Here is a 230,686-nt window from a genome sequence, read left to right on the forward strand (position 1 = left end):
ATAGTTCCCTCGGCAGACGGATTGTTCGTGTTTTTGATGCATACGGGAATTTTCTCCTTGAACGCAGGAATGAGAGCTTCATCATGAAATACAGAAAACCCTGCATAAGACAACTCCCGCATTTCGCGGTAAGTCAAAGAGGTCAATTGTTTAGGGTTATCGACATACAAAGGATTCACACAGTAAACCGAATCGACATCTGTGAAATTCTCATATAATTCCGCTTTTAAACCTGCCGCGACAATTGACCCTGTGATATCAGAACCTCCCCGTGAAAACGTCACCAGTTCACCTTCCGGAGTGAACCCGAAAAACCCGGGGATAACCAGCACTTCATTTCTATGCCTAAGGCTGTATAACTGTTCAAAACTTTCTTCCAATACTAAAGCTCCACCAGGTTGATCACGAACAAGAATACCTGCCTCTTTTGGATTAACATAGGAAGCCTGAAACCCTGAATCCTGTAAAAACGCGCTTACAATATGGGCGGATCCATCTTCTCCACAAGCTTTCAATGCATCAAGCGCATGTTCTGCCTCTTCCTCCACCATCCGGACAGCTCTATCTATTTTTTCTTTCACTTGTTCTGTAACACGTATAGAGAGACCTAGCTCGTCAGTCATGGATTGAAAACGATCAATGATCTTTTCATAAATACTATGATCTTTCTGCCCCATTTGTATAGAAGTTCCAAGAGCAATCAAAAGGTCTGTTACTTTCTCATCACCCTTATGGCGTTTACCTGGGGCGGAGACGATGATAACTCGTCTCCCCTCATCTGTTTCAATAATATTCTTTACTTTTTCGATCTGGCCGGCGTCCGCTAAAGAACTGCCCCCGAATTTTACAACTTTCATGAATACAACACCCCATTAAAGAACGAAAGTAATTAATAATTAAGAATTGTATCACAAAGAGGGGGGGCAATTGAACAAATTTTATAAAAAAAACAAATCCTATATAAAATTCGACGTGGTTATGGGAATTTTTACAAAAATTCTAAAAATTTGTTACATCCCTGGTCATTTTCCGATATGATGGAAGATAGAGGAAGGGTGGTTCTATGGTATTAAGAAGGGATGGATTTGGAGGAATAAGATATTATCCCGAAAACAGCGAATTATCCATTGTTTGCACTTATAAAGATCAAGCCCATACCTATGTTATCATCCAATACTTAGACCTTCCTTTCAGTTACAGGCAGATCAACAGGGACGGACTGCTTTTTATTGAAGAAGAGATCTATGATTTTTTATGCCATGAAATTGAGGATATCGATGCAGGGATATATGAGGATGAGAAGCTAGCCAGGAATATCAAAAAGTTGATGTCTAAAACAAATAAAAAGCACGAAAGGGAAGAGTGACTGATCCCTTTTCGTGCTTTTTTTTGTTAACTGGCTTTATGTTCCAGTCGTAAACGGTCTGCCACCATGGCAATAAATTCACTGTTTGTCGGCTTCGCCTTTGTATTGGAAATGGTGTACCCGAAAAGTGATGAAATTGCATCGATGTTCCCACGATTCCAGGCGACTTCAATGGCGTGGCGAATCGCACGTTCCACCCGGGATGCGGTCGTATTATATTTGGTTGCGATATCCGGATAAAGGACCTTTGTAATGGAACCTAACAGCTCCAAGTCACGATAGACCATGGTTATGGCTTCTCTTAAGTACTGATAACCTTTGATGTGAGCAGGAACCCCTACTTCATGGATGATGTGTGTAATGCTTGTATCAAGGTCCGGCTTCTTCGATTTAGAAGATGTGTAACTGTTCCCTAGAGCCCGATTAATCGGATCGCCTGCATGTTTGATCTGCCTGACCTGCTCACCCAGGTGATCGAGGTCGAACGGTTTCATCATGAAATATGCCGCGCCAAGTTCGACAGCTTTTTTCGTCACTTCTTCCTGACCGAATGCTGTGAGCATAATCACTTCCGGATGCTTGTCCATATCTTTCAATTTATTCAAAACAGCAAGTCCATCCAGGTGAGGCATGATAATATCCAGAATCAAAACATCCGGCTGCTTCTCCTCAACCATTTGAAGACAATCTTTTCCGTTATAAGACGTACCGACAACATTAATATCAGAAGCATCATCGAAATATTCCTCAAGCAGCTTTACAAGCTCGCGATTATCATCAGCCAAACACACTCGAATCTTTTCCATTTATTTTCCTCCTTACAAAATGGTCCTTCTTTTTTCCGTAATACACATATTCGACAGCAAGGAATTTAACCCTCTTTTATTATAACAAAAAAATTTCAATATTTGAGATTATCTTTTAAATGCTTTAAAATACTCTTAAATTCGTACACATTCGACAATTACAACATTACTTTGTCGAATTTTGTCGAATGTGTATAGTCTTTTCTTGTGAATTGAGTGGAGGATGATGGAAAAGCAACTAAAAAGAAAAAGAGCCTGTCTATCAGGCTCTTCTAACTTGCTTTTTGATTCTTGGCTTGATCCTCATATAATTCAATACCGGCTTCTTGCAGCATCCACTCAATATGCACGCCGTAACCACTTGTCGGGTCATTAACGAACACATGAGTAACCGCACCAATGATTTTCCCATTTTGAATGATCGGACTTCCACTCATTCCCTGTACGATGCCTCCTGTTTTATCGAGGAGCTCAGGGTCAGTAATCTTCACAATCATCCCTTTTGTAACTGCCGATTTTTTCGGCATGTTACTGACGATTTCCACATCAAAGGTCTGCATCTCCTCACCGTCCAATACCGTCATGATTTGAGCAGGTCCCTCTTCTACCTCTTCAGCAAATCCTACTGGGACACCCTCAGGGTACGAATCATTTTCCATATCCCCGTCTAACTCACCGAATATGCCAAATGGTGTGTTCTTTGTGATCGTACCTAACCGGTCATCACGGAGCGAGAACTTGGCCTTCTTCTCACCTGGTATCCCCTGGCTTCCTTTTTCAATAGAGGTAACATGGGATCGAACAATCGTACCTTCATGAATTTCAATCGGTTTCTTCGTATCCATATCCGAAATGACATGGCCAAGTGCACCATACTTCTTCGTTTCAGGATCAAAGAACGTCATCGTTCCAATCCCTGCTGCAGAATCTCGAATATAAAGACCGATTTGAAATTCGTTCTCCTGTTCGTTAAATGCAGGAGTCAGAGTGGTGGAAAGAGTTTCCTTCCCTCGTTTAATTTTAAGGTCTATCGACTCATTTTCTTCGCCAGCTTCCTTTACGATGGAAGAGAGTTCTTCCATGCTGTTGAGTTCCTGGCCGTTGCCTTCGAGGAGGATATCACCTACCAGCACATTAGCTTCTTCGCCAGGAGATTTCTTTGTCTCTTTCTCTCCATTGACGATATGGTGACCTACAACCAGTACTCCTTTAGTATGCAGTTCAACCCCGACGGATTGACCTCCTGGGATCAATCGTATGTCACGCATTTGAGTTACATCCGTTTTCTTGAGCGGTACTCCGGCGAACTCATAAAAGACTTGATGATCATCCGTAGATGAAAAGGCAGTTAACGCTTCAGCATCATCGTTTCCTGTTGCTTGTGACGCACTGATTTTCACTTCTGTCGGAATGGACAGATAATCATGAAAAGGGGCTAATAATGGTAATATGAGCATGAACAGCAGGAGAACGGAACCGCATATATATTTCAATCTCTGTTGATCTTTCACGGGTTCACACTCCTTATCACTCCAGTACCAACTAAATGGCTTACTTATAATGTGGTCTTCCACAACCATTTTTAAACGAGCATAATCACAGTAATTATAGTACCGTTTCCCTTGGGTAGAAACATTCTCCAACGTATATGTAAAGATTGGATAACTGACCATAACTGACATCTTACAAATGAACAAAGTTCTTCAATCTTCAACAAGACGCAAGTCGTACATTTTTTCTTACTATATACCGACAAACCATCACTTCGGGATGAGTTAGAGAAGTAAATACGTCTGAACCCCTTTTTGGATAGGCTCTGTTGGATTATTACTTCGAAACTGAGCCTTTCGCTAAATGGCAGGATTGTTGAAGACTTGATTTCGAAACTTCTGTGTGGTGGATAGGGCTGCGGGGAATGACACGCTTTCCGCGGGAGCGCGGTGAGCCTCCTCGGACTACGTCCTGCGGGGTCTCACCAAGCACTCTCTTCCCGCAGGAGTCTCGCCATTCCCCTCCGCCCTTTGCCATATAAGTGTCTCGAAATCACTTTCAGAAGTAGGCGCTCACTATACGAATGGAGAGCTGTATTACTTATCTCCATCGTATGGAAGGAGCTCATAACCGCTTGTTATAGAGCACTTTCTTACTATAGGTAGTAATAGTGGAAGCTGCTCCTTCTTGTAGGGATTCGTTTCTCGCATGATCGAATGGGGTGGTTGGGAAGCTGCGAGACTCCCGTGGGAGAAAGGAGATCGGCGAGATCCCGCAGGGCGGTAGCCCGAGGAAGCTCGCCACTCCCCCACAGGAAAGCGAGTGGCTTCCCAGCCACCCCTGACGCTCAACCAGGCAATGAATCCCTGGAAAATCTCGAAATAAAGTCTTCAAGAAAAGAGAGCTTTAGATGAATAAGCCAAATATAAATTTGAAGTTCCTTTTTTGCAGTAATTGCAACACTAAACTTTAACAGAGCCTTTTGATAAGTAAAACTAAAAAACGTATGGAGCTTTGCTCCATACGTTTATCTTTTGTCATTTTTCAATTCTTATGTTTGTCTGCCATGAGAAGTAGTTCACGCGCATGCTCAACTGTTGTTTCTGTAAGTTCAGCACCGGTAATCATCCTGGATATTTCATCTGCTTTCTCATCATAGGAGAGTTCTTTGGCCGCCGTATGTGTGCGGTCATTATCCACTCTTTTTTCGATTCTAACATGGGTATCTGCCATGGCAGCGACTTGAGGAAGGTGTGATATACAAAGGACTTGAGACCCTTCAGATATGCCGTATATTTTTTCAGCTATTGCCTGAGCTACACGACCGCTGACACCCGTATCCACCTCATCAAAAATGACGCTCGTTACTCCTTGATGTCGTGAGAATATCCGCTTCAAGGCAAGCATGATCCTGGACATTTCCCCTCCTGAAGCCACTTTATGTAATTCTTTTAACGGCTCGCCTGGATTGGTGGTGATCAGGAATTTGACAAGGTCTATACCATTCGGGAGCAATTGCACAGGCTGACCGTCAAGCTCAGGATCTCCCCGGCGGCCTTCTTTCAAATAAATATCTACATCAAATGATGCTTTCTCTAAATATAAGTCCCTTAATTCTTCATGGATATATTCTGATAAAGTAGCTGCAGCATTCGATCTTATGTCATGAATGGCTTTCGCTTCAACTACAGCATCCTGCCCGAGCTCATCTATTTCATTCTCCATCTTGCTAAGGTGGGAATCTTTGTTCTTAATTTCATCAATTTCTTCTTCTATTTTTGAAGCATATTGAAGCATATCGTCTACGGTCGCTCCATATTTTTTCTTCAATCGATTCAATTCATTCAAGCGTGATTCAATCTGGTTCAATCGCTCTGGATCAAATTCGAGTTCTGCCATTTGATTACTCAACTTAAAGGTCAATTCTTCTATGATGTAATAGGAGTTCGACATCTCTTCTGAAAGTTGGGAGAGAGTATCATCCATATCTGATGTACTTTCAAGAGAGGTCATAGCATGGCTAAGCCAATCCAAACCTTTTTGTTCCCCGTATAGGGAATAATACGCATCATGAATACCTTGATATATCTTTTCGTAATTCATAAGCTTTTTACGTTCTTCAGATAGTTCCTCGTCTTCTAACGGCTGCATTTCTGCTTCCTGCAGTTCACGCAGCTGAAATTCAAGCAAATCGAGACGTTGTGCCATCTCCTGCTCATTTTCGCTCAACTCTTTATAACGCTTTTTCAATGCGCGATACTTTTCATACACTCGATGATATTCTTCCAACGAAGTTTTCATATCATGACCAGAAAAAATATCCAAGAGTTCAATATGACGATCCGGATCCATCAAGGATTGGGTTTCATGCTGACTATGGATATCAATCAAGGAATGGCCAAACTCTTTCATGATCGCAAGAGTAACCAACTTCCCATTTACTCGACAGATACTTTTACCCTGATGAGTGATGGTCCGTTGTAAAACCACCATCCCATCCTCACCGATTTCCACGCCAAACTCTTCTCCAACATTGTGAATCGGATGGTTCGGACTTACCGTAAACAATCCTTCAATTTCGGCTTTTTTTGTTCCATGACGCACAAACTCAACGGACCCTCGCCCACCAGAAAGCAGTTGAATGGCATCGATGATGATTGACTTCCCCGCACCCGTTTCTCCTGTAAGCACGGTAAGGCCTTCTTTGAACGTAATTGAAATTCGATCAATGATTGCAAAATCACGAATAGACAATTCTGTTAGCATGAAACTTCCACCTCAGTTATAACATATTGAGCAGTTGCTCACTTATCGTTTCTGTTTGCTCTTCACTGCGGCAGATGATCAAACATGTATCATCCCCACAAATCGTGCCCATGATTTCATCCCATTCCAAGTTGTCCACGAGGGCACCTACAGCATTCGCGTTCCCCGGCAAAGTTTTTAAGATGATAAAGTGACCTGCTCGATCAATGCTGACAAACGCATCCATCATCAATCTTTTTAGTTTTTCAAAAGGATTAAAGCGCTGATCCGCAGGGAGACTGTATTTGTATCGACCATCCATCATTGGAACTTTCACCAAGTGAAGCTCTTTGATGTCTCTTGAAACAGTTGCTTGAGTAACATTATAACCCATACCCTTTAATCGATCGACCAACTCATCCTGGGTTTCAATATCGTCATTCGTAATCAATTCTCTGATTTTGATATGACGCTGTCCTTTATTCATGACCATCCTCCGTTTCCAGTCCTTCCATAAGAAAAGGGCTTTTCATAAGCCCTTTTACGTTCATTATGCGTTTTTACGGTGTGCCTCATGCGCTTCTTCAACGACTGCATCGATGTCGATGATCTTAGACACTTTAGCCTGTTCTTCTTCCAAACGCAGATGGACAAGGAATTCAATATTCCCATCCCCGCCTGTGATTGGAGAAAATGTAAGTCCATGTACAGAATAGCCGTGTTGGGTTGCAAAATCAAGGATATTTTCAATCACCTGTCTATGTATGGACGGGTCTTTAACGATCCCTTTCTTTCCAACCTGCTCTCGACCAGCTTCGAACTGAGGCTTAATCAGAGCGACTACATCTCCTTCACGATCTAAAAGAGTAGCCAGGACGGGAAGAATAATACGAAGAGAGATGAAGGAAACATCAATGGAGGCAAACTGTGGTTGCCCTTCCTTCAAATCATCTATCGTAACATACCTGAAATTCGTCCTTTCCATAACGATGACCTGCTCATGGTTACGTAAGCGCCAGTCCAGTTGATTATACCCCACATCAATGGCATAACTTGTTTTCACGCCATTCTGCAGGCCACAGTCCGTAAACCCGCCTGTAGAAGAGCCGATATCAATCATCACTTTATCTTTTACGCTAAGATCAAAAACCTTCAGGGCTTTTTCTAATTTCAGGCCGCCTCTGCTGACGTATGGAATCGCTTTTCCTTTGACGACAAGATCAGCATCTTCCTCAACCTTCTGACCAGGCTTGTCCAGACGCACCTGATTATGAAAGACAAGCCCTGCCATTATGGTTCTTTTTGCTTTTTCACGGGTTTCAACATACCCTTTTTCAACTAATAATACGTCTAGTCTTATTTTTCTTCCCATAAGTTAAGCCCTTTGCTGTTTATTCGGTATCATCTGTTTTATTTGTTCAACCATATTTTCTGTTGTCAAGCCGATTTCTTCCCAAAGTTTAGGTACACTTCCGTGTTCAATGAATCGATCCGGTACACCCATTCTTTTCACCCATTGGGATGTATACTCATGTTCTTCAGCAAATTCCAACACACTTGAGCCGAAACCACCTTGAAGAACACCCTCTTCGACTGTAAGAATCCGAAGTTCTGCTTTCATAATGTCATGAAGCATAGCATCATCAAGAGGTTTAATAAACCGTGCATTCACGACTTTTACCGAACGTCCTTCTTTTTCCATCCTTTCGCTGGTTTCTAGCGCCATATCGATCGTGGTCCCAAATGTAAGGATGACAGCATCGGTACCTTCTTTAAGAACTTCCCAGCTGCCGATCGGCAGGATTTGTGGTTCTGCATCCATCGAGACTCCTTTAGCATTACCTCTAGGATAACGGATGGCAAATGGACCATCTTCATAATGGGTAGCCGTATGGACAAGGTGCTGAGCCTCATTTTCATCTTTTGGCATAGAGATAATAAAGTTTGGCACAGAACGAAGGAATGCAATATCAAAGACTCCCTGGTGTGTTTCGCCGTCCGCTCCAACTAAACCAGCCCGGTCAATGCCGAAAATAACATTCAATTTTTGTCTTGCTACATCATGAACCACTTGATCGTATCCTCTTTGCATAAAGGTTGAGTAAATCGCCAGGAACGGCTTCATTCCCTGGGTTGCGAGACCTGCTGACATTGTGGTGGCATGCTGCTCAGCAATTCCCACATCAAAGAGACGATCCGGAAACTCCTCACCGAACTTCTCCAATTTGGATCCTAAGATCATGGCCGGAGTGACTGCTACAATGCGGTCATCCTTTCTCGCTTCCTTACGCATCGCATCACTAATAACCGAGCTCCATGCAGGCGGAGCATCCACAGGTTTAATTTTTTCGCCGGACTCGATTTTATAAGGACCTACCCCGTGCCATTTGTCTTTTACATCCGTTTCTGCAGGGTGATAGCCTTTTCCTTTTTGAGTCATCACGTGTACGATTACAGGTCCGTCTGTTTTCTTGGCATAATTTAAGTTTTCCAATAGATCATTAAAATCATGTCCGTCTACAGGGCCGTAGTAAGTAAACCCAAGCTCTTCAAAAAACATCCCCGGGACTACAAAGTATTTCATGCTATCCTTCAATCGTTCAGCTGCTTGCGCGATTTTCCCTCCGACCGCAGGGATTTTCTTCAGGACCCATTCCAGGTCATCTTTAACTCGATGGTACTTGCCAGCGCTTCTCATTCGTCCGAGTGCTCCATGCAGAGCTCCTACGTTTTTGGCGATGGACATTTCATTGTCATTCAGGATAACGGTTACATTCTTTTTCTCATGTCCAATATGGTTCAAAGCTTCCAAGGCCATCCCGCCTGTGAGCGCACCATCACCAATGATGGGAAGTATGGAATGATTCTCGTTTTTTAAGTCCCTGGCGATTGCCATACCCATGGCAGCTGATAAGGAAGTGGAGCTGTGCCCCGTCTCCCATACATCATGTTCACTTTCATCACGCTTCGGAAAACCGCAAAGGCCCTTATATTGACGGAGCGTATTGAATTGACCTGCGCGTCCGCTCAGTATTTTGTGAATGTAAGACTGATGACCTACATCCCATATTAAACGGTCAACCGGGCTTTTATACACTTTATGAAGGGCTAAGGTAAGTTCAACCACCCCAAGATTGGCCCCCAGGTGCCCCCCGGTTGTAGCTAGGTTTTCAATGAGAAATTGCCTCATTTCTTCCGCTAACTGCTCTAGCTGTTTCGTATTCATTTCCTTCAAAATTGAAGGGTCTTTAATTTTACACAGATCCATTGAAGGACCCCCTTGTATTTATCTTGATTTTTTAGTGGGCGATGGAGCACTTGTTACTATTCTTACTTTCAGACGTTTTTCTAACCAAGCAATGACCTTTGCCGCGAAGAAAATGATATCCGTTGATCGATTGATGGCGAAAAACTTCCCAAGCGCTTTACCACCTACGGTAAGTGCGGCTACGACACTTGTTAAGATCACAGAGATCACAATTTGTACTGTAGATCCTTCACTATAGCCGAACGTATTAGCCAATTGGATGACTACAACAGCTGACGCCGTACCACTAACTATACCAGATATATCCCCTATTACGTCATTACAGAAACTAGCGAATCGATCTGCGTTTCTGACTATAGCGATCGCTTCTTTCGCTCCGTTCACCTTTTCTGAAGCCATCGCATGAAAAGGTTGTTCCTGAGCAGCTGTGGCAGCAATACCAAGCATATCGAAGATCACGCCCGTAAAGACGATAATCAATACAATGACGAGGCCGATGATCCATATCACTCCGCTTAAGACGGAATTAGATATAACTGAAAAAATAGCCGCTAACACGAATGTGATAACGGCGATACTCAAACTGAATTTCAAAGATTTTTTTAATTTGTTATCCATATATACCCTCTATATCACTTAATTGACGTGTCCTATGTAAGGAAAGGAATGGTCATGGTTCAAGTAAAAATTGCGGCTTAGGTCTAGTAGGTTTTCCCAACCGAGTACCGAATGTCACCATTCTGGCGGTTCCCCTTTAAACTCGGCTCAGCTCCGTCTCCGGAAGCTGGACTAGATTGCCACTTAGTCCGCACTATAATTCTTGAATCATGTCCTGGGAACAGTCTAGGGGATTTCCCCGACAGCCTTTGGCCGTTCCTTAGCCTCTTTTGCAGTTCTGATTTCATATAGTTTCCGCTACAACACCTCAGTGGCCATCTGAAGCTGCTTGAAGCTCACTGACTATAATCCCCTCAAGAACCACTCAAGGCAGGCTACGCTGCGCATATAGATTTCACTCCATATGCTGCAGGTTCATACCCCATTTCATAACAGCATCTGGCTCAGATGCCATTACAATAATGGGCCTCCGCGGAAGCAGGGTCAACGCCCACATGCCTTTGTGGATCGCCCTGCGACCTTAACTCCCAGCATCGACCCAAGGCTGGGCGCCTCAAGCCAACACAAGGAACTTCATCGATGTGCCCTTCGGCGGATTTTTAGGCCCGCCTTCAGGAACGGAGGGCCGACTAGAATACTGCACCATTCCTTTTGTAATCATAATATATCACATTTTGTCAGCTGGCTCAATCGAAATCATTAGCTTCAATGATCACGGGAACTAAGGTAGTGAATGAGCTGGGATAGGGTTGTTCCTTCCACTCCTGCATTTTTTAATGCGAGCTGGGCGACTTCCACGTACTTATTCCTTTGAGCGATCGCACCATCCAAACCTAAGAGTTTAGGATAGGTACTCTTAAGATTTCCTTCATCACTGCCTGCAGGCTTGCCAATGACTTCTGAATCACCGGTCACATCCAGAATATCATCCTGGATTTGAAAAACCAGCCCCAGAGCTTCTGCCATTGTCGTCATTTCTTCAAGCGCCTTGTCTGCGGCTCCGCCGAGATAGGCACCAGCTAAAATGGAATACCGGAGAAGTTGGCCGGTTTTATTCTTATGAATATTCTCTAAAGTATCTAAGGAAATTTGTGAATTTTCGCTAAGCATATCCTGCATCTGGCCTTCGACCATTCCTCTTGCTCCGCTGGCCCGGGTCAATTCCCTTACCAGGTATACACGTTCAGCATTAGTTAATAGAGGATCTTCCGTTATAATTTGGGAGCTGAGAGTCAACAATGCATCTCCTGCCAAAATAGCCGTTGCTTCATCAAATTGCTTGTGATTGGTGGGCATTCCTCTTCGAAGATCATCGTTATCCATAGCCGGTAAATCATCGTGGATAAGAGAGTATGTGTGAACCATCTCGAGAGCAGCAGCGACGTTGATCACCTTTTCCTCAGAAACGCTAAAAGCCTGAGCGGTAGCTAGGAGAAGAATTGGACGTAACCTTTTTCCTCCCGCATGAATCGAGTACAGCATAGAGTCCCGGAGCCGTCCTTGTAGAGTGTAGTCTCGGACAAGCATTTCCAATTGTTGATTGACGCGATCTCTTTTTTCACTTAAATAATCAGTTAAGTGCACGGGCTACTCTTCCTCCTGAACAGAGAAAGGTTCGAGCTCTCCGTGCTCGTTCATAATCTGCTGCATTTGATTTTCCACACTCCCCAGTTTTTCACTGCAGAGTTTAGAAAGTTTCATGCCTTCCTGATAATACTGGATGGCTTTCTCCAAGGGAACCTCCCCTGTTTCTAATTTCTCAACAATCTCTTCCAACTGCTTCATTGCTTCTTCAAAGCTTACAGTTTCCTGCTTATCTGTCATGTTCATCCTCCTTTACATCCATCACCCGGCAATCGACAACGCCGTCCTTCATTTTTAAAGAAAGGGATTGATCCTTCGCAATATGAGACGTACTTTTAATAACATTTCCGTCTGAATCAAACGGGACGGCAAAGCCTCGCTTCATAATTTCTAAAGGGTTGACTAAAGTCAGTTTATCTACGTTCATGTAAAAACGTTCTTTTTTCTGCTGAAGAAGGGCTTCAAACCTTTTTTGCAATTGGGTCGTTTCGCGCTCTAAAGAATCTGACCCCTCTTTAATCTTTAAGCCTGGTCCTTGTTGACGGAGACGCTGGGTAAGATTTCTCCAGTACACATGGTTGTTCTTATGATGATGTTTCATCTGGATGGCCATACGTTCGAGCATTCTGTCCAAATCCTGCTCCTTTTGCTTCATCAATTGTTCTGGAAACTTGAAGGCGTAAGACTTTTTCAGACGCTGCAATTGCTGTTCACCTTCTGTTTTTTTCACTTCCATACCCCTGCGAAGACGGTGCTTAACACTCTTCACCTGCTCCTGCAGTTCAGTAATGGATGGGACTGCAAGTTCAGCTGCACCCGTGGGTGTCGCAGCCCTGATATCCGCTACAAAATCACTGATGGTCGTATCCGTTTCGTGCCCTACCGCAGAAATGACCGGTATGACAGAGGCCGCAACTGCCCGTGCAACCTCTTCTTCATTAAACCCCCACAAATCTTCTATGGAACCACCGCCACGACCTACAATCAGCACGTCGAAATCCATATGTTCATTTGCGTACTGGATAGCGTTGACTACAGAAGACGCTGCCCGCTCCCCCTGGACGAGAACGGGCAGAACAGTGACAGGAACAATCGGATAGCGTCTTTTTATCGTAGTCAAAATATCTCTTACGGCAGCTCCTGTCGGGGATGTAATAACTCCAATATGCTTAGGGTATGTAGGGAGAGGCTTTTTACGGTCCGGCGAAAATAAGCCTTCTTTTTCTAGTTTTTCCTTCAATTGCTCAAAAGCATAGTACAGGGCGCCGATTCCATCCGGCTGCATTTCTTTGATGTACAGCTGGTATTGACCCATCGGTTCGTAAACGTTCACTTCACCTTTGATGAGGACGTTCATCCCGTTTTCAGGCTGAAATTTAAGAGCACGGTTACTACCCGCGAACATTACAGCCTGGATCCTAGCCTGGTCGTCTTTTAACGAAAGGTACATATGACCCCGGCTGTGATGTTTAAAGTTAGAAATTTCGCCTCTCAACCATACGGTTTTTAAATGAGGGTCTCCGGAAATTCTCCGCTTGATATACTTCGTCAATGCGGTAACCGTTAAATACTGGTCCTGCATACCAAACCCTCCTTACTGTTGATGAATTCGTTTGGCTGCTTTGATGGTATTGTGAAGGAGCATAGTAATGGTCATAGGACCGACTCCTTTAGGTACGGGAGTAATATGGGAAGCTACTTCTTTGGCCGATTCAAAATCCACATCTCCTGTCAATTTACCATCGACACGGTTAACCCCGACATCAATAACTACAGCACCTTCTCTAATGTCTTCGCCGGAAATTAACGCTGGTTTACCTGCAGCAACGATAAGAATATCTGCCTGCTTCGTATGTTCTTGGAGATTTTTCGTACGCGAATGGCAGTGTGTAACCGTGGCATTCTCATTAAGAAGCAGTTGTCCGACAGGCTTTCCGACCAGATTGCTGCGGCCGATAATCACGACATGCTTTCCTTCCAGGGTGATGTCTGCTCTTTGGAGCATAACCAAGATTCCATAAGGAGTACACGGGAAAAAGGTATCCTGACCGGTCATCATCTTCCCTACGTTCGCTGGATGGAAGCCATCGACATCTTTTTCAGGGTGAATCGCTTCTATAATTTTTTGATCAGAAATATGGTCCGGGACAGGTAATTGAACAAGGATCCCATGGACAGTTACATCCTGGTTCAGTTTATCAATCAACTCCAAAAGATCATGCTCAGAAGTTTCTACTGGTAATTCAATCAGTTCAGAATCCATTCCGATTTTTTCAGAAGCCCGTTGCTTTCCCTTCACGTAAGACATTGAAGCAGGGTCTTCCCCCAGAATAACGACGACCAATTTCGGCCGGATATTCTTGGCATGGAGCTCACCAACTTCTTCTTTCATTTCTTGACGAAGATCTTCAGCCAGTTGTTTTCCATAGATTACTTCTGCTGCCATTTCCCGTTTCCCCCTTCATTGTTTAAACCATTTTGGATAATACGCCGTTTACAAACTTGCCGGATTCTTCTTCACCGAAAATCTTCGCAAGTTCTACAGCCTCATTAATAGCCACCTGTGAAGGCACATCTTCTTTGTACTTGATTTCATAAGCCGCCATACGTAATACAGTTCTTTCCACTTTTGCCAGACGTGGAAGCGTCCAGTTGTCAAGATTATTAGAGATCCATTGATCCAATTCTTCATGATGTTCTATCACACCATGGACTAAGTCATATAAAAACTCGTCCACTTCCTCACCTTCGATTACATGAGTAATCGCCTCATCAGTATCGATCTCACTCGTAATCGTTTGAAAAAGCGCCTGAAAAGCTTTTTCACGTGCTGTACGTCGTTTCATCTTCATTCTCCTTTAAGGTAATATCCGTTAGAATAATAACATTTTAGCTTGATAAAAGCCATTGTAATCAAGTGACTGCAAAATTTTGTGAACCTTCAAGAAGAAACACCCTTGAGATTTCCCCAGCACTTCTCGACCAAGCTTTATTGAAGGCCTCCGTCTTTTTCAAACAAAAATCTAATTTAAAAGCACATAAGCAGAGCCTGAAAAATAAAAAAACAGAAAGGGAGAAGCTCCCTTTCTGATAACTCTTACAATTCTTCTGCTTCTACTTCTTCCTCTTTCCCTGTTTCCATTTGAACACCGACGATATGAACGTTGATTTCATTTATCTCCAGTGCTGTCATGTTTTTAAGCGCCTGCCTTGTATTGTACTGGATTTTCTGCGCTGTATCAGGGATCGAAATTCCATAATCCACTACAACATAAGCATCAATCAATATGCCATTTTCTGTGAGCTCTACCTTTACGCCTTTTCCGTGGTTTTTCTTTCCTAAGCGCTCAGCGACACCAGAGGCAAAGTTACCCCTCATCGCAGCTACGCCAGCCACTTCAGAAACAGCGATTCCAGCGATCACTTCGATAACTTCAGGAGCAATCTCGATGTTACCTAATGTCGATCCATCTGTCACATTCAACAATTGCTTATCACTCACAATGACCACTCCTTTTATGATTCATCCTTCATTATAGTATATTTCTCTAAGAACTTCGTGTTAAAGTCCCCACCGACAAAGACTTCATGTTCCATCATCCGTTGATGGAACGGGATGGTTGTATGGACCCCTTCAATCACAAATTCGTCAAGTGCGCGCTTCATACGACGGATGGCTTCATCTCTATCCCGACCGTAAGTAATCAGTTTTGCAACCATAGAGTCGTAATAAGGGGGAATCATATAACCCGGGTAGGCTGCAGAATCCACCCGCACACCAAGACCACCTGGAGCAAGATACATATCGATCTTCCCGGCAGACGGCATGAAGTTTTTGTGAGGATTTTCGGCATTAATCCGGCATTCGATGGCCCAGCCTTCAAACGTGATCTCTTCTTGTTTGAAAGAAAGCTTTTCGTCATTTGCAATATAAAGCATTTCTTTAATCAAATCGACTCCGGTCACCATTTCTGTGACAGGGTGTTCTACCTGGATTCGTGTGTTCATTTCCATAAAGTAGAAAGATTCATCTTCCTTGTCATAAATGAACTCCACTGTTCCTGCTCCAGAATAGTTGACGGCAAGAGCTGCTTTTACAGCTGCGTCTCCCATTTTCGCACGCATGGCTTCAGAAATAGCGGGGGATGGCGTTTCTTCAATCAATTTTTGAAGGCGGCGTTGAATGGTGCAATCTCGCTCTCCAAGATGGACAGCATTGCCATGATTATCTGCCAGCACTTGAATTTCAACGTGGCGGAAATCCTCAATGAATTTCTCAATGTAGACACCAGGATTTCCGAATGCTGTTTCTGCCTCCTGTTGAGTCATGCGGATTCCTTTTTTCAAATCCTCTTCATTGCGGGCTACGCGGATCCCTTTCCCGCCACCCCCGGCCGTTGCCTTGATGATGACTGGGTAGCCGATTTCTTCAGCCACTTTCAGCCCTTCTTCTTCACCGTTGATAATGCCGGAGGATCCTGGAACGACTGGCACGCCCGCTTCACGCATCGTCTCACGCGCAACATCCTTGGTCCCCATCTTCTGGATTGCATAAGAGGACGGACCAATAAAGGTAATATTACATTCTTCACACATCTCTGCGAACTCTGCATTTTCAGAAAGGAAGCCGTATCCTGGGTGGATGGCATCGGTTTCTGTAAGTGTCGCTACACTCATGATGTTTGTATAATTTAAGTAGCTGTCTTTACTGAGTGTCGGCCCCACACAATAAGCCTCATCAGCCATTTGGACGTGCAATGCTTCCTTATCGGCTTCGGAGTACACAGCAACCGTTTCTATCCCCAACTCTTTACAAGCACGGATGACACGGACTGCGATTTCTCCTCTGTTTGCTATCAGAACTTTTTTAATCAACGTCTCAAACCCCCGATTACTTAGACTTCACACGGAACAACGGCTGACCATATTCCACTAATTCACCGTCTTTAACGAGAATCTCAACAACTTCTCCTGAAACTTCCGCTTCAATCTCATTAAATAATTTCATTGCTTCAACGATACAAACGACTGAATCTTCCTTGACAGAATCTCCAACTTTCACATAAACATCCTCTTCAGGTGAAGGAGATGCATAGAAAGTACCGACCATCGGTGATTTCACCTCTGCATCGTAGTCTGCGCTACTATCTTGTGCTTGTGGAGCTTCGCTTGCTGCTTCTTTCTTTGCCTCTTGTTCTGGTGCTTTTTCCACAGCCTCTGCTTTCGGCTCCGGCTTCGCTTGTGCTTGTGCAGGTTGCTGGACTTGAACAGGCTCCGTTACGACCTGTCCGCTTTGTTTCTTCATTTGGACTTTTGTTCCATTTGCTTCATAAGAAAATTCATCGATATTGGATTGATCAATCAATTTAATGATTTCTCTGATTTCTTGTACCTTTAGCATTTGTGGCACCCCTCTTATGTAAAGTTACTTTTTATAAACTGGTACTAATACCTCTTCATATTCTATTATACATCACCACCTCCCTGCAACTCGGCGCAAGAACAACTCAGATCAATATTCCGACAACTATTACATAATCCCCCCTTCCTTCCATATATACTCCCATATTCCAGAGTACTGATTTAGATAAATAAATGACTCCCCTACCCTCCTGAAAATCAGGGGCATAGGGGGCTTCTTCTCTTCCCCCTACATAAAATTCTTCCATTATCCTTTATTTGGTGAAGTTTATGACTTTCTTCATACTGAAAAACTTCCTCTACCAGTACATTTTCAGACACCTTTATTCGCTGCCAAGGAGACCAAATATTAGTAAATAAACAAAACAAAAGCCCCACTCTTAAAGGTAAAGAGCGAGACTTTTGTTTTGTTTTCAACTTGCTGGCTGGAATTGTACTTGGACTTCTTTTTGGCCGAATTCATCAGAAACCATTTGAATGATATGGTTGGTTTCTGCTTTGGATAGTTCTCCTGCTTTAACCGTGACGTGAACAACTTCGTCTTCGGCTCTTACTAGGACATCATCATAAGAAGCGCTTGCGCGGATTGTATTTTCTATAATGGATTCTTTAGATTGATTGGCTTTGATCGTTTCCATTTTTTCTAGTGCTTCATTTTTTTCTTCTGTAGTGAAGTCACTGGAAGCGACAATCTCGGATAATTGCTCCTGCATTTGATCGCGCTGGTTCTGCATATCCAAGCGGATGGCGGAGAATAGTTCATCCGTTGAGATTTGTGAGATGACAGTACCATCGCCTGTCGTCTCCACCCCGTCTTCTCCCTTGGCACCTTCTGTAATCTCTGCCCATTCATCTTCCTGAATGAATGCCATTTCCCCATTATCAGGAGATGTCATGTAATACACACTTAGAACAATTAAGAGACTCAACATTGTCAACAGCCAAACCGTTTGTTTTTTCACCAAAGTAACCCCTCCTTATTGTTTAGGCAAAACAGAAATCCTGTGTGTCGGTACATCCAAAACTCTAGAGACAGCCTCCACCACCCAAGCTTTCACCTGCATTTGATCGACCCCCTCAGCTGTTACGAAAACCCCGCTCACATCCGGTTTGGACGTTTGGGTAAGCAGCGGAACTTCGCGATCACCTTGGCGGACTAATACTAACTGCTGTTCTCTAGAATGATCTTCAATTTCTCGTTCCCCTCCGTTCTTATCATTTTCCTTAGTGGTTTGTTTAGCGACGATCAAATTTTTATCGTACACTTTTTTATGTGTCGATGTGAGATTGATCATTATGTCTACAGCGCTTACTCCTTGAATATTTTCAAGTAGAGGTTTGAGCTGCTTCTCATATTCCGTTTCCAACTGGGAAATTGAATCCGTCATTTCGGGTGCTTGTGCAGCTGCCCCTTCCCCATTGGAAGGTGTCTGTCCGGTACTTTCACCCATTCCTTGTGCCGGTGGATCATTGGGTTGAAACCAATTACTGGTCAATATGATCAAGACGCCGATAATGCCGAGCGCGATCAAATACTTTGTTTTATTCAGCTTCCGTCCCTCTTTGTTTGTGAGAGGTTCGGTCAGCTTGTTCCACCATTTATTCATCCTCATCCTCCCAGCGGATAATGATTTGGTCTTTGTTCAAGTCAAGATAGTCAGCAATCCAATTCATCAATTCCGGGTCTTGTTTCGCCTCATCGGACTCCTCTTGGCCCATGATTGAGATTTCTACATTTTCAACCGCATCCGTTTGTTCTTCACGAGAAAGTGTGAGGGTCAACTTGTCCAGCGTCTCCAAGCTATAAGGCTGCTGATGGAAGCTCAGATCAAGGTCTACGAGAACTAGCTGATGGTCTTCCAGCAAGGGTTTTTCCATTTCGGCAGCCAGTGCCGTGGTAACTTGTTCTAATTTATATGCATCTTGTCCTTCGAGTATTTCATTTTTCTTGGATTCTACATTTTCATCAAAAATTTCAGCATCCATTTGCTGCTGCATCGTTTGATCTGCCTTCTGAACTAAACGGTCTGGGTCTACATTCAGAATCTCCAGAAGAGGCCCTAGAAAGATTAGGAGAAGCAGAATTGACATGACGAGCCTGGCATATTTTTTCATGACCCCTGAAGGAAGAAGGGCATCTGCCATCATGGCCAATAAAAGGAAAAGAACGATCTTCGTTATCCATTCAATGAAATATTCCACACCCACCACCCTATCTGACCATCATTGTAATGTTACTTGCCGCCACCATAATCACGATGACGAGGAAAAACATCATAGAAACCATAAGAAGAGCAGCAAAGATATAAAAGATATGGCGACTGACTACATCCATCGCCTGTATAATCGGGCCATCCCCAAGCGGCTGCAGAAGGGCAGCTGCAATTTTATAGATGATAGCAATAGCCAGGACCTTGATCGCAGGAAAAATGGCTATTCCAAGTAATATAACAACACCCGCGATGCCTAATGTGTTTTTCAAGACGAGCGATGCACCGAGAATGGTGTCTGTGGCGTCGGTGAACAATCTGCCCACAACCGGGACAAAGTTCCCAGTGACGAAACGGGCGGTTTTCATGGTAATTCCGTCCTGCACGGCCGTAACCGTCCCCTGAACTGAAATGACACCAAGAAATATAGTTAAAAACACACCCATAACAGCCATTCCAGTCTTTCTCAAAAGTTCAGCCAATTGATCGACTTTATACGTTTCATTCAAACTGCCTACGATGAGTAACAGAGCAGATGATGCGAACAATGGAATGAGCAGGTATTTGACGAGTAAACCGCTCGATTGGACGAGTGCAATAATAATCGGATGAAAGAAGGAGATGGACATCAAATGACTGAAAGAAGCCATAATCCCAAGAAGCAGTGGGATCAGTCCAATCATAAAACTGCTCATCCGCTCAATAGCATCGAGTGTGTAATCAATCACTTGTCTAAAACTTTCGAGTGCTAATGTTAGCAGCACCAGATACACGACCATATAAGCAATCTTACTGACAACAGAGTTTTCAAATGCCGATTGAACGGAATGAAGCAGAGTACTGAATAATGTCAAAAACAGTAACGATGCGAGCAGTTTTCCGTTGAGAAGCAATTCGTGGAAAAAGAATTCAAGTATACCTGAGAACCAGTCTGAAGACTCCACAGAGCTTTCATTTTGAATAAATTCACGAAAATTATTCGTCTGATAGGAGGGAAGGTACTCCCCATATTGCTGGTTTAACTCATTCCAATTCCCTTCCAATTCTTCTAAAGACACATGATCAAGCAATGACGCTCCCGAATCTGGCGGATCTGGTGAGGCTGCTACGGTCTGCGGAGCAGTCAAGAACACGATCAAGAGCAGGCAACAGAACAATAACCGTCTCATAGCAACCTCCCTTTTCCTTAAGCCCCTGGGATGAAATTCAGAATTGTCTCAATCACAGCTGTAACAATCGGTATAGCCAGCATGAGGATAAACAATTTGCCTGCAAGCTCAACTTTTGAAGCAAGGGAATTAAGTCCTGCATCCCGGATCAGTTGCGCACCGAATTCCGCAATATAAGCAATACCGATGATCTTGAGGATGGTTTTAAAATATACCGGCTCCACCTGGGCCTTTTCTGCCATGTAAGAGAGGAGTGTAAAAATGTGTCTCACTTGGTCAAGAATCGCCAGAAATAAGATGATAACCGTAAATAAAAGGAGAAGAAAAGCGACCGATGATTTATGTTCTTTCAAAAGTAAAATCAATAACGCCGCAACTAATCCTAAAGAAACGATTTGAATGATATCCATAAGCTACCCTTGGTAAAGGAAGACTGACTTGATTTGCTGGAAAAGATCCGCAAGTCTGTGGAGTACAATAAACAGAACAATGATGAAGCCTGTCAGCGTTACGGCCTGTGCTATTTCTTCTTTTCCCATTTGTTTAAGAATGCTATGGATCATCGCGACTATGATGCCTACACCAGCTATTTGGAATAATATCGTTGCATCCTGAAGCACAATGCCTCTTCCCCCTTTTTGTCCGTTGACTTTTAAACGTTAATGGACCTATATAATTAAGATGATGACGAGCAGACCTCCTAATATCCCCATTCCTTTCGCCATCTTCTGGTACTGATCTCCGACTTCCAAGGCATCGTTCAATTCACGGTCGAGGTGGTGGATGGTTAACTGTATCTGTTTTTGCTGCTGTTCCAAATTATGCTGTCCAAGAGTCCTCCCGAATTGAAGCAGGATTTCCCATTCGTTTTTTGACAAGGCATTCTGTCCCCAGTGTTTTTTCAACTGTTTTGACCATAAAGTGTAGAAATCATCCCACACGCCTTCTTCATTCACGATCCCTTCAAAAAATTGGACAATAGGCTTGGGCAAGTGATTTGATAAATTCTCACACACCTCAAATAAAGAAGATTGACCATAGACCATTTCCGCCTCAATCATCTGAAGAGCGTTCTTCCACTGTCTGATGTGCCCGGGACGTTTTCTAAATCGGGAAGCTAAGTCAAACCCTGCCCAAGTAGTGACGGTCATTACGATGACGGCCCCGATCCACTGCATTCGATTTTCTCCCCCTTCCTTGGTGCAGTACTTGTCCATCCTCATCCAATACACAGAAAGCGCTCTCTACCTGAGGAGACAACTTGTCCAGAACGACATATCTTTGAAAAACCTTCTCATCAATCAATGGCTTAGCCGATGGTCGTTTTCTCACATTGGATAAGCTTTGGCCATGTATACTGCATAAAACTTGTACACCTGTATAGGTCGCTTCCATTAAAGCTTCCGCATCCTTCTGCCCGCCGATTTCATCGACGATCAGTACATCCGGTGACATGGAACGAATCATCATCATCATACCGTCTGCTTTAGGACAGGCATCCATTACATCTGTACGGAAACCAACATCCAACTGAGGGACCCCTCTCATACTCGCTGCAATTTCAGAACGCTCGTCCACAATGGCCACTTTCGCTGCATGATAATCCATCCGGCTTGTACCTATGAAACGCCCCAATTCGCGGAGCAGTGTTGTCTTCCCAGAATGTGGAGGACCAATGAACATCGTACTCTTCCAAAGCCCATCCTGATAAAGATAGGGAACGAGTGGTTCAATATTACCTGTCGTAGACCGGGCCACCCTGATATTCATAAAAGAAATGTACTTTAAGGTTTCCACTCGGTCTTCAAGCACATTTGTTTTTCCAGCCAGCCCCACTCTGTGACCCCCTTCGATTGTAATGAACCCTTCTTTCAACTCTTCTTTAAAGCGGTAGAGAGAGAACTGGCTGATTTGATTGAGCACAAATGATAGATTCTCAATCGACATAACAGCCTGTTGAATGGAGTGATGCTCCATATTCATGAGCACCTCTATCGGTCGTCCAACTCTAAGACGGATTTCCTGAACGCTCTTCCAATCCACCTCACTATTTAAGAGGCGTTGGATAGAGGGGGGGAATAAACGTAAAATCTCCTGCATCCTCTCCTGCTCCTTTATTAGGTTTACTTCATATGTATGTTCTTCCCAGAAGCTTATGACAGTGAAATGGTATAAAACTAGAAGAATTTAAGAGAGGTAGTAGAGAAATGATAGAGCTTTTCATAGACCCTTTCAGCCATTGCCTTTTCATCATATTGATCCAGATGTATTTCCATTACTAAAAAGAGAGATTCCACCTTTTTTCACTTGAACAGTAGAAGCTTGCTGCTGTCAATGATAATAGAGGGTGCAGTTCTCCTTCATCAATATTGCTAAAAAAAGAAGAAACTTCCAATGTTATAGAAGTTCCTCCTTTTGTAATGGACTTATTCAATAAACACGCCCACTCTTGGTACGCTCCGTTTCAAGGCCTCCATATCAAAAATATCTTAACCAGAGTAAAAAAAAGAACCTGTCCCATTCGGACAAGTTCTTTTGTGCGTATATTACGCACGAGAAACATATTTTCCTTCAGTGGTACTGATGACCAATACTTCCCCTTCATTGATGAAGAAAGGTACCTGGACAATAAGACCTGTTTCAAGGGTAGCTGGTTTTGTACCTCCACTCGCCGTATCTCCCTTGATACCCGGCTCTGTTTCAGTAACTTCCAGCTCAACGTTTTTCGGAAGTTCCACACCGATGGTTTCGGATTCATAGGATTGAATCTGCACTTCCATGTTTTCTTTCAGATAGTTCAACTGTTCCTGAATAGTAGCCGTCGGAATTTCTACCTGTTCGTATGTTTCCATATCCATGAAAGCGTGCATATCACCATTAGCGTAAAGGTACTGCATTTTACGATTTTCGATATGAGCCCGTTCCACTTTTTCCCCACCGCGGAAGGTTTTCTCCTGAATATTCCCATTACGCAGGTTGCGAAGCTTCGAACGGACAAAAGCTGCACCTTTTCCTGGCTTTACGTGTTGGAAATCCATTACCTGCCATATGTCTCCATCCACTTCGATTGTTAATCCTGTACGAAAATCGTTTACTGAAATCATTTGACTTCCTCCTTTTAATTACAACGTGATCAATTCTTTGGTCGACTTGCTCAGTCGCTCATTCCCTGTTTTGGTAACGATTGTGTCATCTTCTATACGGCAGCCACCTACATTTGGAACGTAGATCCCTGGTTCAACGGTAACAACCATACCTTCTTCAAGAGGGACATCGGAACGGAAGGAAAGTCCGGGGCCTTCATGGACATCCAGCCCAATTCCATGACCAGTGGAATGACCGAAATATTCGCCGTACCCTTTTTCTTTTATATAATCACGTGTCAGTGCATCCGCTTCTTTGCCTGTAATACCTTCTTTTATTCCTTCCATACCTTTAATTTGAGCTTGTAAAACGGTATCATAGATTTCCTTTAGTTGATCATTGATTTCACCTACAGCTACAGTTCTTGTGATATCAGAACAATAGCCTTTGTAAAGGGCACCAAAATCGAGGGTCACTAGCTCTCCGGATTGGATTTTCTTATCCGAGGCCACTCCGTGGGGTAGAGCTGAACGGGATCCAGATGCAACAATAATATCAAAACTTGAAGAGGTTGCCCCTTGTTTACGCATAAAGAATTCAAGTTCGTTCGATACATCAATTTCCTTCACACCAGGCTTTATGTAACCAAGAATATGTTCGAAAGCATCATCAGCAATCTTAACGGCATCCTTTAATATACTAATCTCCTCATCCGTCTTAATCAAGCGTAATTTTTCAACAATGCCGGATGTAGGCACTAATTCAGCATCCAGAACCTCGTCATACTTTTCAAACAGTGTATACGTGACATGGTCTTTTTCAAACCCGATACGTTTCAAGCCAAGTTCTTTCGCTTGAGCGGCCACTGTTTGAGGCATAGGATCTTTATGTTCGATCACCTTAAAATCATTCGCTTGTTCAGCAGCTTGTTCCGTGTATCGGAAATCTGTGATAAGTAAAGCCTCTTCCCTTGTAACTAAAAGAGCACCGGAAGAACCTACAAAACCTGAAATATACCTTCTGTTCTTTGGACTCATGATCAATAGTCCGTCCAATTCTTTTGAAGCAATCGCTTTTCTTAAATTTGAAAGTTTACTCATGAATCATTTCTCCCTTCACTTTTCTATCTTTTGGATGAGACCTGTCACAGCCAACCGATAACCATCAATTCCAAAACCAACAATCTGACCGGAACAAACCGGTGCCAGCATTGAAGTATGGCGGAAGGCTTCCCGTTCGTGAACATTGGAAATATGAACCTCTACCACTGGCTTTGAAATCGCACTGACGGCATCACGTAAAGCGATACTCGTATGTGTATAAGCGGCCGGGTTTATGATGACCCCATCTGCTTCTTCCTCTGCGCGTTGAATCCAGTCTACGAGATTCCCTTCATGATTGGATTGAAAAGCAGCTATTTCGTACCCTTGCTCAGCAGCCGCTTGTTCAACCAATGTCTGAACATCTTCTAGAGACTTTGTACCGTACGTACCCGGCTCTCTTTTCCCTAACATATTCAAATTAGGTCCATTGATTAAGAACAGTCTCTTTCTCCCCATTCACAAACCCCACCATTTCCAAAATTGTCATACACTTTAAGTTTATCATACTCTTCCTTGATTTGAATAAGAATTCATGGTCTCGTTGAATTCCCTGTACTCATAAGATATAGAGAACCCGATAAATACACCATATAAAATGAACAGACACCCGGTCGTTACCCATGTGTCACTGTTCAATTCCATCAAAGACGGTATAGCAGGAAATATAGGCGTCAAGACTAAATAAACAATTGCCCATAACACCAACCCGAAGATTGCACCAGGCCACATCCCGTTCCTTTTCTTCAGGATTAAGTAGTAGATAAGCGCAGTTCCCAACGATAATAAGCCGAGAATTAATACAGCTAACACTTCAGCAAGCCATGTCCCTGTCCATTCCGTCTGCCAGAACGATCTAAATATGAAAGATGCAGGAGATACCTCTGTGAAATTAAAATAATAGGCGACCGCTCCTAACCCTCCCCATAATACGCCTGCTGTAAAACCTGTTATCAATGATTTCCCAATGACACTCTGCTGTGGCTCTTGTTGTCTTTGATCCTGTTGTTTTTCAGCCATCTTCATCACCTCTACCTTCATTTTAACCAACCCCATTTTTTTCATGCTCTTTTAGAAAGATGGGCTAGTGATTCATGTAAAAATGAGGTAAAATGAAAGTCCAACCCATTTAAAATATTCTTGTTTAAAAAAGGCTCGAGAAGGTAAGAGTTTATGAAAACATCATTATCATGCTCAAAAAATACCACGGCCCTGCATATTTTAATCTATAAAGGAAACAATCTTAAATAACACATAAGCGCTAACGACCTACCACATCCGATGATGAAAAGTGTTGAAATCAGGGTATAGTTCAATAACCAGATATTCTTAGTCGACCACTACGAGAAGGGAGGAAAATATCATGCGTAATTGGATGACTCCTGTCATTTACACATTGATTGGGCTGGCCATCTTCTTTGTTGGTATTCAGCTATTCACAAATACGACCGGTTTTCTCACTTCGATCGTAACGATGATCGGAATTGCAGCACTCATCTACGGGGCCATTTACTTCTTCTTCCTCCGCAACAGAGGGTTTGGAGGATCGGGGGGCCGCAGTCGAAATGAAATGAAAAAATATAAGCAAGCCGTTAAACAATCGAAGCAGAAATATAAACAACCTACACCAGCCATTAAGAAAAGTCCTGTAGCCAAAGCGCAAACAAAAGCTTCAGCATTAGGCAAAAAAAATAAAAAACGGTCGAATGGACCACAACTTCGCGTTATTGAGGGAAGTAAAAACAAAGGAAAAAATCGAGCCACTTTTTGATGGCTCGATTTTTATTTTTGCGTTCTGTTAGAGGTTGCCCTTCCAGTTTCCCTTCAGAATGGATTCTACCTGCTCCATCTTCGCAGAAATTTATTGGCATGTTCACGCCCTAATTCCATTAAGGCTTCTTTTTCTTCTTCCGTCATATCAAAGTCTGTCGTTTCCACCCCACTGACAGGAATGAATATAATGTCCTTGCTCAGCGTTTTTGAAATGTATCTCGCATCATGGGCTTGCTGCATCGTTTTAAAAAGGGCATGGAACATTTGGATGGCATTTCTGATTCTTTGTTCCGGGAGTTTATCCGGTTCATCACTCAACTTCATTCCAATCACCGGCCTTGTTCGACAACCGTCCTGCTTTTCCCAAATCCAAAGAGGAAAATTACTCAAAACTCCACCATCCACTACAATCGACTTCCCCCGTTTTCCATGAATTTTTACAGGGATAAAAAAATAAGGAAGTCCCGAGCTCATCCTTACAGCTTTAGCCACCGAAAATGTAGCAGGATCAATACCGTACACGCTTTTCAAATCATCAGGAATGACAATGATTCTCCCCAGTGTCAAATCAGAACAGATCACTTTTAAAGCTCCCGGCGGAATGTCTGCAAAAGTCCGGACTCCCTTTTCTTTCAACCATTCCTCCAGCACATTTTCCAACTGATTCCCTTTATAAAGCCCCATCCTGTAATACAGTAACAGCCATTTCATAAATGGAAACACCCGATCTGTCAAAGGGACATCGACCAAACCGAGAAACGATAGATTTCTAAGCTTTTCTTTAAGTTCTTTAGCAGTAAATCCAGCTGCTGTTAGGCTCGCTAAGATCGCACCAGCAGATGTACCGGCTACGCGTTTGAAAGCATATCCCTTTTCCTCCAATTCTTCGAGCGCACCAAGGAAGGCAAGAGCTTTCACACCACCTCCGGAAAAAACACCGTCCACTCTCATCCTGCTTCACCCCGCTTTAATTCATTATAAACGGGGGAATGACAAATTAGAACGCAAGCAGCCAAATCCACTTTCTCTCCTTATCCCAACAAAAAAACGCATGGAATTCCATGCGCGGGGAGTCTTACTCTTCATTTTGCTCTTCATTCTTTTTCTGAACTTCCCTCAAAGCTTTGACACGATCCGGATTCTCATCAAAGAATTGCACAAGGTCACCGATTCGATCGATGGAATTCCAGCTCATATGATGTTCAATACCCTCGACATCATCATATATGTTCTCTTGATCGACACCGATGATCTCCAGAAACTGCTCTAACAGTTCATGACGATAAACAAGACGTTTTCCTACTTTCTTGCCTTTTGCTGTCAATATCAATCCTCGATACTTTTCATAGTTCAAGTATTGATCCCGATCAAGTTTTTGAACCATTTTCGTTACCGATGACGGATGCACCTGAAGATTTTCTGCAATATCAGAAACACGTGCATATCCTTTATCTTCGATTAATATATAGATCTGTTCAATATAGTCTTCCATGCTAGGTGTCGGCATGTTGAACCCCCAATACCCTGTCTTATGTATACGCCACAGCCTTTATGACGAGTGTTTTACAGCCTATGTTACTACAATGAAATGATACACTAGAATCCTATCAGTGACAAGCGAGCTCTGTTTACATGGTGCCCATCAATAAAGTATGCTCGATCGATCAAAAAACAAACCGGCCGCTGGACGGCCGGTTGCTTTCTTACAAACCACACTTCAATTGTGCATTACAATTCGTACAAGTATTACATCCACCAATGTCTTCGACTGTACCCTGTCGGCAGACCGGACACGTATCTCCAACTTCAGAACCGATGGTCACTTTCGTCTTATCCAACTCCTGAATCGTATCCATTAGGACGACACGAGGTTTTTGCTCTTCGGCTTCGAACAACTCTGTTTGTTCTCCATCAAAATCATTCTCTTCAGCTTTTAATGACAACACTTGACTATCTCTGCTTCCATCTACATAGACGGTACCGCCTTTAGCTCCACCGCGATACAGACGTTGATAGACTCTTTCCACTTCTTCAACCGTATATCCTTTCGGGGCGTTGACGGTTTTAGAGATACTGCTGTCTACCCAGCGTTGAATAATGCATTGTGTATCGGCATGGGCTTCAGGACTCATCGTCATTGCAGTTATGAACCACTCCGGCAGTTCATTGGGGTCCTGATCTGGATGGGCATCCAAGTATTCCTGAAGGATATCGGCTTTCACCTCAATAAATTTACCTAAACGACCGCTACGATAGTAAGAGAAAGAAAAGTATGGCTCAAGTCCTGTACTGACTCCTACCATCGTACCTGTACTTCCTGTCGGTGCAACGGTAAGAAGGTGAGAGTTCCTTATCCCATACTCCAGCACGCCCTGACGAACATCTTCCGGCATTTCTTTCATGTATCCGGTTTGAATGAACCGTTTACGCAGTTCCATCGTTTCCGCATCCGTTTCGCCGATCAAGAAAGGGAAGCTTCCTTTTTCTTTGGCCAATTCAATGGATTCACGATAAGCGGTTGTAGCAATCGTCTCAAAAACTTCATCGACCATACGGTTTCCTTCTTCAGAACCGTAAGTCGTTTCACAATAGATCAACAAGTCATGTAATCCCATGACTCCAAGTCCAACCCTGCGCTCTCCCAGAGCCTGAACTTTGTTTTCTTCCAGGAAGTACGGAGTCGCATCAATTACATTGTCCTGCATCCGCACACCCCGACGTACCGTTTTCTTAAGCTGATCGAAATCAACCTGCTTCCTTTCACGATCTGCTACATTTGCCAAGTTGACAGCAGCAAGATTACAAACAGAGTATGGCGCAAGCGGTTGCTCCCCACAAGGGTTGGTTGCCACTACTTTTTGACCATAGGCTGTAGCATTTGTCTTCTCATTGGCATTATCAATAAAGAAGATCCCCGGCTCTGCTGAATAGGTCGCGCAAATATTGATCAAATTCCAAAGCTCGTTCGCTTTAACCTTCCGATAAGTCCGGACACCAAAGCCACGGTCCTGCCATTCACGTACATCGCCGCTCTGATGCCATTGTTCATTGTATATTTCCATTTCCTCCGCCGTATAACTTTCTACATCCGGAAAACGCAGCTCATATTCTGTATCATTCTCCACAGCTTCCATGAAATCTTTGGTAATACAGACAGATATATTGGCCCCCGTAAGGAACTCTGAATTATGAACCGTATAATTCCCACCCAGATGAAGCTTCTCTTCCGCTTCCTGAATGCTTCGGTCCGTAAATCCCCCCTGACCTTGAATATGTTTGTAATTAACCACACTCTGATATAAATCCTTTTCCGTTTCAGTAAGTGGTGTGAATTTCAACTTATCCTTAGCCAGTTGTTTGATCGTCTCATCCTCCGTATTTTCGATGAGAAAACGTAGAATTCTAGGGTTTTGCATTTTAGAAATAATGAACTCAAGAATGTCAGGGTGCCAATCCGCCAACATGATCATTTGCGCTCCGCGTCTTGAGCCCCCCTGCTCTACTAGATGAGTGAGTTTGGCGATATCATCAAGCCAGGAAACCGAACCTGAAGATTTCCCATTTACACCTCTAGCCAGTGTATTCCGAGGACGCAGGGTAGATCCGTTCGTTCCTACGCCGCCACCTCTGGACATGATTTCCATCACTTGTTTCCGATGATCCGAGATTCCTTCCCTGGAATCCTGAATATACGGCATCACATAACAATTAAAATAAGTAACGTCCGTTTGAGAACCGGCGCCATATAATACTCGGCCTGCGGGGATAAAGTTCAAATCCGATAGTTCTTCATAAAAATCGGTAAAGCTCTGCTCCTTCTTTTTTGGATCTGTCTCGACTTCTGAAAGACCCGTAGCATTTCGTAGAGCAATCTGTTCGTAAAAAACTTCAAGAGGTTTATCAATCGTGTCCAGATTACGTTTAATCAGACCTGTTTCACGTTCTTCCTCATGCTCCAGCACATGAACGAACTCTTCTTCGACCTTTACAATAGCTTCGTGAGTCTGCCAGTCCACCGAATGAATGAAACCGAAACCCCTGGCAGGAAATTTAGGATCATCCTTGACTGTGAGGACCACAAAATCTCCTTCTGCAAGCGTTATTTTCTCTGTATCTTTAAACGCATACCTGTCCAACATGACAAGTCTTGAAACACCTTTGTGTGTGATCGACATCGATTCCGTAACTTCATGAACCTGAGGGAACTGTCTAATGTCTGCATTTAGGCGTTCCACATCGATTTTCATGTGTACGTCTGTGGAGGTGGTGGTCTGCATTTTGCATCTCTCCCTTTAAGCTGAATACTAAGCATTTTGTTTTGATATAAGTAACATACCACATTTACGAAAAGATAATCAATATATTGTGTTGTGATAATTTTCAGTCACCATATATTGTGCTATTGAACGAATATGTAGAAACTTGTCAATCCAAAAATCCTAAGAGAATAAACGTATGACCTAGAGAATAAAAGAAAAACGCATACATGATTGTTTCTTTGATATATTTCATCATTTGCATCTTTCTTACATCGCAAAACTTCGACAAATTCGACTTTTGCTTCATCATTCAAAAAAATTTTTTTGAAATACTCCGCATTCCCTCCTATAATAGATAGAGGAATAGAGAATTGAGGGGGATGGAAAGATGGATTTATGGATCTTGATCGGAGCGATTGTATTGTTGATCGCTTTCGGGTTGTATAGATTCTTTAAAGCAAGAAAAGTCATGACCACATTATCTGAAGACAAATTCCGTGAAGGGTACAGAAAAGCACAGCTGATCGACGTACGTGAACCAAAGGAATTTGACGGCGGCCATATCCTTGGTGCCCGGAACATTCCGTTGTCCCAGATGAAAAACCGCCTGGTTGAAATCCGTAAAGACAAGCCGGTTTATTTATATTGTCAAAGCGGCGCCCGTTCCGCTCGTGCAGCTATGATGCTTCATAAGCAAGGATATAAAGATTTGAATATGCTTGAAGGCGGATTTAAAAAATGGACAGGTAAAATTAAATCTAAAAAGTAAGCATCCTCCCGGTTCTCTGAGAACCGGGTTTTTTTGTGCAATAAGATCTGTCCAGCGGTTACGATAAAAAACGTTCTACGCTTCTGTAAGGAGAAGAAAAAGGAAACCCGGAATCCATAGGTAGATGGGTTCCGGGTTTAGGTTACTGTTCTTTCTGGTATCTTAGTACAGGTTTCCGCGCCGCAAGGGTCTCATCCATACGACTTACAATCGTCGTATGAGGAGCATTTTGAACTTTCTCAGGATCACTCTCAGCTTCATGAGCGATTTGGATCATACGATCAATGAAACCGTCCAACGTTTCTTTTGATTCTGTTTCTGTCGGCTCAATCATCATTGCTTCCTCCACATTAATCGGGAAGTAAATGGTTGGTGGGTGATAACCGAAGTCTAGTAGACGTTTCGCCATATCCAATGTCCGTACACCAAGTTTTTTCTGACGTTTCCCTGACAAAATAAATTCATGTTTACAGTGTCTGTCAAAGGGAAGGTCGAACGCTTCTTGAAGTCGGCGCATCATATAATTTGCATTAATGACCGCATATTCACTTACTTTCTTCAAGCCTTCAGCGCCCATTGTACGAATATAGGTGTACGCCCGGACATTAATTCCGAAGTTTCCGTAGTAAGGTTTCACTCTACCGATGGATTTCGGTCGGTCATTGTCAAACACATACTGACCCTCTTTCCTGGTCAAAATCGGGGCCGGCAGATAAGCTGCGAATTCCTCAGTTACTCCGACAGGCCCAGATCCAGGTCCTCCCCCTCCATGGGGTCCGGTGAACGTTTTATGAAGGTTAAGGTGGACGACGTCAAACCCCATGTCTCCAGGACGAGCATACCCCAATATGGCATTTAGGTTCGCACCATCATAATAGAGCTTACCACCAGCCTCGTGGACGATCGCCGCCATCTCTTCAATATCTTCTTCAAAAAGACCTAGGGTATTCGGATTTGTAAGCATAAGGGCAGCTGTCTGCTCATCCACTACCCGTTTCAGATCCTCAAGATCGACAAGCCCGCGTTCATCAGACTTAACGGTCACAGCATCAAATCCTGCCACTGTCGCTGATGCCGGATTCGTCCCGTGCGCTGAATCCGGAACGATGACTTTCGTTCGGTTGGTTTCTCCTCTGGCTTCATGATAGGCTTTGATCATCATCAAGCCTGTCCATTCCCCGTGGGCACCGGCAGCTGGCTGAAGCGTTACTGTATCCATTCCCGTTATGGCAGCCAACGTTTCCTGAAGGTCATACATCAACTGAAGAGCGCCCTGGACATTTTCCTCTGGCTGGTATGGGTGAATGTGACTGAATCCTGTCAGCCTTGCGACATCTTCATTCATTTTAGGATTGTACTTCATCGTACATGACCCAAGAGGGTAAAAACCAGAATCAACCCCATGGTTACGCTTCGATAAAGCTGTATAGTGACGCATCATTTGCAGCTCACTTACTTCCGGTAAGTCCGGTTCGCTTTTTCTAACATACGCCTGTCCGATCATATCATCAATATTCGTTTCCGGTATGTCGAAGTCAGGTAAGCTGTAGCCAGTACGACTTTCCTGACTTAATTCAAAAATTAAAGGAAAATCCTGGTTAGACATGAAGATCCCCCACTTCCTTCACAAACTTATCTATCTCTTCTTTTGTTCGAATTTCAGTTACAGCAACGAGCATACAGTTGGTCAGTGCTTCATCAACTCCGCCAAGGTCATATCCGCCTATGATTCCCCGCTCGAGCAGACTGCTGTTCAACTGTTTTACATCTGTTTTCAACTTGATGACGATCTCATTGAAAAATGCTCCATCAAATTCAATTTCGAGTCCTTTTTCCTGACATTGTTTTTTCATATAAGCCGTTTTTTGAATGTTCATCCAGGACATTTTCTTGAGTCCTTCTTTTCCTAATGAAGACATTGCTACGGATGAAGCAAGAGCATTCAGTGCCTGATTGGAACATATATTCGAAGTGGCTTTGTCCCTCCTGATATGCTGCTCTCTCGCCTGAAGGGTTAAGACGAATCCCCGCCGCCCTTCTTCATCCACCGTCTGTCCCACAAGTCTGCCGGGAACTTTTCTCATCAATTTTTTAGTTGTTGCAAAATACCCACAATGCGGACCGCCATATTGTGCAGGAATACCAAAAACTTGAGCATCCCCGACCACAATGTCAGATCCAAACTCACCTGGAGGCGTTAAATAACCGAGGGCCAGCGGGTTACTCGAAGTAATCATCATCGTTTTCTTCTGGGAATCGACGATAGATCTAACCTCTTCCAAAGGTTCAATTTGACCGAAGAAATTCGGATATTGCACGACCACACTTGCTGTATCTTCATCCATTTCTTTTCTCAACTGGTCGAGATCCGTCCGCCCATCTTTATGATCAATTTCTACAACTTCCACACCAGGACCTTTGACATACGAATGAATAACAGCTAAGGATTCCGGGTGAATGGCTTTGGAAACAAGTACTTTCTTTTTCTTCGTTTGACCTGCAGATAAGTTAACGGCCTCAGCCAAAGCCGTCCCACCGTCATACATGGAAGAGTTCGCTACATCCATACCCGTCAATTCACAAATCATGGTTTGAAATTCAAAAATAGCCTGGAGCTCCCCTTGTGAGATTTCTGGTTGGTATGGTGTATACGCTGTGTAAAATTCCGACCTGGAAATGACGTGATCTACAATCGAAGGAATGTAATGATCATATACTCCAGCCCCTAAGAAAGAAGTGTGAGATTTAGCGTTCACATTTTTCTCGGATAGTTCAGTCAATTCTTTCATCAATTGATATTCGTTTCTTGGTTCTTGAATATCCAATTTGCCTTGGAAGCGAATAGTTTCAGGTATATCAGAGAAAAGCTCATCCGAATGCTGAACACCGATTCTTTCAAGCATTTCTGTTTTATCTGTTTCAGTCATGGGTAAATAACGAAACTCCATGCTTTCATCCCCCTTGGATTATCTTTTATAAAAAGGTGTTTTCACAACTTTGGCTTTCAATTTCCTTTTACGCACTTGGACCGTCACTTCTGTCCCTTCAGACGTGTAGTCGGTATTAATCAAAGCAAGCCCAACATTCTTTCCTAGAGTCGGAGATTGTGTCCCTGTCGTTACAAATCCGATGACTTCCTCCCCGTTCAGAATGTCGTAATGTGTACGAGGGATTCCTTTATCGATCATTTCAATTCCGACAAGTTTCCGGCTCGGCCCCTCTTCTTTTTGCTTTTTCAACACTTCTTTTCCAATGAAGTCCACTTCTTTGTTTACTTTAACAGCAAAGTTCAATCCCGCTTCAATTGGAGTAATCTCGGAACTCAGCTCCTGTCCATAAAGCGCAAGATTCGCTTCAAACCTGAGCGTGTCCCGCGCTCCAAGTCCCACCGGTTTCAATCCAAAGGGCTCACCGGCCCTGAGGAGCGCCTGCCACAGTTGCGCTCCGTAATCTGCATGCAGATAGATTTCGAATCCATCCTCCCCTGTATAACCCGTTCTTGAAACGAGCGCTTTTCCATCGACTCCCTCAATCGTCACACCTTGTTCAAAACGGAAAAATTTGATGGTGGAAAGATCAGTCTTTGTGATGGATTGCAGCGCTTGTTCTGCTTTAGGGCCCTGCACGGCCAGTTGAACATATTCATCAGAGACATCTTCAACCGTGACTTCTCCCTCCTGGTGTTCTTTTAACCATTTATAATCTTTTTCACGGTTAGCGGCATTAACTACAAGAAGATATTGATCAACATCCAGGTGATATACAATCAAATCATCGACCGTTCCACCGTTTTCATAACACATAATGGTGTATTGGGCTTTCCCCGGTTCGAGTTTGGAAACGTCATTCGTCAACATTTTTTGAAGATACGTTAGACTGTCAGCCCCCTCCACCATTACTTCTGCCATGTGAGAGACATCGAACAATCCGGCAGCTGTCCTTGTAGCCTGGTGCTCTTCTTTAATACTGGAAAACTGCACAGGCAGATCCCATCCTCCGAAATCAATCGTCTTTGCACCTAGTTTCTTGTACTCCTCAAATAAAGGTGTTCGTTTCAAATCTGCCATCTGACCCACTCCTTCTCACTGATTTTCCCATAAAAAAAGAGACTCCACCGCTTGCACGGGAGTCTCTGTCCGTTTCACCAGAAAGTTTCACAACAGGAAGACCTGAAGCTTGCTTCTTGGGTGGTCTGCAAAAATGCAAACACTCTCCAGAGTTGCGTCCTATAGAAGTCTTTTTGCCTGAGAGATTCACAAATGAATGCTTGCTCCTTCGGCGCCACGAGCGTGGTCTCTCCTTCTACAGTCATTCGCTTTCGTATTTTTCTAGATTTTACCGGGCATACTATTGGATAGCATTCACCCGCTGTTATGTACATTTTCAGCATCATTATATCACGCGTCTTTCACAAAAGACACGATAATTCTACAATAATTCGCAATCTTTTATCATTCCTAATTGATGGAGGGCTAAAACATGATCGAAATTCATCCAGACCAATCCTACATTGAATTATTGAAGGAAAACCTAGAGCATCCTGAAAAAATGACCACTTGGGACGGATTCAAACTCGCTTATCAGGCCGCTCAGTTCAAAACTGTTCCGAAGTTCGACGGACTCCTTGCCCTTGACCACCTCCCTCATGTTGATTTTATGGAACACCAAGTGGAGGCTGCAGAAACGGTAGTTCACCAGATGAATGGACGTGCCATTCTGGCTGATGAAGTAGGTCTTGGTAAAACTTTGGAAGCTGGCCTGATTTTAAAGGAATATATGATCAGGGGAAGAGCGAAAAAAATCTTGATTTTGACTCCCGCTTCTCTTGTCAATCAATGGATCCAGGAACTAAGCGAAAAATTTTATATACAAGCGGCCGCTCCGAGGAAAAAGCAAGCGTCATGGAGAGAATGGGATGTTACCGTAACCTCTATAGATATGGCCAAACGCGAAAACCATAAAGAAATTATTCTGGATATCGATTACGACCTCATCATCATTGATGAGGCTCATAAATTAAAGAACCATCAGACGAAGAATTACCAGTTCGTCCAATCCTTGAAGAAGACCTATTGTCTCTTATTAACAGCTACTCCTATTCAAAACAAACTCAGCGACTTATTTAATTTGGTTTCTATCCTAAAGCCCGGGTATCTCGGGAATTTGACAGACTTCAAGAAAAAATATAAAGAAAATACAGGCGAAGAAGATAGCATAAAACATATTCACTCTCTCGTTGGTCATGTCATGATCCGAAACCGGCGAAAAGATACAGGGCTTGATTCATCGAAGAGGAGAGTCGTGAATGAACGACTGACATTCACGGAGGAAGAGATGGATATGTACAGGAAACTGGAAAATTTGAAAGCAAACCACCCTTCATTCACGTGGCTAACACTCGCCAAAGAATTATGTTCTTCGCGAGAGGCCTGCTATATGTCCTTGAATCAGTTAAAGAAAAAGGCTTCCGAAGAAAATGGGGGAGAATATGACGATTATATTGAAGCAATTGCTAACGTCCCTCATCATGTGAAAGCAAAAAGAATGACCGAACTCATCAAAGATACAGGTGAAAAATTCATTGTGTTCACCGAATATCGAGCCACTCAGTTTTACTTACAATGGTATCTTCAGCAAAACGGCATTACCTCCGTTCCATTTAGTGGTAAATTCAATAAGAGTAAACGTGACTGGATGAAACAGCTTTTCAGGGACAAAGCTCAAGTAATGATAGCTACAGAAGCAGGAGGAGAGGGAATAAACCTGCAGTTTTGTCACCATATGATCAATTATGATCTTCCATGGAACCCCATGCGTTTGGAGCAGAGGATTGGACGAATTCACCGATTCGGACAGGAACACGATGTGAAAATTTATAACTTTGCCATTAAAGATACGATTGAAGATCATATTATGGGCATGCTTTATGAAAAGATTGAAATGTTTAAAAATGCTGTGGGAGACTTGGACCACATTCTGGAACAAATTCCCGGAGGTTCCTTTGATCACCAAATCCAGTCCATTCTCAAACAGTCTGACAGTCAGGGTGAAGTCGATATTAAACTCAATAATTTAGTCAGTTACGTGGAACACACAGTGAATGAAAGGAGAGAGACAAGTTGAAGGCACCAAATCCTTACCAATCGTTCGTCAAACAATTCTTTATATCCCATGGCTGTTCACTCACTGAGGAATCCCCTTCTCAATTCACTGTCCAACTGACTAATGAAATGGATGAAGAAATCATGAACCGGCCATTCTACTGGCATTATATGCGAAAAATGAACCGGGAGGGCACTCCCCTGAAGTTAACCTTCAGTAATACAGCCAAACAGCAGACCGATGGGATTTTCCTGCATGCTGGAACACCTAAGCTCCACCGTCTTTATAATACGGCGATCTCCAAAGCACGGACGGCCAGACTTTATGAAGTTATTGAAGAAATTTCAGGACAAAACCGGGCAATGAGTCCCTGGCTTGTCATCAATGCTCTTCTTCACTTCCGAGGCAAACATACAAAAGATGAACCCGTTTCCATCGGCATAAACCTGATCCATGGCACCATGATGCTGGGAATGATGGATAAAATTTTGGACCTCTCTTTTGAAACCACCGTTTCTGATTATACGTTTCCAATGAAACCCGTCATATCCATTACCCATGCCTATAAACGCATGGAACGTCACATTGAAAATTATGTCGCTTCACTTGATCACCAATGGGCGAAAGAGTCGATCCATCATTTAGAGAAAGAAACAAAATTATTGGAGTCTTTTTATGCATCCCAGGATATTGGCTTAGAATCATTTACAAAGGAACGTGAACAACTTGATAACCGTTACAAGCCTTCTATCAAGATGGAGGTTGTTAACGGAGGTTTATTTTATATTTCCCAAGAAACGAGCAGGTCTTGGCTGTCATAACAAAAAGCCGCTGAACAATTCAGCGGCTTTTCTTATTCTTTCAATGATTGTTGATCCGTTTCCTTTTGAACATTTTCAAGGCAAGAGGCAATAACCCGAACCAGTAAAAGGAAGTTTTCTTCGAGGGCTTAGATTCTTTCCGTTCCTGTTTTTCGTCCTTAGACATGTGCATATACTTGACGACTTCTTCTGTCAGAAACTTTACATAATCATTCTGATTCATGAAAACCCCTCTTTCTCTACTGTTTCCTTTAGTATGGTCCATCACTAGTCATTTTAGACGTTTGATGATTTCTTCTGTGACCTCTTCGGGGGTTTTTCCATCCACACTAATGATAAGATCAGCTGTCTGTTCATATACATGGAGCCGTTCAGCAAACCTTTTTTTCTTCTCAGCTTCGTCTCCCTGCCACAATGGACGATCCGTATCTTCCTTCAACCTTTCCACAATCGTTTCCCATTCAGCTTTCAGGTAGACAACGGTTCCCTTTTGGATCAATTCCCGATTCTGTTTACGGAGGACTACGCCGCCTCCGGTGGAAACCACAGCTTCCCCTTTTAACTCTGTCAAAAATTCCGTTTCTCTTTCACGGAAATAAGATTCTCCATGAATAGCAAACATCTCACTGATCTTCATCCCCTCTGCTTCTTCAATAGCTGCGTCCATTTCAACGGATGGTATCTGCATGTCCTCGCTCAACCTGCTTGCGATCGTTGACTTTCCACTTCCCATAAATCCAATCAGATATATCATTACTCATACTCCCCCTATTTAAAATTGTTGCAGGATTATTCCGTTTCCTGTCGAATAATAACTTATGTACCAAAAATCATAATGAAAGAGGTGGTCTATGATTGAGATCCATCGCTCAATACTCTCAAGACCTAATTGTATCTGCTATTCAGCAAACCGCAACTGACATCCACTTTTCCCCCTACGAAGAATCAGCCTCCATTCATTTCAGAATCCACGGAAAACGCATCTTTCACTCAATGACTCCCCTACCAATATATAAGAAAGTTCTTTCCTACTTCAAGTTCACCTCAGGTATGGATATCGGCGAGCATAAACGCCCCCAAAACGGCGCGATTCACCATCGCATCAGTCAACAAACATTTGATTTACGTCTTTCTACTCTTCCAACAACCGTAAGCGAAAGCCTGGCCATCCGGATCCTTAGGCCGATGGACCACACTCCTTTGGAACAGCTTTTTCTTTTCCCTTATCAATTGAGTAAAATTGAACGATGGCTGCAGTTTCGAAGTGGCATGATACTCTTTACCGGTCCGACTGGTTGTGGAAAAACCACCACTCTATACGCTTTGCTTCAATCACTCACCTCATCAAGTTCCTATCAGGCCATCACCCTTGAAGATCCCATTGAAAAAAACTTAAATAACATTATTCAAGTCCAAGTAAACGAACGTGCAGGAGTTACGTACGATACAGGATTAAAAGCTGCCCTTAGACATGATCCGGACCTATTAATGGTTGGAGAAATAAGGGATAAATCTACTGCTCAGTTCGCATTTCGAGCGGCATTGAGTGGACACCTTGTGATCAGTACGATTCATGCACGTAATGCTCATGGGACTTTACACAGGCTGAAAGAAATGAATATCAGCCAAAGTGAAATCGAACAAACCATGCTTGCAATTGCTTCACAGCGTCTCGTTCCAATCGAAGGAGCGAAGCACCTGCCAAGGAGAGCTGCTTTATTAGAGTTGCTGGACGGAAGAGCACTAAAAAAAGCCATTGAAGGGGATCACAAACACGAAAGCTTCCAATCATTTCAACAACTGAGGAGGAAAGCCTATGCACTTGGCTTCATTAACGAAAGCGAAATGGCCACCATACCGTGATCCACCGTTATCTATTAACCATCAGATCCTATTTTTCAAAAGGTGCAGCCACATTTTGGAGAAGGGGTATCCACTTTTAGACGCCCTTCATATGACGGGCTGGGACTCAACACTGAAACCTACCTGTGACACGATAAGAGAGCATTTGAGCGCTGGTGATGCCGTCCATGAAGCATTTACGAAGGCGAACTTCTCATCATCTGTTACAAACTTTCTTTACTTTAGTCAAGTACATCATGATTTGCCCAGGAGTTTCCAACAGATTCAGGAACTGTTGCATATGAAGAAAAATTACAAAGAGAGGTTTTTCAGGGTCATCCGTTATCCCATATTTTTATTTGTCTTCCTTATCATTGCCTGTACGATTTTACAAAAGACGGTCCTTCCAAATTACATGCTGCTTTTCGAAGGGAAGGAAGTCGGAACCATCAAACTTATGCTAGTCACATCACACATCATGAATGGCATTGGTCTTCTTCTTCTTCTTTCATTATGCCTCCTCCTCATCTTCGTCTTTGCACTCCCTCGGATTCCATTTAAAAGAAAGCTTTTCTTATATGAAAAAATTCCACTCTTAAAGATTTATCACACCTACTCCATTTCCTTTCTTTTCACGACACATCTTCACTCCCTCCTTCAGACTGGACTTCCATTAAAGGATGCCATTGAACTTCTTGAAAGCCATAAAAAATATGAAGTACTCTCCCACTACTGCAGTGAAATACTTTATGAACTCTCGAATGGCAAATCCTTTGCCCAAGCAGTGTATAGATGCCGTTTGTTCAGGCCTGAACTGACGGCCATTTTCCATCACACCTATGATATAGAAGCACTAAAGGACGAAATGGAGCTCATGGCTGAATTTTTCATGGAATTCATTTCACAAAAAATCACCCGGTGGCTCCATATTATCCAACCTGCTTTTTTCATTTTCATTGCTGCCTTTATCGTGTTGATCTACTCATCCATCATGCTCCCCCTTTATCAATGGATGAACCAATTATAGAAAAGGAGAAACGTGTATGTTCAAAAATGAAAAAGGTTTTACATTAGTCGAAATGCTCATTGTCCTTCTCGTCATATCTGTTCTTCTCATCATAACAATCCCTAACATGTCAAAAAACAGCAGTACAGTCAAAGGGAAAGGATGTGAAGCGCTCGTCAAAACCATTGAAGCACAAGTACAAGCATACTTCATAGAAGAAGGGACCCTTCCGACAAGCCTAGAGACGCTTGTGGAAGGCGAGTATGTATCACAGGATAAATGCCCAGATGGGAAGGAATTAGAATTAAATTCAGAAGGTAAAGTTGTTGATAAAGAGATCCCAGAAGGAACGTAATGGTTTTACATTCACTGAAATGATAATCGTTCTTCTATGCTGGACCACCCTGATTGTCTGTATCCTCCCTCTTCAACAACGCACCTTCATGAGAATGGAGGAGCATCTAACCTTGAAACAATTAGAAGACGATATCCTGGTAGCCCAACACCTTACGATGAACGACCATGTTTACTATACTTTGCATTTCGATCAACAATCGAGGGGGTATTATCTATACGATGCAAAAAACCGAAGAAAAGTCTTTACCCGACAACTACCGGGCAAATGGGATATGCGTTTGACTACTTTACATCCCTCATTAAGATTCAATCAGAAAGGTATGATTCAGAAAGCTGGAACTATGTATTTGGACGGACCTGATAGAACGTACAAAATTGTATTCCCTTTTGGATCAGGCAGGTTGCGTATTGAAGAAATGTGAGGGTTTTACTTTACTTGAGACGTTATGTGCCTTCAGTCTCCTCATTATTATCACGTTATACACCCTTCCCTTATTGACCGAGATAAGGATAGACCATAAAAGCCTACAAATCGAAAGAGAGGCTCTCACTTTTCTTCATGATGAATGGTTCGAGTACCAGACATCGAATGGACCTCTCCCTTATTATAAAAAACATCCATCTATACAGGGCATGACGATGATTACGAAAAATGAAGGGATATGGATAAAGGGTTGTGTAAACTGGAAAAACCAAAGAAATGATCTCAAGGAGTTCTGTTTGTATGAAAAAAGGGAATAGAAAGTATAATCAAGGATACACGTTATCTGAGGTCATCATCACCATCATGTTGACCATGATTTTACTAACCATTTCGTTACCATTATTTTCTCTCCTCAAAATACCAGATGTATCCTCAGAATTATCTGTAGATCAGTTAAAAGCTGTAATCCAATGGGAAATTAACCAATCCCGTACTTACGATATCTCCCTCCATTCGATCTCAATCATAAACAAAAATCACCGAAGTATTGTATTAGAGCCGTATAATCAGGCATTCAGAAGGACCGTCGACGGGAGTGGGCATGAAGTACTTATACAGGATATACAAGCTGTATCATTTGAACTTATGCCCCCATTCATTGTAATGGAGGTGGAGATTGGTGATGAACAAATACAAAGGAAAATACATCTTCCGCAATGATAATGGGCTGATTTTTCCGTGGATGCTGATACTGTGCTTCATATTCCTACTCGTGACATTTGCCTCCATTGAGCGCTATGAAACCCATCTTCCCCTCTCCAAAAGCCATCAGACAGCTATTTTGAAACAGCATCTTTTAGATACAGCCAGAATTGAACTGAATGAAGAATTAAAAAAAGTTCCTTTGGAACAAAATGAATTTACGACCTCGACTCAAAGCCCTGACGGCGATGTGGAAGCGGAATGCTTTAGAGAAACGGAACAATGGAACTGTCTGCAACAAATCACCATTCATGTGAATGAGAGCCAATTCCAAGTAAGAACTTTTCACACAAAATAAAAAAGCGTCCCCTCCAGGAGGGGCGCTATTTATGAAATTTTTTCTTTATATTCCATTCGATGATCCGTAATGCCTCTTAACCCATCAAGATCATATCCGATTACTAACTTATCTCCATTTGTTAAAATTGGACGTCTCAGCAACTTAGGTTTTTCAATGACAAGATCCAGGAATTCATTTAGTGTCAAGTCTTCTACATCTATATCCAACGTCTTAAACTCTTTGCTTCTCCTTGCTAAAATCTCATCGATCCCGTGAGTAGTTAAAGACAAAATTCTTCTTAATTCATCAGCGGTAGGAGTTTCACGAAACAAGTGTTGTTCGTTAAAATCCACCCCTTGACTCTTTAACCATGATTTCGTTCGACGACAGGATGTGCAACTCGGGTATGTGTAGAATTTTAACTTTTCCATGTGTAACGCTCCTCGCTAATTTTATATAAGTTTATTGTATATTGATTGTATAACCTTTGTACAATATTTTAAACTTCTTTTTTCAGGAATTTTATTCCGTCCTTTAATAGCCGCTGTTAAAGTATAAACGTTGATAATATTGATTACCTGGAAACAGTACCTTTAGGAATAGGGCATAATTATTAAAAGCTTTATCTCGAAATGATTGTGGATCGCCCCCCTAAACCCATATCCTGTTTCATTTATTACATTAAAATTGTTAGGAATAAGCTCAACCGGGAATACAAATACTGATAGATGAAACATGATTACGTTTTATTTACAATTGTATCCGGGTCGTTTATAATATGAATGATAGTTTAACGATAGAAAAGGAGGGGGAAAAAAGCATGGATCGTATGTTTCGAGTAATGGCCTTTTGGACAGGTATCTTCGCTGTCATGTTCTACACAGGCGATATGATGGAAGCTTCCATATTATCACTAGTTCAAACGGCTTTTTTCCTTACTATTGGTTACCTTAAGCTGTCAGAACGTATGTATGTTTACATATTTTTTTCATACTTGACAGTCTTCATGATCGGATTTACGTATTATTGTTCCTTTATCTTAGTGCCTGGTTTTGGTGGCCACTAAAAAAAGAACCTGTCATCCTATTCAGGATGACAGGTTCTTTTTCTATTCCGCTTCCTATTCTTTTACAAAAGGGTTTTCTTGCCGCTCTTCCCCGACCGTTGTAGGAGCCCCGTGACCAGGAAAAATACGCATATCATTACGAAGAGTGTACAGCTGCTCTTTAATGCTATTTTCAAGCACTTCACGGCTCCCCCCAGGCAAATCGGTACGCCCGATGCCCCTCTGGAACAAAGTATCGCCTGCGATTGTTAACCGTTGGTTTCTGAATACAAAAGAAACACTTCCTGGGGAATGGCCAGGTGTGTGACGAACCTCAAAAGAAAAATCGCCAATCTGCATCTGCCCAATTTCAAAATAGTGATCCGCAGGTTGAGCTGTGATTTTGCCCAAACCAAACAATGCAGATCCATTCTTTTCTGGGTCTTTGAGCCAATCCGCTTCTTCCTCATGTAAATACACAGGTGCTTGATAAGCTTGTCTTACTTGATCAACTGCGCCGATATGATCAAAATGGGCATGGGTCAGGAGCACAGCTTCTACCTCCAGTTCCCTTTCCTGAAGGTAGTCCTGTAACTTCTCAAAGTCTCCACCTGGATCAATAACCAGTGCTTTATGGTTTTCATGTATAATGTATGCATTGGTAGCGACCGGCCCTAGTGGTAATCTCGTTATTTTTTTCATACTAACACCTCTATTTCCATCATTTCATTAAGTCATGTAGATAATTTAGAAAAAAAAGTAGATAACTCGACAATTTTTTGTTTATACTATAAAATAGATGAGTACCATTAATCATTACATAAAGTATAACATCTATCCCATGTGGATGATAATAATGAAAAGAGACTTAGGGGGTGCTGAACTTGATCACAGCTATTCTTCTTTTACTCGTAACCATTCTATGTGTATGGGCAATTTTCCGCGAACTTAAAACTAAGAACTTCTTTGCCGTTCTTTTTGCAGGGGCGTCAGCATTAATTTTCGGATGGTTCTCTGTTATGACCATCTGGTACAACTTATTCGGATGAAAAAAAGCAAGCAGATCTTAATCTGCTTGCTTTTTTTGATGGAAATAAGGAGCTGTTGATTTTATTTGCTTTCTCCAGCAATCTCAGGACCTGGAACTTCTAATTTCCTCATCCGTTTGTAGCAATTGTTTGTTTTCGTTAAAAAAGTATCGGTACATACACAAAGTGATAAACATGGCACTTAGTGATACAGATGAGAAAATGCTTAATGAAATAACCAATTGGTACTTAATCGCCATCACAGGGGATACGCCCCCGAGAATTAACCCTGTCATCATCCCTGGCAGCTGGACCAGTCCAATGGTTTTCAAACGATCCACATTTGGAATTAATGAGGCATGAAGCGTATTTTGAACGATCAAGTGAGATGCCTGGTTCGGTTCAGCCCCAAGGGACAGCGAAGCCAGTAAACGTCCATTATTTTCTTTGAATTCACTTTTCATCCGTTCCAAGGCCAGTCCCATAGCCGTCATACTATTCCCAATCACCATACCGCTCATTGGTATAACCTCCGATGGTTTGAACTGTATCATATCAAAAAGGAGCCAAATGGAGAGCACACCAGCCTCTATGACGACGAGACCCCCAAAGATGATAAAACCGACATATGGCAGGTCTTTCCCCTTCTGTCTTGCATGAAAGGTCGCAATGACCACCATGACAGTGAGCATGAAAGGAATTCCATAATGTGCGGGCAAATCGAAGAGGAAAGTTAATATGTATCCGATAGCAAATAACTGAATCGTTCCTCTAAACGTAGACCAAAGGACACTTTTACTTACTCCCAGCTGATAATAATAAGACAATGCCAAGGGGACGATGACGAAAATAATTAAAAAAATCAATGACTGATTTGATATTTCAGGTTCCAATCCAAATCCCTCCCTACTGTTCCAGAAAATCTGCTAATTCTTTCCTCTGCGGATTCTCGAACATTTCCGGTATCTTACCATCCTCTATAATCCGCCCTTCACTAATAAACAATCCACGAGTGCCCAGCCTGCGAGCTTGATTAAGATTATGGGTAACCATGAACATAGTAAGCTTCTGTTCCTCTATTAAACACTCGAGGACTTCTTCAATCTCTTCAGCGGTACGATAGTCCAGAGCGCTCGTAGGCTCATCCAACAATAACACTTCAGGAGAATTGGCTAGTGTTCTCGCCAAAGACACCCGCTGCTTCTCTCCACCTGACAGTTGATCGACCTCTCTATCTAAATAATCCACGGGCAACTGAACGTATTCCATCAGCCTCTTCCCCTGTTTTTCATCCCATTCATCGAATAACGATGGTCCATACTTGATGTTATCTAATACAGTACCAGGGAATAGGTTGGGTGACTGCAAAACCAGCCCTACTCTTTTTCTTAAAGCAGTGATGGAGTGGTCCTCAATAGGACGGTCCCCAAAATAAATCTTTCCCTTCTCGGGGTCTTTCAATCGATTCAACAAAAATAAGAGTGTACTTTTTCCTGCACCCGAAGGACCAAACAAAATCACTTTGTCTTGTTTATCTATTGTGAAATTAATATTCTCGAGAATGCCTTGATACACGTTTTTAAATTGAAACATAAACTACCCTCTCTCCTACAAACAATGGTTGTCAATATCAATACCCAGATATGTATGAAAATATGTGAAAACACAGCGAATCTTTTCATTTCCCTTCAAGGGCTGGTTTGCTTTTAAAATCGTATCCGCTTTCATTGGAAATTTCTAAAACTTAGACCAAAAACAAAAAAACCGCTGGGGAATCTTTCCCCAACGGTTATTCTCATTCATTGAATTCATAAAACCGGAACAGGTCTCCATAAATGATATTATCTGAGTAACTTAATTCTTTGGTCACTTTTTCTTTAATTGGTTGACAGGCTTCCCCTTCTTCTTCTAAAAGAGGTTCGCCAGTAGAACGATCATAGCATATCTCGCTTGCATAAACATACTCTTCCGAGACGAAGCTCCCGTCTCTTAAAGCCACAAAATCCTTCTCTTTATTTGAGAACATATTATCACCAAACGTCAAATCCTCATTTTCTTCAATGCCTAAAAGGTGAAGCAGTGTTGGTTTTACATCAATCTGACCGACGACTTTGTCATTCACACCGCCGTCCTCGTACCCAGGAATGTGGATCATGAAAGGCACTCGCTGTAACTGGGTATGGACAAATGGATCCACTTCTTCTCCTAAAAACTGTCCCATCGCCTTATTATGGAAATCACTTATTCCATAGTGATCACCCATCAGAACGATAATGGAATCCTCATAAATTCCAGAATCCTTCAATTGTTGGAAGAACTGTTCCAGTGATTCATCTGTATATCGGGCGGTTTGAAAGTATGAGTTCAGCGTTTTTGAATTGGAATCGTATTTATCAATATTTGCCTTTTCTTCCGGAAGCTCAAATGGAAAATGGTGCGTCAACGTAATAAACTTACTATAAAAAGGCTTTTCCTGAGACTGCAAATACTTAATGGACTGTTCAAAAAATGCTTTGTCTTCAAGACCCCATCCAAAAGAATTGTCCGGGGTAACTTCGTAGGATTTTTCATCATAAAATTCATCATACCCTACATTGTCATACATGACATCTCTATTCCAAAAACTTGCGTTGTTCGCATGAAACACAGAGGTTTCGTAACCTTCCTCATTCAAGATTTCTGGCAAAGCATTGTATTCATTCCCTGCATGAGTGAAATAAACCGCACCCCTGCCTAATGGGTAAAGGGAATTTTCTACTATGAATTCAGAGTCTGATGTCTTTCCTTGAGCGGTTTGATGATAAAAATTCTCAAAAGTGATGGTGTCTTTACTTTCTTTCAAACCATTAAGGAAAGGCGTTGTTTCTGTTCCGTTGACTTCCGAATCGAACAGGAAGTGCTGGAAGGATTCCACGCTGACAAAGATTACATTCTTATCTTCTGCAATCCCATATAACTCTGAATCTTTGTTTGAATCATCGGGTGATGTTTCCTTTAAATAACTTTCAATTTCACTGATTTCACTACCATCAGCAAACACACGCTGGGCTTTTGTTTTGGTCTGCATAGTAGCGTCATACAGATGGTAATTATAAATCCCGATATTTTTCACGAGATATTCACGGTCGAAGGCTCGGACAAAAAGCATCGGCCTTTCAATTTCAGCAAGCACTACGTTTCCTGCCAGAAGAAGGAAAGTGACCGCTGTAGCAGCAATTTTCCCCCGTTTGGGCATCTTTACAGAAAGATCAAACTTTTGTTTACTCAAGTACCAAATAAGTGCTACATCTGCGAAGATAAAAAGATCTTCGATGTGTAGCAATGTTAAAAAGCTTCCGGTCAGGTCTGCTGCATTATTTCCTTGAAAAAGGACCGGGATTGTAATGAAGTCAGTAAAATTACGGTAAAAAATTAAATTAACAAATAAGACCAATGAACCGATCAAAGTCGTCCAACGTAAATATTTCATCTGGTTTTTTGGCTTCAGCCATACACTGATGGCAAAGATCAGATAGGCACTGGCCACTGGGTTAAACAACAATATGAATTCCTGCATGGGGTTTTCAATTGATAGATCAAACATGAATCTATATACGACATATGTTTTCAACCCGAACAACAATGTCGCAATGATAAATAGTGGCATGCTCTTCATTTTCCACTGCATCATGGTTCCTCCTCTAGTACGATGCTGGTCAATCTTTACATAGATTAATCAGGTTCTTAAACTCCTTTAACAATTTCCACTTATAATCAATATTAAACGCACTCATCATATATGACGTAAATTGTACCACAAAGGTTTCATAAAATTTACATTTCCCATCATTTTCTAGAATGATTGAAGTAGTTTTCATCTATCATAAGATATAAACATTATGAAAAGAAGTCCTGTGATTTACATTTTTATGACATCGCTAAACAAATGGCACATAAAAAAGTTGGAGCTGGCAAGCTCCAACTTTTTTTATGTGTTCTTTTTAACGAGAAAGGCTCCACCAATAACACCAGCGTCATTTCCTAATTCAGCGATGCCAAAATTTGATGCTTCTGCTGTTCTTGGTAAAGCATACTTACGATAGGCTCTACCAAGGGGATGCAGAAGCTTGTCCCCCGCTTTGGATACTCCACCACCGATTACGATTTTTTCAGGGTTTATAGCTATAGCCATATTCGCAATCGCCATCCCGAGCACATCCGTAACCTCTTCAATAACCAGATTAGCCGCGTCATCCCCTTGCTCGGATGCTTCAAACACATCTTTGGCAGTAAGGACTCCATCTTTTATGAGGGCGTTCAATTTTGAGTGAGTATATTTTCCAGCCGTTTCCTTCGCTTTTCGAACGATACCGGTAGCGGATGAAACCGTTTCTAAACATCCCGTTTTCCCACAATTGCATGGGGCACCGCCGTCTGGCTCAACCGTCACGTGACCAAGTTCTGCTGCCGTACCATTAGCCCCGTTGAGAATTTGACCGTTCGCAATAATGCCTCCGCCAACACCCGTACCAAGAGTGACCGCAATCAATTCCGTACACCCTTTTCCGGCACCAAGCCAATTTTCACCCAATGCAGCAAGGTTAGCATCATTATCTACCCATACTGGCAGCCCAGTCATCTCTTCAAGCATGACCCCAAAGTCGAACTCTTTCCACCCTATATTCACCGCTTCATAAATATAGCCTGTGGACGTATTCACGAACCCGGGAGCTCCAGCTCCTATACCTACAATTTTGGATAAAGAGAGATTTTCTTCTTCAAGGGTTCGTGAAATGGAGTCCGCGATATCTGAAGGAATCGATTTTCCTTCTCTGTCTGTATTTGTAGGAATTTCCCACTTTTTTACAATGGAACCACTTCCTTCAATAACCGCTAGTTTCACGGTCGTTCCCCCAATATCTGCTCCTATGTAGTAATGACTCATCGCATTTCCTCCCCAATTCGACGATCTTTTTCCCGCGCCATTTCACTTCGAAGCAACAAAACAGCCATTTGAAAATCTTCCGGAGGCATACATTGAGCTTTATACAATTCCCGTACTTCTTCCTCCATGAGCTCTAAATCAGCCAATCTGTCTCCTATGTAAATGAACGTTCCAAATTTCTTTAAATACTGCTGGATATCATATATCGTTTTCATCATTTATCACCTTCATCCATTATACCAATACCTCACAAAGTTGAAAACGTAAAAAACCCTGATCGATCAGCGATCAGGGTCATCCGGGTGAAGAAAAGCCGGTCTGCGGTTTTTCAGTGGGATAGGAGAACGTAAGAGCACATCTCTTAATGGTTTCCAGGAAAACGGCAGGAAAGGCCATAGATAAGGGGTTTTAAAAGATTTCATACTAGCAAGGTACATGAGCCAAAGGGTGATTCCTAATACGTACCCTTTCAAACCGAACATTCCGGTCACAAGCAGGAGAACCAGCCGGGTTAAACGATCGGCCAGTCCAAATTCATAACTTGGTGTCGCGAATGTTCCAATGGCTGCCAAAGCAAGATATAAAACAACCTCGCTTGAAAACAGACCGACTTCCACAGCGACCTGACCAATAAGAATGGCGGCCACAAGTCCAAGCGCCGTACCCAATGTCGAAGGTGTATGAATGGCTGCCATCCGTAACATATCGATCCCAACTTCTGCGATTAAAAACTGGACGATAAGGGGTAAGGTCCCGGTGTCTGTTGGTCCTATGAAGGCGAGGGCTTCAGGAAGAAGATCCGGTCGTTTTGAAAAAAGAAAGTACAAAGGCAGTATGAATATAGATGCAAAAAATGCAAAGAATCGAACAGCTCTCAAATAAGCGCCAACCACCGGCTTCTGACGGTATTCCTCGGCATGCTGTAGATGATGCCAGAACGTGGACGGCGTAATCATAACACTCGGAGATCCATCGATAATGACTAAAATATGACCTTCATAAAGATGAGCGGCTGCTGTATCCGGTCTCTCTGTGTAACGGATGACCGGGTACGGATTCCAATACCGTCCACTGATGTATTCGTCAATGGTTTTCTCAGCCATCGGCAATGCATCTGTATCGATATCGTCCAGGACTTTCTTTAATTCTTCCACACGGTCTGAATCTGCAATATCTTTCACGTAACAAATGCAAACATCAGTTAAAGACCGACGTCCAATTTGCATATATTCCATTCGCAAAGAACGGTCTCTTACCCTTCTCCTTGTCAAAGCCGTGTTAAAGATAATAGTCTCAACAAATCCATCTCTAGATCCTCTCACGACCCTTTCAAGATCTGGCTCCTGAAGCCCACGGACGGGATAAGTCCGTGCATCAATCATGATGATTTCATCAACGCCTTCAACGACCAACGCTGTAGGGCCTGCCAATACCCAGTCAGCAACTGCATTCAAATCTTTTTTCTTATCCAATTCCACGTAAGGAAGATGTGTTTTCAGTAATTTTTCCAGAGGGTCCGGTTCCAATTGATCTGGATCCAGCTTGGAAAGAAGCTTCATTAAATAGTGCAGAATATCATCTTTAACAAATCCATCAACAAGGAATAAAGACATCCCTCTTCCCGCATAAACGAGATCAAGATGGACCATATCGAAACTCTCATCCACACCCAGACGATCTTTGAGATACGATACATTTTTTTCATAACTATCAAATAAACGTTGTTCTTCCAAAACGCATCCTCCTCTAAACCTTCTCTCGGTAGTTTCTTCTATATTGCATATTTCATACACATTAAGAGATCGAAGGATTATGCGCATGTCCAAGTGGAATGTAACATACCTTGAACTATATAAGCTTAGAGAGGATGTTCGAGGAGATGATGATTTGAAAAAAGTTTGGGTACATTGGGTACTTGTCCCTCTGGCTTTAGCTGTATTCATCGCTGTTTATACGCAATACTTCCATGAAGAAGCAGTCATCAAATATTTCCCTCTTGACGAAGGGAGTGGGTTTCATTCCTATGGAACCACCTTAAACTTCGCTTCTGAAGAAGACGAGGATGAATATGAAATCCTATGGAATATGTTCTCAGAAAGTGACAAAGCGATGTACTTAAGGCAGGACGTATCCCTTTTATATGTAAATGGCCGGCTCAAAGGTGTGGTAAGCAAATGGGAAGAAAATACGGCGGAGATCGAGAAAGAAACCTCCTTACACGGGGAGGACAGTCAAAAATATCAGGCCGTCTCCTTTCATCATGGAGAAGTCCATGAAGATCAAAGTCCGATTAAGAGTATACAAGCAAGTTCCAAGGACGAGCTGTATGTTATTGATTCCCCCCACTCCGAAAGAACCGCCTTCAAAGAACCTGCCAATCAAGAAGAGGAAGAATGGAAAAAGAGGCTGGACCATTCAATTCTTCAACAACTTGATGTTCAGTGGGGAGAATTGTTGACCTATTACGGCATTAATAAAGATGATTATTACAATGTGCCATTAACTGCCCTTGCGGATTACGATAACAAACCGCTCCCTGGAACGAATGAAGAAGATTCGGAACGTATCAAAGGACAATTATGGGAAGGGTTATACAAAAACTATGTACTAGGCATAAGTGACACTAAATCCTCCCACCCGATACAAAGTTACATCCCCTTGATTCTTTTTGATAAAAAAGGAAAACATCTGGTTGTACTGTATGAAGATGATGTTGGTAAAAAACATAGGCTCATTCAATCTTATTAACGCAGACTTTCAACGAGCTCACTAAAATCGGATACATCAGGATTAATTTCAGCGGCTCGCTTTGCATGGTCAGCGGCTTGATCCTCTTCACCTTCCTGTTTATACAATAATGCAAGATTATAATGAGCCTCTGCCATTTCAGGTGACAGTTTGATGACCTTGAGGAGGTCTTCCTTAGCAGCGTTAGTTTCCCCACTATTCAAATACGCAAAAGAACGATTGAAAAGAAGCGCTGCTTCATAACGGCCCGGGTCCTGTAAAGCTTCACTGGTAATATCTATGACTTCCTTGTACTGACCTGATTGATTTAGTTCCTGAGTTTCCTGGACTTGAGAAAGCCCCTGGTCATGGTTGAACACTCCCATATAACCTGTTACTGCCATACCTCCCAGAACCAAGAGGTACAGGGTCAAAGCTAGAAATTGCTTGAAAAGGTTCGGGCTTTTAGGCATCCGCACAACAGCGGTTGCCACGAAGCCTCCGATCATCCCCCCGATATGGGCTCCATTGTCAATCTGGGGTACGAATAAACCAAATAGAATATTTAGAATGACAATAAAAATTAGATTCCACCCCATTGTCCGGAAGAATAATTGTTTATACTGAACACCGAAAAATAACAATGCCCCAAACAACCCGAAAATGGCTCCGGATGCCCCTGCGGCAACATTCGGATTCAACATAAAACTTGCTACTCCCCCGAACACACCTGCAAGGAAATAAACCCATGTAAAGCGCCACGTCCCATATAATTTTTCTACGGCAGTTCCCAAATAATACAACGCAAACATGTTCATGAATAAATGAAGAAAACCAATATGAAGGAACATTGAAGTAACGATTCTCCACCATTCACCATCCATGATCGCAGGGTTGAATTTAGCTCCGTATTGTATCAATGTTTGGACAGAAGTACTGTCCCCTGTCCATTCTAAATAAAGAAATATTAAAATATTAGCGGCAAGCAGGAAATAAGTCATTCGTGGCTTTCCGTAATCAAAAATCGACAGGACTTCTTTTCTTTGGTCCTGCTGTTTCTTGACAAGCTGGTGTTTCAGATAAGGAAGCATCGCTTCCATTTCACTTTCATTCACATTCTGCTCCTCTGGAGGGGCTTCTCGGTTGAATACGTGATAAAACTTCTTTATCTCTTCCGATTTGTGTTCGTCATCCAAATAATAAATGTTTACGGGAGTTCTGTTAAAGTATCCTTCGTCTATAGCATTTTCCCACTCCTCAACTGGAGGATATTCAGCAATGTATAAAGCATGAAAGTTCACCTTTCCTCCCCGGAACAAACGTTTATTCTGCGATAATTGGCGATAGGATTTATAAAGATCATTGCGCAGCTCATTTTTCCAATTGATCTGTTGATGACATAGGCGGACAACATGAGTCTGCCAGCCTTTTTCCGTTTCGAGCCAGACTTCCCCACGCTCCGTATTCATTGTAAGTATCTGAAACCCTTGTTTTAGGACAAGGTCATAAGTAAGCTTCCACAAATAATATTCCTGTTCAATAAACAAGTAAAATCCCCTCCATACAACATTAATCATACCATGCGCCTTATTCACGGAGCTAACTGAATGTATTGAAAAAAGCCGTCAGGAAAGTATCCTGACAGCTTCGTTGTTTCATAATCCCCGAAACATTTGGGAAAGGAATTTATGCCTAACCCATGGAATATTCATAGATATGCGAACAAGGATCTTCCGGAGAAATGGAATTCGTGTAACAATATCCAGTATTTTATATCGATATTTATAAACCGTCCCCACAATTGACCCGATTATCGTAATCCACCTGAAGATTTGACGCATTTCATCCACCTCTTCTTTAATTAGGTGCACTTATTTTTAACAAGAGCCCTCATCCTTATACATGTAATGCTTAATCACAGGATTCATAGACTCTTTTAGGATGGAGGAAGATAATTCAAAACTTTCCTGTTCAGAATCGGAGAGTTTCAATTCCACGACTTCTCGAATACCTTTCCGATTGACGATAGCTGGGACTCCAATATAAAGATCCTGCACACCGTACTGACCATTCAAATAACAAGAAACCGTCAAAGCTGCATTTTCGTTGTGTAAAATTGCTTTCGTCAACCGCACCAATCCCATAGCAATTCCATAATGAGTCGCGCCTTTACGTTCGATGATATGATAAGCCGCATCCCTCACCTGTTCAAAAATAAGGTCAAGATCCTTCTTGTCGTAAATATCCGGGCGTTCTTGGATTCTATCGGAAACTGATCGACCGGCAACATTCGCATGACTCCAAACAGGTAGTTCAGAATCACCATGTTCCCCCATTATATAAGCGTGGACGTTACGAGCATCTATGTTAAAATACTCGCTAAGCTTGAAACGTAAACGGGCAGTATCTAGAATGGTCCCGGATCCAATCACGCGTTCAGAAGGCAGGCCTGAAAACTTCCAGGTCATATAAGTTAATATGTCAACGGGGTTCGTTGCGACAAGGAAAATCCCATCAAAACCACTCGCCATGACAGCATTTACGATCGATTTAAAAATAGCTGTATTCTTCTCAAGAAGGTCAAGCCTAGTTTCACCTGGCTTTTGGTTCGACCCAGCAGTAATTACGACAAGATCTGCTTGTTGACAATCTGAATAATCCCCAAACCATATTTTCTTATTTGCAGGTGCGAAAGCAAGGCCGTGATTCAAATCCATAGCATCGCCTTCCGATTTTTCCTTATTGAGGTCAATCATCACAAGTTCATCCGCCACTCCCTGATTCAAAAGAGCAAAGGCGTAACTTGAGCCAACAGCACCTGTACCTATTAAAGCTACTCGATTTACATGTTCCAAACTTATCCCTCCCTCTCTCTCCTTATTATATCCCCCTATCTTGCTCAATACTTCACAAGGTATGAATTTTTTATGACATTCCGCCCCCCTAAAACTTATAGGTAGACTTTATTCCACTTTCAGTAAGCAGATACTCCACTCGTTGATCAAATTCTTCAGTTGGAAGTGGAGAACATTCCTGTAGATCGGACGCTAACATCATGGTAACCCCTCGGAACCCTTCAATGAATCGATCAAAATATCCTCCCCCATAGCCTATTCTGTAGCCCTTATTATCAAATAACAGTCCAGGCACAAGGAGAAGGTCTATATCGGATTTCGCGACGGACAAACACTCTTCGGGCTTAGGTTCTCTCAATCCGAAATATACCCTTTCCAATTGATCATACTTTTCTAAAGAGTAGAACTCCATTTGCCTATTTTCAGGTATACATTTTGGTACAACGATGGTTTTTCCAGCCCGCCATCCTTCTTCGATGATGGGTTCAGTAGACCATTCATGACTTTGGGATAAAGTGATGCCTATAACCCTAGCTTGCTTCCATAATTCACTCGAAAATAAAAATTGCTGTATCTCAGCTTCCGTTCGCTGCTTTTCTTTCACGCTGATTTCCTGAAGAATTTCTTTTCCTTTAAACCTAAGTTCATTCTTTTCCATAATTTCACACCCTTTTATGGATATAAAAAAAACAGTAGGAAATAATCCTACTGTTTACTTAGTTTCGCGGTGAAGCGTGTGCTTACCTACGCGTGGGCTGTATTTCATAAGCTCCAGACGCTCAGGGTTTTTACGCTTGTTTTTTGTGCTAATATAATTGCGGTCACCGGTTTCAGTGCATGCAAGTGTAATGTTTACGCGCATTATTATTCCTCCTAATCATAAGTGCTGTTCACTGTCTCATTCACATTATCAGACTAATTCATAATACCAAAAACGGTGATAGCTTTCAAGTAGTTATTCACGTAAAAAACGGTGAAATATCCCATAGCCATGCTACTAGAACTATGATATAAATAAATGTGGAAAAGAAAAGGAGTGATATAGCTTGATCTACGCAATAGGTACCCTGGCTGCTGTATCTCTTGGTCTTTTTATCCTTTCTTTCTTTTTGAATGATCGAATGAAAGATTTAGAAAACCAAGTGGAACAAGTCAATATGACGATGATGCAGAGCAACTACCAGCTTAAAAAGAAAATGAAAGTATTAGAAGAAGAACTATTGGCTGAAGATTTAACGGAGGAAATAATGAAGCAGCCAACCGTTAAGAAAGAAACATCAACAAAGATGCCCTTGGTGGATACAGTCCTTACCATGTATCAAAAAGGCTACAAGGTTCATTATATAGCGAAGCAAACCAACCTGAGTGAGCATGATGTCCAGTCCATGATCCACAGACAAAAAAGCGAAGGTGTTCAAACATGAAACAGTGGATCCGCTCATATGCACTAGGATTATTCACAGCCGTCCTGATATTCACAATCATTTATTTGAACACAGATGATCCGTCTTCAACTTCCGCTAAAATGTCAGATGACCCGGACGAACTCATCCAACAACTGGAAGAGAAAGGGTATCAAACACTGACGAACGAAGAATGGAATGCACTCAAGGAGAGTTCCAAGCAACAGAAGACGACTTCACCTCCAGCAGAAGATCCTGTGAAGACGTTTTCCATGGATATTACACCAGGAACAACAACTGATGAGATTAGTGATAAGCTGGTCAATGCTCAAATCATAGAGGACGCAGCAGCTTTTGAATCCTTCATGCAAGATAACGATTACAGCCGATACATACAAATTGGTCAGGCTACGTTAAATTCTCAAATGTCCCTCCAAGAAATTGCAGAAGCTATTACTTCAAAATAAAGAAGCCGCTGGATCCAGCGGCTTCTTTATTTATTTTCTATGAACTGTGCTTTCTTTTGTTGCCTAACTATTTTTGGCTGTTTCCTGCATGAGTATGTATTTCTGCGGAAAGGTTTTTGGCGATAAGAAAGGCATGAACTTAGGGTTCATGCCTTTACAAACTACCTATTCAAATCAAATGTTCTTCCTTTCACCAGATAAAAGATACTCTCACCTATATTAGTAATATGATCCGCGAATCGCTCAATATATCTGGCTATATAGGCCATTTGCATAATATGCTGAATTTGTTCAGGATTAATTGCCGTCAATTCCAGCATCTCTTTTACTATAGTTCCATATTTCTTATCTATCACATCATCCATCTCAGCAAGCTTCTTCGCGAGAGAAATGTCTTCATATTCAAATGCCTTAATAGCCAGGTCCACCATATCCATAGCAAGGATCGCCATCTCCCTTAACTCGGGATCAATCTCTATACCATGACTCTCTCCTAAATGGATAGTAGCTTTCGCAATATTTGTAGAATGATCGGCCATACGTTCCAGATCGCTTGAAATTTTTATTGCAATAATGATTCTTCTCAAATCTCTAGCCACTGGTTGTTGTTTTGCAAGCATTAGTATAGCGTCATCATTGATCTTCTCTTCTTTTTGATCGATAACCGCATCATCTTCTAAAATCTTTTTAGCTGCGTCAACATCTCCCTGATAAAGGACGTGTATGGCATGATCTAATGAATATTTGGCATCGAAAGCAAGTTCTTTAATTTTCTTTTTAAGTTCCTCGAGCTCTTCTTCGAAATGAACACGGATTGACATAAAAAATCCCCCCTGAAATATTAGCCGAAGCGTCCAGTAATATAGTCTTCTGTTCGCTTATCGTGAGGATTTTGGAACAAGTCATCGGTGTCAGCGAACTCGATTAATTCTCCATTTAAGAAAAATGCCGTTTTATCTGAAATACGTGCAGCCTGCTGCATGTTGTGTGTCACAATGATAATGCTGTATTTTTCTTTCAATTCCTGCACTAGCTCCTCAACTTTAGCTGTAGAAATCGGATCCAGTGCAGATGTTGGCTCATCCATTAAGATGACATCAGGCTCAACGGCCAATGCACGGGCGATACATACACGTTGCTGCTGCCCACCAGAAAGTCCATAAGCATTTTCATTCAGACGATCTTTCAACTCATCCCAAATTGCTGCACCCCTCAAACTTTTCTCAACGATTTGGTCCAATACTTCTTTCTTCTTAATGCCATGGATTCTAGGCCCGTATGCAACATTATCATACACGCTCTTAGGAAACGGGTTTGGCTTTTGAAAGACCATCCCCACTTTAGTACGAAGGTATTCTTGCTTATATTTACTGCTAAAAATTTCCTGATCACGATATTTGATTGAACCAGATGTTTTGACAATCGGAACCATCTCAACCATACGATTTAACGTTTTTAAGAACGTTGACTTTCCGCAACCTGATGGGCCGATAATTGCGGTCACTTGTTTCTCTGGTACATCCATGTTTACTTCATACAAAGCTTGGTCTGATCCGTACCATAAATTCAAGTCGTTCACTTCAATAATGCTGTCAGCTTTCTCTTTTTTAATTCCCTCTTTTTTTACTTCAGGCTTAGTTGTACCTTGATTTACCTTTTGGTTTGTTTTCTCTTCCATTACTTTATTCATATGGAAACCCTCCTCATCCTAATTAAAGACGACGTTGAAATTTATTTCTGATTAAAACAGCAATTGAGTTCATGAGTAGCAGGACTGCTAACAGAACAATAATTCCAGCCCCTGCGACAAACTGCCATTCTTCCTGAGGTCGCCCCGTCCAGTTGTAAATCTGAATGGGCATGACTGTATATTTTGCAAGCAATGAATCAGGGAGCGTGTAGATTGCAGTTGCAGCACCAACAATTATTAGTGGAGCCGTTTCACCGATTGCACGGGATAAAGCTATAATAGCCCCCGTAAGAATCCCTGGTATGGCTGCAGGTAGTATGACACGTGCAATGGTCTGCCATTTGGAAGCTCCCATACCGTAGGAAGCCTCTTTAATTTCAGCTGGTACTGAACGAACGGCTTCCTGAGCAGCCACCACGATAACCGGAAGAATTAGCAAAGCCATAGTGAGCCCGCCGGCAATCAGTGTATAACCAAAATTAAACATATACACAAAGAATGTTAAGCCAAGGAGTCCAAATACGATGGATGGCACACCTGCCAAGTTTTGAATGTTTACTCGAATAAAGTCCGTAATTTTATTTTTAGGTGCATATTCTTCTAAATAGATAGCTGTTGCTACACCAATAATGACCGCGAAAATAGCAACGATGATCATTAAGAATACAGATCCGATCAGCCCAGCGTATATCCCTGCTTCTTCTGGGTACGGGGCTGGGAAATTCAAGATATAATCAAGACTTAAATAACCAATTCCTTGAGTCAATACACGATAAAAAAGTAAAACTAGAAATACTAATCCTACGGCAGTAGCCAATCCGAACAATACCATAAGGACTTTGTTGAGGGCTACTCTACCTTCCATTCGTTTCTTAATATTTTGTTCATTCTGACCAAGCATCAATATTCCTCCCTGAACTTACGAGAAATGTACTGAGCAATGAGGTTCATGACAAGTGTAAATACGAACAACGTCATACCTACTGCATACAAACTGTAATAGATGGTGGACCCGAAAGTAGTATCACCCGTAGCTGCCTGTACAATAAAAGCAGTCATCGTCTGGATGGATTCTGTCGGATCGAAAGTCATATTAGGTGTTGCTCCTGCTGCAATGGTAACGATCATCGTTTCACCTATAGCTCTAGAAATGGCAAGCACAATAGAAGCAACGATGCCAGATAGAGCCGCGGGAAGTACTACCTTAAATACAACTTCCAATTTTGTTGCACCTAACCCATACGCACCTTCTCTTAATGCATTGGGAACAGAATTCATAGCATCTTCAGAAAGGGAAGCTACCATAGGAATAATCATAATACCGACGACAAAGCCACCACTTAGGGCGTTAAAAATACCTAAATCAGGAATAAAAGATTGAAACATTGGTGTAATGAATGTTAAGGCAAAATAACCATAAACGACGGTAGGGATTCCTGCCAATACTTCCAAAACAGGTTTAATAACCCTTCTTACTTTATCATTTGCATATTCACTCAAAAATATGGCAGACATAAGTCCTAATGGTACAGCTACCACTGTAGCGATTAATGTGATGAGTAATGTACCACCGATCAATGGAGCAACTCCATACTCACCAGACCATGGCGACCAGCTTGTACCTGTATAAAAGTCAACTAAAGACACGTTAGAAAAGAAGCCAATAGACTCTCTCAACAGAGTAAATAATATCCCAATCGTTGTAAGTACACTAACGGCAGCACAAAGAAGCAAGAAAAAAGGAATAATCTTTTCTATTCTTTCCCCAAAACTTTTTTTCTTCTTATTTCTTTCAATCATTTGTTGGACGTCAATCATTTTCCCCTCGGATTGTAACCCCTTGTCCATCAAAAAAACTCCTCTCATCCATAAGGCAAGGTGAGACCCCTAAAAGTCTCACCTTCCTTGTTAGGTTTTCAAATCAGTTACTCAGCCCAGCCTTTAGCTGTGTCAAGTTGTTCTTGATACTTGTCTTCTGGAAGGGCAACATATCCTACTTCTTCAGCAGCTTTTCCAGCATTGTTCAATGTGTACTCAACGAAATCGCGAACCTGTGCTTTTTCTTTATAAGCATTCACATTCACGTAAGTGAACAACGGACGGGAAAGTGGCGTGTAGGAACCATCTTGAATTGTTTCAGGGTTTGGTTTCACAGCTTCGTTTCCGCCTTCAGAAATTCCAAGAACTTTCAAAACATCTTCGTTTTCAGCAAAGTAAGCATATCCGAAGAATCCAATTGCGTTTGGATCATTTTCAATACCACGAACAAGCACGTTATCATCTTCAGAAAGTGTTGTATTTTCGCCTTCTTTCATCGGCTCTTCTTCAAGGATTACCTCGTTGAAATAATCAAAAGTACCAGAGTCATGTCCAGGGCTGAAGATTTTGATTTCCTCTTCAGGCCATTCCGGGTTAATATCAGACCACATCTTAGCGTCAGAAGAATCAAGGAAGATTGCTTCAACTGTTCGATTGTCAATTCATCAACAAAGTCGTTTTGTTGACTTACAACTACAGAAAGACCATCATACGCAAGTTCTAATTCTTCTAGTTGAATGCCGTTTTCTTCGGCAGTTGCCATTTCTTCTTCTTTAATAGGGCGAGAAGCATTACTCAAGTCAATCTCACCAACTGTAGATTTCTTGAAACCACCACCAGAACCGGAAGAGTTAACTGTGACATTTACATCAGGATTTTCCTGATTGTATGTGTAAGTCAAATTTTCCATGATCGGGAATACAGTAGATGAACCATCAATTGCGATTGGTCCGGAAACCTCTTCAGAACCTTCAGCGTTTGAACTTTCTTCATCATTGTTACCTTCCGCAGCCGGTTCCTCTTGGAATCCTCCACATGCTGCAAGAACACCAAGTACTAGAATGAACGTTAGCATTAGTGCCAAACTTTTAAAGTTTTTCATTTCTTACTCCCCCTATTTCTATGGTTATGTTTTGTCGTTGACGGCTTGGCCAACTCACATTTTATATACTAACGAGAGAGTTTTAATGACATATGAACCAAACGTAAAGGTTTTGTAAATTGAAGTTTTTTGTTGAATAATCTTCCTGGCGTCAGGGTATATCTCATCATTTTCTTTCGCTAATAATAAAAAAAGAGTGATACTTGTCGTATCACTCCTCAGTTTCTGCTTCTTCTTCTGAATTATTCGCTTGAATACCGTTCTTCTCCCGCTCTTCTTTTAGTTCAAAATAGGCCTGACCGATTCTCGCTCCTATCTTGTTGCTGATATCAAATGTACTGGTTGCATTTTCACCCAAATAAGGAGAAACAATTGAAAAGGCAATTTCAGGATCATTCGAAGGAGCGTATCCTACAAGTGTTTTATTTAGAAGATTTTTATAGGACGTCCGTTCTCCGTTGTCATGAAATACGGTTTTAAACGATTGGGCCGTTCCCGTTTTGACAGCCATGTCATATTTAGCAAAAGGATCTTTGGAGAAGACGTGGCTCGCTGTCCCCTGGTTCGTCTGTGCCACCCTTCTGAAACCTTCCTGAACACGGTTAATGTAAGTAGAATCCATTTCCAATTGATTCAGAACCTGTGGGCTATAGTCTTTATAAAGCGGCCCTAAACCATCTTCAAGTGACGGTTCGTGCACACTCTTCACTAATCTTGGACGCATTTCGATCTCCGCCGTTTGCAACGGTGGATACATACTGGTTCAGTTGCATCGGCGTATAGGCACTGAACTGTCCAATAGAAAAATCGAGAATATGCCCAGGGTTAAGAGGCTGATTCGTAACTCCGGAAGCTTCATAAGGGAAGTCAATTCCTGTTTGGACGCCAAGACCAAACTGATTAAAATTGAAGATAAAGTTATCATAAGTCCCCTCTTTCAGAGACAAATAGTTCATATTATATTGATTGCTGTATTCCCCACCAAGGTACATCGCAAGGAAGTACATATATACGTTTGAGGATTGTTGCAGAGCAGCTACGTCATTGACAGTGCCAATGTTTGAAGTATAGGAACCTTTTTGCCCACCGCCAATCGTAATCGGCCTGTCATTAATCCAGGTGCTCGGCGTCACAGCTCCTTCATGTAACCCTGTAAGCACAGTAGCGCCTTTCACAACTGATCCCGGCATATAGGAATTATAGAGAGCCTGGTGCGACGTATCGCTGAATCGTGATTCTCCTTCCTCAGGATTCCTGTTATATGTCTGCCCGGTGATTGCTAAAACTTCGCCTGTATTTGGATCTGAAACTACAGCAATCGAATTTTCCAGATGTCTGTTGGGCCCCGGTGCTTTCCGTATCGCAGCTTCCAATTCTTCCTGAACGATCTCGTTGACTCTTTCCTGCAGCTCCATATCGATGGTCAAAACAAGATCTTTTCCTTTTTCTCCTTCACGGATCACCTTAGAATCGATGACATTGTTATTCTTATCTGTTTCATACTGCACTTTTTCTTTCGTACCTCTCAGTACATCCTCATACTCCTGTTCCAATCCGCTAGTCCCTACACGGTCATTCCGGCTGTAATCAAGGGACATGAAATAATCAAGCTGATCTCTAGGTACCCCTTGCTCCTTGGAAGTTATACTTCCGATATAACTGCGGAAAGTGGATTCATACGGATATGTACGCTCCCAATCTGATGTTACATTAATACCCGGAAGATCAGCTAAATGCTCAGCTACTACCGAATACTCGCGCTCCGAAATATCCGTATTTTTCAACACGTGGGGAGCGAGGGCATATGCTTTGTCTAACTCTTTTTTAATAGCAATGATCTCTTTAGTCTGATCATCATAACCAGAGATTTCTTCTTCTTTAATACTGTCTAATTGAAGTTGATACACATCCCCGTTATCCATCTCAGACGTATCTACATCTTCGATCCGTGCCGTCACTTCATCTTGATGTTTAAGGAAAAAATATTCTTTAAAATCTCTTTCTGTCAACTTTCCTTCAAATTCCATATTAATATACTTCGAGATAGCCTCCGCCAGGTGAAGTTTATCATTGGGCTGGACACCTTTAGGTGGTGTATACGTAATCGAGTATAATGGCTGATTATCCACCACTACCCGTCCATAACGATCATACATTTCACCCCTGGGAACCGGGATACTTGTCGTTGTGTTTTCTGTACGGTCAATTTCGTCCTGAGCTTCTTCCCCATTCAATATTTGGACAACCCCGAGCTGGAGAATAATTCCAGCGAATATTAGGAAAACCACAAAAAACACCACGTTCAATCGGAAAGAAAGGTGTGATTTGTGCTTGGATTTATTTTTATTCTTCTTTCCCATGAACTCCTCTCCTTCTACTAAGCTTCATTTATTATAGCATTTTTTCCATGCAGTAGAATAGACGAAGCTCATGGGTGTTTGGTTTCATTTCTGTCAGGATTCTGTATATTGTGTGTCTATACCTTTTACAAAAAAGTAAATGAAAAAGTGTCCCCCTCCAACAATCAAAAGGATATAAGGAATTCCTGTTTCAGGTGGAATGAGAGTAATGGCAAAAAGAAAGATGATAATCGACAATACCCTCCCGAAATTGAGAAAGACTTCTCTTACGACGATATATTCGATTCTCATCTCTGCTGCATTCCAGGATTTCCCGATCACATCATACGTTAATGAAATATAAGGGACATAAAGCATTGGGAAAAACACACCAGCCACTCCTGCATAGATGAGCAATAGTGTCATCGTATCACTAAACAGTAAGATCAACACGCTTAAATATAATGCAAGGCCTGATATAAGAATGGCTTTCTTTCTTCGTGTTGGTTTTACCCAACGGCTGACCAGAAAATAAAACAGGAAGGAAAAACCTGAATAAACCAAGTTGAACACTCCCAACGACAATTCGTCATTGGTCATTAAGAAAATCCAAATGGATACAGCAAACAAAAAAGTTCCTTCTCTAAATCCTTGCGATATGTGAGCGTTTAATATCCGCTTCCAGTTCGGGTTATTTTTTCTTTCCACTACAATTCTACGGACAGAAAAATTCCCTTGCGCTTTCCTTCTAGATAACCCTAAGCTTACGAGCACGGCCACAATGAATAATCCGAACGAAATTGCAAAGATCACCGTATAGCCGGTGAAGTTGTTCAAACGGGAAATGATATACCCCGCAAGTAACGGTCCCGTCATCCCTCCAAGCGACTGTAGTACACCCAGAAATCCATTAAAAAAGTCTCTCGTTTCAGGTTCTGTAATCTCAAAAGTCAACACATTGTAAGCAAGCCAATAAAAGCCATATCCGACCCCTAATAAAGATCCAAGCATAATATTAAAAGTCGCAGCGCGTTCCCCAACCATTAAAACCGTCAAAAAAAACAAGGAAAGAACAGTTACTCCGGTTCTTAAAACAATGACTCGATCTATTCTCTTCGCGCATTTTCCCGCTAATATGAATGTCAATGGCTGCAAGACGTAAATAGCTAAGTTGTATAGGGCAATGTCAATGTAGCTATTGGATTGCTTCCATAAGTATATGTTCACAAATGTACTGGATAAGAATATCCCGAGAGAGTATAGTCCCCCAATGAGAAGTAACAGCAATAAATCTTTTGATACATTTTCGTGGCTGAGCCACACGCGCAGCTTACTCACCATATCCATGTCTCCTTTGTGTTCATCATTAGTGTTTTCAGAACATAAGGAGATATACAAAAAGAGCGGCATGGATTAAAATCCATGCCGCTCTTTTTGTGAAATTATTTTGCTGCTTCGTAACGATTTGAAACTTCATCCCAGTTCACAACGTTCCAGAATGCTGAAACATAGTCAGGACGACGATTTTGGTAATTCAGGTAATAAGCATGCTCCCAAACATCAAGGCCTAGGATTGGAGTTTTACCTTCCATAATAGGAGAATCCTGGTTAAGGGTATCGATAACTTCCAGATTGCCATTATTGACAACTAACCAAGCCCATCCAGATCCGAAACGACCTTTTGCCGTCTCTTCAAATTTTTCTTTAAACTGATCAAGGCTTCCGAACGTATCATTGATTTTAGTCGCAAGCTCTCCTGCCGGCTCGCCGCCGCCATTTGGAGACATGATCGTCCAGAAAAGGCTGTGGTTAGCATGGCCCCCACCATTACGACGTACCGCTGTACGGATATCTTCCGGTACAACAGATAGGTTGTTGGATAGAAGTTCTTCCAAAGATTTGTCCTGAAGGTCAGCATGTCCTTCAAGCGCATTGTTAAGCTTTGTTACATATCCGTTGTGGTGCTTCGTATGGTGGATGTTCATAGTTTCCTTATCAATAGTAGGTTCCAGAGCATCATAAGCATAAGGTAGTTCTGGTAGTTCAAATTTAGCCATAATGTAACTCCTCCTTTTAAAAGTATGTAAAAACGAAGCGTTACGCTTCACTTTTTACATTATCAAACGGAATTTTGATTGGCAAATGATTTGCATCACGATATTAAGAATTCCCTTAAAGTAAATTTTCAAACATAAAAAAAACAATCAAGCCTACGCTTGATTGTTAAATGAGTGGCTCGGGACGGAATCGAACCGCCGACACACGGATTTTCAGTCCGTTGCTCTACCGACTGAGCTACCGAGCCATTAGCAAATATGTTTATTCAATATGTATGATGGCGGAGGAGGAGGGATTCGAACCCCCGCGGGCCGTAAAGCCCCTGGCGGTTTTCAAGACCGCTCCCTTCAGCCAAACTTGGGTACTCCTCCGTATCATTTTATGGTGGACCCTGCAGGACTCGAACCTGCGACCGATCGGTTATGAGCCGATAGCTCTAACCAGCTGAGCTAAGGGTCCACATGGGGCGGTTGATGGGAATCGAACCCACGAATGCCGGAACCACAATCCGGTGCGTTAACCACTTCGCCACAACCGCCACGTTTTTTATTAGTATATGTAATGGTAGCGGCGGAGGGGATCGAACCCCCGACCTCACGGGTATGAACCGTACGCTCTAGCCAGCTGAGCTACACCGCCATTTAATCGCTTATGAGCGACTTAATTAATATAACATGACATTATGTTGTCGTCAATCATTATTTCGTTACTAATTGGGCGACAGAAATAATATACCACGCCCACCTCTTCCTTTCAAGGTATTTTATATAAAAACCACCAAAAATACAGGATTTTCAGCATTAAATCTGCTCATTAAACGAAAAGTAATAGACCACTTCCTTCATACTGCCAAAAGGAAAGCCATCATTTGAATCTCATATGAATACACCCTCAAACGTAAGAGGGTTATCCACTTTTCCAAAAACAACAATAACAAAGGCACAAGACAAAAAAAGACGGCTGCAATAGCCGTCTTTTCCAAATTTATAGACTGTCTTTTTCACCCAGTACTTCTTCCGCGATGTTCACAGCGTGATCACCGATACGCTCCAAGTTGCTGATCATATCTACAAATACAATTCCCGCTTGTCCAGAGCACACACCTTCATTCAAGCGAATGATGTGCTTCTTACGGTAACTGCGTTCCATACGGTCTAACTCATTCTCTTTTTGCACGACAGCAAGTGCTTCTTCACGGCTCATCGTTTCAAGAGATCTCGTTGCCTGTTTAACAGTCATCAGGGTTAGATCGAACATCGTGTTCAAGTCTTCAATAGCTTGAGGAGTTAGGTTTACTTTGTTTGAATTTTTATAATCAATCAACTCGATAATGTTTTCGAAGTGATCACCAATACGCTCCAAGTCTCTGACAGAGTCCATGAGTGCGGAGTGTTTATGACTTTCTTCATCGGAAAGAGAAGCTTGAGAAAGATCTACAAGATAATCTGTGATTTTTCGGTCAAGGTTATTTAATGCATCTTCAATCTGCATAGCAAGTTCCGAGTGTTTTTGCTGTTTATTGTTTAGATATAAGCTTGTCTCTTCAAGTCCTTTATAGGCATATTCACCCATTCGAACAACTTCTTCTTTTGCCTGATCCAAAGCAAGGGATGGAGATTGTTCAATGAAAATCGGATCAAGGTGTTGAGGTTTATGATCAATTTCCGAATCTTTGCCGGGTACCAGTTTAATGACGACCCATGCCAATACAGCAATGAACGGGAACTGGACGACAGCATTCGCAATGTTAAATGATCCATGAGCAAAAGCGATAGTCATTTCCGGTCCCAGATCCATACTCGTCTGCAGCCAGTTCACATAGCGCTCGAACGGAACGAGAAAAATTAAGAATACCGTTGCTCCGAGGACGTTAAAGATGACATGGGCGAACGCAGCACGTTTCGCTCCTACACTAGCACCGATAGAAGCAAGGACAGCCGTAATTGTTGTTCCGATATTATCTCCAAACAATACAGGAATGGCAGCTTGTAAATCAACTAGTCCTTCTCCAAGCAAGGTTTGCAAAATACCAATTGTAGCACTGGAACTTTGAACAATTACTGTAAACAATGTCCCTACAATAACCCCTAAGATCGGGTTATCACTCATACTTACGGTTAGATCCTGGAAGGCCTGTAAAGAACGTAGAGGTTTCACACCGCCACTCATAACTTCAAGACCAAAGAATAGTGCACCCAGACCAAAAATAGTCTGACCGAAATTCGCCACCTTCTTACTCTTGAAGAAAAATAAGAGGAAGGCTCCAACGGCAAGAATCGGCAAGCCGTAGGCTTTAATATCTATACCAATAATAAATGCGGTCATAGTCGTACCGATGTTGGCCCCCATAATAACACCGATCGCTTGTCTGAATGTCATAAATCCAGCATTGACGAGTCCTACAGTGAGTACTGTAGTTGTACTACTACTTTGCAACAGAATTGTTACGACAGTACCGGCTATTACACCCATGAAAGGATTGCTCGTAAATCGGTCCAGAAGCTCCCTTAAACGATCTCCGGCCGTACGTTGCAATCCGTCTGCCATATACTTCAAACCAAATAGAAAGATCCCGAGTCCACCGATGAATTCAAATATCATCTGTTGCACATCGATTTCCATGTTCTCCACCCTTTCTTCATCCAAGTTTCATCATTTTTCTCTTTTATAAAACAACCTCACTCATATTAACCATGGAAAAAGCTTTTGTAAAGGCAAACTAGAAATCTTAACATTAAATTTACAATTAAATAATACAGGGCTAATTCCACTGTGATAATGACAATATGGATAAAAAAACCCCTCCGCTAAGAGGGCTTGATTTATGAAGCTTTATCTTCTAAGTTAAGATCCACCTCATGGGTATGATTCTCCGGCGTTATTGGTTCTTCCAAATCACTTTTTTCTTTTTTAAATTGATTGGAAGCGATAATATTGGAAAGCTCTTGTGTTAAATCAATCAGATCATTGGAGAATGCGTCAAAAGTTTCCATAGTCTCCTGCTGACGATCAGAGGTTCTTGCTAAATTTTCAGTAGAATCTGTTTGAATGGTGGTTACTTCTTCCATACCCTCGATTACAGTTTGCATGCGCGGCAGGATTTCTTTCCCATCTCTCAACTGCTGCCGTGTTGATTCTAACTGTATATTGAAAGTATTCATTCCTTCAGATAAATTCGTGAACGCACTTTTTGATATATCCATTTGATGCTGGCGTTCTTCTATTTCACATTCCATTCGTTCAAATTGCCTGGATAGTTCATCACCTAAGGATAAAACATCCTTCATTCGTTGATCGATATCCAAAGCAGCTGCTCTTGATCGATCCGACAAGCGTCTGACTTCATGTGCCACCACTGCAAATCCCTTACCATGCTCTCCCGCCCTGGCTGCTTCAATAGAGGCATTCAATGCCAGCATTCGCGTTTGTTCAGCTATATCTTGAATTTTCGTCCCTGAGTCCTGGATATTGGCCATATATGACTGGAAGGATTCCATACTCGAGTTCATTCCTTTGATCTCACTTTTAAAGCTATGAAAGGACTCCTCAACTTTCTCTACTCCTCCGTTACCATATTGAACAGATTCATTCATCCGCTCCTGCTCTTCAAATAAATTTTCCAATGTTGTCTGCACTTTGCCAAATACCCAATTCAGCTCGTCGAACACAACGTTTTGACTGTCCATGTAGTCAGATGTTTGTTCGCTCCCGTTCTTAACCCTCTCCACACTTTTTTGCATATCACGGTGGACAACTTTAAGATGCCGGGAGGAATCATCAAGTTCCCCCCCTCCCTTTTCAAGTTGATCCACGGCTCCTTGAAGAGAGAGTAAGAGATCGGCGATTTTATGAATCAGGTCCTCATAGCTTTTTTTTAAAGACTGAATCTCCGGCAGGCTTGTATTGATTGAATCCACCTCAAAAAGAAAACCGTTTCTTGCCTGCTTCATGACTCTTTGTAATTGTTTGACCGGTTTTACGATCTTACCAACAATGAAATAAACAATCGCACCGACTGCAAGTACTGTTACCAACCCTAAGACCGCTGTATAAATCGCCATTTTGCGAACGCCGCTTAAGAAATCTTTTTCTGGAATACCTAAAACATACACGCCCTGCAACTCTTGTACAGGTGCATAAGATAACACCACAGATTCACTTCCCAAACTTATCGTTTGTGTACCATTTTCATTTTCCTGAACATCCTTTATTAATGGAGCGGGAAGAGGCGCTTGATTCATTTCAGGGTATGTAAAGGCCCCTTCCTCTTTAACGAGATAAGCTTGTGATGAAAGACCGTCCTGCTGAATTTGGGCCTGCTGGGCACTCGAATAACCTTCCATACGTTTCGTGAATTCGTCCTGGTCTCCCACGAAGGCGTACATTAACTGCTCCGCAACATCCTGAGCCATAAGCAGTTCACGTTCCAAACGATCCTGCACAAGATCCATCTGGTTTTCTTTCGCTTTCGTATAAGTGAAGAATCCAATCATGGAAACAGATAAAAGAACGAGAACACAAACAATCACGGTCAGTCTGATTTGCAAACTGAATGTAGGCCACTTGATAATTGAAATCATCTTTTTCAGGTGGAATTTCTTTTTCATTAATAAACACTCCATCTCTTTGTTTACTTTCACAAACAAAGTATGAAGACGGAGTGTTAAGGAATTGTTAATGATCTTTTAAATTTCGGTAATTTCACAACTTCTTAACTAGGATTTTTGTCCCATCTACTTGAATGACCTTCACAGGATCTCCATTTTTAATCCATTGTCCATTGGACACAGCGCTGTATTCGTTCTCTCCAATGCCAATTGTTCCCACCGGTCTCATATCTGTGAGAGCCTTCCCTTGTTGACCTAATAAAACCTGGTACTTTTCATTCATGGAATTGTAGCCCATTTCAGATGAAAGCTGATCAGTAAGTGATATTTTCGACCACATCTTCCTATGTTTAAATACCTTCAAAAATAACAGGGAAGAGGCCCCCCCTAAAATAACCCCAATCACGCTGTACAAACCTGCGACCCAGTTAGGAGCACTAAACCCTACAGCGATAACCATAGTAGCAGCACCAATGACAGCCAGGGTTCCATCATTCAGAAGTTTTCCATCTATAACCATTAAAATAATTCCCAGGAAATATACCAGCATCATGATGATAAACATTTCCGTTTCTAAATATCCGGAAAAATAAACAGTTATGAACCCGAAACCAAGGATGGCGAATACTCCCCTCATATTGACGAGTAGTTCTCCAATTAAGAACATGGTACCGAGAAATGTAATAAATAAAGCGATCCACTCATAAGTAAACATGATGGCTCACACCCTCTCCTTCTTTCCTATATGTACGTTCGAAGTTCATCTTTTGTTTCAGCTTCCTGTAATTTTTTCTTAAGAAATGACATGGTATAATTATGGATGCGATTTATGTTTACACAATTTTAACTTACAAATGCGCATATTTAAGGTTCCTTACTTCTCATTTAAGCTCATAGCCCTTATAATGAAGATTGGAATTCATCTTGCATACCTTTTTGTGACTATACAAAGGAGCGATATAAATGGCAATTACGCACAGAAAAGATACCCGTCCCGTTAGAGTCGGAGACGTTACTATAGGTGGATCGGATGAAGTAGTCATCCAATCCATGACCACTACTAAAACTCATGATGTTGAAGCAACGGTTGCTGAAATCAAACGATTAGAAGAAGCCGGCTGTCAAATTGTCCGTGTTGCATGTCCGGATGACCGTGCAGCTGACGCTATCCCTGAAATCAAAAAGCGCATCAACATTCCACTCGTTGTTGATATACACTTTGATTATAAAAAGGCTTTGAAAGCCATTGAAGGCGGAGCAGACAAGATCCGTATCAATCCAGGAAACATCGGAAAACGCGAAAAGGTCGAAGAAGTTGTAAAAGCTGCGAAAGCTAAAGGGATTCCGATTCGAATCGGTGTTAACGCAGGATCATTAGAGCGACACATCCTTGAAAAATATGGATACCCTACCGCTGATGGAATGGTCGAAAGCGCTTTGCACCATATCAAGATCCTTGAGGATCTCGACTTTCATGATATCATCGTTTCCCTTAAAGCGTCTGACGTTAAATTAGCGATTGAAGCTTACGAGAAAGCTGCTGCAGCGTTCAACTACCCGATTCACTTAGGAATTACAGAATCAGGTACTCTGTTCGCGGGTACAGTTAAGAGTGCAGCGGGTCTTGGAGCTATCCTTAGCAAAGGAATCGGCAGCACGGTTCGTATTAGTTTGAGTGCCGACCCTGTAGAAGAAGTTAAAGTAGCAAAAGAATTATTGAAATCGTTCGGGCTTGCTTCAAACGCTGCAACGCTGATCTCTTGTCCTACTTGTGGACGGATTGAAATCGACTTGATCTCTATCGCCAATGAAGTGGAAGAATACATTCAAACCATCAAAGCCCCGATAAAAGTAGCCGTACTTGGCTGTGCAGTGAATGGTCCTGGTGAAGCCAGGGAAGCAGATATCGGAATTGCGGGTGCACGTGGCGAAGGGCTTCTATTCCGTCATGGCGAAATCATCCGTAAAGTACCAGAGGATATCATGGTTGAGGAATTGAAGAAAGAAGTCGATAAACTCGCTGAGGAACATTACGAAAAAGAACGTATTGAGAAAGAAAAGCTTAAACAAGAGCAATCCTAACAACAAAGAGGTGACCCCAGATTTGGGATCACCTCTTTTGTTATATCAAGTTATAGATCGGAGCAAAAAATAATGAAAAGGCAATGGAAACAACACTGACAATAATGGCCATATTGCCGAGTGTATCAGCTCCCCGTCGCTTCCCTACGATCCCGAGAATAATCCCGGCAGCTCCAAGAATCAATGGAGCAAAGAAGAACGAAAGGATAGCAGCGGATAACCCGAGCCAACCCATTCCTACTTTTACATCATCCTCTTCTTCCATTGTTGTTTCCTGCTCATGGTTGTTCATCGGTTCATCGATCGGTCCCACAGCAGCTTCTTGAGCGAATTCCTCCTCATAGCTTTCCCCATAGACCGGCTGGTCAGCCCCTCTGCCATGATCATCTACAGCCTCTGCATCGTCAAAGTCAGACGAGTGCAATTCACGGTACCCTGCTTCCTGTCGCAAATCATGGTCTTGAATCTCCTCAAAGGCTTCATTGAGGACTTCTTCCGTTGTCGGCTCAGCATTATCAGATCTCTCAGCAGACGGATCATAAACCTGCTCTAATTCATCCCCATGCTCCGGGGCTTTTTGTGTTCTGCGATTCTCAACAGTATCTTTCGGATCCATTTCAATACCCTCACTTTCTGTATGAAGAATCATGATTATTATATGGAGGTTGATTCAAATTACATGAGGGAGTTGATGGTAAAAAAACGCCTGACTTTAAGTCAGACGCTTTTTATCAATTAGCTGCCACTACAGTTTTATGAATTTCAGCATTTTCTTGAATTTCTTTTGCATACCAGCTGGCTGCATGTCCATTTTCTTCCTTATATGCATTCAGGCCTCCCATACCTCTGTGGTAAGCCGTTAACGCTTCGTCCCAATTTTCATATTTGTTTTGTAAAAAATCTAAATAAGTTAATGATAATTGCATGGAATAATAGGGGTCGAAAAGTAACTCTTCTTCATAAGGCAGTCCGGCCATATCTGCAATCCATGGTGCTGTATTCTTCATAAACTGAGACATTCCGTATGCATGTCCGTATTGGGTTTCCGGCCCTACCAGCCCGGGGTCAAAAGTTCCACCAGTTTCCACTTTCAATAATTCATACACGAGAAAAGGGTTGATTTCATATCGCTCCGATTCTTTAATCAGATACATCGCCCATGACTTTTTGAAGCGTCCTTCACTCTCTTTTACAAGTCGTTCCGCCTTTTCTTCGATCTCAGGCCATGTGTGGTATCCATTTTCCTCACTCTTCACGGGAGCCTGTTCCTTTAAATACTGATTTGTGGATTGTAAACGGTCCACTTCAGTAGAAAGTTCTTCATTTTTATTTTTCAATGCCTGCTTTTCATTTGCAAGAGCTTGTTCCTGTTTCTGGTTCCACTGACTTAGAGTAAAGAATGTGGCCACAACGAGCAGCATAGCTATACCCGTTGACCAAAGAGGCTTCTCTTCCATCATATAGTTCACTCCTTCAAATTCTACACGTTGGTACTTTTGTCCAGTACCACTCTGAACCCATTGGCTTATACTAACCGATTGGCCTATGTATTTCAATTGTAAAACTTATAGACATAATTTTTTAAAAACACAAATCCTTCTCCATTTACATATGGTGTAATAAATACGGAGAGAGGGAGTATAAGCCTATGAAGAATGTGGCACAACAGTTAATTACCCAGAAATTGAAACAGTTAACCGTAAAAGAACTACTTTTTTATAGTGAAAAGTATCAGATTCCATTATCTAAAGAAGAAGCAGCAGCCATCGTCAAAGCATTGAAGAATAATGAGGATAACCCTTTCGACCCGGCCGGACGGAAGCGAATGCTAACTCAACTAGCTAAAATCACTTCAAAAGATACCGCAACTTCAGTTTATCGACTCCTGAGAAAAATGGCGAAAGAATATGGGGTTGAACACTGGCTGAAGTAGCGGGCTCTATCGGAGAAGCTGGGGGCCGTAACCTCTCCCATGATCCAGTTGTTCTTCACTTTCGGGTATTGAAATTTAAAAAAGAAGGAGCTGTAGCTCCTTCTTTTTATTGTTGCATGATTTTTTCTTTTAAACCTTCATCAAAACTTCCCTCTTTAACCATATCAATTTCAAACCGGTAAGGAGGTTTTTTATTCTTCTTGTCTTCACCTACATAAGGCGTCTCCAGAATTTTTGGAAGTTCTTTAAGAGATGGGTGGTGAATGACTTGATGAAGAGCATCAAATCCGATGTGACCGAAGCCGATATTTTCGTGACGGTCTTTTCCAGCTCCCTGGACATTTTTACTATCATTGACATGGACAACTTTCAAACGATCCAGCCCAACGATTTTATCAAATTGATTTAAGACTCCGTCAAAGTCCTCCACTACATTATACCCTGCATCATGGATATGGCATGTATCCATACATACCGATAGTTTATCATTATGCGTCACACCATCAATGATTTGAGCCAGCTCATCAAAACTTCTTCCAATTTCCGAACCTTTACCTGCCATCGTTTCAAGTGCAATCTGAACCTTTTGATCTCTGTGTAGAACTTCATTCAGTCCTTCAATGATTTTTGGAAGTCCTTTTTCCACACCTTGGCCCACGTGAGAACCGGGATGAAGAACGATTTGCCGTGCACCTAAAGCTTCTGTCCGTTGAATATCACTTCTAAGAAAGTCTACCCCCAGTTCGAAGGTTTCCGGTTTCGTTGTATTGCCGATATTAATGATATAAGGGGCATGTACGACTATGTCATCAATTCCATTTGCTGTCATATGCTCCGTGCCCGCCTCAATATTTAATTCCTCAATGGGACGGCGTCTTGTATTTTGGGGAGCACCCGTATAAATCATAAATGTGCTCGCGCCGTAGGAAGCTGCTTCCTCACTAGCTCCAAGCAGCATCTTCTTGCCTTTCATGGAAACATGCGATCCTATTTTCAACATACAATCGATCCTTTCTTACTTCTTCTTGAAGCTATTTTGTTTCAATTTTCTCATATTTTTATCTGTCTGTTGTTTCATTTTCTTTTTATAACCAGGCTTTACCTTTTTAGGTTTGCGGACCATTTGCTTCGCTTTCTTCTCAAGGTCGGAAGCTTTCCGTTCACGGTTCTGTCTTTCGTTGTAGGCATTGACCTCTTTCCACTCGCCGTTCTTCACATCATAAAAGTCAAAGGTCAACCCTTTTTTCTCAAGCTTTTGAATAAGGGGCAGGTCCGTTTCCTTATACAAGTTAATAGCTGTCCCTTGCAAGCCGGCTCTTGCTGTACGTCCCACACGGTGGATATAGAATTCTTCCTCTTTCGGCATCTGGGCGTTGATCACATGGCTGACTCCTTGGATATCGATGCCACGGGAGGCCAGGTCGGTAGCCACAATATACTGATACCTCAGGTTTTGCAACTCCTTCAACATCCTTTTCCTTTCTCGTGGAGAAAGGCCGCCGTGCAGAAGGCCTGTTTCCAAACCTCTCTTCATCAACTCATCAGCAAGCTCATCAGCATGGGCTTTTCCATTAGTAAAAATGATAGCCAAGTAAGGCTGAATCGCCTTTGATATTTCAACAATTACATCGGCAGGTTCCTTATGCCTCAAAGGAACGAGTCGATGTTCCATTGTTTCCGGTGATGGTTTTTCATCTTCAATTTGAATGTGCGTAGGATTTGTCAAATACTTCTTCAGAAAAGGCTGTAACCGCTCAGGGATTGTCGCTGAAAATACAAGCATCTGAACGTCCTGATCCATACGCACGAGAATCTGATCTACTTCTTCAATAAATCCTAAATCCAACATAAGGTCTGCTTCATCAAGGACAAACGCTTTTGCCTGATACAGGTCAATTGCTTCTTCCTTTACCATATCTAAGACTCTGCCAGGTGTTCCGACCACAATATGGGGTGGTCTTGAAGACAATTTGTCCACCATCTTCTGTTTATCTGTTCCACCGATGAGGAGCTTCGAACGCCAAACCTGTTCCTTGCCTGCATATTGTATGGCTTTTTTTACCTCATCTTGAATTTGAATGGCTAGTTCCCTTGTTGGTGCAGTGATAACAAACTGAACATGACCAGCTTCCTCATCCAATTGATTGAGAAGTGGAAGCAGATACGCGTGCGTCTTTCCCGACCCTGTATGGGATTGTCCGATAAGACTTTCCCCTCTCAGGGCAGCGGGAAGAACCTGCTTTTGAATCGGGGTGGGTTTCTTAAAGCCTAATCCTTCTACAATTTTACTGACTGTAGATGTGATGGCATATTGTTCAAATGTATGCTTACTCATAACCGTTCTCCTTTAATGTAAAATGTTCCTTCCTTATTATAATAGAGCAAGAGACAAAATGCACGATAACTCTGTCCGTGTACGTCTTTCTTTGTCATCTTTCCCTTTACCCTTTATAATGATAATGGTATCTTTAAAGTTATTGGATTGGATATTTAAGAGGAGGACGTTAATCAATGGAAGTCATTAAAATCGCCCCTCGCGGTTATTGCTATGGTGTAGTAGATGCAATGGTCATTGCAAGAAATGCAGCGAAAGACCCAAATCTGCCACGTCCTATTTATATATTAGGTATGATTGTCCACAACTCCCACGTAACAGAGGCTTTCAAAGAAGAAGGCATCATTACCGTGGATGGTAAGAATAGAAGCGATATGCTGGACGGTATTAATGATGGTACCGTCATCTTCACAGCGCATGGCGTTTCCCCTCAAGTGAAGGAGCGTGCAAAAGAAAAAGGCTTGACCGTCCTTGATGCTACCTGCCCTGATGTGACAAACACTCACAACTTGATCAGGAAAAAAGTATCTGAAGGGTTCGAAGTCATTTATGTCGGAAAGAAAGGCCATCCTGAGCCTGAAGGGGCTATGGGAGTGGCACCAGGAAAGGTTCACCTCGTCCAGACAGAAGATGATGTAGAAGAACTGGATCTGGACCATGACAAATTGATGATTACAAACCAGACTACTATGAGTCAATGGGATGTATATGATGTGATGGAGAAAGCCAAAGAAAAATATCCACAGCTCGAAAAGCAGCAGGAAATCTGTATGGCGACACAAGTTCGTCAAGAAGCTGTTTCTGAACAGGCAGGCGAAGCAGACTTAACCTTGGTCGTCGGTGACCCTATGAGTAACAATTCTAATCGCTTGGCTCAAGTTTCTATGGAAAAAGCAGGAACTACCGCCTACCGGATAGCTGATGTGACAGAAATTCAATTAGAATGGCTGGAAGGTGTTCATAAAGTAGCGGTGACAGCGGGTGCCTCTACTCCCACTCCTATAACCAAAGAAGTCATCAAATTCATCGAAGCATTCGACCATAACGATGAAAGCACATGGATCAGGGAGTCTAAAGTAGAACAGAAGAAAATCCTCCCCCCGGTACGGGCTAGAAAAAAAGTGAAACGATGAGAAAGAAAAAGGATGAAAGCTTTTGCTTTCATCCTTTTTTATACGATAGAGAAAGGTTCTGTATCTGCTTCGGAAACAAAGATATTCAAGTTGCCATCCGCATTGCAATTCTCCTCAAGGTACCTCTTCACTTTCGGACACACTACTTTTTCTACATGGTGACCAGGGTCGATGATGGAAAGTCCCATTTCCATCGCATCCTGCGTCATATGAAAAGTCATATCTCCTGTAATATAAACGTCGGCCCCGCTTCTCTTTGCCGTATGGATATATTTTTCTCCACTCCCCCCTAGAAGGGCTACTTTTTTCACTTTTTTATTCAGCTCTCCGGAAACTCGAACATGAGGAACCTCGTACTTTTTCTTAATTTTTTCTACAAGATCCCCTAACAACATCGGAGTTTCAAGCTCTCCAACTCTTCCTGCCCCCAACTCTTCTCCTTCATTCCATAAAGGATAAACATCGTAAGCTACTTCTTCATATGGATGGGCCTCTTCCATAGCAGTCAATACCTTGGAAAGAAGAGATTTTGGTAAGATCGTCTCGATCCGTTTCTCATCTACAACCTCAAGTTCTCCCTCTTGACCTATATATGGATTTGTACCATCTAACGGTTTGAAAGTACCTTGCCCTGACAATTGATACGTACAATGACTGTATGCACCGATATGCCCGGCCCCTGCTTTACTAATCGCCTCTCTAACGTCATTGGCATGATCCTCAGGAACGAATACCGTTAACTTCACAAGAGTTTCACGCTCTGTCTGAATAAGAGGAGATCTATTGGTTACTCCAATCAACTCTGCCATGACATCGTTCACTCCACCTTTTGCGATATCAAGATTCGTGTGTGCGGCATAGACCGTAATGTCATGCTTAATAAGCTTCTGGATAACTCTGCCTTTCGGAGTATCCAAATTGATTTGACTTAGTTTCACGAATAGTACTGGGTGATGGGCGATAATTAAATCGACATTCTTTTCAATCGCTTCATCGACGACATTTTCCAAAACATCCAAGGTAACCATGATATTTTTCACTGGTTTATTCAAAGTACCCACTTGAAGACCAACATTGTCCCAATCGAATGCCAACCGCTTTGGAGACCATTTTTCAAATTCACGAATGACGTCCTGGGCTGTATTCATTTGATTCATGACTGCAATACCTCCTCTAACCATTTCATTTCCTGCTGATGCTGTTTTATTTTCTCTTGATCCGGGCTTGTGGCTTGTTTCATCTGATTTAAAATATAAGCCTTCTTCTTCCATTCCTCTTTACATTTTTGAATAAATGGTTCCGGCCTTTTCTTTAATAGGATCGGTCCCAGCCACAATTGTTTATCAAAGTGTTCTTCTTGATACCCTGTATCAGGGTCCCCTTTCTCAGCGACAAGAATCTCGTAGATATGGCCACTTTCCTCAATAATGGTTTCATCAACAAGCTTGTAATGATACTTGTGGAACCACTTCCTGAGCGATCTTGAGTCAATATTTGGCTGCACAATGATTCTACTGACATTTTCAAGCTTACTTTTCCCATTCTCGAGGATGTCACGAATCAAGGGGCCTCCCATACCAGCGACCACTACTTGTTCAACCTCTCCAGGTTCTACTACGGCGAGTCCGTTCCCCAAACGCACATCGACACGGTTCTTCAGGCTATGTTTATCGACTTCTTCTTTGGCACTATCAAAAGGTCCTTGATTGACTTCACCAGCTACAGCTTCTGCTTTAGGGTCCTTCAAGCAAACGAAGCACGGTAAATAGGCATGATCTGATCCAATATCAGCAAAGTGCGCACCCTCTGGCAGATAACCTGCCACCAGGGTTAAACGCTGAGATAATTGATTTACATTCATAGACTCTTTCCTCTCATAAAAGAAAAGCTTTCTGATTGGCCAGAAAGCTTTCCATTGTTCTAACTATAATTATTTCTTTTCAGCCAGCCATTCAGCCAATTTAGTTGCTTGCTCTCCTGTATAAAGACCTGCCGGCATTGCAGAACCTTTACCATTGACGATGATATCCTCAATCTCTGCAGCAGAGTAGCGACTTCCTACCTCTTGAAGATTCGGGCCGGCTCCGCCACTCAAGTCTCCACCATGACAGCTTGCACATTGGTTCTGAAACAATTCTTCAGGGTTGGCATCTGCTGTCTCTTCTTGGTGCTCTCCGCCACCTTCTTCTTCATTCTGAATAGCTTCGCGTTGGTTAATCCCTGCTGCAGAGACGATAATCATAACGACAATCCCCAGTACAGCGATAATTGCGAATGGAATCACAGGGTTCTTTCTCATTTGTTGCAACCTCCTTATGTATTCCTTCATATAGAATTTTTCGTGTCTATTCGACTATATTTATTTTACTTGAAAACCGTTACTTATTAAAGAGATATCGTGTGAAAACTTATGAAACAATGTAAATTATTAAAAGGATGAAGCCGATGATTCCTGAATAGAAGAGCGTTTTCACCTTCCGAATACTCCCCAGAAAAACCCAGAAAAAGAAGTTCAGCCCAAGGATAATATAAAAAGAAAGGACCGAATCAAATAGAAAAGAGTGTAGATGGACGGACAGTACAAGAAACATTAATCCTACGTTAAGAAGAGGAATGAAAAACCAATCGGACTTTCTATATTGTAACCAACGCAAATGAATCCATGCGCATATTACAAAACTCGACAAAACCACTGTTTGCATTATGATTCCCATTTCAGTAAAATAAATGACAAGTAATGAAAGGGGTAACAAGAGTACATTCAACCCCATGGTTAAAGGAAACACAATGCTTTGTGATGCATTAACATTAACCGTTGGTTCCGTTTCAATGTCTTCCCCCTTTGTGTAAAGCGCTAACAGGAAATCACAATATTCATCAGGAAGCATACGTGTACGTTTCCAGTACTTAATTTCATCAATGATTGTCTTAGTCCTTTCATTGTTCATAGCAAACCTCCAAAAGATAAAGATAACTCAGGAACTCTTTCGAATAAATAAACGAAAGAATCCCTGAGTCAAATGAACCTTTATTCCATGAAGTCTTTTAGGCGTTTGCTCCTGCTTGGGTGGCGGAGTTTACGTAGAGCCTTCGCTTCGATTTGACGGATCCTCTCACGAGTTACCCCAAATACTTTCCCTACTTCTTCAAGTGTTCGAGTACGGCCATCATCCAAGCCGAATCGAAGTCGCAGGACATTCTCTTCTCGATCTGTCAATGTATCGAGAACATCTTCAAGCTGTTCTTTCAATAATTCATATGCGGCGTGATCAGAAGGAGAAGTTGCTTCCTGATCTTCAATGAAGTCACCCAGATGAGAATCATCCTCTTCCCCGATCGGGGTCTCTAAGGATACCGGTTCCTGAGCAATTTTCAGAATTTCACGTACTTTATCTGGTGTAAGATCCATATCCTGAGCGATTTCTTCAGGTGTCGGCTCGCGGCCAAGATCTTGCAGAAGCTGACGTTGTACCCGAATCAGCTTGTTGATTGTTTCCACCATGTGCACAGGGATTCGAATCGTACGCGCCTGGTCAGCAATAGCACGAGTGATGGCTTGTCGAATCCACCATGTAGCATAGGTACTGAACTTATACCCTTTCCGGTAATCGAACTTTTCTACAGCTTTGATTAATCCCATGTTCCCTTCTTGTATCAAATCCAGGAAGAGCATTCCACGACCGACATATCTTTTAGCAATACTTACAACAAGTCGAAGGTTGGCCTCGGCTAAGTCACGCTTTGCTTCTTCATCCCCATTCTCAATGCGTTGAGCAAGGCTGATTTCATCTTTGGCAGAAAGTAAATTCACCCGACCGATTTCCTTAAGGTACATACGCACAGGATCGTTGATTTTGACTCCTGGTGGTACACTTAAATCATTCAGGTCGAACTCTTCCTCTTTATCCAATTGCTTAATACTTGGGTCCGAATCTGAATCACCGATTACTTCGACCCCTTGTTCATTCAAGTGCTCATAGAATTCATCCATTTGGTCGGAATCGAGTTCGAAGCTCGATAGTTTTTCTGCTACCTCTTCATAAGCGAGAATGCCCCGCTTTTTACCTAGCTCGACAACTTGCTCTTTCGCTTGCTCAAGTGTCAATTCTGTTTGATTCTCATTTTCTTTAGAACGTGATGGCTGCTGTTGCTTATCTGCCATAAGTCCCCCTCCTTCCAACAATCTATCCAAACTCTACCTATTACTGTTTCATTTCTTTCTTCCGCTTGATAATGTCCATCGCAATTTCAGCTGCTCGGATCGGCTCATTCTGTTGTTCAGCTTTCTTCAACTCAGATTCAAGGTTTCTAATATCCGTTCGATCCCATTGTTCTGACCGGATCCTTGTAATGTAGTCATGGATTTCCTGATCAGAAATATCCTCGCTGACAGAGGCCATCGCAAGCTCAATCGCCAAATTTTTGATGGATGCATCCTCAATCATTTCCACGAACTGACTGATATCCGATTCATTGCCGTCTTCATAATATGCGTAAAGATGGGTGACAATAACCTGATGATCTTCGATATTAAAAGAACCACCAATTTCCTCCTGAACCTTCTCCGCAATGTAAGGATCTCTTAACATATAAGCAATGAGTTTCCTCTCTGCATTATGAAACGCAGGCAGCAATTTCTTTTGAACCGCCGACGGCCGGGTATCATTAGTATATCGGTTCTTAGGTTCCTTATCCTTCACACCGCTCTGTAATCGGATTTGTTGAATCTCTTCTTTAAGAGTCTCTATAGAAAGCTGGAACTCTCCAGCGATCTCATTTAGGTAATGCTCTCTTTCGACAGCACGGTCAAGCGCTGCGATCTCTTGTAGTACTTTTTCGATATAGGTGATCCGATCTCCTTCTACTTGCAGGTTATAATCTCTGCGAAGATAACTCATCATGAAGGATATATACGTATCACTCGTATCGATGATTTCACGCTTGAACCTGTCCCCTCCATACCTCTGAATGAATTCATCCGGGTCAAGTTCATCAGGGACACGTGCAACGTATGTTTGGCAGCCTACACTTTTCATCAGTTTGGCAGCTTTGACGGCAGCCTCGATCCCTGCGCGATCACCATCGTAACAGATAATAATCTGATCAGCGTATTTCTTCAGAAGATTTGCCTGCATGTTGGACAAAGATGTCCCCATGGTACCTACAGTATGGTGGATACCCGCCTGATCTGCTGAAATCACATCTCCAAAACCTTCAAAAAGAATGACAGCCTTCTCTTTACGAATGGAGGAACGGGCGAGGTCAAAGTTATAAAGCAAACGTCCTTTATGGAAAAGCTCTGTTTCCGGACTGTTTAAATACTTAGGGTCCTGATTTCCGAGAGATCTCCCCGCAAAAGCAACTGTCTTTCCTAAGTGATTTCTCAATGGAAAGATGACTCTCCCACGAAATCTGTCTGCATATTCTCCCTGATCATTCGTGCTGAGTAAACCGGCTTTCACCATTGTCTGAGGGTGGTAGCCTTTCTTTTCAAGAAAGGTTACAACGAAGTCCTTTGAATCCGGTGAGTATCCCATTTTGTATTTATCAATGGTTTCATCCGTAAATCCCCGGTCGATTAGATATTGATACGCTTCCCGGCCATCTTTGGAATTCTTTAACAAATGATGGTATAATTTAGTCAGCCATTGATGAGCTTCAAGCATCGCCTGTGATTCCTGGCTTTTTTCAGCCGGAGCATCTTCCGCCATTTGATCAGGCAGATCAATCCCCGTCTGTTCAGCCAGTTGTTTGAGAGCCTGAATAAAGCTGAATCCTTCAATTTCCATCAGGAAGGTATAGACATTCCCTCCCTTTCCACAACCAAAGCAGTGAAAAATCTGCTTATCTTGAGAAACGGAAAAGGAAGGAGTATTTTCCCCATGGAAAGGGCAAAGACCGAAATGGTTTCTTCCTTGCTTTTTCAAATCGACATAATTGCCGATTACTTCAACAATATCCGTGGACTTTCTAATTTCATCAACTTTTTCTTCAGGAATATGTCCAGCCATATGATCACCATACTACTTCAATTATTCTCGTTTCATTGTTAAAATCCTTCATGTTCTGACAACAAATTTTGGAAACCAGTACGGAAGTTCTCCCGATCCTCCGCTGTAAATGCCGAGGGACCTTTCCACCTCTTCCTCTGCTTAAATGTCTGCTGCCGGATATACTTTTGATTCATAATCATATCTGCATCATTTTCTTTAACCAGTTTACCTCTTGGAGTTAGAACATAAACCCCTTTAGAAGTAAGCAGCACAGCCAGCGAAAGGTCCTGGGTAATGACGACATCCCCTTCTCGTACATAGTTAAGAATGTACAAATCCACAGACTGCGACCCATGGTCGACAAATATCCATCCACTTTCGGCTTTTTCACGGCTATAGTGATTCACTGTAGCTATAAAAAGTGGATTCAGATGAAATTCTGCACAAACTTCGAGGATTCCATCCTGTACTGGACAACTATCTGCATCGACATAAATATGGACATTTATATTTGGCATAGTATCAATATTTCTACAATAAGCGGTAGAATCCTCCTTATATGCGAATGTTTTATTTTTCTGAAAAGTACAGCCCTGTGTCTCAATCAGAAAAACAGTCTTAGGAATGAATTTACCTTCACAATAAGGATTTTTACCACAAATAGATATTATAATACATTCCTAAGATTAATGCCATGTCTAATTGTACCTAATTTCATTCTTCCCAACAAAAGTCGCGCTTAATCAAAGCGCGACTCCTCTCAGGTGCCCTATTCCTGGGCGTCTTGTCGTAACTTGTTCATTATAATATTAGCTGTTTCTTCAACAGCTTTGTTCGATACATCAATAACAGGACAATCAATTTTTTCTACAATACGGTTGAAATGGTCGATTTCCTGCTGGATACGCGTCATGTTTGCATAACTCGCCTGATCCCCGAGCCCAAGAGATTTCAATCTCTCTTTTCTAATATCATTCAGCTTCTCAGGACTAATACTTAGTCCGATGCATTTATCTGGATCTACGCGGAACAACTCTGATGGCGGTTGAACCTCCGGCACGATAGGTACATTGGCCACTTTCAGCCGCTTATGAGCAAGGTACTGGGACAATGGCGTTTTCGATGTACGGGAAACACCAATGAGGACAATGTCAGCTTTTGAGATTCCACGAGGGTCGCGTCCATCATCATACCGTACGGCAAATTCAATGGCTTCCACCCTCTTAAAGTAATCCTCATCAAGCTTATGAACGAGGCCGGGTTCAAGCCGAGGTTTAATATCTAGGTGCTGCTCCATCACTTCCATCATAGGTCCCATGATGTCCACACATTGTATATTATGTTTTTCCGCTTGTTCTTTAAGGTGCTGCCTGAACTCAGGAACCACTAGAGTGAAACCGATCATCGCCTTATGTTCTTTCGCTTGCAATACTGCTTCATTGATTGTTCCCTTATCTTCGACATAAGGAATCCTCTGTAAGTCGAACGGCCCGTCATCAAACTGACTAAGACAGGCTTTGACAACCAGCTCCGCCGTTTCCCCCACTGAATCAGACAATACATAAATCAATGGCTTTTCCATATGATTCCTCCTCCCTCGATTGAATTACAGATGTTGATCGCGTCCAAGCTCCACAAGAGCTTTCGTAATATTGGTCTTTGTTAGTCGTCCGACCACTTTTAACCCTTCGTCTTCAGGATTAACGACAGGGAGTCCATCAATTTGTTTTTCAATCAACTTTTGGGCTGCATCCAACAATAAGTCTCCTGGTTCACAAACCGTAATGTTGGGCATCCGAGTCATTATGATATGGACAGGGACAGATGTTAAATCCTGATTCCCGATACTTGCCCTCAGCAAATCTTTCCGGGAGAGTACCCCCGTTAACATGGAATGCTGGTCTGTTACGAAAAGCGTGCCTACATCTTCCAGAAACATTGAACAGATCGCATCATAAACAGAAACATCTTCTTCCACAACAATTGGACGCGATTGATACTCTTCCACTTTGAACTTTTTCAACTTCTCCGTAAACAGTTCGGATCCTGTTTTTCCTGTAAAGAAATAACCGACCCTGGGCCGGGCGTCCAAATACCCTGCCATCGTTAATATAGCAAGGTCCGGACGCAATGTGGCACGGGTCAAGCTCAGCTGATCGGCTATGTTCTCCCCTGTTATCGGCCCATTATCTTTAACAATTTGAATGATTTGTTCTTGACGGTTTGATAGTTCCAACTTTTCTTCACCCCGATCACTAACTGTGACATACTATTTCTTAATTATAGCTCATTTTTAATCATCGGTAAAAAGAAAGCAGATTAGAACTGTTGTTTCCATTCAATGGCATTTAAGTCAGCAAAGTCATAGACATCTTCAGAAATCCGCTTCAATAGTCCCAAACGGTTTTGACGAACCTTTTCATCTTCAGCCATCACCATCGTCTCCTCGAAAAAGAGGTGAATAGGTTCAGCTAGTTTTGCTAGGTGGTCCAAGGCAACTGAAGGTCGAGCGTTTTGCAACGCTTCCCGATAATCCCCTTGAATATCCTGATACGTTTTGTACAAATGCTTTTCTTTCTCATTTTCGAATAAAGCAGGATCAACATCGGTCGTTTCAGACTTTTTGGCCAGGTTCAATACACGACCCAGAGCCTCATGCACAGATTTGAAAGAAGGATCTTGACGTTTTTCCACAAGGAGGACCGCCTTTTCTTTTGTAGTGGGATAGATTCCGATTCCTTTTGCAAGTACGGCTTCCACTACATCAGGAGCCACGCCTTCTTCTCTCATAAGATAAGCAGCACGAACACGGAAAAATTCGTGAAGATCCTCATGGACGTCTTTTTCACTACGGGTCGGCAGTTCAAGCTCGTAGTAAAACTGATGGACAAGATCGATCAGTTTCTCCACAGGAATAGCCCACCCTTTAGATGTTAATGTCTGCAAGACCCCCAAAGCTTGGCGTCTCAACCCATAGGGGTCCTGAGACCCTGTCGGTATGATACCTATGGAAATGCTTCCCACAATGGTATCCAGTTTATCTGCAATACTGACGATAGATCCAATCGTGGTTTCCGGTAAAGCTCCATTCGCTTGACGAGGCATGTAATGCTCATTGATAGCTACAGCTACTTCTTCATCTTCACCAAAGATCCGGGCATACTTTTCCCCCATTGTCCCTTGGAGCTCTGTAAATTCATCCACCATGTGCGTGACGAGGTCGAACTTACAGATTTCCGCCGCACGCTTCGCTTTTTTAAGCTTCTCATCTTCAAGTCCAATCCACTCTCCGAGTTTCCCTGAGATGGCGACAATCCTCTGAACTTTATCCGCAAGCGTACCAAGCTCTTCCTGATAGACCATGCGGGAAAGTTTTTTCATTTTTTCATCAATGCTCCCCTTTTGATCTTCTTCATAGAAGAACTGAGCATCTTTCAGGCGTGCCTTAAGAACTTTTTCGTTTCCTTTGGCCACCGTCTCAATATGCATGGCATCTCCGTTACGCACTCCGACAAAGTGTGCTTTCAGACGGCCTTCCAAATCACGGACAGGGAAATAGCGCTGGTGCTCTTTCATCGATGTAATCAACGCTTCCTCAGGGACATCAAGAAATTCTTCAGAAAATGTGCCGCTGAAAACTGTCGGATACTCTACCAGGTGAGTGACCTCATTCAAGAGATCTTCATCTATAATTAACTGCCATCCCTGTTTTTGCTCCAACTTCTTCAACTGGTCTAGGATTTCTGATTTTCTCTCAGCCACTGAAGCCATAACGTATTGTGCGCCCAACGTTTCTTCGTACAAGTCAGCTTCACTCACGGTCGCTTCTGAACCTAAGAACCGATGGCCAGATGTTTTCTTACCGGTTTCTACTCCTTCAATTGTAAAAGGAATAACCTCTTCCCCATAAAGTCCAATCATCCAACGGATAGGACGCGCATACCGCAGCTCACGATCGCCCCATCTCATATTCTTTGGGAAGGTGAGAGATAGAAAGACATCACGGAATTTTTTCAGGAGAGAGGATGTATGCTCACCTTCAATAAACTTGTTGACGTGAACATACTCTGTGCCTTTAATTTCTTTAAAATAGATGTCTTCCACATCCTTGCCCTGGCCTTTAGAAAATCCGATGGCCGCCTTCGTCCAATTCCCATCATCATCAAGAGCGATTTTCTTGGCCGGTCCTTTCGCTTCTTCCTCGATATCCGGCTGCTTTTCTTCTACATTCGTTATTTTAACGGCCAGTCTTCTTGGCGTAGCAAAACCATGAATTTCTCCATATGGGATCCGATTGTCGTTAAACCATTGTGCTGTTTTATTTTGCAACTGATCTAAAGCATCATTGATGAAGCGAGCAGGCAGCTCTTCTACACCCAACTCAAATAAAACCGTATTACTCATGGTGACCCTCCTCCTTTTTCAGCATAGGGAAGCCGAGGCGTTCCCTTTCTTCTACATATGTTTTTGCAATTTTCCTTGCCAGGTTTCTGACTCGGGAAATATAACCCGTTCTCTCTGTTACACTGATGACACCTTTTGCATCAAGCAGATTGAAAGTATGGGAGCATTTAAGGACGTAGTCATAAGCAGGAAATACCAGGCCACGTTCCATGATCTTTTCAGCTTCCTTTTCATAAGTAGTGAAGAGATCGAACAGCATTTCCTCATCAGAAGCTTCAAACGTGTAAACAGAATGTTCATATTCAGGCTGGGCGAAAATATCACCAACCGTCACTCCGTTTGTCCATTCTAGATCAAAGACATTTTCTTTATCCTGGATATAAGAAGCGAGACGCTCCAATCCATAAGTGATTTCTGCGGAGACAGGATTCGCTTCCAAACCTCCGATTTGCTGGAAATATGTGAATTGGGTGATTTCCATTCCATCCAGCCATACTTCCCAGCCAAGACCTGCAGCACCAAGCGTTGGGTTTTCCCAATTATCTTCTACAAAACGAATGTCATGTTTCTTCGGATCAATGCCCAGCGCTTCTAAAGACTGCAAGTAAAGTTCCTGGATATTATCAGGAGAAGGTTTCATGATTACCTGAAATTGATGATGCTGATACAAACGATTCGGGTTCTGGCCATATCGACCATCCGCAGGACGACGTGATGGTTCTACATAAGCCACATTCCATGGCTCAGGCCCTAAACTCCTTAACAATGTCATAGGAGACATCGTCCCTGCACCTTTTTCCGTATCATAAGCCTGCATGAGCAGGCATCCTTGTTCAGACCAATGATTCTGTAATGTTAATATCATGTCTTGAATATTCATACTTTCCCTCCTAAAATTGCCTTAGCCATAGAAAAAACCCCGTCTCTACGTCTGCATCCAGACATAGGGACGGGGTTTCCGCGGTTCCACCCTAATTGCTTCCTGTAAATAAGAAAGCCACTTTCATAATTGCTCCAGAACGCCTTCACCGGGTAAGTTCTGCTTGTCTCCCACCACCACAAGCTCGCTATTAGAACCCACAGACCAGTTACTACTTTCCATCACAGCAACACGATATTTAGTAATAGAATCATACTCTAATTGCAGTGAAATTGTCAAACCTCAGTCTGAAAACAAATCCAGTTGTTTTAAGAACTTTTTGGATTTAATAAAATAACCACCGTACCGATCGTAATATTCATCCATGATCTGACGCAACAATTTCTTGTTCTCTTCTTTCATGGTAATCTGCCCGAGGCGCTTCACATCCATATGTAAAAAGACTCGAAGCAACTTAGGAAGAGGATCAGGCAGACCATATGCCTGCGGGTCCCTCTGTTTACAGCGAAAACATAGCAAGCCACCTTCAACCATCGAAAAAGAAAAAGGCCCTTCCTGGCTTCCACAGGAGATACAATGATCGACGACCGGGGCGAACCCGGCTTTTCGATACATCTTCAATTCATACATCATGCTGAGGATATTCGGATCTTTCCCTTCATTCATCCAGAGCAACGTTTGCAGCAATTGTTCAAAAAGAAAAGGATCCGGCTTCTTTTCTTCAATGAGTTTATCGGTCAATTCTGCGATGTAAGACGCATAAGCCGTTTTTACAATATCTTCGCGAATCGACCGGAGGGAAGATAGCATTTCCCCCTGACTCATTGATCCTAAGCCGGATCCTGTTTGAATTAAGAATGTACCGTGGATGAATGGTTGGGTAATCGAGGACATCCGACTTTTTGGCTTTTTAGCGCCTCGAGCCATTACTCCGATTTTCCCTTTTTCTCGCGTCATCATCGTGACGATTTTGTGTGTTTCACCGTAATTATTCGTCCGAATGACGACTCCTTCCACCTTATCCATCAAATGGGTCACCTGCTCCGTTTACGAATTCAATTCATCCGTAGATATTGGCTCAGTAGGGGAAGTTAGCTTTTCGTGAGACTGCTGATCTTGAGACTCCAATTCTTTCATCAATAAATAAGTTTCCACACTGCCTGTTTGACTGAAAACATTCCATGAAAGCTTGTCGCGCACAAGAAACACCGCCTTTCTTATCATCACTAAACGAGTGCACATTACTAAAATGCTTCCCCTGACTGAAAACATAAGGCTTAATATTTTCCAACCCTCAATATTGGTCTTCGCGATAGCCGAAATCACTAAGTTGGATTTGTTTGTTTCTCCAGTCTTTCTGTACTTTTACCCAAAGTTCCAAATAAACTTTACTCCCTAAAAGAGATTCAATATCTCTTCTGGCCCTTTTTCCGATCTCTTTCAGCATACTCCCCTGCTTACCGATGATAATCCCTTTTTGGGATTTACGTTCTACGATGATGGCCGCTTGGATTTGAACCTTATCATGCTCATTCCTTGGTTCAATCGACTCAATGACTACAGCAATGGAATGAGGAATTTCTTCACGAGTCAGGTGTAGAACCTTTTCTCGGATAAATTCGCTGATGACAAACCGCTCCGGGTGGTCAGTGATTTGATCCTCAGGATAAAACTGCGGACCTTCCGGCAGATGTTGCTTCAATACATCCAGCAAATGATTGACATTATTTCCTTCAAGCGCCGAAATCGGAATGATCTCTTCAAAATCGAGCTTTTCTTTATACTGATCAATCAACGGAAGTAGATCATCCGGGTGTACTTGATCAATTTTATTAATGATTAGGAACACAGGCTGGTCCACCCGTTGAAGACGGTCTAAGATGAACTGATCTCCTCGTCCATATCCTTCTTCTGCATTGATCATGAACAAAACGGCATCCACTTCATTCAGTGTATTCTCAGCAACATTCACCATGTAGTCACCAAGTTTATGCTTTGGTTTATGAATACCAGGAGTATCAATAAAAATGATCTGAGACTCTTTGTCTGTCATAACTCCTTGAATCTTGTTTCTGGTCGTTTGGGGTTTATCACTCATGATGGCGATCTTTTCGCCGATCACTCGGTTCATAAACGTCGATTTGCCCACATTGGGACGCCCGACAATCGTTACAAACCCGGATTTGAAATTTTCAGTCATACCTGTTCCTCCAATAAATGTTCACGCAGTCATGCTGCTTATACTCACTATATCATCTTCTGTCTCTCTTTCCCATCCTCACCCTTATAAAAGCTTGGGGAAGAATATAACCAAGCCAACTATGATCGCGCCAATACTCGCGACGAGAACTGCCCCTGCTGTTATATCTTTGATGGAACCTATGAGTGGGTGTCGGTCCGGGTGATAAAAATCAAGCAATCTCTCCACAGCCGTGTTGATCATTTCCAAACTGAAGATCAGCATGATGACAAGAAGGATGGCTGCCCATTCCAGCTTGGATAAACCGACAATGAATCCGGCTAACACGACTGCAACAGCCGCTCCCGTATGGATACGGAAATTCCGCTCTGATAGATAAACCTCTTTAATCCCGTTCCATGCAAAACGAAAGCCGATTCCACTTTTACCTTTACGACCTTTGAAGTCCGAACTCATGTAGAATTTCCTCTTGTCTGCCGAACATTTTCTTCTCATCTTCTTCACTCATATGATCATAGCCCAGCAAATGTAAGAAACCATGCAATGCCAAAAAACCAAACTCTCTTTCCAGGGAGTGTTGATATTCTTCAGCTTGTTCTTTGGCTTTATCAACGGATATAACGATATCGCCAAGCATAAGAGGCATGTTTTCATCCAATACGTTCATCTCGTCTTCCCCAAGCTCCTGCATGGCAAAGGAAATAACATCGGTAGGCTCATCTTTTTGGCGGTAATTACGGTTAATTTCTTGAATTTCCTTATTATCCACGAAACTCACTGAAACTTCTGTGTCACCCGTGATTCCTTCTTTTTCTCCTGCAAAACGAATCACTCGCTGAATCATATCGACAAACGCTTCATCAACTGAATTTGTATCATCTTGAAAATCAATGGTTATCATACTATTTTGCCTCCTTGACTAATGATGTGCGGTTCCCGCTACTCAATACGGAAGTGGTAAATCCCATACAGCTCTTCAACTATAAATTTTTCCAATGGCATGATTTAAACTGGCACACTGCTGTTATCCGACTGCCCTTCCCCTATGAATGGCTGCACATCTGAAGGGTGGTTTCAAGTGATTCGGAAATTTTGCTCAGCTGAGTGTGATTTATAAGGGACATCCTTGCGCCCCTATTATCCATAAAACCATGAGGCTGTGTTGTTTTCACAGGTCATAATAATAGAATGCCACATGAGCAAGAAGTCCATGAGCGCTAAATGCTTCACAAAAAGCTTCACTCAAAATATGGACGCCTTTATCCAAATGTATTCCTTAAAAATTTGAATAAACAGAACAGAAAGATACATACATTGATAAGAGCTCCCCTTGCACTTACCTGTATAATGGAAACCCAGGCATTTACCTCCTATGGAGCCGGTCTAAAAAACTACATTCAACCCTGTCTCATTTATTCCATAAGAAGACAAGAAATAAGACCCATGTAATGGGTCTTATTAATTTTCACCTTCATATGCATCGATAATCCGCTGCACAAGCGGGTGCCTGACAACGTCGGACTGATCCAAATGAATGAAGGCGGACCCTTTGACTTTACCTAAGCGTTCCTCCGCCACTCTCAAACCGGACTTCACGCCTTTTGGAAGGTCGACTTGAGTGATGTCACCGGTAATAATCATTTTTGAACCAAATCCTAATCGGGTCAAGAACATTTTCATTTGTTCGGGAGTTGTATTCTGCGCTTCATCTAAAATGGCGAAGGCATCATCGAGTGTGCGCCCCCTCATATAAGCAAGCGGTGCGATTTCAATCGTTCCTCTGTCTATTAAACGCGCGGTATGTTCTGCTCCGAATACATCGTGTAAAGAATCGTAAAGTGGCCTTAAGTATGGATCCACTTTTTCTTTCAGATTTCCGGGAAGGAAACCAAGGCTTTCACCGGCTTCCACAGCGGGACGCGTAAGGATAATTCTTTTTACGTCACCGTTCTTTAATGCATTGACAGCCATAACGACGGCAAGGTAGGTTTTACCTGTACCTGCCGGGCCAATACCAAAGACGAGATCGTTTTTCTTTATTGCGGCAATATAATTCCTCTGACCAAGGGTTTTGACCCGGATGGATTTCCCTTTAGAGTTTTTTGTGATTTCATCTTCGAACAATGCCTCAAATTGATTGATTTTCCCTTTTTTTGCTAGTTCAACCGCATAGACAATGTCTCTTTCCGTAATGGTCAGCCCCTTACGGATGATGGCAAGCACACTGTTGAGGATTTCTTCCACAAGCTGTACATGTTCTACCTGCCCAGAAACCCTGACCTGCTCTCCACGAGAAATGATTGTCACGTGAAGCTGTTCCTCAATTTGCTTGAGGTTACGGTCTTCCGTCCCAAAAAGAGCTAATGCTTCTGTTGTATTATCTAATTGAATGTCCATTGTTTTCAAATCTTCTGGCATACTCAATCTCCTTGACTTAAATACTTGGTCACTGCAATGTTTTCATAAACTTTGTACATTAGGATTAATTTTACTTTACCATTCTCCTCACTGTGGTGCAAAACTTTTTCCTCCTTAATTTCCGCATCCTGTTCAAGTTCCTGTGCAAGGTTCCTCCTTGCAGAAGTATTTCCGATTTCTTCAATCTCTTTTTTGGAGGATTCATAAGCTTTACGGTCAATGGTATAATAGTCAACGGTTTTAACATTCATTGGAATCTTCATACCAAAAAGCTCCCAATCCGTTGTGTGAGATTCTTCTCTGAAATCCCCTTCATCTCCTCGCCAGAACCCCCAAACAGGAAGGGAAAAATCCCCAATTTTCAAATGATACTCGCTTTGGACAGAACCGTCCGTCAATAAGAGTACCTGCTCCATAGGGAGGGTTTGGGCGACACGGTACCATGTTTCCGCTATGACTTCTCCCTCTGCATGTATAAATTCATCTTTATCCTCAACCAATTGACCGGTGGCAAGGGTCTGTCCTTTCTTCACTACATCGTAAACGGAAACTGTTGGACGTCCTTTTTTAATAAAGGTTTCAACAATCATCCCTTTTTTAGCTGCCACCAGATTGGAGGGAGTGGTATTCATATCTGTATCATATCTCGTCTTCTCTACACCATAAAGATGATAACTCGCCCCCTGCTTTTTCACACCGATCCACAGGAGATCAGGAATATCCTCCAATAGCTGCTGTTGTATTTCAATAGGGTCTTTCATTCCAATGGTTAATTTCCCTGGAGAGACTCCGTAACTATTCAATTTGGTCTCTACATCTGCTTCCAGCTCTGGAGAGAGGCCGTCCACTTTAATGGCCCACAAAGTATTTGCCAATACAAATATGATGATAACAGCAGCAAGGAATGCAATAAGGACCGAAACTCTTCTTATCATATGCTGCAGGATAAACGGAAGCCCTCTCCCCCCTTTGATGGATATTTTGCAACGGTATTTCTTCCTTAATTCTCGGAACGTTTTCCAGTCCTTCAAACGGATCGTTAACATGACGACAGAAGCATTTACCCTTCTCATATTAGTAATCTGACAGCCGCGTTTCGCACAGGCTTGGAGAAAAGGCTCAATCAATGCACCTTCTATTTGCACCGTCATGATTCCCTGAAAGAAACCATGCTGGTTTTTCATCCTCTCACCTCCTATTTATCCGGCAAAAACTCCACGGACTTAAGTTGGCCCTCCAATAACAATTCTTCCTTTAACATCATCTTCACTCCAAGGTCTTTCCCTAATATCCGAACCTGACCTTTTTTGTATTGAATACGTACTTCTTCATCTGAAAAATGAAGGAGGCCTGTATGATTCTCTATGTACACATGTATGGACCCAATCGTTGTAATCCTAGGAAGATCCAACATGACATCTGATGGTAAATCAAAATATCGACTGATCCAAGTCCTTATTTGTTGCTGCCACTTTGACATGCGACGCCCCCCTCTTTTCATTTATACGAAAAACGCACGAATTGTATCACTACAATTCGTGCGTTGTGTCATCTTTTTCGCGGGTGGGAGCTGTGAGGCTTGCGAGACCGGGGAGGCCCCAATACTTCCGCCATTAAAACTCCTTCGGCCAACCGCTTTTTATTCCATTTTGTCGTTTTTTCTATGATCGGACCTTCCTCATACAACATTGAAGCACTCTCAGGCTTCTTATCGCTAGATACCGGGGCACTCATATAGGTATCACTGTCGTCGTGTTGAATTTCAACAGTTTGAGATGTTTTCGCCTCGGCGAGCTTCTGTTGTTTGGACTCATAGTAATCCTTCAATCGTTCTTCTCCTGATTTCGAATTCATTCCTTTATCCTGAAAGTCTTTCGCAGGACCACTCGGATGAGAGGAGGGAACAGGAATGGTTTTTCTTCCAGTTTTTTGCTTTTGATCATTTTCTTTATTCATTCCACTGAACCAGCTGATAATTCCGCCGATGATCGCAGCAAAAATTAGGAAGTTGCTGAAGATGAGCTCAATCAGATCTCCCATATGAATTCTCCTTTTGATTGATCAAGGATTATTTTTCTTCTTCTTCTTCAGACATTTTACCAAGCGTGTTTCTCATGTCTGTATCAGCATTGATGTTTTGGTAGTTCATGTAATCCATAACCCCCATCTTACCGGAACGCAAAGCTTCTGCAAGAGCTTGTGGAACTTGTGCTTCCGCTTCCACAACTTTAGCTTGCATTTCCTGAACACGTGCGCGCATCTCTTGCTCTTGGGCAATCGCCATAGCACGTCGCTCTTCTGCTTTGGCTTGAGCAATGTTCTTATCCGCTTCGGCTTGATCAGTTTGTAGGATAGCTCCGATGTTCTTCCCGATATCAATATCTGCGATATCAATGGAGAGAATTTCAAAAGCCGTTCCTGCATCAAGTCCTTTTCCTAAAACATTTTGAGAAATCAAGTCTGGATTTTCCAGCACTTTGTTGTGGTTCACGCTGGAACCAATCGTCGATACAATCCCCTCACCAACACGGGCTATAACTGTATCTTCTCCTGCACCACCAACGAGACGATCGATATTTGCTCTTACAGTAATACGTGCTTTCGCTTTCACTTCGATACCATCCATTGCAACACCTGCGATGAATGGAGTTTCAATCACTTTCGGGTTAACACTCATTTGGACGGCTTCCAGAACATCACGGCCGGCAAGATCGATGGCTGCACAACGTTCGAAACTAAGTTCAATGTTAGCTCTTTGTGCTGCAATAAGCGCATTAACCACCCGGTCTACGTTACCACCTGCTAAGTAGTGGCTTTCTAATTGGTTCGTGTTTACATTAACTCCTGCTTTATGAGCTTTGATCAATGGGTTAATGACTCGTGACGGGATAACCCTACGCAATCGCATCCCTACTAATGTGAAAATGTTAATTTTCACACCTGCTGCCAATGCACTGATCCATAGCATGACAGGAATGAATGTAAATAACACGGCTAAGACGATGACGATGATACCAATAATGATAATTGGCATTAATTGTTCAAGTGTCATTCTGTTTCCTCCTCTTGTTCTACTTTTTTAATCTCACGCACAACTATGCGCGAACCTTCTGTTTTTAAAATTTTTACTGCTTGATTTACAGCGATAAATCCACCTTCTGTCACGACATCCAAGCGCTCCCCATTAAAATCAGCTGTCCCTGATGGGCGGAGGGGTGTAATCGTTTCACCTTCCAGTCCGATTAAATCCAATCGATTTTGCGAGGATACATAGCCTTTATCGGCAGAAGTAGAATCATTCAAAATGATATGTCGAAAGAATCCTCTCTCCAAGCCTACGAATTTAAACAATATAATGGATATGATTATTGTTACGAGCAGGGCAATTCCTATACTCATCGCCATATGACCCATGTCCGCTGATGAAAGCATGAGCGAAGAGACAATGGCTGCAACTCCAGCAATTCCGGCAATCCCCCCGGTAAAAAGAACTCAGCAATAACTAGGCCAATTCCTAAGACGAGCAGTATGATTGCTTCATAACCGGCAAGGCCGGCGACAATGTGGCCGTAGAAGAACAGAACAAGAGAGAGAGCCCCCATCGTTCCCGGTATTCCAAATCCAGGGGAATACAATTCAACAACGAGACCAATACTTGCTATGGATAACAGGATTGGAATGACTACAGGATCCGTGAGAAATCTCGCGATGTTCTCCGAAAGGGTCGGTTGTTCTTCAACTATTGTAGCGCCAGACATTCCAATAGCATGAAGCAGCTCATTCCGATCATCTACAATCCCCTCTGCATAACCTACTTCTTCAGCATCGGTCGCTCCTAAGGTCAAAAATTCACCTTTTGGAGCGCCATAATCACTGACATCTATTGAAGCATCCGCCATTGCACGGGCATATAACGGATCACGACCTGTGGATTCTGCAGCAGCCACCATCGCTGAAATCCAGGCGGACTGAGCTTTCTTATCTGCAGCAGTACCATCAGAATTAATTACTCCAGATGCACCCATCGTTGATGTAGGTTTCATATATATTTGATCCGCATTCAAAGCGATGTATGAACCAGCAGAGTATGCTCGGTTTGTGACAAAGGCACTGTTCGGGACATCCAAGTCCTGAAAGATTTCTCCAATATCACCTGCTGCATCCACACGGCCTCCCGGTGTATCAATTTCGAATATGATATGATCGGCGCCATTCTCTCGAGCTTCCTCAGTTGTACGGGTAAGGAAAGCTGCCATCCCTCGTTCAACCGTATCTTTCACGGGAATGAAATACACCGTTTGCCCTTCGCCGTCCGCCTGAACCGATGATTGAAGATGGAAGAGCGATAAAACGCTGCCTAATAAAAGAAGCATCCCCCATATGAATAGACGCAACGTACGCTTCATCCCCTATTCACCTCCTTTACAGATAGACTTCCCACCATATAGTACGTTTACGAATGAAAGACACCAATGGTTTCAGAAATCTTAAGGCGCTTTGTAAAAAATTGAAAGGGCATAGTTTCCGATATGTAAAAAGGTCTCTCTTGAGCAAGAGAGACCTTTATATTTACGATAATTGTTGAAGAACGAGCTTATTGACCTTGGTTCCGTCGGCCTTGCCCTTAACTTTAGGCATGACGGCACTCATGACTTTACCCATATCACTCTTAGAAGTAGCGCCTACTTCATCAATCGTCTCATCAACGATTTGCTTGAGTTCTTCATCTGTCAGCTGTTTCGGCATATATACTTGTAAAATCTCAATTTCACGTTCGAGTCCTTCTACAGGATCCTCACGGCCAGCTTCTTTGAATTCATGGAGGGAATCATTTCTCTGTTTTACCTCACGGGTTAAAACAGTCAATTCTTCTTCTTCAGATAATGAGTCTTTCCCCAGTTTTATCGCTTCATTTTGAAAAGAAGCACGCACCATGCGGATCGTTGACAATTTTTCCTTGTCACGGGCTTTCATGGCCGTTTTCATATCCTGGGTCAGACGGTCTGTAATTGTCATCTCTTCAACACCTTCTTCAATTACTTACGCTTTCTAGCCGCCTCAGACTTTTTCTTACGGCGTACGCTAGGCTTATCGTAATATTCACGCTTACGATATTCAGCTAATGTACCACTTTTTGATACATCACGCTTAAAGCGACGAAGAGCATCTTCAAGAGACTCGTTTTTACGAACGCGAGTTGTTTTTGACATGCTAATTTCCCTCCCTCCGAAGCAAACAAAACTGTTTCTCTTGTATGGGAACCCCCCATACCTTTGACAATTATATTATATGCATTCCATATGGTCAACTTTTTTTAAAGATAAAGGTAAATGACTTTTGTTTCTAAACCTTTTTCTGATCCTTAAGTGGTATGCCTGTCTAAGAAAATGTTCTTGATCGCCAGATGTTAAAAATATAAAAAAAGCCATCCCAGGGATGGCTTCTCCTACTATTAATAATCAGAAGTTCCTTGCTCACGGTTCACAATGGCAATACCGGAGCTTGCACCTATACGAGTCGCACCAGCTTCAATCATCGCTTTTGCACCTTCATAGTCGCGTACTCCACCTGATGCTTTTACTCCCATTTCAGGGCCGACCGTTTTACGCATCAAGCTGATATCTTCTACCGTAGCTCCTCCGCCGGAGAATCCTGTGGAAGTTTTTACAAAGTCTGCTCCTGCAGCTTTTGCAAGTTCAGAAGCTGTTACTTTTTCATCTTCCGTAAGAAGGGAAGTTTCGATGATTACTTTTACAAGTGCTTTTCCTTCTGCTTCGCGGACAACGGCTTCGATATCCTGCTGGACAAGTTCTTTATTACCGGATTTCAATTCACCAATATTGATGACCATATCAACTTCTGTTGCGCCTTTTTCAATCGCTTGTTTTGTTTCAAAAGCTTTCGTTTCTTTAGTTGTTGCTCCTAGCGGGAAACCAATAACTGTACAAACTTTAACATCTGTACCTTCCAAAAGCTCCGCACAGTAGGAAACCCAGTGAGGGTTCACACATACAGAAGCGAAATTCTGCTCTTTTGCTTCTGTACAAATTTGAGTGATTTTATCTTTCGCTGTATCTGGTTTCAGCTGTGTATGATCAATCATCTTAGCTAGATTTTGTTCCATTTGTGAATCGTCCTTTCAAATTGAGTTGTTCGTACATCTATTACATTTTAGCATGAAAGCGATTGAAATGCGAGACTATGTCATGACATTCAAACTTCTTCCAATTTATAAGAGAGACTGGAAAGAAAATAGAGCGGAGCGGTTTCCATACGAAGAATCCTCGGACCTAAACGAATCGCCCGAAACCCTTCTCCCAACAGTTTCTCCACTTCATGTTCAGAAAATCCACCTTCTGGTCCAAAAGCCACAAGGATCGAGTCCCCCTGCTTAATTCCAGCCATGGCCTCACTTAATGGAGCTGTAATATTCTGTCTTGCAGCATCCGCATAACCGAATAAACAATGGTCGTAGTGATGTTTCATATCCAATAGATTGTGAAGAGGTATAACAGGCTGTACTTCAGGAACAACTAACCGCTCCGATTGTTCGCTGGCTTCCTTCGTAATTTTCTGGAGCCGTTGAATTTTCTTCGTCGCTTTCTTTTCATCCCACTTGGCTATGGAACGTTCCGCTTGATAAGGGATAAAGGAAGATGCGCCCAATTCAGTTCCTTTTTGTACGATCTGCTCCAATTTATCGCCCTTACCCAGACTTGCCACTAGAGTCACTTGAACAGGAAGTTCTCTGTCTTCATCTATCCATTTCATCACTTTACAGTGGACATACACTTCCTCTACTTCAGTAATCTGACAGAGGGCAGGGCCTTTCTCGGGGTGAATCGCGATCAGGTTGTCCTTTTCCCTCATCCGCATCACACGAACAATATGATGTGTATCCTCGCCTTGTATACGAAGGGTACCCTCGTTCCATAGATTTCGATCTACAAAATATCGTTGCATCGAATCACTCCGGTTTTTTAGCGATGATACTTACCCAGTCTTCCATTTTATTCGTTTCAACAATTTCAAACCCAGACTGAATCAGCTGGTCACGAACCATTTCTTTGCGCCCGGAAATGATGCCACATGTAATAAAGTATCCCCCAGGTTTGACTACTCGATAAGCATCATCCGTAAATTTAACGATGATTTCGGCGAGGATATTGGATACAATCAGATCTGCCTCCCAATCCACTCCCTCTAACAAGTCATTGAGTTGGGAAGTCACTTTGTTTTCAACCCCATTTAAAGCGGCATTGTTCTTTGTACTCGATACAGCGACATCATCTAAATCATACGCATACGCATGCTCAGCGCCCAGCAAGACAGAGGCAACACTCAAAATACCTGATCCTGCACCTACGTCTACGACTGTGTCTCCTTTTACCAAGTACTGTTCGAGCGCCTGGATGCTAAGCACCGTCGTTGGGTGAGTACCTGTACCGAACGCCATACCAGGATCCATTTCAATAATAATTTCATCGCTCGATACGGGGGTATAATCTTCCCATGTAGGAATGATCGTAATTTTTTCTGAAATTTTGACCGGTTTATAATACTTTTTCCAAGCGGTTGCCCAATCCTCTTCATGTATTTCACTGATTGTCACTTCGTTGTGTCCAATATCAATGCCGAATTCTGTCAGATTTGAGACAGTCTTTTTGATTCCATCAACGGTCTCTCCAAGGAAACTGTTCATCGGGAGGTAAGCTTTCACATATGCTCCTTCAGCAGGATAATCCGCCGGGTTTAATTCATAAATTTCTCCGAGCTTCGTTTTTTTTCTTTTCATATCTGACGGGTCTTCGATGACCACCCCACTTGCTCCCGACTCATGAAGGATATTTGATACCGGTTCAATTGCTTCTGTAGTCGTATGGATACATACTTCAGACCATTTCATTGATGATCCACCCTCTTCATATTATTTTCTAAGTACAAGCCTCTCAAGATAAAAAGTGCCTGCACGAGTCAAACGGGAATTCTATTCGAACCACCCATCAAACAATCGTACAGACACCTTCCTGTTAACTCTTAACTATCTCCTTTAAACGCACGTTTCATTCGTTCAAAAAAGTTCCCGTGCTGCTCATCAGTTGCTTCATTCCCGCTGATGTCATTAAATTCACGAAGAAGCTCTTTCTGTCTTTCCGTCAGGTTTTTCGGCGTGATGACTTTTGCTTTCACGTGCTGATCACCCTGTCCTCTTCCGTGAACGTTCGGAGCTCCTTTTTCTTTCAAACGGAACGTCTTACCTGTTTGCGTTCCAGAAGGGATCTTCAGTTTAACTTTACCGTGAACGGTAGGGACCTCAATTTCATCCCCAAGTGCTGCTTGAGCGAACGTAAGAGGAATTTCACAGAAAATATGATCGCCCTCGCGTTGGAAGAATTCATGAGGTTGAACTCTGATGACGACGAATAAATCACCTGCAGGACCACCATTTGCTCCTTCTTCCCCTTTGCCTTGCACACGGATCTGTTGACCATCATCGATACCCGCCGGGATGTCGAGATGGATTTTCTTACGACTTTTCACACGGCCTTCTCCACCGCAGGTATTACATTTTTCTTTGATGATTTTACCTGAACCTTGGCAATGATGACATACGCGTCGGTTTACGACCCGGCCGAACGGTGTGTTCTGTTCCTGGTTCACCTGACCTGCCCCTTGGCAATGGGAACATGTTTCAGGTGATGTGCCCGGTTTAGCCCCGGAACCATCGCATGTGTCACATTCTTCTTCTGTAGGGATTTCGATATCTGTTGATTTACCGAAAATAGCTTCGTCAAACTGCATGGTCATCGTGTATTGCAGGTCCGCTCCTTTACGTGGAGCATTTGGATCACGACGGCGTCCACCGCCACCGAAAAACATATCAAAGATATCTCCGAAACCACCGAAGTCTTCAGCGCCTCCACCGAAACCGCCAAAACCACCCTGGTTTGGTCCGGCATGACCGAATTGGTCATATTGGGCACGCTTCTGCTGATCACTTAATGTTTCATAAGCTTCTTTAGCTTCTTTGAACTTTTCAGAAGCATTATCTTCCTCACTGACGTCAGGGTGATATTTACGCGCCAGTTTACGATAGGCCTTCTTTATTTCATCTTTGGAAGCATCCTTGGACACGCCAAGGACTTCATAATAATCTCGTTTACTCACTTGTCGATCACTCTCCCGGACGCTATTACATAAGGTTTATATTAACATTGAAAATCTGGGCAGGCAAACTTCTTCTCTGCCTTATCATGAAAAAAGTCAAAGTCAAGAAGAACCTGACTTTGACTTTTTTCCAGCTTTTCTTACTTCTTGTTCTCGTCTTCGTTTACTTCTTCATAATCAGCATCGACAACATCTTCTTCAGAACCTCCAGCATCTTGTCCTTGTGCTGCTTCAGCCTGTGCCTGTGCCTGTTCATAAAGTTTCACGGAAAGAGCTTGAACCTGTTCTTGAAGCGCTTCTTTCTTCTCTTTGATTGCTTCAAGGTCTTCCCCTTCAAGGGCCGTTTGAAGTTCTTCTTTAGCAGATTCCGCTTTTTGTTTTTCTTCTTCACTTACTTGCTCACCAAGATCTTTGATCGTCTTGTCTGTTGTGAAGATCAGCTGGTCTGCTTCGTTACGAAGTTCAATCGCTTCACGTTTCTTCTTGTCTTCTTCAGCATTTTCTTCAGCTTGACGAACCATTTCTTCAACTTCCTCGTCAGAAAGACCTGAAGAAGACTTGATTGTGATGGATTGTTCTTTATTCGTACCCATGTCTTTCGCACGTACGTTAACGATTCCGTTTGCATCAATATCAAAGCTTACTTCGATTTGAGGCACACCGCGTGGCGCTGGTGGGATATCCGTCAACTGGAAACGACCAAGAGTTTTGTTATCCTGAGCCATTTCACGCTCCCCTTGCAGGACGTGGATGTCTACAGCTGTCTGATTGTCAGCAGCAGTTGAGAACACTTGGGAGTGGCTTGTTGGAATTGTTGTGTTACGTTCAATCAATTTCGTTGTAACGCCACCCATTGTTTCGATTCCTAGAGAAAGCGGAGTAACGTCAAGAAGAACTACGTCTTTCACATCTCCTTGAAGGACACCACCTTGGATGGAAGCCCCAAGGGCAACTACTTCATCAGGGTTCACGCCTTTAGAAGGTTCCTTGCCGACCTCTTTCTTAATAGCTTCCTGTACCGCTGGAATACGAGTGGATCCACCCACTAGGATTACTTTGTGAATGTCGCTTGCGCTCATGCCAGCATCTTTAAGAGCTTGACGAGTCGGTTTCATAGAACGCTCCACAAGATCTGATGCTAGCTCTTCGAATTTAGCACGTGTCAAATTCATCTCCAGGTGAAGCGGTCCTGCTTCTCCTGCAGTGATGAATGGAAGAGAGATTTGCGTTTGAGCTACACCGGAAAGGTCTTTCTTCGCTTTCTCAGCAGCGTCTTTCAAACGCTGTTTAGCCATTTTATCCTGGGACAAATCAATGCCGTTTTCTTTTTTGAATTCAGCAACCATGTGATCGATAATGACTTGGTCGAAATCATCCCCACCAAGGCGGTTGTCACCTGCTGTAGAAATAACTTCGAATGTTCCATCTCCGATTTCAAGAATGGATACGTCAAATGTACCGCCACCAAGGTCATAGACAAGAATCGTCTGATCCTGGTCTTCTTTATCGATACCGTAAGCAAGGGCAGCTGCAGTCGGCTCGTTAATGATACGCTCAACTTCAAGACCAGCAATTTTACCTGCATCTTTGGTCGCCTGACGCTCAGCATCATTAAAATAAGCTGGAACGGTAACGATCGCTTTATCGACGGTTTCACCAAGATAGTCTTCTGCATAACCTTTGATGTACTGAAGAATAATGGCAGAAACTTCTTGAGGTGTGTACTCTTTACCTTCCACTTCTACTTTGTAGTCTGTACCCATATGACGTTTGATGGAAAGGATTGTGTTCGGGTTTGTGATCGCTTGACGTTTAGCGACTTCACCTACTTGACGTTCACCGTTCTTAAATGCAACAGCGGATGGAGTTGTACGGTTACCTTCCGGGTTAGGGATAACTTTCGCTTCCCCACCTTCCATAACTGCTACACAAGAGTTTGTTGTACCTAAGTCAATACCAATGATTTTACCCATGGTTAAATGTCCTCCTTTACGAACTCGTTCATTTAGTAAGTTTTTTATTGATTTACTTTTACCATTGACGGGCGGATAACCCGGTCTTTTAAGCGATAACCTTTTTGCAGCTCTTCAACAACGATATTGCTTTCATAGTTCTCGTCTTCAACCTGCATGATCGCTTGATGCATATGAGGATCGAACTCTTCCCCTTCAGCAGGGATTTCTTCGACGCCTTCCTTTTCAAGAGCAGCTTTGAATTGGTCATAAACCATTTTCATTCCATCTGCAAAGTTTTTGGCTGCATCGCCATCCACTTCCACTTGGAGTGCCCTTTCAAAATTGTCTAGTGCTGGTATCAATTCTTCAACCAGGCTTTGGGATCTATATTTACGATCCGCTTCTTTCTCTTTTTGAGTGCGTCGGCGGAAATTATCATAGTCCGCCTGCAAACGAAGCAATCGATTGTTGATTTCATCTTTTTCCTGACGAAGCTGTTCTAGTTCATCAGTTTCTTCGACTACTGTCTGCTCAGCTTCCTCATTTTGATTTTCATCTTTTTCATCAATGATCTCTTGTTTGTTCTCTTCCACGACTTCCACCTCCTACTTTCCATTACACCGTTAATGACTATAACATGAAACCAAACCCTGAAAAAGCATGAGCCATGAAGAAAGGATAAAAACTATTCCTCACTCTTCCCCGTACTAATACCACCCACGGAAAGTATCGGTCATATGCTTGGATAAGGCATTCATCAATGAAAACATACGATTATATTCCATCCGGGTAGGACCTAAAAGTGCAATCGTGCCAACTTGATTATTCCCAAGATGATAACTGGCGGTAATCAAACTGCAGTTTTGCATAGCATCAAAAGGGTTTTCCTGTCCAATACGAACCTGAATCCCTTCCTGACCTGTACGAAGCAAGTCGGCCATTTCGTTTTCCTGTTCAATTGCAGCATATAAAGATCTCACCTTATCCAGGTCCTTGAACTCCGGCTGCATGAGAATATTTGTCTTTCCACCAATGTACAACTTTGTCGGATGCTCATCTACGAGCGCCGCACGAAGGTACTGGAAAGCCTCTTCATGATCATCTGTATGTGTTTTTAATAAATCATTGATTTCAGAATATAGTTTTTCATGCAATTTCACCAAGGGAACACCTTGGAGCCTGCTGTTTAAAATGTTTACCATCTTTTCCAAATCCGCACCTTTAATCTCTACAGGAACATTGAATGCCCGATGCTCCACGTGTCCGGTATCCGTAACTAAAATAGCAATAGCGGATTGATCAGACAAAGGTACGATCTGCAGCTGCTTAAGCTTTGTTTCGAAAACCTCAGGGCCGAGAATGATGGATGTGTAGTTCGTCAAATCCGACAGAATACCCGCGGACTTCTGAACCACCCGTTCAAACTCCAACATTTTGTCATCGAAAGCTTCCCGTATCGTCACAATTTCCTGACTGGATAGGCGTAGCGGGGAAAGTAGATGGTCGACATAGAAGCGGTAGCCTTTTTCAGACGGTACCCTCCCAGAAGATGAATGAGTTTTTTCAATAAAACCCATTTCCTCCAAATCAGCCATTTCATTCCTAATTGTAGCTGAACTGAATGTTACAGCCTCTTTTTTAGCTATTGACCGTGACCCAACGGGTTGTGCGGTCAAAATGAAATCATCAATAATGACTTGCAAAATGAGCAATTGTCTATTTGTTAACATCGATGATCACCTCTGTTAGCACTCGTTTGTAGTGAGTGCTAAATCTACTAATAAATTATCAAAAGGGATGAGGGATGTCAACGGATATTACTCTTTTTTTTAATGGACCAGGCCAGCGTCTATTTTCTAGAGGAATATCTTTCCCGACCTAAATCAAAGAAGAGCCCCTCTCCATCGCTCAAAGAAATAAGGGCTCCTATCATTATTGGTGGTTGTGTGATGGAAGTGAGCGCTTTTACCAACCTCCGGAGGCACGAATGAGGATCTGAAACTTACTCTTCCAATAGGAATTCCTGAAATACTTCATTTCCAAGAATTCTACCTTTTGAGGTGAGTCGGATAAAATCAGGACCTTCAGCGATCAAGGATCGATTTTTGAGATCAGTCAAAGTATTACCGAATACATCTACAAGTGTTCTTCCATACTTTTGCTGAAAGGACTCTTTAGAAACACCCTCTGTTTTCCTCAACCCAAGAAACATTTCCTCTTCCAATTGCTCCTTTAGACCAATCGGTTCCTCATGAAGAACCGGCTTGCCATCTTCCGTCGCTTGCTTCACATAGGCTGGCAAAGGTCTAATGTTAATGGTCCGTTTTCCTGGCAGGTAACCGTGTGCACCGGCTCCAATCCCATAATAGTATTCATTATTCCAGTATGTCAGATTGTGTTTACTTTCAAACCCAGGCTTTGCGAAATTACTGATTTCATACTGAATGGCCCCTGCAGCTGAGAGTTTACGCTGAAGGAGTTCATACATTTCAGCTTCATCATCTTCCTTCGCCTTGGTAATCTTACCCTTTTTGTACCGTTGATAAAACACGGTTTTAGGTTCAATTTGTAGGGAGTAGGATGAATAGTGCGGAAGTCCGAACTGCATCGCTTCATCGATGGTCTTTTCAAAGTCTTCAACAGTTTGACCTGGAAGAGCATACATTAAATCAATACTTACATTGGTTAGTCCCGCCTGGATGAGACGGTCGATATTTGTATAAACATCTTTAACTTTATGAACACGCCCGATCTTCTCAAGCATCTCATCATCAAATACTTGCACCCCAAGAGAAATACGATCGACCCCGTAATCTTTTAATAACCGGACTTTTTCCACATCCAAATCGCCCGGGTTGGCTTCAAACGTATATTCTTCACAACTCGCGATATCAAAATGATCCTCTATCATTTTAAGCAGCTTCTCCAATTGCCTGTGATTGACCGCTGTCGGGGTGCCCCCCCCTACAAAAATGGTTCTTACTTTTGCTTTTTCTGCAGGGATATACGTATGAATTTCTTTCTCTAATGCTTCTAAATATTCATCTGCCAGTCGTTCATTATAAAAAAACTTGGTGAAATCACAATAATGACAAATTTGCTGGCAAAATGGGATGTGAATGTATGCGGATGGGATATTCATGAATGTTGCCACCTTTCATAAGGAAAACCGCAAGAGAAGAATCTCCTGCGGTTTAACCTGTCTTCCTTTATCTTTAATCTTCATTCAAGTCCAACACAGACATAAAGGCCTCTTGAGGCACTTCGACAGAACCGACCATCTTCATACGCTTTTTCCCTTCTTTTTGCTTTTCAAGCAATTTACGTTTCCGGGAAATGTCTCCCCCGTAACATTTAGAGAGAACATTTTTACGCATGGCTTTAATCGTGGTCCGGGCTACAATCTTGTTGCCAATCGCAGCTTGTACTGGCACTTCAAACTGCTGTCTCGGGATTAGTTCCTTGAGTTTTTCAGCTATTAGCTTACCACGTTCATAGGCAAAATCGCGGTGTACGATAAATGACAATGCATCGATCGTATCGCCGTTTAGAAGGATATCCATTTTCACAAGGTTGGAAGGTCGGTATCCGATCAACTCGTAGTCAAAAGAGGCATACCCTTTCGTCTGAGATTTTAATGAATCAAAGAAATCATAAACAATTTCAGACAACGGAATCTCATACACGATGTTCACCCGGTTATCATCTAAATACTGCATATCCATGAAGTTCCCACGTTTACGTTGACAGATTTCCATGACCGGCCCTACATAATCGTTAGGAACCATGATTGTCGCTTTAACAAAAGGTTCTTGAACCTCTTCTAATTTTTGGTTATCAGGCATCATCGACGGATTATCAACATTGAAAACATCCCCATCTGTCAATGTCACCTGATAAATAACACTTGGAGCTGTAGTAATCAAGTCAATTTTATATTCCCGCTCGATTCGTTCCTGAATGATCTCCATATGAAGCATCCCCAGGAACCCACAGCGGAAACCGAATCCGAGAGCCTGAGAAGTTTCCGGCTCGAATTGAAGGGAAGAGTCGTTAAGTTCAAGCCGCTCAAGCGCATCTCTTAAATCATTGTATTTGCTGGCATCTACCGGGTACATTCCACAGAAAACCATCGGATTCATCTTTTTATACCCTGGCAGTGGTTCGGCTGCAGGATTATTGGCAAGTGTGATCGTATCACCCACGCGGCTGTCCCCGATATTTTTGATCGAAGCCGTCAAATAACCAACATCACCAACATTCAATTCTTTCATCGGCGTAGGGGTTGGCCGGAATACGCCTAATTCGTTCACTTCAAACTCTTTGCCCGTAGCCATCATCTTAATTTTATCACCAAGTTTGATGGAGCCTTCACGTACACACGTGTAGGCAACGACACCCCTGTAGGAATCATAAAGGGAATCGAAGATCAAAGCTTTTGTTGGATCTTTCGGATTACCTTCAGGCGCCGGGATATCACTTACAATCCGCTCCAGGATTTCGTCAATCCCTACCCCTTCTTTAGCAGAAGCAAGAATGGCATCTGAAGCATCAATTCCAATTACATCTTCAATTTCTTGTTTAATCCGCTCGGGATCTGCTCCAGGAAGATCTATCTTATTAATGACAGGGATGATTTCTAAGTCATTTTCCAATGCAAGGTACACATTGGCCAATGTCTGCGCTTCTATCCCCTGAGCAGCATCTACGACTAAAATCGCCCCTTCACATGCCGCTAAACTACGAGAGACCTCATATGTAAAGTCGACGTGACCAGGGGTATCAATTAAGTGAAACGTATAATCTTGTCCATCGTTCGCTTCATAGGACAATTGAACGGCGTTCAACTTAATCGTGATTCCACGTTCACGTTCAAGGTCCATCGCATCAAGGAATTGTTCCTTCATTTCTCTCTGTGTTAAAGCTTTCGTTTTTTCTAGAATACGATCAGCAAGCGTCGACTTCCCATGGTCGATATGGGCAATAATCGAAAAATTGCGGACCCTCTCTTGTTTAGATTGTGCTGTCAACTTAAATCACTCCTACTGAATTCGACACAAATATCTAGGTTGATTATAGCAATGTGAGAAGTATTATTCAATGTAAACCCGTAGAACATATGAATATTAAGAGCCAGACTGAATGATTTCAGCTAATACGACGATCATTGCATTGAAACATGAAGCAATCCCTTCTCCAATTCCCCCAGCCATTTTTGATATCCATGGAGCCTCAGAATGACTGATAGGTGGAACGCATGCATGATCGTTTGCGGATGGTTGAACAGGTGAGTTCGCCTCCCTGTCGACTTCCTTTATTGTCTGTGTCGTAACTACAGGAGCACGATCTTCCAATTTTTCATTCGTTTTATCTATCCCATCAGAATGCACCCGCAATAAAAATCATAATGATTATGATTCCTCCTACCAACCATCTCATAAGGCACCTCCTTTAATCTCCTGATACCTTCTCATCTTCAAAGTAGAAATCACTGAACACTTCGGCCATAACATCTGCAGAGCGATACAATTCATCTAAATGATTGTACACCCCGCCGAATTCAATAAGAATGGCGTTTGGGTTAAGATCCTGATTGTATACCCCATCTACTCCAGATCCTTTTTTCGTAATTACTCCTCGGCTAATCCCTGGATATTTCTCTTCAAGCTTCTGGTGAATGTCAGAAGCGAGCTGAAGGTTTTGTTCATACTGCGGATGTTCAGCTCCTATAATAAAGGCAAACCGTGCATATTCTTTACCATTAATCGTCGTCGTTGTGTGCTCCTTAGAAAGTGAATCCCTGTGAAGGTCAAACAAGTACTGTATGTCTCCATTCTGACTGAGGGCTTCTTCTACGACCGGTCTTACAGCGTCATAGGATTGATAATACTCCATACCGTTTTCACTTCTTAGTGCAGCCACATCTGTTGTATCAACAATCGTTCCTATACCTCTTCTTTCTAAACCTTCGCCCAGACGTTCTCCCACAAGAGTGATATTAACCTTCCCATCATAGACCGTAGATTCATCAGGAAGATGGGGATAGAAGGATTCAGTGTTGTGAGTATGGTAAATATAAACACGATCTTTTCCTACTGGTTTCTCTTCAGGCTTCGCATCACCTTCATTATTTTCCTCCACTTCCCCTTCTTCCCCGCGGTCATCTACAATCAACGGCGGCTCGGATTCAACAGGAAGTGTGGAATAGTCGGTCCCTTTTCCTGCAATGATGATTTGACTATTGTAAGAAGACAGACCAGGGATTTCTCTCCCAAGCAAACTTCGAGGATCATTCGGTGTCAGGCTTGTAAGTAGTTGAAAGGACAACGTCGTCAAACTCGGAATCCTGTTCCCCTCTGGATGGGCATCCTTAAACGATCGGTTTTCCATTTCGAATAAATATAGAAAGGCGCTTCCCTCAAGTTTCGTTGTCCATTCCTGGATGGTACTTGAATAGATGCGGTACGTCGTTTTAGCCCCTGTAAGAACCCCTATCCCGATAAATAATAAAAGCAAAACAGTAATGACGATGATCGTCCACCTTGTCCCCTGTTTCATATAGCTTTTTTTATTCGTTTTTATGATTGGGTATCGAGACATAAGAAAACCTCCCTCTCATCCACTATCTAGTAAATGGTATGAGAAAGAGGAATTTAATAGAACCTCTCTATCAATTCATTATTTAAAATAAGATTGGGCCTCGCCATCTTCCACCCCTGGGTGTAGAGCTCCATTGATCCCCTTAGCAATAACATGGGCCATATCCTGTATAAAACTGTCCACCTCTTTAGGTGTGACCATCAAATTATGACCGAGAGGAGTTAATACCTCTTTGATCAATTGTTTCTTTTCTGCTTCCTGTAACTGACCAAACATTCCCATAACAGCTTTGCTTTGTTCCTCATCGGGATGATCTTCCTCTGTCAATGTCTTTCTCTCAAAAGGGTTCATAGCGGGAGATAGAGCATTTGATGGTCGATCCTTTTCCTTCCATTCCCTGCCAAAATGTTTAAGGACATAATCAATCGCATCGCTTGTAATAGTAACGGCGTCCACTACAGTAGGAACACCAATGGAAATGACAGGTATCCCATACGTTTCACGGCTGATCTCTTTCCGCTTATTCCCTACTCCTGAGCCCGGATGTATTCCCGTATCTGAAAGCTGGATCGTCGCATTGATGCGGTTGATCGATCTAGAAGCAAGAGCATCGATCACTAATACGAAATCAGGCTTGGTCTCTTCAATAATCCCATGAACCATATCACTCGTCTCTATTCCTGTCACTCCCATAACCCCAGGAGTGAAAGCAGACACAGGTCGATACCCTTCTGAAACCGTTTCCGGATGAAGTTCAAAAAGATGACTGGTTACATAGATTTCTTCCGTAACTAAAGGCCCTAAGGCATCTGGAGTCACATTCTGATTCCCCAGGCCAACAATTAACCCGCGATCCATCTCCTTAATCCCACATTCACTCATCAGCTTTCTCAATTGACCGGATAACGTCTTCGATAAGTTTACTTGCAGATGATGATCCTGCTTTCGGATAGCCTGTGATTCTAATGTTACATAATGACCCGCCTTTTTTCCGATACGTTCAGCTCCTGCTTCATCTACAGTCACATACGTAATTTTAATTTCATTTTTTTCATTTTCATGAACTTCCACTCCGTCAGTATCTGAGGATTGTGGTTCGTCTTTCACATTCATTTCCTGAGCTTCTAATGCCAAGTCCGTTCTCAACGAATAGTCGAATTTTTCCTCCATTCACTTCAACCTCCTTAATAAAAATCTTCTCCCAAGGCAGTCAAAATTATGCAAATGATGAAGGTGGGTTTGAGATAAGTATTGAAAACAGCGCATTGCTCTGGTAAAATGTCTTTTGTTCGATATGAATGAGTTTTTGTTTTTACCTAGGAGGTGAAACTATGCCTAATATTAAATCAGCGAAAAAGCGTGTACGTACGAATGATGACGCACGTGCCTTGAATGCAGCGTTCAAATCCGACATGCGTACAGCGGTTAAACGTGTAGAAAAGCTTGTTGATAGCAAAGATGTAGAGAACGCTAAAGAAGCACTCCCTACAGCTGTTAAGAAAATCGACAAAGCTGTTCAACGTGGTGCCCTTCACCAGAACACAGGGAACCGTAAAAAATCCCGCCTAACTAAACTTGTCAACGCATTATAATTCATTCGTAATTTATGACCAACAGACGATCCTTCTATTTGAATGGGTCGTTTTTACATGAGTGAAGCCCTCCGAAAATATCGGAGGGCTTCTTTTCATTCACGGTACGATTAGATGAGATATTATTGATCAAACCTATGAAGAAGGTACATGGGTCTGTTGTTTAATATGGATCAATTGATATAAGAGCATTTCAAACGCCAAAGATTTTTCCATCTTCCCCTGCTTCAGAGAATGGTCGGTTTCTGCCAACTGCTCCATAATTTGATCAAGCTCTTGTTGCGTGAAGGCACGCTCCCTTTTAAGAGCCATTTTAATGACATAAGGGTGTGCTTTGATATAGCTTTTCATTTGATTTTGAGCATACCCTTTTTGTTTTAATACTTTTGCCTGACTTATAATTCTGAACTGGGAGGCAAGTAAAGCCGTTAACGCTATGGGCTCTTCATTCAGTTTTTCCAAGTCTTTATAGATCCTGATGGCTCTCCCCAAATCTTTCTCCATAACGGCATCGACCAATTTCAAGCCAGAGGCTTCAGCACTGTGTGAGAGGAGTTGTTCTGCCACATCTTTCGTAACAATTCCTCCTTCTCCTACATACAGAGCAAGCTTCTCCATCTCCTTACGAAGGGCCATTAGATTCGCCCCGATTTCTTGAGTGAAAAGCTCATAGATATCCTCCGGAACCGTAATATGTAGATCATCAGCCAAAGATTTTATCCACTTATCTACATCCCATTCTTTCACGGGCTGACAACTGATAATTTCCCCATTTTTCTTAAATTGCTTATACAATTTTTTGCGCTCATCAATCTTTTCATATGGAGCAACCACAATTAAAACCGTGTAATCTGCTGGGTTTTCCAGATACTCTAACAGGGTGTCTGTATCATGCTCGATCTGCAGCTTATCTGGTTTAGCTTTTAGAAAGACCGGATGATTAGCGACGACAACTTTCTTTTCTCCGAGGAAAGGAAATGTCTCTGCATCCGTAACAGCATCTTCTATCGGTGTTTCTTCGAGATCGTACTGCGATATATTAAATTCACGATCATCTTTGTTCAGTGTCTTTTCAATAATTTTGTTTTTATGTTCTTGGATTAAATAGGATTCTTCTCCATATAATAAATATACGTGTGATTGCTTTTTGTTGACCATAAATGGTTGTCCTTCCTTCATAAAAAAAGAGTACGGCGCCCCATGAATGGGGAACTCAGTGTCACCATTTTATGTTTCTTTGGAATATCTGTCAAAATGGAGTTCTGATATCGCCGTATGAACCATCTATATAAACGCCATTCCAAAAGCCCCGGAAGCTTTTGAAGAGGACGATGTTGTTCCTCTCTTGCGTTTAGTTTGACCGCTTACGTAAGAATTATCTGTGACAAGTCTTGCTAGGAGTGGGAAAGGTATGAATCCTTGATGAAATTCGTTTTCATGCCCGGTAAATGTAGATTTTTGGTTAAAAATGGACTATACTTAATAATTGATATAGGAGGGGTAACAGTGAACGAGTTCAAAAACGACATTCAATCCAAAACTAATGATGTAATCGACTCTGGATTAGGGTTTGTATTTTCATTTGTTTTCTTCTTCGTAATCTTCTTTATCGGTGTTTTGTTTTCTTTTCTTGGACAATGATCAGATGCAAAACCGGAAGGCTGCTGTTTTCGGCAGTCTTTTTTTATTCTCTGCTCGCATTATACGGGAGAAACGTTGAAAACGTTCCACTTTGCCCAAAAAAAGTGTACTGAACAGCTCCATAACGGTTCGTTTCTAGTAATGCCACTCCATGTGCCTCGAGGCTGTCTATAACCTCTCCATGAGGGTGGCCGTAACGATTCTCCACTCCTGCTGAGATCAAGCCGACCTCTGGATTGACCTTCCTCAAAAAGTCTACCGATGACGAAGTATTACTTCCGTGGTGGGCCACTTTCAAAATTTCGGCTTCCTCAAGGTCCCCTCTTTTGATGATATCTTTTTCAATACGGGCTGATATGTCGCCTGTGTACAACCACCGCTTTCCACCCAAATCCACACTAACCACAAGCGAATTATCATTCGGGTTCCCATGATCCACATTATTCAATGGATGAATTACCCGGAACATTACGCCACCGATGATTATTTGTTTACCCGCGCCCAATCGCTCTACCTTCCCATTGTTTTCGAATGTTTCCTTATAAAAAGGGCTGACGTAGATCCGGTCAACATTCATCTCTTTGAGAATGAAAGGAACACTTCCACTGTGGTCACTATCTGCATGACTAATAAATAGAGCATCAAGCTTATGAATGCCTCTGGATTTCAAAAAGGGAAGTATAATATTTGCTGCTGTTTTTTCCTTATCCGTTACATACATAGGTGGGCCGGCTGCATCCATCATGATCACTCCTTTTCGATACGGCAGTTCTATTATGAAAGTATCGCCCTGTCCAACATCAAGCATCGTTACAACTCCCTTGTTGGAGAAGTAGGGGACTGAACTGCATAGAGCTAAAATAAAAACAAGGATTAAAGAAACTGCAAAAGCTCTCCCTCTTTGCTTTAGTTCCCATTCTTTCATCATCAGTACAAAAAAGACTCCGTACAAAAGAACAAACACGACCGGAATCTCTCCTGTCACCCAAGGATAATCCAACATCTCAGCCCCCTCCATTAAACCTTTTAATACAGGTTCATGGATCGACATAAATCCTTGGGATAGGAGAGAGCTAATAGAAGGGACAACAAAGCAAGCAATAAAAATAAACATCAGTGAAGGAATAACGAAGAATGAAAAATAAGGAACAGCAAATAAATTCATCCATAGTGAAAAAGGCTGAAATTCAAAGAAGTAATGAACCTGTAAGGCGAGAAGTGATAATTGACTAATCAACCCTACAACGGCTGATTGGGTCCATTTACTTTCATACTCCTTAAGAATCGGGAGGGTGAGCAGCAAAGAAGTTGTGACTAAAAATGAGAATTGAAACCCTAGATGAAAAAAATGTGAGGGAGAAAAGAACAGCATGAAGAGACATGTGAGGGATAATAGATCGAGTAATGAAATTTTTAACCTGAATAGACCACATACTAACAGGAGTATGCCCATAAGACCTGCACGCATGACAGATGGCGCGCCGCCTGAAATAAACATGTATATGGGTAATAAAATGATTAAAAGTAGCTTGGCTTGTTTTTTAGTTACCGCACCTGAGCGGTACAAAACAAAGTAAGTGCCTCCCATGGTAAGACCGATATGTAAGCCTGAGATGGCAAGGATGTGAGAAAGGTTAAATTCTCTGAACCAGTCAATGGTATCCTGATCAATATGGGATGTATCACCAAAAACTAAAGCCGAAATCCAAATGTAAGCTTCTGGCCGTACATTTTGCTGAACAATCGCTCTCAATTCCGACCTCTTTTTGAACAAAGGTGTCATCCATGAGTCTCCATTGCATTGCAGAGAATCAAGTTTGTCAATATTCCATTGGTAAAACACGCCTTGCTTTTCCATATATGAGCGATAATTAAATTGACCAGGGTTTCGGGATTGATCAAATAATTCTGCTTCTCCTTCACCCCTGCAGGAAGCTCCGATATTCCATGAGTCAGGAATGCGGCTTTGCTCTTGCAAAGGATAACGGACAAGAACACTCGCATCTTTTGTTTTCATAATGAAAGAATAGAAATGATCTGTCTTTTTAACAGGGGAGATAATTACGCCTTCTAAATAACTGTTTTGCTGCAGAGGAGGAACAACAGGAAGTGGCTGGGGTGACAGGTGGACATACCCGCCAATGCCGAACAATAGAAGAATGAAGATGAGTACGGGGTGACGGTGGTAGCTGAACAACCAGATAATAAAGAGAAGAAATAAGAAATATAAACTGTACCCTTTTTGGATTGACAACATCCCGCCAAGAACGAAAGCTATGACGGGAAGATGCCACGAACCTTTATTAAACATCACCGGGTTTCCAGATTCAATAGCTGCACGGCTTCCTGAACCAACCGCTCAGATTCAGCATCATTCACCCGTTCGAGCTTTTCGACCATCTGCTGAAAGAGAATCTGATGTTCAGGTTGAAGATCTGTTTGTTCAACGGGGACCTTCTGCATCCGAACCCCGGCCTGTTGGAGAAGTTCAATCGCATAAGCATCATTTTTGTAATCTTCACTATAGTATACGGCTTTGACTCCGGCCTGGATGATGGCTTTTGTACAATGAACACAAGGAAAGTGCGTCACATAAATCTCAGCCCCTTCAGTAGCCACACCGAACTTTGAGCATTGCAGAAGTGCGTTCATCTCCGCATGGATTGTCCGAACGCAATGACCGTTAACCACGTAACAACCCTCATCAATACAATGGACACCTCCTGAAACACTTCCGTTATACCCTCCTGCTATCATACGCTTATCTCTGACTATAACCGCTCCTACAGCAAGTCTTTGACATGTACTACGAGATTTCAACAAATAACTTTGTGACATAAAGTATTGATTCCATGTAATCCGCTCCATTATGTAACCCCACTTTTTTCATCAAGTTTACTCTGACCTTCACATTCCGTCAAACTTACGGAACAATGATCTGCTCTTTAAGGTTCTCCAATGTCTTTTCACCAATTCCAGGAACCTCCACCAACTCCTCAACTGAAAAAAAGGGCCCATTCTCTTCTCTGTATTTAATAATACTCTCAGCTTTGGATGGGCCAATCCCATTCAAAGCTTGTATTTCACTTGCAGATGCACGGTTTATTTTCACCTTATCTCCAGATACGGTCCCAGGTTCTACCTGCTCATCCTCTGAGGATAATGAAACGATAATCATCATTTCATCTTGGATACGTTGAGCAAGATTTACACTTTCAGGGTCTGCCTGGTCAGTCATACCTCCGGCTTCTTTTATCGCATCCACCACCCTGTTGTCCTCAGACATCGTATAAACGCCGGGTATATTCACAGCCCCCTTCACATCCACTTTCACAAAGTTTGAAGAAGATGTTTTCTCTTCCCTTTCTTCTTCAAGGATAACAGGAACATCGTTTACCTCTGCATCTCCCCCATTCGGTGGTTTGATTAAATAAAGCCCAATGATCACTACTACAACCACGATCAGCCAAACATACCTCTTCAACACACTCATGTTCAACCTTCTTTCATAAAAAGTAAATTTCAGAATATGGATATATAGGTAATCATTAAGGAGGGATTCCAATGAAATGGGGAATCATCGGCACAGGAAACATGGGGAGTATGCTGACCACGACGCTCATTAAAAGTGGAGCCGTCCCGGCCGGGCAGTTGACTATTTATAACCGAACCATGGATAAAGCGGAAAAAATTCAAGAGGAATTTCCGGGGCTGCATGTAGCGAAGGATCTGCCAGCGCTGCAAAGAACGTGTGATATCATCTTTTTATGTGTGAAGCCTCATCATTACAAGAGCATCATCGACGCCTTAAATGGATTGTGGTCTGAAGAACAGTGCCTTGTATCCATTACAAGTCCGGTTGCGGTTGAACAATTAGAGAAAGTCACCCCCTGCCAGGTCGCCCGGATTGTTCCATCCATTACAAATCACGCACGGTCCGGCGTAAGTTTATTTACTTTTGGAACTAAAATTAATCAAACATATCGGGATCACCTAATTGAAGCATTCCAACACATATCCACACCAATTGAAATTGAAGAAAAACATATACGCGTAGCTTCTGATATCGTCTCATGCGGACCTGCGTTCATTAGCTATTTATTAAGCCAATGGATCTCAGCCGCTGGTGATGTAGCAGAACTTCCAAAAGATAAAGCGACTTCATTAACAGAGAATATGATGGTTGGTTTAGGGGAACTTCTTGCACAAAAGATCATGACCCTGGATGAATTAATGGAGAAGGTTACCGTCAAAGGTGGAGTTACCGGGGAAGGGTTACAGGCATTAGAAGACCATATCGGGTCATTGTTCCAGAAAATGTTCGAAGCGACCCAAAATAAACATAAAGATGATAAACAACACATTGAATTCTAAATCTATATATTCGACACAATTACGTAAAATCCTTCAAAAACCTATGAAATTGTAAGCACCATTGAATTGCATGATCGATCCAGCCTCATGCCATCAAACCTAACATCAAAAAAAGAGTCCGACTTATTCGGACTCTTTCTAATCAAGGTCTATTCTTTCGTACAGACAAAAAACCAACGTTCTCCATCTGTTGAGGGTTCTTCATTAAAATCAGAATATACACCTCGAACTTTGAAGCCTGCCTCAACCAGCCAGTTCTTCAAAGCAGCAAGACTGTATCCCCGCTGTTCATGAACTTCATCAAAACGCCGATACTTTCCCCCATCATCCACAAAAAACGTCAAATCATGTACCAGACTGTTCTCTTCTTCCCCTGGGTCGCAGAACCAGATGAAAGACACTTCGTCACGCACCTCCGCGAAAGTTGCACCACTCAGATCGTTTTGAATATGATCTATAGAGTGCATATCAAATATGAACACTCCACCAACAGCGAGCACCTTATATATAGACTCGAACGCTTTCTGTACGTTGTGATCCTCTGTCAGATAGTTGAAGACATCACAGTAACTGATGACACAGTCGTAGTCAGACAAGCCTTCCATTGAAGTCATATCTTGCTGGATCCATTCTATATCTTTTCGAGGAGTTTTTTGCTGGGCAACTGTTAACATATCTGAAGACAGGTCTGCTCCTGTCAATTGATAACCACGTTCATGAAGCCTATAAGTGATTTCTCCTGTTCCACAACCAACATCCAAAATCCTCTTCCCCTCAGGTAGGTACTGTTCAAGTGTCCGGACGGTAAAGTCCACCCACTGTGAATAAGGGGCGTCTTTCATTAGGAGATCATAAACGCGGGCCATATCTCCGTAACTCATATTAGTTCTCTAAACCCTCGACAGTAACGGTATCTGCATCTCCCCATAGCCTTTCGAGGTTATAATAATGTCGCTCATCTTTATGGAAAATGTGACAGACAATATCATTTAGGTCCACGAGCACCCATCTTGCCTGCTCGAAGCCTTCCATCCTCTTCACTTCAATACCGTTCTCTTCTGCCTGATTTTTCAATTCCCTTGCAATCGCTTGAACCTGACGTTCATTGGACCCTTCACATATTAAAAAATAGTCAGCTATCAAAGATACTTCTGACATATCCAATACAACGATGTCCTGTGCTCTCTTCTCATCACACGCTTGCGCGGCTAAATTCACCAATTCTTTGCTTTCCATGGGTTTCCTCCCTATTTCTTCTCTATCTTTCCCATGATCCTTTGATCATTTTAAATCATTATATGCATGAAACGTGTCCGGATAAACGGTCCTTCCCTTATCAACCAGAAAAATGATGGTATTTTTAAGGGCTAAGGCACATGCTTCATCCAAACTCTCTTTTGCTTTTCCCCGAACTTCATCAAGCCCCGGAAAATCACGTCCGGGTTCGATGTAATCGGCTAAGAAGACGATTTTATCCAGTTTAGACATATGCTTTTTACCAGTAGTGTGGCAGCTGATGGCTGAAATGATCCCGGCATCGTTAAGACCAACTTCCTGCTCAAGCATTAATGCTCCTACGGGCCCGTGCCAAAGTTCATGGTGATAATCCAGAAGATCCTTCGACAGTCTCCGGTCCTTTTTAATCCACCTTTTCATAAGATCCACCGATTTATATTTTGCATAATCATGAAAAGCGGCTGCCAATTCAACTTTTTCAACATCCTCATCGAACCTCTCAGCTAATAGCACTGCCTGATCCGTCACTCGGACGGTATGTTCATAACGTGAGGTTTTCAAGGCTGGCCGCACATATCCGAGGGCCTCTTCACGATTCATTTTCATACAGGTGATGCTCCTTTATAAACGTCATAACAACATCAGGTATCAAATACTTTACGCTTTTACCTTCTGAAATACGCGCACGAATCATTGTGGAAGATAAATCTACAGACGGTATTTCTACAAAATGGATCGGAATATCGTCACTCCAACCAGCCCCTGGTCTTTCCACCCCTATGAATTGAACCATTTTTGCAAGGTCTTCAATCCGGTGCCATTTGGGCAGATGTTCTACCATATCTCCTCCTATGATAAAGAAAAAACGGTTATCAGGATATTCGGCTAATAATTCTGCCATCGTGTCTACTGTATACGAAGTACCTTTCCGGACAAGTTCTTTATCACAGACACGGAACGAAGGGTTGCCTTCAATACCGGCCTGCACCATAGCAAGCCTGGTTTCGGGATCAGTGGAAGACTCCTGTTTATGAGGAGGGATATAAGATGGCATATACCATACCTCATCAAGGTCCATGACTTCACGGGCATATTCTCCCATAATCAGATGCCCTTGATGGATGGGATCGAAAGTGCCCCCTAGTACACCTATTTTTTTCATTGAGCTTCCCCTTTATGGCAGTTCAATTTGTTTGTTTTCTTTAGACTCTTTATAAAGAATGATCGTATTTCCGATCACCTGGACGATGTGAGCGTCTGTCGCCTCGACAATTTCGTCAGCGATGACATGTTTATCTTCCAGGCAGTTCTGCAATATGCTTACCTTTATCAATTCCCTTTTTTCAAGAGCTTCATCAATTTGTTTGGTCATGTTTTCGTTGACACCGGCTTTTCCAACTTGGAAAATCGGTTGGATTTCATGAGATGCTGATCGTAGATGTTTTTTCTGTTTACTTGTTAACATTCTATACCCCTTTCAATTTCTGCTCAAATTCTTCTATTATTAATGCTGCTTCCGGGTGTGTATTCGTCCAAATTTGAAATGCGTAAACAGCCTGCTGCAACAGCATTTCATGTCCGAAGTGAAGACGAGCCCCTCTTTTCTCTGCTTCCTTTAAAAACTTCGTTTGCATAGGACGATATACAATATCACTTACCACAGTGTTTTGTGTCAAGTGATCAAGAGACATGACCGTTTGTTCCGGATCAGGGTTCATACCCACCGACGTCGTCTGTACGACCAAATCATAATTCATAAGAGAGCGTTCGGCATCCAGAATTGTAAGCGGAACCGAATCCACTTGAGAGGGGATATCACGAATTAGGTCCTCCGCCCTTGTCAACGTTCGGTTGGCAATATCCACATGGTTGATTTCGGTCCTTGTCAGAGCATCATATATGCCACGGGCTGCCCCGCCGCTCCCAATTATAAGGACTTTTGCACCGTTATGGAATAAATCGGGAAAACGGTTCTTCAAAGAGTCGACGAAACCTTTCCCATCTGTATTGTGACCGATCCATCCCTCGTTCGTATGATGCACAGTATTGACTGCTCCTAAGTGTCTTGCACTTTCATCCAACCCATCCAAATGGGGGATGATCTTTTCTTTATACGGTACGGTTACATTGAAGCCATCCAATCCTTTTTGTTTGATAAGAGCTACTTTTTCATCAAATTCATCAGGTTGGATTTCAAGCAGTTCATATTTCCCTTGAAGCTCCTGTTGTTCCAACAGTTTATGATGAATCCATGGAGACATAGAATGTCCGATTGGATGACCGATCAAGCCTAGTTTGTACACAAGATCCCTCCTAAATGAGTGACTCTCTTAAAGAAACCTTTACGCCTTCCGGAACATGGACAGAGACTGTAACGCCTCCTTGAGGTACTGTGATCCAGCCAAGTCCTGAAAATACGATATCAGTTTTATCCTCCTTCACTTTCAATGTATGTCTTTTCAAAGGAGGAAGTTTAGCGATCGTATCTTTATCCGGAGGGGTTAACAACTCTCCAAGGTGATTGGTATATAGATCATCCGCTTTATCCAACTTTGTCCGGTGAATATTCAATTCATTAGAAAAATAACAAACAAAGGAAGTTCTTTCGCCGGCTTCGAAATCAAACCTTGCAAGTCCACCTATGAAAAGAGTCTGTTCTTCATTCAGTTGGTAAACTTTCGGTTTCACTTCTTTTCGTGGTGTGATTAATTTCAAGTCTTTATCTGATACGTAATGGGCCATTTGGTGACGTTGTATGACTCCTGGTGTGTCATATAATGAACTTTTTTCATCCAATGGGATATCAATAAAGCCAAGCGTAGTACCCGGGAAATAAGAAGTTGTAATGGCATCCTTCACCCCGGATGTATTGGAAATCAAAGTATTAATAAACGTTGACTTCCCGACATTTGTTGTCCCTACAACATAAACATCTCCATTATTCCGATAGCGATCAATGGCTTGTGATAATTCTTCAATGCCCATATTTCTCTCCGCTGAGATTAAGTAGACATCTTCCACGACTAACCCATTCTCTTTAGCTGAACGTTTCATCCAATGTTTCACTTTCCCATGATTGACGGATTTGGGCAGGACATCCATTTTATTCCCCACAAGAATAACAGGATTGTTGCCTGTCAACCTTTTCAAACCTGAGATGAAGCTGCCATTGAAATCGAAAATATCAACGAGTTGGACGACCAATCCCTTCGTGTCACTAATTTGGTTGAGCATTTCCAGGAAGTCATCGTCTTGGAAAGGTACATCTTGAACCTCATTATAATGTTTCAAACGGAAGCATCTCTTACAAATAATGTCTTCCCTCTCCAAAGCCGATGCAGGGGCATACCCTGCTTCGTTTGGGTTTGTCGTTTGTATGTCAGCACCGCACCCTTGACATTGTATTCCGGACATCATTGATCTCTCCTCTGCCATGTGATTTTACCTTTCCTCCGCATCCAATTCAGGATCCGTCTCTCAATTTTCCGGTTAAAACGTGTGACAAATCCATCCGTTTCCACAATAGGTACGACAAGAATTGTATGGAAGCCGGCTGAATTTCCACCGAGGACATCGGTAAGAAGCTGGTCGCCTATAACTGCAACTTCTTCTTTTTGCAGCTTCATATGCTTTTGAGCTTTTTTAAAGGCTTTGGATAACGGCTTTTTAGCACTATGAATAAACCTTGTATCCAATGGCTCGGAAAACAATTTCACACGAGCTTCATTATTATTAGAGGCAATAGTAACTTGAATGCCGTGATCATTCATTTTTTTGAACCAGCTTCTGATCTCTTCCGTAGCATCCGGCACATCCCATGCTACAAGCGTGTTATCTAAATCGGTGATGACACCTTTAATTCCTTTATTTTTCAATTCATCCGGGTCAATATCAAAAACACTCGGAACATGTTCATCTGGTAAAAAGTTTTTTAACATCTATTCAGTTCATCTCCTCATAAAACCGCAAAAATCTCCTTCACCATCATATACAAAATTGAAGGATGTTTCAAAAAGAGTTATGTTCAGAACAAAAATCGTTCGACAAATACCGACATAATCGGGTTGTGGATAAGTTTATACACATATTCCACACAGTAACTTCTTTGTTATCACTCATTTAAACCTGTTTTTCTCAAAAGTTATCTACATTTTGATGTAGATAACTTCGATATTGTGACGAAATAAGGGTCGTGATAAGGTAAGAATACATTAAACGTGAGCGTTCAAAGATTCAATAAAGCGGGAGGTGACTGTCACATGTGTGACAGCGGCATGAAGCAATTATCGGATTCCCTACTCATACAATCTTACCACAAAGCCATAGAGCTCAATCTCTCTGATGAGTTTATAGAACAGATCAAACGCGAAATCAACAAACGTGCGATCCAACACCTTTTGGGCAAACGGATTTCCCATGTCGGCTGATTTGACAAGCCCTGACAAATAACTCCTTTATTTCCCATTCACACTCGTCCACCACACGACCTGGACGAGTTTTTTTATGACTTTTTTTATTTCCTCAAATGATGTCTTTCTTCTTATTTATAAGGACACACTAAATATGGGCTGTCTCCACCTATCCCCGGTATGCTACAGTTGAATAATGGTCCTTTTTTTGATTACAATTGAGTGAACACAATGTTACGAACACCCAAAATCCAATGACTAATAGATGAGAGTTACGTTTAAAGGAGGAACATTCCACATGTTGGTGGCCGTATTATTGCCTTTTATTATTGCTATTTTTATTCCATTCCTAAGCAAATGGAAGGGGAAAATTCACACAGGATTCTTCGTTACAATTATTCCTGTGTCGATTTTTATTTATTTTTCCCGATTTTTAGGTTCAGGGTTCGAACCTGTTGTTCAAGAGTATTCGTGGATTCCTTCCTTGGATATGAATATGGTCTTTCACCTGGATGGACTTAGTTTACTTTTTGTTCTACTAATCAGCGGAATTGGCGCCCTAGTTGCCTTCTACTCGATTTTTTATTTACATAAGTCGGAGCAGCTGGGACATTTTTATGTTTATTTTCTGATATTTATGGGCTCGATGTTAGGAGTTGTATTATCTGATAACGTATTTGTCTTATACAGCTTCTGGGAGTTTACATCGCTGTCTTCTTTCTTATTAATCGGATTTTGGAACTTTAAGAAAGAATCGCGGTATGGGGCTTTAAAATCCATGCTTATTACCGTATTCGGCGGACTAAGCCTCCTTGGTGCCCTTATCTTCATGAGTGTGTTGACAAATACTACCAGCATACAGGAAATGATCAGTCAGCAACAGCTTGTTTTGAACAGTGAATATTTCCCGCTGATTCTTGGCTTGTTGCTACTGGGAGCATTTACGAAGTCAGCACAGTTTCCATTCCATATCTGGTTGCCGGATGCTATGGAAGCTCCGACACCAGTCAGTGCCTATCTGCACTCAGCAACTATGGTTAAGGCGGGAATCTATTTAGTTGCCCGTTACTCACCGATGCTTTCAGCCAATGAATGGTTTTTCATTATTGTTTCCATTGCAGGAATTGTCACTCTTTGCTGGGGCTCTTATATGGCCGTTCGCCAAACCGACTTGAAAGGGATTCTTGCATTTTCAACAATCAGTCAGCTTGGTATGATTATGGCAATGCTTGGCTTTGGTACAAAAGCAGCTATTTTCGGTGCTGTCTTCCACATTCTCAATCACGCGACTTTCAAAGGAAGTCTGTTTATGGTTGCGGGAATTGTCGATCATGAGGTGGGTACTCGCGACATACGCAAATTAGGCGGTTTGATGACCTTTATGCCAATGACAGCTACGCTTGCTTTGTTTGCATCCTTTTCAATGGCAGGTGTTCCTCTTCCTTTCCTCAATGGTTTTTACAGTAAAGAAATGTTTTTTGAGTCTTCTTTACATTTAGAAACAGCAGGAGTTGGAATTGCCGGGATTTTACAAGCAACTGTCCCTTATTTAGCTGTTTTAGGAAGTATCTTTACTTTTGTTTACTCCATGTACTTTTTCTTCGGCACGTTCCGAGGAAAATCACATCTGAATGAGCTGCCTAAAAAGCCGCATGAAGCACCAATTGGAATGTTGATTTCCCCACTTGTGCTCGTTGCAGGTGTTTTGATCATTGGCTTATTCCCTGGACTCATCAATGAACCATTCATTGCTCACGCTGCAGAAGCCGTTAAAGGTACAGCTCTAGATGAGAAGCACATCTATTTCTGGCATGGATTCAAACCAGCGTTTATTATGTCTCTTACTGTGCTTGTTTTTGGTAGTATATTAGCTCTTTCCAGGAAAGTCTGGTCCCCTGTTTATAATGTCGTCCCAGGAATTTTAAGTATGAATAAATTCTATGACGGTACCGTCGATCGGTTGGAGAAATACTCGACCACCCTTACAAAAGGATATATGAATGGGTCACTGGGAAGGTATGTTCGATTAATCCTTGCAGCGATCATCGTCATATCCTTTGCCTTTATGGCAATGACTGGTGGATTCACACTGGATATGTCCAATGTTGCTGATGTGACAGCGCCAGAGATTCTGGTAGCAGTGACTATGGTCATTGCAGCTATAGGAACAGCTCTAACGAACAATCGCATCGCTGCTATTCTTATTTTGGGTGTCGTAGGTTATGGTCTTTCTATGTTGTTTGTTCTGTACAGAGCCCCAGACCTTGCCCTTACGCAATTAATAGTAGAAACAGTCACCGTAGCTTTATTCTTGCTCGTGTTCTATCATCTTCCGAAACTTCGTAAGAAAGACGAACCCGCAAGTACAAAAGTGCTAAACCTTGTCATATCCATCGGCTTCGGAGCATTGATGACGATGGTTGCGATTTCTTCACACAGCAGTAAATTTTTCGAATCTATTTCCGACTACTTCGTAGACAATTCGTACAAACTTGGTGGTGGCGACAATATTGTTAACGTCATTCTCGTCGACTTCCGTGGATTGGATACTTTGTTTGAAATCGTCGTACTAGGCATTGCTGCTATGGCAATTTTCGGCTTAATTCGTTTTAGAAAGAATAAGGGGGAGGAATAAACCATGGAAATTATTATGGCCGTCTTAGCGGGCATTCTCTTCACTACAGGTGTCTATAACCTCCTTCAAAAACAATTGTTACGCATTATCATCGGAACCGGCCTCATTTCCCATGGGGCCCACCTGTTCATATTGACAATGGGAGAATTGAAAACAGGAGCACCACCTGTACTAACAGAAGGGGTTGAAAACTACACAGACCCCCTACCGCAAGCATTGATTCTTACATCAATCGTCATCAGTTTTGGTGTTACCAGTTTACTACTAGTCTTAGCTTATCGAGCAGCTAAGGTTAATGGGACAGATAATATGGAGGAATTAAGGGGTAACGACTATGAGTAATTTAGCTGTATTGCCTATTCTGCTGCCTTTATTAGCAGGCATCATTTTAGCTTTCACACACAAAAAGACACGCATCTCAAGAAATTTAGCCAAAGCATTTGCGATTATTAACTTTCTTGTCGTAGGTCTCGTCTTCATGCAAGTAAAAAACCACGGGAGTCTGGTGTTAGAGGTAGGAAGCTGGGAAGCACCTTTCGGTATCGTCCTTGTGGGAGACCTGCTCGCCATCACACTAGTCCTTACAACAAATATTATCTCCGTTGCCTGTGTGTTCTTTGCTCCACAATCTTTATCTGAAAAAGAAGAGTCGTTTTATTTTTACACCTTCTTCTTTATGCTGATCTCGGGAGTAAGTGGCGCATTTCTAACCGGGGACCTCTTCAACCTTTTTGTATTCTTTGAAGTACTTTTAATGGCATCCTATGGACTGATTGTTCTCGGCAACGGGAAAGCCCAATTGAGAGAATCCATCAAGTATGTCTTGATTAATTTATTCTCTTCTATGTTATTTGTAACGACGATCGCTTTCCTTTATTCAGTGGTCGGTACAGTTAACATGGCTCAAATTGCGCAACGAGTACAGGAAGTAGAACAAGAGGGTATACTGACAACGATCGCGATTTTACTGTTCTTTGTATTCGCTACGAAAGCAGCCGTCTTCCCGCTCTACTATTGGCTGCCTCGTCCATACATTTCACCGAACCCAGTGGTATCTGCACTATTCGGAGCGTTATTAACGAAAGTGGGAATTTATTCGATCTTACGGACATTTACACTCATGTTCAACCAGGAGGTTGAGTTGACCCACACTTTATTCATCTATCTTGCAGCCTTGACGATGATCTTCGGTGTCATTGGCGCTCTATCGACAAATAATATTAAGCTGATTGTTGCTTACAATATTATCCCCGCAGTCGGTTTCATGCTGATGGGCATTGGAATCTTCACGGAAGTGTCGATCAGTGGAACGATTTATTACCTTGTCCATGATATGGTAATAAAAGCAGCTCTGTTCATCCTTGTCGGTGCCACTGCCTATGTAGCCGGGACTTCAGATCTTCGCAAAATGGGTGGATTGATTCATCACTACCCTATTCTCGGGTGGCTCATGTTTTTAGCTTCCCTCGTCCTTGCAGGGATTCCACCATTTAGTGGATTTATCGGAAAACTACTACTCTTACGAAGTGGTCTCGGACAAGAAGAGATCTTCATTGTCATCATGGGACTGATTTCAAGTCTTCTTATCCTCTTCTCCATGATCCGAATTTTCATCAGAGGGTTCTGGGGGGAGAAAATGGATATTCCTGTTCCAGCCCGGGAAAAGAAAGGAAAAAGAATGGCACTACCTGCCGTAGGACTGTTAGCCGTTTCCGTTCTTCTCGGGGTAGGTGCTGAGTGGTTCTTCCCGACAATAGAAAACATCTCTCAATATATGATGGATCCGCAACAATATATTGATTCTGTGTTAAAGGAGTAGAAGCTGATGCCTTTACAAATCGTATTGAACATCATCATCGCCATGATGTGGATGTTCCTGAGTGAAACATACAATTTCACGACTTTCTTTGTCGGTTATATTCTAGGAATCATACTGCTCTTCGTCCTTCAACGTTTTGTACCGGATTCTTTCTATATGAAACGGGCGTGGAAGTTTTTCCTTCTCATTTTACTATTTATCAGAGAACTGGTCTTATCCAACATTGATATTGTCAAACATGTATATAAACCAAAAATGGATATGCAGCCAGGAATATTCGCATTACCGATTGATGTAAAGACAAACTTTGAAATTACACTTCTCGCCAACTTGATCTCCCTTACACCTGGCACCTTATCTGTCGTTGTCAGTGAAGATCATACAAAAATTTTCATTCACGCGATGGATATGCCGGATGTACAAGAATCCGTGAACGAGATTAAAAATTCCTTTGAAAAGCGTATTATGGAGGTGACCCGTTAAATGGAAGAGATTCTGGACATGACACAAACTTTAATCCGTGTTTCTGCTACAATTGCCGTCGTAGCTGTCGCAATTTCCGTCATCCTCCTTTTATACCGGGCCATCCTCGGACCCACCAATCCGGATCGTGCCGTAGCCCTCGATATCATCGGTATTAACTTAATGGCTTTAGCAGGATTGATCGCCGTCCTGCTTGTGACGACCAGGTTTAATGATGTTGTTCTGCTGATCGGCATCTTATTGTTCATTGGGACAGTCGCACTGGCGAAATTCTTAGAAAAGGGTGTTATCATTGAGCGGGACATGGATTAATCTAATATTCGACATCACTATTTGTCTATCTCTTTTGATTGGTGCCTTTTTCCTGATATCCGGCTCCATAGGAATACTGCGTTTCCCTGATGTCTACACACGTCTGCATGCAGCGACGAAAAGTTCTACACTGGGTGTAGCAGGCATCATGATCGGAGCTTTCCTATTCCACTATGTAGAGCATGACATCGTAAGCGGGAAACTGCTGCTCGGAATATTCTTTGTACTTTTGACAGCACCTGTGTCCGGTCATATGATCTCAAGAGCTGCTTACCGAGCGGGGGTTCCGCTTTGGGAAAAGAGCGTGAAAGATGAATATGCCGAAGTGTTGAAAGAAGAACAGAAACAACAGGCCCCGGATGGCTGATTACAGAAGCCCCCAGCCACTGGGGGCTTTTTTTGTTCAAAGATCTGTCAGTAGCAAGCTGTTGATCTATATTACCTAACCATTAAAGACCTAAGACTGACCGCCAGGAAAGCATCATAAGATACACAGGTAAGAAAAAATAAGCTCTCCTTTCTTTATGGAAGACCTTCTCCCCATTTCTAAACAATATTTTTTACCACCTGACAAGCACAGACAACTTCCTAAGGACATAAGTATGTTGTAGGCATTCGCCTAATCCTTGAGGAGGTGCGCTACATGAGCAGTCTGATTGCTTCCATCCTTTACTTTTTCAAAGAGTCTCTCTTCTTCATGTCGTATGTAAAAAACCAGGCATTCCCCAACCCCCTCCCTCCAGAAGAAGAAGCCAAACAGCTCCAATTGATGGCCGAAGGAAGTCATGATGCAAGGAACAAACTGATTGAACATAACCTGCGTCTTGTTGCCCACATTGTCAAAAAGTTTGAAAACACAAAAGAAGACTTTGAAGATCTCATTTCCATTGGAACCATCGGTCTAATCAAAGGCATCGAGAGTTATTCGACAGGTAAAGGAACGAAACTCGCTACTTATGCTGCCCGCTGTATTGAGAATGAGATTCTCATGCATCTCCGGTCAACCAAAAAAATGAGCAAAGACATTTCATTGCAAGACCCGATCGGCCACGATAAGGAAGGAAATGAATTGAACCTCCTTGATATCCTTCAAGCGGATGTTACGGATATCGTGGAAGAAATTCAACTTCATATGGAATTGGAAAAAATTAAAGATTTCATCACAGTCCTGGATGAGCGGGAAAAAGAAGTGATCATCTTCCGTTATGGATTGAATCAGACAGAAGAAAAAACACAGAGGGAGATAGCTAAAGAACTTGGGATATCAAGAAGTTATGTGTCGAGGATTGAAAAGCGTGCGTTGATGAAGATTTTCCATGAATTTTACAAACAAAGTAAACAAGGAAACAATGGATAAACAACAGCCACTACCATCTTAAAAGAATGGAGTGGCTGTTTCATTCCTAATATTTATTCCATTTTCTTATCTTCAAAGTGATGATGAATGAGGAGAAAAGGGTTGCTCCGATGATTGGATACAGGAACAAATACGCATGGGTCCCGTACTCATATAAGCTGATCAAGGTGCCGATATATAAATAAGTGCTTAAAACAATCAGTGTGATCACAAACCGTTTATAATCCATTATCTTTTTCTTCAACGAAAGAGAAGTTTCCATACGGTCCACCTCCTACTTTCTATGATCGTAACATAGGAGAATACCACACGGATATGGAAATCATTGTGATTTGTAGTTCTTCACCATTTCCATGATCATCACGGCTGCATTTTTTGCAGCTTTCGGCAGGAACTGATCAAAGGACACGGAAGATTCTTTGCCCGCAATATCAGATAACGCCCGTATGACAACAAAAGGGGTCCCGTATTTATAACAAACCTGTGCAATGGCGGCTGCTTCCATCTCAGCAGCAATCATCTCTGGGAATTTTCCACGGACAAAATTAACTCTTGTTTCCTCCTGCATAAAGGAATCCCCTGTTGCTATAATTCCTTTGGCTGCCTTAGCATCCGTCTTCTCTACAGCACCCATCGCTTGTTGAACGAGATGTTCATCTGCTGGATACATTTCTGGCATCCCTGGAACCTGCCCATAAGCATATTGGAAAGCTGTCACATCGACATCATGGTGGGTCACTAATGAAGAGATGACTACATCTCCAACTTCAAGATCCTTTGCAAATCCGCCGGCAGAACCTGTATTGATCACCGCTTCGATTTGATGCTGCTCGTGGAGGATGGTTGTAGACATTGCTGCATTGACTTTACCAATCCCTGATTTTAACAAAACAACTTTCTCTCCGTGCAATATTCCTTCCACAAAAAGGCTGCCGGCCACTTCTTTTTCTGAAGTGGCTTGCATATTTGCCTTTAATAATTCTACCTCTTCATCCATCGCTCCGATAATTCCAATTGCCATTCCAAACTTCCTCTCTTAGCCATTATAATCTTTTAAAACTTCGAGTCTCACAGGTTTATACCCTTGACCTTCTATCCAATCAATATGAACTCTTAGATATCCTGTCTTATTTTTGTCAGAGACTGTCGCTTTCGCTTTCTGATGGTGTCCCCTATTACTTACATCCCAGTATATAATATTGTCTTCAGAAAGGCCTACAGCGCTTCTAATCGCCTCTTTCAACTCTTTATAATCCTGAGTGCCTGATTGATAAGTGATGCCATGATCTCCATTTGTGTCCATTTCCGTAGGGATTACCGGCCAATCCTTGGTAACCACCCTTTCCACGTTAGGATCGTCGCTCTTTTCTATCTTCAGTCCCTTTTCATCTTCAATGGGTTTCAACTCTTCAAATCCCTCAATGGAAACCTTCTCCTTATCAGATGTTTCCTCTTTATCTTTACTCTCTTTTTCAGCCGATTCATTTTTGTCTTTAGATTCATTTTCATCGGTTTCGGCTTGAGAAGCATCTTGTTGTTCTTCGTTCTGTTCATTTGCTGCTTCTTCTTGACTGTTGGAATCCTGCTGAGCCTGTCCTTTTTGATCATCACCACCAAATAAGATCAGTCCTATGAGTAATACCATGAACACGCTGCCTGCCCCTACAAGCCATGTCAGCATTTTCGTTCCTCTTCGTTTCTTCTCAAAACGATTAGACCGAGAATGCGGGGGTTGATGCTTTGCCATGATTTTTCTGCCTCCTTTTTACTCGCCGTTTATTATACATGAACTTTGTGCTGTTACCAATGCTTTCTTTTACCTATCTCATAACAATTCCAAGTGTCAACCACAATCATAAGAAATTCCCCATTAACAATCAAGGAGCTTACAAACAAGAGCCATCCCAGCTCTAGATTAAACTCTAAATCCAATAAAAAAAGACAGGGAAGCTCCCTGCCTTGCTGTTATTCGACTGTGATAATTTTTACGTCAATCTCTCCACCTGGTGTCGCGACTTTTACTTTGTCACCGACCACATGGCCAATCAAGCTTTGAGCCATTGGGGAGTCATTTGAGATTTTACCTTCAAAAGGATCGGCTTCCGCACTACCGACTATGGTATATGTTTCTTCGTCTCCTTCTGGAAGCTCCTGGAACGTCACAGATTTACCCATTGTAACCGTATCAGGATTTTCATTATCATTTTCAATGATGACTGCATTACGGATCATATTCTCAACCTGAGTGATGCGTGCTTCCACAAATGCCTGTTCATCTTTCGCAGCATCATACTCGGAATTCTCTGATAAGTCTCCGAAACCTCGGGCGATTTTAATGCGTTCTACAACTTCCTTACGTCGTTCTGTTTTTAAATGATGCAGTTCTTCTTCTAACTTCAGCTTTCCTTCTTCGGTCATATAATAGTTTTTTTCTTCTGCCATGGTCCGAAACACTCCTTTAAATACAAGAAAAAATGATGTCCTTAATATAGGAAATGAGCAGTACGACTGTACGCTCATAAAAAAGAGTTACTATACTTTACCCGAGGACATAATGATTTAGAACTACTAGTGAAAACTATGCCAGATTTTTGGTAGTATTTCAACTATTTTCTTTCGTCATCGTCTGCCCTTTTTCGTAAAGAACGGTTTGAATTTTAGTTGCCATCAAATCAATGGCCACGTGGTTTTGGCCACCCTCCGGGATGATGATGTCCGCATATCGTTTCGTAGGTTCTACGAACTGCAGGTGCATGGGACGGACAACATTGATGTATTGATCGATCACAGAGTCAAGGGAACGACCTCTTTCATTAATATCTCTCATCATTCTGCGGATGATTCTAACATCTGCATCGGTATCTACAAAGACCTTAATATCCATCAGGTCTCTCAAACGTTCATCTTCAAGCACGAGAATCCCTTCAACGATAATGACTTCTTTCGGTTCAACATGAATCGTTTCATCTGAACGGGTGTGCATTTTATAATCATAGACCGGTTTTTCAACAGGTTCCTGCTCAAGCAGATTCTTCAAATGCTCAATCAACAGGTCATTATCGAAAGCTAGCGGATGATCATAGTTCGTTTGAAGTCTTTCTTCGAAAGGAACATCACTCTGATCCTTATAATAATAGTCTTGTTCTAGCATTAACAACGTCTTATCTGTAAAGCGCTGGATGATCGAACGAGTCACACTCGTTTTCCCTGAACCTGATCCTCCTGCTACTCCAATCACTACTGGTTTATCACTCATGCTCCTGGGTGCTCCTTTCATCCAATCCATTCTAAACTATATTTAATACACTTGTTTTTTCTTAGTAATAGCAACCCCGTCACCAATCGGTACGATGGTTGTATGATAATCAGGGTGCTGAACGAGCCATTCATTGAATTTCCTTATTTTCCGAGCAATTTTAGCCATTCTGGGGCTTGCCTCTGAGTCATCAGCCACGAAACCTTTGAAAAGCACATTATCCGAAATAATCACTCCGTTATCAGAAACCATCGGTGCATACAAATGGAAAAACTCTTCATACTTCCCTTTGGCTGCATCGATAAATAATAAATCAAAAGGGCCATCTTTTTCAATGGTAGATGCTGCCTCTAAAGCATCTCCAAAAATCACCTGGATTTGTTCTTGGGCATTGAAGGCCTTTATATTTTTCAAGGCTTCCAGATACCGCTTCTCATCTCGTTCGACAGTTGTGATTCTGCTTTCTGGACTGGCTTCGAGCATTCGCAAGGCCGAATAACCAATAGCAGCCCCTATCTCCAGGATTCGTTGGGGCTGTTGAATTCTTAAAAGCTGCATAAGAAAATCGATTCCCAAAGGCTCCATTATAGGGACGTTCTGCTCATCCGCATAGGTTTCCATTTTCTGAACAGCTGTGGAAGGCTTCGAAAGCAATGTCTGTAAATATTGTTCTTGGTCCACTTGTTTCACCCTTCACATTAATTTTACATCCGATTTACAACCCCACTATTTTAACATAAAAAAAAGAAGGAATGCGAGTATCTTTTTGCATTCCTCCTAAAAACATGTTAATTGATATATTCTTCTTTTAATTCGTTATGTTCTTCAAGTGAACTTGCATAATGTATTTCTCCTTCGCTGTCTGCAAGGAAATATAGATAATCATGATCTTCAGGCGCAGCTGCAGCTTGAAGGGAATTTTCGTTGAAGTTTGAAATCGGACCAACCGGAAGCCCTGTTATATAATAAGTATTGTAAGGGGACTCAATCTCAAGATCTTCATACAATACCCGGTCTTTATGTTCCCCGTGAGCATAGAGGACCGTTGGGTCTGTCTGAAGCTTCATGTCATCCTCCAGGCGGTTTTGGAATACACCAGAAATCATTTTCCGGCTTTCAGCGGTGCGGGCTTCATTTTCAAGTAGAGAAGCCATCGTAACAAGATCATGTACATTTTCTACACCGTTGAGCTCATCCATTTGATTCATATATGGAAGAACGACGGCCTGCGTTTTATCGAGCATTTTCTTTACAATTTGGTCAATCGTCGGATCTTCAACATAGATGTTATACGTAGCGGCAAACAAATACCCTTCTAAAGAGTGGCGGATCTCATCATTCAAGATATCTTCCGTTAATAACTGAGGGTATTCGGCCATCAATTCTTCTACATAGGAATCATCATTGACTTTATTCATGAAGTCTTCCTTTGTAAAAGATAGTTCTTCGGCATAAACTTCGGCAATCTGCTCTAAATTCCTACCTTCAGGAACAGTCACTTTATACACGGGATCTTTTACAAGTTTCCCTGTTTTCAACGTCTCAATGATCTCATTAAGTGTCATAGAAGATGTGAATTGATAATTGCCAGCTTGGAAACCTGATTCATTTTTGAATTTTGTATAAAAACGGAAAATCAGATCATTTTTGATGACATCATTCTCTTCAAGAATTCCTGCAATGGATGACGTAGAAGAACCTAAAGGAATCTCAACATTGATTTGTTTGTTATCTCCTGGATTCACGGGCTCCAGTGCGGACTTCACATAAAAGTAGCCGGACAATCCGCCGATGACAAGAGCAAGGATCAGCACGGTGAGGATGATGGACACTATTTTTCTCACTTTGCCCGCTTCCTCTGTTCTATTTTTCAATTTTTGTTTATATTGATTTTTAAAATCAGAATTAGACATCAGACTTCCCCCTTTCATCCGGTTCATTATACTATAAAGTGAAAGAACCTTTCTACATATTCCCTGAATTTTCTACATGAGACGAGTCGAATGGAATGGCATAAAAAAGCCTGCAACGAGGAGTTGCAGGCTTTTTCTCACGTTAAATCTTCATCTGTCAAAGTGTTTAACATTTCTTCTACCATTTCCCACTCTTCATCGGATTCAATTTGGAAAAGAGCAAGATCGTCTTCTTCATTCCCCTTCTCTTCATAACGGAAAGCGAAGACTTCTACTTCCTCGCCGTCTTTCTGTTCTGCTGGTACTACTGCGATATAGGAATGACCCGTCTGTTCCACGTCAAATGTAAACAGTACCTCAAATAAGTGTTCTTCTCCGTTTTCATCCGGAATAATGATACGTTCTTCTTTTTCCAGTGCCATAAATGACAGCCTCCTTATTGTTTCGAATCCAAGTAACTTTGCAGGATCATGACAGCAGCCATTTTATCAATCACCTTTTTCCGCTTCTTCCTGCTGACATCTGCATCCAGCAGCACTCGTTCTGCTGCCATCGTTGTTAAGCGTTCATCCCAAAGGTGTGTTTGGAGATGAAATTCTTCTTCCAGCCATGCGGCGAAAGTCTGGCTCGCTTCCCCTCGTGGTCCGACCGTTCCATTCATGTTTTTCGGAAAGCCTACGACCGCTTCCGTTACATCATGGTCGCGTATAACCTCTCTCAACGACTCTTTCGCCGTATTGTAGTCCTGTTCGTCCCAACGGAGTGTGGTGAGACCCTGGGCCGTCCAGCCCAGAGCATCAGAGATAGCGATGCCAATGGTCTTTTCACCGACATCCAATCCTATTTTTTTCATTCAATGCCCTCTTTATTCTCTTTGATGTAAGATTTAACCAGTTCTTCAATCAGCTCATCACGTTCGATTTTGCGGATTAAATTTCTGGCATCCTGATGACGAGGAATGTACGCAGGGTCGCCTGAAAGCAAGTATCCGACAATCTGATTTATCGGATTATACCCTTTCTCTTGTAATGCTCCATATACTGATAGTAATACGGATTGGACATCTTGATCAAACGGCTCTTCTGAGAAATTGAACCTCATCGTTTTATCCATTGAACTCATTACAGTCACCTCGCACTTTTGTAGTATTAATTCTATTATATACCTAATTATCCTATAGGAAAAACTAGGCGTTTTGACTAGCGTATTCTCTTGCATATTCTAAAGCATGAGGAATTTTGGAAGCATCTTTACCACCCGCTTGCGCCATATCCGGACGGCCTCCGCCACCACCGCCGCATCGGTTAGCTGCTTCTTTAATCAATTGACCTGCATGATAACCTTTTTCGATCAAGTCCTTCGATACTCCTGCAATCAATTGAACTTTGTCACCATTCGGTGCTGCGAGAAGGATAATTCCTGAATCCAACTTTTGTTTAAGATCGTCCACCATTGTGCGTAGCGCATTCATATCTTTAACATCCACTTGCTTAGCGAGAACTTTCACACCATCGACCTCTTGAACTTCATCAAGAATACTGGAAGCTTCCATGTTTGAAAGTTTTGCACTCAAAGATTCATTTTCCTTTTGAACATCTTTCAATTCTTTATGAAGAGCTTCTATGCGTTCAGGGACTTGTTCAGGTTTCGTTTTCAGCTGCTCTCCAGCTTTTTTCAACAACGCTTCTTTGCCGTTCATGTACAAGTAAGCATCCTTAGCTGTTACAGCCTCAATTCTTCTCGTACCAGCGCCTATTCCAGACTCTGAAATAATCTTAAACAGGCCGATTTCTGCTGTGTTCATTACATGACAACCTCCACAAAGCTCAAGGCTGTAATCCCCGACCTGGACGACTCGAACCGTGTCCCCATATTTTTCACCAAACAAGGCCATCGCGCCCTTAGCTTTTGCTTCTTCAATGGAATTAAGCTCAATGGATACCGGAATAGACTGCCAAACTTTTTCATTGACGATGGACTCAATTTTCTCCATCTCTTCGTTCGTTACAGAACCAAAGTGAGAAAAGTCAAAACGTAAACGATCGGGAGCTACAAGAGATCCGGCTTGATTTACATGTTCGCCAAGGACATCTTTCAACGCTTGATGCAGAAGGTGTGTAGCCGTATGGTTTTTAACAATAAAGGAACGACCGCTTTGATCGACTTCTGCTGTCACTGTCGCTCCTTTTTCGATAGAACCTTGTTTCACGACCGCTTCGTGCATGTGTTGACCATTCGGTGCTTTTTGAACATTGGTCACTTCTATGACAGCACCTTCCGTTCTCAAGAAACCACGATCAGCGATTTGACCTCCACTCTCAGCATAGAAAGGGGTCTTTGTGAGGAATAGATAAATGGTGTCGCCCTCTTCCGCATACCCACTGAACTCTTTCCTTTTAATAAGTTCTACAATTTCTGTTTCAACTTGCAGAGAGTCATAACCGACGAATTCACTTTCGACGTGAACATCTCCAAGTACACCGTCCTGAACTTGCATAGAATCGGTCTTCTGGCGTGCACTACGTGCGCGCTCCCGCTGTTTTTCCATTTCGTTTTGGAAACCTTCTTCATCAATAGTGAAACCGGCTTCAGCAACGTATTCTTCTGTCAATTCTTTAGGGAAGCCATACGTATCGTATAACCGGAAGACTTCTGTTCCAGGGAACACATTGCTGCCTTTCTCGGTTTCCTGCTTGATGATGTTGGTAAGAATCTGTAACCCATCATTCAATGTTTCATGGAAACGGGATTCTTCTGTTTGAATGACGTTTTGAATGAAGTTTTCTTTTTCCTTTACTTCAGGATAGAAGTCGACCATGATTTTAGACACTTCTGGCACTAGTTTATACATGAACGGCTTGTCAATTCCGATCTGCTTAGCAAAACGTACAGCTCTACGCAGCAGACGGCGCAACACGTAACCACGTCCTTCATTTGAAGGAAGGGCTCCATCACTGACAGCAAATGTAACGGTTCTCATATGGTCTGCAATCACTTTGAAGGAAGCATCTGTATCGAAGCCGTCCCCATAGTTTTTGTCCGCCATTTTTTCCGTTGCTTCAATGATCGGAAGGAATAGATCGGTCTCAAAGTTTGTTTCCGTTTCTTGAATAACACAGACAATACGTTCAAGTCCCATCCCTGTATCAATGTTTTTCTTAGGAAGTGGTGTATACGTATCATCAGGATTGTGGTTAAACTGAGAGAAGACGAGGTTCCATATTTCCAAATACCGTTCATTTTCCCCGCCTGGGTAAAGTTCTGGATCATTGGAGTCCGTTCCATATTTTTCTCCACGATCATAAAAGATTTCCGTATTCGGACCACTGGGCCCTTCCCCGATATCCCAGAAATTCTCTTCGATGCGGATAATACGCTCTTCATCCAATCCGATCTTATCTTTCCAAATTTGGTAAGCTTCCTCATCTTCCGGATGTACGGTTACAGATAATCTCTCTTCGTCAAACCCAATCCATTCATCGCTTGTAAGAAACTCCCATGCCCATTCCATAGCTTCTTCTTTGAAATAATCGCCGATAGAAAAATTCCCAAGCATTTCAAAGAACGTATGGTGCCGAGCAGTGAATCCAACATTTTCAATATCATTTGTACGAATTGATTTTTGCGCATTCACAATTCGCGGGTTTTCAGGAATAACACGCCCATCGAAGTATTTTTTCAGTGTAGCCACACCACTGTTAATCCAAAGTAGAGTAGGGTCTTCGTGGGGAACAAGAGATGCGCTTGGTTCTACGCTATGTCCTTTTTCTTTAAAAAAGTCAAGAAACATTTGGCGGACTTCCGCTGATGTTAATGATTTCATTTGCAATAACCTCCTCAAATTGTTCGATAGAATGGAGTCTGTTCCGGACGAAGAAGGAACAAAAAAACCCCGTCCCTGCCTTTAATCGGCAGGGACGGGGTTTTTACCGCGGTACCACCCTGGTTATAGACCATTGATGTCTATCAGCTTTAATGCCTGTAACGGGGCATGACTCCGTCGGGGATTAACCGCACTCTGGAATAGCTTTCAACAACGTTCATGCAATGCGTTTTTCAGCCTGGAACGCACCTCTCTGGCCATGAATGAATCGCCTACTCTTTTCCTTCATTGTGTTCTTTCGTCCTTATAGTCTTTGCTAAGCGTAATTATAGATAACTGACGTTCATCTGTCAATGTTTAACCTCCCTGTACGAATTTCTGAAGCGATCACTTTTATACAGGTCAGTACAGGGACAGCTAAGATTAATCCGGGAATACCGGCTAATTCTCCCCCAACCAATAAAGCAAGGATTATAAACAATGGGTGAATATGGATGCTTTTCCCCATTATGTAAGGAGAAAGCAGATTCCCTTCTATCACTTGAATAATCAGGATAACCGCCAGTGTAAATAACAAAGTGTTCACACTTACAGTCAGAGCCACTATGACCGCGGGTCCTGCACCAAGAAGCGGCCCAAAATAAGGAATGATATTGGTTAACCCTGCAATCAACCCCAGAACCAAAGGATAAGGAAGATCAATCAGCCAAAAGCCAGCTGTTGCGAGAACTCCAACAAACAAGCTAATTAATAGCTGACCTCGGATGTATCCCCCTAAAGAGTGGTTCAGCTCCTTCACCAACCTTCTTGACTCTTCATGCCATTTGGACGGGAGGGTAAGAAGCAGCCAATGGCCAATGGTCTTATAATCTTTTAGAAAATAAAAAGTCATGACAGGAATGACAGCAAGGAGAACGATCATATTAAAGATTCCGGTCAACCCAGCAAGAACATTCATCAGCCGCCCATTTATCCACTCTTCGAAGCTGGCAAACCGCTCATCCACCTTTTGGTGAAGCCCATCCGGTAATTTTTCTGTTTGTGCATAAAGCTGCTTCGTCCAGTTTTGATAGGACTCCACCAAATGAGGCAGATGCTCATTTAGCAGCTTTAATTGATCCAGAAGACGAGGGATTCCTTTATATAGTCCAAAAGCCGTCAGAGAGAAAAAAACGACAAAGATTACACATATACTCAGTGGACGATTCAACCCGAAATCCTCCAGTATGTGGACAAGAGGATGCAGAAGAAATGACAACAAGAGCGCCAATAAAAAAGGGAGCAGTACTTTCCCTAAGACCATAACAAAACCATCATAATAAGGATAGAGCCACGCAAGCAGAAGTAATGAGAGAAGAATGATGAAAAAGATGGTGAATCTTCGCAGCCATTTTGAGGAGCGATCACTCATCATTCGTTATGATCCTTGTTGATAAAAAATATCATTCAAAGAACTTAAACTGCCATCTTCCTCAATTTGGTTAATATTCATCTTCCCATCTTCTATCGTCAATTCCAAACAACAATTCCAACAGTAATATTGTTCATTCCCGATCTTGCCGAGATTTTTATTCTTACAGTTCGGACATCTCATCGGACATACTCCTTTTTTACCAAACAGTATGTCCATGAAAAGAAGATTCATACATTAGGTGACTAGTTCATGAACCCATCGAATCCCCTCTTCTACCCTCTCTCGATCAGGATTGGTGTGAGGGGTGTGTTCAAAAATGAAGAACTTATCATTTCCCTGAGCCAGCCATTCTATGCAAGGCCCCATATTATATTCAGTTCCTTGTTTCCTAAACTCCGGATGCACCGGAGTCCATATGTACCCTTTATCTGTTAACCGAACATTGTGAAGATGAACGACATCTGTAAAGGGGAGAAGCGGCTCCATAAACCGTTTCCAATCGTCGCCCGCAGCCAATCGATAGTCACCGAGATCCATACATATTCTCAGGCCATATTCTTCCCATAATGACATAGGAAAATTTTGCAGATATTGAATGCCTGCTGGTGATTGCTTAACTCCAAGTTTCGGTTCACAAACAATCGGAATATCATAAGCATGTTGTAAATGAGACAAAAATTGAAGCCCTTCTTCGATCTTTTCTTCGCTATTATCCGTTCCCCATTTAAAGTATGGAAAATGTACCAGAAGATAAGAAGCTCCTGAACTAGAAGCCTCCCTGACCTCTTTTACGAACAATTCCCTGGCAGTCAAGGAGGGCATTTTTACGTCTTCTAACAGATCATATTTACTGCCGTCTCTAAAATGAGGCGCGTGTATTCCAAAACTTATTCCAGAGGATGAAGCCATGTCCAAAAAGTCTTTGTAAGAACCCCTGTCCCTGAATTCCCCAATTTCAATATGAGCCAATCCGAAACTAAACAGTTCCTCAAAATGGCTACGTTCCGATAAGATCGTGCTGCCTGACATACCGATACGATGAGTCAAACGCTCCCCTCCTACATGAAGTCGTAAGGTGATAATTGTTCTTCCTCTTCTTCCGTATTCACTTCTGGGGGTGATTCATTTTGCAGCTTCTCTGCCAATCGGGTATATCTGGAATTTGTATCTGTCGTCCCGACTCCGTCAAGGAAAGCCTCACGCTCGCCGCAGATGATCAGAGACTCTTTGGCCCTTGTAATGGCTGTGTAGATCAAATTCTTCCTCAGCATGCGTCGATAGCTTCGTACTATAGGTAGAATAACAATGGAAAATTCACTACCCTGAGATTTATGGATGGACGTACAGTAAGCATGCATAATACTATTCAAATCCTTTTTTGGATAGACGACTTCTTTTCCATCAAAATCGATGACGACCTGTTCAACACCATCAACATTTTCTTCCGCCCTGAAAATCGCCACAATTTCCCCGATATCTCCATTGTATACGCCATCCTCCGGCTGATTCACTAACTGGATAACCTTATCTCCCTTACGATAAATGACTTCAAAGTGCTTCAGGTCACGCTTCTGCTTACTTTGGGGATTCACGACCTGCTGTATCCTCTCGTTCAACTTATGAATGCCGACATCTGTCCTGTACATAGGAGCGAGCACTTGGATGTCCTTCAATTCATTTCCCTTATCCAACGCCTTTTGGACAATGTTTGTTACAAGATCGCTCAATTGGTGCTCCCGAGCTGGAATGAAATTGAAATCATGGTCCTTTCCAAGGGACGAAACCGTACAGGCATCTCTTTTAATTTCATGGGCGAGCTGGATGATTTTCGATCCTTCTTTTTGGCGGTACACCTCCGTCAGTTTAATATAAGGAAGGGTATCAGAGGCCAAAAGATCAGCCAGGACCTGGCCTGGTCCTACGGAAGGTAGTTGATCTTCATCGCCAACCAGCAGGACCTGCATATCATCAGGGATTGCTCTGAACAACTGATTGGCAAGCCAAATATCAACCATGGAAAACTCATCCACGATCAATACACTTCCCTCCAGCGGATTGTTCTGGTTCCGTTCAAAAGAGTCATGACCGTCCCATCCAAGCAGACGATGGATCGTACTTGCCGGAAGGCCCGTCGATTCTGTCATTCTTTTTGCTGCTCGGCCCGTCGGCGCTGCCAGCACAAAAGGAAAAGGTTTGTCTGTCTCATAATCTCCAGGGTCTATGGACACATCATTCAATTCTGCAAACGTATGAATGATCCCTTTGATTACAGTGGTTTTGCCGGTACCTGGCCCCCCCGTCAAAATCATCAGCTTAGAATGAAGGGCTTTTTCAATAGCATTGAATTGATCTTCTCCATAGCTCATAGCTTCCTCTTCTTCTAAATCTCCAATGATTTTCATCAGATCTGCCTGTGTATGTTCAACCTCCACCTCTTTCTCCTGAATGCGATCGATATGACTGCAAAAGCCATTCTCTGCAAAATACAAAGAAGGAAGGTATACACGGTCTTCTTCAATATAAACAAACCGTTCCTCCCCTAGGTGAATCATCTGTGCAGATAGCTGTTCAAATGTAATCACAGGATCAGCCCCATGATTGAGCAACTGCTCCACTTGTACCAAACACTCTTCCGTAGGCAGATAAACATGGCCGGCACTCATGCTTTTTTGCATGATGTATAAACAGGCCGCTCGGATTCTTGTCGGATGATCATGAGATAAGTCCTGCATTTTTGCCATCTCATCGGCTCTATGAAAGCCAAATCCATCTACATGGAACACTAGTTGATAAGGGTCTTCTTCAATGATGGCCATGGTTTGATCTTTAAAGGCTTCATATATTTTCTGAGCAAGCTTCAAGCCAAATCCGTATTGAGACAAATGAATCATAATATGTTCGAACCCCTGGTGTTCTTTTAAAGCTGCATACAGTTGATCCGCTTTCTCTTTTGGGAGCTTTTGGACGGAATTCAGGACGTCCCTATTTTCCAATATTTTGGGAATCGCCTGCTCACCTAACTCATCCACAATCCGTTCAGCTGTCTTTTTTCCGATTCCATGAAAAAGATCACTGGACAAGTACAGCACAATTCCATCTTTTGTTTCGGGGAGAACACGGTTGTACATTTCCACTTCATATTGCAGTCCAAATTTCTTATGGTTTTTGAATTCACCATGAAAAATATAAGTTTCACCTTCCTCCAAAGGAGAAAAATGACCTTTGATAACCAGAGACTTTTCAGTGAACGATTCATTGGTTTCTTTCACGTGAATGGAAGCGATGGAAAAGTGCTCCGATTCATTATGGAAAATCATCCGGCTCAATTCGCCTTTGACATAAGGTCTCTCACCATTTGGATCTTGAAAGAGCGATTGTTGGGTCATGACCATCGAACTCCTCTACTCGTTTAACGCTTGTTCCACTTGCCCTTTTGCATGAGCTGCCAGCATGTGCTCAGGATTGATTTCCAATGCCTTCGTAAAATGCTGCAGCGCTTTCTGAGCATCTTCCTTATGAAGAGCGACAACACCCAGATTGTAATGGGCATCACTGTGTTGTTCTTCTAATTGTAGCACATGGTTCATCACTTGTTCAGCATGCTCAATCTGGCCATTCTGAGCAAGACAAAGACCGTACTGAAACTGTACATCTACATCTTCAGGGGCAAGTTCCGATGCTCTCAATAGATAAGGAAGCGCCAGCTTTACGTATTCCTGATGAACGAAGGTCATCCCAAGCATGAAGTGGACATCTGCCTCATCCAACCCTTGTTGGATCGCTTGTATAAACTGTTCCTGGGCTTTTGTAAATTTTTCTTGTTCGTAGTAGACATTTCCGAGACCATAGTAAGCAGTCGCCGCTTGATCATCCAATTCGATAGCACGATTAAAAAAACGTGCAGCCCTTTCATAATCATTCATATGTGTGAGCAGATTTCCGAAGTTGATATATCCCACAGGCTCCTTTGGATTTTCATCGATAGCCTCCGTAAACAACTTGGCTGCTTCCTCGTAATTATGGTTTTGCATTTGTTCGATTCCCTGCTTTAATTTATCCATTTGCTAAACCGCTCCTTCCGCTAATATCTTTTCACAGGCTTCTCCACAATAATTGGGATGCCCCTCACAAAAAAGTCATGTCCCAAAGAGCGGACATGACTTGTTATTTCTATCCTACATACGTGACTTCTTCTTCTTGTTTTAAAACGACATCAATCGTTGCTCCACCAAGACAGACATCACCGTCATAAAAGACCACTGCTTGACCTGGAGTAATGGCACGTTCAGGTTCGTCAAACATGACTTTCCATAAACCGTTCGCTTCCGGATATACCGTAACCCCGCTGTCTTCTTGACGATAGCGGAATTTAGCCGTGCACGTGAAAGGCTCGGATGGAGCTTCACCTTTCGTCCAGTTCGCTTCCGAAGCAATCAATCCATCGGAATAGAGAGCTTCATGATGGAACCCTTGGCCAACGTACAGAATATTGTCTTTCACATTTTTACCAACGACGAACCAAGGATCACCTGCGCCACCGATTCCAAGTCCTTGCCGCTGGCCTAATGTATAATACATCAGACCGTCATGTTTTCCTTTTACTTCACCATCGAGAGTTTCCATATTTCCTGGTTGAGCAGGTAGGAACTCACTAAGAAAGTCTTTGAAGTTACGCTCACCAATAAAGCAGATCCCTGTTGAATCTTTCTTTTTAGCCGTAGCAAGACCATGCTCTTCGGCAATCGCACGCACTTTTTTCTTCTCCAGATGACCTAATGGAAACATTACTTTAGAGAGTACATCTTGCGATAATTGATTCAAGAAGTACGTTTGGTCTTTATTGTGATCCACCCCGCGCAGCATTTCGTAAGTTCCGTTGTTTTCCTGCACTTGGGCATAGTGTCCTGTAGCTAAATAGTCTGCTCCCAGCGACATAGCATGTTCCATGAACGCTTTAAATTTAATTTCTTTGTTGCACATGACATCAGGGTTCGGAGTACGTCCCTTTTTATACTCGTCAAGGAAATAGGTGAACACTTTATCCCAATACTGTTTCTCAAAGTTCACCGCAAAATACGGAATATCCAATTGATTACATACGCGAATAACATCTTCGTAATCTTCTGTGGCTGTACAGACACCATTTTCGTCCGTATCGTCCCAGTTTTTCATAAAGATACCTACTACGTCATAGCCTTGTTCTTTCAGGAGGAGTGCAGCTACAGAGGAATCCACCCCGCCACTCATCCCGACAACTACACGTGTATCTTTCGGGTCTTTCATTTTCTTCACCTTCCTTATGCAGTCAATCTATTAATGATCTGACTGACTCTCTTTGCTGCTTCTCTTATATCTTCCTCATTATTTGCGAGTCCAAAACTGAAACGGATTGAATTTGTAGTCTTAGGGTGATCCGTTCCGAACATGGCGGAAAGAACGTGGGAAGGTTCTACAGACCCTGCGGTACAGGCACTTCCACTAGATGCCGCAATTCCTGACAAGTCGAAGTTGGTCAGCAGTGTTTCCACATTCATTGCCGGAAAACTGACGTTCACAATTGATTCTATCGTCTTCGTTGGATCCCCGTTCACTTGGTAAGTTATTTCTTCTTGATCTAACGTTTGAAGAAAAATTCTTTTATAATGAAGATACTTTTCTTTATAGGTCGAACGCTCTTTGTCCATGACTTCAACAGCTGTCCTCAACCCTTGCACAGCAGGTATATTTTCAGTCCCTGCCCGCCTTTTCCGTTCTTGTTCTCCCCCATATTGCAGAGATTCCACAGGCGTACCTTCACGGATATACAAAAAACCAATCCCTTTAGGTCCATTGATTTTATGCCCGGACACGGCTAATAAATCTACACCGAATTGAGAAACATCTATATTAAAAAGGCCATAGGCTTGAACGATATCCGAATGGAAATATGCTTGATGATTTTCCAAAGCAGCCGCTATATCCTGAATAGGCTGAATAGCTCCTGTTTCGTTATTAACCATCATGATGGACACAAGAATGGTATCATCACGGAGGGCATCCTTCACATCATCAACCGAGACCCTACCCATTTCATCCACAGGAAGATAGGTCACTTCAAAACCATCAGCTTCTAAGAATTCGACTGCATGTAATGTAGCATGATGTTCAATGGAAGTGGTAATGATATGCTTGCCATAGCGGCTATTGGCTCGGGCTGTCCCGATTATGGCCAGATTATCTGCTTCTGTGCCCCCGCTCGTAAAGACGATTTCCTTTTCATTGGCCCCCAGGCTTTCAGCAATCGTTCTCCGGGATTCGTCCAAGATACGTCTTGCTTTTCTTCCGAACTGGTGAACACTCGAAGGATTCCCGAACACTTCCTCATATACAGGCATCATTTCTTCGATCACTTTTGGGTGGACGGGTGAAGTTGCTGCGTGATCCAAGTAGATTGACTTCATCTTTTCACCTCCAGCTATTAAATATAGAACATATAAGCGTCTTGAGTTTGATCATCCACATGATCTTTCAAATCTTCAAGGGTCGTTGTATCAAGAACATCTTTTACTGCATCTCTGACTCTCTTCCATAGCGCCTGTTTTGCCGGCTCTTCGTCTTCGATGCCCTCTACAGGTGTGATCGGCCCTTCCAATACACGAATAACGTCTCCCGCTGTAATCTCATGAGGAGCTTTCGTAAGCATATAACCTCCATAAGCCCCACGCACACTCTTAACAAGACTTGCATTCCGTAATGGTGCGATCAGTTGCTCCAAATAATGCTCCGATAATTGGTTGTCCCTTGCAATCTGCTTCAAGGAAATCGGTCCATCCCCATATTTCCTAGCCAATTCAATCATGATGGTTAGCCCGTACCGGCCTTTGGTAGATATCTTCATACATGTCACCCTTCGTTAATAAAATCTTCAGCCATCGTTCAGCCTCTGGCAGGGTATAGCCTACAAACGTACCTAGAAACAAGGCGATAAAGACTGTACCAGCCCCTACTGGGCCACCTAGAGCAAGCCCTGCCACAGCTACGATGATTTCAATTCCATTTCTAACCGTCGATACTTTCCATCCCGTAGTCTCGGTAATTAATAACATCAAACTGTCACGTGGACCCGCTCCCATTTTTGGTGCCACATATACACCAATACCAAGAGCGATGACAAATGTCCCGGAAATAAATACAAATAATTGCATGAGAAATGTGTCAGGTTCCGGTAAAATCCAATTAAAGAAATCAATAAAAATACCAATAAGAACCATATTTAATATTGTTCCAATCTGCGGCCACCTTTTTTGCATGGCAGAACTGATTAGAACAATCAGTAATCCTGCGATAATCGACCAAGTTCCTACCGTCAGTCCAAAATTCAGAAACAAACCATAGTGAAAAACATCCCATGGTCCTATACCGAACTCTTTGACCTGCATAGTCATAGAAATACCTAGCCCCAGGATGACTAAACCGATAGAGAAAAAGCTCCAACGAATAACCAGTTCCCGCTTTTCATCCCCGTAAAGTCTCATGGTCATCCTCCTCTCTCTATTATACCAAACGCTATTATAGCATGAATGGCAAGTCCCTTGCATTTTCCTATAAATCATTCTACGCTTACAATCATAACCGTCTAAAGGAGAATGTTTCATGAGTCAACAACCCCTTGCTTTTCGATTAAGACCCGCAAATATAGATGAAATTATCGGTCAAACTCATCTCGTTTCAGAAGGGAAAACAATCAACCGGATGATCAAGGCTGAACGCCTCGCCTCCATGATTCTGTTCGGACCTCCAGGCACTGGAAAAACTTCAATGGCAACCGCCCTTGCCAAGAGCTTGAAGATTCCTCATAAAACGTTGAATGCTGTGACAGATAAAAAGAAAGATATGGAAATTGCCGTGGAAGAAGCGAAGATGCACGGACAGCTCGTACTCATCCTCGATGAAGTCCACCGCCTGGATAAAGCCAAACAGGACTTCCTGCTTCCTCATCTGGAAAGCAACCGTTTGACTATGATAGGTTGTACGACAAGTAACCCTTACCATTCCATCAATCCGGCGATCCGTAGCCGGTGTCATTTATTTGAGCTGTATCGATTGGAAAGTGAGCATATCAAACAAGCCGTTCACCATGCGCTTGAAGAGCCAGAAAAAGGCCTTGGACATATGGATATCCACCTGACTGAAGATGCTCTGGATCATTTCGCTCAAGCGTCCAATGGAGATTTACGGGCTGCATTGAATGGGCTCGAGCTTGCCGCCTTCTCTACCCCTGCCGATAAAGACGGAACAGTGACCATCGATTTGGAAGTTGCTGAAGAGTGTATGCAGAAAAAGAGCTTCAGCCATGATAAAGATGGAGATGCTCATTACGATGTGTTATCAGCTTTTCAAAAATCTATCCGTGGAAGTGATGTAGATGCATCTCTACATTATCTAGGTAGACTCATTGAAGCCGGTGATCTTGACAGTATTGCTAGAAGATTAGTAGTCATCGCTTATGAAGACATCGGCCTCGCCAATCCTCAAGCAGGACCACGGGCTCTATCTGCTGTTGAAGCTGCTGAGAGAATTGGATTTCCTGAAGCACGGATTCCATTGTCAGTGGCTGTAACTGAACTCGCCCTCTCCCCTAAATCCAATAGTGCCTATAAAGCACTGGATGCTGCATTAGCAGATATAAGAAACGGTAAAAGCGGAGAAGTGCCGGCGCATTTGAAAGACTCTCATTATAAAGGAGCTGAAAAACTGGGAAGGGGCATTGATTACAAATATCCACACAACTATGAGAATGCCTGGGTAAATCAACAATACCTCCCAGATCCTATAAAAAGCAGGCAGTATTATGAGCCTAAGCGAACTGGTAAATTCGAACAGGCTCTTGACCAGGTGTATAGCAAGATCAAAAAGCAGAAATCCACATAAGTATATTTCCATTCCAACTTGGCTACACTACTACTAAATCTGACAAACTATTATCTTAAAGGATAAAATTAGGAGTGGTGAATATGCCTAAAGTAAGACAAGATGCCTGGTCTCATGAAGATGATCTATTATTAGCAGAAACCGTATTGAGACATATACGGGAAGGTAGTACACAATTGAAGGCTTTTGATGAGGTTGGAGACATCCTGAATCGAACTTCGGCTGCCTGCGGCTTTAGGTGGAATGCAGAAGTTCGTCAAAAATACGAGCAGGCGGTAGAACTTGCTAAGAAACAAAGGAAAGAGAAAAAACGGAAAGAAGCGAAGCATCAGCCCGCCTTCCAGAGACCGCAGGCTCCCGTTATCTATCAAGCCGACGTGGAGGAAGAGGATTATTCACTTCCGGAACCTTCCCCTTCAAAGTTCAAAGAAAGCAAAGCTCCTGCTGGTCCAAGCATCGGTTTACAAGATGTTATTACGTACCTGAGCCAATTATCGCAAGAAAATGATGATTCAAGTTCGCTTCAAACCCGAGTGTCAGAGCTAGAGAGCCGAAACAAAGAACTAACGGAGCAAAACCAACAGTTGAATGGCCAGCTTGAAGCTGTGACTGAAGACTATCAAGCTTTGATACAAATTATGGACCGAGCTCGAAAAATGGTTATGTTTGATGACTCGGACCATGCGTATAAACCTCAATTCCGTATGGAAAAGAACGGCAACCTTGAGAACCTTGCCCGATAATCAAAAAACGTTTCCCCGCGGGGAAACGTTTTTTTATGTATGGTTACCGTATTCAGTGATTTAGTGATAAAAAACCATTAAAAAAACCAATCCCAATTGTGCCGTCGTATCATGAGTTTTGAACCCGCTCTAGGCAGGTGGGTGCCCTGTTCCACATTTCTTGCGTCCTCCCATCAATGATGGTTATGAGGCATGCATTCCATATGGAAACACCAGGCTCCCGTTTCAAAAATGTTCGGTCAAAACGTACATTCGAACAACGTACACATCAGGATTGGTCTCTTTAATTTTGTAATGTAATCTTAGCATATAACCATAACGGAATCAACAATTACGTTGGAGATTTATGCATCTGAGTCGGACTGACTAGAAGACTTCAGCTGTAAGTGCAGTTCATCTAATTGTGATTCACTCACTGGTCCTGGAGCATTTGTCATTGGATCCTGAGCAGACGCTGTTTTCGGGAATAAGATCGTATCACGCAAATTCGTACGCCCTGCTAACAACATCACTAACCTGTCCAAACCGAAGGCAATCCCGCCATGAGGAGGTGTTCCATAGTCCAGGGCTTCCAAAAGGAATCCGAATTGTTCATTCGCTTCTTCCTGACTGAAGCCAAGCACTTCAAACATTTCCTGTTGCATTTCTTTTTGGAAAATACGCAGGGAACCTCCGCCAAGCTCATACCCATTGAGTACAATATCATAAGCTTCTGCACGCACATCCTTTGGATTCTTCTTCAACTCATCCATTTGGCCGCCTGCAGGCATTGTGAACGGGTGGTGAGCTGCATGATAGCGCCCTTCCTCTTCATCATATTCAAAGAGTGGCCAATCTGTCACCCAGAGAAAATTGAACTTGGACTCATCGATCAGATCCAAATGACGGGCTAGCTTTTGACGTAAAGCCCCCAGGCTGTCATGCACTACGTTTGTTTGATCGGCTACGAAAAGCAGAAGGTCTCCGTCTGTGGCATTCATCTTGTCCATGATCGAAGCCGCTTCTTCTTCAGAGAAGAATTTCGAAATCGGACCGTTGAACTCTCCATCCTTCACTTTCAACCAGGCAAGACCCTTCGCCCCGTACACTTTAACATCCTCCGTCAGTTTGTCGATGTCTTTTCTGGAGAATTCATCCGCTTTCCCTTTCACATTAATAGCGCTCACCTGGCCACCGGAAGCAACCGCACTATGGAATACTTTAAAACCGGAGTCCTTCACAACTTCAGAAAGGTTGACCAACTCCAGACCGAACCGTGTATCTGGTTTATCTGAGCCGAATCTTTCCATCGCCTCATCATAGGGCATACGAAGGAATGGAGTTTCAATTTCCTCCCCTTTCACTTCTTTCATGACACGTTTCATCATACGTTCGGTCATGGCCATAATTTCCTCGGTGGTCATGAATGATGTTTCGATATCCACTTGTGTAAACTCAGGCTGGCGATCCGCACGCAGGTCTTCATCTCGGAAACAGCGCACGATCTGATAATATTTCTCGAAGCCGGACATCATTAAAAGCTGCTTAAATAACTGCGGCGATTGAGGAAGTGCATAGAATTCTCCTTCATGAACCCGGCTAGGCACCAAATAGTCACGAGCTCCTTCTGGTGTACTCTTTGTCAGCATCGGTGTTTCCATATCCAGAAACTCTTCTTCATTCAAGAAATTACGAATCGACTGTGTCGTTTGATGACGCATTTTAAAGGTTTCCTGCATTTCTTTTCTTCTTAAGTCCAAGTAGCGGTACTTAAGGCGAAGATCCTCAGATACTTCTGATTGATCTTCAATCATAAACGGTGGGGTTTTCGCTTTATTTAGAATAGTCAATTCCTTTGCTGCGACTTCGATCTCCCCTGTGCCAAGGTTGGAATTGACGGTTTGTGCATCACGGGCCACCACCGTGCCTTTTACTTCGAGAACATATTCACTACGCACGTTCTCCGCTGTTTCTAGCGCTTCACCTGATGTCTCAGGGTTAAAAACTACCTGAACAAGCCCTGAACGGTCTCGTAAATCAATGAAAATCAGACCGCCTAAATCACGGCGCTTTTGTACCCAGCCTTTGATCGTAACTTCTTGCTCTAAATGTTCTTTTCGCAACGATCCGCATTTTGTTCTTTCCATCCTATTCGCCTCCAGTCAGTTCTTTCTTCATGTGGGTAATGATTTGATCAAGAGCTATCTCTTCCTGCTCACCTGTCGTCATATTTTTCACATTAATCATTTGGTTCTCAAGCTCCTGATCCCCGAGTACCAAAACAAATTTACTTCCGAAACGATCAGCAGCTTTAAACTGCGCTTTCATTTTCTTACCCAAATAGTCTTTGTCTACCTGAATACCAGAACGGCGCAATTCATCGGTTAACTTCACAGCCATCTTGTTCGCCTCATCTCCGAGGGCAACAAAAAACACATCCAATTCTTCATCCACCGGGAGGTCTACACCTTCTGCTTCAAGAGCCATAAGTAAACGTTCAAGACTCATGGCAAAGCCAATCCCGGAAGTTTCGGGACCGCCTACTTCCTGGACAAGTCCTGTATAACGGCCTCCGCCGCTCAAGGTTGTAATTGCTCCAAATCCTTCAGCTTCACTCATAATTTCAAAGGCTGTGTGATTGTAATAGTCCAGCCCCCTAACAAGGTTTGGATCAACAACGTATTCTATACCCATAACATCTAAAAATTGTTTGACCTGTTCAAAATACGCTTTAGAATAATCGTTCAAATATTCGAGAATAGAAGGTGCGGTTTCCATAGCTGGGTGTTCCCGGTCCTTCTTACAATCCAGCACTCTCAGCGGGTTTTGATCAAGGCGCAATTGACAATCCTCACAAAGTTCATCACGGTGTGGATCAAAATGACGGACAAGCGCAGCTCTGTGTGCTTCTCTGCTCTCTTTGTCCCCCAGGCTATTAAGAACAAGCTTTAATGACTTCAGCCCCAATTCTTTGTACGAGTTCAGTGCTAGAGAAAGAACCTCTGCATCAATGGCAGGATCATCACTGCCAAGAGCTTCAATCCCAAATTGTACAAACTGGCGCATTCTGCCTTGCTGAGGCCGTTCATAGCGGAACATAGGTCCCATATAAAAATACTTTGTCGGTTGATTCGGAAGGCCATAAACTTTGTTTTGTACATAAGAACGTACTACAGAAGCGGTCCCCTCCGGTCTCAACGTAATGCTTCTTCCTCCACGGTCCTCAAAGGTGTACATCTCTTTCTGAACGATATCGGTGCTGTCCCCGACTCCGCGTTGGAACAATTCGGTGTGTTCGAATATCGGTGTTCTAATTTCTTTATAATGATAGCGCCGGCATAAATCGGCCAGTTGTTCTTCAATGTACTGCCATTTCTCTGACGTGCCGGGCAGAATATCCTGCGTACCACGAGGGGCATTCATACTCATCTATAACTCCTCCTAACGAAATAAACCATTTTTTACCACAAAAAATCCCGTCCCTTTTCCGCAGATGCGAAAAAGGGACGGGATTGCCCGCGTTGCCACCCTGATTTGAGGCTTGCTACAAACCTCCACTCAAAACAGTTAACGCCTGTGTACGTCTACACCTACTCTCATTTCGATGTAGAACCTAAGAAACGTCTTTCATCAGTGCATAACGACCGAATGCTTTCAGCCTTTGGCATTCGTTCTCTGTCCGCATGGATACTGACTACTTTTTTCCTCAATGGTTTTGTTCGAATCATTTTAGAATTGATTATTATCATATAATCTTCCTTTACCTTGTGTCAAGTAAAGGAGAACAAATTTAATCGGTTGAAATAAACTTATGACGGAAGGATATGCCTTTCCATTGTCGAATAATGTTAAAGATAACGTTGAGGAGGTGGAATTTCTTGTTGAAGAAGGGAATCATTTTTCTTGCATTTTTTATAGGGTTCTTCATTATTTATGACCCAGGCCCTGTCTATGCAGACAAAGCAGTGGTCCAAGTTGATCACTTGAATGTAAGAACAGGTCCAGGAACAAACTTTGACAGCGTAGGGAAAGTTCATACTGGGGCAAGTTACAAAGTTCTGTCCGAAAAGGGGGATTGGCTGAAAATTGAGCGCACAGGGACAGATGGATGGATCGCCAAATGGCTTACAAATGTTGTACCAGAAAAAGCATCAAGCCCTTCATTTTATTCAAAATATGATTACCTCCGTATCCGGTCCAACCCGAATTTACAGGGGATGATCAAGGGGTATTTGATGAAAAGCGATGAAGTGACCCCTGCTGAACAAAGCGGAAAATGGGTTTACATCACAAAAGGAAACACAAAAGGCTGGGTGCACAGCGACTATCTGACAACAAAGAAAACAAAGGCATCTGAACCTGCAGAAAACAAAAAACAAAACTCTCCCTCACAAAGCAGCGTTAAAGGGGAGGTTGAAGTAGGAACTTCTGTCCTGAATGTCAGAAGCGAAAACTCCACAAGAGGGCGTATCCTAACAAAAGTAAGCAAAGGAGAAACCTATGATTACATAGCGAAGAAAGACCGCTGGTATCAAATAAAGTTCAGCCAAGGTAAAACAGGTTGGGTAGCTGGATGGCTCGTTAACGAAACGAGCAAGGACACAGCGAACTCCCCTTCTTCCAGTAAATCATACGTATCTTTAAATTATAACAGCACAAATCTGAGATCAGGTCCGTCCACGAGGGACAAGGTCATCGGGCGAGGGCATAAAAATGACCGTTTTAGAGTTTTAAGTAAAGAAGGACAATGGTATAAAATATCTTACGAAAGTAAAACGGCCTATGTGGCCGGCTGGATCGTCAAAGAGATAGGCGGAGACAGTACATCTCCTGCCACATCCTCTACTCTTAAAGGAAAAACCATCATGATTGATGCCGGGCACGGTGGACGTGATCCAGGAGCAGTAGGAAGAGGTGGAAGTTACGAAAAAACACTGACTCTTGATACAGCTTTTCAACTGAAGAAGCAGTTAGAAAGCAAAGGGGCAAAAGTACTGCTGACAAGGTCAAATGATCAATATACCTCCTTGTCGCTCCGCTCCTATCATTCCAACCATTCCAATGCTGATGCATTCATCAGTCTGCATTACAACTCAGCTCCTCTGCATGTGGTAGCCAGAGGATTGAACAGTTACTATTACCACGCAAAAGATAAAGCACTCGCAGATTCCGTGCAATCATCGATGGTTGCGTATACAGGCTTAAGAGATCGCGGAACTAAAAAAGGCAACTTTCATGTAATCAGAGAAAACAATAAACCTTCCGTTCTGTTAGAGTTAGGTTTCCTGTCAGATGCAAGAGAGGAACAAACGGTTAGGACGGGCTCTTACCAAACCAAAGTCAGTCAAGGAATTACCCAAGGTTTTATAAATTATTTCGACTGAATGCCATGTTCTTATTGCATAATTCTACAAAATGAATCCATCAAAAAAACTGTACTCCTGTTCGGAGTACAGTTTTTTAACGCTCTTTACTATCAATAATTAAGGTAACAGGACCTGCATTCGTTAACTGCACATCCATCATCGCTCCAAATCGACCTTTCCCTACCTTCACACCTTCATTTTCAACCATTTGATTAAAGGATTCGTATAAGCTTTCGGCAGGATCCGGCTTAGCAGCCTCCATGAAGTTGGGGCGACGACCTTTGCGGCAGTCGCCATACAGAGTAAATTGTGAGATCGATAGCATTTGGCCACCCCTATCAACAAGGGAATGGTTCATTTTTCCATTTTCATCTTCAAAAATTCGCAGATATGGAATCTTTTTCGCCAAGTAACGAGCATCTTCCTCTGTGTCTTCATGAGTCACTCCTAACAAAACGACCAAGCCATGTTCAATAGCGCTGACCGACTCTCCTTCGACGGAAACAGAAGCGTTTGTTGCTCTTTGAATGACTGCTTTCATCGTAGATTCCCCATTTCTATTGCATAACTCGACGGACCGTGTAAACTTCTTGAATTTGCTTAATCCGCTCGACAATTTTCCGCAAATGGCTGGTGTTCTGAATCAAGATGGTGATATGAATCGTCGCCATTTTATTGCGATCGGATTTCCCAGACACTGCAGTAATATTGGTTTTTGTTTCGTTGACGGCCTGGAGGACTTCGTTAAGCAGACCTCTTCGGTCATATCCCCAAATCTCAAGATCTACGTGATATTGTTTGGAGTCTGTAACCGATGTCTCCCATTTCACAGGCAACAGCCGCGTTTGAGCTTCCTCTGTGTGCACATTTGGACAATCACTACGATGGACGGAGACCCCGCGTCCTTTCGTAATATATCCTACGATCTCATCCCCCGGAACCGGATTACAACATTTCGATAATCGGACAAGAAGGTTATCCACCCCTTCTACACGTACCCCGGAATCCTTTTTGCCTGTTTTAGCAGGAGTTTTGATTTCGGTCGTACTGACATCTGCGAGGGTCTGTTCCAAATCCTGTTCTTGCTGCTTTTGTTTGCGAATTCTCTCCGTTAACCGTGTAGCGATTTGAGCTGCCGTAATTCCCTGATATCCGACAGCTGCAAACATGTCTTCTTCATTTGAGAAGTTGAATTTTTCGGACACACGATTCAGGTTATCTGTGGTGTATACATCCTTAGGCTGAATACCGAAATTGCGAATTTCCCGGTCGACAAGCTCTTTACCTTTAGAGATATTTTCATCTTTTTGCTGCTTCTTGAAAAACTGCTTGATTTTATTTTTAGCTTGGGATGTTTGAGCAAGCTTAATCCAATCCTTGGACGGACCATAGGCATGCTTTGAAGTCATAATATCAACAATATCCCCTGTCTTCAGCTCATAGTCCAAAGGCTCCATTTTGCCATTAACTTTCGCCCCGATTGTCTGATTCCCTACTTCAGTATGGATGCGATAGGCAAAATCCACAGGCACAGAACCAGACGGAAGCTCTATGACATCCCCTTTAGGTGTAAACACATAGACCATGTCCGAAAAAAGGTCCACTTTAAGAGACTCCATGAACTCTTCCGCATCATGGGTTTCACTCTGCCACTCGAGAATTTCACGGAACCAGGTAAGTTTCTCCTCAAAGGATTGTTCTGAAGTCGTTTGCTTTCCTTCTTTATACGCCCAGTGTGCAGCGATTCCATATTCCGCAATTTCATGCATTTCGTGCGTACGGATTTGAACTTCTAGCGGGTCGCCCTTAGGTCCGATCACAGTCGTATGAAGTGATTGATAAAGATTAGGCTTAGGCATGGCTATATAATCTTTAAACCGTCCCGGCATAGGTTTCCAGCAAGTATGGATAATACCGAGTACAGCGTAGCAGTCTTTAATACTATTGACAGTAATTCTAACGGCTAACAAGTCATAGATCTCATTGAATTGCTTATTTTGAAGAACCATCTTGCGGTAAATGCTGTACAGGTGTTTCGGACGTCCATTAAGGTCAGCGTCTATATTAACTTCTGTTAATTGTGACCGTATTTCATCAATGACTTCCTCAATGTAGTGCTCCCGCTCGTTCCTTTTCTGTTTCATCAAATGAACAATTCTATAATATTGCTGCGGGTTCAAGTATCGAAGAGCTGTATCTTCCAATTCCCATTTGATCGTAGAAATTCCCAATCTATGGGCTAAAGGTGCGAAGATTTCCAGCGTTTCGTTCGAAATTCGGCGCTGTTTCTCTGCAGGGAGGTGCTTCAGCGTCCGCATATTGTGAAGTCTGTCTGCTAGCTTGATCAAAATAACCCGCATATCTTTGGCCATAGCTACAAACATTTTTCTATGATTTTCCGCTTGCTGAGCTTCTTTTGACTTGTATTTGATTTTCCCTAATTTCGTTACACCATCTACCAGCATAGAAACTTCTTCACTAAAAGCATTTCCGATTTCGTTTAATGTAACCTCTGTATCCTCTACTACGTCGTGGAGAAAGCCACCGGCAATCGTTTCAGGATCCATCTCCAAGTTAACAAGAATGCCCGCTACTTGAATGGGATGAATGATATAAGGCTCCCCTGATTTGCGAAACTGATTGCTGTGAGCTTCTTCAGCAAATTCGTATGCACGACGAATAAACGCCATATCTGACTCATTCAAATACTGACTCGCTTGTTCTATGACTTCTTCCGCAGTTAGAACTGTATCTTTCGCCATTCAATCACCCTAGTTTCTTTAGAACTTTCAAAATATATTTGATTAACATTATCAAAAAAAGGACTCTTCTTGTAAAGGAAAAAGCCCACTGATGACTTGTAAAACAAAGAGCGCCCCAACAAGGGCACTCTTTCATTAATATTGCATGAGTGTAAGGACATCATGTCCATCTAGTTTGCTGCGACCATCCAAATAAGTAAGTTCAATTAAGAAGGCACAGCCCGCTACTTCTCCACCAAGCTGTTCAACAAGGTCGATGGTAGCTTCAATCGTTCCCCCGGTTGCTAGAAGGTCATCAACAATCAAGACACGTTGACCCGGTTTAATTGCATCTTTATGAATCGTAAGTACGTCTTTTCCATACTCTAAACCATAATCTACTTTTATGGTTTCACGTGGAAGTTTTCCTTCTTTCCGTACAGGTGCGAATCCAATTTCCAATGCATAAGAAACAGGACATCCGACGATGAATCCGCGTGCTTCAGGTCCTACAATAATATCTATTTCTTTATCTTTTGCATATTCTACAATTTCATCGACCGCAGCTTTGAAAGCAGGGCCATTATCCATCAAAGGCGTAATGTCCTTGAACTGGACACCCTCTTTAGGCCAATCTTCAACGATCGCAATATGTTCTTTATAATCCATTCGTTACTTCCTCCTTGGCTTGCTTAAAACGATGGTTCATGTACTGATCGAACCAAGTCTTCAATTCTTTGTATGTGGAATAGTACAAGGTACGTTCAATTTGCAATTGCTCCTCACGATAGCGATAAAGCGAAGATTCCCGCAAATCTTTTTGAGAAGGTTCGGATTCCACAGTAATAATCCCGTCTTTCATTTTAACAAAGTCGAGTTCAAAAAACACCTCAGAAATAAATTCCACCATGGACTTGTCCCATCCTTTACGGTCAGCCAATAAATCGGCTTCTTCATGAAGGTTGAAACGACCACGCTTCAATAGCATACCATAAAACCATTTGAAGTGGTCTCTTGATGGCCATGTTTTTAGAAAAGTGCTTTCCTGTATATGATAACAGGCGAAAAGGTTGTCCACCTCCACTCTGTTGAGCATCTCAATCAAATCAGACATCCGCTCAGGTAAATCAATGAGAAGCAGCCCATCAAAAATGCTGCCCTGCTTCACATTTTCAGCTTCCAGCACAGGAATATTGAAAGGTGATTCAACTTCTCCCCGGAATCGCACGGCTGCATAGGTTTGGTCCGTGGGGATGATTACGTTCTTTTCGATATGTTTAGAACCTCTATGATCGAACAATTGCCATTCGTTGATGCTTAAGTCTTTGATCATCACCTGTAGGTTTTTACGACCATTCCATTCATTTATGCCAAGCTCTCCTACAACATCAAGAGAAGTATGAGGAGAGATACGCTGGTAAAGGTCCCCCATGCCAAATGCAATCCCATCTATGCGGGATTGTTGACCTTGAAACTGAAATTTCAGGTGATTTTTTTTACTTCCGATCAAGCGTACTTCTTTCGGGGTGTGCTTGAGATGGAATAACGGTTTAGGATTCCCCATACCAAATGGACGAAGTTGATCGACCTCTTCGATTTGTTGAAGAGAAATGTCTTCCAATTGGACAGTGGTCTCAATTTCGAGAACCTGTTGATAATCATCATCCGATAGTTTTTCCCCTGCCAAAGAAATTAAATCATTCCTCAAATCGTCAATCTGTTCTACGGAAAGCGTCATTCCAGCCGCTTGTGCATGGCCGCCAAAATGCAAGAAGCGGTGACGGATTTCCATACAGTTTGAAAATAAATCGAAGGCATCAATACTTCTTGCCGAACCTTTGGCTTCCCCTTTTTCTTCATCAATGGCTAAAACGATGGCGGGCCGGTCAAATTGACGGACAAGTTTAGAAGCTACAATACCAAGAACCCCTGGATTCCAGCCTGCTTTAGCGACGACAATAACATTGTCCGCTTGACCGTCCTCCGTAGCAACCATCTCTTCTGCCTCTTTGGCAATAGAAGCTACGATTTTCTGCCTCTCTTGATTCAGTGAGTTTATGAATGAAGCGATTTGATCAGCTTCCTCTAAATCTTGCGACAGCAGTAAATCAACGGCAGGAGTGGCATCCTGTAGCCGACCGACGGCATTCAATCGCGGTCCGATTGTAAAGCCGATTGTCTCTTCATTCATATCGCCCTCAATTCCACATACTTTCCTCAAAGCTTGAATACCAGGTCTCTTTGAACGTGAAATTGCCTGAAGTCCTATAGAAGCTAGAACTCTGTTTTCCCCTTGTAAGGGGACAAGGTCTGCAATGGTCCCAATGACTACAAGATCCAAAAATTCTTTCGGGAAATCACCGAGAAGCGCGTGCGCGAATTTAAATGCAACGCCCACTCCGGCAAGCTCCTGAAAAGGGTATTCCGCTGACGTTTTTGGGTGGATAATGGCAAAGGCATCAGGGAGGACCTCCTGAACTTCATGGTGATCGGTAATAATCAAATCAATACCAAGTTCCTTTGCGAACGTTGCTTCTTCTATTGCTGCTATACCTGTATCCACCGTAATAATCAAAGCATACCCGGAATCATGAGCAAATTGAAAAGCCTCTTTATTCGGACCATATCCTTCAGTGAAACGGTTGGGAATATAAAAGTCACAATCCGCCCCAGCTTTCCTTAGTGCTTCTACCATTACCGTCGTTGAAGTGACACCATCCGCATCATAATCGCCAAAAACAAGAATAGGCTCCTGAGCTTCGACTGCCTTTTTCACACGGTGTATAGCACGGTCCATCCCTTCCATGAGCATTGGGTTGTGCAAATGCTCCAATGAAGGGTTTAAAAAGAGGTCCGCAGCTGCCTTGTGGAATACCCCTCTTTTTTCCAAAAGCTGTTGGGTAAGAGGAGTCACACCAGGAAGGTTTCCTGCGCTATCTTCAGCATCTCTATATGTAAAATTCCATTTCATCTTGCTTTGTATCATAAGTTCACCCCTGACCCATCTATTATACAAGAGCGGACCAGGGGTAGCAAACGCAATTATGTGACTTTGGATGAAGAGTTTTCTTCTTCTGGTTTTTCTTCTTTTTCGGGTTCTTCTTTTACAGTAGAGCCAGATGTAGATACCTCTTTTGCTTTCAATCGGTTGTTTTCCCGCTTCAGTTTATAATAACGAACGGCACCTACAGACGCTGTTCCTAATCCCCCTAATAAAACTGAAATCAAAATGACGAGAATTAATGGTGCTTCACCAGAACCAAACAAATAATTGACTTGTACAGGATCCACATTAATAACCGCAAAAATTGCAATGACTAATGCAAAAATAAATGCCAGAATTAAATAACTTTGTCCCTTCATTATCGATCCCCTCTTTCTTTAATTAAAGCTTCTAATCTATTTAGTTTATACCCGGTTGCCCCTTAGAATAACCAAAAGACCACCCTTTTAAGGATGGTCTAAAGATCCGTCCTCTTTCTATTATACTTGAGGACCTTCTGTTTTTTTCTTCTTCACATAATTGATGGGCTGATCTTTAATGTTGCGGCCTCTCCACACGAGCCATAGCTGGGAAGCGATAAACAAGGATGAATACGTTCCGGCCAGTAAACCGATTACGAGAGCAAATGAAAAGTTGGTGATTGAAGATGCACCAAAGAATAGGAGCATGACGGCTGCAAATATTACCGTTAAGACCGTATTAAAACTTCGGGCAAGTGTCTGCATCAGACTATCATTAACAACTTTTGCAAGTTCTTTGAACGATTTCACCTTCTTCTTCATTCTCAAGTTCTCCCGAATTCGATCAAAGGTGACAATCGTATCGTTAACGGAGTAACCGACAATCGTTAAGATTGCTGCGATAATCGTTATATCAAATTCCAGTCTCGTTAAACTGAAGAATGCGATAATGAAAAACGCATCGTGGAGCAGGGCAATAATCGCGGTTAACGCAAAGAAAATCTCAAAACGGATCGTTACATAGATGATTATTCCGATGGAGGCATACAAGACAGCAAGTGCCGCATTTTTGGCAAGTTCCTGACCTACAATCGGTGAGACTGTGCTGACGTTTGGCGTGTTGCCAAACTCTTCTTCATAATAACTTTGAATTTCCCCGATTTTGTCTTTGCTCAACTCAGCATCAAAACGGGCGACGGCAATTTCGCTATTATCCCCGGAAATGATGACCTGTTTCGGATCCACATCAAAGTTCTCCTGCATCGTCTCTTCCACTTGTTCCGAAGTGATCTTGCCATCAGACAAGATCGATACTCTTGAACCACTAGTAAAGTCGATCCCCAGGTTCAATCGGAATATGGCAAGAGCCAATATACCAGCAATGATGAGAATGATGGATATGGAGAAGAAACGCTTCCTGAGGCCGACAAAATCAAACTTCCGCTTCATGAAGGTTGCTTCAACTTCTTCTCCTTCTGAAATATCATGGATTTCCTCAGGCTTCACACCAAACCATTTCGGACGCTTATTCAGGATTCGGCTCTTCACCCATAAACTCATGAATAAACGTGTTCCGTACACAGCTGTTATGAAGCTGACAAGAATACTGACGATCAACATCGTCGCAAACCCTTTGACCGAACTTGTTCCGAATATGAAAAGTACAGTAGCTGCAATTAAGGTAGTAATGTTGGCATCAAGAATGGTAGCCAGCGACCGTTTGTTACCCGCTTTATAAGCGGACAGTAATGACTTACCGGATTTCAACTCTTCCTTGATACGCTCATAAGTAATGATGTTCGCGTCGACAGCCATACCGACTCCTAATATTAAGGCGGCAATTCCCGGTAGTGTTAAGACTCCATTCATCCACTCAAAGACAACAAGAATCAGGTAGATATAAACACTCAACGTTAGGGTGGCAATTATTCCCGGGAACCGGTAGTACGCAATCATGAATAAGAAGATGGCTGCAATTCCTATGAAGCCGGCAAAAATCGTTTTTTTCATCGCCTGTTCACCGAACTGTGCACCGACGGATGTAGAATACGTTTCTTCAAGGTTCACTGGCAGTGAGCCCGCGTTCAGGATGTCCGCCAGTTGTGTCGCTGATTCCTGCGTGAAATCCCCACTGATCATGACTGAATTACTGCGGACCGGTCCATCAGAGAACCCTGGTGCAGAAATATACGCCGGATCTTCCTTCCCCCACTCATCAGCAAAGGAAGTCTCTTCATTATAATCAAGCCAGATCACTAAAAGGTTGTCTGGATAAGGGGTGCTTGGGTCATCTGGTGTATTGTAAATTTCCTCTGAAACATCATAGAATTTGGAAGCACTCTTCACCTTCAGTGTGACGATCGGTTCATTCGTATCGGGGTGATAGGATTGTTGTGCACTTCCTTCCACCAAGTCTGAACCGTCCATGTACAACTCCCCGTCCGTTCCACGGAATGAGAGTTCAGCAGTTGTTGATAACAGTTCCCTGGCCGTCTGCTGATCTTCTACACCAGCCAGCTGGACACGGATTCTTCCTCCGTCTTCAATCGTGATGTTTGTTTCACTAATCCCGAGTGTGTCTACACGTTCCGTCAACGAACGCGCTGTTGCTTCAAGGACCTGGTCATTGACTTCCTGATCCTCATCCAGAGGCTCAACATCATAGAGGATTTCAAATCCTCCCTGTAAATCCAAGCCTAACTTAATATCTTTAGTAACTCCTGTTAAGGTCGTCCCTATCGTAGCAGCCAGCAATAAAACCACTATAAAAAAGGCGACGATCCGCCCTCGTTTCACCATACTGTTTTGCTCCTCCTTTATGTACGAACACATGCGATGATTTATCAGCTCTATGTAAATGACGAATAGACAAAATTTGATAATCCCCGTACCTATTCTACTACTTTTTCAAACTTTCGCAACAATAGGAATCCCTATAGTCTTACAACACGAACCATTTATTCATATTCTGATGGACCGGTGAGAGCTTCGATGGATGCAAGCAGATCATCATTCTGATAAGCCTCCATTGTTAAATAGCTCGTATATGTATGAGTCTGCAAATGAAGGATATCCTGGACCATTTGGTGCAGTCTTTTTTCAGGGGTGCCATTCCAAACTTTCTTTATTAAGCAATCCCATACTTCCTCTTCTGTCGCTCGTTTATACCCCAACAAATGGAATTCCCTTACTTTACTTTGCAAAACGACGCTTACTTCTTTTCTCCAATTTGTGACCGTCTTTGTATGATCCATTTGAATGCTCCTCACTCTACAGTTTTAGTAAACGGGTGTCATGCCTTGTCCATCCTTTCGCATATACTTCATTGTAGCGGAATTCCATTTTTTTGAGAAGGCGGATCAATCATATGTCAAAACAAACTTTTTTACATGGTGCTCTTATTCTGGTTGCTGCTGGACTCATCACCCGTTTGCTGGGTTTCATCAACAGAATAGTGGTTGCCCGGGTAATGGGTGCGGAAGGCGTCGGCCTTTATATGATGGCGCTTCCCACATTGATCTTAGCGATCACCATTACCCAATTCGGCCTCCCAGTAGCGATTTCTAAAAGAGTCTCGGAAGCAGAAGCAACGCGGAACGAAAGTAAGATCAAAAGGATCCTTCTCGTATCCCTTATGATTACAGGTTCCTTGAGCATTTTGTTTACCATCGGGCTTTTTCTGCTGGCACCGGTTGTGGCCACCTACTTTTTAACAGACGCGAGAGCCCTCTATCCTCTGCTTGCCGTTACACCGATTATCCCAATCATCGCTGTATCCTCTGTCATAAGAGGATACTTCCAAGGAAGACAAAACATGAAGCCACAAGCTGTCTCCCAGGTCATTGAGCAGATCGTACGAATCGGCTCCGTCGTTGTTCTGACAAAATTGCTTTACCCATACGGAGTCCAGTACGCTGCCGCAGGGGCTATGGTCTCTGCTGTTATAGGAGAATTAATCTCCTTATTGTATATGGTGAGACAATTCAACATTCAAAAGGGATTTCGATTGAGAAAGTCGTGGAAAAAGCACATCCATGAAGGAAAAAAAACCTTGAACGAACTGATGACGATCGCACTCCCAACTACGGGCAGTCGTTTCATAGGATCGCTCACGTATTTTTTTGAGCCGATCCTTGTAGCTCAAAGTTTAGCTATCGCAGGTATTGCCGCTGTAGAATCAACAAAATTATACGGAGAGCTGACCGGATATGTACTCCCCCTGTTATTTTTGCCGACATTTTTGACTCATGCTCTTTCCATTGCACTTGTCCCTTCCATCAGTGAAGCTGCAGCCCAGGGAAAAGGCGAAACCATTGCCTACAGAATTATGCAGTCCATTCGACTGTCCATTGCCTCGGGAGGATTAATCACCATCGTGTTTATGATTTTCCCGGCCGTTATTCTTATGACAGTCTATGGGACGAGTCAATCTTCCTTCATGTTGCAGTTCATGGCACCATTCTTTCTTCTACATTATATCCAGACCCCCCTGCAGGCAACCTTGCAAGCCTTAGATCTTGCCCGTCCTGCTATGTGGAACACGTTGATTGGAGCGATCATCAAATTTATCGTCCTCGTTGGGTTAAGTTCACGACCTGAGTTTGGAATTCACGGAGTTGCCATGGCTATCGTCGTAGGGGTTGTCGTTGTCACCCTGCTGCATTTAGGTGTCCTCATAAAGTACAAAGTCATTCGTTTTCCAATGGAGATGTTCTTCAAGTTCGGATTGGTAATAGCCATCATAGGAGTGGTAGGGTTTCAATGGAAACATCACTGGCTCCTTGATAGCAAACCGCTCTCTCAATTGTTAACGATGGGTATAGGCCTTTCCATTTTGTACGTTATATTGTTGTTCAGCTTCCGATTGATTCGGTTGGAGGAATGGAAGATGATCCCATGGAACCGAATTTTGAATAAAAAATAACCGCGCTTCCGCGGTTATTTTTTTTATTTACATTTCATAAGTAAAGATGCCTTCTGTTGTTCAAGGTTCGTTTTCATTAGGCTCTGTTAAAGTTTAGTGTTGCTATTACTGCAAAGAGGAACTTCTAATTTTATGGAACTTCCACATTTTTATATTTGGCTTATTCAACGAAAGCTCCCTTTTCTTGAAGACTCAGCTTCGAGATGTTTGTATGGGAGTTAGGGGCTGCGGGGGATGACTCGCTTTCCGCGGGAGCGCGGTGAGCCTCCTCAGTCTTACGCCTTGCGGGGTCTCACCCAGCACTCTTTTCCTCGTAGATATCCGGTTTCTGCGCCTAGCGGCTAGTGAGACTTCCCTCGCTTCTGTACGAGGCGCCTGCACACTTAAGATAGGAGTCTCGCCATCCCCCTCCGCCCCTTGGCTAGATCAGGGTCTCGAAACCCCCTCATGAATCATCAGCTATTCTAGTTGGTGAGAGGATAAGGTTCATATTCCCAAACGGAGGTGCTCGAACCCGGAAAGCTTGATACATAGCGTTTTATGCTTACAACAACCGGGGGAATGGAAGACCATCCAACGTTGGTAAAGGGGTTCGTTTCTCGCATGACCGAATGGGGTGGTTGGGAAGCTGCGAGACTCCCGTGGGAGAAAGGAGATCGGCGAGATCCCGCAGGGCGATAAGCCCGAGGAAGCTCGGCATTCCCCCACAGGAAAGCGAGTAGTTTCCCAGCCACCCCTGGCACTCAACACAATAACGAACCCCGGACCCTCTCGAAACGGAGTCTTCAACAATCCTGCCTGCCATTTAGCGAAAGGCTCCGTTTCGAAATCATGATCCAACAAGATTCAATGGTCACATCGTGAAAGGAGATCATCTAAAGGTTTCGACACTTGGAAATAAATCCCCTTTTACCATCCTATCATTCATTGTCCCTTCCATCCGTTGATGCAAAAATCAATACTGACCTTTAACAGGGCCTTTCATTAAACAGCTAGGGTGAAAACTTATAGAAATTCATTCTTACGGTCGATTTGTACTTCTCCATGGTCGTTAATGGTACATAAGGATATTTCCTCAAACGAATGATAGCCTTGTTTCCGAACTTCATTCACAAGCCATTGTTTATTTTTCTGGACGGTTTGAAGACCACTATACTGAACGACACCATCAGCGATTAATACGACAGCAAAATCAGAGCTGCCATCTTCCTTCTTTTCAAAAACCGATAATTTACCTGATGGTTCCAGGATGGCATAGGCTACATCCGACACTTGGTTGATGCCATGTTCTCGTAATTGAAGTAATAAATCATTGAAGTTATAACGCTGCCTTCTCATCTCATATTCATCTACCCTGCCATGCTTAATGATGATGGATGGCTTCCCATCAAACCAATTTCTAAAGCGCTGGTTTTTCAAGGAAATCCAAGCACTTCCGATCTGAATGGCCAAAAGAACCCCCATCGGGACAACAGCCTTCCAAATGGCTTGATCCGGATTTTCAATAAGAAAAATCGCTATTTCTGCGAGCATGATGAATACCACTAAGTCCATCACACTCAATTCACCAATCTCCCTTTTACCCATGAACCGAAACACGAATAATATGATTAAATAGGTGAGGAGGGTACGAATGATAATGCTTAGAACAAGCATTCTGAGCACAACCTTTCCTGAAGGTATCCCTCTCGTTAACATCACCTAATTTAATGATTTTATGACAAAAACGGCAGTAAATAGCGAAACCATACATAGATCGATGAGACAATCAGGGAAAGAAATAAGACTGGGAAACCGTATAAGGAAAATTTGAGAAAAGGAATCGGTTTATCATGACTGGCGGCTAATCCAGCGACGACTACGTTTGCAGAAGCGCCGACAAGTGTACCATTTCCTCCCAGACAGGCTCCGAGAGCCAATGACCACCAGACAGGGTCGACATTCATCATTCCATACCCTTGAAGCTCCTGGACAACAGGAATCATAGCAGCTACAAAAGGAATATTATCAACGACGCCTGATAAAATACCTGCACTCCACAGCATGACCATTGAGGTTACAGGCATATCTCCTCCGGAAATCCAGACCATTCCCCTTGCTAATTCATCAATGACACCTACCGTTTCCAGCCCGCCTACAAGCATAAATAACCCCATAAAGAAAAATAGAGTGACCCATTCCACCTCTTGAAAAACATGTTCTACCTCCAACTCTTTTTCGGATAAAAACAAAAGCAGCAGGGCTCCACTGACCGCAATGGTCGTGATGTCCATATGAATGAAAGGATGCATCATAAAACCAATAATGGTCAGAAGCATGACCGATACGGAATGAAAAAGTAAAGGGGAAACTTTCAAATGCTCTTTAGCGTTCATCTTCATTAGGTTTTCTGCCAACTCTTGGTTGTATGTCAACTTATTTCTGAACAGAAAAATAACGCAGGTGGTAACCAGAACGAAAATGAGGGCGACCACTGGTCCTAAATGATAAAGGAATGATACGAAACTAAAGTGATCGACCGCCTGTCCAATCATAATATTAGGAGGATCTCCGATGAGTGTTGCTGTCCCACCGATATTAGAACTGAAGATGGTCATTATCAAATAAGGAAAAGCCGGAAGTTTTAAACGATCGACGAGGGATAAAAGGACAGGGACGAACAAAAGGACTGTTGTCACATTATCAAGGAAAGCGGAACCTACCGCTGTGAACAAAGCCGTGACAATAAGGAGTGGTACAGGCCTGCCTTTGACAAGCTGAGCAAGCCAGATGGCCATAAACGTAAAAATGCCGGTTTTCTTGGTAATAGATACTAACACCATCATCGAAAAGAGTAGGGCAACGGTTTCCCAATCGATAAATCCAAAAGCTTGTTCCCACTCATAAATTTTCGTCATCAATAGGAGTACGCCACCCGCTACGGCTACTAGTGCACGGTTTAGTTTTTCCGTCATAATCAATATGTAACTAGCTACGAAAATGAGGATTGCGAGTACTGTTGACATAGATCTTCCCCTTTTTGGACGGACTTTACTAATACTTATTCAAGTCCATAAGAAAATATCTACTTCTATCTTTATAGTTTTCATGCATATAGATAAAAGTGACAAGCCTATCAAGGGGGGATCGGATGAAAAAGTTAGTATCCGGGGTACTTGGGTACGGAGTCGGTTCTATTTTTATACTTATGATTGTGTTCGCCGGTGTGTTGGCCCTTTTACTTAGGTTTACAGGAATGGAATATGAGACGCTCAATCAACTCGCATTAGTCGCAGGAATCAGTATTCTTGCCTTCGGGGGGATGCTTGCCGCCTATAAAGGAGAACAAAAAGGCTGGCTTTCGGGTGGGATGACGGGACTGATTTTTGTAAGTGCCATGATTTTATTCCAAATCATATTCGAAAATTCATGGGTGTCTCTCCCTCAATTAAGTTATTTCGGAGGATTGATTTTGGCCGCATGGCTCGGAGGGATGATTGGTGTTAACCTGCCAAGGAAAACAGTGAAAAGGTGACACGAAGTAGAAATCCCGCTACATCATAATGTAGCGGGATTATCATTTATTCGCTCAATTTTTCACGTACGGAATTACGATCGAATTTAAGCTGTGTACCATCTTGTACAGAAATCACAAGAGTACCTTCATCAATCGCATGAATCGTTCCGTGAAGTCCTCCGATTGTTATTACTCTATCGCCTTTTTGGAGGTCCGACTGCATTTGTTGTACTTTCTTCTGTTTCTTTTGCTGCGGTCGAATCAATAGGAAATAGAAAATGACAAACATTAGAATAATGGGTAGTAAACCTACTAATGTATCCATTTATTTTCCCCCTTTCTAAAAGTTCTTTGCGTTTGGTTTGTTGAAACCATACATTTCAAAGAATTCTTCTCTAAAGTCACCGAGTCGATCTTCTCTAATGGCTTCACGCACTTGCCTCATTAAGTTTAACAGAAAATAAAGATTATGATAAGTCGTAAGTCTGAATCCAAATGTTTCATTGGCTTTGACTAAATGACGGATGTAAGCACGGCTATAATTTCTACACGTATGGCAATCACAATTTTCATCAATTGGTCGGAAGTCACGCGCATATTTTGCGTTACGTACTACCAGTCTTCCTTCAGAAGTCATTAATGTACCATTTCTTGCAATTCGTGTCGGAAGTACACAGTCAAACATATCGATGCCGCGTATACTGCCATCAATCAAAGAGTCCGGAGAACCCACCCCCATCAAATACCGTGGCTTATGATCAGGCATCCATGGCGTAGTAAATTCAAGCACCCGGTTCATGACGTCTTTCGGCTCACCCACAGATAGTCCACCCACTGCATAACCTGGAAAGTCCATCGATGTCAGATCACGCGCACTTTGACGACGAAGATCTTCATACTCCCCACCCTGGATGATTCCAAACAACCCTTGATCATGAGGCCGTTGATGGGCTTCAAGGCATCGTTCCGCCCAGCGACTCGTCCGTTCCACAGAGTCCTTCATATATTTGTGTTCTGCAGGATATGGCGGGCATTCATCAAATGCCATCATGATATCTGCTCCAAGCGAGTTCTGAATATGCATCGCTTTTTCTGGAGATAGGAAAAGCTTTTCACCACTAATATGGTTTCGGAAGTGAACACCCTCTTCTTCGATCTTTCTTAAATCACTCAAACTGAAGACCTGGAACCCGCCAGAATCGGTTAGAATGGAACCATTCCAATTCATAAAATTGTGCAGGCCTCCCGCTTCCTCCACGATATCTTCACCAGGACGCAGCCAAAGATGATAGGTGTTTGACAGAATAATCTGCGCGCCCATCCTCTCGAGTTCCTCAGGACTCATCGTTTTTACTGTAGCTAATGTACCGACAGGCATGAACATCGGTGTCTCAAAAGACCCGTGGGGAGTATGAACCTTTCCCAGACGGGCCCCTGTCTGTTTACATGTTTTAATCAATTCATATGTGATTGCCATGATTTCTACCCTTTCTCACTGTTGATCCACCGATCATTTAAAAAACATTGCATCTCCGAAACTAAAGAAGCGATACCTTTCTTCGACAGCCTGTTTATAGGCTTCTAAGATAAAATCTCGCCCTGCGAATGCGCTGACCAGCATGATCAACGTAGACTTCGGCAGGTGAAAGTTCGTGATTAAACCATCGATTGCTTTTAATGTTTGAGGAGGATAAATGAAGATATCCGTCCATCCGCTTGCTTCTTTAAATGTTCCATAATCCCTAATGATGGTTTCAAGCGTCCTTGTAGAGGTCGTCCCTACAGAGATTATTCTTCCACCATGATCCTTGACCCGATTCAACTGGGCTGCCGTTTCAGCACTCAATTGATAAAATTCTGCATGCATGTCATGTTCTTCAATCTGATCCACACTGACAGGGCGGAACGTACCAAGACCGACATGCAGGGTCAAATATGCAAGTTCTACCCCTTTCGTCTGCAGCTCTTGCAATAAACCTTCCGTGAAATGGAGACCGGCGGTTGGCGCAGCTGCCGAGCCTTCTTCTTTAGCATAAACCGTCTGATAACGATCCCTGTCGGAGAGCTGTTCTTTAATGTAGGGGGGTAAAGGCATTTCACCAAGAGCTTCTAAAACCTCAAGGAAAATCCCTTCATAACTGAACTTGACTTTACGGCCACCATGCTCATCCAGTCCAGTACATTCGGCAGTCAGCTGCCCATCACCAAAAATAATGTTTGTACCGACCTTCACCTTTTTTGCAGGCTTGACGAGAACGTCCCATTCATCTTCTTCCGTCTGGTGTAAGAGAAGGACTTCTACCTTTCCACCTGTCCCCTCCTTTGCCCCATAGAGACGGGCGGGAAGAACCTTCGTATCATTCAATACCAGGCAGTCGCCCTCTTTTAGTTCATCTGTAATCTGAGAGAAGTGCCGATGTTTGATGGATTGTTCTTTCCGATCGCAAACCATCAGACGGGAAGCTGTGCGGTCCTCTAATGGAACTTGAGCAATCAGCTCTTCTGGTAATTCGAAATCGTATTGCTTAATATCCATGTGAATCCCCTATTCTAATGTGTAATGTATCAAAATTTTCTTATCAAATAGAAAACCAATGAAAGGATTATGCTCACTATTATGGAAGTCATAATTGGAAAATAAAACGTAACGTTTCCCTTTTTGAAGCTGAGATCGCCGGGTAATTTCCCAAAGATGCTCCATAAAATACCGATCACTATGAACACAATCCCTATTACAATAAAGATTTTACCAAAGCCCGTCAAGAGCCTGGCACCTCCCTGTTGAAATGGATGTACGCTTTTGGTGTCACAACGCGCCCTCTAGGCGTGCGCTGAATATACCCGATCTGCAGCAGGTAGGGTTCATACACATCCTCTATCGTCTGGGACTCTTCGCCAATCGTAGCCGCTATCGTATCCAAACCGACAGGCCCGCCTTGGAAGCCATCCATAATGCTTTTCAACAATTTATGGTCGATAAAATCAAGACCTTCCGCATCGACTTGTAGCATCTCCAATGCTTCTTTCGTCGTTTCCTGACTGATCACAGCCTCCCCTTTCACCTGAGCGATATCCCTCACACGTTTCAACAAACGGTTCGCAATCCGAGGCGTTCCTCTTGATCTCCGGGCAACTTCGACTGCAGCCGGCCCATCAATTTCTACAGAAAAAATCTCGGCGGTCCTTTCAACAATGGCGCACAGAGCTTTCGTATCGTAATATTCGAGACGGCTGTGCACCCCAAAACGATCCCGTAATGGTGCAGACAAAAGCCCGGCTCTGGTCGTCGCCCCCACCAATGTAAAAGGAGGCAGGTCCAGTCTTACAGAACGTGCACTTGGCCCTGTACCAACCACAATATCAAGACAGAAATCTTCCATTGCAGGGTAAAGGACTTCTTCCACTGACCGGGGAAGGCGGTGGATTTCATCAATAAAAAGGACATCACCAGGGTCCAGTGATGAAAGAATGGCAGCCAAGTCCCCAGCTCTTTCGATAGCAGGTCCTGCGGTCGTACGGAACTGAACGCCCATTTCATTGGCAATAATCGACGCAAGGGTGGTTTTCCCCAAACCAGGAGGCCCATATAATAAGGCATGATCCAATGGTTCGTTTCTCATTCTCGCTGCTTCAATAAAAATGCTCAGGTTATTTTTCACTTGATCCTGGCCGATGTATTGTCTTAGAGTCTCGGGTCTTAAGCTTAATTCAATGTCCTGGTCCGATTCCTGTTGTTCTCCAGATATCATTCGGTCATCCAACATTCATCCTCCTCCCTTTAAGATTTCATCAGCAATTGCAGGCCTTGTCGGACATAATCATCCACACTGCCGTGCTTAGCTTTTTCAAGCTGGGTACGGACATACTTCACTTCTTTTTCTGTATATCCGAGAGCCTTCAATGCTTCGATGGCATCCTCCAAAACAGCCCGCTTCTCTTTTGAAGTGAGATCTTCCTGATAGAACAACGTATCTTCGTTTTCTTCATCCGGAAGCCAGACAATGAGTTTTCCTTTCAAATCGAGAATCATCTGCCGAGCCGTTTTCTTACCTACGCCAGGAAATTTAGTCAGATATTTATCATCTTCCTGTTCAATCGCAGATACAAATTCCGGCACACTTACCGTCCCGAGAATCGCCAATGCTCCTTTTGGTCCTATGCCTGAAACATTGAGCAATTGAGCGAATAACTGTTTGTCCTCTTTTTTCTTAAAACCATATAATGTCTGCAGGTCTTCTCTAATATAATGGTACGTATGTACTTTTACTTCTTTATTTACAGCATCTTGGAAATGGTATGGATTGGCACATAACACCTCATATCCAATGCCGCCCGTTTCTATAGTGATCGACCCCTCATCGAGCGTCGTCATTACACCTTTCACATAACTGATCATTAAAAATTCCCTCTCTACCCTTATTTCTATCCACTTAATTGTAACATACAAGCACATGTTCGCCCACGAGGAAAAGCCTCTCCATCCTTCTATGTACAACACAAAACAGCCACAACGATCATGGCTGTTTTATGGTTACACTTCATCCTGTCTGGAGAATTGTTTGACGACCTGTTCAAAGTGAGCATGATCTTTAATTTTTATCCCCTGCAGTAATTCCTTCTCTCTTTTCGTTTCCAACGGCTTGACCGGCACTGGTTTAAAAGATTCCATAACCTTACCTTGCCCCGGGACGCCTTGAAAAACAGCTAACTCTCCATTATCCGTCAATCCAAAATACCCGGACTGTTTCGTTAAGGGAGAAATGTCTTCGACCTCCCTTTGGAACACAACTTGGTCCAGTTGCTGTTCCTCCACTGTCCACCCTTCGTATGCCGCCCAAAAATCCATCATCGACCAAATGGTTTCTTCCTTTTTGGTGGTTTCTGTCACACCATCTATATAATGTTCTTTTAGAATGACCGTTAGTTTCAAAGGTTCAGGTTTCACCAGGGTTTCCACTGTTTCTACTTGAGTTTCCTTCCCCTGAATGTGCCTTTGTGGCGAATTGTCTTGAACGTTTTTCGGCGATTGCTGACCGATGAAAATCCAGCCTACGAACACAACCGCTAAAACTGCCCCGATCCCCATAATCCATCGATTCATTGTGGATTCCCCCTAATCAAAAATAACTTCTGTTTCTAGTGTGTCCAGAAACAGAAGTTATTATCATAGATAAAGGGAATCAGGATAATTTTTCTAAGATGGCTTCATCCGCATCAAGGTTATGATACACTTCCTGAACGTCATCATTATCCTCAAGCATATCGATCAGTTTCAGCATCTTTTCGACGCCTTCTTCTTCTAGTTCTGTATAAGTCTCAGGGATCATCGTTACTTCACTTGTTTTAAATTCATAGCCTTTTGAAATCAGGGCCTGCTTAACATCTGTAAATGATTCCGGTTCTGTATAAATTTCGAACTCTTCATTTGTGGTTTCCATTTCTTCTGCACCTGCTTCAATGACCTCAAGCATTATATCCTCTTCGTCAGCCTCTGTAGTGGTTCGATCGATTACAAGGTAGCCGGAACGATTAAACATAAAGGAGACACACCCATTCTCTCCTAAGTTTCCATCATTTTTATTGAAAGCGTGCCTTACATCAGCAGCCGTCCGGTTTTTATTATCAGTTAGAACTTTTACCATAACAGCTACCCCGCCAGGTCCATATCCTTCATACGTATATTCTTCATAGTTGACGCCTTCGAGATCACCGGTCGCTTTCTTGATGGCGCGATCGATGTTATCATTCGGCATGTTGTTTGACCTTGCTTTATCTATGGCTAAACGCAGGGCAGAGTTGGTTTCCTGATCCCCGCCTCCTTGTTTCGCAGCCATGAAAATTTCACGGGCAAGCTTCATGAAGAGTTTTCCGCGTTTCGCATCTTGAGCACCTTTTCGATGCTTGATATTACTCCATTTTGAATGGCCAGCCATTGGACATTCTCCTCTCCGAGACAATTCTTATCTTTTTCTATAAATTTCATAAGTACTCTTACGCATATGATACTACTCTAAAATATATCACAATCTCCAACACTCTTTAAAGCGCCAACTCCCATAATAAGCTGTCTCTAGAGGGCAAGCCTAGCGGTCCTCCTCAGCAAACGTCCGGTGGGACCTCATCTACCCCTCTACCCTTGGAGAGGTCTCCCCCTTATGTAAAGGCTCTGTTACAGTTCAGTGTTGAATTTCAAATGTAAAAAAGACTTCATTATGGGATATTTGTATAGGTTTTAGAGGCTCCGGAAAGTAGTTTGACTTGCTCCATCCTCCCTGGAAATAACTTGCAGTTCTTTATTTTGAGGAGGATTGCCGATATCCCCGCAGGAAAGCCAGCAGCATTATTTCCACCACTGGCTTTTTATCATGGGCATGGCCCGTTCTTTTTTAAATACCTTTTACTTACATTTGCACTTTTTGAGGGGAAGACCGCTTATTGATTGAAGAAATTGCGGAGGCGGTCTCTGATTTTTTGTGGAGCTTCGGATGCCTCCTGCCTGGAATGGATGTTTTTCATTTGATCCCAGGTATTGTTGTTTGTATAGACAATTAAATCCTTATCCGATACTTGTTTCACCTTAGCTTCAATTTTCTCTGGAATCGTTTCATCCCGCAGGTCGTACGGATTAATCATAACAGCTACATACATACGATCATCCGTTGAAAATGCTTGAGCCATTGTAATTTCTTTCAACTCATTTACTTTCTCTACAACATCCATCGCATCCTCATTATTAAAGTCATTATCGTGGGAACGATTAGTCACCCCATACTTGGCATTTCTGAATTCCTCTTCGGTCGTCCGCTTAAAATAACTGTCTTTTCCTGTGGGGATTTTCCCGCGTCGCTCAATCGCTCCATCATCAGCATATCCCAGAGGATGGTAGGAGGAAGATTCTTCTTGCTTAGGTTCAGCGGACTCATCCGTCTGGCAGGCAAACATAATCATGGAGGTTAAGAGGAGCATAGTGACAATTTTCCACATAAAAACATTCTCCTTTTTCCCTTACTATGGGTTCCAGGAGAATGTTTTAGTCTGTCAATATTCGCCAAACTTATTTTGGTGGAGCAGGAGGCAGTTCACGTTTATGAGCCGATCGTTTATGCAAAGCTTCTATGATCTCTCGGTCTTCTTCAGGAATTTCTTCCCCTTTCAAGTGACGGTCAATCATATCATAACTCGTGCCCATTTCATTTTCATCCGTCTGGCCTTCCCACAGCCCTGCACTCGGTTGTTTATGAATAACTTCATCAGGAACACCTAAATATTCAGCCATTTCTTTAACTTCACCTTTAGTCAGGTTGGCAATCGGGACTAAGTCCACGCCTCCATCCCCAAACTTCGTGAAATAACCGGTATACCATTCAGCCGCATTATCTGTTCCGACAACTAAGTATTGATGGTTGGTAGCAATCGTATAAAGTGTACTCATGCGAAGACGCGCTCTCAAATTCGCATCCGCCAGCTGCTCTTGTTCAGCATAAAAGACGTCTGCTTTATTCAACTGTTGTTTAATTGTTGAAAACATAACATTATGGGTTTCTGTCAAGTCGATCGTCATTGTTGGAAGGCTGCAAGCTTCTACAACATTTTTCGCGTGCACCTGATCGTCTGACTGACTTTTACATGGCATGATAACCCCTAAAGACTGGTCTGGGCATGCTTTTTTGATAAGATTAGCAACGACTGCGGAATCAATTCCCCCACTGACTCCTACTACCAATCCCCGAACATTTGCTTCTTTCACTTTTTCCTGTAGCCAGGTTACTATTTCATTAACTTTTTGCTCCACCGGATTGTTCATCCTTTCACACATATGATATCTAATCATAGCATATGCTCAGCATATCGGACAAACTTCTTCCGGGTTTCCCAGGCTTTTTCCAATTTCCTTATTTGTCTCGTCATGGAGGCTTCTTCTCTCCTGCTTAATCGATATCCATAAAGCCATTCTCTGATCAGGTCGGCTGGGACCAGCACACCTTTCCACCAGATTTCCTTATCTTGCACATGAGGGAAGTAAGGCAGCAATATCGATTTTCTAAGTTCTACAAATGGAAGGAAGCGTTGGGCTAGCTGAATATGATCATAAAGACGGGGGCCCGTATGCAAAAGATCAAAATCGATCAATTTTATATCCTTATCAGAATTGATGATGAAATTATGATGCGCAACATCCCCATGAAGCCATTCATTATGATTCCAGGCTTTCTCTTCAACTTCTCCCCATGGATGGTCTGAAAAATCCTCCAGACGCTTGCTCATACATGTATGCAGTTCCTGATATATGCCTCTCTTTTGAAAATCTGTAAATACATCCTTCGTTTCCTCCAATTGCTGGAGGCGGTTTTCCCACTTTATATATAACGGATCTTTAGGAACTGACAATACCCCGATCCCTTTTGTCGTTCGATGAAATTGATGGAGCACGCGCACGGCCTGTTTCCTTTCCTTATGGCGGCTGAAGTCTGCATGCCGTCCTTCTACGCGTTCAAACAAAGCCCAATCACATCCCAGTTTACTAAGCGTGAATACGCGTTCATAAAAGGGGGAGGGACGAGCTGCTATTTTATAGGCATAATTCCAATGTTCGAAAAAGTCCACTTGTTTTTCTATCACATGGAACCTTCGATACCCCTTTAATATGAATGGCTCCCCGTCATATTTTACTTTATACACTTTCGGTTTGATGGTCTGCTGATATTCGATGGGAAGCTTTTCCTCAGTTTTCATCCATTGAAAAAGGCGATCCGTATATGAATCGCCCATCCTTTGCTTAGCTCTCATCTATATCATCGTCCCTCCAAGGCTGTTGATATCCTTGGTTCATTTGCTGAGGGTCCCACTGTCCCATCTGCTGTGGGTTTGGCTGTCCCCACCCTTGTTGAGGTTGATTCCACCCCATTTGAGGATGTTGAGGAGGACCATACCCCATCGGTTGCTGCATTCCACCATATGGAGCTTGCTGCCAAGGATGGTAACCATGTGGTGGATGACCCCATGGACCCATCATCGGTCCATACCCTTGCGGTCCCTGTTTCTCTTCGTCACACCCGCAATCTCCACCGGCTTGCACGCCTTGGACCATATCATCGCTGGATTCATCACCCATCATAGGCATTGGCTGCTGTTGCATAGGATGATGATGCATCGGCATCTGCATCGGCATCATGACAGGGTATGGAGGACAACAATAGTAATCGGTATGGACAAGTTGAGGGTGCATAGGTTGATACTGTGGCTGCTGAGGCTGCATCGGTTGTTGATAAGGCTGTTGAGGCATCGGTCCTGCCGCTGGTGACTGCACACCTTTGACATCTTCCATCTTTTCGCCTTTCAATTCTTCTTTCGGCGAATCTTTTGGTTCAAATGCTTTCGGTGATTCCTCCTTAGGCTGCGGCATAGGCATTTGTGGTAAATGGAACGTTGTATAATAATTTTGCATTTGTTGATCGATACTCGGCATCGTAATCGGCATATTCATGCTGATCGGCTGCATAGGCTTCATCGGTTTCTCCATGACACCTTTAGCTGCCGGCTTCTTCTCATCTTCTTTAATCTTAGGAATCGGCTTAGGTGACGTATCTTTGTAAGGTGGCTGAGAAGGCATTTCCTTCTTAGGCGCTTGTGCTTTTTGTTTTGGCGCCTCTTTTTTCACTTGTTTCGTACCTTGAGGGACTTTGATCTTCATACCCGGCATAATCATATCAGGATTGGAAAGCTGGGTATTCATGGATTTTAACTGCTCAAAGTCGACCCCATACTTTTTGGCAATGTTCCAGAGTGTATCTCCTTTTTGTACAATGTGAATTCTCACATCTGCAACTCCCTTCCTGTGATTCTGAAAAAACAATAAGGCAATAATAGCTTCATAACACTCTATGCAACACAAGCCAAAACATTGATGAAAAAGCCTATAATATTTTGATAAAAAATATAAACAAACCCCTGAATCCCTAGTAATAAAGGGATTCAGGGGTAGTGAAGGTCAAGCCTTTTTAACCGGGGCAGGAACATCAATCTGGTAACTTGGATAAGTTCCCAGTACCTTGAGTTGACAACCAAGTGCTTCAAGTTCTGCCTGCACACCAGGAAACAGCACATGATCGTAGGGTTGATCGACATCTATCAGGAAGAAGTAGTTGCCAAGCCCTGTCTTCATTGGTCTCGATTCAATTTTAGATAAGTTCATTTTTCTCCATGCGAAAGCAGCAAGAACTTGATGGAGAGCGCCGACATAATCTTTAGGAAGTGTAACCATCACTGTCGTCTTATGTTTGGAGACTGGGTGGTCCTTGACTTTGAGAGTCGTCGGAACCTTCTGTACGACTGCAAATCGTGTATGGTTGTTATCGTAATCATGAATATCTGTATCCATAAATTTCAGCCCGTTCTCCTCCGCTGCTAAATGATTCGCAATAGCTGCAACGCCCGGACCTTCAGCTGCAACCATTTCAGCCGCTTTTCCTGTGGAATCTGTATATTCAATATCCGCTTGCGGATAGTTTGTATGCAAGTACTGGTGACACTGGGCAATAGCATGACTGTGAGAATATACTTTTTTGACGGCTCCATCATGATCAGGATGAACGAGAAGGTGCTGTTTTATAGGTACCGTAAGCTCAGCTATAATCGATTGATTGACATGATGAACAAGATAATCAATCGTCATATGAACCGATCCTTCAATTGCATTTTCAATCGGTACAACGGCTGTACCGATTTCCCCCTCCTCGACTGCATCCAGACAGGCGGGGATATTTTCATACCCGACAAAATCTCCGCCATCAAACAAAGCATCCACGGCCATTTTAGTAAATGTTCCCTTTGGTCCTAAATATCCAATCCGTTGTTCCGGCATGATTTCCCCTCCAATTAAGCTCCCGTGCTTAAAATTTCAACACGATCTACAAAATCTAATTTGTGCAGTTGCTGCAACAATTTTTCGATGCTTTCTTCCATCCCTGATGTATTCAGTGAGAGCGTCACATTGGCTTTCCCTTGAAGAGGAATGGTCTGATGAATCGTCAAAACATTACAGCCCGATTGAGCCACCGTCATTAACAAATTCGATAAGGTTCCCTTCCGGTCTTCCAAATGGAAAAACAACGTAATCATCTGTTCTTTGACCATGGCCTGGAAAGGAAATACGGCATCCCTGTATTTATAAAAAGCGCTTCGGGACAAGCCTACCTGCTGGACGGCTTCGAATATGGACTCTACTTTCCCGCGCTCCAACAGCTCTTTAGCCTCAATCGTCTTCATCATAGCTTCAGGAAGAATGTCGCTACGGACTAAATAAAATTTTTCATTGTAATCCGCCATGAAAAATCCTCCCTTTTAATCGACGAACTCAAATTCATAATCCATCAGTCTTACCGTATCGCCGTCTTTTGCTCCCCGTTTTCTAAGAGCATCATCGACACCCATGCTCCGCATTTGACGTGCAAAACGATTAATGGATTGATCATGAGCAAAGTCTGTTCTCTTAAACAGGGATTCAATTTTCTCGCCGTACAATACATAGGCACCGTCATCAGCACGAGTGATCTTGAACGGTGCTTCTTCTTTTTCAAACTTGTAGATGACTCTTTCATCCACTTCTTCGACTTGTTCTTCCTGTTTCGGAATTTCGTCAAGCTTATCCGCAACCGCATATAACAACTCATTCAAACCGTCCCTCGTAACGGTGGAGATGGAAAAGATCGGAATTTCATCATTGCTGAGCTGTTCTTTGAATCGTTCCAAATTCTCTTGAGCTTCTGGAATATCCATTTTATTCGCGACAATAATTTGTGGACGATTCTCCAAGCGTTCATCGTATGAAGATAATTCATTGTTGATTGTTACATAATCTTCATATGGATCACGGCCTTCCATCCCTGACATATCAATGACATGCAGCAACAGGCGAGTCCTTTCGACGTGTCGAAGGAATTGATGTCCCAGACCGACGCCTTCATGGGCTCCCTCGATAAGTCCAGGCAAGTCTGCCATGACAAAGCTACGATGATCTTGACTTTCCACAACTCCAAGGTTTGGAGAAAGCGTTGTAAAATGATAATCGGCAATCTTCGGTTTTGCAGCGGTCACCACAGATAAGAATGTAGATTTCCCGACACTCGGAAACCCGACTAAACCTACATCTGCCAATAACTTCAACTCCACAACAACATCCAGTTCTTCTCCAGGCTCTCCATTTTCTGCGATTTCAGGGGCTGGGTTCCTGGCAGTAGCAAAACGGGCATTTCCACGGCCGCCCCGACCACCTTTTGCGATGACCGCACGTTGTTTATGGTCCGTCAAATCAGCAATAACCTTATCTGATTCCGCATTTTTCACAGTCGTACCAGGAGGAACACTGACCACAAGTGGGTCCGCGTTTTTCCCATGTTGTTTCTGATTCATTCCATTCTCGCCTTTAGCAGCTTTGAAATGGTGTTGGTATCTAAAATCCATCAATGTGTTCAGACCTTCATCAACTTCAAAAATGACATCTCCGCCATTTCCACCATCTCCGCCTGCCGGTCCGCCTCGAGGAACAAACTTTTCACGGCGATACGCCACAAGACCATTCCCGCCGTCTCCACCTTTAACAAATACTTTCACCTGATCGACAAACATGTATTTCACCTCTTCATTCTATTGTCATTTCAATAGAAAGTTCTTTACTATCAAAAATCGTTGCTATAAACCCTTCTGTTTGAAGCTTTTCTTTCAGAAGATCAGGCTCATAAAAGGGCCCTTCCCATTCCCAGCTCAAACCGGGCGTATTCTGACCACCTACATAGATGGTTAATATTCCTTCATATAGTTCTTCATGTCCGATATGTTCATCCATGATTTCTATCATCCGTTTTCCATAAGCTAATACCTTATGATCATGACGGGATAAATCAACTTCTCCCCTTAGAGAATACCGCAAACGGTACGACTTATGTACCCAGTTGAAAGACATCAGCCATAAAGGAAATAGCCGTGCATCACTGTTCAATAATTTCCGTTCTTCCTCTGCCTCTTCTTTTATTTCTTCCATTTGTGAAAGCAAACGATCCTGCTTCCCCAGTGTGGCATATCCTTGAAGCAATTGAATTTGATTCATCCAGTCATGACGCTTATGCCTGAGAAGCGCAATGATTTCTTTTTCTTCCATCCTCTCAGCTCCCTCGTTCAATCACCCATAGTAATAAAAAGTATAGCAAAAATTCAAGGAAACCAAAAACTTACGATAGGGACCAATCGGCGAACTGCTACAAACAGGCCATTGTAGATCCATGTGAGATCCCGGACAAATAAGACTCTGTTATTTTACAACTTCATCTCAGATCAGCGAAAGAACGATAGTCGCGGATCCAAGACGGAATAAACTTAAAGATATAGAAAAAGCCGCGCTTATGCGAAAAGCAAAGCGCGGCTTTTTTGCTGATGGACTATTCGCTTACGCTTCCTGTGCTACAGGATAAACGCTGACTTTTTTACGGTTACGTCCGTAACGTTCGAATTTAACAACACCGTCCACTTTCGCGAACAATGTGTCGTCTCCACCACGGCCAACGTTCGCACCAGGGTACACCTTTGTACCGCGTTGACGGTAAAGGATGGAACCAGCAGTTGCTTGTTGTCCGTCTGCACGTTTAGCTCCAAGACGTTTGGACTCAGAGTCACGACCGTTTTTTGTACTACCTACACCCTTCTTCTGGGCGAAAAACTGCAAATCAAGACGTAGCATGAGTCTTCACCTCCTTATCGTTGGGATATTTTCATATATTGATCGTATTCTTGTTCAATCGTTTCTAAAGACACCTGCATGCCTTCCAATAAGGTTTGAGCTTTTGAATGAATGGTTTCATCCAAATCTTCAGGAAGAGTGATTTTCAAATAACCACCTTCACCACCTTGTTCGACATCAGGTTCGAATCCACAAAGACTTATCACTGCATTGACTGCACCGAACGAAACAGCCGATACGGCTGCACAGACGAGATCATGACCATAAGGGCCACTCTCCGCATGTCCGGAGATTTCAAAGCCTTTGATTTCTCCTTGTGAGCGAAACATCGATACTTGTATCATCCGATACGAACCTTACGCGTTGATCGCTTCAACGACAAGTTTCGTGTACGGCTGACGATGACCTTGTTTGCGCTTGTAGTTCTTTTTCGGCTTGTATTTAAAGACAGTCAATTTCTTCTGAAGGCCTTGTTTTTCAACTTTAGCTGTTACAGAAGCACCGTCAACGTAAGGAGCACCGACTTTCGTGTTGTCTCCACCTACGAAAAGAACTTTGTCAAAAGTGATAGACTCACCAGCTTCTACGTCCATTTTTTCAACATAGATCTCCTGGCCTTGTTCTACTTTTACCTGCTTACCACCAGTTTCAATAATTGCGTACATACCTGCACCTCCTCAATATACTCAGACTCGCCATTCAGGTACCGGAAATCGGTTTTAAAACCTGTTCTGTGCGGTTGTAGCAACGGAGTGCTACTAGAATAACAAAATAATGGTACCACAGATCAAAACAAGTTGTCAACATGATATCCGCGACGCTGAACAGCTTCCCGGATCATGTCTAAAGACCCTTCAAGCTCTATTTGATAGCCGGATAGATTAGCATCCTGCCTAACAAACAGCTCCTGTGGAATTCTACTAGAAATCGACTCAGAAAGCAATTGTTTTTTGCATTCTGCGACCTTCGGATGAACAGCAACAATCAATGCTTCCGCATCCCTCTTTTTTAGAAGCTCCCTTTCCAAACGGAAAACGTGTGCTTCCTTAGTAAATTCCACTCGTTTCGGCACCGCCAGCAAAGAAGAAAGACTGGCACTTTCACGCTTCCTCGTGATCTCCAACAGTCCAAGTCTCGTCATTCCAAGAACGTTCGTTTTCACAGGGTCCTTTTTCATCAGCTTTCTCATTTCTCTGACAAGCTTTTTCTCATGAGCATCGTTTTTCATAGATATAAAATCTATCACAATCATTCCTGATAGATTACGCAATCGAATCTGTTTTTGAATTTCCCGGGCCGCCCACAGGTTGACTTCCAGTGCCTGGGAGTTGGTAAATGCCCGCCCTTTTATTTGATGACTGTTCACATCAATGACCGTCATCGCTTCTGTTTCTTCAATAACCAACCCGGCTCCCTGTGCTATCTGAACGTATGGTTCGACCAACTGTTCTTGAAGACTGGTAATGGTTTCAGGCAGTTCATCCTCCACGTCACTACCTAATTGGATCCGCTGCTTAAGAGAAGGGAACTTTTCTTTAAGGCGCTTGGATTCAATCCCATCATCAATCACAATTTTATCAACTGTCGTTACAGGGAATTTACGGAGCAATCCATCCGGTAGCAAGGGTTCCTTCCAAAGCAAACCAGGTCGTTTCATACCCACTTCCTGAATCGATAGCCAATCCATTCTCAAAGTCCTCAGCTCTTCCATGAGGAGGGCACGACTCACTTCTCCTGCCGCTGTACGTATGATACATCCTTCAGTCCCCTCCAATTCCTGGTCCAGCCATGTCTTCAATTCTTTTCTCTTGTCTTCTTCAAGCTTTCTCGATATGGAAATTTCCCCTCCTGAAAACGGCTGGTATACACTATACAGACCGGGAAACGTCACGTCAGCTGTCAATTGAGCCCCTTTCTTCCCAACAGGATCTTTCACCGCCTGTACAATGATCTTTTCACCTACGTGGAGAGCTTTAGATAATTCCCCTTTACACCAGGGGATCATCTCTTTACGCAAAAAACCTGACTGCTCTTTTCCAATATCTACAAAAGCGGCGCCCAATCCAGATTCCAGGCGTTCTATTTTCCCAACAAAAATAGAACCCGTGAGCGTGTCTGCCCCGGGCCGGTCTACCATATATTCACGGATTTCTCCATCCTCAATAACGACTCCCGATTTTTCTGCTGGTTTTGTATGGATAATTAGCTTCCTCATATAATCCCTCACTATATAGCGATTTCAGCAATGTCCCGAATTTTAAGGTTCGGCTTTTTATATTCAAAAAAAGCCCGGAGACACTCTTGTTCATCTACTATATAGAAAGGGATCGAATGTTTCAATACATACTTATGACGACGGTTGGAATGGATATTCTTCAGCACATCCCGCACTAATGTTTCTTCTTGTACATTCACGTATTTCGTCTTCAATTTTTTTCTGTCCTGATACGTACAATATAGAAGGTACCTCATCATCGTAAACGACTTCCGTTTCCACTCCAAAGCATTTTCAATCACTAAAAATGCTGTCAGAAGTATAGCCGCTAACGTCCAGCGATTTTCTATGAACATCCAAAGCCCTGCACCCATCATGAAAACGAGAGAGAAGCTAAGAGCCAGAACCAGACTCACCCGAAAAGCCATGTAACGATTCAAGAGGTAAAAAAGGAGCTTCCCCCCATCGAGCGGCCAGACAGGTAACATATTGAACACGAAGATTACTCCATTGTAAAAGTAGGCAGCGTCTAACAATGGGTGAGGGCCAAGCATCGTCTGTGTAAACAATAGAACGCCAAACACCCAAAAATGTTGGATTGGACCCGCTAATACGACAAGTACCTGCTCTCGGAAAGGTCTTGTATTATGCTCTTCGCTAACCACCGCCCCTCCAAAGAGCCATATTTCCATTCTTTCAACACGCCAACCGAATCGTTTAGCTGTAATGAAATGCCCGGATTCATGAATAACTACAAGGAAGAACAATATGACAAACTCATAAATAGCTCCTGTCAATAAAGCCGAGAGAGCGAGCAGGAAAAAGAGGGGGTGGATATGGATGAACTCGTGAACTTTAAGAGCCTTCATTCACTTTGATCACCTGTACGGGGTCTAGGAATGTATTATCTTTTTCAATGGCGAAGAAAAACTCTGCTGACTGCCCCTCTTCCGCTGTCACGGACCCCAGACCTTTTTGTGAAGACACATGCTCATACAAATGGACATCTATGGTCGATAAATATCCATAGGTTGTCTTCGAACCATCTTCGTGTTGCAGGACGACGGTCTTGCCTGATTCAGGGTCATTTCCTGCAAAAATCACCGTACCTTCACGAACCGCTTTGACATTAGAATTATTCAATGTTGTCAGGATGATTCCTTTTCCATCATTTTGAAATGAAGTTGTGACTGTTCCGTTTACAGGCATGGCGAGAGCTTCTTGACTGTTATCTTCTTCTGGTTGGAGCACTTGGAGCGGGTCACCGAAACGGTCGCTGTACCAGTTGGTTACTGCGGCAAAAGGAAATTCTTCCTGCATTTGGCTTACAGCCCACTCTCCAGGTGCCTTTACCACGGCAACATCTGTATTTTTGCCTACGGCCACGACGGCAAACAGTAATACAGCAAACAATACTTGGACACCTAAACGGTTTGTGGAACTTGGACGAAGCTCGGCTTTCTTCCCCGGGGGTTGTCCATATCCACTGACAAGCGGAGGATACCCATGCACTTCTTCATCCTGCGGGGGTGTAAACACGCGAGTAGAGCTTGTCTTCTGAAGGTCTTGGCCATGCATTTTTCTTTTCTTCCGATCCGCTATATTCTTTCGCACATCACGAATGTCCTTTTTCACAAACGAATCCCCTCTCTATGTCTTTTTCTATCAGTCTATGGGACAAGGAGCAGGATTATTATTGAAATTAAAAAATCCGCCACAATAAAGTGGCGGATGGGGACGTTCATTACGTACGCAGTCCAAAGAACTTCTTCACTTTTGCAAACATTCCCCGTTCTTCGTCCAACTTCATAAGAGGAACGGTTTCTCCGAGAACTCTCCTGGCTATGTTTCTATAAGCAAGGGAAGCTTTCGAGTTCGGTTTCATAGCTACCGGCTCCCCGCTATTGGAAGCTTTAATGACAGCATCATCATCAATGACGATGCCTAAAAGATCAATCGAAAGAACATTGACGATTTCATCCACATCAAGCATGTCTCCGTTTTTCATCATATGGTTTCGGATACGATTGATGATCAGTTTCGGGGATTCTAACTCTTCCTGCTCCAATAAACCAATAATCCTGTCTGCATCCCGGACACTTGATTTCTCAGGAGTTGTAACGACAATGGCCTTGTCTGCTCCAGCTACAGCATTTTTATACCCTTGTTCTATACCTGCCGGGCAATCAATGACGATGTAGTCATACTCCTGTTTCAATTCCTGGACGATGGCCTTCACTGCTTCAGGTGTCACTTCAGATTTATCCGATGTCTGCGCTGCCGGAAGCAGATGCAGACAATCAAAGCGTTTATCTGTAATCAACGCTTGTTTTGTCTTACAGCGTTCATTAACAACATCGACAATGTCATAGATGATGCGGTTCTCAAGCCCCATAACTACATCTAAGTTTCTGAGACCGATATCAGTATCTACGAGACACACTTTTTTCTTCTGCAGGGCCAAAGCGGTCCCCAGGTTGGCAGTGGTTGTCGTTTTTCCGACGCCTCCCTTTCCAGAGGTAATGACGATCGCTTCACCCATTGATCATTCTCCTTTCAAAACTAACCAGATCCGGTCTCTTCTTGACAACCTCCTGGATTCGGTCGATACGAATTTTTTCCATCGATTCATCGATGAAACCACATTCCATATACACACCTTCCGCTTCATAATCCGGAGACCGGCTTAATTGATCAGCGATCCTAAGCTGGCTTGGCTGCATATAAGAGGATGCGATTACTGCATTTGTATCCCCTTCCGACCCTGCATGGGCGATCCCCCGGAGGCTCCCCATAATAAAGATGTTTCCTGTGGCTTTGATCTGTCCACCAGGATTCACATCTCCTATTAACAACAGGTCCCCTCTCACTTCCACCAGCTGACCGGAGCGGACCGTTTTAGCGACCGGTGTGATTTCAGTATTCTCTTTCCAATCTAAAGCCTCTTTTTTGGTTAAGACATCAGACTCAATTTTATCAACGACGAGCTTCTGCTTTTCCCTTACGACTTCAGTAAGCTCTTCTTTTTGGTGTTCATTCAAATACCTGTTGCCGAGTTTGATCGTCACACGAATCATCGGATGTTCCTCTGTTAATCCATTCATCGACAATTGGTTCTGTAATTCCTTCAAAAGAGCAGGGAAAGAACATTGGTCATCCAGGTGCAATGTCAACCCTTCTCTCGTTCCTTTAATCATAACCTTTTGAACATTAGCAGCCATAGGCTTTTTCACCTCAAACCTCAAACTTTTCCATCCGATTAGATGTTGCCCACTTCTTCTCCCCAGTCATACACTTTTTCCTTCACAAGCGGATAGAAGAGGATGAAGAAAATCATATTTGCCGCCAAGGTCGGCAGCAGTCTTAATAGAGCATAATCTCCCCATGTCATGGATGTAATTTGTACGAAGGAATAAACGACATACAGCATTGTGTCAGCCAGACCAACACCAACGACTGCTAATAAAGATGCAGCAAAGAAATTTGCATGCAGCCATTTGTTTAACCCATGGACCGTATAAATAACCAAGGTATATGTAATCATATATACCCCAAGGACACCCGTGTAGACGACGTCAATCAGAAAGCCGAAAACCAGTCCGTACCATACCGCATTGTACGTATGATCTTTATCATAAAAAATGGCAATGATTAAAAGAAAGAGCAGGATCCAGTGAGGCGTCATCAATAAATCCGAGTATACGAGCTTTGCAGGCAGCATGCTCATTGCCATTCCCTGCATGATCAACAAAAACAAACATATGAGCGCAATAAAATACCGACTCATGATGCTTCTTCCTCCTGTTCAGCCTGTGGGTCCACTGTTTCTGCTGTACGATCAACCACCATCACATGATTGATATCAAATAAATCGGCAAAAGGCTCGATGTAGGCGGTCTTCGTTAGTCCAAACTGATCATTGACCACTTCTTCGACTGTTCCGATCCTTAAATTGCTTGGGAAAACCCCTCCTAAACCAGAAGAAATAACTGTATCTCCCGGTTTAAGTTCTTCATCAAGCTTGATTTCTTCCAATAATAAACGTCCTGTTTCATCGTCGTACCCTTCAATCAAACCAAACGCTTCATCCTGATCTTCCCGAACGACCCATGCAGATATTTTGTTGGACCGATCGAAGCCGCTCAAGAGCTGCACAGTGGAGTGAAAGGCTCCTACTGATTTTATCTTTCCGATCAGACCCTCACTGGTCATCACAGCCATATCTTTTTCGACTCCGTGTTCTTCCCCTTTGTTAATCGTCATCTGTTCGAACCATCGATCTGAACTTCTAGCTATGACTGTGGCCTGCACAGGAGAATAATCACTAAGACTTTCCGACTTATCCAACGTTTGCTGAAGCTCATTGATTTCGCTTTGCAGCCTTTGATTCTCCTGAATGACGCCTTTGTACTCAGAAAGCCTAGCCTTTAATACAGCGTTTTGTTCATAAACGCCGAACATATCTTGAATATTTTCAATCGTATTATCCACAAGACTGACCGGTTTATGGAAGACGGTCTGCATCCATCCGACAGAATCCTGAAGAAACTTCTCTGGTGTACTCAACGAATCCCGGTCGCGGATCGAGAAGCCAATTAGTGCTACGAGTATTATGAACCCTACTAAAACAATCATCAGTCTTTTTCTACGAAATAAAGAAGGCATAACGCGTTCATCTACTCCATGTTAGCTCGGCTGGCCACATTTGGCTGAGCACGGAAATGATGGATATACTCCAACGACTTTCCTGTCCCAACGGCAACACAATCCAGTGGATTGTCAGCAATAAATACGGGCATGTTTGTTTCTTCACTGATGACTGTATCGATGTTTCTTAGTAAAGCGCCTCCACCGGTCAGGACGATGCCGCGTTCCATAATATCCGCTGCGAGCTCAGGTGGAGTTTTTTCCAATGTGTTTTTGACCGTTTCAATAATCGACTCAATCGTATCTTTCATAGCACGAACAATTTCATCACTTTGGATTGTAATGGTTTTAGGCAGGCCGCTGAGCAGATCACGTCCTCTAATATCCATTTCGTCAATGTCAGACACTTCTCCTGCTCCGCCCAGTTCCATTTTCACTTCTTCAGCAGTACGTTCACCAATCATAAGGTTGTACTTTTTACGGACATGCTGGATGATGTTGTCATCCATTTCATCTCCGGCTACTCGAATGGATTGGCTCGTCACAATTCCACCCAGGGAAATGATGGCAACTTCCGTCGTACCTCCACCAATATCAACCACCATGCTCCCGGTTGGTTCCCATACAGGCAGCCCTGCACCGATGGCCGCTGCAAACGGTTCAGCTATCGGATAAGCTTCTTTCGCACCTGCCTGTTTTGTCGCATCAATGACCGCACGTTCTTCGACCATAGTTATTCCGGAAGGTACACAGACCATGACATTCGGTTTACTCGCAAAAGAGGATCGTGTTTTCAACGCCTTTTTTATATAATATTTCATCATTTGTGCCGTGGTATCATAATCAGCAATAACCCCATCTTTCATGGGACGGATGACATTTATGTACCCAGGTGTACGCCCTATCATGTTACGGGCATCGTTTCCAACCGCTTCAATATCCCCGGTTTGTGTGTTTTTCGCCACGACGGACGGCTCCCGTACAATGACTCCTTTACCTTTAAGAAATACGAGTGTATTGGCAGTGCCCAAATCAATTCCTAAATCTTGAGAGAATCCAAAAATCCCCAATAATATCTTCCTTTCTAAAACCCGCATTTCAATAAGCGGGGGTTAGGCATCTAAATAAATATATAATATGATTAGAAGAAGCGCCTATTTATAAGGAAAACCTATAAATGGCGCTTTTTCTTTTTCATCTATTCAATTATACGAAAAAACCACAAAAATAGATAGTGTTACAAAGTTACAAATAGCCTTTTTCTTTAAGACTGATGAATTTCCGGTCTCCAATAACGAGATGATCAAGGAGCTCAATCCCGATCACCTTTCCGCATTCCTTAAGCCTGCGCGTGACCTGAATATCTTCCTGAGAGGGAGTAGGGTCGCCAGAGGGATGGTTGTGGGCGCATATGATGGAGGCAGCCGATCGTTTTACGGCTTCTTTGAAAACTTCTCTTGGATGAACGATGGAGGCATTCAGGCTGCCGATGAAAATGGTTTGTCGATGAAGAACCTGATTCTTAGTATTCAAAAATATGCAGATGAAATGCTCCTGCTTCAAGTCTCTCATTTCTTCCATAATAAAATCCGCGCCGTCTTCGGGACTTCTGATCATATAACGTTCCACAGGCTTCATCTTCTGCATTCTTTTTCCCAATTCGATGGCAGCCAGGAGTAGAACCGCTTTAGCTGATCCAATACCTCTGATGGCTGTTAACTCTTCAATAGTCGCATCCTTTAACAGCATCATTCCCTCAAAATGAACCAACAGACGATTCGAGAGCTCCATGACGGACTCACGTTTCGTTCCACTTCCCAACAAGATGGCAAACAATTCCTGATTGGACAGATGGGAAGGCCCTAGATTAATTAATCGTTCCCTCGGCCGGTCCTCCCGAGGTACATCTTTAATCATCACACTCGTTTGATTCAATGATTCGCATCCTCTCCTTCGAAGTCCCCACGTCAGAAGGAATCACTGAGGAAAGATTTTAAACTTCCTCAGCTCACGAGAAACTCTCGAGAGAGGAAGCCCAACTACACTGAAATAGTCCCCTTGAATACTTTCTACAAACAATGATCCCTTCCCTTGGATGCCGTAACCTCCTGCTTTATCCCAAGCTTCTCCCGTTTTAATGTAATCCTTAATTTCTTCTTCTGTAAGAGGATAAAAATGGACAATTGTTTTAACGGTAAATGATACGACATGTTGATCGGCCTTCAAACACACACCTGTAAACACTTCGTGTGAGTCATTGCTCAAGCGTTCTAAATATTCTCCTGCTTCTTGTTCATTTTTAGGTTTCCCAAGTATTTCACCATCGTGCGCTACAATGGTGTCAGAGGTTAACAATACTTCGTTCCTGCTAACCTCTAAACTTTGTGCCTTCACTTCTGCCAGATAGAGCACAGCTTGTTCTGGGGTCATCCCTTCCTCAATTACCTCCTCTGCATGAGAAGGCCGGACATCAAAAGTATACCCGGCAAGTTTCAGCAGCTCTTTCCTTCTCGGGGATTTCGATCCTAAGATTAAACGTTCCATCTCAAATCATCCTTTCTAAACGTGGGGCTGTTCCTATTTTACAAGATCTAAAAGAATACGAGGATTATTGAAAACATGGTTATTATGAACAATTGAATATAAAAAAAAGAGCTTCCTATGAGAAAACTCTCTTTTTACTGAGGAACCTCTGTACTATTATGCATTATTCTAACGAATGAACAACTTTCAACCAATTGATATTGGAATCATCCTGAGATTCCCATTCATTCAAAGCCTTCCCTAGAGATGTATTTTCCCCGACCTCTTCCACAAGCTTTTGTCTTTCAGTTTCCGAAAGCTTAGCCATTTCGTGAGTCTGTAGCGGGGAGAGAAGTTCATCAGGAATTTTTTTCTCGACCGTTACGACTAAAGGTTTTACGTAAGTTTCAATGCTCTTCTCAGTGAGCCTGACAGCAATTGCATCCGCCCCCTGTTTATTCGATGAACTTCCAACAAACAAAAAGTATTGACCGTCCCTCGACCATATGATGGACGGAACTAGTACGGCCGTCAATTTACTCTGCCATTCTTTCGCCTTTCCCTCTGTAGAAAAAGCACCCGCCTGGACAATATACGTATCAAACGATACAGGAGGGCCGCTCGGCAGGTCAACAGCTGGTTCTTCCTCCTGGGTTGCCGATACATCGGATCCAGCACCAGCTTCCGTGGACGAAGGGACGGCTTCAGAACCTGTTACAGAAGAATCGGTAAGTGACACAAACATACGGAGCAACAGAAAACCAAGGCCCAGACTCACAAACAAAGCTGTTAAAGCTGTGGTTATTATGGGTCTTACAGGTGTTGATGAGAGCCGGTTCTTCTTGTGAAAAGGATGATGAAAAACCCGGGTGACCGGACGGTCTTTCTCATCCTCCTCTTCGACTGCAGCGGCTTGTTCCTTTTGGGTATGCACCACTTCGTGCTTCGTGTCCTTTTGATGTTCGTTTCGAAATGAGATGGAGATCTTATTCTTGGAATCCATGATTAGATCACTCCTGCAAGGTTTGTTCCAACCCTATCACAGGTCCAATGAAAACCAAGCTGAAATTTGTCATCAGCTCTTCGACATTTTTGTCCTATAATTGACTTTGAGGTTCGGAATCATTTGGATCCTCTTCCACTTCCTCTTCATCTCCTGTCCCCTCTTCTAACTCTGGAGTCTCTTCTGGATCGTCTCCGGAATCTTCATCAGATTCACCTCTTTGAGTCGTTACAGAAGGAGTCAAATCTCCCCATTGTTCGATAGAGAATGGGTTTTCCTTATTGGGACTGCCTCCATAATGGTACTGTGGAGCTTCATTCGCAAGGTCCGCATACAAAGGCTGATAAAAACTGTTCAGAACGATAGAATAGTTAAGTTCATTCTCGCTTTCAGGAACTTCAAATTGGATAGATTCAATTTGGATCACACGAGCTAAAGACTGGATCTCTTTCATAAAAGAGACCATTTCTCCATAGTTTTCAGAAGTCATCCCTATGGTAAACTGCAGCGTGTGTAAACCTTCAATTAATAACTCTGCTTCATCCTCTTCAGGTTGATCTGATACCTGCTGACCCTCTATCTCTTCCTTCGCTTGAGCATCTTCCGTGTTTTCTCCTGTTTCACCTTCAGGCTCTTGAATAGGAATTAATGACTCCGAATCTGATATGGCCATGTTATTTATTCGACTTGTCGAAGTATTCTCTGCCCTGTCCAAACCGATCAAAAGCTGATCTACAAGGGGGATGACAGGCAGCTGCTGTTGAATGGTACGAGAAGTCAGGAGCTGTTCCCTGTGCCCTTCATCCTGATTTTTTTCGATGGCAGAAAGGACTTTTTGTTCCTGTATAACGGCTGCTTCTTTCTCTTCTACTGTCTCTTGATAGGGGTTTAACATAAACTTTTGACCAAAAAAGAAGAAAGCGGCAATTAAGATCACACCAACACAAAGGATGATGAATGTGGACCGGTTCCATTCCATTTTCATTGCGGATCCCCTCCTTCATCAGCCTTTGTGAATTCATCTAAAACAATATAATAACTGGCAATATAACGAGGTTGGTAATCATATAAATCCTCTGTATCATCTACAACATTCGATTCCACACCTGCTAATTCAACATCAGAAACGAACGATTGCTGAAGAAGCGTGTTAGTGTATTTCGCGGCATCCTGGATTGTATCAAACCTTACATCAATGGATATTTCTGATGCTCCTGTAAGGGCAAAGGATTCAAAGAAACCCCTCTCAGGAAGTAAGGAAACGAGGCTCTCAACAACAGGGATCGTAGGCACAACCGTCCCTTTTAATTGATCAAGAGAACTTTGCAACTGCTCTCGTTCTGTCCCTTCTCCACCTGTATCTGCTGCGTATCTTTCCTGTTCCAGCTGAAGCTGTTCAATCTGCTCATCAAGGCGTTCAGCTTCTCCGGTAAGCTTCGCTTTTTGAGCATTAAATACGACCACAGTAACGAGAAGCAGCAACGCCAAGAAAACGACAGCTATGTATGGAAGGATATTTCTTTTATCTTTTTGTTCCAGTAGATTAATTTCTACTACCATTCTCTCATCCCCTACATCCATTATGGTTTGATCGACAGGCCAATCGCATCCATATATTCAACATTTGAAGGTTGATCCGATTCTAAGAAAATGTCAGCATCCTTCAAAACAGCGACCTGAATGCCTCTTTCTTCAAGCAGTTTCCTGACCAGTCCATTTTCCGGCCAATCTCCTGTTAAAAGGACTTTGGAAACAGATGCTTTTCCATTCATGACAGAAAAACGATAAAAATCCATAATTCGCTCCACCTCATTCACCTGATCATACGTGAATTCGGTTGGTCCGCCTTCATCCCCCTGCCATATGGACCTCCCATTCTCTCTCTTCCATAAAGATAAGGAGAGCGGACTTCTTGTATGATTAATGAAAGCGGGGACGTGCTCATTAAAGACAGTAAGAACACATCCATCCAAGTTCCAATCAATAAGCAGGAGATGCTCCCCTTTTGACGTCAATTCCAAAAATTCATAGAGCCGGTAAATGGAAAGTGCACTGATATCGGCAGCTTTTGCTTTTAGCTTCGCACCACTGAACACTTGATCAAGCATGCGGATCTGCTCTTCTGGAAAAGCGAAAAGAAGCAGCTTTTTCTTCTCCTCATTTTCACTCATGAGGTTGTAGTCAAAAGACGGGTCCTCAAAGGGAAGGTGAAGAGTATCTCCTAACTGCATGTACAAATAGCCTTTTATTTCTTCTTCCTTTATGTGAGCAGGAACCTCAAACGGGCGGATGACAACGGAATGATCCGGCACGGTGAAATATAAATCTTTATTACTCCATCCTTTATTCTCAATAAAGTTCTCTACAATTCTCGTAAGTTCTCTTGCCTCTTTGATCTTGCCATCCTCCATAATGTGAGAAGGAAGAACCACCTCGCCACTATCATCAACCTCGCCAACATTCCCTGACCTAGAATAAACGTAACGAATGCAATGATTCTTCACGACAAAATTGACCCGGCCATTGGATTTCAAAAAACGAAACATAAATCTTCCCTCCTATTATGAAAAGAATGTATGGAAATACCAATACAGTAAATCAGCCCCCCACAGGAAACTGATCATGGCAGCTAGCACAATTGACGGACCAAATGGAAGAGGGTCCTTTCGTCCGATCACTTTCAAACTAAGTAAAATTAGACTGACTACTGTTCCGATGAGAGTAGCTAAAAACAGTGTGAGCAGCGTTAATTTAGACCCTATTAAAATCCCCAGGGTACCGAGCAGTTTCATATCTCCAGCACCCATTCCACCGTTACTCACCAGGATAATTATCATAATTATCCCAAAACCGATGATCCCTCCAAAAAGAGAGTCGTACCACGGGTCTAATGGGTGATAAATTCGGTACAGCACAAAAACAACCGAGAAGAACAATAACAGACGATTAGGAATGAGCATATACTTCCAATCACTTACCGTCACCACCACTCCCAGAGATATGAGTAAACACGCCCCCAGGAAAGTATAACTCAAACCTGAATGGATGTACGCCAATAAAAAAAGACTTCCCGTAATCAGTTCGACAAGTGGATACGTTATTGAAATTCTTTGACTGCAATATCTGCATTTACCTTTAGAAAAGAGGTAAGAGAATAGAGGGATTAGATCTCTTGATTGTAACGGAGTAGAACAGTGGGGGCAGGCGGACCTCGAAGTAGTAAATGAAATATTTTTCGGTAAACGCAGGCCGACGACGTTTAAAAAAGATCCTATGATGAAGCCGGTAATAGTAATGTAAGATGCCAGTAAAATCGTCATTTCTTTCTCCTTATGAAATGTATAGAGGAGAGGTCTCAAGTAATTTGAGACCTCTAAAGTAAACTTTTAAATATCTTATCTAGCATTTATTTCAGCTTTAGTCAGACCTTCAATATCTGTATCGCTTAGTGTGATAGTGTAAGTTACTGTTCCATCACCGTCCTCAGCAATGTTAACGGTAGCCGTAGTATATGCTTCATCAGTTTCAGGGTTTTGTGGCACTTCATCTAAATAACCAGCACCTACTAAATCAGCGGCTTCCACATCCCCCGCGTCCACATCGTCACTTACGAATGCTAACCTTGCTGACTCGAGTATAGACAAGGCGTTAGCCTCATGTGCATCATCTTCCGTACCTGCAATCAAGCTACCAATCGCCGGAATAGCAATCGCAGCAATAATCCCTAAAATAACGATAACAGCCAAAAGCTCAATTAACGTAAAACCTTTCTCGTTTTTTAACATTTCTCTCAATTTTTTCATTTCCTCTCTCCTTTTCGTCCTAGTTTCGTCTATTTGCTAATGGTATATTACAACTTTTCACATCAGCAAATGTCCCTATGTTCATTATAAAGGATAACTTTTCCGTAAACTAGCTTTTTTGCATGTTCTTTCTAATAATTAATTGATCGTGTCAAAGATTGAGAACATCGGCACTGCGATGGCAGCAACGATCCCGCCGACGACCAGCGCAAGCACTAAAATCATAAGCGGTTCAATCAATGTTTTGAGACGATCTGTCGTATATTCGAGCTCCGATTCATAGAATTCTGCCACCTTTTGAAGCATGTAGTCCAGTGAGCCCGTCTCTTCACCTACGGCCATCATCTGAATGACTAAAGGTGGAAAGATCGGATATTGTCTTAAAGGGTCAGACAAATTATTTCCTTTTTCCAAGGATTTGTAGCTATTGATAATGGCACTTTCAACTACTTTGTTCTCGACGACCTTTTGCGTAACCTGAAGCGACTTTAATATGGGAACAGAGCTGTTCATCAAGGAACTGAGCGTGCTTGTCATCCGTACTAAAGCCGCTTTTTGAATCAAGGGGCCGAACACGGGGATTTTCAGCTTCAGAACATCGATGGTGTATTGAAGTTTCGGATTTCGGTCTACTACAAGTTTATAGGTCACAACAATAAGGGCAGGGATAAGCAGAACGATGTACCAGAAATTCTGAAAAAATTGGCTCATAGAAAGAGTCAGCTGAGTAATCCATGGAAGATCACCGCCCATTGTATCGAACATACTAGCAAACCTTGGTACGACAAAGGTTAATAAGAATATCACGATCCCGATCGCAATAATACCGACTACAAGTGGGTAGGTAAGTGCTGAAATGACTTTCTGCCGGGTGTCGTATTGTTTTTCGTAATAAACGGCCAGACGTTCCAGTATATCATCGAGATTTCCCCCAACTTCTCCGGCACGGACCATATTGATGAATAAGTTCGAGAAAATTTTTGAATGTGTAGCTGCAGCGTCTGAAAAGGAGTGACCGCTTTCCAATTGTTCACTAATATCGTATAACGCTTCACTCAAAGCCCGACTGTTCGATTGTTTGGCAAGGATTTTCGTGGATTCCAACAATGAAATTCCTGCCCTCATCAATGTGGCAAACTGTCTTAGGTATATGACAAAATCCTTAGGTTTAACAGGACTCCCTATTTGAATATCCTTCAGAAATACACTGTCGATTTCCTTAATTTCAGAAATGGTAATGCCCCGCTCTTTCAAAGTAGTTACCGCTTCTCTCCTTGAATTAGCACGAAGCCGTCCTTTTTGACTTTTCCCGATCATACTGCGACCTTGATACGAATAATAGGGCATTACAAGCCCCCCTCTTTCAAATATGGCACCGCATCTCGTTCATCAATGACTTTTTCTTTTAATAAGTCCTGGATCGACATTTCCAACGTCTGCATGTGCTGGGCTTTAGATGTTTGCATGACGTTCTCAATTTGGTGGATTTTTTCGTTGCGAATCAAGTTCTTAACGGCAGGAGTATTCAATAAAATTTCAGCTGCCGCTCTCCTCCCCTTTTTGTCAATCCGGCGGAATAAACGCTGGGATACAACGGCCTGAAGCACATTCGCAAGCTGAACTCTTACCTGCCCTTGTTGATTTGGCGGGAAAACGTCTATAATCCTGTCAATCGTATCCGGCGCGTTCGTCGTATGCAGCGTACCGAACACAAGATGACCGGTTTCTGCCGCCGTCAACGCAGTAGAAATCGTTTCGAAATCCCTCAATTCACCAACTAAAATAACATCAGGATCCTGACGTAAACAGGAACGTAACCCGTTCGCAAAATTCCTTGTATCAAAACCTACTTCCCGCTGGTCGACAATGCAATTTTTATGATTGTGGGTGTATTCGATTGGATCCTCCAATGTGATGATATGCTTCCGACTAGTTTGGTTAATATAGTCGACCATCGATGCCAGCGTCGTTGATTTCCCTGAACCTGTGGGCCCAGTAACCAGTACAAGCCCCTGGGCATAACCGCTGATTTTCTTCAACACTTGTGGCATATGTAGATCTTCGATTGAAGGGATTTCCCTTGGAACAATCCTCACCGCCATCGATAGACAATTCCTTTGGTAATATATATTGATCCGGAACCTCGAAACCCCGGCAATCCCGTATGACACATCCACTTCCCGGTTATGAAGCAGCTGTTCATGCAGGTCTTCCGATAATATCGCTTTTGCCATCCCATCGGTATCTTCCGGTTTCAAGGACGTTTTTCCGTATTTCCTCAAATGTCCATGGATCCGGAAAATCGGGGGTACACCCACCGTCAGATGAATGTCAGAAGCTTCATATTCATTGGCTGCTGTCAGAAGTTGATCAAATTTCTCTTTCATGTCTTTCCACCTCGCTAGTCGACTTTGGCGACGCGAAGGACCTCTTCGAGCGTGGTAAGTCCCTGCTTCACCTTTAACAGTCCATCATCCAGTAGAAAAAGCATGCCCTGCTTTAACGCATAACGCCTGACCTGATCCATACTTCCATTGTTCATCATCATCGTACGAATTTCATCGTCAATGACTAGAACCTCCTGGATAGCCATCCGTCCGCGGTACCCTGTATTCTGGCAGCTGTCACATCCGATCCCTTTATAGATCGTCTCCGCGGTCATTCCCCGTTTATGGAAATGCTTCATCTCCATTTCTGTTAATGCATGCGGTTTTCTGCAATCACGGCAGACTTTCCTTACCAACCGTTGGGCGACTACCCCAGAAAGGGAGGAAACGACTAAATAAGGTTCTACATCCATATCGAATAACCTCGGTATGGTCGCAATAGCGCTGTTCGTATGTAACGTACTGAGAACTAAATGCCCGGTAAGAGAAGCACGTATGGCAATTTCCGCGGTCTCCGAATCCCGAATCTCTCCGACCATGACGATGTTGGGATCCTGACGCAAAATCGATCGCAACCCGTTTGAGAAAGTTAGTCCGATAGATGAATTGACCTGGACTTGGTTCAGTCCCTGTATTTGATACTCGACCGGATCTTCAACGGTAATGATGTTAACATCATCCGTATTTAATTGATTCAAGGATGCATAGAGCGTCGATGACTTCCCTGATCCCGTGGGTCCAGTAATTAAAATCAGCCCTGAAGGTTGTTCAATGAGCTGTTTGTATTTTTTTGTATTCAGCTTGTTGAACCCTAAATCCTCGATTGTGCTCAGAGCATTGGAAAGGTCAAGAATCCGAATCACGATTTTTTCCCCATAAACCGTTGGAAGGATTGAGATCCTCAAATCAACAGGGGCGCGGTCAATATTGATTTTAATACGGCCATCCTGTGGGAGCCGGTTTTCTGTGATATTCAGGTTTGCCATAATTTTCACTCTGGCTGTCAAGCTGTTTTGAAAGGACTTCGGTAACGTACGCTCTGTTCTTAACACTCCATCAATCCTATACCGAATGAGTACTCTGGTCTCCTGAGGGTCGATATGAATATCACTGGACTTCAACTGAACTCCTGCTTGAAGCAGCTGGTCCACTAATTTAATTGCAGGTGCTTCGTCGGTATCTGTATCGCTCTCATCCAAGCTTGAGTCATTCAAATTATAATGCCGGTTGACCGCCTGTAAAATTTCGTGTTTTGTAGCAATGACGGGGGATATTTTAAAACCAGTGGATATTTTCAAGTCATCAATTGAAAAATAGTCCATTGGGTCCGCCATGGCAACAGTCAGTTCTTCACCTTTTCTTTGAATAGGTACAAGCAGGTTACGAAGGGCAAATTCTTTACTGACAATGGTAATAACACTGGGGTCAATTGGAAAATGGAACAAAGAGACGTGTGGAATTCCCAGTTGAAATTCCAACACTTCAATTAATTGTTTTTCCGTGACGTACCCTTTTTCTACGAGGACATCCCCAAGTTTCTGCTCGGGCTTCTTCGTCTCTAAAGCCTCTTGAATTTGGTCTTCATCAATGATCCCTGCTTCTTTTAGTAGATCGCCTAACCTCTTTCTTTTGATCATTTACGGCTCACCCTTTTTTTAAGATCACTTGATTTCTCCATCCGGAACTTTCTCCCATACATCCTCATCTTCACTAGAAGAATCAGAATCGCCAGAAGAGCCGTCTTCTCCATTATTGGACCCACTTTCTGAATCTGTTCCGCTGTCTCCTTCACTAGACTCCTCATCCTCACCAGGACTTCCTTCATAACCCGGGGGGTGTTCTTCTACTCGTGGCACCGGGGGATAATAATCTTCTGATATAAATTCCTGCACGCCGTCTGATAAAGACGTGTCGATCCGGTACACCGAAACAACTTCACCTTTCTCTCCTTCTTGCAAAAGGTTATAAGTACCCATGTTCACAAGGGTAGAGTATTGAATGATCGTCTTAGGAGATATTTCATCTCTGTCTAACATTTGAATCTTAAAATTTGATGTAGTTGGATAACCGACCCATTGGACTTCAAGTTTGTCCCCTTCTGTTTTTACAGAAAGCAGGTAATCTCCAGAGAAAGGATTATACACTTTTAAGTCGCGCCCTTGCTTTACATCCACATTTGCTTCAAGACCGATGTCTGCATAACCAGGAAGGCGATGGCTAATATGTCTCTCCTGTACAATCATGCCCGCTTTTATACTCGCTCCATAAATTGCAGAAGCCAGCACATCCAGAGATACTTCGTCGTATACAGCTTCTTTACTCAACATCTGGTTGAATGAAAAAACCATACCATCTTCAAGTTCACTGCCATCATATATTTTTACTGATCGTTCCATTTCTGTTTCATTTGGAACCTTTACTGATTGCGTACCGATACTTTCATAAAGAGAGTCGGAGCTACCTTCCACAAATTCATAAGCCACATACTCCAGAGGTGAATCTACTAGTTGAGCAGCATCTCTTTTTAAAGTTTCAACGAATTGATCTTGAGAAAATTCTGCCGTTAGCGATTCACTCATATAGGTTTTCATTTCATGGATATAAGATTCATCGATTGTAACTTCCAAATCACGTACGGTGGTCGACATCGCCTTTTCAACAGTTGAAACGATATCAAACTGAATCATCTCCGAATCCACCCCTAATTCCTGACCATCCAATTTGACAGTAATGGGATGATTTTCCTTCCAGCTTTGGACCTTTTCTGATAGCCGTTGAACCGCCTCCTCCTTACTTTTATCGGAAACATTAACGGAAGCAATCACTGTATTTTCCGGGAGGTGTTTTCCAGTAGTTACATATTGAATAGCCGCTGAACTTCCAACAGTAAAAAGAAACATAGCCATACCTACAGCGACCACCATAGAAAACAATTTAACATTTAAAGTTTGTTTCAAAGGTTAACACCTCCTCCATAAGGGCCGCATTTATTTTACGTTCATACTTAACTCGACCATCACACTAGGTCCGTATTGTTTCAACTGATCGATTTCAGCTTTCGTCAATACTGTACCTTCTGTGACAACTGTCTCTCCCTGCGAATTAACGATGTTTTTCGTTGCCTGCTTTCCTTCCAGCAGCTCTTCTTGTTTGCGATCTATATCATGGACACGTTCCTGATTGGAAGTGGTAGAGAAATGAAACGAACGTTTCTTTTCCACCTGCTCTACTGAAGCAGGAACTTCTTCGACGTGTTCCTGGATTGTCTCATCTACTGTAAATTCCTCCTTAAGAATCAATAGATTCTCACCATATGTGATGATGTACTCAGAAGGGACTTCAATATTGGTTTGGTCGTCCGTCGTGACATCCACGGAAAGGATTTGTCCGTTGTTTTCATTCACATAATACTCTGTGATTTCACCCACTAATTCTCCTACCCGGGTCATGACCTGTGCACCTTTGATATACACTTTTTTATTGATCAGCTGATTTGCAATCGGAATCTCGTTCAAGTCAAGAATTGAATGCGTGCTTTCTACAGTAATTGCATACTTTCCGATACCGATGATTTTTTGGAAGGGGATGGCTTTTACACTTACCTGCCAGTCTTCATGCTCTACGGTCAGGAAGTCGACGGTCCCTTTTTCTGGGTTGATGACGATTGATTTCACCCTTCCAATTTCTTCACCGGCGGCAATGCTGATAATTGGAAACCCGATCATTTCTACACTTTTTTTCATATTGTTCCTACACACCCATCATTGTTTTGTATATTGAACTTGTTGTTGTAACACATACTTTAATTCTTCTGCTATGAGAGAGTACGACGCGAACTTTTCGCTTAACTCACCTACAAAAAGTTCCAATTTATCTAACCGACTCTGTTTGACATAGTGTTTGATCAAAGATTTTGAAATGGAATAATACTCTATATCCGGCAGATTTTCAGATAAATGCGATTTGATATAGGCTTCATATTCATCTGCTGGCAATTGCTCTTCCATAAACACAATTCTCTCAATCATTAACTCCAAGAGCTGCTTCCGCAAGGATTCATCAGGCACTCTACTTTCTTCTTTTACCTCTCCAAGAGAAAGACTATCCTCATCGTCCTCAATATCAGGATCTGAATAATGGGATGGTGATGAAGTGGTTAATTCTTCTTCCTTTTCTCCTACTGCTTCAGGAAGAAAGTGTTCTGGACCTTTGCTTTCTAATTCTTCGTTGATATCAATTTTTGAATCTTCCTGTGCTTCCATAACTTGATCGCCTTCTGAATCCGCACTACCCCATTCGCTTACATGATGTCGATCCATTTCTTTATCCATTTCCCGGGTAATATTTGCGTCGTTTTCTGTTGATTCATCTGTTTCCACTGTAGCGGACCATTGATCATCCAAGTCTTCTGCTTCTTGAATGTTCTCATCTTCACACACTCTCTCTTTATAATTTTCATCGGTTGCAATAGGTTCAATTTCAAGGTCCTCTTCTTCAAAGTCCAGTTGGAAATTACGTTCTGCCATCAGATCTTGTTCTGTCTCTTCTTCAATCGCATCTGGTTCCTCATCAATTAATGTATCTTGATTCCTTCTGATTTCGACAAGTTCTTCCTCCATCAAAGACTCTTCTTTTCCACCTATGGAAGAAGTGTCTTCTCCCGATATCTCTTCAATCAATGATTCTGTTTCTATGTCTTGGTCTTCCAATAAAAACTCTTTTTGAATTACTGGATCGGGTAAAGATATATCGTCCTTTTCCTGAAAAGAACCTTCTAACTTCACAATGCTTTCAATACTTTCCGGGGATTCGAATTCCTCAGAGAGAATCGAATCTTTCTTTTCATTTACCTCTCGATCTAAAAGATGAGTATCCTCTCCCATTTCCTCAGCTTCAATGATCTCATCCTGATCATTTGTATCATCATTCCAATACCCTAAATCATTCATCAATGGTGAATGCCCATGTTCGTCAGAGGTGGTTTCTGAACTGCTTAAACCGAAGATTCCCGCTGCTTTTTCCTGTAATAAAACTGTAAATAAAATCCCGAGCACCAAAGCGGAGACAATTCCTATCCAAAATGTATAGGTGATAGACGCCAGAAGGGCCAAAGAACTTATCAAAGATCCTGACAACCATAAAATCATTCGAGCCTGTACAGAAAGGTTCACTGGCAATAACCGAAGGATGACCAATGCAGCAGCCACCGTTATGAACCAAATGTATAAATCAGTCATGCTTTTTTCCTCCTTCCCTTATTCATCATAAAAATGGGAATCTATTTCTTTTACAGTAATTTTATCAACCGTAGGAATTCCATCTGGTGGATTCGATATGATTTCTTCTCCGTAATCGATGATGAACCGGGATACATTCATGGAGAGTTTTTCCTGACCTCTTTCAAACCAAAGATCATGGACTCGAAAGTGAGTGGAGTTTCCCACACCATTTTCTTTTGTATTCCCTTTCATAGCGTTAAGCGTAATGTTTTTCCCATAGATACCGCCTTCAATGAGGAGGTTTGATCCAACCCCATACATTTTTAAATCACTATTGGTATAGAAAAAGGCGTTGATCGTTTTTAGATTTTTATCTTTGGGACTTATATATAGGTTGTTGTTCGCGATGGTCAAAGAACCTTCACTGAGGACAATCAGTGTTCCTGATTTATTCTCAATCCCTTCGATCCGGCCACCGTCCCTTGTGTAAATCGCACTATTGGTATCAATATCACCCTCGATATTTAATGAACCGTTCACATATATAGAACCATTTTTCAATGTTAAATTTTCAATGGTTGAATGATCATCTATATAGATAAAACCATTTTCCTCTACTTTCAGTTCTCCGGAGAGATTGGCTGAACCATGAACATAGATAGATCCCTTCACTTCTAGATTTCCATTAAGGTTCAAATTTCCCGTAACATGAAGATCGCCATTTACTTTCATATCTCCATTAGAGCGGACGGTTAAATCTGAAGATTCATACCAGCAACCCCTTCGACAAGTAAGATAATAATCGTAGGAAACCCCATGATTGTAAGTTACATAATTCCTGATTTCTTCGTTTCCATATCGGACTTCAAGACCGTTCCCATATCTCAATGAATGGCTTCTTTTATCGTAAATATATTGACCAACATCAATCTTATCAACATTAACTGACTCATCAATAATTCTTGGTGTGATGCTGAAATATTTGTTTAAGTTTTGTTCGATCGGAGCAAATTCAACAAAATCCTCGCCTGCTGATTTATGATGGTAATCTCCTACTACACGCAAGTCTCCATCGATTCCTGCATATGTCGAAGGCACCCAATGTTCCTGCCAGCCCGAGGTGAAGTATCCATGATCATCAAGATAAAGATTGCCACCCACTTGAACATCCCCCTTCATATAGGAGGGACCGTTAAGCATCATATAACCCGGGGTCACTGCACTATATTGGAAAACGTCTGCGATAGTAGAGACCGTAAGTGTTCTGATTAGTTTTCGATCATAGCCCTCTACATGAATTTCAATATCTACTCTTTGTAAATATGCACCGTTCACACCATCTTTGATTAATTGCGTTTTTATAGTATCTCCTTCATCCAGACTGTTTCTCGCATCATTCATTACTCCTGAAATTCGACTGATGATATCCTCCAACCTTAAGTATCCTTGGGAAAGTTGATCATTAATGCCGTTGATGCCTTTTAATATTCGTGCGTGGGCTTCCTGGGCTTTCATCTCAGCTTCAGTCTTCGACTCTACAAAATCTGTATTGGCTGTTGCAAACTGTTGGGAACCAATCGTGTAGCTCATCAGACTCAATCCTAAGATGCTGAATATGACAAACATGATAAGAACAGTAACTAAGACGTATCCATCCTCTTTTTTTAATAGCTTCCTCATTCATCACTCAGTCCCTAAGCGGAAAATTTTATCTAGGCTGTAGGTTTCATTGGTGTTTTCTTTAAGAATTTCTAAATGGACGGTCAGTCTACTGCCAGCCTGTTCGAATGTTGTATTAGATAGATCCATATCATCAGCATTCTGTTGAACGTTATTTATAAATAGTTCACCATTTCGAATAGATACTTCCGTTGTATCTTCTATGTATGTAAATTTTTCATCTTCATCCATTTCACCTAGACGTGAAGAGGTGGCAGTAAAAGTTTGAAAAGTGTCTGAATCGTCTACCTGGACTTCAATATTATCCATATTGATTAAATGTTCCTCTAAACTTAATAATAAAATATTTGCTTCTTTTCTTATTTCTGTTTTTGTGGAGGATGTCTCAACGGCTCCTGTTACAAAATAAAAAGCCTGATATGCAGCAATCATTACTATCATGGAAAGACCCACAACGGCCAACACTTCTACTAATGTAAACCCTTTTTCATTTGTCGTTTTCATCGCTCTACATATCCTTCGAGTGTCGTTTCTTTATTGCTTGCCGTGACAGTAACAGCAATTCTCGTCAAATACTTCTTCAACCCTTTATCATCAGGATCTGTGATTACCACGTACCCTTCGAATTGTTCAACATTTTCTGGATTGGGCAAGTCCAATAATTCAGACAAATTTATTTCTATCTCCCCTTTGCCTTTCAAAGTATCCAGTCTTTCCAGAGACATAGATTGATAGGCTTTCAGCGCTCCATCAGCGATTTCCATAGTTGTAAAGTCTTCATCAATAGTAGTTGATTGTGACATCGTACTCATAACAATATGAGTCGACACGATAAATACGATCAGAAGCAATGCCATGGCAACAATCACTTCTACAAGTGAATATGCTTTCTCCCCACCCAAATCAGGCATATGCTTCCTCCTCCAGTTTACATCTATTAACAAAATTATAACGCAAACATAGGTCTTTGTCCTGTCACATTTCGATAAATTCTTTGCGAAACATAAAAAACTGTCCAATAGTAGTTATTGAACAGTTTGCATCATTTCATCGTAACTCGCTACACGATCTCTACCTCTTTGCTTTGCTCCTATATACATCGCACGGTCCGCCTGTCGAATTAGGTCAAAGGCTTCTTCACAATGGTCAGGATATGTAGCCACACCTATGCTTGCCGTGACCGTAATATTGACAGGACCCTCCGAAACACTCATATGATCATAGGATATAAACGGTTTCTTTATCAAGGCTGCACGTATGGAGTGGGCAATAGTAAGGGCTTCCCTTTGATGATGACCAGGCAGGAGAAGAACGAATTCTTCTCCCCCGTACCTGGCGAGGGTTCCTTTTCCACTTGCAATCTCCTGGAGTCTTCCAGCAAATGCAGCAAGCACTTCATTCCCACTTTCATGGCCGTAGGTATCATTCACACGTTTAAAATGGTCAATATCGAGTAGTATGAGAGAGATTGGGTCTGTATTTTCTTGAGTTTGATATCCATTAAAAGTTGTCAGGATCTGATCTTCAAAATAACGATAATTGTACAAGCCCGTTAAAGCACAGCGTTCACTCTCTGTTTTCTTTTTCTCATAGTGTCTGGCATTGTCAATCGCTACCCCTAGATAATTCCCGAGAATATTAAGAATCATAAACTGATACTGGAAGAAAGCCCGTTTTCGGTTGGAATAGATTGTTATTACGCCTACGATTTCCCCATTCCTCTCCACAGGAACTGATAAAACCGTTTCCGCAAGATCAGGTGTATATTGATTTTCCAAATGAGACCAGTCCGCTTTCTTTTTATAGAAAACACTTCTTCCTTCCAGCCAAGTGTTGCCGCTGATACTTTGTCCCTTTGATAATTGGATAGAGGGAAAATCAATTTCCCCGGAACGATCAAAGAAGCGAATGAGCTCCATCCGTTTTTTCGAAGTAACATCATAGACGTAAATATAATCGACTGGAAGGAGTTCACTGAGTCGGTTGACGAAAATATCAAGAACTTCTTTTACCCCAAGCTTACCTGTCAATTCATGACCAATGATACTCGTCTTTCTTAAATATGTATTCACCTGGCGGCTGTTATGATAAAGCATGAACATCCCCGAAATGAAAACGAATGGAATGCCCACAAAGAAAATGGCGCTGATTCCAAGTTCAGAAAAGACCATATAGAGGACAAACCCTATCGGAAGAACAACTGAAGCCGATAGCAGTTCCCACAAGAACCCTTTATCCAGCCAGGCAATATCCCTTTTATAAAGGAATCTCGCTATACATTTGATAGAAAATTGATTGAGTAGAATCTGCGAGGCCGCATAGCTCACCACAGGCACCACATCATCCACCCCATTTACAGCTGCAGGCCCATGGTCCCCCCCAAACATATAGTAAATCCCCGCTGATAAAATGGAAATGATGAAAAACATTAACAAATTAATAGGCAGGCGATAGAGGTTTGTACTCCCCAGCCTCATTTTCGCCATTAAAGCGAAAATAGCCAATTGAGAAACGATAATTTCTATGAAAAGTCCATAGGATAAAAACACAGCAAAGGCGATCCCATGTGTGAAGAATACGGGGTGGTCTCCAATTTGCAGAGGAAATAAGGCGACGATACATGCTAAGATAATAAACGCAGAAATTTCTATTCTGTCACCTGCAAATACAGGCGTCTGCCACAGGTAGAGGAGCACTAATCCAACCGGCCATACGGCTGCCCAAGTGATCCATACCGCGTATTTTTTCCGTCTTGTCACCTTATCACCCCCTCCCACGCCCCATTTAGATTAAGACTATTTTACCACAACCATAGTTGTAACATTAATAGCCTACCATAAGTTTTCATTCATTTCAAAATATTTCCTTATTATTGAAATGAAGTATAACGAGCCTGTAATCAACAACACACCACTTGATCCTGTCTTCAGAGTAGCTTCTCTTACAGCCTGTTGATAATCCTCTGTTACATACGTAGGATTTATGGATGAGTACTCAGCCAATTCCGTCCCTTTTAACGCCCGGGGAAAATCAAAGGTTGTCATATACACAGCATCGACAACTTCCTCCAGCTGGTCCAACATCTTTTTTACAGGCTTATCCTCCAGAGCCGAGTATACGAGCACGATCGTTCGATCGGAATAATGACGTTTGATGGTTTCCACAAGTGCATGAGTTCCTTCTTCATTATGAGCTCCATCTATGATGGTCAAAGGTGTGTCCACTATTTTCTCAAACCTTGCCGGCCAATAAGTGGATGCAATCCCTTCACCATAAAGGCTTGAGTCTAAATCAGCTCCCTCTAAGCGAAGAATTTCTGCGGCTTGAATTGCTAAGGATGCATTTTCTACCTGATGAACCCCTTTCATACGACTCAAATATGTCGTTGGCTCCATTGTACGTGTACTAAAAGCAAAGGTTTCTCCTTCCTCCTTACTGGACGTATGGATCACTTCAAACTCACGCCCGAGAAGAGATACACCCGATTGTTCTTTGGAAGCCTTTCTAAGAATAACTTCCAAAGCCTCCTGTTGTTTGACCCCTGTTACTAAAGGCGTATTTTTTTTAATGATTCCTGCTTTCTCCTCGGCAATTTCTTTAAGCGTAGAACCTAGAACATTCATGTGGTCATGCCCGATATTTGTGATGATGGAGAGAAGTGGTGACAGGATATTCGTTGAATCATACCTTCCGCCAAGACCTGTCTCAATCAACGCAATATCTAGTGGAGCTTCTGCAAAGTATAGCATCGCCATTACTGTTATTATTTCAAATTCCGTCGGTTCGCCTAATGGGGTTGCCCGAAGTTCTTCAGAGAGAGGCTTCACCCTAATGACTAATTGAGCCAACAGATCATCTCCGATTGCCTTACCATTAACGCTGATCCGTTCATTGAATCGTTCAATGTAGGGAGAAGTGAATGAACCGACACACATTCCCTGCTCTTGGAGAATACAGCGAAGAAATGAAAGAGTAGATCCTTTGCCATTTGTTCCGGCAATATGGACAGCTTTAAACTTCCTTTCTGGATGATCCAGTTTCTCCAACATCCATTCCATTCTTTTCAATCCTGGCTTCACTTTAAATTTTTCTCTAGAGTGAATCCAATCCAGTGCTTCTTCATACGTCATTTCCATTCCCTCTTTTCAAAAGGTTCTGCTAAAGTTTAGTGTTGATATTTCTAACATTAGATTCATGTCCAGGAGTTTGTATAGCTATTGAACAGGAAGAGGTCCCCTCCTCCCTTTGCTCAATCATTCTCTCGAAACGACTATTTTTATTAGGGACACTTCACCTTGATGAGCGGTTAAGGATTGACCCTTACAGCTTGAAATACCACTTACACCATTTGTTCTGAGATAAAAAAGGCTCCTGATCAAGTTCATTAATCAACAACTAACTTTACAAGAGCCTTTCAAAAAAGGAGAGTACTCCGCAGAATACCCTCCTCCATGTTTATGCTTTTAGTTCTTTAATTCGCGCTTCTACTTTGGCACGCTTATCAAGGTAGTCCGTCTCTTTTTTCCGTTCTTCCTCGACCACATGGTCTGGTGCTTTACTGACGAAACCTTCATTGGAAAGTTTCTTCTGCACACGGGTAACTTCCTGATCCCATTTCTTCCATTCGTTCTCCAGGCGTTTGATTTCATCTTCAATGTTGATCAATCCTGCTAATGGAAGGTACAATTCCGCTCCAGTAATGACGGCTGACATAGCTTTGTCAGGAGCTTGGAGATCTGTTGCGATGGTCAGTTCACTTGGATTACAGAATCTTTCCAAATAATCACGGTTTTTCTCAAGTTCCTTGACGATTTCTTCGTCTTTCGCCTGGATCAGGAGTTGGATTTCTTTGGACATCGGTGTATCCACTTCTGCTCGTATATTCCGCACGGAGCGAATAATGGAGACAAGTCGGTTCATTTCTTCTACAGCCTTTTCATTATGGAAATCTTCTCTCACCTCAGGCCATGAAGCTTGTGTGATGGATTCTCCTTCATGAGGAAGGTGCTGCCAGATTTCTTCTGTAATGAACGGCATAAATGGATGAAGCATACGCATCGTTTGATCAAGCGTGTAAGCAAGAATTGAACGAGTCGTGTGAATTCTTGTTTCATCTTCTCCGTACAACGGAAGTTTCGCCATTTCGATATACCAGTCACAGAAATCGTCCCAAATGAAGTTATAAAGGTGACGCCCGGCCTCTCCGAATTCGTACTTATCGATGTTAGTGGTCACTTGTTCAATGGTCTGATTGAGACGAGTCAATATCCATTGATCTGCGACAGATTTATCACCCGTGATATCAATATCTTCGAATTTTAAATCTCCCATATTCATCAAAGCGAACCGGGAGGCGTTCCAAATCTTATTCGCAAAGTTCCACGTAGACTCAACCTTTTCCCAATGGAAACGTAAGTCCTGCCCTGGGGAAGATCCTGTAGAAAGGAAATAACGCAGGGAATCGGCTCCATACTTATCGATAACATCCATCGGATCGACACCATTTCCAAGCGACTTACTCATTTTGCGCCCTTCTGCATCACGAACAAGGCCGTGAATGAGGACATCATTGAAAGGACGTTCGTTCGTAAATTCAAGCGATTGAAAGATCATACGGCTGACCCAGAAACCAATGATGTCATATCCTGTAACGAGTACATTGGTCGGGAAGTAGCGCTTATAATCTTCACTGTTTTCATCAGGCCAACCCATCGTGGAGAAAGGCCAAAGAGCAGAAGAGAACCAAGTATCCAGAACATCTTCATCCTGCTTCCAATTTTCAGGATCTTCCGGCTCATTTTTTCCTACGTAGATTTCACCTGTTTCTTTATGGTACCAGGCCGGGATACGGTGTCCCCACCATAGCTGTCTGGAAATACACCAATCACGCGTATTTTCCATCCAATGCAAATACGGCTTTTCAAAGCGGTCAGGAACAAACTGAACCTGATCTTCCCCCTTTTGCAATTCAATGGATGCATCAGCAAGAGGTTTCATATCAACAAACCACTGAGTGGAAAGATAAGGTTCAACAACTGCGCCACTCCGCTCTGAGTGACCAACAGAATGCATGTGTTCCTCAATTTCGAAAAGCACACCATCTTCTTGAAGATCCTTGACAATTTGCTTGCGGCATTCGAAACGGTCCATCCCTTTGTATTTCCCGGCATTTTCGTTCATAGATCCATCTTCATTCATGACCAGGACTCTTTCGAGGTTGTGACGGTTTCCAATTTCAAAATCGTTAGGGTCGTGGGCAGGTGTAATCTTCACAGCCCCGGAGCCAAACTCCATATCGACATAGTCATCGGCAACAATTTTAATTTCGCGTCCGACAATCGGTAGAATCGCTTTCTTCCCGATTAAATGTTTGTAGCGATCATCTTCTGGATGTACAGCAATAGCTGTATCCCCAAGCATTGTCTCTGGTCTCGTAGTCGCGATTTCAATGGTTCCCTCTTCATCTTTCAAAGGATAACGCATATGATAAAATGCACCCTGGACATCCTTATATTCTACTTCAATATCAGACAAAGCCGTCTGAGTAGCTGGATCCCAGTTAATGATGTATTCCCCACGGTAGATCAAACCTTTTTCATAAAGGGTGACAAAAACTTCCTTTACTGCTTCAGATAAACCCTCATCAAGCGTAAACCGCTCTCTGGAATAATCCAAACCAAGTCCAAGTTTTTCCCACTGAGCACGGATGAATTTTGCATATTCATGCTTCCATTCCCATGACTTTTCAAGAAACTTCTCACGACCGAGATCATGACGGGAAATGCCTTCCTCCCGGAGTTTAGCGTCTACTTTCGCTTGTGTGGCAATACCAGCGTGATCCATCCCTGGCAGCCAAAGGACATCATAACCCTGCATCCGCTTCACACGTGACAGGATATCCTGTAAAGTCGTATCCCAGGCATGGCCGAGGTGAAGTTTTCCTGTTACGTTGGGTGGCGGGATGACGATTGTATAGGGCTCTTTATTTTCATCACCTGTTGCTTCAAAAAATTTACCATCCACCCAGTACTGATACCGATTTTTCTCTACTGCATCCGGATCGTACTTTGTGGGCATTGAAAGATCTTGTTGATCCATTGATCTTCCTCCTTTTATTCTCTTTTTCAAAAATTAAATAAAAAATCCCCTTCATCCTAAAAAAGGACGAAAGGGATTTATTTCCGTGGTACCACCTTTAATTTACAGGAATATGCTCCTGTACACTTAAATAACAATAACGGCTTCTAACCGGCTTCTCCTACTCTTCGTTCAAAGAAGCTGCATCAAGGGCGACCTTCCATCAACAAGGGTCCTGGAAAACTCTCACCAAATGTTTTCCTCTCTGAAGGATTTGTTCATGTACTCTTCCCTATCTAAGCATTTCACGTATAAAGACTATATTACATATTGTATATAAAAATAAGGTATTTAGTCAACTACGTTCAAAAAAAAGGCGAAAGCCCCTGAGCAAAATGCCCAGGAGCCTTTGACTCCAGATGGAAAAGGAGTGCTCAATATGAGTCGATTGTATCGTTATCGTCTTCCCCCTTGGTGCAGGACATGGTTGTTTGTCATAGAAAAATCCTTGCTGCCCATCGTCATTTTTCAAGCTTTACGAACGCTGATCTTTCCGACTACGTTTGATATCTTTCTTCTTGGCCTAGTTCTCGGTTTGTACTTCGCTTTTAAATATAAATGGATTTAATTTGGAATGTATACGATCTGCCCAGGTGAAACATCCTCTTGATAATCATTGACTCGTTCCAATTGTTTGACCGAGACTTCGTATTTTTCTGCAATGGAAGCTAAGGTTTCCTCTTCCTGGGCGATGTACATTTTCATTTGTGTATACGTATCTTCTCTGTTTGGGAAAAGATGCTTGAAAATCTGTTTGATTCCATCCATCCCTCCCGGGGCCTGTGCACTTTCCTGATCAGACTCTTCGCTGCTTGATTCCTCAGCATCATCCACACTGATTTCACCCCAGTCATCACTATCGTAGGAAGGCTCTTCTTGGGCAAATTGTGATTGATTCTGTTCATGACCAAAGAACTCCGGGAAGCTCTGTGATTTCTTATAAAACCATCGTCCATCATCTTCTTCCGCCTGTTTCTCCACCCTTTTCTCATCAATCCGGAAAACAGGGGCTTCCCGTTCAGGAAGAAGGGGATGTTCTTTTTGATTTTGTTCATGGAAATTGACAGGACCGACCGTGGCAGAGTTGTCAAAGTCAGGTTCGTTGAATGCTTCATGCTGCCTGTCTTCCAGACCATTAATATTTACATGGGCGTGGAGCCGTAGTTGTCGGTTGGCAGGAAGCTCATAATCAAAGCTTTCAATATCAATAAGTACATCATCTAAGTTCGAGACCCTTTCTAAAGGGACCGTAATTTCAACTGGAAACGAATGATAGAATGTATGGATCCCTTCTTCTGCAGGCTCTACACGATCCATGGTACGGACCGATGGAGCGAGAGGACTTTCATCAAGGTTATCCAGGCTGCCAGTCGGAATATATTCCCCCGCCAGGTCGACTGTACCTTTTAAACGGACCTCATCTCCAAGCTCCTCAATTGTAATTTCAGGTTCTAATGAAATACCGAGTAATTCGCGAACGCCCTGTCCTTCCTTGAACCATATGGATTCATCTAAATAAAAGGAAAATACATTTTGTTTGTTTTGCAAAGTTCGGTCCCCTCCCTAAGGTAATAAACACTTTTCTCTATTACCACCTTATGCAGGAGTCCTAGTATTATACATGGATCAACAATGTAAAAACGCATGGGGGTGGCCCATGCGTTTTTTTCATGCATTTTTAATTTTAGAGAAGACTCTTTCCACTGCTTGAATCGTTTTCTCAATATCCTCATCTGTATGCTTAACAGATAAGAATAATCCTTCGAATTGTGACGGCGGCAGATAAATACCCTCTTCAATCATTCCTTGGAAATAGCTTGTGAACAAGTCTAAATCCGATTGATTTGCCGTTTCGAAATTGGTTACAGGCTCATCTGTAAAGAAGAAACCAACCATGGACCCCGCGCGGTTGACCGTCAATGGGATGCCGTGTGTTACAGCCGCTTCCGTATAACCTTCGATTAAACGATCGACCTTCTTATTGATATGATCATAGGCTTCTTCTGTCATCGCCGCAATCGTTTCAAAGCCAGCCGTCATAGCCAGCGGATTTCCAGAAAGTGTTCCAGCTTGGTAGATATCGCCGACAGGAGCTACGCGCTCCATGATTTCACGCTTACCACCGTATGCGCCTACCGGAAGGCCTCCTCCGATAACTTTACCGAGACAAGTCATATCAGGAGTCACGCCAAAGTGGCCTTGCGCACTATAATAGCCGACACGGAAACCTGTCATGACCTCATCGAAAATTAAGACTGTACCGTTATCTTCTGTTATCTTCCTTAATGCTTGCAGAAACCCTTCGTTAGGAGGTACGACGCCCATGTTACCTGACACGGGTTCAATGATAACAGCGGCCAGGTCATCCCCATATTCTTCAAAGACATAGTTGACACTCTCTAAGTCATTATAAGGAACCGTAATCGTATTTTGTGCAATCGATGCTGGTACACCAGGGGAGTCCGGAAGTCCAAGAGTAGCAACTCCTGATCCTGCCTTAATGAGAAGGGAATCCCCATGACCATGGTAATTTCCTTCAAATTTTAAGATCTTGTCTCTTCCCGTGTATCCACGAGCCACTCGTAGAGCGCTCATCGTCGCTTCCGTGCCTGAGTTTACCATACGAAGCATTTCTATGGACGGCACCCGTTCTTTGACAAGCGAAGCCAACTTGTTTTCCATTTCTGTAGGAGCACCGAAACTTGTACCATTAGCCGTCACTTTCATCAGCGATTCTGTGACCTTTTCATCCGCATGCCCAAGAATTAGCGGCCCGAAGCTCAAAACATAATCGATGTACTCATTGCCATCGATATCGTAGATTTTGGAACCTGAACCTTTCTCCATAAATATCGGATCCATCTTTACAGATTTGAAAGCACGGACAGGAGAGTTCACTCCGCCCGGCATCAAATCAATGGCTTTTTGATAGGCTTGTTTCGACTGATCGTATGTTTTCATGTAACCGTCACCCTTTCTCCCGTACTATTGATGTAACCAGCGAGCAGCATCTTTCGCAAAATACGTAATGATCAGATCTGCGCCCGCTCTTTTCATGGACGTTAGTTTTTCAAGAACGATTTCCTCTTCGTTCACCCAGCCATTTTGCGCGGCAGCTTTAATCATCGAATACTCCCCGCTCACGTTATAAGCAACTAATGGCAAATGGAAGCGGTCTTTGACTTCCCTCATAATATCCAGGTACGCAAGGGCAGGCTTAACGATTAAAAAGTCAGCGCCTTCATCTACATCAGACTCTGCCTCGCGGATGGCTTCCACACGGTTGGAAGGATCCATCTGATACGCTCGTCTGTCCCCGAACTGAGGGGAACTGTGAGCTGCATCACGGAAAGGTCCATAGAAAGCGGAAGCATATTTCACAGCATAAGCCATCACAGGGATGTGACTGTAACCCGCTTCATCCAATCCTTCTCGAATAGCTGCAACAAACCCATCCATCATATTGGATGGTGCAATGATATCTGCCCCTGCTTCCGCTTGAGTAATAGCTGTCTTCGTAATATATGTCAAAGACTCATCGTTTGCAATATCGCCATCACGAACAATACCACAATGTCCATGATCCGTATATTGACAGAGGCATGTATCCGCAATCACTGTAAGAGTAGGGAAGCGTCCTTTGATTTGACGAATCGCTCGTTGAACAATTCCTTCTTCATGATAGGCTTGACTCCCAACTTCATCTTTTTGTGAAGGAACACCAAAGACGATGACAGACTTGATGTCCAAGTCGACAAGCTCCTTCATTTCTGCATTCAAGTGGTCAAGAGACACTTGATGTACCCCTGGCATGGAAGCCACAGGGTTCTTTATGTCTTCCCCTTCCACTACAAAGATCGGGTATATTAAGTCGTCAGTGCGGAGATGTGTCTCTCTCACAAGCGCCCGCATAGAATCCGTACGACGCAGGCGGCGATGGCGTTTGAACTCCAATTCTTTCATGTTATCTTTTCCCTTCATTATAAAAATAGTCTTTCATTTGGCTCACCAAATGAGGGATCGTATATTGTTCCGGAGTATGAATGTTCGTAAATCTGTATTTTTCCGCTTCCTTTGCAGTGGTCGGCCCGATGCAGAAACAGGGCAATTGTCCCCCTTCTTCATGAACCATAGCTACATAAGCACGGACAGTCGACGGACTGGTAAATGTTAATGCATCAATCTTACGTTCTTGGATCCAGCTGAGAAGTTCTGCCTTTTCATCTTTCAATAGTAGCGTATCATATACGGTCAGGGAATGGAAAAATACCCCCTTGTCCCGTAATATACGCGGCAAAGTGTCCCTGGAACGATTCCCCCTTATGTATAAAATTGTCCCTGGATCTGGATAAGCAGATAGAAACTCTTCTCCCATGGAAGACGCGTGAAAAATAGTTGGAGTAAAATCTGCGGAACCTCCATAATCATTTAGCCGCTTTTCCGTTTTGGACCCGATGATTGCAAATTTAACGTGAGATGGAACATCGATTTTATATTTCCGTAGAAGTTCGTAAAAAAACTTCACGCCATTCGCGCTTGTGATAAACACCCAGGAATAGTCATGAAGTCGTTTTAATGTCTCTTGATGAGACTTAGAATCATTCAATTTAAAGCGAAGAAGGGGAGTGTGCAGGACGACTCCACCTTCTGCTTCTATTTCATCAATGAGTGAACCTGCTTGGGACTCTGCTCTCGTTACGAGAATCCTCTTCCCTTGCAAAGCTTTCATTATTGTTCATACTCCTCTTTAGCACGATCAACGATTTCCTGAGCCCCTTGTGCTTTCAAGCGGTCGGCAGCTTCTTTTCCAACTTGGATAGGGTCTTTACCTGAGACCGTTTCATGAAGGATCGTCTTTCCATCAGGCGTACCGACAAGTGCTGTCAGAACAATTTCCTCACCCTTACGGTAAGCATATCCACCAATGGGTACTTGGCAGCCCCCGTTTAGATCATGAAGAAACTTCCGTTCCGCAGATACTGTGGTTTCAGTATATTCATGGTTTAGCTTTTGAAGAAAATCACGCAGATCTGAATCGTTCTCGCGACACTGAATAGCAAGAGCTCCTTGGCCTACAGCAGGAACACATACATCAGGTTCCAAATATTCCGTAACCACATCATCATCCCAGCCCATCCGCTTCAAACCAGCAGCTGCAAGAACGATGGCATCGTACTCTTCCTCTTTACATTTACGGAGTCGTGTATCGATGTTCCCACGAATCCATTTAATTTCAACATCTGGACGAACAGCTTTGATTTGAGAACCGCGTCGCAAGCTGCTTGTACCTACGATAGCTCCTGCCGGGAGATCTTTAAGTGCCACATTTCCGTTTGAGACAAAAGCATCGCGGTGGTCTTCACGAATAGGTACGGCCGCCACCATAAGACCTTCAGCAACAACAGCCGGCATATCCTTCATGCTGTGAACGGCCATATCGATTTCACCATCATACATGGCTTGTTCGATCTCTTTAATGAACAAACCTTTCCCGCCGACCTTCGAAAGGGTAACATCAAGGATTTGATCTCCTTTGGTAGAAATTCGTTTGATTTCGAACTCGTAGGATGAATCGATTTCCTTCAGTTGTTCGATCACCCATTCCGTTTGTGTGATCGCTAAGTTACTTTTACGTGACCCGATGACGATTTTTCTCAAAACATTTCCTCCTCGATACTAAAAATGAAAGTTTGATAATGATCCAAACAAAAAGAAATTGATCAATAAGAATAGAAAAGCTGCCGCATTGAATATAGCAATGGCACGCCCCTGGTATCCTTTTAAAACTCGAAGTATTAAATAAACGATGTAAACGACTAACACAAGCATGGACCCAAGCGTTTTGGAATCATACCAATAAAAAGCGGCTGTAGAAATATAACCCCAGACGATGCCAAGAATGATTGCGATGAGTAAAAGGGGAACGCCCAAAATGATTGCCACGTAAGAAAAGTGGTCAAGTCTCGTTAAATTTCCAAGGCGGAATAACTTGGCATCCCACTTCTTTTTCTTTAACAGCCGATACTGCAGCAAGTACATAATGGAAAAGATAAACGACAACGTAAAAAAACCATAGGAGATGATAGCGAGACTTACATGAATGACCAGAAGTTCATTCACGAGCGCCACCCCTCTGTTTTCCAGTACATTCTGTGCCCTCGTAGAAATATGGATAATCATAATTAAAAACCCGACAACATTGGTGAAAAATACAAGAAAATCCACCTTGAAAAGTCTGTTAATAATTAATGAGAATGTCACCAGTATCCACGCATAAAAGTATAAACCATCATAAACCGTCATGATTGGGAAATCATCTTTCAAAAACATTTGCGATAATAGAAAGAAAGACTGTAAAACCCAGACCATACTAAGTAACCAGAAGGCAGTGATATTCGCCTTCCGGTTATTCTGTACAAAGTCGATGAAGTATCCAATGATGCTCAATCCGTATAAGAAAAGGATAAGTTCGTAAACCCATTTTAATTCAAGCATTTACCTTCCACCTTATGAATGGGCTACAGAGCTGATGGTCGTAATAGACTCATGAGCCTCTGTATGGTTCTTCACCTTTGCGCTGTTCTTTTTTTCCTGTGCCTGTACCTCTTGTTTCACCTGCTCTTCAATTCCGAAGATTTGAGTGAATAATCGCAGCGTCTCCTCTGAATCTGGTTGAGCTCCCATTTCTTTAGCCTGAGAAATCGGCTCCTTCAGCATTTGATTAATGATACTTTTCGTATGCTTATTCAATACTTTGCGTTCACGATCTGAGAGCTCCGGCATCTTTCTCTCAATACTCTTCATCGTTTCCGCCTGTATATTTAAAGCTTTTGAACGTAGAGCAGAAATAACAGGAACGACACCAATCGTCTGTAACCACTGTTTGAACTCTACGATTTCCGCTTCAATCATAATTTCGATTTCTTCTGCTGCCTGCTTTCTCAGCGCCAGGTTTGCATCCACGATTCCCTGAAGATCATCAATATCATATAAGAATACACTTTCCAAACCTTCCATATCCGGGTCAAGATCTCTAGGCACAGCAATATCTACGAAGAAAAGAGGCTTTCCTTTGCGCTTCTTATGAATAGGCTCCATCTTCTCTTTTGTAATAACATAATCCGTAGCACCAGTAGAACTGATCACGATATCCGCGTCTTCCAGTACATCCTCCAACTCATCCATGGTATGGGGATGTCCATTAAACTGACCGGCTACTGTCTGCGCTTTAGCAAGTGTACGATTGACGACAGAAACTTTACGGACACCAGATCCATGAAGGTTTTTAGCGGCTAGTTCCCCCATCTTTCCAGCACCTAAAATCACAATGTGCTTATGAACAAGATCCCCGAAAATTTTCCTCGCCAATTCAACAGCCGCATAACTGACCGAGACAGCGTTTTCACCGATTTCCGTCTCTTTATGACCTTTCTTAGCCATAGTCACCGCCTGACGAAACAGTTGATTGAATATAGTGCCTGTGGTTCCGGCGTCTTGTGCTTGTAGAAAAGACTGCTTCATCTGACCGAGAATTTGAGTCTCTCCGAGTACCATAGAATCAAGTCCTGCGGTTACACGTAATAGATGCTCAATCGCTCCATCCGTTTCGTAAATGGAAAGGAAGGGAGAGAATTGTTCTTTGTCAATATTGAACCAATCCGATAAAAACTGTTTAATATAATATCGGCCGGTGTGGATTTGATCCACGACCGCATAGATTTCCGTACGGTTGCATGTAGAAATAATCACATTTTCCAACACACTTTTTTGTATGTTGAGATGCTGCATCGCTTGTGTCAGCTCTTCTTCAGAAAATGTGAGCTTCTCGCGAATTTCCACAGGGGCTGTTCTGTAATTAAGACCGATAGCTAAAATGTGCATTTCATCTACCCCCAGTAAACGTTCAAGACTTATCACATATCCACTAGTATAGCACAAAACCCGAATAATTTTCCTTGAAAAATATGAACAGATTTTGAAACCCTTATGATAGGATAAAAATGAGACGGACTAGAAAATAGTAACGATTTATTTATAAAAACTCTAAATTATAATCCGATTGTAATATACCAAAACCAGCTCAAAATCGCAAGGATCCGACATTTTTGTATAATAGAAAAGGATGTGATCTCACTTGAATAAACAAAATTCACTGATCGGACTGCTCTTCATTGGTTTAGGTATGTACTACTTCCTTCGTCATCTCAATATACCCGAACTGCTTCCATTTTACTCATGGCCTACTCTAGTATTGATAATAGGTGTGGCGTTTTTAGTCCATAGTTCCTGGACCAAGGATCATTCATCGTTGTTTACCGGTGTCCTGCTCGCTGGGTTCGGTATCCACTATACAGCTGTCCGCTATCTCCCTGTTTGGCAGGATCATTGGGGAATGTACCTGCTCATAGTAGGAGCGGCCTTTCTTATTCATTACAGGAAGGCGAAAAGCGGCTTAGTTCCCGCTTTGATTCTGCTCGGGATCGGGTTGTTCGCTTTATTTGCACCCACTAATCCTGTCTGGTTCCAATGGATCCAAGGAGCATTCCAACTGATTGAACGTTTCTGGCCGCTCGTACTTGTAGGATTTGGCGTCTATCTATTAAAGAAAAAATAAATATCTCAAAAGATTCCTAGACAAAAACCAAACGCCTGAATATGCTTCAGGCGTTTGATTCATTGCTCTCTTTAATGGTTATAAGGTATTTAGCTCTTTTATAAAATGGAACTCAAGAAAGCCTGAGTCCTCTCTTCTTTTGGATTTTCAAAGAGATCCTTCGGAGCCCCTGACTCTACAATTTTACCATCATGCATATAAACAACGCGATCCGCAACTTCTCTTGCGAATCCCATTTCATGTGTAACCACGACCATGGTCATTCCTTCTTTGGCAAGATCCTTCATCGTAGCAAGAACTTCTCCTACAAGTTCAGGGTCTAGAGCAGAAGTCGGTTCATCGAACAACATGATTTCCGGTTTCATGGCAAGCGCCCGTGCAATGGCCACTCTTTGTTTCTGTCCACCTGACAACCTGGATGGATAGACATCTGCTTTATCTCCGAGACCAACCTTTTCCAAGAGTTCTTTCCCTTCTTTTCTTGCCTGGTTCTTTGATAGACGTTTCACTTGGGTAGGTGCTTCCATGACATTGCCAAGCACGGTCATATGAGGGAATAAGTTAAAGTGTTGAAAAACCATTCCTACCTGCTGGCGTACTTCATTTAAATTATCTTTTTTAGGATCGATTTGTTTCCCTTTAATATAAAGTTCACCACTGTTCTTCATTTCCAGGAAATTCAAACAACGGAGCATTGTACTTTTACCGGAACCGCTCGCCCCTATGAGAACGACCACTTCACTTTCCCCTACGTGGAAGTCGATATCCTTCAATACATGCAGGTCTCCGAACGATTTATTTAATTTATTGACTCGGATCATTTGTTCTGACAATTGCTTTCCTCCTCTATTAGTCACTCACGGCCATTTTCTTCTCGATTGCTCCTACGACAAGAGTCAGAAGGAATACAAGAATCAAGTACCATACCGCGCTGACAAGCAGCCAGGTCATGTAGTCGAATGTATTAGCACCTTGAGTAGTGGCTACTGCGAAAATTTCTGATACACCGATGAAAGCCGCTAAAGATGAATCTTTCAAACCAATGATAAACTGATTCCCTAAAGGAGGCAACGCACGTCTAAACGCTTGCGGAAGAATGACTCTCCGCATTGTAAGCGTTCCACTCATTCCCAAGGAACGGCCGGCTTCTGTTTGGCCTTTTCCAATCGACTGAATAGACCCACGAAAAATCTCTGCTATATACGCACCATTGTGGAACGCAAGTCCCAGAGCTACAGACCAAAACCCACTGATAATCCAAATTTCTGTCAATCCGTAATAGAAAACGAAAATTTGTACAATCAATGGCGTACCTCTGACCACGTAAATGTAAATATTCGCAAGCCATTCTAACGGTTTGATTTTGGATATTTTCATAAAGGCGAATAAAAGTCCTATAAATATGGCGATTAGTATAGATACAGCAGTTAGGGCCAGCGTCATTTGTGCCGCTTCAAAAAACATCCCCCTGCTATCAATCAATGCTGTCCAAAAGTTAGCAGAATACAAATACAATTGACTTCAACTCCTCTATAATGTCAAAAAGAGCACGCTCACTGCGCACTCTTTTGACTCCGGTCTTTAACTGAAAAACGATGGTTTACTCTGGAAGGGTCGTAATATCTTCTCCAAAGTATTCTTTACTGATTTCAGCTAGTGTTCCATCTTCTCGAAGTGTTTCTAGAGCTGCATTGATCTCTTCAAGTAAAGCTTCGTTTTCTTTTGAAACAGCGACTGCCTGTTCACTGCGTTCGATCATCTCTTTCGCCTCAATCTCCAAACCTTCACCAGATGCTTCTTTCCCTGTTAGAAAGTCTGTAATAACAGCATCATGACGGCCTTTTGCAAGTGACTGCAGAGCGACAACATCACTATCATAAGTCTTAATGTTATCCGTAACTTCTTCGGCATAGGTGCTGTACGTAGATCCCTTGGAAATAGCAATCTCCTTTCCTTCAAGGTCTTCTAATTTCTCTACATCACTATCCGCACGTGTGAAAATCTGTGCACCTGAATAATAATATGGGGTAGAGAAATCCACTTCCTGTTGTCTCTCTTCTGTAATGGTGTGACTTGCTACAGCAGCATCAAAACGGGCGGTCTTCACACCTTCGACTATACTTGCAAACTTCTGCTTTTGAGGGTTAGGTTCCAATCCCAATTCTTCTGCAATAGCGTTAGCTACATCAATATCAAAACCTGTCATTTCACCACTTGCATCCGTCATACTGAACGGGCGGAACTCACCAGAAGCAGCAAATGTGAATTTTCCATCCTCCACGAGGTCATAAGCCGTTTCTTCCGTATTATCACTGGATTCACTTTCATTAGTATCCCCTGAAGTTTCTCCTTCATCATCACTTCCGCCGCAAGCCGTAAGGACCAGCGCCATGAAAAGGCTCAGGGTGGTCAGTAAAAGATATTTTTTCATCACCAAAATTCTCCCCTTTATCCATTTGTCATCTTTCTGTAATATTAGCGATACTTTAAATTATAGTCAGTTATCTAATAATTCCCAAAATTAAAGGAAGTCCAAAAAATGCCGAATCCAGTAGATAAGGAGATTGACCTTCTTTATTCCCTACCATTCTTATAAATGCATGGTTTTCCTTTCATTTGATAGATTTCACCCGCCTTATATATAAGGCTCTGTTAAAGTTTAGTGTTGATATTACTGCAAAAAGGAAATTCCAATTTTATATTTAGCTTATTTAACTTAAGCTCCCTTTTATTGAAGACTCAGCTTCGAGATGTTTGTGTGGGAGTTAGGGGCTACGGGGGATGACTTGCTTTCCGCGGGAGCGCGGTGAGCCTCCTCAGGCTTACGCCTTGCGGGGTCTCACCCAGCACTCTTTTCCCGCAGGAGTCTCGCCATCCCCCTCCGCCCCTTGGCTAGATCAGGGTCTCGAAACCCCTTCATGAATCATCCGCTATTCTAGTTGGTGAGAGAATAAGGATCATACGCCCAAACCGAGGGGCTAGAACCCGGAAAGCTTGATACATAGCGTTTTATGCTTACAACAACCGGGGTAATGGAAGACCACCCAACGTTGGTAAAGGGGTTCGTTTCTCGCATGATCGAATGGGGTGGTTGGGAAGCTGCGAGACTCCCGTGGGAGAAAGGAGATCGGCGAGATCCCGCAGGGCGATAAGCCCGAGGAAGCTCGGCACTCCCCCACAGGAAAGACCAGCTATAAAAAGTCAAGGTTGTAAAGTGAAATTTCATTATCCTTTATGAAGCATTTTTGTCTCCATGCCAAATAAACCTCTTGGAAGAGGCATTTAAAAGCTTTTAGCTCTTTTCTGTTATGACTTTATTTCGGGCGAGACTCGTAAGGCTTCTTATCCCTTAATATCGCAAAGATAATGTGGGTCAGCTTACGGGCTACAGCTCCCACGGCTGTTCCGTGGGCTTTCCCTCGTTTTCTTAGCTTTTTATAGTGCTGAGACAAAGCAGGATCTTGAAAGCTAGCGACAAAAGCGGCTTGCCATATGGCACGACGGAGGTAAGGAGACCCTCTCTTCGACATCTTCATCCTGTTTCCTTGGAAGTTGCCTGATTGGTGTACAGAAGCATCTAATCCTGCGAAGGCAACGAGTTGTTCAGGACGTTCAAAACGGTCGATGGAACCGATCTCCCCTAATATGGCTGCCGCAAGAACATCGCTAATACCGATAATTGTAGTTAAGTAGTGCTCCTGGCGATTTGAAAGCTCTATGAGCGATGCTTCTATCTCGCTAATTTGTCGGTCCAAGAGGGATAGTTGTTCAAGGAGAATGTGAATCTGCACCCGAAATGCTTCTCCTCCTATGGATATGCCGAAGCTTTCCTGTGCTTTTTCTTTCAATTGATCTGCCTTTTCCTGAGCACGACGCTCGCCGTATCTTCCTTTACTAGCTTGATTTAGGAGCTCAGCCAGTTTTTTTGTATCAATAGATAGAAGGTCTTCAGGTAAAGGATAATGAAGGAGAACTTCGGTAGAAGATACACCAAAAGTATCGGAAAACAAACGTTCATATTCCGGAAACACTTGATCGAGAAGAGAAATAATCTTTCGTTTGATATCTGAACTTTGGTCCACTAAAGAATAGCGAAGTCGCTCCAAGTTCTTTAACTGAAGGAGGTCATCTTCAATAAATGGGGTAGCCTCCGGGTTATCAATCCGGATAACCTGAGCGATGAGGTACGCATCTCGTTCATCTGTTTTCGTCTTACGAATATAAAAATTCCGTAAGGCATCGGATTGTAGAGGATTGAACGAGGTTACTTTAAATCCAAGCTTATGTAGAAATGAAAAGACGGATAACCAGTAATGACCCGTGGCCTCAAGTCCACATGCGCAATTATCTGGTGTAATCTCGTGTTGATTTAAAAAATTTAGAAGTTTGTCGCTCCCTGATTTGGAATTAGAGAAACGTACGGTTTTACCTATCGGTTGTCCATGTTCATCAATTAAACCAGCCTCATGGTTCTGTTTCCCAATATCAATGCCGAGATAATACAAGAAAATCCACCTGCCCTGTAATAATTACCAGATGGGAGGGTTCCTCCGAATCTTTACAAGTATCCAGGCTCGTTAGATATACGACAACGACGTGTCATCCAGCTTATACGGATTATCCTGTAAAGAGGGAGGTGTCATTCTTTCCTACGAAGACATGGCTTCAAGCGAGGCGTCGACACCTCCATCTGATTGCCCTCATTATACCTCGTAAGAAGGTAGTGAGGTCCACCAGAAATGATCTGGTAACTATAATATACGAGCGAGTAGTTTCCCAGCCACCCCTGGCACTCCACACGATAACGAACCCCGAACCATCTCGAAATCAAATCTTCAACAATCCTGCCATTTAGCGAAAGGCTCCGTTTCGAGGCCATATATAAAAAACCACTTCTCTTTTGAGAAGTGGTTCTGTGTTCACCTATTTAAATGAGAAAGCATCGTCTTCCAAGCGACATCTTTACCTTCCCCTGTTTCTGAGGAAAAAGGAATCAATGCATCTTCCTCTTCCATCTCCAAGACGTCCTTAATCAATTTTAACTGCTTGCTGCGTTGACCTTTTTTAATCTTGTCAAGCTTGGTTGCGATAACCATAACAGGCAGCTCAAAATGCTTCAAATAATCGTACATCAGTCGATCATCTTCTGTAGGCTTGTGACGAATATCAATGATTAATGCTGTCGCTCTCAATTGTTCACGCTCAGCAAAATATTCTTCCATCATTTCGCCCCATTTTGCCCGTTCTTTCTTTGAAACCTTCGCATAGCCATATCCAGGCACATCGACAAAATGGAATTGCTCATTGATAATGTAAAAATTTAAGGTTTGAGTCTTGCCTGGTTTTGACGAAGTTCTCGCCAGGTTTTTCCTTTGGATCATCTTATTGATGAATGAGGACTTGCCTACATTCGATCTTCCTGCCAGTGCAATTTCAGGAATAGGTGCTTTTGGATACTGCTTCTTACTCGCCGCACTGATGACGATATCTGCAGAATTAACTTTCATGTATGGCCTCCGTTAGTGCTTGTTCTAAAACTTGATCCAAATGCTTCACAGGAACAAAAGTCAGACCTTCTTTGATGCTCTCTGGAATGTCTTCCAAGTCCTTTTCATTTTGATCAGGTATGATAATTTTAGTCAAACCTGCCCGGTGAGCACTTAAAGACTTCTCTTTCAGACCACCAATGGGCAGAACCCGACCTCTCAGGGTGATCTCTCCTGTCATCCCAACTTCTTTCCGTACCGGTCGTCCCGTCAATGCTGATACGAGCGCAGTGGCCATCGTAATCCCGGCAGAAGGTCCGTCTTTCGGGGTGGCACCTTCCGGAACGTGAATATGAATGTCGTTCTTCTCCACAAATTCAGGGTCAATGTGCAGCTCATCCGCTCTGGAACGAATGTAACTAAAAGCAGCCTGCG

237 protein-coding genes, 5 tRNA genes, 1 other RNA gene, 2 pseudogenes, 2 riboswitches and 4 other annotated features (2 of these 251 cut by a window edge) are annotated in these 230,686 nt (G+C 42.6%); of the genes and pseudogenes, 37 read left to right on the forward strand and 208 right to left on the reverse strand.

Going from position 1 to position 230,686, the window contains the following annotated elements:
• Window positions 1-857, reverse strand: partial view of an aspartate kinase gene (locus ACXADE_RS12720; protein ID WP_474980836.1) — the 5' portion only. 493 nt of this gene lie to the left of the window's left edge; the window shows 857 of its 1,350 coding nt (coding positions 1-857); the start codon lies at window positions 855-857; the stop codon falls past the left edge of the window.
• Between the two features lie 206 nt (window positions 858-1,063).
• Here ACXADE_RS12720 and ACXADE_RS12725 point away from each other — a divergent pair, with 206 nt between their 5' ends.
• Window positions 1,064-1,366, forward strand: coding sequence for a hypothetical protein (locus tag ACXADE_RS12725; protein ID WP_474980837.1), 303 nt, complete (start codon window positions 1,064-1,066; stop codon window positions 1,364-1,366).
• 26 nt (window positions 1,367-1,392) lie between these two features.
• On the opposite strand, the gene spo0A is transcribed toward ACXADE_RS12725, so the two are convergent.
• The 28 genes from spo0A to ACXADE_RS12865 all read right to left on the reverse strand — a co-directional run bounded on the left by spo0A (window position 1,393) and on the right by ACXADE_RS12865 (window position 25,882).
• Entirely contained in the window at window positions 1,393-2,172 is a 780-nt protein-coding gene (gene spo0A, locus ACXADE_RS12730) for a sporulation transcription factor Spo0A (RefSeq protein WP_474980838.1), read from the reverse strand.
• Between the two features lie 272 nt (window positions 2,173-2,444).
• Complete coding sequence (spoIVB, locus tag ACXADE_RS12735) at window positions 2,445-3,683, reverse strand: SpoIVB peptidase (protein WP_474980839.1); 1,239 nt, start codon at window positions 3,681-3,683, stop codon at window positions 2,445-2,447.
• Window positions 3,684-4,707: 1,024 nt separating this feature from the next.
• Entirely contained in the window at window positions 4,708-6,429 is a 1,722-nt protein-coding gene (gene recN, locus ACXADE_RS12740; RefSeq protein WP_474980840.1) for a DNA repair protein RecN, read from the reverse strand.
• A 16-nt stretch (window positions 6,430-6,445) separates the two neighbouring features.
• Entirely contained in the window at window positions 6,446-6,895 is a 450-nt protein-coding gene (ahrC, locus tag ACXADE_RS12745) for a transcriptional regulator AhrC/ArgR (RefSeq protein ID WP_035509781.1), read from the reverse strand.
• Window positions 6,896-6,958: 63 nt separating this feature from the next.
• The gene (locus ACXADE_RS12750) at window positions 6,959-7,780 is read right to left on the reverse strand and encodes a TlyA family RNA methyltransferase (RefSeq protein ID WP_474980841.1); all 822 of its coding nucleotides are present in this window, start codon (window positions 7,778-7,780) and stop codon (window positions 6,959-6,961) included.
• Between the two features lie 3 nt (window positions 7,781-7,783).
• Window positions 7,784-9,676 (reverse strand): 1-deoxy-D-xylulose-5-phosphate synthase, encoded by a 1,893-nt coding sequence (gene dxs, locus ACXADE_RS12755; RefSeq protein ID WP_474980842.1) that lies wholly within the window; start codon window positions 9,674-9,676, stop codon window positions 7,784-7,786.
• Between the two features lie 18 nt (window positions 9,677-9,694).
• Window positions 9,695-10,294 carry a hypothetical protein gene (locus tag ACXADE_RS12760; protein ID WP_474980843.1) on the reverse strand — a complete coding sequence of 200 codons (600 nt, stop codon included), beginning with the start codon at window positions 10,292-10,294 and terminating at the stop codon, window positions 9,695-9,697.
• Window positions 10,295-10,999: 705 nt separating this feature from the next.
• Complete coding sequence (locus ACXADE_RS12765; RefSeq protein ID WP_474980844.1) at window positions 11,000-11,878, reverse strand: polyprenyl synthetase family protein; 879 nt, start codon at window positions 11,876-11,878, stop codon at window positions 11,000-11,002.
• A gap of 3 nt (window positions 11,879-11,881) precedes the next feature.
• The gene (locus ACXADE_RS12770) at window positions 11,882-12,118 is read right to left on the reverse strand and encodes an exodeoxyribonuclease VII small subunit (protein ID WP_474980845.1); all 237 of its coding nucleotides are present in this window, start codon (window positions 12,116-12,118) and stop codon (window positions 11,882-11,884) included.
• Entirely contained in the window at window positions 12,108-13,460 is a 1,353-nt protein-coding gene (xseA, locus tag ACXADE_RS12775; RefSeq protein ID WP_474980846.1) for an exodeoxyribonuclease VII large subunit, read from the reverse strand. Before xseA ends, ACXADE_RS12770 begins: the two co-directional genes overlap by 11 nt.
• A gap of 12 nt (window positions 13,461-13,472) precedes the next feature.
• On the reverse strand, window positions 13,473-14,324 hold the full coding sequence (gene folD, locus ACXADE_RS12780; protein ID WP_474980847.1) for a bifunctional methylenetetrahydrofolate dehydrogenase/methenyltetrahydrofolate cyclohydrolase FolD: 852 nt from the start codon (window positions 14,322-14,324) through the stop codon (window positions 13,473-13,475).
• 22 nt (window positions 14,325-14,346) lie between these two features.
• Window positions 14,347-14,724: a transcription antitermination factor NusB gene (gene nusB / locus ACXADE_RS12785; RefSeq protein ID WP_474980848.1), complete on the reverse strand. Its 378-nt coding sequence runs from the start codon at window positions 14,722-14,724 to the stop codon at window positions 14,347-14,349.
• Window positions 14,725-14,975: 251 nt separating this feature from the next.
• Entirely contained in the window at window positions 14,976-15,380 is a 405-nt protein-coding gene (locus tag ACXADE_RS12790; RefSeq protein WP_474980849.1) for an Asp23/Gls24 family envelope stress response protein, read from the reverse strand.
• Window positions 15,381-15,394: 14 nt separating this feature from the next.
• Window positions 15,395-16,753: an acetyl-CoA carboxylase biotin carboxylase subunit gene (gene accC, locus ACXADE_RS12795; RefSeq protein WP_474980850.1), complete on the reverse strand. Its 1,359-nt coding sequence runs from the start codon at window positions 16,751-16,753 to the stop codon at window positions 15,395-15,397.
• A 16-nt stretch (window positions 16,754-16,769) separates the two neighbouring features.
• On the reverse strand, window positions 16,770-17,279 hold the full coding sequence (gene accB / locus ACXADE_RS12800; RefSeq protein WP_474980851.1) for an acetyl-CoA carboxylase biotin carboxyl carrier protein: 510 nt from the start codon (window positions 17,277-17,279) through the stop codon (window positions 16,770-16,772).
• A gap of 106 nt (window positions 17,280-17,385) precedes the next feature.
• The gene (locus ACXADE_RS12805) at window positions 17,386-17,547 is read right to left on the reverse strand and encodes a hypothetical protein (protein ID WP_474980852.1); all 162 of its coding nucleotides are present in this window, start codon (window positions 17,545-17,547) and stop codon (window positions 17,386-17,388) included.
• 165 nt (window positions 17,548-17,712) lie between these two features.
• On the reverse strand, window positions 17,713-18,261 hold the full coding sequence (locus ACXADE_RS12810; RefSeq protein WP_474982227.1) for a SpoIIIAH-like family protein: 549 nt from the start codon (window positions 18,259-18,261) through the stop codon (window positions 17,713-17,715).
• A gap of 15 nt (window positions 18,262-18,276) precedes the next feature.
• Window positions 18,277-18,906 (reverse strand): stage III sporulation protein AG, encoded by a 630-nt coding sequence (spoIIIAG, locus tag ACXADE_RS12815; RefSeq protein ID WP_474980853.1) that lies wholly within the window; start codon window positions 18,904-18,906, stop codon window positions 18,277-18,279.
• Window positions 18,899-19,501, reverse strand: a complete 603-nt coding sequence (gene spoIIIAF / locus ACXADE_RS12820; protein WP_474980854.1) for a stage III sporulation protein AF — start codon at window positions 19,499-19,501, stop codon at window positions 18,899-18,901. The genes spoIIIAG and spoIIIAF overlap by 8 nt, the downstream gene beginning before the upstream one ends.
• 10 nt (window positions 19,502-19,511) lie before the next feature.
• Complete coding sequence (gene spoIIIAE / locus ACXADE_RS12825) at window positions 19,512-20,678, reverse strand: stage III sporulation protein AE (protein WP_474980855.1); 1,167 nt, start codon at window positions 20,676-20,678, stop codon at window positions 19,512-19,514.
• A 17-nt stretch (window positions 20,679-20,695) separates the two neighbouring features.
• On the reverse strand, window positions 20,696-21,088 hold the full coding sequence (gene spoIIIAD / locus ACXADE_RS12830; RefSeq protein WP_474980856.1) for a stage III sporulation protein AD: 393 nt from the start codon (window positions 21,086-21,088) through the stop codon (window positions 20,696-20,698).
• A gap of 3 nt (window positions 21,089-21,091) precedes the next feature.
• A complete protein-coding gene (spoIIIAC, locus tag ACXADE_RS12835; RefSeq protein WP_008637060.1) occupies window positions 21,092-21,298 on the reverse strand; it encodes a stage III sporulation protein AC in 207 nt (68 codons plus the stop codon).
• Between the two features lie 48 nt (window positions 21,299-21,346).
• Window positions 21,347-21,856, reverse strand: coding sequence for a stage III sporulation protein SpoIIIAB (gene spoIIIAB, locus ACXADE_RS12840; RefSeq protein ID WP_474980857.1), 510 nt, complete (start codon window positions 21,854-21,856; stop codon window positions 21,347-21,349).
• Entirely contained in the window at window positions 21,801-22,778 is a 978-nt protein-coding gene (spoIIIAA, locus tag ACXADE_RS12845; RefSeq protein WP_474980858.1) for a stage III sporulation protein AA, read from the reverse strand. The genes spoIIIAB and spoIIIAA overlap by 56 nt, the downstream gene beginning before the upstream one ends.
• A 446-nt stretch (window positions 22,779-23,224) precedes the next feature.
• Window positions 23,225-23,782 carry an elongation factor P gene (gene efp, locus ACXADE_RS12850; RefSeq protein ID WP_474980859.1) on the reverse strand — a complete coding sequence of 186 codons (558 nt, stop codon included), beginning with the start codon at window positions 23,780-23,782 and terminating at the stop codon, window positions 23,225-23,227.
• An 18-nt stretch (window positions 23,783-23,800) separates the two neighbouring features.
• Window positions 23,801-24,862, reverse strand: coding sequence for a M24 family metallopeptidase (locus ACXADE_RS12855; RefSeq protein ID WP_474980860.1), 1,062 nt, complete (start codon window positions 24,860-24,862; stop codon window positions 23,801-23,803).
• A 15-nt stretch (window positions 24,863-24,877) separates the two neighbouring features.
• Window positions 24,878-25,321, reverse strand: coding sequence for a type II 3-dehydroquinate dehydratase (aroQ, locus tag ACXADE_RS12860; protein ID WP_474980861.1), 444 nt, complete (start codon window positions 25,319-25,321; stop codon window positions 24,878-24,880).
• Between the two features lie 45 nt (window positions 25,322-25,366).
• Entirely contained in the window at window positions 25,367-25,882 is a 516-nt protein-coding gene (locus tag ACXADE_RS12865) for a YqhR family membrane protein (protein ID WP_474980862.1), read from the reverse strand.
• Between the two features lie 343 nt (window positions 25,883-26,225).
• On the opposite strand from ACXADE_RS12865, the gene ACXADE_RS12870 reads away from it, so the two are divergent.
• Window positions 26,226-26,633: an SA1362 family protein gene (locus ACXADE_RS12870; RefSeq protein ID WP_474980863.1), complete on the forward strand. Its 408-nt coding sequence runs from the start codon at window positions 26,226-26,228 to the stop codon at window positions 26,631-26,633.
• Between the two features lie 65 nt (window positions 26,634-26,698).
• Here ACXADE_RS12870 and ACXADE_RS12875 read toward each other — a convergent pair whose 3' ends face one another.
• The 3 genes from ACXADE_RS12875 to ACXADE_RS12885 form a co-directional block, all read right to left on the reverse strand.
• Window positions 26,699-27,586, reverse strand: a complete 888-nt coding sequence (locus ACXADE_RS12875) for a patatin-like phospholipase family protein (RefSeq protein WP_474980864.1) — start codon at window positions 27,584-27,586, stop codon at window positions 26,699-26,701.
• 124 nt (window positions 27,587-27,710) lie between these two features.
• Entirely contained in the window at window positions 27,711-28,142 is a 432-nt protein-coding gene (mntR, locus tag ACXADE_RS12880; protein ID WP_474980865.1) for a transcriptional regulator MntR, read from the reverse strand.
• Window positions 28,143-28,338: 196 nt separating this feature from the next.
• Window positions 28,339-30,912: a vitamin B12-dependent ribonucleotide reductase gene (locus ACXADE_RS12885; RefSeq protein ID WP_474980866.1), complete on the reverse strand. Its 2,574-nt coding sequence runs from the start codon at window positions 30,910-30,912 to the stop codon at window positions 28,339-28,341.
• A gap of 370 nt (window positions 30,913-31,282) precedes the next feature.
• Between ACXADE_RS12885 and ACXADE_RS12890 the strand changes: the two genes are divergently transcribed.
• Window positions 31,283-31,663 carry a rhodanese-like domain-containing protein gene (locus tag ACXADE_RS12890; RefSeq protein WP_474980867.1) on the forward strand — a complete coding sequence of 127 codons (381 nt, stop codon included), beginning with the start codon at window positions 31,283-31,285 and terminating at the stop codon, window positions 31,661-31,663.
• Between the two features lie 142 nt (window positions 31,664-31,805).
• Here ACXADE_RS12890 and gcvPB read toward each other — a convergent pair whose 3' ends face one another.
• The 3 genes from gcvPB to gcvT are packed head-to-tail and all read right to left on the reverse strand — an operon-like array spanning window position 31,806 to window position 35,730.
• The gene (gene gcvPB, locus ACXADE_RS12895) at window positions 31,806-33,269 is read right to left on the reverse strand and encodes an aminomethyl-transferring glycine dehydrogenase subunit GcvPB (protein WP_474980868.1); all 1,464 of its coding nucleotides are present in this window, start codon (window positions 33,267-33,269) and stop codon (window positions 31,806-31,808) included.
• A complete protein-coding gene (gene gcvPA, locus ACXADE_RS12900; protein ID WP_474980869.1) occupies window positions 33,262-34,611 on the reverse strand; it encodes an aminomethyl-transferring glycine dehydrogenase subunit GcvPA in 1,350 nt (449 codons plus the stop codon). The genes gcvPB and gcvPA overlap by 8 nt, the downstream gene beginning before the upstream one ends.
• Window positions 34,612-34,629: 18 nt before the next feature.
• Window positions 34,630-35,730, reverse strand: coding sequence for a glycine cleavage system aminomethyltransferase GcvT (gcvT, locus tag ACXADE_RS12905; RefSeq protein ID WP_474980870.1), 1,101 nt, complete (start codon window positions 35,728-35,730; stop codon window positions 34,630-34,632).
• A gap of 63 nt (window positions 35,731-35,793) precedes the next feature.
• A riboswitch (glycine riboswitch) is annotated at window positions 35,794-35,882 on the reverse strand.
• Between the two features lie 3 nt (window positions 35,883-35,885).
• Window positions 35,886-35,975, reverse strand: a riboswitch (glycine riboswitch).
• A gap of 167 nt (window positions 35,976-36,142) precedes the next feature.
• Between gcvT and ACXADE_RS12910 the strand changes: the two genes are divergently transcribed.
• Together ACXADE_RS12910 and ACXADE_RS12915 are read left to right on the forward strand one after the other, a co-directional pair.
• Complete coding sequence (locus tag ACXADE_RS12910; RefSeq protein ID WP_474980871.1) at window positions 36,143-37,786, forward strand: DEAD/DEAH box helicase; 1,644 nt, start codon at window positions 36,143-36,145, stop codon at window positions 37,784-37,786.
• Window positions 37,783-38,586 carry a YqhG family protein gene (locus tag ACXADE_RS12915; protein WP_474980872.1) on the forward strand — a complete coding sequence of 268 codons (804 nt, stop codon included), beginning with the start codon at window positions 37,783-37,785 and terminating at the stop codon, window positions 38,584-38,586. The genes ACXADE_RS12910 and ACXADE_RS12915 overlap by 4 nt, the downstream gene beginning before the upstream one ends.
• 40 nt (window positions 38,587-38,626) lie before the next feature.
• Here the strand turns inward: ACXADE_RS12915 and ACXADE_RS12920 are convergent, their stop codons facing one another.
• Both ACXADE_RS12920 and ACXADE_RS12925 read right to left on the reverse strand, forming a co-directional pair.
• A complete protein-coding gene (locus tag ACXADE_RS12920) occupies window positions 38,627-38,809 on the reverse strand; it encodes a YqzE family protein (RefSeq protein WP_474980873.1) in 183 nt (60 codons plus the stop codon).
• 48 nt (window positions 38,810-38,857) lie between these two features.
• On the reverse strand, window positions 38,858-39,340 hold the full coding sequence (locus ACXADE_RS12925) for a shikimate kinase (RefSeq protein ID WP_474980874.1): 483 nt from the start codon (window positions 39,338-39,340) through the stop codon (window positions 38,858-38,860).
• Window positions 39,341-39,441: 101 nt separating this feature from the next.
• Between ACXADE_RS12925 and comGA the strand changes: the two genes are divergently transcribed.
• The 6 genes from comGA (at window position 39,442) to ACXADE_RS12955 (ending at window position 43,275) form a co-directional block, all read left to right on the forward strand.
• Complete coding sequence (gene comGA, locus ACXADE_RS12930) at window positions 39,442-40,449, forward strand: competence type IV pilus ATPase ComGA (protein WP_474980875.1); 1,008 nt, start codon at window positions 39,442-39,444, stop codon at window positions 40,447-40,449.
• Entirely contained in the window at window positions 40,403-41,455 is a 1,053-nt protein-coding gene (locus tag ACXADE_RS12935) for a type II secretion system F family protein (RefSeq protein WP_474980876.1), read from the forward strand. Before comGA ends, ACXADE_RS12935 begins: the two co-directional genes overlap by 47 nt.
• Window positions 41,456-41,471: 16 nt before the next feature.
• Window positions 41,472-41,789 carry a competence type IV pilus major pilin ComGC gene (gene comGC, locus ACXADE_RS12940; protein ID WP_474980877.1) on the forward strand — a complete coding sequence of 106 codons (318 nt, stop codon included), beginning with the start codon at window positions 41,472-41,474 and terminating at the stop codon, window positions 41,787-41,789.
• Window positions 41,761-42,213, forward strand: a complete 453-nt coding sequence (gene comGD / locus ACXADE_RS12945) for a competence type IV pilus minor pilin ComGD (protein ID WP_474980878.1) — start codon at window positions 41,761-41,763, stop codon at window positions 42,211-42,213. Before comGC ends, comGD begins: the two co-directional genes overlap by 29 nt.
• A gap of 302 nt (window positions 42,214-42,515) precedes the next feature.
• A complete protein-coding gene (locus ACXADE_RS12950) occupies window positions 42,516-42,935 on the forward strand; it encodes a competence type IV pilus minor pilin ComGF (RefSeq protein WP_474980879.1) in 420 nt (139 codons plus the stop codon).
• A complete protein-coding gene (locus ACXADE_RS12955; RefSeq protein WP_474980880.1) occupies window positions 42,898-43,275 on the forward strand; it encodes a hypothetical protein in 378 nt (125 codons plus the stop codon). Before ACXADE_RS12950 ends, ACXADE_RS12955 begins: the two co-directional genes overlap by 38 nt.
• A gap of 29 nt (window positions 43,276-43,304) precedes the next feature.
• Here ACXADE_RS12955 and ACXADE_RS12960 read toward each other — a convergent pair whose 3' ends face one another.
• Window positions 43,305-43,688 (reverse strand): Spx/MgsR family RNA polymerase-binding regulatory protein, encoded by a 384-nt coding sequence (locus ACXADE_RS12960; protein WP_474980881.1) that lies wholly within the window; start codon window positions 43,686-43,688, stop codon window positions 43,305-43,307.
• A gap of 389 nt (window positions 43,689-44,077) precedes the next feature.
• Here ACXADE_RS12960 and ACXADE_RS12965 point away from each other — a divergent pair, with 389 nt between their 5' ends.
• A complete protein-coding gene (locus ACXADE_RS12965) occupies window positions 44,078-44,323 on the forward strand; it encodes a DUF2626 domain-containing protein (RefSeq protein ID WP_474980882.1) in 246 nt (81 codons plus the stop codon).
• Between the two features lie 54 nt (window positions 44,324-44,377).
• Here ACXADE_RS12965 and ACXADE_RS12970 read toward each other — a convergent pair whose 3' ends face one another.
• Window positions 44,378-45,004 (reverse strand): MBL fold metallo-hydrolase, encoded by a 627-nt coding sequence (locus ACXADE_RS12970; RefSeq protein WP_474980883.1) that lies wholly within the window; start codon window positions 45,002-45,004, stop codon window positions 44,378-44,380.
• 182 nt (window positions 45,005-45,186) lie between these two features.
• Here ACXADE_RS12970 and ACXADE_RS12975 point away from each other — a divergent pair, with 182 nt between their 5' ends.
• A complete protein-coding gene (locus tag ACXADE_RS12975; protein ID WP_474980884.1) occupies window positions 45,187-45,351 on the forward strand; it encodes a DUF2759 domain-containing protein in 165 nt (54 codons plus the stop codon).
• Between the two features lie 83 nt (window positions 45,352-45,434).
• Here ACXADE_RS12975 and ACXADE_RS12980 read toward each other — a convergent pair whose 3' ends face one another.
• From ACXADE_RS12980 to ACXADE_RS13005, 6 genes are all read right to left on the reverse strand, one after another.
• Window positions 45,435-46,223, reverse strand: coding sequence for an ABC transporter permease (locus ACXADE_RS12980; protein WP_474980885.1), 789 nt, complete (start codon window positions 46,221-46,223; stop codon window positions 45,435-45,437).
• A gap of 13 nt (window positions 46,224-46,236) precedes the next feature.
• A complete protein-coding gene (locus ACXADE_RS12985) occupies window positions 46,237-46,923 on the reverse strand; it encodes an ABC transporter ATP-binding protein (RefSeq protein WP_474980886.1) in 687 nt (228 codons plus the stop codon).
• Between the two features lie 202 nt (window positions 46,924-47,125).
• The gene (locus tag ACXADE_RS12990) at window positions 47,126-48,997 is read right to left on the reverse strand and encodes an LTA synthase family protein (protein WP_474980887.1); all 1,872 of its coding nucleotides are present in this window, start codon (window positions 48,995-48,997) and stop codon (window positions 47,126-47,128) included.
• 300 nt (window positions 48,998-49,297) lie between these two features.
• Entirely contained in the window at window positions 49,298-50,254 is a 957-nt protein-coding gene (locus ACXADE_RS12995; RefSeq protein ID WP_474980888.1) for an ROK family glucokinase, read from the reverse strand.
• Window positions 50,251-50,469, reverse strand: a complete 219-nt coding sequence (locus tag ACXADE_RS13000) for a YqgQ family protein (protein WP_474980889.1) — start codon at window positions 50,467-50,469, stop codon at window positions 50,251-50,253. Before ACXADE_RS13000 ends, ACXADE_RS12995 begins: the two co-directional genes overlap by 4 nt.
• Window positions 50,470-50,535: 66 nt before the next feature.
• Complete coding sequence (locus tag ACXADE_RS13005) at window positions 50,536-51,987, reverse strand: spore germination protein (RefSeq protein WP_474980890.1); 1,452 nt, start codon at window positions 51,985-51,987, stop codon at window positions 50,536-50,538.
• Between the two features lie 154 nt (window positions 51,988-52,141).
• On the opposite strand from ACXADE_RS13005, the gene ACXADE_RS13010 reads away from it, so the two are divergent.
• Window positions 52,142-53,002, forward strand: a complete 861-nt coding sequence (locus tag ACXADE_RS13010) for a hypothetical protein (protein ID WP_474980891.1) — start codon at window positions 52,142-52,144, stop codon at window positions 53,000-53,002.
• Here ACXADE_RS13010 and ACXADE_RS13015 read toward each other — a convergent pair.
• The 4 genes from ACXADE_RS13015 to rpmG form a co-directional block, all read right to left on the reverse strand.
• Entirely contained in the window at window positions 52,999-54,528 is a 1,530-nt protein-coding gene (locus ACXADE_RS13015; RefSeq protein WP_474980892.1) for a rhomboid family intramembrane serine protease, read from the reverse strand. The genes ACXADE_RS13010 and ACXADE_RS13015 overlap by 4 nt on opposite strands.
• A gap of 330 nt (window positions 54,529-54,858) precedes the next feature.
• Window positions 54,859-55,842 (reverse strand): L-lactate dehydrogenase, encoded by a 984-nt coding sequence (locus ACXADE_RS13020; RefSeq protein ID WP_474982228.1) that lies wholly within the window; start codon window positions 55,840-55,842, stop codon window positions 54,859-54,861.
• Between the two features lie 82 nt (window positions 55,843-55,924).
• The gene (locus tag ACXADE_RS13025) at window positions 55,925-56,494 is read right to left on the reverse strand and encodes a 5-formyltetrahydrofolate cyclo-ligase (protein WP_474980893.1); all 570 of its coding nucleotides are present in this window, start codon (window positions 56,492-56,494) and stop codon (window positions 55,925-55,927) included.
• 54 nt (window positions 56,495-56,548) lie between these two features.
• On the reverse strand, window positions 56,549-56,698 hold the full coding sequence (gene rpmG / locus ACXADE_RS13030) for a 50S ribosomal protein L33 (RefSeq protein ID WP_035509116.1): 150 nt from the start codon (window positions 56,696-56,698) through the stop codon (window positions 56,549-56,551).
• Between the two features lie 184 nt (window positions 56,699-56,882).
• Here rpmG and ACXADE_RS13035 point away from each other — a divergent pair, with 184 nt between their 5' ends.
• Together ACXADE_RS13035 and ACXADE_RS13040 are read left to right on the forward strand one after the other, a co-directional pair.
• The gene (locus ACXADE_RS13035; RefSeq protein WP_474980894.1) at window positions 56,883-57,260 is read left to right on the forward strand and encodes a hypothetical protein; all 378 of its coding nucleotides are present in this window, start codon (window positions 56,883-56,885) and stop codon (window positions 57,258-57,260) included.
• On the forward strand, window positions 57,257-57,706 hold the full coding sequence (locus tag ACXADE_RS13040) for a hypothetical protein (RefSeq protein ID WP_474980895.1): 450 nt from the start codon (window positions 57,257-57,259) through the stop codon (window positions 57,704-57,706). Before ACXADE_RS13035 ends, ACXADE_RS13040 begins: the two co-directional genes overlap by 4 nt.
• Before the next feature lie 161 nt (window positions 57,707-57,867).
• On the opposite strand, the gene phoU is transcribed toward ACXADE_RS13040, so the two are convergent.
• From phoU to ACXADE_RS13125, 17 genes and pseudogenes are all read right to left on the reverse strand, one after another.
• Complete coding sequence (gene phoU / locus ACXADE_RS13045) at window positions 57,868-58,527, reverse strand: phosphate signaling complex protein PhoU (RefSeq protein WP_474980896.1); 660 nt, start codon at window positions 58,525-58,527, stop codon at window positions 57,868-57,870.
• A gap of 20 nt (window positions 58,528-58,547) precedes the next feature.
• Window positions 58,548-59,396 (reverse strand): phosphate ABC transporter ATP-binding protein PstB, encoded by an 849-nt coding sequence (gene pstB, locus ACXADE_RS13050; protein ID WP_474980897.1) that lies wholly within the window; start codon window positions 59,394-59,396, stop codon window positions 58,548-58,550.
• 22 nt (window positions 59,397-59,418) lie between these two features.
• Window positions 59,419-60,297, reverse strand: a complete 879-nt coding sequence (gene pstA, locus ACXADE_RS13055) for a phosphate ABC transporter permease PstA (RefSeq protein WP_474980898.1) — start codon at window positions 60,295-60,297, stop codon at window positions 59,419-59,421.
• Window positions 60,297-61,244, reverse strand: a complete 948-nt coding sequence (gene pstC / locus ACXADE_RS13060) for a phosphate ABC transporter permease subunit PstC (RefSeq protein WP_474980899.1) — start codon at window positions 61,242-61,244, stop codon at window positions 60,297-60,299. Before pstC ends, pstA begins: the two co-directional genes overlap by 1 nt.
• Before the next feature lie 77 nt (window positions 61,245-61,321).
• Window positions 61,322-62,316: pseudogene (locus ACXADE_RS13065) on the reverse strand (PstS family phosphate ABC transporter substrate-binding protein).
• 211 nt (window positions 62,317-62,527) lie between these two features.
• Window positions 62,528-63,040: a penicillin-binding transpeptidase domain-containing protein gene (locus ACXADE_RS13070; RefSeq protein ID WP_474980900.1), complete on the reverse strand. Its 513-nt coding sequence runs from the start codon at window positions 63,038-63,040 to the stop codon at window positions 62,528-62,530.
• Window positions 62,997-64,676, reverse strand: coding sequence for a peptidoglycan D,D-transpeptidase FtsI family protein (locus ACXADE_RS13075; protein WP_474980901.1), 1,680 nt, complete (start codon window positions 64,674-64,676; stop codon window positions 62,997-62,999). Before ACXADE_RS13075 ends, ACXADE_RS13070 begins: the two co-directional genes overlap by 44 nt.
• A gap of 93 nt (window positions 64,677-64,769) precedes the next feature.
• Window positions 64,770-65,996, reverse strand: a complete 1,227-nt coding sequence (locus tag ACXADE_RS13080) for an MFS transporter (protein WP_474980902.1) — start codon at window positions 65,994-65,996, stop codon at window positions 64,770-64,772.
• Window positions 65,997-66,097: 101 nt separating this feature from the next.
• Complete coding sequence (locus ACXADE_RS13085; protein WP_474980903.1) at window positions 66,098-66,712, reverse strand: superoxide dismutase; 615 nt, start codon at window positions 66,710-66,712, stop codon at window positions 66,098-66,100.
• A gap of 175 nt (window positions 66,713-66,887) precedes the next feature.
• A tRNA-Phe gene (locus ACXADE_RS13090) sits at window positions 66,888-66,960 on the reverse strand.
• Between the two features lie 31 nt (window positions 66,961-66,991).
• Window positions 66,992-67,084, reverse strand: a tRNA-Ser gene (locus tag ACXADE_RS13095).
• Between the two features lie 11 nt (window positions 67,085-67,095).
• Window positions 67,096-67,172 (reverse strand) — tRNA-Ile (locus ACXADE_RS13100).
• 3 nt (window positions 67,173-67,175) lie between these two features.
• Window positions 67,176-67,251 (reverse strand) — tRNA-His (locus ACXADE_RS13105).
• 24 nt (window positions 67,252-67,275) lie between these two features.
• Window positions 67,276-67,352, reverse strand: a tRNA-Met gene (locus ACXADE_RS13110).
• 345 nt (window positions 67,353-67,697) lie between these two features.
• Window positions 67,698-69,335 carry a Na/Pi cotransporter family protein gene (locus tag ACXADE_RS13115; RefSeq protein WP_474980904.1) on the reverse strand — a complete coding sequence of 546 codons (1,638 nt, stop codon included), beginning with the start codon at window positions 69,333-69,335 and terminating at the stop codon, window positions 67,698-67,700.
• A 200-nt stretch (window positions 69,336-69,535) separates the two neighbouring features.
• Entirely contained in the window at window positions 69,536-71,320 is a 1,785-nt protein-coding gene (locus ACXADE_RS13120) for a methyl-accepting chemotaxis protein (protein WP_474980905.1), read from the reverse strand.
• A gap of 94 nt (window positions 71,321-71,414) precedes the next feature.
• A complete protein-coding gene (locus ACXADE_RS13125; RefSeq protein ID WP_474980906.1) occupies window positions 71,415-72,035 on the reverse strand; it encodes an NfeD family protein in 621 nt (206 codons plus the stop codon).
• 248 nt (window positions 72,036-72,283) lie between these two features.
• Between ACXADE_RS13125 and ispG the strand changes: the two genes are divergently transcribed.
• On the forward strand, window positions 72,284-73,402 hold the full coding sequence (gene ispG, locus ACXADE_RS13130; protein WP_474980907.1) for a flavodoxin-dependent (E)-4-hydroxy-3-methylbut-2-enyl-diphosphate synthase: 1,119 nt from the start codon (window positions 72,284-72,286) through the stop codon (window positions 73,400-73,402).
• Window positions 73,403-73,442: 40 nt separating this feature from the next.
• Here ispG and ACXADE_RS13135 read toward each other — a convergent pair whose 3' ends face one another.
• Window positions 73,443-74,018, reverse strand: a complete 576-nt coding sequence (locus tag ACXADE_RS13135) for a hypothetical protein (protein ID WP_474980908.1) — start codon at window positions 74,016-74,018, stop codon at window positions 73,443-73,445.
• Window positions 74,019-74,133: 115 nt separating this feature from the next.
• Window positions 74,134-74,862: a transglycosylase SLT domain-containing protein gene (locus tag ACXADE_RS13140; protein ID WP_474980909.1), complete on the reverse strand. Its 729-nt coding sequence runs from the start codon at window positions 74,860-74,862 to the stop codon at window positions 74,134-74,136.
• A gap of 188 nt (window positions 74,863-75,050) precedes the next feature.
• On the opposite strand from ACXADE_RS13140, the gene ACXADE_RS13145 reads away from it, so the two are divergent.
• Complete coding sequence (locus ACXADE_RS13145) at window positions 75,051-75,335, forward strand: DUF2624 domain-containing protein (RefSeq protein ID WP_474980910.1); 285 nt, start codon at window positions 75,051-75,053, stop codon at window positions 75,333-75,335.
• A 106-nt stretch (window positions 75,336-75,441) separates the two neighbouring features.
• On the opposite strand, the gene ACXADE_RS13150 is transcribed toward ACXADE_RS13145, so the two are convergent.
• Window positions 75,442-76,335 carry a deoxyribonuclease IV gene (locus ACXADE_RS13150; protein ID WP_474980911.1) on the reverse strand — a complete coding sequence of 298 codons (894 nt, stop codon included), beginning with the start codon at window positions 76,333-76,335 and terminating at the stop codon, window positions 75,442-75,444.
• Between the two features lie 15 nt (window positions 76,336-76,350).
• On the reverse strand, window positions 76,351-77,670 hold the full coding sequence (locus tag ACXADE_RS13155) for a DEAD/DEAH box helicase (RefSeq protein WP_474980912.1): 1,320 nt from the start codon (window positions 77,668-77,670) through the stop codon (window positions 76,351-76,353).
• Between the two features lie 176 nt (window positions 77,671-77,846).
• Here ACXADE_RS13155 and ACXADE_RS13160 point away from each other — a divergent pair, with 176 nt between their 5' ends.
• Entirely contained in the window at window positions 77,847-78,803 is a 957-nt protein-coding gene (locus ACXADE_RS13160; protein ID WP_474980913.1) for a 4-hydroxy-3-methylbut-2-enyl diphosphate reductase, read from the forward strand.
• 38 nt (window positions 78,804-78,841) lie between these two features.
• Here ACXADE_RS13160 and ACXADE_RS13165 read toward each other — a convergent pair whose 3' ends face one another.
• From ACXADE_RS13165 to gpr, 34 genes and pseudogenes are all read right to left on the reverse strand, one after another.
• Entirely contained in the window at window positions 78,842-79,960 is a 1,119-nt protein-coding gene (locus tag ACXADE_RS13165) for a Nif3-like dinuclear metal center hexameric protein (protein ID WP_474980914.1), read from the reverse strand.
• Complete coding sequence (locus tag ACXADE_RS13170) at window positions 79,957-80,664, reverse strand: tRNA (adenine(22)-N(1))-methyltransferase (protein WP_474980915.1); 708 nt, start codon at window positions 80,662-80,664, stop codon at window positions 79,957-79,959. The genes ACXADE_RS13165 and ACXADE_RS13170 overlap by 4 nt, the downstream gene beginning before the upstream one ends.
• A gap of 69 nt (window positions 80,665-80,733) precedes the next feature.
• Window positions 80,734-81,102 (reverse strand): cytochrome c550, encoded by a 369-nt coding sequence (gene cccA / locus ACXADE_RS13175; RefSeq protein ID WP_474980916.1) that lies wholly within the window; start codon window positions 81,100-81,102, stop codon window positions 80,734-80,736.
• A 729-nt stretch (window positions 81,103-81,831) separates the two neighbouring features.
• The gene (gene rpoD, locus ACXADE_RS13180) at window positions 81,832-82,965 is read right to left on the reverse strand and encodes an RNA polymerase sigma factor RpoD (RefSeq protein WP_474980917.1); all 1,134 of its coding nucleotides are present in this window, start codon (window positions 82,963-82,965) and stop codon (window positions 81,832-81,834) included.
• 40 nt (window positions 82,966-83,005) lie between these two features.
• A complete protein-coding gene (gene dnaG, locus ACXADE_RS13185; protein WP_474980918.1) occupies window positions 83,006-84,814 on the reverse strand; it encodes a DNA primase in 1,809 nt (602 codons plus the stop codon).
• A 38-nt stretch (window positions 84,815-84,852) separates the two neighbouring features.
• A complete protein-coding gene (locus ACXADE_RS13190; RefSeq protein ID WP_474980919.1) occupies window positions 84,853-85,314 on the reverse strand; it encodes a YaiI/YqxD family protein in 462 nt (153 codons plus the stop codon).
• A 251-nt stretch (window positions 85,315-85,565) separates the two neighbouring features.
• Window positions 85,566-86,378, reverse strand: coding sequence for a pyruvate, water dikinase regulatory protein (locus ACXADE_RS13195; protein WP_474980920.1), 813 nt, complete (start codon window positions 86,376-86,378; stop codon window positions 85,566-85,568).
• A 24-nt stretch (window positions 86,379-86,402) separates the two neighbouring features.
• A complete protein-coding gene (gene ccpN, locus ACXADE_RS13200) occupies window positions 86,403-87,032 on the reverse strand; it encodes a transcriptional regulator CcpN (protein WP_474980921.1) in 630 nt (209 codons plus the stop codon).
• An 83-nt stretch (window positions 87,033-87,115) separates the two neighbouring features.
• Window positions 87,116-89,200 (reverse strand): glycine--tRNA ligase subunit beta, encoded by a 2,085-nt coding sequence (glyS, locus tag ACXADE_RS13205; protein WP_474980922.1) that lies wholly within the window; start codon window positions 89,198-89,200, stop codon window positions 87,116-87,118.
• Window positions 89,193-90,080 (reverse strand): glycine--tRNA ligase subunit alpha, encoded by an 888-nt coding sequence (gene glyQ / locus ACXADE_RS13210; protein WP_474980923.1) that lies wholly within the window; start codon window positions 90,078-90,080, stop codon window positions 89,193-89,195. The genes glyS and glyQ overlap by 8 nt, the downstream gene beginning before the upstream one ends.
• 282 nt (window positions 90,081-90,362) lie before the next feature.
• Entirely contained in the window at window positions 90,363-91,109 is a 747-nt protein-coding gene (gene recO / locus ACXADE_RS13215) for a DNA repair protein RecO (RefSeq protein ID WP_474980924.1), read from the reverse strand.
• An 18-nt stretch (window positions 91,110-91,127) separates the two neighbouring features.
• Complete coding sequence (locus ACXADE_RS13220; protein WP_474980925.1) at window positions 91,128-91,280, reverse strand: YqzL family protein; 153 nt, start codon at window positions 91,278-91,280, stop codon at window positions 91,128-91,130.
• Between the two features lie 94 nt (window positions 91,281-91,374).
• Window positions 91,375-92,280, reverse strand: a complete 906-nt coding sequence (gene era, locus ACXADE_RS13225; RefSeq protein ID WP_474980926.1) for a GTPase Era — start codon at window positions 92,278-92,280, stop codon at window positions 91,375-91,377.
• Window positions 92,281-92,364: 84 nt separating this feature from the next.
• The gene (locus ACXADE_RS13230) at window positions 92,365-92,736 is read right to left on the reverse strand and encodes a diacylglycerol kinase family protein (RefSeq protein ID WP_474980927.1); all 372 of its coding nucleotides are present in this window, start codon (window positions 92,734-92,736) and stop codon (window positions 92,365-92,367) included.
• A complete protein-coding gene (gene ybeY / locus ACXADE_RS13235) occupies window positions 92,711-93,181 on the reverse strand; it encodes an rRNA maturation RNase YbeY (RefSeq protein WP_474980928.1) in 471 nt (156 codons plus the stop codon). Before ybeY ends, ACXADE_RS13230 begins: the two co-directional genes overlap by 26 nt.
• A gap of 557 nt (window positions 93,182-93,738) precedes the next feature.
• On the reverse strand, window positions 93,739-94,698 hold the full coding sequence (locus tag ACXADE_RS13240) for a PhoH family protein (RefSeq protein WP_474980929.1): 960 nt from the start codon (window positions 94,696-94,698) through the stop codon (window positions 93,739-93,741).
• A 2-nt stretch (window positions 94,699-94,700) separates the two neighbouring features.
• Entirely contained in the window at window positions 94,701-95,882 is a 1,182-nt protein-coding gene (gene yqfD / locus ACXADE_RS13245) for a sporulation protein YqfD (protein WP_474980930.1), read from the reverse strand.
• 11 nt (window positions 95,883-95,893) lie between these two features.
• The gene (yqfC, locus tag ACXADE_RS13250; RefSeq protein ID WP_474980931.1) at window positions 95,894-96,178 is read right to left on the reverse strand and encodes a sporulation protein YqfC; all 285 of its coding nucleotides are present in this window, start codon (window positions 96,176-96,178) and stop codon (window positions 95,894-95,896) included.
• Window positions 96,179-96,246: 68 nt separating this feature from the next.
• Entirely contained in the window at window positions 96,247-96,738 is a 492-nt protein-coding gene (locus ACXADE_RS13255) for a hypothetical protein (RefSeq protein ID WP_474980932.1), read from the reverse strand.
• 28 nt (window positions 96,739-96,766) lie between these two features.
• On the reverse strand, window positions 96,767-97,750 hold the full coding sequence (gene floA / locus ACXADE_RS13260; protein ID WP_474980933.1) for a flotillin-like protein FloA: 984 nt from the start codon (window positions 97,748-97,750) through the stop codon (window positions 96,767-96,769).
• Window positions 97,747-99,071: pseudogene (locus ACXADE_RS13265) on the reverse strand (NfeD family protein). Before ACXADE_RS13265 ends, floA begins: the two are co-directional and overlap by 4 nt.
• 196 nt (window positions 99,072-99,267) lie before the next feature.
• Entirely contained in the window at window positions 99,268-99,714 is a 447-nt protein-coding gene (locus ACXADE_RS13270) for a GatB/YqeY domain-containing protein (RefSeq protein ID WP_474980934.1), read from the reverse strand.
• Between the two features lie 20 nt (window positions 99,715-99,734).
• Window positions 99,735-99,908 carry a 30S ribosomal protein S21 gene (gene rpsU / locus ACXADE_RS13275; RefSeq protein ID WP_008638284.1) on the reverse strand — a complete coding sequence of 58 codons (174 nt, stop codon included), beginning with the start codon at window positions 99,906-99,908 and terminating at the stop codon, window positions 99,735-99,737.
• A gap of 242 nt (window positions 99,909-100,150) precedes the next feature.
• The gene (gene deoC, locus ACXADE_RS13280) at window positions 100,151-100,822 is read right to left on the reverse strand and encodes a deoxyribose-phosphate aldolase (RefSeq protein WP_474980935.1); all 672 of its coding nucleotides are present in this window, start codon (window positions 100,820-100,822) and stop codon (window positions 100,151-100,153) included.
• An 89-nt stretch (window positions 100,823-100,911) separates the two neighbouring features.
• Window positions 100,912-101,661: a 16S rRNA (uracil(1498)-N(3))-methyltransferase gene (locus ACXADE_RS13285; RefSeq protein ID WP_474980936.1), complete on the reverse strand. Its 750-nt coding sequence runs from the start codon at window positions 101,659-101,661 to the stop codon at window positions 100,912-100,914.
• Window positions 101,662-101,665: 4 nt separating this feature from the next.
• Entirely contained in the window at window positions 101,666-102,604 is a 939-nt protein-coding gene (gene prmA, locus ACXADE_RS13290) for a 50S ribosomal protein L11 methyltransferase (protein ID WP_474980937.1), read from the reverse strand.
• A 131-nt stretch (window positions 102,605-102,735) separates the two neighbouring features.
• A complete protein-coding gene (gene dnaJ / locus ACXADE_RS13295; RefSeq protein WP_474980938.1) occupies window positions 102,736-103,866 on the reverse strand; it encodes a molecular chaperone DnaJ in 1,131 nt (376 codons plus the stop codon).
• Window positions 103,867-104,006: 140 nt separating this feature from the next.
• The gene (gene dnaK / locus ACXADE_RS13300) at window positions 104,007-105,839 is read right to left on the reverse strand and encodes a molecular chaperone DnaK (protein ID WP_474980939.1); all 1,833 of its coding nucleotides are present in this window, start codon (window positions 105,837-105,839) and stop codon (window positions 104,007-104,009) included.
• 44 nt (window positions 105,840-105,883) lie between these two features.
• Window positions 105,884-106,414: a nucleotide exchange factor GrpE gene (grpE, locus tag ACXADE_RS13305; RefSeq protein ID WP_474980940.1), complete on the reverse strand. Its 531-nt coding sequence runs from the start codon at window positions 106,412-106,414 to the stop codon at window positions 105,884-105,886.
• A 114-nt stretch (window positions 106,415-106,528) separates the two neighbouring features.
• Entirely contained in the window at window positions 106,529-107,551 is a 1,023-nt protein-coding gene (gene hrcA / locus ACXADE_RS13310; RefSeq protein WP_474980941.1) for a heat-inducible transcriptional repressor HrcA, read from the reverse strand.
• A gap of 272 nt (window positions 107,552-107,823) precedes the next feature.
• Window positions 107,824-108,963, reverse strand: a complete 1,140-nt coding sequence (gene hemW, locus ACXADE_RS13315; RefSeq protein WP_474980942.1) for a radical SAM family heme chaperone HemW — start codon at window positions 108,961-108,963, stop codon at window positions 107,824-107,826.
• Window positions 108,964-109,036: 73 nt separating this feature from the next.
• Window positions 109,037-110,851, reverse strand: coding sequence for a translation elongation factor 4 (gene lepA / locus ACXADE_RS13320; RefSeq protein ID WP_474980943.1), 1,815 nt, complete (start codon window positions 110,849-110,851; stop codon window positions 109,037-109,039).
• A gap of 421 nt (window positions 110,852-111,272) precedes the next feature.
• Window positions 111,273-112,421 carry a stage II sporulation protein P gene (gene spoIIP, locus ACXADE_RS13325; protein ID WP_474980944.1) on the reverse strand — a complete coding sequence of 383 codons (1,149 nt, stop codon included), beginning with the start codon at window positions 112,419-112,421 and terminating at the stop codon, window positions 111,273-111,275.
• Between the two features lie 78 nt (window positions 112,422-112,499).
• Window positions 112,500-113,591 carry a GPR endopeptidase gene (gene gpr, locus ACXADE_RS13330; RefSeq protein WP_474980945.1) on the reverse strand — a complete coding sequence of 364 codons (1,092 nt, stop codon included), beginning with the start codon at window positions 113,589-113,591 and terminating at the stop codon, window positions 112,500-112,502.
• 161 nt (window positions 113,592-113,752) lie between these two features.
• On the opposite strand from gpr, the gene rpsT reads away from it, so the two are divergent.
• Complete coding sequence (rpsT, locus tag ACXADE_RS13335) at window positions 113,753-114,013, forward strand: 30S ribosomal protein S20 (protein WP_474980946.1); 261 nt, start codon at window positions 113,753-113,755, stop codon at window positions 114,011-114,013.
• A gap of 135 nt (window positions 114,014-114,148) precedes the next feature.
• Here rpsT and holA read toward each other — a convergent pair whose 3' ends face one another.
• Window positions 114,149-115,171 carry a DNA polymerase III subunit delta gene (gene holA, locus ACXADE_RS13340; protein WP_474980947.1) on the reverse strand — a complete coding sequence of 341 codons (1,023 nt, stop codon included), beginning with the start codon at window positions 115,169-115,171 and terminating at the stop codon, window positions 114,149-114,151.
• Window positions 115,172-115,519: 348 nt separating this feature from the next.
• On the opposite strand from holA, the gene ACXADE_RS13345 reads away from it, so the two are divergent.
• Window positions 115,520-115,654, forward strand: a complete 135-nt coding sequence (locus tag ACXADE_RS13345) for a YqzM family protein (protein ID WP_089654323.1) — start codon at window positions 115,520-115,522, stop codon at window positions 115,652-115,654.
• 43 nt (window positions 115,655-115,697) lie between these two features.
• Here ACXADE_RS13345 and ACXADE_RS13350 read toward each other — a convergent pair whose 3' ends face one another.
• Genes ACXADE_RS13350 through ACXADE_RS13360 form a run of 3 tightly spaced genes read right to left on the reverse strand, consistent with a single transcriptional unit; the run spans window position 115,698 to window position 119,147 of the window.
• Window positions 115,698-117,965: a DNA internalization-related competence protein ComEC/Rec2 gene (locus ACXADE_RS13350; protein ID WP_474980948.1), complete on the reverse strand. Its 2,268-nt coding sequence runs from the start codon at window positions 117,963-117,965 to the stop codon at window positions 115,698-115,700.
• A complete protein-coding gene (locus ACXADE_RS13355; RefSeq protein WP_474980949.1) occupies window positions 117,965-118,522 on the reverse strand; it encodes a ComE operon protein 2 in 558 nt (185 codons plus the stop codon). Before ACXADE_RS13355 ends, ACXADE_RS13350 begins: the two co-directional genes overlap by 1 nt.
• 55 nt (window positions 118,523-118,577) lie before the next feature.
• Window positions 118,578-119,147: a helix-hairpin-helix domain-containing protein gene (locus ACXADE_RS13360; RefSeq protein ID WP_474980950.1), complete on the reverse strand. Its 570-nt coding sequence runs from the start codon at window positions 119,145-119,147 to the stop codon at window positions 118,578-118,580.
• Between the two features lie 71 nt (window positions 119,148-119,218).
• On the opposite strand from ACXADE_RS13360, the gene comER reads away from it, so the two are divergent.
• Window positions 119,219-120,028 (forward strand): late competence protein ComER, encoded by an 810-nt coding sequence (gene comER / locus ACXADE_RS13365; RefSeq protein WP_474980951.1) that lies wholly within the window; start codon window positions 119,219-119,221, stop codon window positions 120,026-120,028.
• 149 nt (window positions 120,029-120,177) lie between these two features.
• On the opposite strand, the gene ACXADE_RS13370 is transcribed toward comER, so the two are convergent.
• From ACXADE_RS13370 to ACXADE_RS13405, 8 genes are read right to left on the reverse strand one after another with little or no spacing between them, the layout of a single operon-like run.
• A complete protein-coding gene (locus ACXADE_RS13370) occupies window positions 120,178-120,909 on the reverse strand; it encodes a class I SAM-dependent DNA methyltransferase (RefSeq protein ID WP_474980952.1) in 732 nt (243 codons plus the stop codon).
• A 1-nt stretch (window position 120,910) separates the two neighbouring features.
• The gene (gene rsfS, locus ACXADE_RS13375; RefSeq protein ID WP_474980953.1) at window positions 120,911-121,264 is read right to left on the reverse strand and encodes a ribosome silencing factor; all 354 of its coding nucleotides are present in this window, start codon (window positions 121,262-121,264) and stop codon (window positions 120,911-120,913) included.
• Window positions 121,265-121,309: 45 nt separating this feature from the next.
• Entirely contained in the window at window positions 121,310-121,870 is a 561-nt protein-coding gene (yqeK, locus tag ACXADE_RS13380) for a bis(5'-nucleosyl)-tetraphosphatase (symmetrical) YqeK (protein ID WP_474980954.1), read from the reverse strand.
• A complete protein-coding gene (locus ACXADE_RS13385) occupies window positions 121,854-122,426 on the reverse strand; it encodes a nicotinate-nucleotide adenylyltransferase (protein WP_474980955.1) in 573 nt (190 codons plus the stop codon). Before ACXADE_RS13385 ends, yqeK begins: the two co-directional genes overlap by 17 nt.
• 12 nt (window positions 122,427-122,438) lie before the next feature.
• Entirely contained in the window at window positions 122,439-122,729 is a 291-nt protein-coding gene (gene yhbY, locus ACXADE_RS13390) for a ribosome assembly RNA-binding protein YhbY (RefSeq protein ID WP_474980956.1), read from the reverse strand.
• 1 nt (window position 122,730) lies between these two features.
• On the reverse strand, window positions 122,731-123,567 hold the full coding sequence (aroE, locus tag ACXADE_RS13395; RefSeq protein WP_474980957.1) for a shikimate dehydrogenase: 837 nt from the start codon (window positions 123,565-123,567) through the stop codon (window positions 122,731-122,733).
• 10 nt (window positions 123,568-123,577) lie between these two features.
• The gene (gene yqeH / locus ACXADE_RS13400) at window positions 123,578-124,681 is read right to left on the reverse strand and encodes a ribosome biogenesis GTPase YqeH (protein ID WP_474980958.1); all 1,104 of its coding nucleotides are present in this window, start codon (window positions 124,679-124,681) and stop codon (window positions 123,578-123,580) included.
• Window positions 124,678-125,202, reverse strand: a complete 525-nt coding sequence (locus ACXADE_RS13405; protein ID WP_474980959.1) for a YqeG family HAD IIIA-type phosphatase — start codon at window positions 125,200-125,202, stop codon at window positions 124,678-124,680. The genes yqeH and ACXADE_RS13405 overlap by 4 nt, the downstream gene beginning before the upstream one ends.
• Window positions 125,203-125,538: 336 nt before the next feature.
• On the opposite strand from ACXADE_RS13405, the gene ACXADE_RS13410 reads away from it, so the two are divergent.
• From ACXADE_RS13410 to sigK, 8 genes are all read left to right on the forward strand, one after another.
• Window positions 125,539-125,691, forward strand: coding sequence for a sporulation histidine kinase inhibitor Sda (locus tag ACXADE_RS13410; protein ID WP_474982229.1), 153 nt, complete (start codon window positions 125,539-125,541; stop codon window positions 125,689-125,691).
• Between the two features lie 280 nt (window positions 125,692-125,971).
• Window positions 125,972-128,308, forward strand: coding sequence for a Na+/H+ antiporter subunit A (locus ACXADE_RS13415; protein WP_474980960.1), 2,337 nt, complete (start codon window positions 125,972-125,974; stop codon window positions 128,306-128,308).
• A 3-nt stretch (window positions 128,309-128,311) separates the two neighbouring features.
• Window positions 128,312-128,650 (forward strand): Na(+)/H(+) antiporter subunit C, encoded by a 339-nt coding sequence (locus ACXADE_RS13420; protein ID WP_474980961.1) that lies wholly within the window; start codon window positions 128,312-128,314, stop codon window positions 128,648-128,650.
• Window positions 128,643-130,127, forward strand: a complete 1,485-nt coding sequence (locus ACXADE_RS13425) for a Na+/H+ antiporter subunit D (RefSeq protein WP_474980962.1) — start codon at window positions 128,643-128,645, stop codon at window positions 130,125-130,127. Before ACXADE_RS13420 ends, ACXADE_RS13425 begins: the two co-directional genes overlap by 8 nt.
• A 6-nt stretch (window positions 130,128-130,133) precedes the next feature.
• Window positions 130,134-130,610 (forward strand): Na+/H+ antiporter subunit E, encoded by a 477-nt coding sequence (locus ACXADE_RS13430; protein ID WP_474980963.1) that lies wholly within the window; start codon window positions 130,134-130,136, stop codon window positions 130,608-130,610.
• Window positions 130,611-130,628: 18 nt separating this feature from the next.
• A complete protein-coding gene (locus tag ACXADE_RS13435) occupies window positions 130,629-130,922 on the forward strand; it encodes a Na(+)/H(+) antiporter subunit F1 (protein ID WP_474980964.1) in 294 nt (97 codons plus the stop codon).
• Window positions 130,903-131,289: a monovalent cation/H(+) antiporter subunit G gene (mnhG, locus tag ACXADE_RS13440; protein ID WP_474980965.1), complete on the forward strand. Its 387-nt coding sequence runs from the start codon at window positions 130,903-130,905 to the stop codon at window positions 131,287-131,289. Before ACXADE_RS13435 ends, mnhG begins: the two co-directional genes overlap by 20 nt.
• A 276-nt stretch (window positions 131,290-131,565) precedes the next feature.
• Window positions 131,566-132,279 carry an RNA polymerase sporulation sigma factor SigK gene (gene sigK / locus ACXADE_RS13445; RefSeq protein WP_474980966.1) on the forward strand — a complete coding sequence of 238 codons (714 nt, stop codon included), beginning with the start codon at window positions 131,566-131,568 and terminating at the stop codon, window positions 132,277-132,279.
• Window positions 132,280-132,325: 46 nt separating this feature from the next.
• Here the strand turns inward: sigK and ACXADE_RS13450 are convergent, their stop codons facing one another.
• The 20 genes from ACXADE_RS13450 to ACXADE_RS13545 form a co-directional block, all read right to left on the reverse strand.
• The gene (locus tag ACXADE_RS13450; protein ID WP_474980967.1) at window positions 132,326-132,541 is read right to left on the reverse strand and encodes a YrhC family protein; all 216 of its coding nucleotides are present in this window, start codon (window positions 132,539-132,541) and stop codon (window positions 132,326-132,328) included.
• A gap of 60 nt (window positions 132,542-132,601) precedes the next feature.
• Complete coding sequence (gene mtnN, locus ACXADE_RS13455) at window positions 132,602-133,300, reverse strand: 5'-methylthioadenosine/S-adenosylhomocysteine nucleosidase (RefSeq protein WP_474980968.1); 699 nt, start codon at window positions 133,298-133,300, stop codon at window positions 132,602-132,604.
• Between the two features lie 15 nt (window positions 133,301-133,315).
• On the reverse strand, window positions 133,316-134,026 hold the full coding sequence (locus ACXADE_RS13460; RefSeq protein WP_474980969.1) for a YrrS family protein: 711 nt from the start codon (window positions 134,024-134,026) through the stop codon (window positions 133,316-133,318).
• A 218-nt stretch (window positions 134,027-134,244) separates the two neighbouring features.
• Window positions 134,245-134,721, reverse strand: a complete 477-nt coding sequence (gene greA / locus ACXADE_RS13465) for a transcription elongation factor GreA (protein ID WP_474980970.1) — start codon at window positions 134,719-134,721, stop codon at window positions 134,245-134,247.
• A 160-nt stretch (window positions 134,722-134,881) separates the two neighbouring features.
• On the reverse strand, window positions 134,882-135,535 hold the full coding sequence (gene udk / locus ACXADE_RS13470; RefSeq protein ID WP_474980971.1) for a uridine kinase: 654 nt from the start codon (window positions 135,533-135,535) through the stop codon (window positions 134,882-134,884).
• A gap of 42 nt (window positions 135,536-135,577) precedes the next feature.
• Window positions 135,578-136,216, reverse strand: coding sequence for an O-methyltransferase (locus ACXADE_RS13475; protein WP_474980972.1), 639 nt, complete (start codon window positions 136,214-136,216; stop codon window positions 135,578-135,580).
• A 107-nt stretch (window positions 136,217-136,323) separates the two neighbouring features.
• Window positions 136,324-137,448, reverse strand: coding sequence for an endolytic transglycosylase MltG (gene mltG / locus ACXADE_RS13480; RefSeq protein ID WP_474980973.1), 1,125 nt, complete (start codon window positions 137,446-137,448; stop codon window positions 136,324-136,326).
• Window positions 137,449-137,585: 137 nt separating this feature from the next.
• Window positions 137,586-137,870, reverse strand: a complete 285-nt coding sequence (locus ACXADE_RS13485; protein ID WP_474980974.1) for a DUF1292 domain-containing protein — start codon at window positions 137,868-137,870, stop codon at window positions 137,586-137,588.
• A gap of 14 nt (window positions 137,871-137,884) precedes the next feature.
• Window positions 137,885-138,301 (reverse strand): Holliday junction resolvase RuvX, encoded by a 417-nt coding sequence (gene ruvX, locus ACXADE_RS13490; RefSeq protein WP_474980975.1) that lies wholly within the window; start codon window positions 138,299-138,301, stop codon window positions 137,885-137,887.
• On the reverse strand, window positions 138,298-138,570 hold the full coding sequence (locus ACXADE_RS13495; protein ID WP_115822523.1) for an IreB family regulatory phosphoprotein: 273 nt from the start codon (window positions 138,568-138,570) through the stop codon (window positions 138,298-138,300). The genes ruvX and ACXADE_RS13495 overlap by 4 nt, the downstream gene beginning before the upstream one ends.
• A gap of 64 nt (window positions 138,571-138,634) precedes the next feature.
• Window positions 138,635-141,271, reverse strand: a complete 2,637-nt coding sequence (gene alaS / locus ACXADE_RS13500; RefSeq protein WP_474980976.1) for an alanine--tRNA ligase — start codon at window positions 141,269-141,271, stop codon at window positions 138,635-138,637.
• Window positions 141,272-141,358: 87 nt separating this feature from the next.
• Window positions 141,359-141,569 (reverse strand) — a binding site (T-box leader).
• Window positions 141,570-141,614: 45 nt separating this feature from the next.
• Entirely contained in the window at window positions 141,615-142,685 is a 1,071-nt protein-coding gene (locus ACXADE_RS13505) for an AI-2E family transporter (RefSeq protein ID WP_474980977.1), read from the reverse strand.
• 3 nt (window positions 142,686-142,688) lie between these two features.
• Window positions 142,689-142,865 (reverse strand): hypothetical protein, encoded by a 177-nt coding sequence (locus ACXADE_RS13510; RefSeq protein WP_474980978.1) that lies wholly within the window; start codon window positions 142,863-142,865, stop codon window positions 142,689-142,691.
• Between the two features lie 54 nt (window positions 142,866-142,919).
• Complete coding sequence (locus ACXADE_RS13515; protein ID WP_474980979.1) at window positions 142,920-143,732, reverse strand: sugar phosphate isomerase/epimerase; 813 nt, start codon at window positions 143,730-143,732, stop codon at window positions 142,920-142,922.
• 11 nt (window positions 143,733-143,743) lie between these two features.
• Window positions 143,744-146,071 (reverse strand): SF1B family DNA helicase RecD2, encoded by a 2,328-nt coding sequence (recD2, locus tag ACXADE_RS13520; RefSeq protein WP_474980980.1) that lies wholly within the window; start codon window positions 146,069-146,071, stop codon window positions 143,744-143,746.
• 15 nt (window positions 146,072-146,086) lie between these two features.
• Window positions 146,087-146,746 carry a tetratricopeptide repeat protein gene (locus ACXADE_RS13525; protein ID WP_474980981.1) on the reverse strand — a complete coding sequence of 220 codons (660 nt, stop codon included), beginning with the start codon at window positions 146,744-146,746 and terminating at the stop codon, window positions 146,087-146,089.
• A gap of 109 nt (window positions 146,747-146,855) precedes the next feature.
• The gene (gene mnmA, locus ACXADE_RS13530) at window positions 146,856-147,968 is read right to left on the reverse strand and encodes a tRNA 2-thiouridine(34) synthase MnmA (protein ID WP_474980982.1); all 1,113 of its coding nucleotides are present in this window, start codon (window positions 147,966-147,968) and stop codon (window positions 146,856-146,858) included.
• Window positions 147,969-147,982: 14 nt separating this feature from the next.
• Window positions 147,983-149,125 (reverse strand): cysteine desulfurase family protein, encoded by a 1,143-nt coding sequence (locus tag ACXADE_RS13535; protein WP_474980983.1) that lies wholly within the window; start codon window positions 149,123-149,125, stop codon window positions 147,983-147,985.
• A gap of 17 nt (window positions 149,126-149,142) precedes the next feature.
• The gene (gene cymR, locus ACXADE_RS13540) at window positions 149,143-149,562 is read right to left on the reverse strand and encodes a cysteine metabolism transcriptional regulator CymR (protein WP_474980984.1); all 420 of its coding nucleotides are present in this window, start codon (window positions 149,560-149,562) and stop codon (window positions 149,143-149,145) included.
• Entirely contained in the window at window positions 149,516-150,199 is a 684-nt protein-coding gene (locus ACXADE_RS13545; protein ID WP_474980985.1) for a YczE/YyaS/YitT family protein, read from the reverse strand. Before ACXADE_RS13545 ends, cymR begins: the two co-directional genes overlap by 47 nt.
• A gap of 118 nt (window positions 150,200-150,317) precedes the next feature.
• Between ACXADE_RS13545 and ACXADE_RS13550 the strand changes: the two genes are divergently transcribed.
• Complete coding sequence (locus ACXADE_RS13550) at window positions 150,318-151,595, forward strand: replication-associated recombination protein A (protein ID WP_474980986.1); 1,278 nt, start codon at window positions 150,318-150,320, stop codon at window positions 151,593-151,595.
• Window positions 151,596-151,678: 83 nt separating this feature from the next.
• Entirely contained in the window at window positions 151,679-152,338 is a 660-nt protein-coding gene (locus ACXADE_RS13555) for an RsfA family transcriptional regulator (protein WP_474980987.1), read from the forward strand.
• An 85-nt stretch (window positions 152,339-152,423) separates the two neighbouring features.
• Here ACXADE_RS13555 and ssrS read toward each other — a convergent pair.
• From ssrS to hisS, 3 genes are all read right to left on the reverse strand, one after another.
• Window positions 152,424-152,616, reverse strand: a non-coding RNA gene (gene ssrS / locus ACXADE_RS13560) — 6S RNA.
• Between the two features lie 66 nt (window positions 152,617-152,682).
• On the reverse strand, window positions 152,683-154,464 hold the full coding sequence (gene aspS / locus ACXADE_RS13565) for an aspartate--tRNA ligase (RefSeq protein WP_474980988.1): 1,782 nt from the start codon (window positions 154,462-154,464) through the stop codon (window positions 152,683-152,685).
• 1 nt (window position 154,465) lies between these two features.
• A complete protein-coding gene (hisS, locus tag ACXADE_RS13570; protein WP_474980989.1) occupies window positions 154,466-155,746 on the reverse strand; it encodes a histidine--tRNA ligase in 1,281 nt (426 codons plus the stop codon).
• Window positions 155,747-155,816: 70 nt separating this feature from the next.
• Window positions 155,817-156,036, reverse strand: a binding site (T-box leader).
• A gap of 159 nt (window positions 156,037-156,195) precedes the next feature.
• On the opposite strand from hisS, the gene ACXADE_RS13575 reads away from it, so the two are divergent.
• Window positions 156,196-157,701 carry an SH3 domain-containing protein gene (locus ACXADE_RS13575; RefSeq protein WP_474980990.1) on the forward strand — a complete coding sequence of 502 codons (1,506 nt, stop codon included), beginning with the start codon at window positions 156,196-156,198 and terminating at the stop codon, window positions 157,699-157,701.
• Window positions 157,702-157,777: 76 nt separating this feature from the next.
• On the opposite strand, the gene dtd is transcribed toward ACXADE_RS13575, so the two are convergent.
• The 7 genes from dtd to ACXADE_RS13610 all read right to left on the reverse strand — a co-directional run bounded on the left by dtd (window position 157,778) and on the right by ACXADE_RS13610 (window position 166,642).
• Window positions 157,778-158,224, reverse strand: coding sequence for a D-aminoacyl-tRNA deacylase (dtd, locus tag ACXADE_RS13580; protein WP_474980991.1), 447 nt, complete (start codon window positions 158,222-158,224; stop codon window positions 157,778-157,780).
• Window positions 158,225-158,240: 16 nt separating this feature from the next.
• Window positions 158,241-160,445: a RelA/SpoT family protein gene (locus ACXADE_RS13585; RefSeq protein ID WP_474980992.1), complete on the reverse strand. Its 2,205-nt coding sequence runs from the start codon at window positions 160,443-160,445 to the stop codon at window positions 158,241-158,243.
• A gap of 135 nt (window positions 160,446-160,580) precedes the next feature.
• Window positions 160,581-161,093: an adenine phosphoribosyltransferase gene (locus ACXADE_RS13590; protein ID WP_474980993.1), complete on the reverse strand. Its 513-nt coding sequence runs from the start codon at window positions 161,091-161,093 to the stop codon at window positions 160,581-160,583.
• Window positions 161,083-163,410 carry a single-stranded-DNA-specific exonuclease RecJ gene (gene recJ, locus ACXADE_RS13595; RefSeq protein ID WP_474980994.1) on the reverse strand — a complete coding sequence of 776 codons (2,328 nt, stop codon included), beginning with the start codon at window positions 163,408-163,410 and terminating at the stop codon, window positions 161,083-161,085. The genes ACXADE_RS13590 and recJ overlap by 11 nt, the downstream gene beginning before the upstream one ends.
• Before the next feature lie 56 nt (window positions 163,411-163,466).
• The gene (locus tag ACXADE_RS13600; protein ID WP_474980995.1) at window positions 163,467-163,787 is read right to left on the reverse strand and encodes a LapA family protein; all 321 of its coding nucleotides are present in this window, start codon (window positions 163,785-163,787) and stop codon (window positions 163,467-163,469) included.
• 120 nt (window positions 163,788-163,907) lie between these two features.
• Complete coding sequence (gene secDF / locus ACXADE_RS13605; RefSeq protein ID WP_474980996.1) at window positions 163,908-166,187, reverse strand: protein translocase subunit SecDF; 2,280 nt, start codon at window positions 166,185-166,187, stop codon at window positions 163,908-163,910.
• Between the two features lie 158 nt (window positions 166,188-166,345).
• The gene (locus ACXADE_RS13610; protein WP_474980997.1) at window positions 166,346-166,642 is read right to left on the reverse strand and encodes a post-transcriptional regulator; all 297 of its coding nucleotides are present in this window, start codon (window positions 166,640-166,642) and stop codon (window positions 166,346-166,348) included.
• A gap of 113 nt (window positions 166,643-166,755) precedes the next feature.
• On the opposite strand from ACXADE_RS13610, the gene spoVB reads away from it, so the two are divergent.
• The gene (spoVB, locus tag ACXADE_RS13615; protein ID WP_474980998.1) at window positions 166,756-168,312 is read left to right on the forward strand and encodes a stage V sporulation protein B; all 1,557 of its coding nucleotides are present in this window, start codon (window positions 166,756-166,758) and stop codon (window positions 168,310-168,312) included.
• 1,005 nt (window positions 168,313-169,317) lie between these two features.
• Here spoVB and ACXADE_RS13620 read toward each other — a convergent pair.
• Complete coding sequence (locus ACXADE_RS13620; protein WP_474980999.1) at window positions 169,318-169,968, reverse strand: DUF421 domain-containing protein; 651 nt, start codon at window positions 169,966-169,968, stop codon at window positions 169,318-169,320.
• Between the two features lie 59 nt (window positions 169,969-170,027).
• Entirely contained in the window at window positions 170,028-171,317 is a 1,290-nt protein-coding gene (locus tag ACXADE_RS13625; protein ID WP_474981000.1) for an ArsB/NhaD family transporter, read from the reverse strand.
• 125 nt (window positions 171,318-171,442) lie between these two features.
• On the opposite strand from ACXADE_RS13625, the gene ACXADE_RS13630 reads away from it, so the two are divergent.
• Window positions 171,443-171,826, forward strand: a complete 384-nt coding sequence (locus ACXADE_RS13630) for a TIGR04086 family membrane protein (protein WP_474981001.1) — start codon at window positions 171,443-171,445, stop codon at window positions 171,824-171,826.
• A gap of 46 nt (window positions 171,827-171,872) precedes the next feature.
• Here ACXADE_RS13630 and yajC read toward each other — a convergent pair whose 3' ends face one another.
• The 47 genes from yajC to ACXADE_RS13865 all read right to left on the reverse strand — a co-directional run bounded on the left by yajC (window position 171,873) and on the right by ACXADE_RS13865 (window position 216,112).
• Window positions 171,873-172,133 carry a preprotein translocase subunit YajC gene (gene yajC / locus ACXADE_RS13635; protein ID WP_474981002.1) on the reverse strand — a complete coding sequence of 87 codons (261 nt, stop codon included), beginning with the start codon at window positions 172,131-172,133 and terminating at the stop codon, window positions 171,873-171,875.
• Window positions 172,134-172,148: 15 nt separating this feature from the next.
• Entirely contained in the window at window positions 172,149-173,285 is a 1,137-nt protein-coding gene (gene tgt / locus ACXADE_RS13640) for a tRNA guanosine(34) transglycosylase Tgt (RefSeq protein WP_474981003.1), read from the reverse strand.
• A gap of 33 nt (window positions 173,286-173,318) precedes the next feature.
• Window positions 173,319-174,344 (reverse strand): tRNA preQ1(34) S-adenosylmethionine ribosyltransferase-isomerase QueA, encoded by a 1,026-nt coding sequence (gene queA, locus ACXADE_RS13645; protein ID WP_474981004.1) that lies wholly within the window; start codon window positions 174,342-174,344, stop codon window positions 173,319-173,321.
• A gap of 29 nt (window positions 174,345-174,373) precedes the next feature.
• Window positions 174,374-174,571 (reverse strand): DUF2905 domain-containing protein, encoded by a 198-nt coding sequence (locus tag ACXADE_RS13650; protein WP_474981005.1) that lies wholly within the window; start codon window positions 174,569-174,571, stop codon window positions 174,374-174,376.
• Entirely contained in the window at window positions 174,568-175,569 is a 1,002-nt protein-coding gene (gene ruvB / locus ACXADE_RS13655; protein WP_474982230.1) for a Holliday junction branch migration DNA helicase RuvB, read from the reverse strand. The genes ACXADE_RS13650 and ruvB overlap by 4 nt, the downstream gene beginning before the upstream one ends.
• 17 nt (window positions 175,570-175,586) lie before the next feature.
• Window positions 175,587-176,204 (reverse strand): Holliday junction branch migration protein RuvA, encoded by a 618-nt coding sequence (ruvA, locus tag ACXADE_RS13660; protein ID WP_474981006.1) that lies wholly within the window; start codon window positions 176,202-176,204, stop codon window positions 175,587-175,589.
• Window positions 176,205-176,339: 135 nt separating this feature from the next.
• Entirely contained in the window at window positions 176,340-176,909 is a 570-nt protein-coding gene (locus ACXADE_RS13665; RefSeq protein WP_474981007.1) for a BofC C-terminal domain-containing protein, read from the reverse strand.
• Window positions 176,910-176,988: 79 nt separating this feature from the next.
• On the reverse strand, window positions 176,989-177,741 hold the full coding sequence (locus ACXADE_RS13670; protein WP_474981008.1) for a YebC/PmpR family DNA-binding transcriptional regulator: 753 nt from the start codon (window positions 177,739-177,741) through the stop codon (window positions 176,989-176,991).
• Window positions 177,742-178,240: 499 nt separating this feature from the next.
• The gene (locus ACXADE_RS13675; protein WP_474981009.1) at window positions 178,241-178,792 is read right to left on the reverse strand and encodes a YhcN/YlaJ family sporulation lipoprotein; all 552 of its coding nucleotides are present in this window, start codon (window positions 178,790-178,792) and stop codon (window positions 178,241-178,243) included.
• Window positions 178,793-178,862: 70 nt separating this feature from the next.
• Window positions 178,863-179,600 carry an NAD(+) synthase gene (gene nadE / locus ACXADE_RS13680; RefSeq protein WP_474981010.1) on the reverse strand — a complete coding sequence of 246 codons (738 nt, stop codon included), beginning with the start codon at window positions 179,598-179,600 and terminating at the stop codon, window positions 178,863-178,865.
• A 35-nt stretch (window positions 179,601-179,635) separates the two neighbouring features.
• Window positions 179,636-180,595, reverse strand: coding sequence for a phosphotransferase (locus ACXADE_RS13685; RefSeq protein WP_474981011.1), 960 nt, complete (start codon window positions 180,593-180,595; stop codon window positions 179,636-179,638).
• Complete coding sequence (gene safA / locus ACXADE_RS13690) at window positions 180,585-181,625, reverse strand: SafA/ExsA family spore coat assembly protein (protein WP_474981012.1); 1,041 nt, start codon at window positions 181,623-181,625, stop codon at window positions 180,585-180,587. Before safA ends, ACXADE_RS13685 begins: the two co-directional genes overlap by 11 nt.
• Before the next feature lie 171 nt (window positions 181,626-181,796).
• A complete protein-coding gene (gene pheA / locus ACXADE_RS13695) occupies window positions 181,797-182,669 on the reverse strand; it encodes a prephenate dehydratase (RefSeq protein ID WP_474981013.1) in 873 nt (290 codons plus the stop codon).
• A gap of 14 nt (window positions 182,670-182,683) precedes the next feature.
• Window positions 182,684-183,133 (reverse strand): ACT domain-containing protein, encoded by a 450-nt coding sequence (locus ACXADE_RS13700; protein ID WP_474981014.1) that lies wholly within the window; start codon window positions 183,131-183,133, stop codon window positions 182,684-182,686.
• Window positions 183,134-183,148: 15 nt separating this feature from the next.
• Window positions 183,149-184,432 carry a GTPase ObgE gene (gene obgE / locus ACXADE_RS13705; protein ID WP_474981015.1) on the reverse strand — a complete coding sequence of 428 codons (1,284 nt, stop codon included), beginning with the start codon at window positions 184,430-184,432 and terminating at the stop codon, window positions 183,149-183,151.
• A gap of 13 nt (window positions 184,433-184,445) precedes the next feature.
• On the reverse strand, window positions 184,446-184,961 hold the full coding sequence (locus ACXADE_RS13710; protein WP_474981016.1) for a Spo0B domain-containing protein: 516 nt from the start codon (window positions 184,959-184,961) through the stop codon (window positions 184,446-184,448).
• 285 nt (window positions 184,962-185,246) lie between these two features.
• Window positions 185,247-185,537, reverse strand: a complete 291-nt coding sequence (gene rpmA, locus ACXADE_RS13715; protein WP_035509352.1) for a 50S ribosomal protein L27 — start codon at window positions 185,535-185,537, stop codon at window positions 185,247-185,249.
• A 14-nt stretch (window positions 185,538-185,551) separates the two neighbouring features.
• Window positions 185,552-185,881 (reverse strand): ribosomal-processing cysteine protease Prp, encoded by a 330-nt coding sequence (locus ACXADE_RS13720; RefSeq protein ID WP_474981017.1) that lies wholly within the window; start codon window positions 185,879-185,881, stop codon window positions 185,552-185,554.
• Between the two features lie 12 nt (window positions 185,882-185,893).
• Window positions 185,894-186,202 carry a 50S ribosomal protein L21 gene (gene rplU / locus ACXADE_RS13725; protein WP_220585339.1) on the reverse strand — a complete coding sequence of 103 codons (309 nt, stop codon included), beginning with the start codon at window positions 186,200-186,202 and terminating at the stop codon, window positions 185,894-185,896.
• 13 nt (window positions 186,203-186,215) lie between these two features.
• Window positions 186,216-186,288: a sequence feature (ribosomal protein L21 leader region), on the reverse strand.
• A gap of 36 nt (window positions 186,289-186,324) precedes the next feature.
• Window positions 186,325-187,752, reverse strand: coding sequence for a ribonuclease E/G (locus tag ACXADE_RS13730; RefSeq protein ID WP_474981018.1), 1,428 nt, complete (start codon window positions 187,750-187,752; stop codon window positions 186,325-186,327).
• 11 nt (window positions 187,753-187,763) lie between these two features.
• Window positions 187,764-188,621, reverse strand: a complete 858-nt coding sequence (locus ACXADE_RS13735) for a site-2 protease family protein (RefSeq protein ID WP_474981019.1) — start codon at window positions 188,619-188,621, stop codon at window positions 187,764-187,766.
• Window positions 188,608-189,387 (reverse strand): peptidoglycan DD-metalloendopeptidase family protein, encoded by a 780-nt coding sequence (locus ACXADE_RS13740; protein ID WP_474981020.1) that lies wholly within the window; start codon window positions 189,385-189,387, stop codon window positions 188,608-188,610. Before ACXADE_RS13740 ends, ACXADE_RS13735 begins: the two co-directional genes overlap by 14 nt.
• 109 nt (window positions 189,388-189,496) lie before the next feature.
• The gene (minD, locus tag ACXADE_RS13745; RefSeq protein ID WP_474981021.1) at window positions 189,497-190,294 is read right to left on the reverse strand and encodes a septum site-determining protein MinD; all 798 of its coding nucleotides are present in this window, start codon (window positions 190,292-190,294) and stop codon (window positions 189,497-189,499) included.
• Window positions 190,287-190,973, reverse strand: a complete 687-nt coding sequence (gene minC, locus ACXADE_RS13750) for a septum site-determining protein MinC (protein WP_474981022.1) — start codon at window positions 190,971-190,973, stop codon at window positions 190,287-190,289. The genes minD and minC overlap by 8 nt, the downstream gene beginning before the upstream one ends.
• Before the next feature lie 38 nt (window positions 190,974-191,011).
• Window positions 191,012-191,539 (reverse strand): rod shape-determining protein MreD, encoded by a 528-nt coding sequence (gene mreD / locus ACXADE_RS13755; protein WP_474981023.1) that lies wholly within the window; start codon window positions 191,537-191,539, stop codon window positions 191,012-191,014.
• The gene (gene mreC / locus ACXADE_RS13760; protein ID WP_474981024.1) at window positions 191,536-192,417 is read right to left on the reverse strand and encodes a rod shape-determining protein MreC; all 882 of its coding nucleotides are present in this window, start codon (window positions 192,415-192,417) and stop codon (window positions 191,536-191,538) included. The genes mreD and mreC overlap by 4 nt, the downstream gene beginning before the upstream one ends.
• Before the next feature lie 11 nt (window positions 192,418-192,428).
• Window positions 192,429-193,469, reverse strand: coding sequence for a rod shape-determining protein (locus ACXADE_RS13765; protein ID WP_474981025.1), 1,041 nt, complete (start codon window positions 193,467-193,469; stop codon window positions 192,429-192,431).
• 175 nt (window positions 193,470-193,644) lie between these two features.
• Window positions 193,645-194,316: a RadC family protein gene (radC, locus tag ACXADE_RS13770; RefSeq protein WP_474982231.1), complete on the reverse strand. Its 672-nt coding sequence runs from the start codon at window positions 194,314-194,316 to the stop codon at window positions 193,645-193,647.
• A gap of 60 nt (window positions 194,317-194,376) precedes the next feature.
• Window positions 194,377-194,943 (reverse strand): Maf family protein, encoded by a 567-nt coding sequence (locus ACXADE_RS13775; RefSeq protein WP_474981026.1) that lies wholly within the window; start codon window positions 194,941-194,943, stop codon window positions 194,377-194,379.
• A gap of 163 nt (window positions 194,944-195,106) precedes the next feature.
• Window positions 195,107-195,925, reverse strand: coding sequence for an SPOR domain-containing protein (locus ACXADE_RS13780; protein WP_474981027.1), 819 nt, complete (start codon window positions 195,923-195,925; stop codon window positions 195,107-195,109).
• A gap of 94 nt (window positions 195,926-196,019) precedes the next feature.
• On the reverse strand, window positions 196,020-196,910 hold the full coding sequence (locus ACXADE_RS13785; RefSeq protein WP_474981028.1) for a hypothetical protein: 891 nt from the start codon (window positions 196,908-196,910) through the stop codon (window positions 196,020-196,022).
• On the reverse strand, window positions 196,907-197,485 hold the full coding sequence (locus tag ACXADE_RS13790; protein ID WP_474981029.1) for a hypothetical protein: 579 nt from the start codon (window positions 197,483-197,485) through the stop codon (window positions 196,907-196,909). The genes ACXADE_RS13785 and ACXADE_RS13790 overlap by 4 nt, the downstream gene beginning before the upstream one ends.
• 20 nt (window positions 197,486-197,505) lie before the next feature.
• Window positions 197,506-198,471 carry a type IV pilus biogenesis protein PilM gene (gene pilM, locus ACXADE_RS13795; RefSeq protein ID WP_474981030.1) on the reverse strand — a complete coding sequence of 322 codons (966 nt, stop codon included), beginning with the start codon at window positions 198,469-198,471 and terminating at the stop codon, window positions 197,506-197,508.
• A gap of 15 nt (window positions 198,472-198,486) precedes the next feature.
• Window positions 198,487-199,245 (reverse strand): prepilin peptidase, encoded by a 759-nt coding sequence (locus ACXADE_RS13800; RefSeq protein ID WP_474981031.1) that lies wholly within the window; start codon window positions 199,243-199,245, stop codon window positions 198,487-198,489.
• Between the two features lie 75 nt (window positions 199,246-199,320).
• Window positions 199,321-199,728: a prepilin-type N-terminal cleavage/methylation domain-containing protein gene (locus ACXADE_RS13805; RefSeq protein WP_474981032.1), complete on the reverse strand. Its 408-nt coding sequence runs from the start codon at window positions 199,726-199,728 to the stop codon at window positions 199,321-199,323.
• A gap of 138 nt (window positions 199,729-199,866) precedes the next feature.
• Entirely contained in the window at window positions 199,867-201,075 is a 1,209-nt protein-coding gene (locus ACXADE_RS13810) for a type II secretion system F family protein (protein ID WP_474981033.1), read from the reverse strand.
• Window positions 201,075-202,115 carry a type IV pilus twitching motility protein PilT gene (locus ACXADE_RS13815; protein WP_474981034.1) on the reverse strand — a complete coding sequence of 347 codons (1,041 nt, stop codon included), beginning with the start codon at window positions 202,113-202,115 and terminating at the stop codon, window positions 201,075-201,077. Before ACXADE_RS13815 ends, ACXADE_RS13810 begins: the two co-directional genes overlap by 1 nt.
• 14 nt (window positions 202,116-202,129) lie before the next feature.
• Complete coding sequence (locus ACXADE_RS13820; protein WP_474981035.1) at window positions 202,130-203,752, reverse strand: GspE/PulE family protein; 1,623 nt, start codon at window positions 203,750-203,752, stop codon at window positions 202,130-202,132.
• Between the two features lie 24 nt (window positions 203,753-203,776).
• Window positions 203,777-205,072 carry a VanW family protein gene (locus ACXADE_RS13825; RefSeq protein ID WP_474981036.1) on the reverse strand — a complete coding sequence of 432 codons (1,296 nt, stop codon included), beginning with the start codon at window positions 205,070-205,072 and terminating at the stop codon, window positions 203,777-203,779.
• Between the two features lie 30 nt (window positions 205,073-205,102).
• Window positions 205,103-205,858 carry a PRC-barrel domain-containing protein gene (locus ACXADE_RS13830; protein WP_474981037.1) on the reverse strand — a complete coding sequence of 252 codons (756 nt, stop codon included), beginning with the start codon at window positions 205,856-205,858 and terminating at the stop codon, window positions 205,103-205,105.
• Between the two features lie 18 nt (window positions 205,859-205,876).
• Window positions 205,877-207,352 carry a hypothetical protein gene (locus ACXADE_RS13835; protein ID WP_474981038.1) on the reverse strand — a complete coding sequence of 492 codons (1,476 nt, stop codon included), beginning with the start codon at window positions 207,350-207,352 and terminating at the stop codon, window positions 205,877-205,879.
• 18 nt (window positions 207,353-207,370) lie between these two features.
• Window positions 207,371-209,014: a hypothetical protein gene (locus tag ACXADE_RS13840; RefSeq protein ID WP_474981039.1), complete on the reverse strand. Its 1,644-nt coding sequence runs from the start codon at window positions 209,012-209,014 to the stop codon at window positions 207,371-207,373.
• A 3-nt stretch (window positions 209,015-209,017) separates the two neighbouring features.
• The gene (locus tag ACXADE_RS13845; RefSeq protein ID WP_474981040.1) at window positions 209,018-209,518 is read right to left on the reverse strand and encodes a PulJ/GspJ family protein; all 501 of its coding nucleotides are present in this window, start codon (window positions 209,516-209,518) and stop codon (window positions 209,018-209,020) included.
• A complete protein-coding gene (locus ACXADE_RS13850; protein ID WP_474981041.1) occupies window positions 209,515-209,925 on the reverse strand; it encodes a prepilin-type N-terminal cleavage/methylation domain-containing protein in 411 nt (136 codons plus the stop codon). Before ACXADE_RS13850 ends, ACXADE_RS13845 begins: the two co-directional genes overlap by 4 nt.
• Before the next feature lie 114 nt (window positions 209,926-210,039).
• Window positions 210,040-211,773 carry a sensor domain-containing diguanylate cyclase gene (locus ACXADE_RS13855; protein WP_474981042.1) on the reverse strand — a complete coding sequence of 578 codons (1,734 nt, stop codon included), beginning with the start codon at window positions 211,771-211,773 and terminating at the stop codon, window positions 210,040-210,042.
• A 72-nt stretch (window positions 211,774-211,845) separates the two neighbouring features.
• Window positions 211,846-213,150, reverse strand: a complete 1,305-nt coding sequence (locus ACXADE_RS13860) for a bifunctional folylpolyglutamate synthase/dihydrofolate synthase (protein WP_474981043.1) — start codon at window positions 213,148-213,150, stop codon at window positions 211,846-211,848.
• Between the two features lie 319 nt (window positions 213,151-213,469).
• A complete protein-coding gene (locus ACXADE_RS13865; protein ID WP_474981044.1) occupies window positions 213,470-216,112 on the reverse strand; it encodes a valine--tRNA ligase in 2,643 nt (880 codons plus the stop codon).
• 59 nt (window positions 216,113-216,171) lie between these two features.
• Window positions 216,172-216,399, reverse strand: a binding site (T-box leader).
• A 131-nt stretch (window positions 216,400-216,530) separates the two neighbouring features.
• Between ACXADE_RS13865 and ACXADE_RS13870 the strand changes: the two genes are divergently transcribed.
• On the forward strand, window positions 216,531-216,719 hold the full coding sequence (locus tag ACXADE_RS13870; protein ID WP_474981045.1) for a hypothetical protein: 189 nt from the start codon (window positions 216,531-216,533) through the stop codon (window positions 216,717-216,719).
• On the opposite strand, the gene spoVID is transcribed toward ACXADE_RS13870, so the two are convergent.
• The 7 genes from spoVID to hemA form a co-directional block, all read right to left on the reverse strand.
• Entirely contained in the window at window positions 216,716-217,699 is a 984-nt protein-coding gene (gene spoVID / locus ACXADE_RS13875) for a stage VI sporulation protein D (protein ID WP_474981046.1), read from the reverse strand. The genes ACXADE_RS13870 and spoVID overlap by 4 nt on opposite strands.
• 120 nt (window positions 217,700-217,819) lie before the next feature.
• A complete protein-coding gene (gene hemL, locus ACXADE_RS13880) occupies window positions 217,820-219,112 on the reverse strand; it encodes a glutamate-1-semialdehyde 2,1-aminomutase (RefSeq protein WP_474981047.1) in 1,293 nt (430 codons plus the stop codon).
• Window positions 219,113-219,136: 24 nt separating this feature from the next.
• Entirely contained in the window at window positions 219,137-220,114 is a 978-nt protein-coding gene (gene hemB, locus ACXADE_RS13885) for a porphobilinogen synthase (protein ID WP_474981048.1), read from the reverse strand.
• Between the two features lies 1 nt (window position 220,115).
• Window positions 220,116-220,880, reverse strand: coding sequence for a uroporphyrinogen-III synthase (locus tag ACXADE_RS13890; RefSeq protein WP_474981049.1), 765 nt, complete (start codon window positions 220,878-220,880; stop codon window positions 220,116-220,118).
• A complete protein-coding gene (gene hemC, locus ACXADE_RS13895) occupies window positions 220,880-221,809 on the reverse strand; it encodes a hydroxymethylbilane synthase (RefSeq protein ID WP_474981050.1) in 930 nt (309 codons plus the stop codon). Before hemC ends, ACXADE_RS13890 begins: the two co-directional genes overlap by 1 nt.
• An 18-nt stretch (window positions 221,810-221,827) precedes the next feature.
• Complete coding sequence (locus ACXADE_RS13900) at window positions 221,828-222,646, reverse strand: cytochrome c biogenesis protein (protein ID WP_474981051.1); 819 nt, start codon at window positions 222,644-222,646, stop codon at window positions 221,828-221,830.
• Window positions 222,647-222,658: 12 nt separating this feature from the next.
• Window positions 222,659-224,032, reverse strand: coding sequence for a glutamyl-tRNA reductase (gene hemA, locus ACXADE_RS13905; RefSeq protein ID WP_474981052.1), 1,374 nt, complete (start codon window positions 224,030-224,032; stop codon window positions 222,659-222,661).
• Window positions 224,033-224,285: 253 nt separating this feature from the next.
• Between hemA and ACXADE_RS13910 the strand changes: the two genes are divergently transcribed.
• Entirely contained in the window at window positions 224,286-224,765 is a 480-nt protein-coding gene (locus ACXADE_RS13910; protein ID WP_474981053.1) for a LiaF transmembrane domain-containing protein, read from the forward strand.
• Between the two features lie 98 nt (window positions 224,766-224,863).
• Here the strand turns inward: ACXADE_RS13910 and ACXADE_RS13915 are convergent, their stop codons facing one another.
• The 6 genes from ACXADE_RS13915 to lon all read right to left on the reverse strand — a co-directional run.
• Complete coding sequence (locus ACXADE_RS13915; RefSeq protein ID WP_474982232.1) at window positions 224,864-225,586, reverse strand: amino acid ABC transporter ATP-binding protein; 723 nt, start codon at window positions 225,584-225,586, stop codon at window positions 224,864-224,866.
• A 28-nt stretch (window positions 225,587-225,614) separates the two neighbouring features.
• The gene (locus ACXADE_RS13920; RefSeq protein WP_474982233.1) at window positions 225,615-226,229 is read right to left on the reverse strand and encodes an amino acid ABC transporter permease; all 615 of its coding nucleotides are present in this window, start codon (window positions 226,227-226,229) and stop codon (window positions 225,615-225,617) included.
• A 136-nt stretch (window positions 226,230-226,365) separates the two neighbouring features.
• Complete coding sequence (locus tag ACXADE_RS13925; RefSeq protein WP_474981054.1) at window positions 226,366-227,196, reverse strand: transporter substrate-binding domain-containing protein; 831 nt, start codon at window positions 227,194-227,196, stop codon at window positions 226,366-226,368.
• Between the two features lie 883 nt (window positions 227,197-228,079).
• Window positions 228,080-229,270: an IS110 family RNA-guided transposase gene (locus ACXADE_RS13930; RefSeq protein WP_474978960.1), complete on the reverse strand. Its 1,191-nt coding sequence runs from the start codon at window positions 229,268-229,270 to the stop codon at window positions 228,080-228,082.
• A gap of 414 nt (window positions 229,271-229,684) precedes the next feature.
• The gene (gene yihA, locus ACXADE_RS13935; RefSeq protein WP_474981055.1) at window positions 229,685-230,272 is read right to left on the reverse strand and encodes a ribosome biogenesis GTP-binding protein YihA/YsxC; all 588 of its coding nucleotides are present in this window, start codon (window positions 230,270-230,272) and stop codon (window positions 229,685-229,687) included.
• On the reverse strand, window positions 230,262-230,686 hold the final stretch of the coding sequence (lon, locus tag ACXADE_RS13940) for an endopeptidase La (protein WP_474981056.1). It continues 1,906 nt past the right edge of the window; 425 of the gene's 2,331 nt are visible here — the last part of the coding sequence; its start codon lies beyond the right edge, outside the window; the stop codon is at window positions 230,262-230,264. Before lon ends, yihA begins: the two co-directional genes overlap by 11 nt.

Source organism: Halobacillus sp. ABR2_026 (genome assembly GCF_056158545.1).

Coding starts and splice junctions, on each gene's coding strand:
- ACXADE_RS12725 (WP_474980837.1), top strand. CDS start 1,064: ATGGTATTAAGAAGGGATGGATTTGGAGGAATAAGATATTATCCCGAA.
- spo0A (WP_474980838.1), bottom strand. CDS start 2,172: ATGGAAAAGATTCGAGTGTGTTTGGCTGATGATAATCGCGAGCTTGTA.
- recN (WP_474980840.1), bottom strand. CDS start 6,429: ATGCTAACAGAATTGTCTATTCGTGATTTTGCAATCATTGATCGAATT.
- ahrC (WP_035509781.1), bottom strand. CDS start 6,895: ATGAATAAAGGACAGCGTCATATCAAAATCAGAGAATTGATTACGAAT.
- ACXADE_RS12750 (WP_474980841.1), bottom strand. CDS start 7,780: ATGGGAAGAAAAATAAGACTAGACGTATTATTAGTTGAAAAAGGGTAT.
- dxs (WP_474980842.1), bottom strand. CDS start 9,676: ATGGATCTGTGTAAAATTAAAGACCCTTCAATTTTGAAGGAAATGAAT.
- ACXADE_RS12760 (WP_474980843.1), bottom strand. CDS start 10,294: ATGGATAACAAATTAAAAAAATCTTTGAAATTCAGTTTGAGTATCGCC.
- ACXADE_RS12770 (WP_474980845.1), bottom strand. CDS start 12,118: ATGACAGATAAGCAGGAAACTGTAAGCTTTGAAGAAGCAATGAAGCAG.
- xseA (WP_474980846.1), bottom strand. CDS start 13,460: ATGCAGGACCAGTATTTAACGGTTACCGCATTGACGAAGTATATCAAG.
- folD (WP_474980847.1), bottom strand. CDS start 14,324: ATGGCAGCAGAAGTAATCTATGGAAAACAACTGGCTGAAGATCTTCGT.
- nusB (WP_474980848.1), bottom strand. CDS start 14,724: ATGAAACGACGTACAGCACGTGAAAAAGCTTTTCAGGCGCTTTTTCAA.
- accB (WP_474980851.1), bottom strand. CDS start 17,279: ATGCTAAAGGTACAAGAAATCAGAGAAATCATTAAATTGATTGATCAA.
- ACXADE_RS12805 (WP_474980852.1), bottom strand. CDS start 17,547: ATGGAAGAATTTTATGTAGGGGGAAGAGAAGAAGCCCCCTATGCCCCT.
- spoIIIAG (WP_474980853.1), bottom strand. CDS start 18,906: ATGAATAAATGGTGGAACAAGCTGACCGAACCTCTCACAAACAAAGAG.
- spoIIIAE (WP_474980855.1), bottom strand. CDS start 20,678: ATGAGACGGTTATTGTTCTGTTGCCTGCTCTTGATCGTGTTCTTGACT.
- spoIIIAD (WP_474980856.1), bottom strand. CDS start 21,088: ATGGATATCATTCAAATCGTTTCTTTAGGATTAGTTGCGGCGTTATTG.
- spoIIIAB (WP_474980857.1), bottom strand. CDS start 21,856: ATGCAGTGGATCGGGGCCGTCATCGTAATGACCGTCACTACTTGGGCA.
- spoIIIAA (WP_474980858.1), bottom strand. CDS start 22,778: ATGCAGGAGATTTTACGTTTATTCCCCCCCTCTATCCAACGCCTCTTA.
- efp (WP_474980859.1), bottom strand. CDS start 23,782: ATGATTTCAGTAAACGATTTTCGTACAGGATTAACAATCGAAGTGGAT.
- ACXADE_RS12855 (WP_474980860.1), bottom strand. CDS start 24,862: ATGAGTAAACTTTCAAATTTAAGAAAAGCGATTGCTTCAAAAGAATTG.
- aroQ (WP_474980861.1), bottom strand. CDS start 25,321: ATGGGGAGAAAGAGACTGTTCTTAATCAATGGACCTAATTTGAATATG.
- ACXADE_RS12865 (WP_474980862.1), bottom strand. CDS start 25,882: ATGGCTGAAAAACAACAGGATCAAAGACAACAAGAGCCACAGCAGAGT.
- ACXADE_RS12870 (WP_474980863.1), top strand. CDS start 26,226: ATGCGTAATTGGATGACTCCTGTCATTTACACATTGATTGGGCTGGCC.
- ACXADE_RS12875 (WP_474980864.1), bottom strand. CDS start 27,586: ATGAGAGTGGACGGTGTTTTTTCCGGAGGTGGTGTGAAAGCTCTTGCC.
- mntR (WP_474980865.1), bottom strand. CDS start 28,142: ATGCCGACACCTAGCATGGAAGACTATATTGAACAGATCTATATATTA.
- ACXADE_RS12885 (WP_474980866.1), bottom strand. CDS start 30,912: ATGCAGACCACCACCTCCACAGACGTACACATGAAAATCGATGTGGAA.
- ACXADE_RS12890 (WP_474980867.1), top strand. CDS start 31,283: ATGGATTTATGGATCTTGATCGGAGCGATTGTATTGTTGATCGCTTTC.
- gcvPB (WP_474980868.1), bottom strand. CDS start 33,269: ATGTCTAACCAGGATTTTCCTTTAATTTTTGAATTAAGTCAGGAAAGT.
- gcvPA (WP_474980869.1), bottom strand. CDS start 34,611: ATGGAGTTTCGTTATTTACCCATGACTGAAACAGATAAAACAGAAATG.
- gcvT (WP_474980870.1), bottom strand. CDS start 35,730: ATGGCAGATTTGAAACGAACACCTTTATTTGAGGAGTACAAGAAACTA.
- ACXADE_RS12910 (WP_474980871.1), top strand. CDS start 36,143: ATGATCGAAATTCATCCAGACCAATCCTACATTGAATTATTGAAGGAA.
- ACXADE_RS12920 (WP_474980873.1), bottom strand. CDS start 38,809: ATGAATCAGAATGATTATGTAAAGTTTCTGACAGAAGAAGTCGTCAAG.
- ACXADE_RS12925 (WP_474980874.1), bottom strand. CDS start 39,340: ATGATATATCTGATTGGATTTATGGGAAGTGGAAAGTCAACGATCGCA.
- ACXADE_RS12935 (WP_474980876.1), top strand. CDS start 40,403: ATGCACTTGGCTTCATTAACGAAAGCGAAATGGCCACCATACCGTGAT.
- comGC (WP_474980877.1), top strand. CDS start 41,472: ATGTTCAAAAATGAAAAAGGTTTTACATTAGTCGAAATGCTCATTGTC.
- ACXADE_RS12950 (WP_474980879.1), top strand. CDS start 42,516: ATGAAAAAAGGGAATAGAAAGTATAATCAAGGATACACGTTATCTGAG.
- ACXADE_RS12955 (WP_474980880.1), top strand. CDS start 42,898: ATGAACAAATACAAAGGAAAATACATCTTCCGCAATGATAATGGGCTG.
- ACXADE_RS12960 (WP_474980881.1), bottom strand. CDS start 43,688: ATGGAAAAGTTAAAATTCTACACATACCCGAGTTGCACATCCTGTCGT.
- ACXADE_RS12965 (WP_474980882.1), top strand. CDS start 44,078: ATGGATCGTATGTTTCGAGTAATGGCCTTTTGGACAGGTATCTTCGCT.
- ACXADE_RS12970 (WP_474980883.1), bottom strand. CDS start 45,004: ATGAAAAAAATAACGAGATTACCACTAGGGCCGGTCGCTACCAATGCA.
- ACXADE_RS12985 (WP_474980886.1), bottom strand. CDS start 46,923: ATGTTTCAATTTAAAAACGTGTATCAAGGCATTCTCGAGAATATTAAT.
- ACXADE_RS12990 (WP_474980887.1), bottom strand. CDS start 48,997: ATGCAGTGGAAAATGAAGAGCATGCCACTATTTATCATTGCGACATTG.
- ACXADE_RS12995 (WP_474980888.1), bottom strand. CDS start 50,254: ATGAGTCATTACTACATAGGAGCAGATATTGGGGGAACGACCGTGAAA.
- ACXADE_RS13000 (WP_474980889.1), bottom strand. CDS start 50,469: ATGAAAACGATATATGATATCCAGCAGTATTTAAAGAAATTTGGAACG.
- ACXADE_RS13025 (WP_474980893.1), bottom strand. CDS start 56,494: ATGGAAAAGAATGAACTTAGGTTTAAAGGAAAAGAAATTCTTCAGGAA.
- rpmG (WP_035509116.1), bottom strand. CDS start 56,698: ATGCGCGTAAACATTACACTTGCATGCACTGAAACCGGTGACCGCAAT.
- ACXADE_RS13040 (WP_474980895.1), top strand. CDS start 57,257: ATGAAACAGTGGATCCGCTCATATGCACTAGGATTATTCACAGCCGTC.
- phoU (WP_474980896.1), bottom strand. CDS start 58,527: ATGTCAATCCGTGTTCATTTCGAAGAAGAGCTCGAGGAACTTAAAAAG.
- pstB (WP_474980897.1), bottom strand. CDS start 59,396: ATGAATAAAGTAATGGAAGAGAAAACAAACCAAAAGGTAAATCAAGGT.
- pstA (WP_474980898.1), bottom strand. CDS start 60,297: ATGCTTGGTCAGAATGAACAAAATATTAAGAAACGAATGGAAGGTAGA.
- pstC (WP_474980899.1), bottom strand. CDS start 61,244: ATGGACAAGGGGTTACAATCCGAGGGGAAAATGATTGACGTCCAACAA.
- ACXADE_RS13070 (WP_474980900.1), bottom strand. CDS start 63,040: ATGCGTCCAAGATTAGTGAAGAGTGTGCACGAACCGTCACTTGAAGAT.
- ACXADE_RS13075 (WP_474980901.1), bottom strand. CDS start 64,676: ATGGGAAAGAAGAATAAAAATAAATCCAAGCACAAATCACACCTTTCT.
- ACXADE_RS13080 (WP_474980902.1), bottom strand. CDS start 65,996: ATGGTGAGTAAGCTGCGCGTGTGGCTCAGCCACGAAAATGTATCAAAA.
- ACXADE_RS13085 (WP_474980903.1), bottom strand. CDS start 66,712: ATGGCTAAATTTGAACTACCAGAACTACCTTATGCTTATGATGCTCTG.
- ACXADE_RS13115 (WP_474980904.1), bottom strand. CDS start 69,335: ATGGAAATCGATGTGCAACAGATGATATTTGAATTCATCGGTGGACTC.
- ACXADE_RS13120 (WP_474980905.1), bottom strand. CDS start 71,320: ATGAAAAAGAAATTCCACCTGAAAAAGATGATTTCAATTATCAAGTGG.
- ACXADE_RS13125 (WP_474980906.1), bottom strand. CDS start 72,035: ATGTTTACTTATGAGTGGATCGCTTTATTTATTACATTTCTCGGTACC.
- ispG (WP_474980907.1), top strand. CDS start 72,284: ATGGCAATTACGCACAGAAAAGATACCCGTCCCGTTAGAGTCGGAGAC.
- ACXADE_RS13135 (WP_474980908.1), bottom strand. CDS start 74,018: ATGGATCCGAAAGATACTGTTGAGAATCGCAGAACACAAAAAGCCCCG.
- ACXADE_RS13140 (WP_474980909.1), bottom strand. CDS start 74,862: ATGATGGAAGAGAAGCCTCTTTGGTCAACGGGTATAGCTATGCTGCTC.
- ACXADE_RS13145 (WP_474980910.1), top strand. CDS start 75,051: ATGAAGAATGTGGCACAACAGTTAATTACCCAGAAATTGAAACAGTTA.
- ACXADE_RS13150 (WP_474980911.1), bottom strand. CDS start 76,335: ATGTTGAAAATAGGATCGCATGTTTCCATGAAAGGCAAGAAGATGCTG.
- ACXADE_RS13155 (WP_474980912.1), bottom strand. CDS start 77,670: ATGAGTAAGCATACATTTGAACAATATGCCATCACATCTACAGTCAGT.
- ACXADE_RS13160 (WP_474980913.1), top strand. CDS start 77,847: ATGGAAGTCATTAAAATCGCCCCTCGCGGTTATTGCTATGGTGTAGTA.
- ACXADE_RS13165 (WP_474980914.1), bottom strand. CDS start 79,960: ATGAATCAAATGAATACAGCCCAGGACGTCATTCGTGAATTTGAAAAA.
- ACXADE_RS13170 (WP_474980915.1), bottom strand. CDS start 80,664: ATGAATGTAAATCAATTATCTCAGCGTTTAACCCTGGTGGCAGGTTAT.
- cccA (WP_474980916.1), bottom strand. CDS start 81,102: ATGAGAAAGAACCCTGTGATTCCATTCGCAATTATCGCTGTACTGGGG.
- rpoD (WP_474980917.1), bottom strand. CDS start 82,965: ATGGCAGATAAGCAACAGCAGCCATCACGTTCTAAAGAAAATGAGAAT.
- dnaG (WP_474980918.1), bottom strand. CDS start 84,814: ATGGCTGGACATATTCCTGAAGAAAAAGTTGATGAAATTAGAAAGTCC.
- ACXADE_RS13190 (WP_474980919.1), bottom strand. CDS start 85,314: ATGCCAAATATAAATGTCCATATTTATGTCGATGCAGATAGTTGTCCA.
- ACXADE_RS13195 (WP_474980920.1), bottom strand. CDS start 86,378: ATGGAAAAGCCATTGATTTATGTATTGTCTGATTCAGTGGGGGAAACG.
- glyS (WP_474980922.1), bottom strand. CDS start 89,200: ATGAGTAATACGGTTTTATTTGAGTTGGGTGTAGAAGAGCTGCCTGCT.
- glyQ (WP_474980923.1), bottom strand. CDS start 90,080: ATGAATATTCAAGACATGATATTAACATTACAGAATCATTGGTCTGAA.
- era (WP_474980926.1), bottom strand. CDS start 92,280: ATGACTGAAAATTTCAAATCCGGGTTTGTAACGATTGTCGGGCGTCCC.
- ACXADE_RS13230 (WP_474980927.1), bottom strand. CDS start 92,736: ATGAGTTCGGACTTCAAAGGTCGTAAAGGTAAAAGTGGAATCGGCTTT.
- ybeY (WP_474980928.1), bottom strand. CDS start 93,181: ATGATAACCATTGATTTTCAAGATGATACAAATTCAGTTGATGAAGCG.
- ACXADE_RS13240 (WP_474980929.1), bottom strand. CDS start 94,698: ATGCCAGAAGATTTGAAAACAATGGACATTCAATTAGATAATACAACA.
- yqfD (WP_474980930.1), bottom strand. CDS start 95,882: ATGAAAAACCAGCATGGTTTCTTTCAGGGAATCATGACGGTGCAAATA.
- yqfC (WP_474980931.1), bottom strand. CDS start 96,178: ATGTCAAAGTGGCAGCAACAAATAAGGACTTGGATCAGTCGATATTTT.
- ACXADE_RS13255 (WP_474980932.1), bottom strand. CDS start 96,738: ATGGGAGATCTGATTGAGCTCATCTTCAGCAACTTCCTAATTTTTGCT.
- floA (WP_474980933.1), bottom strand. CDS start 97,750: ATGACACTTGAACAATTAATGCCAATTATCATTATTGGTATCATCGTC.
- ACXADE_RS13270 (WP_474980934.1), bottom strand. CDS start 99,714: ATGACAATTACAGACCGTCTGACCCAGGATATGAAAACGGCCATGAAA.
- rpsU (WP_008638284.1), bottom strand. CDS start 99,908: ATGTCAAAAACAACTCGCGTTCGTAAAAACGAGTCTCTTGAAGATGCT.
- deoC (WP_474980935.1), bottom strand. CDS start 100,822: ATGGAACAAAATCTAGCTAAGATGATTGATCATACACAGCTGAAACCA.
- ACXADE_RS13285 (WP_474980936.1), bottom strand. CDS start 101,661: ATGCAACGATATTTTGTAGATCGAAATCTATGGAACGAGGGTACCCTT.
- prmA (WP_474980937.1), bottom strand. CDS start 102,604: ATGAAATGGTCTGAAGTATGTATCCATACGACTACAGAAGCAATTGAA.
- dnaK (WP_474980939.1), bottom strand. CDS start 105,839: ATGGGTAAAATCATTGGTATTGACTTAGGTACAACAAACTCTTGTGTA.
- hrcA (WP_474980941.1), bottom strand. CDS start 107,551: ATGTTAACAAATAGACAATTGCTCATTTTGCAAGTCATTATTGATGAT.
- hemW (WP_474980942.1), bottom strand. CDS start 108,963: ATGAATATCCCATCCGCATACATTCACATCCCATTTTGCCAGCAAATT.
- spoIIP (WP_474980944.1), bottom strand. CDS start 112,421: ATGTCTCGATACCCAATCATAAAAACGAATAAAAAAAGCTATATGAAA.
- gpr (WP_474980945.1), bottom strand. CDS start 113,591: ATGGAGGAAAAATTCGACTATTCGTTGAGAACGGACTTGGCATTAGAA.
- rpsT (WP_474980946.1), top strand. CDS start 113,753: ATGCCTAATATTAAATCAGCGAAAAAGCGTGTACGTACGAATGATGAC.
- holA (WP_474980947.1), bottom strand. CDS start 115,171: ATGGTCAACAAAAAGCAATCACACGTATATTTATTATATGGAGAAGAA.
- ACXADE_RS13350 (WP_474980948.1), bottom strand. CDS start 117,965: ATGTTTAATAAAGGTTCGTGGCATCTTCCCGTCATAGCTTTCGTTCTT.
- ACXADE_RS13355 (WP_474980949.1), bottom strand. CDS start 118,522: ATGGAGCGGATTACATGGAATCAATACTTTATGTCACAAAGTTATTTG.
- ACXADE_RS13360 (WP_474980950.1), bottom strand. CDS start 119,147: ATGAGTGTGTTGAAGAGGTATGTTTGGCTGATCGTGGTTGTAGTAGTG.
- comER (WP_474980951.1), top strand. CDS start 119,219: ATGAAATGGGGAATCATCGGCACAGGAAACATGGGGAGTATGCTGACC.
- ACXADE_RS13370 (WP_474980952.1), bottom strand. CDS start 120,909: ATGAGTTACGGAGATATGGCCCGCGTTTATGATCTCCTAATGAAAGAC.
- rsfS (WP_474980953.1), bottom strand. CDS start 121,264: ATGGAAAGCAAAGAATTGGTGAATTTAGCCGCGCAAGCGTGTGATGAG.
- yqeK (WP_474980954.1), bottom strand. CDS start 121,870: ATGAAAATGAATCGTGAAGAGGCCCTCGGATATGTGCGGCCAGCCTTG.
- ACXADE_RS13385 (WP_474980955.1), bottom strand. CDS start 122,426: ATGAAAAAAATAGGTGTACTAGGGGGCACTTTCGATCCCATCCATCAA.
- yhbY (WP_474980956.1), bottom strand. CDS start 122,729: ATGTTAACAAGTAAACAGAAAAAACATCTACGATCAGCATCTCATGAA.
- yqeH (WP_474980958.1), bottom strand. CDS start 124,681: ATGATGTCCGGAATACAATGTCAAGGGTGCGGTGCTGACATACAAACG.
- ACXADE_RS13405 (WP_474980959.1), bottom strand. CDS start 125,202: ATGTTAAAAAACTTTTTACCAGATGAACATGTTCCGAGTGTTTTTGAT.
- ACXADE_RS13410 (WP_474982229.1), top strand. CDS start 125,539: ATGAAGCAATTATCGGATTCCCTACTCATACAATCTTACCACAAAGCC.
- ACXADE_RS13415 (WP_474980960.1), top strand. CDS start 125,972: ATGTTGGTGGCCGTATTATTGCCTTTTATTATTGCTATTTTTATTCCA.
- ACXADE_RS13420 (WP_474980961.1), top strand. CDS start 128,312: ATGGAAATTATTATGGCCGTCTTAGCGGGCATTCTCTTCACTACAGGT.
- ACXADE_RS13425 (WP_474980962.1), top strand. CDS start 128,643: ATGAGTAATTTAGCTGTATTGCCTATTCTGCTGCCTTTATTAGCAGGC.
- ACXADE_RS13430 (WP_474980963.1), top strand. CDS start 130,134: ATGCCTTTACAAATCGTATTGAACATCATCATCGCCATGATGTGGATG.
- ACXADE_RS13435 (WP_474980964.1), top strand. CDS start 130,629: ATGACACAAACTTTAATCCGTGTTTCTGCTACAATTGCCGTCGTAGCT.
- sigK (WP_474980966.1), top strand. CDS start 131,566: ATGAGCAGTCTGATTGCTTCCATCCTTTACTTTTTCAAAGAGTCTCTC.
- ACXADE_RS13450 (WP_474980967.1), bottom strand. CDS start 132,541: ATGGAAACTTCTCTTTCGTTGAAGAAAAAGATAATGGATTATAAACGG.
- mtnN (WP_474980968.1), bottom strand. CDS start 133,300: ATGGCAATTGGAATTATCGGAGCGATGGATGAAGAGGTAGAATTATTA.
- ACXADE_RS13460 (WP_474980969.1), bottom strand. CDS start 134,026: ATGGCAAAGCATCAACCCCCGCATTCTCGGTCTAATCGTTTTGAGAAG.
- greA (WP_474980970.1), bottom strand. CDS start 134,721: ATGGCAGAAGAAAAAAACTATTATATGACCGAAGAAGGAAAGCTGAAG.
- udk (WP_474980971.1), bottom strand. CDS start 135,535: ATGAGTGATAAACCAGTAGTGATTGGAGTAGCAGGAGGATCAGGTTCA.
- mltG (WP_474980973.1), bottom strand. CDS start 137,448: ATGTCTAATTCTGATTTTAAAAATCAATATAAACAAAAATTGAAAAAT.
- ACXADE_RS13485 (WP_474980974.1), bottom strand. CDS start 137,870: ATGGCACTGGAAAAAGAAGAACGTATCATTATTCCGGATGAAAACGGA.
- ruvX (WP_474980975.1), bottom strand. CDS start 138,301: ATGAAAAAAATAGGATTGGATGTCGGTGAAAAGACCATTGGCATCGCT.
- ACXADE_RS13495 (WP_115822523.1), bottom strand. CDS start 138,570: ATGAGTTCAATGGATAAAACGATGAGGTTCAATTTCTCAGAAGAGCCG.
- alaS (WP_474980976.1), bottom strand. CDS start 141,271: ATGAAATCATTAACATCAGCGGAAGTCCGCCAAATGTTTCTTGACTTT.
- ACXADE_RS13505 (WP_474980977.1), bottom strand. CDS start 142,685: ATGATGAGTGATCGCTCCTCAAAATGGCTGCGAAGATTCACCATCTTT.
- ACXADE_RS13510 (WP_474980978.1), bottom strand. CDS start 142,865: ATGAGATGTCCGAACTGTAAGAATAAAAATCTCGGCAAGATCGGGAAT.
- recD2 (WP_474980980.1), bottom strand. CDS start 146,071: ATGACCCAACAATCGCTCTTTCAAGATCCAAATGGTGAGAGACCTTAT.
- ACXADE_RS13525 (WP_474980981.1), bottom strand. CDS start 146,746: ATGGATAAATTAAAGCAGGGAATCGAACAAATGCAAAACCATAATTAC.
- mnmA (WP_474980982.1), bottom strand. CDS start 147,968: ATGAAAGACCCGAAAGATACACGTGTAGTTGTCGGGATGAGTGGCGGG.
- ACXADE_RS13535 (WP_474980983.1), bottom strand. CDS start 149,125: ATGAAGTCAATCTACTTGGATCACGCAGCAACTTCACCCGTCCACCCA.
- cymR (WP_474980984.1), bottom strand. CDS start 149,562: ATGAAGATATCTACCAAAGGCCGGTACGGGCTAACCATCATGATTGAA.
- ACXADE_RS13545 (WP_474980985.1), bottom strand. CDS start 150,199: ATGAGACTTTACGGGGATGAAAAGCGGGAACTGGTTATTCGTTGGAGC.
- ACXADE_RS13550 (WP_474980986.1), top strand. CDS start 150,318: ATGAGTCAACAACCCCTTGCTTTTCGATTAAGACCCGCAAATATAGAT.
- ACXADE_RS13555 (WP_474980987.1), top strand. CDS start 151,679: ATGCCTAAAGTAAGACAAGATGCCTGGTCTCATGAAGATGATCTATTA.
- aspS (WP_474980988.1), bottom strand. CDS start 154,464: ATGGAAAGAACAAAATGCGGATCGTTGCGAAAAGAACATTTAGAGCAA.
- hisS (WP_474980989.1), bottom strand. CDS start 155,746: ATGAGTATGAATGCCCCTCGTGGTACGCAGGATATTCTGCCCGGCACG.
- dtd (WP_474980991.1), bottom strand. CDS start 158,224: ATGAAAGCAGTCATTCAAAGAGCAACAAACGCTTCTGTTTCCGTCGAA.
- ACXADE_RS13585 (WP_474980992.1), bottom strand. CDS start 160,445: ATGGCGAAAGATACAGTTCTAACTGCGGAAGAAGTCATAGAACAAGCG.
- ACXADE_RS13590 (WP_474980993.1), bottom strand. CDS start 161,093: ATGGATTATAAAGAACATATTGCGATCGTTGAAGATTGGCCTAAAGAG.
- recJ (WP_474980994.1), bottom strand. CDS start 163,410: ATGATACAAAGCAAGATGAAATGGAATTTTACATATAGAGATGCTGAA.
- ACXADE_RS13600 (WP_474980995.1), bottom strand. CDS start 163,787: ATGAAGGGACAAAGTTATTTAATTCTGGCATTTATTTTTGCATTAGTC.
- secDF (WP_474980996.1), bottom strand. CDS start 166,187: ATGGTGAAACGAGGGCGGATCGTCGCCTTTTTTATAGTGGTTTTATTG.
- ACXADE_RS13610 (WP_474980997.1), bottom strand. CDS start 166,642: ATGGATCATACAAAGACGGTCACAAATTGGAGAAAAGAAGTAAGCGTC.
- spoVB (WP_474980998.1), top strand. CDS start 166,756: ATGTCAAAACAAACTTTTTTACATGGTGCTCTTATTCTGGTTGCTGCT.
- ACXADE_RS13620 (WP_474980999.1), bottom strand. CDS start 169,968: ATGCTTGTTCTAAGCATTATCATTCGTACCCTCCTCACCTATTTAATC.
- ACXADE_RS13625 (WP_474981000.1), bottom strand. CDS start 171,317: ATGTCAACAGTACTCGCAATCCTCATTTTCGTAGCTAGTTACATATTG.
- ACXADE_RS13630 (WP_474981001.1), top strand. CDS start 171,443: ATGAAAAAGTTAGTATCCGGGGTACTTGGGTACGGAGTCGGTTCTATT.
- yajC (WP_474981002.1), bottom strand. CDS start 172,133: ATGGATACATTAGTAGGTTTACTACCCATTATTCTAATGTTTGTCATT.
- tgt (WP_474981003.1), bottom strand. CDS start 173,285: ATGGCAATCACATATGAATTGATTAAAACATGTAAACAGACAGGGGCC.
- queA (WP_474981004.1), bottom strand. CDS start 174,344: ATGGATATTAAGCAATACGATTTCGAATTACCAGAAGAGCTGATTGCT.
- ruvA (WP_474981006.1), bottom strand. CDS start 176,204: ATGATCAGTTATGTGAAAGGTGTAATGACGACGCTCGATGAGGGGTCG.
- ACXADE_RS13665 (WP_474981007.1), bottom strand. CDS start 176,909: ATGAATCGATGGATTATGGGGATCGGGGCAGTTTTAGCGGTTGTGTTC.
- ACXADE_RS13670 (WP_474981008.1), bottom strand. CDS start 177,741: ATGGCTGGCCATTCAAAATGGAGTAATATCAAGCATCGAAAAGGTGCT.
- ACXADE_RS13675 (WP_474981009.1), bottom strand. CDS start 178,792: ATGTGGAAAATTGTCACTATGCTCCTCTTAACCTCCATGATTATGTTT.
- ACXADE_RS13685 (WP_474981011.1), bottom strand. CDS start 180,595: ATGAGAGCTAAGCAAAGGATGGGCGATTCATATACGGATCGCCTTTTT.
- pheA (WP_474981013.1), bottom strand. CDS start 182,669: ATGCCGGAACAACGGATTGGATATTTAGGACCAAAGGGAACATTTACT.
- ACXADE_RS13700 (WP_474981014.1), bottom strand. CDS start 183,133: ATGGCGGATTACAATGAAAAATTTTATTTAGTCCGTAGCGACATTCTT.
- obgE (WP_474981015.1), bottom strand. CDS start 184,432: ATGTTTGTCGATCAGGTGAAAGTATTTGTTAAAGGTGGAGACGGCGGG.
- ACXADE_RS13710 (WP_474981016.1), bottom strand. CDS start 184,961: ATGGAAGAAAAAGAAATCATTGCGCTTCTCAGGCATAAGCGTCATGAC.
- rpmA (WP_035509352.1), bottom strand. CDS start 185,537: ATGCTACGTCTTGATTTGCAGTTTTTCGCCCAGAAGAAGGGTGTAGGT.
- ACXADE_RS13720 (WP_474981017.1), bottom strand. CDS start 185,881: ATGATACAAGTATCGATGTTTCGCTCACAAGGAGAAATCAAAGGCTTT.
- rplU (WP_220585339.1), bottom strand. CDS start 186,202: ATGTACGCAATTATTGAAACTGGTGGTAAGCAGGTAAAAGTAGAACAA.
- ACXADE_RS13730 (WP_474981018.1), bottom strand. CDS start 187,752: ATGAGGAAGCTAATTATCCATACAAAACCAGCAGAAAAATCGGGAGTC.
- ACXADE_RS13735 (WP_474981019.1), bottom strand. CDS start 188,621: ATGAAGGCTCTTAAAGTTCACGAGTTCATCCATATCCACCCCCTCTTT.
- minD (WP_474981021.1), bottom strand. CDS start 190,294: ATGGGTGAAGCGATCGTCATTACCTCTGGAAAGGGAGGCGTCGGAAAA.
- minC (WP_474981022.1), bottom strand. CDS start 190,973: ATGGCTGCTAATGTTCAAAAGGTTATGATTAAAGGAACGAGAGAAGGG.
- mreD (WP_474981023.1), bottom strand. CDS start 191,539: ATGAGTCGGTATTTTATTGCGCTCATATGTTTGTTTTTGTTGATCATG.
- mreC (WP_474981024.1), bottom strand. CDS start 192,417: ATGCCTTCTTTATTTCGTAGAAAAAGACTGATGATTGTTTTAGTAGGG.
- radC (WP_474982231.1), bottom strand. CDS start 194,316: ATGATTAAAGATGTACCTCGGGAGGACCGGCCGAGGGAACGATTAATT.
- ACXADE_RS13775 (WP_474981026.1), bottom strand. CDS start 194,943: ATGGAACGTTTAATCTTAGGATCGAAATCCCCGAGAAGGAAAGAGCTG.
- ACXADE_RS13780 (WP_474981027.1), bottom strand. CDS start 195,925: ATGGATTCCAAGAATAAGATCTCCATCTCATTTCGAAACGAACATCAA.
- ACXADE_RS13785 (WP_474981028.1), bottom strand. CDS start 196,910: ATGAAAATGGAATGGAACCGGTCCACATTCATCATCCTTTGTGTTGGT.
- ACXADE_RS13790 (WP_474981029.1), bottom strand. CDS start 197,485: ATGGTAGTAGAAATTAATCTACTGGAACAAAAAGATAAAAGAAATATC.
- pilM (WP_474981030.1), bottom strand. CDS start 198,471: ATGTTTCGTTTTTTGAAATCCAATGGCCGGGTCAATTTTGTCGTGAAG.
- ACXADE_RS13800 (WP_474981031.1), bottom strand. CDS start 199,245: ATGACGATTTTACTGGCATCTTACATTACTATTACCGGCTTCATCATA.
- ACXADE_RS13805 (WP_474981032.1), bottom strand. CDS start 199,728: ATGAAAAAATTGAGAGAAATGTTAAAAAACGAGAAAGGTTTTACGTTA.
- ACXADE_RS13810 (WP_474981033.1), bottom strand. CDS start 201,075: ATGCCCTATTATTCGTATCAAGGTCGCAGTATGATCGGGAAAAGTCAA.
- ACXADE_RS13815 (WP_474981034.1), bottom strand. CDS start 202,115: ATGAAAGAGAAATTTGATCAACTTCTGACAGCAGCCAATGAATATGAA.
- ACXADE_RS13820 (WP_474981035.1), bottom strand. CDS start 203,752: ATGATCAAAAGAAAGAGGTTAGGCGATCTACTAAAAGAAGCAGGGATC.
- ACXADE_RS13830 (WP_474981037.1), bottom strand. CDS start 205,858: ATGAAAAAAAGTGTAGAAATGATCGGGTTTCCAATTATCAGCATTGCC.
- ACXADE_RS13835 (WP_474981038.1), bottom strand. CDS start 207,352: ATGACTGATTTATACATTTGGTTCATAACGGTGGCTGCTGCATTGGTC.
- ACXADE_RS13840 (WP_474981039.1), bottom strand. CDS start 209,014: ATGAGGAAGCTATTAAAAAAAGAGGATGGATACGTCTTAGTTACTGTT.
- ACXADE_RS13845 (WP_474981040.1), bottom strand. CDS start 209,518: ATGAAAACGACAAATGAAAAAGGGTTTACATTAGTAGAAGTGTTGGCC.
- ACXADE_RS13850 (WP_474981041.1), bottom strand. CDS start 209,925: ATGCCTGATTTGGGTGGGGAGAAAGCATATTCACTTGTAGAAGTGATT.
- ACXADE_RS13860 (WP_474981043.1), bottom strand. CDS start 213,150: ATGGAAATGACGTATGAAGAAGCACTGGATTGGATTCACTCTAGAGAA.
- ACXADE_RS13865 (WP_474981044.1), bottom strand. CDS start 216,112: ATGGATCAACAAGATCTTTCAATGCCCACAAAGTACGATCCGGATGCA.
- ACXADE_RS13870 (WP_474981045.1), top strand. CDS start 216,531: ATGAGTCGATTGTATCGTTATCGTCTTCCCCCTTGGTGCAGGACATGG.
- hemL (WP_474981047.1), bottom strand. CDS start 219,112: ATGAAAACATACGATCAGTCGAAACAAGCCTATCAAAAAGCCATTGAT.
- hemB (WP_474981048.1), bottom strand. CDS start 220,114: ATGAAAGAATTGGAGTTCAAACGCCATCGCCGCCTGCGTCGTACGGAT.
- ACXADE_RS13890 (WP_474981049.1), bottom strand. CDS start 220,880: ATGAAAGCTTTGCAAGGGAAGAGGATTCTCGTAACGAGAGCAGAGTCC.
- ACXADE_RS13900 (WP_474981051.1), bottom strand. CDS start 222,646: ATGCTTGAATTAAAATGGGTTTACGAACTTATCCTTTTCTTATACGGA.
- hemA (WP_474981052.1), bottom strand. CDS start 224,032: ATGCACATTTTAGCTATCGGTCTTAATTACAGAACAGCCCCTGTGGAA.
- ACXADE_RS13915 (WP_474982232.1), bottom strand. CDS start 225,586: ATGATCCGAGTCAATAAATTAAATAAATCGTTCGGAGACCTGCATGTA.
- ACXADE_RS13920 (WP_474982233.1), bottom strand. CDS start 226,229: ATGTTTTTTGAAGCGGCACAAATGACGCTGGCCCTAACTGCTGTATCT.
- ACXADE_RS13925 (WP_474981054.1), bottom strand. CDS start 227,196: ATGAAAAAATATCTTTTACTGACCACCCTGAGCCTTTTCATGGCGCTG.
- yihA (WP_474981055.1), bottom strand. CDS start 230,272: ATGAAAGTTAATTCTGCAGATATCGTCATCAGTGCGGCGAGTAAGAAG.